The sequence below is a fragment of the Fodinibius salsisoli genome, assembly GCF_026229185.1.
Classification (GTDB): domain Bacteria; phylum Bacteroidota; class Rhodothermia; order Balneolales; family Balneolaceae; genus Fodinibius; species Fodinibius salsisoli.
Map to the genome: position 1 here is coordinate 1 of NZ_JAGGJA010000004.1, position 230,686 is coordinate 230,686.

Consider the following 230,686-nt stretch of genomic DNA (forward strand, 5'->3'; position numbering starts at 1 on the left):
ATTTTTTTCCGTTCCTCGAACTCTTCCCGTTCAATTTCTCCGCGGGCAAATCTTTTCTTTAATATTTCCATGGCATTCTCTTCCAGTTCTGTTTTGGGGCGATAGGGGATGACATTGAAAACAACCAGAAGGATAATACCAACCACAATAAGCCACCATATCCAATGCATGCCTATAAAGTGATGATCGTAAAACATAATACTGATGTTTTAATTAACGGTTGGTAAATACAGCTAGAACTGTATTTAAACTAATAGTAAGATAGGAACAGACGCCTTAAAACAAGCTTAAATTAGGAGAGGAGTTTTCTTAATCTTGAATCTGTGGGGCTGCCTGTTTATCAAGTAGTATCTTATTCAGATTGGAATGTGTAATTATCCCCTTAAGTTTGCCGTTTTCAATGACTGGATAAAGGGTTTGGTTTTCCAATCGAAGGACATCAATTACATCAGCCAATACTAAATTGGGTTCAAAGGTCTTAACATCTTCCTGAATTAGATCAATTATTGGTTGTTCTGATTTGCCTTCCTGAATTGCTAGGATAACTAATCTATAGGAGACGATTCCCACAAATTGATCTCCGTTTGTGACAACAAGTTCTGAGGATCGGTTTTCAAGCATCAGAGAAGCGGCCTGTGCTACTGTAGCACTCAGTGAAATACTTTGGAAATTACCGGTCATGACATCTTTTGCTGATATCAGTTTCATAGATTCTGCCATAGAAACTTGTCGCGATTCAGCACCGGCACCAAGAAATACAAATACCCCGATAAATAGTAGAAACGGATTGTAAAAAAGTCCAAACAGGATGAAGCCTATGGCCAGTAGTTGTCCTACGGAGGCAGCAACTTGGGTGGCTTTGGCCCGCTTCATCTTAAAGGCCAACAAGGCCCGAAGCATGCGGCCTCCATCCATTGGAAATGCTGGTATTAAGTTGAAAAGGACCAGAATGATGTTGATGGCCAGCAAATCAGACAGAAAATTGCTTCCCGTTACATGGTGGCTAATATCGAGCTGGCTCTGTCCGGTAACCAGTATCAACAAGAATAGTACACCGGCAATAGCCACATTTACTGCAGGACCCGCAGCCGCAACAACTAATTCTTGCTTGGGATCCTCAGGCATTCGCTCAAGTCTTGCTACTCCACCAATGGGTAATAAGTTGATATCCTGTGTATCGATACCATACCTGCGAGCTGCCAAGGCATGTCCAAATTCGTGTAGCGTCACACAAGCAAACAGCAAGGCCAGAAAGAACAGGCCCATTATAATTTCAAAAAGTCCGTGCCCCTGTTGCAGGTGCATCCAGGAGAGCCAAATAACCAACAGGACAAAGGTCCAATGGATAAAAACTTTAATGCCTGCTGGTTTACCGAGGTAGAGGGACCACTTCATGATGGTCTGCTTTCCTCTTGTGTATCCTGATCAATGCCAATATTATATATTGCCGCGATCAAGGCACCGACCAGCCAACCCAGAATAAAGGTTTGTATGAGGCCAAACAGTGCATCCAATGGTGGGACACTCATGCGAATTATGGGTTCTACATCCAGTCCATGTAATAGACTGTTAAAGAAGAAAATAGTCCCCTCTCTTCCCACCGTAACCATCAGGATAATACAGCCGATATATAGAACAGCGCCAGTAGTACCAACGGCCATTCCCAATTTTTTAATGCTTAGCGTTTTCATAGTGACCTCCGTATTTAATGTTGATGATCTTGATGTTTGGATCCTCTTCGGTGGTGCCCAATCATCAGGATGTGGCAGGCAAACATTGCTACGACAAATAGAAAGATGGTTATGTTACTGCTCAGCCCCAGCATTGGGGCGAAAAACAGAAGCAGAAGTGGAACACCACATCCAATAATCATCCAAAGGGTATGCTTGCTCATTTTTTGTGATATGGTTAGTTGTTGGCAAGTAAACTTTTGAGCTTGTTGAACTCTTCTTTTGATATCTCACCGGTTTGAAATCGTCTACGGTGAACTTCGACGGCTGCATTTCTGATTTCAAGCCGGTGCTTGCCACGTAAGGCCAGATACCAGATTAGAAGAAAAACCCCGGCTAATAAAATCCATAGTACCGGGGCCCAATGCGTATTTAGAGCGTTAAGCCAGTCCATGATTAGTTGTGATGTTGCCCGCGGCTGTTGCCTTTCATACCGTCTTTTTTGTTCATCATTCCTTGGCCATTCATCATGTTACCCTGCATCATCTGCATGCACATCATCTGCATTTTCATCATGGATGAGTCACCCATCATCTCCATCATTTTAGAGCGGTCCATTTCTCCATCCTGCATCATAGACTGCATCATGTTCATGTGTTTTTGCATGCGCTCCTTCATCTGAGGATTTTTCATCATTTTCTGCATATTGCCCATCATCATGGTACTGTCCATGTTCATCGAACCCATCATTTGCTGCATCATTTGTCGGCGCATCTGGGGATTCTGGGCCATATGTTCCATCATCATGGAACGCATGGTGGAGTCTTGCATCATCTCCATCATCTGCTGTCTTTTTTGTGTCATGTCTCCCTGCTTCTGCTGGGCCATACCCATGGTTGTAAAGAGTAGCATGAAGGATAGAATCATTGTTAAGCGTTTCATAGTAGTCACCTTTTATTTGGATTAAATTCCAGTTTAATTTCTTGTTATAGGTTGCTTATTACCTTTTCTAATCTCTTTCGGACCTCATCAGCAATAGGCTGAAGTCCATCGTTGGATACGGCCTGCATTGAGGCCACTGGGTTTACGGCCGAAACTTCTACCGTGCCATCTTCATTTTCCTCCACAATGACGTTACAGGGGAGCATTACGCCAATTTTGTCTTCCGCCTGCAGCGCCTTGTGAGCAAAGTTTGGATTACAGGCACCCAGGATTTTATACTTTTTAAAATCTACATCCAGCTTCTTTTTCAGGGTATCCTTGACGTCGATTTCCGTCAGCACTCCGAATCCCTCTTCTTTGAGTAGGTCGGTTACTTTTTCGATGGCCTGATTATAGGAGAGATCGACTTTTTGTGATGTGAAATATTCCATAGTGTTTTGGTTTTTAAGATTCAGTAGGTTTTGATGTTCTACTGTAACATACAACAACCTCCCTTAAAGCAACCTTAAAGTGTGTAAGAATTATTTAAGAATAGCTGCTCCCTCTTTACCGTCACGAATTCTTATTAACTTTTCAATAGGGCAAACAAAGGCTATTCCGTCTCCTTTATGACCTGTTTTCCCATACTTTTTAATAATGTCAATAACATTGTCTGAATCTTTTGATTCCACAGCAATCTCAATTTTTACTACATGTGTATGCATGGCAGGAAAATTCAGGGACCCATGCTGATGGTCAGGATCACTGTACCGACCGGTTCCTTCCCCTTCAAAAACGGTCATACAGCATGCGGAGTGCTGTGTAAACATCTTCAAGGAGCATGGGCCGTATATAAGCTTTGACAAGTTTCATGATAACCTCAGGTTTAGCGTTCTATTTTAAGGAATCGTGCATTAATAGCCACGATTACGGTACTAAGTGACATTAACACAGCGCCAAGGGCGGGGCTCAGAATAATACCATAAGTGTATAAAACCCCTGCAGCCAATGGTATCGCAAAGGCGTTGTATCCCGTAGCCCACCACAAGTTCTGAACCATTTTTTTGTAGGTCGCTTTTGCAAGCGCAATTAATGACGCTACATCCTTGGGATTACTTTGGGTAAGAATAATGTCACCTGTTTCTACAGCCACATCCGAACCGGCCCCGATAGCAATACCCACGTCTGCCTGCGCCAGGGCCGGGGCATCATTCACACCGTCACCGGTCATGGCCACTTTGAGTCCGCGCTGTTGCACTTCTTTTATTTTAGCCGCTTTTTCTTCGGGCAATACTTCGGCAAAGAAATCATCCAGCTCGAGCTCGTTGGCCACATAGGCGGCGGTTTGCCGGTTGTCGCCGGTGAGCATGATACACTGGATGCCCATGTCGTGGAGACTTTGAATAGCCTCGCGAGAATCTTCCCGGATACTGTCACCAAGGGCGATAGCTCCCTGAAGTTGATCGTCAATAATCACGAATACCACCGTTTTACCCTGTCCTGAAAGCTGCTCATACTGTTCTGTTGGATGGTCAATGTTATGTTCACGCAGGTAACCGGGGCTTACCACTTTGACCTGTTCGCCATCCACGCGACCTTCAATTCCTTTTCCTGTAATAGAGTTAAAGTCCTCTACTTTCATCAGTCCGTCCGTAGCTTTTACGATGCCCCGGGCAATAGGATGTTCGGAGTTTTGCTCCAGCGAGCCGGCAAGGCTCAACAGTTGTTCCTTATCGTCGAAGCCATTAAATGTAAGGACATCCGTCACGCCGAATTCACCATGGGTAAGTGTTCCTGTCTTATCAAATATGATGGCACCAAGGTTACGGGCCTCTTCAAAAGCGGTACGGTTGCGAATCAAGAATCCATTTTGGGCGGCCAGGCTGGTGGAAACGGCTACAACCAGTGGTACGGCCAGTCCCAGCGCATGCGGACAGGCAATAACCATTACGGTGACGGTTCGTTCCAGAGCGAACACAAAGCTTTGGGTTGTAAAGAAGGTCCACGCAAAAAAGGTGAGCGCACCGGCACCTAACGCAATGATTGTTAGCCAAAATGCTGCACGGTTAGCCAAGTCCTGTGTTCGAGATTTGCTTTCTTGTGCCTGCCGTACAAGGTCAATGACCTGGGAGAGAAAGGAGTCTTCCCCCGTCCGGTTAACTTCAATAGTAAGAGATCCTTCTCCATTAATAGATCCCCCGATTACTTCATCGTCTTTTTGTTTGGACACGGGCTTTGATTCTCCCGTCATCAGTGATTCGTTAACCGAACTTTTCCCCTCCAGGACAACACCATCTGCAGGAATCTTCTCACCAGGTTTTACCAGCACCTTAAATCCTTTCTGAAGCTCCTCAAGCGGGACATCTTTTGTTGATCCATCGTCTTGCACAACATGCGCTTCCGACGGCATGAGCTTAGCCAGCTCTTCCAACGCACGAGAGGCGCTCATCACCGACTTCATCTCGATATAGTGGCCGATCAGCATGATATCCACCAGGGTAGCGAGCTCCCAGAAGAAAACTTGTCCTTCTACCGCAAACACTACCAGGGTGCTATATACGTAGGCGGCCGTAATAGCAACACCAATAAGGGTCATCATTCCGGGCTGGCGTTTTTTCAGCTCATCATAGAGTCCCTTCAAAAATGGCCAGCCTCCATAAAAGAAGACGACACTGGAAAGTACGAATGAGATATAGGTATCACCGGTAAAGTGGAGCGCATCCCCTAACCCCAGCAGTTCCTGAATCATGTGAGATAGAATCAGGATAGGAATAGTTAGGGCAATGGATATCCAAAACCGCTTCAGGAAATCCTGGGCCATGTGGGCATGGTGCTCGGCATGCCCGCCGGAGTGGTTGTGTTCTTTGTGATGTTGATGCTCGTTTTGATGAGCGTGAGAGTGATCAGTGTGTTCCATAATACCATCCTTAAGCTATTTTTGTGTTAGCCAAAATGGACCGCAACTTTGGCTTTCAGGTATTATAGTAAGAAAAGGCTTAAATTAAGCTTAAAAACGCCTACTCTTGATATAATTTTTAAAGGGAAAGTTATATCTATGAAAGTACTTTCGATACCCAAGCACGACTTACACCAAATTTTCGAGCTATTTCATCTTGGTTTTTTACCTTACCAGAGTCTAATAACTCCTCATAGATTGAACGTTGCTCGGCTCGACTTTTCTGTTTCTTTTTCTTCTTTTTGGGTGATTTAGAGTTAACAAATTTTGTGTAAAATTTTTGGTTCGCATCATTAAAATTCGGGTATGAATTGAGCAATTTTTGGTAGTCAATTTTGTACTCATTTCCTTTTGGACCCTGTCTTAGGACTCTGATAGGCCATTGTAGGGGAAAGGCTTTCCGCATATACGTGGAGCTCTATTGAAGGCTGATTAGCAGAAGCCGGTCAGTCCTTTTTTATTTTGAAGGGAGTAATATGAAGCATTTTCTTTACATACTTCGATCAGAGGTTAAGGAGACATACTACATTGGTGTGTCGGATGATCCAGAACGCCGGCTGGCATACCATAATGGAGAAAGCAAAGGCTATACCCGGCAGATCTCTTTGGTGGGGATCCCTTTTTTATTCCCATCATATAAATAAGTCTTTCCCTCGCACAATTCACCGGGTATAAGGCTATCCCTGACTGTCTCCCTCAATTGTGGAGTTTATGTATGTTCAGTTTTCAAGTAATACTATCCAGGCAGTAGTTAATATTGTGTTAATTTTCCATCCAGATTTAACATAATATCAATTATCAATATCCGGGGCACTGGGTAGAGTTAAGATATACGTTAATAGCGTTTAAGCGGCGATTTTGCAATATTATTTTTGTCAATTCTGATTCTTCATCGTAAAATGATAGGGAAATAAAAAAGCCCCCGGTCATATCCGCTAAGATTTGGGCCGGAGGCTTCAATAACCCTAAATAAATAGGATTACACTATGCAAAGTAACAAAAAAATCGACTTACAGAAAGCACTGGATAATTTTATTAATGAACTCAAAAGGACTGGCAGAGGCTTATCCAGAGAAAGATTTTGACGGGTACTTGATTGAAGAGGTTGCACCAGTATTAACAGAGGATGATCAGATATTTTCTACATCTGTATTCAGTAAACTAAATTTAGCGGTTATGTTAAGTCGTTATGAACTCGAAAATAGAGGACGTTTTTTGGAGCGCGCAATGAGATTAATGAACGACAAGGCTATTTGTTAGCTGTTAGATCATCTTTATTCATGCGAGAAAGGGGTAACCGTAAGAGGATGGGTATTGATCCTAAAGGTGTAGAATATGCCTATAACAGCCTAAGTGCAGACAATAACCAATTACAAAAAATGCTTAATACATACCTGTGTGACCGTATTCAGTCATACAGGAACGAAATAAAAAACTAAGAGAAGCATCTTAACTCTCAAAGCCCCGGTCTATTATTTTTCACACTCTTTCACATCTTTTTGGGCTGATCTACAAAAGGTGGTAAAAGAAATTATCCCTCCTCGATGCCCTGGAAGCTTTGGAATGATTGAGTTCAAACAAAGTAGATTTGATGTTCTTGGATTTAAATATGCATAAATATAATTGAGATGAAAATTTTAAATGACGTATATCTAATCGTGGGTGAGGTCAATTGTAACCCGGAGTGCGTATGGAAAACTTGAGAAAGACACTGTTTTTTGTGCGAAGAACAAGTAGCTAAGGATTCTGATTTCAATCTGAAGGGGGGCGCTATTATGATATCATTGAACGAGAGGTCTATAAGACAAAAAGCCGGTAGAAATTAGTATGATAATACCTATCGGGTGAAATGATTGTGTAGATTCATATGTTATTAGGCTTGAATAATTCAAAGTTATTTAAGTAAGGATCTTATTTGCATAAGCCGAAAGGATATTGATGGTATGGAAAAGGTTCCCCGGCTTAAGCTAATCAACGGCCTCTCAGGGTTTAAAAGTGCAAACTTGGTAGGCACACGGAATGAGGGTGGGGTTGAGAACTTAGCGGTGTTTAGCTCAGTTATTCACTTAGGATCGACCCCGCCGCTTCTTGGCAGTATCTTACGACCTAATACTGTTCCCTGGCATACCTGGGATAATATTAAGTCATAAGGTTGGTACACGATAAATCATGTTAACGTCGATATATACGAGCGGAGCCATAACACTTCCGGAAAATATCGCGAAGACATATCCGAGTTTGGTGCATGTAATTTGACCCCTTGGTATTCGGAGCAATGCCGGGCACCGTATGTTGCCGAATCAAAAATAAAGATTGGTCTCAAACCTGTGGAACAGCATCTGATTGAAGCAAATAATACCATGTTGCTTGTAGGTTCAATTCAGGAGATAAGGCTTCGAGAGGAGTTACTGGGTACTGATGGATCGCTCGACATCGAAAAAGCGGGTACCGTAGCAATTAGTGCACTGGACGGATATCATAAAACCGAGGTTTTGGATAAGCTGGATTACGTTCGGGTAGACCCAAAAGATAGAAGAGCGGATCAATAGCTTTAGTTCTGTTCATACCCGATCCTTGGCCTCCTCCAATATCATCTCCATCCATGTTGTATGAAACCGAAATTATGTACTTATAATAACGAACTGAGACATCCATTTCCTGATCATCAAACGAGGCCCCAAATTCGGAGATAAGTCAAACTGTGGTATCTTGATTTTCCATCTTGAGGGATAAACCGATTGGCCGTTTGGGTGTTCTCAGGTACACAATATTTCGAATGTGTTACGTCGCTAACATCGGTTAATAGGACAGCTTTATTTTTCAGCCTGTTTTGAAATCGAGTAGTTCTGGTAACCCTTACGCTGCCCAGCCCAACTTTTCAGTTTCTTTTTGCCTTTTGAGTTAGCACTTTTCACTCTTAGTCTTTGGGTTGCATTATTTAAAAATAGGTGTCGCCCAAAACATGGTCGTCCTTATTTTTTCCACTAAGAGCGGGAAACTGATATTGAAATACAATGATTGGATTAGGAAGATCTGAAAATAAGCCCCCAGTCGCCGTCTTTCTTCCATGCTTTGCCTACATAGGTTCCAAATACAGTAATTTTTTCCCATTTTTCCGGGGTAATGGTGATAGGATCATAGGCCGGATTCTCTGGGTAAAGGATAATGCCATCCGATTTACGCTGAATGGTTTTGAGCGTGGTTTCTCCATGGTAATCAATGGCTCCAATCTCTCCATCCTGAGGGGGGCGTGGATCAATGATAATATACTCACCATCTCTTATATCCGCATCAATCATGCTCTCTCCATCGACGATAAGCGCAAAATAATGGTCAGACTTTGAAGGATGTATCTCTACCGGCAGGTGGCCGAGGTTCTCGCTGATAGCCTCATGCATGGCTCCGGCAGCTATACGGCCCTTCACAGGAATACCGGGGTAAAAGCCCTTAAGTTGTGAACGTTTGGTAGGATGCACATCATAATTTCCACGTCCCTGTTTAATCAGGTAGTTCTTGCGTTTCAGCGAGCTAAGATGTTGGTAGATGCTATTGGTAGAGCTGTAGTCAAACTTTTCCTGCATATCAGCATAGGAGGGAAATTGGTTATAGTCTTCCAGATAATTAAGGAGATATTCCCAAAGCTGTTGTTGTTTGTCAGTCAATGATTTCATAAGAGGCAATGATAACAAAAAACATGAAATAATACATGAAATGATGAAGAGCTGATTGTAGTCAAAATCATGTCTGATTGGGGAATAAAATTAGTAGCTCAAAGCGCGTTGTGTCTGGGGCTAAACCCAGAACTTTCCAAATAGAACTTCATTTAGATTAAGGGGGGCAACTATATACAGTCAATGAAATGATGATATATCAGGAGATGCAAACATCACTTATTAATTCGTTATTCCAGAAGTGTATTGTAGAAAAGTCTAAACCATTGGTGGAAATTGATGAAACGATCAAAACAGCCCATCCATAAGTATGGACGGGCTGACGGGCTTTAGCTTATATTGGAAGCGTTTAGTTTTGTTGGGTACTGATATCTGTAAGCCGATTTCTTAAACCGACTTTGCTCATAGATACACTCAATTCATAATCATCCAAAAACAATTGCCAGGTGCCTTCGCCATGTGTAGTAATAAAGCGTTGCCTTAACTCGCTGGATTCATCCAGCTCAGCAAGTCCTGTATCCAGGGAGCTGACAATGGCCACCTGACCCTGCCCGTGGAGTTGTCGCTGATATACATTATAGCGGCCATCAAACCCTTGTTCCGTGTTGGCTTCATACCAGTCATCAAGCATACGAGTAAACCGGGCCATTTCTCCCGATTTAATGTGATATACGGTTACAATAGACATTTCTGTTGGAGTATCAGATTCATTTTGAGCATACTTGTTCATATGCTTCCACCATTCCACGTCAATAGTCCCCACCAGTAATGGCTGCACATTATCCAGCCAATCTTTTCCATGAGCGTCGGTATATTCAACGTTTTCATGCTCTGTCCAGGTCATAGGCCCTTCTACTCCTTGATAAGTGCCACTGTAGGGGCCTGACTCCATATAAAAGGCATAAACCGGTGACTCTTGGTGGAATTTTTGGTTATGATCTTCCCAAGCCTGTTCAAACTCTTGTACTTTGTCATTTTCAGCTGTCAATCGGTATAAAACATAAATTTGGTTTTCATCGGATGTGTCCTGTGCTGTGACGCCCAATGCCCCAAAAATAAAAACCACTCCCACAAAGCTTATTATTCTTTTCACATCTAACCCCTATGATTATGTTATATTTAATATGATACGTTAGTTCTTCAAGGGGTTATTTGCAATTTTATCGGATAAATTTTGTATGAATAACAACATTATGGGTGTAAATACCCATGCTCATCTAAGTATAATCTCTTACTATTTTCCCTTACTCAGTCCAAAATAGTATCTAATGTTGGATGTTCAGCATAATAGTGCAGAACCAAACTAAGCCTGATAAAAAACAAGCCGCCCGGCTGATATACAATCCTGAATATCAGTTATGATTGCATATTTATTATGTCAAAAATAGATAACAGGGGACTTTTTGCTCAAGAGTGAGAGAGATAGGGCTCTTTGCTTATGTTTTTTGTTAATATTGCTGCCAATTTGATGATGAAATATACTGTATGCGCTTTTAATGAGGTCCTTAATTGAGAAGAATCAATAAATAATTAAAGCTTCCTTTTCGTGCTTGTTGAGCTGTTTAATTTCATATTCTCGCTGACAGGCTTTGGAACGATTAGGATGTTCTTCAACAAATACGACTTCTTTTGGCTCATGGGCTTGTAGGTACTTGGCCCCATTACCCCGCCTGTGTTGATGCCAACGCCGTATTACATTATTTGTACTACCCGTATAAAGACTGCCATTGGTGCAGCGTATCATGTATACAAACCAATTTCTCATAAAGCTATGTAATACGTTCCAAATTTTATTGAAGAACCCAAAGTAAGTCGAGTATAATCAGTTTTTATGAATAGTAACAGTTAAGGTAGTTACCGATCATGTTGGGGGGCTTCTAAAGCCATGCATACCGTATAAAATGGAATATTTTATCAGAAAGGTGATATAATAAATTTGGCTTAGAATCTATAACCTTAAGTTCAAATGTCCATTGATAGTTAGTAATTGGGTTCCATTTAGGAGTAAATTTTTATTGGAATTTTTTTCACAAAAAAGGTAATGTTCACTGACCTTGTAATATAGGTCATGGCTTAAAATAAACTCCCATCAAATATTGAACCTGTTTATAAAGGTTTTCTTCAATTTTCTGGGGATTGGGACTTCTTTTGGAAAGATAATCCGGATTCGTATACAAGAGCATTATACGCAGACTCTTATCCCGGGCAAATCTTCCAGTTTGTATGTGACTAAATTACCTGTGACTATAACGGAGGATTTATAGCACAAATATAAACTGCTCACTTTCTAAATCAGCTTTCTATGAGATTTTCATTATTGATATTTGTCTTTGCCTTGACTTGTACGGCTGCCAGTGCCCAGGAACATACTCAAATGGGGCGGAAGATGTTTGAAAAAGGAATGACCCATTTTTATAAACTGGAGTATGATCAAGCTCACAGCCAGTTTAAAAAAGCAGTTAATACGGGATATAAATATGCCTACTTTTTCCTGGGCTACCTGAATCAGGAGGGCTATGGTAATTTAGAACAGAACCATGACCTGGCCTATTCCTATTATAAGAAGGGCGTTTCTGCAGGGGATCCCAAGGCATATTATGGTCTTGGCCATATACATTTTAATACTAAGAGCGATGATATTGAATTTGATGTCAGTTTAGGCAAACGTTACTTGCGCCGTGCATGGGACCCAATGTACGGGGAGGCTTCTGCCGGCGAGCCTTTTTGGCAATATATAGTGGGTGGAATATACTGTCAGTATCAAACAGTAGGTAAACCTCATGTAAAAGGTGGATTATTAGAAGGAGGGGATTATTCTAAAAGAGATGATAAAGGGATGAAATGGTATCGAGAATCGGCTGAACAGGGATTTGCGACTGCCCAACATAGATTAGGATATGTTTATCAGATGGGACTTTGCGGACAAGATAAAAATGATGAGCAAGCTTTCTTCTGGTATCAAGAAGCTGCCGAACAAGGTGTGCTTAGGGCCCAATCTGAAGTGGCGAATAGCTACATTAATGGAAATGGAGTCGCCAGAGATTATTCTAAAGGCTTGATATTACTCCGGAAAGTTGCAAATCAAGGACATGCCGGGTCACAATATAAACTGGGTGTTTATTATGAACAGGGATCGGTAGGTTTGGATAAAGATTTGGTTAAAGCCAAGTACTGGTATAAAAAAGCAGCTAAGAATGGGAATTGGGTTGCAGAAAATAGGTTAGAAAGACTTGATAATCAGGGGAATTAACATCGGGTGTAAGTTTTCCTGAATAATGTACTGCTAACCAGCATTAATATAGTGCCTTTGGTAGAGTTAAAAGGAAATCTTGGTTTATCGCTTATAAAACAGTTCGCCCCATGCCATCCGTTTTTCTCCAACGCCTTCGTGCGTGGTCGGTCGAAGCCGTTGCAAATTGGTTTGCGCTCCCTCTTTCGCATATCCAAGGTAGCGCAAAAAGGCGTAGCTGATCATTCCGGTGCGGTGGATGCCCGCCGAGCAGTGCAGGTAGATTCTACCTTGGTTGTCCAAAATATTAATCATTTCGTCGAATAAGGAAGTAAATTCTGACATCCGGTCTTTTGATGGCGGTTCGGCCGAGCTCATGCCCAGCCAAAGCCATTCCAGTTCTTTCTTTAAGGCTTCTTTTTGAATGACTTTAGCTCCTTCACTTTCAGATAACAGAGTAAGAATATGAGTGCCGCCCTGGAGCCGGATATCCGAGATAAGCTTGCTGCCGGGTCGGTGACCAATGGCAAGATGTCCGCCGCTGATAGAAACCCAGTTGATGGGCTCAATATTATTAAGACGCTTTTGAAGTCCTTTCACCTTGCCAATCAACGGCCCCAGTGTACGGCCCGCCGATGGGTTACTTTTGAGTATTTCTTGAAGCCTGGATGTAAAGGTAGTGGCATTTTCCAGTGCCGCCTCTATTCCTTCTTTAAGAGGATCATCCAGCCAGTCTTTTATTTCTGCTTGTAACTCTTGAATGGTATTTCCCAACTTTTTTAAATGCTTTTTTGTGATTGGTCGCTTATTAAATGAGATGTGCCAGGTCAGAAAAGGTACTTCTGGGTTTACCCTCAAATGGGTTTTTCATATTCTCTGACATAACAGCAACATTAATAATAGTCTTTTTATACCACCAGCCACTGAATCGAAAAAGGGAAACGTGCCGTCCATTATACATCGCTTGTCCCCATTCGCCGGACGTAAGCGTTAGCACCTGTCGGGGATATTTGCTGCGTTTAGGCGCTCCTCCTTCCATGAAGTCATACTTATAGACAACCTTTGCTTTTTCATCTTCCCAGCGAACGTCGAGGCATCGGTATTTCTCCCTCTTACCCAATTTCAAAAGCCGTTGATTAACTTCTTGATCAGGCTCCGAAAACTGATTCTCTTCACAGTAAGTTACGGTGTGCTCGATCAGGCTGTTATCATATTTTGGTTCAGTTTTGTAAGGTAAAGCCAAGCGATCAGGAACCGCATTTCGAAGCGTAGCACCCGAAGCAGAGCGTGATTTTTTTGTCCAGCGGATAGTGATATATTGGATGATTAAAGTCAAAACAGCAACTAATATAGAATAATAGTTAGTCTTAAGCAGTAATAATAAAGATTAGAATAACACTTGCGGGCCTCATGCGAGTAGCATTCGTGCATCTTTTGGGCTTTTGCAAGGCCTGAAAAGGTTGTAAGATCGTCGATTTTCGTTGTACTTCCAAAGCAGAGATAAAGTTGGTATTTCCAACAATAAAATATCACCGTTGTTAGCACACTGAAAAAGCAAAGAGCCTATCTTATTTCCCGGGAATCCAGTTAGAGATAAAAAGTGGGTTTAATCGGTTTCGATATAATTAGATTGGAAGACACGATATTTAAATAGGGCTACGACGATACCACCGCCAATGCTATTGCCAATCAGTGCGATGGCAAGGAACCGAATGTAATCCAAAAAGGAGATGGAATCGGAAAATAATAGCGCACCAAAAACTTCTATATTACCGACAATGCTGTGGTGGAACCCTCCAAAGCCTATGATAGCAGTAATCATAAAAATCATGGCAAATCGAGTAATGGAATTAATGATAGAGTTTAAAAGCCAGGTTAAGAGTCCCATTAGCCATCCGGCTATAACGGCGCTTAAAAAGATCACCTCACTGTTATAGCTCAAAACGTGTTCTCCAATTTCGGCCATTGTCTGGTGGGTAAAGAGGTTGAGCTCGGGAGCTAAGTAGCTGATAAAGAAAACGAAAATTATACCACCGATTACATTGCCTATAATGACGTCGGTCCATACCCGAAGTAGTTGCCATGCGCTCCGTTGACCGTTTAAGACAGGTAATACCAAAATAGATGTTTGTTCGGTAAATAAGGCGGATTTCCCCACGATGACCATAATAAATCCTGCAGGGTATACAATGCTGAATAACTTATAGATAGCATTGTCGGGAATAGTGCCATGCAGGAAAAAATACAATGCACAGACCAGCAAGTAGCTGAAGCCTATCTCTAATCCAGCGACAATAGAGCTGAGAAATACCGTTTTATTCTGTAAGGAAAACATGGCTTCGCCTTCATGGATAACAGTGCTGAGGATGTCGCTATAACTTTTGGAAGTCTTGGCGTCTTTGGCCTTTTCCTGCAGTCGTTTCTGATGGGGAGCCTGGTTGTTTTTTTCGGTTTTCATATACTATTTATCTGAGTATTTCTGAGCTGGAAAACGTAATAGGGCTGTGATGTAGAACGAGTAGCCGAGAACTTACCAAGTCCAAAGGTGGCTTACAAGTGAAATAAAAACCGCATTTATTACTTGTCTAAGCATATGTTCCGTATTAAAACACCGGTGACAGGTATTCTGAAATCTGGTTATGAGCAGCAAATTGACCATTCAATGGATGGCAGGGCACTGCTGGTTTTCCAACTGAAAGGATCGCTATAGCAATACGTAGCGGTTATTCTAGGCTTGGTTGGATTATAATTCTCGGGCTTTAAGAATCAGCCTTTTTCAGGCACAGGAGAATGTTCATCAAAAAAAAACGGAATAACGTAGATTAATTTTCAGTTAGATAAACAAATAGTTGTTCACTTTGTCATATATGGTGAAATCAAAGAAATTGATAGCGGTTTAAAATATCCTAATTTGCATAAGAAACTATCTTCAATTAATATTTTAGCAATTATAATTGGATGGTAAACTTTCAGTCCAATTACTTGGTAACTGTAAAATAAATAAAGGGATAGGGTGATAGGGTATGAATCAATCATTAGTTAGAATTGGATTATTAATTACGACATGTTTTTTGATTTGGAGCTGTGATACCGCTATTGAAAGTACCAGTAGTGTGGATCAGAACGCAGCTATCCAATCAATGAATAATAAATCGCCTAATACCAATACTTTGGCTCTATGCCAGAATGCTGGAGATACAGGCATGACGGCTGTTTATGTAAATGAGTCAGTCAAGGGAAAGTCTATTGACTTTTCAAACCATAACTGTGATTTAGCCATTTATTTTGATGAGAACGCTCCAAAAAATGCAGTTGTACGTAATACCACGGTCATCCAGGAGACCGGGAATAGTGGTACCGGTATGGGACTGTGGAATGAAGGGGCAAAGGTAATGGTGAGCCGATCAACTTTTACCACCAATTTTGCAGGCCAATATGTTCCAATCCGGTTTGATGCAGGGGCAAGCGGAATGATTTCCAAAAATGAAATAAGCGGTACACATCGGACGGGTATTTTGCTGCGTGGAGCGGGTACCGACATTCAGGTGAAGGGGAACACTATCTCAGGCAGTGGCGCCAAAACCAGTGGCTGGGCTGAAAACGGCATACAGGTCGATCAGGGAGCAACCGCTGATATTACCGATAATGAAATTAACGGTCACTGGTGGGATGGAGAGTCTAATTGGGCTTCTACCGGACTCATTTTATGGGGATCAAATGCACAAGCCACCAATAATACATTTAACAATAACGAATTCGGTATCTATCTCTTCGGTGAGGGCAACAAGGTAACCGGCAACCAGACGACGTCCAATATCGAAAGCCAATCCTCCTTTAACTTTAAAGCTTATGGCGTACTTGTTGGAGGAACTGAAAACCACTTGGCTGGAAATAATTTAAGCAGCAAGGAAGGGACGGGAGCGGCAGGAATATACATATATCCGGGCACCTCATATAGCAAAGTGACAGGTAATCGCATAAAGGGATTTGCAGAACCAGTGAACGACAGTGGCAATGATTCTATGATTAGAGGTACGCCAGCTTCGGTGTCATCCAGCGACATTTAATTACCAAAATAAATCGCAGGTAGGGGGGGATTGCTTGGCGACTAATTAAAGAGCCCGCCCGGCTACCCTACCCAGTCTGAACAACTTCTGCATCTATCCGGAGGGAGAGGGGGCAGAAGTTATTTTTTCGCACGTAGCATCAACCATCTTAAGTTTGCTTAGACAAGCCACTGCCAATACCGGGCAAATCTGATCGTTCAAAATGGAGCGAGAACTGCGTGCCGTTACCTTGGGATACAAAGTGGGACTCTGCCTCCAGTTGGGTTGTAAGGGTCTTGATAAGTTGGAACCCGAGAGAGCCCTGTTCGATGAGATTCTCATAGTCATCAGGTAGCCCCATTCCGTTATCTTTGATAACAAGAGAAATAGTATCGTTCTTCTCTGACAGATTAACGCCGATTGTGCCATCCTCTTCACCATTAAAAGCATGTTTTAAAGCATTGGTGACGACCTCGTTTATAATGAGTGAACAGGGAATAGCTTGATTTACATTTATGGTAATGGGTTCAAGTTCAAAATTAAATTTAACCTGATCATCCACTTGGAATGTCGCAGATACATCAGAAATCAATTTTTGAATATTTTTATCCAGGCGGAGGTTCGAAAAGCTCTTGGAACTATAAAGCAGCTCGTGGATACCAGCCATCGTTTGGATGCGGGCTATGCTGTCAAAAAGTTTATCCTTGACTTCCTGCGCAACCTGTTCGTAGGCCTGTAGTTGCATCATCCCTGAAATGACGGCGAGGTTATTCTTTACTCGGTGATGTACTTCGGTCAGCAGTGTCTCTTTCTCCTGGAGTGATTCGCGAATTTTCTTTTCCTTCTCGTTCTTTTCTTGATAGGCCAAGAGATGGGCTATCTGGTCGGTAATAGCACCGGCAAACGCAATTTCATCACTTAACCATTTGTGACCTTGTCCTACGGTTTCGTGACAAACAATGACCTGGGTAGAACCATAACTATGTACGCTGGTATCCAATATCGCCTGAATATTATTGGGTTTTAGGTACGAGTCGATAAGCTCGGTATGGGCTTCATGATCGTAGGGGTTGGCGGAGGCAATAACGCGCTGATTGCGAATGTAATGGAAATATTTTGGATAGTCTTCTTGTGTAAGGCGTTGCCCCCTCATGGTATTTATTTTGCCGTCCTCATAAGAACATATGCAGCGAATAGTATCACCCTCGAGCAACCAAATATTAACTCGTTGTATCTTCAACGCCTGAGCAGATACTTTTAAGACTTCTGAAAGGGCATCCAAAATGTTCATCCCAAGCAGAGAACGATTGGTTGCCAGGGAGGATATTACTTGCTGAAACTTACGGCTGCGTTGCTCACGCTTTTTAAATGTTGAAATGTCCTGGATAGTACCAATCATACGAATAGCCTCACCATCGTTCTTTCGAATGATAAAAGTACGACTGAAAACATGTCTGTAGCTACCGTCAGCACATTGAAAACGATATTCAAACTGGATACGATTCTGCTTGGTCGAGAGTGCTTTATCAAGCCTGCTTTCCAACGTTGGCAGATCAGCCGGATGTACTTTATCAGCCCACCATTTATATTGGCTTCCAACCTGATCCGGTTTGTAGCCAAACATCCTGTACAGGTTTTCATTGTACGTTACCTCACCGGATGACCGATCCCATTCGAAAATAGTATCACTGGTTGCTTTGGTTATAATCTCATACTGTTTGAGGCTTTGCTGTAGTTTTTTTTCCGCTTTTTTCTCTTGAGAAATGTCTACCATCAGTCCATGAAGACGATGGGGTTGGCCATCCTTCATGATTACAGTTACATAATCACGAAGCCAAACGACTTCATCATCCGCCGTAATCATGCGATATTCAAAGGTATGGTCTTGGCCTTGGTCAGTGTGCCGTTTACAAAAAGAGATAGTCTTTTCACGATCATCCGGATGAATATGATCTTGCCAAAAGTTTGGTTCACTTAACCATTCTTCCGGAGTATAACCCAGTATATCTTTCGATTTTGGGCTTAGATATTGAAAGGTGAGTGATTGAGCATCGCATTCCCACACAATACCGTTCACTGACTGTATGAGGGTTTCATAACGGCTTCGGGATTCCGTGAGCTTTTCTCTCTGCTGTTTATATTCAGCATAATTTTTGAGTTCACGTAAAACAGCTGGACCTAAACGTCCTATATTTTTTTTGGTCGTAAAGTCAGAAGCCCCTTCCAGCATAGCATCCACTGCTTTGGCCTCGCCCATATATTTTGAAACAAATATAAAAGGGAGGTGGGGATGTTGTTGCCGGACCATTCTTAAAGCTTCCATGCCAGTGAGAGATGGTAACTGGTAGGCGCTTATAATAAGATCAGGAGGGTTGTTTTTTAGTTGGTCGATCAACTCTTCTTTGCTTTGAACAACCGTAAGCTCTTTGTTAACATCCAGCTTGTTCAGTTCAGACCGGATAAGCTCCAGCGTATTCTTTTCATGTTCAAGAAGTAGAATATAATAAGTCTGGGCCATCACAACCTCCGGTCTTTATCCAAAGAAGGTTAATCAAGAGATATTGATTTATTACTAATCTCCAACCCTTGAGTTCCATATTTAGCATGAGATCGGCAATTTATTGCCGCTAAAATTTGTCTGGGTAATTAGAGATAGATGTCAATCAACTCAACTTACCCCTTTATTTATCTGAATCATGGGTTTAGCAGTATGAAGGCATAATAACAACTACCATTTATCTATACACTAAAGTATATATTACATTTTTGGCGAACCTTTCCCAATTAACCTAATCTGTTTTTATTTAGCAATATTTTTTATCTGAATGGTGTCTTATTATGATATTATAATAAGGCTGGCGCTGGGTTTATAGTTTCATACCGCATCATACCGATGGGGCTTTAGAGCTTTTTAGCGACATCATTTATACAAGGCTGATAGCTACTTCTCAGCCGGCATTATTGGGAGAGAAGTAGCAGCTTAAATTTTAAAACTATTTAAATAACGCCGCTTTACTTTGACTATCAGCCAATTTTTACTGATTATCCAAGCTTAATGAATATTATTGGCTTCAATAAAATAAATTTAAATGTATATGCGTCGATTAGTTTCGGTCTTTTTGGTATTCTTCTTTCCTCTATTAATGAATTCGGCAATAGCCCAGACAACACACTCGGGCAATACCGAGAGTATGATGGGTTTTGCTCGGGCGGTTGAAGTTAACGATGGATTGGTATTCATCGGAGAGTCGGCCAATGCTCACCAACCTGGTATTGTTTACGTTTATCGACAGTCTGATGGCAATTGGTCACAACAGGTGCAACTTTCGGCTGTTGACGGCCAGGTGGGCGATAGCTTTGGGTCTGCATTAAGTGCCTCTGGTAATCGTCTGCTTGTTGGTGCTCCCGAGAAAAATAATGAGCGCGGTGGGGTATATCTTTTTGAACAGTCAGGCGACGGTTCCTGGACACAAACTATTGCAATGGCTTTATCCGATACCAGTAAGAGAGGAAGCTTCGGTTCAAGCGTCGTTCTTCATGAAAACCTTGCCTTTATTGGTGCGCCCAATGAGCAGGATGATGTGGGTGCTGTCTATGTTTATGAGCAAACCTCAGAAGGAGCATGGACTCAAAAAGCTCATATTGAAAATCCAGACACAACGGCTGGACTTAGCTTTGGTTCTGCGCTGGCTGTACATGACAATGGTTCTGATTTGGTGATCGGGGCTCCCGAAGAACAGGGCGGGGCCGTATATGTCTATCGAAACAATGATGGAACATGGACCAATGAAGCAACCCTTACAAGTGACCGGGTAGGGGAAGGAGCTAATTTTGGAGCCTCTATTGAATTAAGTGATAATCAGTTACTCATTGGCGCCCCGCGTAACCAAGGGGGATCAGGTATAGTGTTCGTGTATCAGCAGGATAGCGGAAAATGGACTCCAACCGGAAGCCTCGTAGCCTACGACGGAGCACCCCGATATGGGTTTGGGTCTTCTGTTGCGCTGGTGGAATCAACGGCATGGATTGGTGCCCCGGGTGCAGATAGCCGACAAGGAGCACTTTACCAGTTTGAACAGGATGAAAACGGCTCTTGGTCGAGCGTAACTAAAGTTAGTGGACCTGAACGCAAGCAGGGCGATCAATTTGCCAGTACGTTGGCTGTAAATGAAGAAGTGGCAGTTGCAGGACTGACCGGGGCTGATTTCGGCGCTGGTACGGCGGCTATCTTGGCAAGAGGGATGGACAAGCAGGAATGGACTGTACAGACTACCCTGCTGGGAGAGGGAAGTTCAGTCCTTGATCCAATTACCGGAGACATGGTAGAATGTGCGGATGGCAAGGCGTCAATCTTTGGATGTAATAATGTGGACTTGCTTTCATTTATGCCTATCGATGCTATTGGCGGCCCGCGTGGCGTACGCCTGAATGATATCTGGGGCTGGACGGATCCAGAAACGGGTAAAGAATATGCCTTGGTTGGTCGCATGGATGGAACTTCTTTTGTGGATGTCAGTAATCCTACCAACCCGGTTTATGTTGGTACACTTTCTTTGCCGGAAAGTGCACAGACCAGTATTTGGAGAGATATCAAGGTTTATAAAAACCATGCCTACGTGGTAGCTGATAATGCAGCAGAGCACGGGGTGCAAGTGGTTGACTTAACGAAGTTGCGTGAGTTTGATGGCGAGCCGCTCATCCTGGAAGAAGATGCTCATTACGATCAGGTCCATAGTGTCCATAATATTGTAATTAATACTGATACCGGCTTTGCATATGCCGTAGGTAGCAGCGGCGGTGGAAACACTTGTGGTGGTGGCCTGCACATGATTAACATTCAGGAACCCACCAATCCTACTTTTGCTGGATGCTTCGCAGATCCCTCGACAGGAAGAAGTGGAACCGGCTACAGCCACGATGCCCAATGTGTGACCTATCAGGGACCTGATGCCGATCATAAAGGCGATGAAATTTGTTTCGGAGCGAATGAGACCGCCATCAGCATTGCAAATGTTGCGGATAAAGAGAATCCACAGGCGCTTTCTACAATTTCTTATCCGGATTACGCCTATGTCCACCAAGGCTGGTTGACAAAAGATCATAAGTATTTTATTTCGAATGATGAGCTGGATGAGCTCACCGGGAATGTAGATAGAACACGATCATTGATTTGGGATGTAACCGACCTGGATAATCCCCAGTTTGTGAAGGAGTATTTGTTTGACAACAAATCATCCGACCACAACCTTTACATCAAAGGAGATACGATGTATCAATCGAATTACGTTAGTGGGCTGCAGGTACTGGATGTAAGCAATCCGGAAGAGCCTGAAAAAACCGGCTTTTTTGATACTGAGCCTTTTGGTGAAGATGTACCCGGATTTTCCGGAACGTGGAGTAACTACCCGTTCTTTGATAGCGACATTGTCATTATGACCAGTTCGCAAGAAGGACTCTTTGTATTGAAGAAGCAAGACTAAAAAGCTCTTACTCAAATCCCTGCTGATCTTCATCATTGAGAACGGCAGGGATTTCGTTTTTTTATAACTCTTCTTCATAAAAGAATTTGATGTTTATGAAAGATCTTATCCATACGACAATACGTTTTATATCCGCGATTGCTATACTCCTTTTGGTTGGTACTTCTACCGTACTGGGGCAAAAGCATCAGCGTATTTATGTATGCAACCAGGGAGAAGCAACGCTGAGTGTCATTGATACACAAGGCAATGAAATTCTCGATACGATTGACCTGCAGGAACTCGGCTTTTCTGCTAAAGCCAAACCGCATCATACGATAGCGGAACCCGACGGCTCTTACTGGTATGTGACGCTTATTGGAGCCAACCGGGTGTTAAAATTTAACCGGGATAATGAGCTTGTGGGGCAGACCGAGATGGAAGTCCCCGGATTGTTAACGCTGCATCCCACACGCGATCTATTGCTCGTTGGTCGCTCGATGAGTGCTGTCAATCCGCCGCAGAGTATCGGGATCATCAAACGGTCGGATATGACCCTGCAGCAAGAACTGCCAACCTTTTTCCCACGTCCACACGCCATTGCAAGCGGCCCCTCAGGGGATTGGTCTTTTATTGCCAGCCTTGCGCAGAATCAGATGCTCTCGGTTGATATGGAATCCTATGAAACAAATTTGACAAGATTTCTCGGTCAAACGCATGTTTTCGTTGATTTTGCCATTGCACCCGATGGGGAAACAATGGTGGTAACCACACAAGTGACGGGGAAGGCACTCGTGATGGATATCAGCAATCCGGCTTCGCCTACAGTAATCGATACTATTGATGTGAATGCTCAGCCCTGGCATCCGGTATTTTCTCCGGATGGGCAATATGTCTATTTCGGAAATAAAGAAGCCCATACCGTTACGGTACTGGATATGAAATCCCGAACGGTGGATGCGGTAATTGAAGGAGAGGGGCTGGCCCAACCTCACGGAAGTGCACTCTCAGCCGATGGAAAGTATCTCTACATTTCTAACAATAACCGAAAGGGTACCTATAAAGCGAGTGGTATGGCCAAAAATGGCGAGCCCCGGGGGACGGTTACGGTCATCAATACCCAGACGCGCGAAATTGAGAAGATTATCGAAGTAGGCAGCTATACTACCGGCATCGGTACACGCGCATGGTGAGTGCTGGATTTATAACAATGAACTTCTATTTCTGATAACATTACATCTGCAATCTTCAAACAATTTCTTTTAATGTTTCCTCGTCCATTTCTCCACCTGTTTTGTGCAGTTTTGTTGATTTCGGGCTGCAGTGGTACTCAAAATGTGCAGAAACAGGAACAAGCCCATGCTGAATCATTCGAACGCATTGTCCATCCGTTTGCTGTCTATGACAGCTCGGGCAAAGCCATAGCACAGCCCTTTTTAGGAGGATTTAATACGCCCCGACCGCAGTTTGTAGATATAGATGGAGATGAGAACCCGGATATGTTTGTCCAGGAAAACTCTGACCAGCTCATGTATTTTAAGAATAGTTCTTCGGGATCAGGGTCCTCATTGCAATGGCAGACCGATCGTTTTCAGGACCTCTCCATTGGCGAATGGTTTCGTTTTGCGGATATGGATCAGGATGGAGATATGGACCTGCTCGCCGAACAGCCCTATAGTCACATCCGCTACTATCGCAACGATGGCTCGAAAGAGAAACCAGATTTTACACTGGCAGCCGATACGCTCAAAGATACCGATGGTGAACCCATCTTCTCGGATCGGCAGAACATACCGAACGTTACAGATATTGACTGTGATGGCAAGCTTGACCTGTTTATCGGTCGTCTGGATGGCACCGTCACCCGATATGAATCAACGGGCAGAGACAACGAGGGTATCCCTCAATTCCAGCATGTCAGCAAGCGCTTTGAAGGGATTGAAATAGTTAAGCAGTTTGGCACCCTGCACGGAGCCAATACGCTTGCCTTCTATGATATCGACAATGATGGCGACCAGGATTTGTTTTGGGGCGATTTTTTTGAGCCGGGCCTGCTACTCATCGAAAATGAAGGGAGCTGCAGCAATCCTGAACTGCAGGGTGAGCCCAAGCCTTTTCCAAGTTCTAATCCGCTGCAATCAAGTGGCTACAACGCACCTGCTTTTACCGATTGGGGCAACGACGGGGATATCGATCTGCTGATCGGGGTACTGGGCGGGGCTTACAATGCCAGCAATACCATCGCAAAGAATTTGTATTTCTATGAGCAGGGTAGCCAGGGGAATTTCAACCTTAGAACCAAACAGTTTTTGAATACCATCGATATTGGTAATGAAAGTATCCCCGCTACCGGAGATCTGGATGGCGATGGCGATGCGGATCTGCTGCTGGCGAATAAGATTGATCCCGGTGCACAGAATACATCGATCGTTTATCGTTTTGAGAATCAAACTTCCGATGGTGAGACTCAGTTTCAACAAACCGAGACGTTGCAGGGACTGCCCAATACCTACCATTTAGCACCAGCTCTTGGTGATTTAAACGGCGATGGTTTCGATGATCTTTTGATGGGCAGCTGGAAAGGAGGGATTGCTTACTATCAAAATACCGGCAGTGGTTTTGAGGAAGTGGCCCAATCATTTGTGAAGCTGCAGCGAGTGAACAACAGCGTGCCGGCACTCGGTGATTTGGATGCTGACGGCGATCTGGATTTGTTGATTGGTGCTTCGGGTGGTGAAGTCCATTTTCTGAAAAATGAAGGCACTCCAGAGAGACCCGAATTTGTATTACAACCAGAAGCTTTGTCCAATGTAGAAGCAGAGCACCGTAGCGCCCCTACTTTACATGATATTGACGGCGATGGCGACCTGGATCTCTTTTTAGGTACTCAGGGACAGGGACTTATATTCTACCGAAATACGGGCACACCTGGCCGAGCGGTATTTAAGGCTGAGTCTCTGCCTATTGCAGTTAATGCACCTACTTTAGCTGCTCCTGAGTTTTCCGATCTGGATGGAGATGGTGTCATAGATTTATTGATGGGGGGGGACGGCGGTGGACTTCTGTACTTTAGTCGTTCGGACCATTAGCTCAACTTGTCACTATATATGCAATACTTTCTTAATGCCTTAGATCTGAACACATAAAGTTCAAATTTTTACATTTTATCAATTTACACTAAGCTGAACGAATACAATCGGTTATACCACGTACTGTTCATTGATTATCCCCATCTTTAATTAGCATAAACAGGCTCACTAACCACATAGCGAAATCAGTACGCATCTCATGGGCCATACTCCAAAAGCCATATCTGCTGAGATCACGCAACACAAAAGGACCAAAGGCGATAAGAGTTTTAGTGACCAGAGCAACGGTCATTATCATTAAGGTTGTCAGTGTTTCGGCTCGGGTTAAGAAGCTATCAAATTCTGAATAAGGATTTTCATATCCTTGAAACGACTAATACCACTGGAATCGGGAAACATAAATTTTTGGATACCTTCGAAGAGAAATATCAATCCAATCAACAGACAGATTAAGGTGATGAGTTTTGACCCTTCAGTTTGAATAAGCTTCTTAAACATCATCAAATATAATTAGTTGGAATGGGCACATATATAACAATATCTTATTGAAGTTAAATTGAGAAAAAATTAGGTCCCATGAATAAGAACGTTCTGATAATTGATGACGAAGAGCGATTTCGTGAGTTACTCGCCCGTGTGATTGGATTAGAAGGCTTTACCATTTTCCAGGCTAAAAATGCGCGGGAAGGATTTCAAATTATGGAGAGAGAAGGCATTAGTGTAGTCGTTACGGATGTAAAGTTACCGGGCATCAATGGCTTAGAGATACTCAGGAGAGTTAAAAAGGAATATCCACTGATTGAGGTAATTGTTATAACGGCCTTTGGCACTATCGAGGATGGAGTGAATGCGATGAAGCAAGGAGCATTTGACTATATCACCAAAGGAGATGAAGATGATCATATCCATGTAGTGGTAGAGCGAGCCGTTGAGAAAGCCCAGATGAAGTCCAAACTCCAACATTTGGAGCAACGGATGGAGAGTCAGTATAGTTTTGAAAATATCATAGGGGAATCTAAAGCTATTCAAGAAGCAAAGCAGATGGCTAATAAGGTCGCTTCCTCAGATATGAGTGTATTACTACAGGGAGAGACCGGTACAGGTAAAGAACTCTTTGCGCAGGCAATTCACCAGGCAAGCCCACGTAAGAATGGACCTTTTGTCGCATTGAATTGTAGTGCCTTTCCTAAAGATATGTTGCAATCTGAATTATTCGGCTTTAAAAAAGGGGCATTTACAGGGGCTGACCACTCAAAAAAGGGACTTATAGAAGAGGCAGATACCGGCAGCCTTTTCCTAGACGAGATTGGAGAAATGGATGTAGGGCTCCAGGCGAAACTGCTTCGGTTTTTGGAAAACAAAACTTTTACTAAGTTGGGAGATACCAAGCAGCAATCTGTTGACATTCGTGTTATTGCAGCTACCAATAAACGTTTAAGGGAAGAGGCTGAAGCCAAGGATTTCCGGGATGACCTGTACTATCGTCTTGCCGGTTTTACTATTGATATACCCCCGTTGAGGGATCGCACAGGAGATATCCCGTTACTGGCCCACTTTTTCTTGAAGCGCGTTAAAAATAAGGTTCGGGATATTGATGATGATGTACTCAGTCTCTTGGAGGATTACCCTTGGAGAGGAAATATCCGTGAGTTGAAAAATATTATTGAACGGGCAGCAATATTGGCAGAAGAAGACCATATTACAGCTGATCTATTGCCCCCAGAGTTGCGGCAGAATTCTCAAACAGCAATTGTTTCCCCCTCTAGCACCTTGGAAGAGGTTGAGAGGTCCCATATTAAACGCGTACTTGACGATGTGGATGGTAATAAAACAAAGGCTGCTGAGATCTTAGGAATTGGTACAAGCACTCTTTACCGTAAAATTGAGTCATACAACCTTTAGTTCCTCTTAAATTGGGAGACTTAGTTCCCAAAATGGGAGACTCTCTTCTGTCTATTTACGTATCCCTTTTCTTTTTGCCACCCTTTATTAGTTCTTAAGCCTGATTTACTCTTTATATTGACTATTGGTACCACCCTGGCATAGTATTTTCAATATGTAATCAGTAAAGACTTATACCATGAATATTAATATCAAATCAAAGCTCTCTATTGGGATTGGCCTGTTGGCAGGCTTCGTGGTTCTGCTTTGGATCAGTGGTTCCGTATTTATTAATACGCTTGCTGAAAATTCGGGGGCTATTATAGAGGATAATATCCGTTCGGTGTCGTATGCCCAGCAGATGGAGCAATCGCTCAATGATTTATATACAACCCATATGTCAGCTCTGAGCGGTAATAATGCTGTACTTGCTCTAAAGAAAGATTCCTACCAAAAGGCCGCTAGGCAGTTTGAGAGTATTTTGGCTAAGCAGGAGTCTAATATAACTGAAACAGGAGAACGAGCACTTACCAACCAACTGAAAGAAAATTATAGCAATCTGTGTGCCATCCTTGAGTCAGCCGTGCAATCTCCCTCCATATTACCGCAGATCGCATCCCAGCAATTAACCCCAGCTTATCACCTGGTACAACAAAACCTGAGTCAGCTTACAACCATGAATGTGGATGCGATACATCGCAAAAATAGTATTGCCCAGCAGACAGCCTCCAATGTAACTATCTACATGAGTGTCATTGGGGGGTTGTGCTCAATATTGGGGCTTTTAATGCTCATTCGGTTTCCAAGCTATATTGTAGATCCTATCCACGAGCTTATCAGGCGAATAAAGGAAATTGCCAATCGCAATTATGATCAGACATTAAATTTTCATACCGGAGATGAATATGAGGAGTTAGCTGAAGCTTTTAACCAGATGGCAGGAAAACTGCAGGAATATGAAAACAGTAGTCTCGACCGTATTATGAGCGAGAAAAAACGGGTTGAGGCTATTATTAATCACATGGGGGATGCGGTAATTGGATTAGATGCAGCGAAATATGTTCTGTTCGCGAATGATAAGGCCATTGAACTTATCGGCCAGGGAGAAGAAGAACTTGTTGGGCAATATGGACCTGATATTGCCTCTCACAATGAGCTGTTTCATAAAATTATTCAGACGCTTTCAGGAGAAGCTGAGGAAGATATTGGATACATAAAGATTACTGACAAAGATGAGCATTATTACTCGATCGAAGCAACATCAGTACATCATGACCGACACGAAGAGGCCTCTCAAACTAATCACCTTGGGAATATTATTACGCTGAAGAATGTAACCAAATTCCATGAACTAGATCAGGCCAAGACAAATTTTATTTCGGTCGTATCTCATGAGCTTAAGACGCCAATATCTTCTATCAATATGAGCCTTCGACTGCTGGGAGATACGCGAGTAGGAAAGCTAAATGAGGAACAGGAACAATTGGTGTCAAGCATCCAAAAGGATATTCGCCGGATGAAACAAACAACCGCTGATCTACTGGATTTGACCCAGATTGAATCGGGTAATGTTCAACTTAACACCCAGAAGGTTAATCCCAGCCATTTACTGGAATATGCCTATGAGACTATGATCATGCAGGCATCTCAAAGGGGGCTTGAGATAGATCTTCAACTGGATGAGAGTTTACCACAGGTACAGGCAGATACCCAGAAAACGGTTTGGGTGCTGGTTAACCTTATCTCTAATGCGATCCGATATACCGATTCTGGGGGACATATCACGCTTAAGGCTCAAAAAAATGGGGAAGACCATTTAGTCCAATTTGCTGTGAAGGATACCGGGGAAGGGATAGCACCTGACGAGCTGGATAAAATATTTGACAAATACTACCAAATAGACAGAAACCATAAAGATCGCAACGGGTCGGGGCTAGGACTCTCCATCGCAAAGGAATTTATTATCGCCCAGGGAGGCCGGATTTGGGTAGAAAGTAGTCCTGGATCGGGCAGTTGTTTTTATTTTACGTTACCCCAAATGAATAAAGATACATAATTATGGAATTTTTAGGCACACATCGCGGAGCCGCGCTTTACAAAGTTTTGGTAGATGATGAAAGTCTATATGGTAAGGTGATTGAAGAAAAGGTGAGGGCAGAAGCCATTCATCCTGGGCAAAAAAATTTAAAAGTGGATTTTGAAGCAGAAGGGATAAACCAAAAAGAGGCACTAAAAAACCTAATTAAAAAGATTGATAAATATCTGGATAAACATGGATTGGATGAGTTTGACTTCAGTCAACTTGATGAAAAATAACCTAATGTATTATCTATGATAACATCTATGAATAATGTTAAAAAAACTGAGCATCTTCTTGCTGAGAAAGCACAATCTATCCTTGAACATCAGCAAGAACTGCAGTCACTGCAATCACGAAAAGAGGAGCTACAGCAGAAAAAGCCTACAGCAGAGAAACAGCAACTTTCCTATGAAGAGTCCTTACAATTCGGAAAACAGGTAAAACAGTATGAAAAAAAACTTCAAAACATTGAAGTGGATATCCAAAAAATAACCCGAGAGCTTAGCGCTTTAAAAAAACAGGCTAAAAAACTACTCCCCGTATCCAATATAAATGTAAGAGTATCAACGGATGAGGTACATCAACATACCTACTGTATAAAACATGTGAATAGCGATTCTGCGTCCGAAGACTCTTTTGTGGTGGAGGAACTATCCTAAAGGCTTTTTTTCAGAATTAACATAGCACTCTACTATGAAACTCCCTTACCGTTGGAAACAGAAATGGCTGCAATTTTTACGCGAATGGAAAAAATTTAAGAGGGATGCTAACCTCAATCTTCGATACCTGCAGGATGATCTGTATGAAATAGATAAAGCTGCTTTTCCCTACTTTCGGGCATTTACGGTGGTCCTGAGTGTTTTGGTTATAGCAAGTATTCTTATACCAATCGGTTTTGAATTAACACCCGAGTTGATTCAATTGAACCGCCAAATTGAAAGTTGGATTCTGTTTGGCTTTGTTACAAACTTTCTTCTCCGGTTGGTCTTGACCAGCGACCAGGTAACCTACCTTAAAAAACGCTGGTTTGAAGGAGTAGTATCGGTGTTTTCGGTATTTCTACTCATTGATATTGGGATTTCTTCCATCGGTATTATTGATTTTCTTTTTGGGGATGAACCTAATCCGGAAGGTGTTTTCCTGCAGTTTTTAAAAGGATATCTGCTATTTATTGTGGTAATAAAATTTTTGCAGTATTTGCCCGAACTGTTGGATCGACAGAAGAATACGGCTCGTTTTTTAGTTTATAGTTTTTTGTCGCTTATTGCCGCTGGCACATTCCTTCTTATGCTCCCGGGTGCTACCCAGGATGGGGAAGGACTTTTATTTATTGATGCCCTTTTTACTTCGACAAGCGCGGTTTGTGTCACGGGACTTATTGTTGTTGATACGGCCACTCATTTTACGTTGTTTGGGGAGCTTGTAATTTTATCTCTCATCCAGCTGGGAGGAATCGGTATCGTCACCTTTGCTACTTTTTTGTTTCTCTTTATTAGCGGTGGCTTAGGCGTCGGGCAAATGAATACCCTCAAAGGGATGGTAGGGGAAAGTAATACGAGTCTGGTTACCTCAACTTTAAAACGGGTTGTAGGATTTACCTTTGTTGTTGAGTTGATAGGAGCCATAGGCTATTATCTAAGCTGGGAAGTCTCTTTTCCATCCTCTGGGCAACGAATATTATTTTCTATTTTTCATGCGATTTCTGCATTCTGTAATGCCGGGTTCTCGCTGTTTACCAATAGTCTTGCCGATGGGATGAATGCTACGAATATCGGGGTCAATATTACAACCGTGATCCTCATTGTGTTGGGAGGTCTGGGGTTTACAACCATCTGGGAACTGATTCGCACCCAAACAGATCGGGCTCGATGGCGCCGAAGGCTCTCCATTCATACACGGACGGTGCTGTTAACGACAGTAGTACTCATTACTGTGGGGACGGCACTTATTCTGATAATGGAATGGAATCAAACCTTGGGGGGCTACAGTTGGGGCAACAAGATGTTGGTGTCTTTGTTTCAAAGCATCACCACCCGAACAGCCGGATTTAACACAATTGATACCGGGAGTATAGGAATATCAGCCACCCTGGTCATGATCATTCTTATGTTTATCGGCGGCTCTCCGGCTTCCACGGCAGGTGGTATAAAAACGACAACTTTCGCGGTTCTCATGAGGTCGCTGGCAATGACCATTCGCGGATATGATAGAATGGAACTATTCAAGCGTACCGTACCCAACAGGGTCATTTTCCGGGCTATGACGGTGATTTTATTAGCTGCCTCTTGTATCAGCGTTAGTACAATTTTGCTATCCCTTGTGGAAGATCATGCATTCATGGATTTACTTTTTGAAGAGGTCTCTGCATTTGCCACTGTCGGTCTATCTCGGGGAATAACGGCTGAGCTTACTCCCTGGGGCAAACTCATTATTGTGATCTCCATGTTTTTGGGCCGCGTTGGTATTCTGACGTTTATGGTTGCTTTTGCTAATCGCCTTGATACACATGAATATAAATATCCAGAAGAAACAATTATGGTTTCCTAATTCAACAAAAATAGAATTTATCATGAAACGACGAAGAGAACTACATTTTGCAATTATCGGAATTGGTGCTTTTGGAAGCGCTTTAGCCAAAAAGCTTTCTGAGGAAGGGGCCTATGTGATTGCCATTGATAATAATATGGAGCATATAAATCAGGTCAAGGAATATGTTTCTGATGCCATCTGTTTTGATGCAACAGATCCCGAACTATTGGAAAATCACGGCATTACCAATGTTGATGTGGCCATTATTGCCATTGGTGAGTCTTTTGAACCGGTGGCTCTTATTGCCATGCACTTGCGCAATTCCGGAGTCAAAGAAATTTATGGCAGGGCCGGAAGCTATATACAGGAGCAAATTCTAAAACAAATTGGGATTACAGATGTCATTCATCCCGAGCGACAGGTGGCCGAACGCATGGGCGTTTCCCTGGTGCGACGAGGCATGTCTGATGTATTTGACTTGGGAGAGGGACTTGCCATGTTTGAGGTGGAGGCTCCGGATTCTATGGTCGGATATACCTTGGAAGAGCTCGAAATCAGGAAGAGGTATGAACTCAATTTAATTACAATCAAACGCCCAAACGAAACAGGTTCAGATATTCCGTCAGATAAAGAATATAAACCAATTGGGATTTTAACCGGAAAGACGGAAATTAAAAAGGGAGATCGCTTTATCTTGGTAGGAACAAAAGAAAATTGTGACAAACTGCTGGAAACAAATTAAATCATTAATCTAATTCTGCCTAAGTTTATTTGTTAATCCAAAAGGGTTACATAGGCCATTATGCATATTTTTTATAGAGAACAGATATACTGATAATCCTTTTAGTAAGTATTGTGACACGGACAATTTAACTTTCCGATAAAAATTGTCGCCTCCCACAATTTCAGTTATTTTATTGAGTTCTATATACTTCGTTTTGAGTTGTTAAAAATTTAATTGTATCGCTTTATGATTTGGCAGGATGCGCTCTATTTATGGTTTCTGTTAATTATCCCGTTACTTATTGGGGCCACTTATTGGTATAACAGAAATTTAGAGAAGAAAAGGGAAGCATACTTTGGAGAAGAGCTATTTCAAAAGCTGAGGAAAGGCTTTTGGTCACTCGGCAAGAGAATCAGAAACGTAAGCCTGTATATTGGCATTGCTTTGCTTATTGTTGCCGCAGCCGGACCCAAGATTGGCACAGAAGTCCGAGAGGTTAAGCGGCAGGGCGTCGATCTGTTGATAGCCCTTGATCTTTCGGCCAGCATGAATGCAGAGGATGTAAAACCCAGTCGCCTGGAAAAGGCCAAATATGAAATTAGCCGCCTTATCGATCAGCTGCAAGGGGATCGTATAGGGTTAATCGTTTTTACCGGTGAGGCCTACCTGCAATCGCCTATGACCCTGGACTACTCGGCGTTGCGATTGTTTTTGAATATTGCTGAGACCAGCCAGATGCCCAGTTCATCCACTGATTTCAGTGCTGCCATGGAAACAGCAGCCCAGTCCTTTGAATCAGGTGAAGACAGTGAAAATACTTCTAAAGCTGCAAAAGTGTTGATGATTATCTCTGATGGTGAAGATCATGGGGAAGGATATAGCGAGGCCTTGCAGAAACTGGAAGAGCAAAATGTCTCGGTTTACACTCTGGGAATGGGAACACAGTCGGGAACTACCATTCCTCTCTATGATGATTCCGGTTCCTTAATAGGATATAAAAGAGATGAGCAGGGCAAAGTCGTAAACACCCATCTACAAGCCGAAGCACTTCGATCTATTGCCAGTGATGGTGGCGGAGAATATTATGAGATCCGAAATGGAAGTTCCGATATTGATGCTTTTTTGGGGCGTTTGGATGAACTGCAGCAGGGAGAATTTGCCAGCCAGGAGTATGCTGATTTCAAAAATCAATTCCAGTGGCTGGCAGGTATCGGACTGGCTTTTGTGGTCGTTGGCATGGTCTTTCCTTTTTATCGGAGCCGAGAGTCATCCAGAGAATAGAAAGCCTCCACACAAAAACAATATAGTTCAACTATTTAATTTTTAGCTGATGATTAAACTTTTTGTTACCGATCTTGACGGTTGTATCTCTGTTCCTTTTCAAACGCCGGACTGGCAGTTACTTTCCGAAATTCGAAGACTGAATGAACAGCATGTGCATGACCGAGCCGTGCCACCTCTTACCATCTGCTCAGGCCGCCCGCAACCCTATGTAGAAGCGGTTGCTCAATGGCTGAACGTGCAGCATCCGGCCGGGTTTGAAAATGCCGGGATATACAATGTCCAACGAAATGAACTGGAATTGTTGCCGGCTTTTAATGAAGAAGCAGCCCAACAGGTCAAAGAGCTTAAGGAATGGTTGCAGCGAGAAATTGTGGACCGCCATTCGGGAATGATTGTCGAGTTTACCAAGAAAATGGATGCAGGCGTCATCCACAGTGATAAGGAAGCGATTGATGCGGCATTTCCTGTTATTGAAGAATATGTGGCTGAAAATTATTCGCTTTTTGAGGTTCATAAAACGGATGTGTCGGTAAATGTTATCCTGGCGAACAACAATAAGGGTAATGGTATACTAAAGCTTTGTGAACTGCTGGATATTGATCCGGAAGAGGTGGCTTATATTGGTGACAGTAGTGGAGATATTCCGGGCTTAAAGATTGTGGGACAACCTTATGCTCCGCTCAACGCTTCGGATGCGGTAAAAGCATGTGCAGAAGTGCTGGATGCCGAAGTTACGGAGGCAGTATTGATGGCTTATCGACGCATTATCCAAAGAAACAGGGAGCAATTGTCTAAGAAGATATCAAACCAGGCCAGCTGAAGGTTAACCTCCAAGAGGTCTTTGTAAAACCCACCACATCTCCGAAAGTGGTCGGAGCGGGCTTTGTCATTTCGTCCGCCAGCTGGGGGATCAGAATCTCATAGACCTTTGGCAGCTTTTCAAAGGAGATCCTGAATCCCGAATTCTCGGTAGATGATAAGCTTAGTTTTGCATAAGCCCTTCCAAATAGTTTGGTATCAGCCGGTATGTCTGGCTATCAATTTTTTACGGATTAACCGATCAAAAACAATATGCCTGCAGCAAGAAGTGTTCTGTAGAGCCGCCTGATAATTAGGGGCTGAGAGTTCCTCGGATGCCTAACTCGAGGCCGCGCAGTTCAGCGAGTCCACGCAGGCGGCCCAACCCCGAGTAGCCGGGATAAGATTCTCTGCTGAGATCATCCAGCAGCCGGTGACCGTGATCCGGGCGCATGGGTATAGCCAGATCTTCTCTGCCATTTGCTTGCCGGCGTTCCTGCTCTTCAATAAGCGCCCGCATAACATGGTACATACCGGCATCACCTTCAAGATGGCGAGCTTCCTGAAAGCTGCCGTCGTCATCGCGTTTTACACTACGAAGGTGGATAAAGTTGATGCGGTGCCCCAGTCGTTTGATCATACCAGCTAAGTCATTATCTGCTCGCCCACCATAGGAGCCGGTGCAGAAGGTCAATCCATTGTAGGGGGAGTCAACAGCCTGGAGTAATGAAGAGGCGTCTTCTTCTGTGCTCACAATGCGCGGAAGGCCAAATAGGGAGAAGGGAGGGTCATCCGGATGGATAGCCATGCGCACCTTATGCTCTTCGGCCACCGGTATAATTTCTTCAAGAAAATAATGAAGATGTGACCTCAGCTTCTGTTCATCAATATCCTGATAACTGTCGAGTTGTGCCTGGAACTTCTTGAGGGTCATCTTTTCATCGCCGGGTAATCCCAGCAGGATGGTATCTGTTAATTCTGCGATTTCATCCTCTGAAAGGGAATCAAAATAATCTTTAGCTCTGGATTGTTGGTCCGCTGAATAAAGATCCTCAGCTCCTTTGCGTTTTAGGATAAAGAGTTCAAATGCCGCAAAAGCCGTCATATCAAAACGGAGCGCGGTGCTGCCATCATCGAGCGGATGGTTCAGGTCAGTACGCGTCCAGTCAGTGAGGGGCATAAAGTTGTAGCAGACGGTGTGGATATCGCATTCCGCCAAGTTCCGAATAGACTGCTTATAATTTTCGATATACGTTTTATACTCTCCGGTCTGGCGTTTGATATCCTCATGTACGGGGATACTTTCTACCACTGACCATTGCAGTCCGGCCTCCTCAATCTGTTGCTTTCGCTCTTTAATATCTTTAACAGGCCAAACCTCACCATGAGGAATGTGGTGGAGTGCTGAAACAATACCTGTTGCCCCGGTCTGCTTGATATCAGAAAGGGGAATAGTGTCATAGGATCCAAACCAGCGCCATGTTTGCTCAAAGTGCATTGTCATATAATTTTATTGAAAATAAATAGGCACGCAGAAAATTACTCTGGTGCCTATCACTGGCAAATAATACAATTTTTAGCCATCAATTTCCTGAATTGTTGAAGCAACGCCATTTTCCAGGATACCAGACACATAATTCGCGGTCTTCGCTGTAAGGCCGGGTATATCATCCAGATTTTGATCCCAGAATGAAGTTGTACTCAGAATTTTTTGTACGGTTTCTTCTACGCTCTCTGCAGACCAGGCTTCTTTTATAGAAGCAATAATTGCTTCCGAATCGTTGAGTGGGATTGGCTCTCCGTTCCATTCACCTTTGTAGAAGCAGAGCAAGGCCGCCAGTGCAAAAGTAAGTCGGTGGGGGAGTTCTCCCTTTATCTCGTGGTATTTAAGCAATGAGGGAAGCACTCGAACCTTATATTTTGAAATCGAATTGAGCGCAATAGCACTCAGCTCATGCTTAATATATGGATTGTAAAATCGTTCGAGTATGTCATCCGCAAATTCCCGGAGCTCATCTTCTGGAAAATCGAGTGTGGGTATAATTTCCTGGTAGAGCTCTTCCTGAAGGAAAGGCCCCACAATCTCGTCATCCACTGCGTCTTTAACCGTGCGGTTACCGTGCAAATACCCTACGGGTACCATGCTGGTATGTAAGCCGTTAAGAATACGGACTTTACGCGTGCGATAGGGAGTGAGATCATCTACAAAGCGAACATTAAGTCCTGCTTCTCTGAATGGAAGTCGCTCTTCCAGACTATCCGGACCTTCAATAACCCAGAGATGAAAATATTCACCAGCTACAATCAGGTTATCATCAAACCCTATCTCTTCTTTAAGATCGTCTGCCCGTTCTTTGGGATATCCGGGTACGATACGGTCAACCAGCGTATTGCAGAAGGTACAGTGGGTATCAACCCAGTTGTAGAAGTCTTCCCCGGTAGACCATAGCTCAGCATATTGGAGTATAAATTCCTTAAGCTTGTCTCCATTGCGATCAATAAGCTCACAAGGTATGATGACGGGTGCAGTATCGGGATCGCCATCAAAATGGTTGAACCGATGATGGAGCAGGGCCGTCAGTTTCGCCGGGAAGCTGCTGGGAATTTCTTCGTAGGAGGTATCATTTTCATCAAAAGAGATACCTGCTTCAGTGGTATTGGATACAATAAATTCCAGATCCAGGTTCTCACCAAGGGCGAGATATTCCTCATAATTTTCATAAGGGTTAATTCCCCCTTTGACGGATGTGATCAACCGTTTTTCAGTATGAGGAGAACCGTCTTTCATGCCTTCAAGTAGCACATGGTAAAGCCCGTCCTGTTTTTCGAGCACATCTACCATACCGTGGGGTATGGGCTGGATGATATTAATATTACCTTCGAAAGAAGTTTTTTCATTAAGAATATCGATTTGCCAATCGACAAAGGCACGCAAGAAGTTGCCTTCTCCAAATTGTAAAACTTTATCAGAAGCAGGAGCTGCATTTACATCAGCCGTAGTTCTATTCAAGGGTTTAGGCATAGCAATCGTATTTATAAATTAGATAAAATCGTGTGTTTAAAAGCCAAAGAAGTTTGGCAGCCAAAGGCTAAGTTGTGGGAAAAAGGTAACCAGCAGCAGGGCCACAACCATAGCCAGAAACAGCGGCAACAATGGTTTGACCAGTTTAGCAATGGTCGTTTTAGCAACACTTGCGCCCACAAAGAGGACCGATCCCACTGGCGGAGTACATAGCCCGATACATAGATTAAGAATCATAATAATGCCAAAGTGGATGGGATCCATGCCCATCTCGGTGACGATAGGCAGGAATATAGGCGTGAAAATAAGCACCGCCGGGGTCATATCCATGAAGGTACCGACAAACAAAAGAATAAAATTAATCATCAATAAGATGATGATCGGATTGTCACTAAGTCCCAGCAGAGCGGCACTTACGGACTGTGGAATATTTTCGAACGACATCACCCAAGACATACCAATTGAGGTTCCGATCAGGAGGAGTACAACAGCAGTAGTCTTAACGGCATTTTCAAAAATTCCAGGCAGCTGCTTTGCAGATAACTCTTTATAATAAAAGCCGAGAATTAAGGTGTAGAGTACAGCAATAGCTGAGGCCTCGGTAGCGGTAAAAATTCCAATGACGATACCTCCAATCACAATAATCAATAAAAGTAAAGAGGGGATGGCATCGATAAAGCTGCGGGTTAACTCTTTAAAGGGCACTCGTTCACCCGTTGGATAGTTTTTCTTTTTGGCCCAAATTGCAGAGACGCCCATCAGGAGGAGTCCGGTAATAATACCCGGTATATAGCCCGCAAGGAACAGAGCAGCGATGGATACACCACCACTTGCCAGGGAATAGATAATGAGGATATTTGAAGGGGGGATAAGGAGTCCGGTTGTAGCTGAGGTGATATTAACGGCAGCCCCAAATTCTTTGGAGTAGCCCTCTTCTTCCATACGAGGGCCTAAAATACTTCCCACAGCCGTAGCCGCGGCCATAGCTGAGCCAGCTACTGCTCCAAACAACATGGCAGCCACAACATTTACATGAGCCAGTCCACCGGGCAGTGAGCCCATGAGATTTTTGGCGAATTTAATAAGCCTGGGTGCAATGCCGCCACTGTTCATTATCTGGCCTGCCAGAACAAAGAACGGAATGGCCAGCAGAGTAAAGCTGTCAAGGCTGGTACCAATTCGCTGTGCCATCGTTGTAAAAGCTGATAGCGACTCAATACTTAGCATCATCGTTACCAGGCTTGAAGCTCCAATACTCCAGGCAATGGGAACTCCGATCGCTAATAAACTCAGAAAACTAAATACCAACACTAAAACATCAAAGACTTCCATAATCCCTAAATCTAAATATTTTCTTTAACCGGTGACGTTGAATCAGAATCAACAGGCTGCTGTTGCAGCTGAATAAAGTCTAAAACTTTATAATAGCAGATGAGTAACCCACTGACAGGCAGGATGAGATAGACATAAGCCAGCGGAATTTGAAGGGCCGCAGAGGTTTGATTAAGAATATAACTGATATATACGAGCTGCCCTCCGCCAATAATAAGGGCCACAATCACAAAAAGAATGATAATCAGGTTAATACCGATCTGTAATTTGCGTTTGTTTTCTCCCTCTAACTTTCGAGGAAGCAAATCAATGGCGAGGTGCCCATTCTCCCCGGAGATGTAGGCAGCTCCCAGCATCCCAATCCAAATAAGTAAAAAACGGGCCAGCTCTTCGGTAAAGGTGCTTGCTTCTCCCATAACATAGCGGGTAAAAACCTGCCAGAGTACACACACCAGCATGATCCCCATCAACAATGACAGGAAGGATCCTACGAACTTATTGATGTTCTTTTTCATAACATTATACCTAATACCTATGGTTGAACTTGACGGATACGTTCAGCTAAATCGTATAATTCAGGATTACTTTCCTGTATCTGGTCATAAATCGGTTGCGTCATTTCCATGAAAGGCTCTTTGTCTGGTCGATTTATTTCTACTCCTGCTTCTTTTACAACTTCCAGTGCTTCTTTTTCAGCATCAGCCCACAATTCACGCTGATGGATCGCCGATTCATCGGCTGCCTCTTGCAGCCACTGTTGCTCTTGTTCGCTAAGCTTATCCCATGTCTTGGTTCCAATTAAAAGAATATCCGGAACGGCGGTATGCTCATTCAAACTGTAAAATTTACAAACTTCATAGTGCCGGGAGGTATGAAAAGAAGGGGGATTATTTTCAGCCCCATCCACAATGCCCTGTTGAAGTGCTGAGTAGAGCTCGCCCCAGGAAATTGGGGTAGGAGAGCCGCCTAAATTGTTTACCAGTGAAATAGCCATCGCACTTTCCTGAACCCGTACCTTAAGTCCCTGAAGGTCTTCAGGCGTTTCAATGGGTTTGGATTTTGTGTAAAAGCTTCGAAAACCAGCATCGTAATACGTTAACCCTCGTAACCAGAATTGTTCAGGCTCCTGGAGTAGATTTTTACCTATTTGGCTATCAAAGACTTCAAATTTATGTTGATCGTCTCGGAATAGGTAGGGAAGACTAAAGACCCTGATTTTGGGAGCGAAATTTTCTAATACAGCAGCTGATACTTTGGTGATATCCAAACTACCAATTTGGAGGAGCTCCAAGAGCTCTCTCTCTGAACCAAGTTGCTGGCTGGGATAGATTTTGATTTCAAGCTTTCCCTTTGATCGCTCTTTGACCTTTTCAGCCATAAATTCCATCGCCTTATGGACAGGATGCGTAATATCCAGTCCATGACCAAGGCGAAGAGTCTTGACATTGGTATCTTGTTCACAACTACCAATAAAAAGGATGAGAAAACTGAGGATTGCTATCGAGAAATATTTCCGAAAAGTCATCGTCAGTTATCCTCTTTTATTTCTTTAATAAGCTGGAGTGTATCCTGAACATGGTCTTGCAGTCCGTCGTAGTCGCGGTCTTTCAAGAACTGTTTGGTCACCAGCTTTGAGCCCATTCCCACGCAGGTAGCGCCGGCTTCGAACCAGCCTCGCAGGTTGTCCTCCTCAGCGGTTACTCCGCCGGTTGGCATAATGGATGTCCACGGGCACGGACCGGTAACGGCCTTCACAAAGCCGGGGCCCAGCTGGCTGCCGGGGAAAGCTTTGACAATTTCGGCCCCGAGCTCTTCTGCCCGGTTAATTTCGGTCAATGTCCCGCAACCGGCTGCCCACATCACCTTTCGGCGGTTGCAGGTCCGGGCTACATCTTCTTTTAGCATGGGAGTAACCACAAAGTTAGCTCCCAACTGCATGTACTGAGCGGCAGTGGCCCCATCAACCACGGATCCAACTCCCAGGATCATCTTCGGGAGTTCACGGGCGGCAAACTTGTTAAGCTCACCAAATACTTCGTGTGCAAAGTCGCCCCGGTTGGTAAACTCCAGCAACCGGGCTCCACCTTGATAACAGGCGGTTAGAACTTCTTTAGCAACTTCAACATCCTGATGGTAAAACAGCGGAACAAGGCCGGTTTCGGCCATAACACTGGCTACCTCTATACGTGAAAATCGTGCCATAATATTGCGTCAGTCTTTAGAAAATTACGGTTATCGAGAGACGCGTCCAGAGGCGTCGCCTTCCATGAGTTTTTCAACCTCAGCCACTGTCGACAGATTGGCATCTCCATAGATGGTATGTTTCAGACAGGAGGCAGCCACGGCAAATTCAAGCGCCTGTTGGTCACTCTCGTAGGTCATTAGTCCGTAGATGAGTCCGCCCATGAAGGAGTCTCCACCACCTACACGATCTACAATATGCGTAATTTGGTAGGTAGGCGCCTCTAAAAACTCGTCTCCATTGTAAAGAACGCCAGACCAGCTGTTATGTGAAGCACTTATGGATCCCCGGAGGGTTGTAATCACTTTTTGGGCACGCGGGAATCGCTCCATGAGGGCCTCGCAAGTAGCTCGATAGGCTTCCGCTTCCACTGAATCGCCTTGGGTGACGTCCACCGTATCGGGGTGTATTCCAAAATGTTTTTCAGCATCTTCCTCGTTACCCAGAATCACATCACACCCTTCCACAAGTTCGGGCATTACCTCGCCAGGTTCTTTGCCATAATTCCACAATTTGGCGCGGTAGTTTAGATCCGTAGAAACTGTTACCCCGAGCTCGTTCGCTGCTTGGATCGCTTCTAAACAGACATCGGCGGCTCCTTGAGAAAGCGCAGGAGTGATGCCGGTCCAGTGGAACCAACCCGCATCGTCAAAGACTTTCTCCCAGTCGATAGTGCCTTTCTCAATGGTAGAGATAGCAGAATGAGCCCGATCATATACAACTTTACTTCCGCGGCTGACGGCTCCGGTCTCCAGGAAATAAATGCCAAGTCGTTCACCGCCCCAGGCAATATTATCAGTACCAACGCCTCGCTTGCGCATTTCCATCATCGCGCAGTGGCCCAGGTCATTGTCGGGCAGGCGGGTTACAAAATCCACGGGAACGCCGTAGTTGGCCAATGATACAGCCACATTAGATTCTCCGCCCCCATAGATGACATCAAAAGAGCTGGCTTGTGAAAACCGCAGTTTGCCTGGTGGAGACAGCCGCAGCATAATTTCTCCAAACGTTATTGCTTTTTGCATGATAGTAAGTTGTTTTTGAATTGATTAGAAGTTGAAATATTCTTCTGCGTTGTTGTAGCAAATATCTGAGACAATTTTACCCAGCCATTCAATATCATTGGGCAATAGTCCTTTATCGACGTCTTCACCGATAAGATTACATAAGATACGGCGAAAGTAGTCATGGCGTGGGTAGGACAGGAAGCTACGCGAGTCCGTAAGCATTCCGACAAAGCAACTCAACAGCCCTAAGTTAGACAGCGCGTTAATCTGCTTTTCCATACCATCTTTTTGATCCAGGAACCACCAGGCTGACCCAAATTGCATTTTTCCTTTGGTTGACCCATCGTTGAAGTTGCCGATCATTGAGGCCATAACTTCATTGTCACTGGGATTCAAATTATAAAGGATGGTTTTAGCCAGCTGGTCGGTTGAATCAAGTTCATTTAAAAATTTTGCAAGCGTCTGGCTCTGAGAAAAGTCTCCAATCGAATCAAAGCCGGTGTCGGGACCCAATTGGCGCATCATACGATCATTGGTATTGCGTAAGGCACCAAGATGGTATTGCTGTACCCAGTTTCTGCTTTCATACATTTTACCGAGCTCGAGCATTATATAATAGGACAAGCTGTAAGCCTGGCTCTTACTGAGGTTATCACCGCCCCGAACCTGGTCAAAAGCATTACTCAATTCTTCTGTAGTAGCTTCAGCATAGTAAATTTTTTCAACGCCATGATCTGCCAGGCGGCACCCTTGGGTATGAAAATAGTCTATACGCGCTTCCAGTGCACTTAACAAGTCCTCAAGGTTGTTGATGGAAATATCGCTGACCTCTTCGAGCTTGTCCAAATAGGTATTATATCCCTGAACATCATCAAACGAATAGGCCTTATCGGGGCGAAAAGCAGGTATTACTTTGGTGCCGAAAGGATCTTCTTTTATTTTCTTATGATGCTCCAGAGAATCTACCGGATCATCCGTTGTACAAATTGTTTTGACATTATTTTTCTCTATCAGGCTTTGCGTGCTAAAAGAGGGTTTTTGCAGTAATGCGGTACATTCATCGTAAATTTGTTCACCGGTATCAGCATCCAGTAATTCATCCACATCAAAATAGCTCTGAAGCTCCATGTGGGTCCAGTGATAGAGCGGATTACGAACCGTATATGGGACCGTTTCTGCCCATTTCATGAATTTTTCTTTATCGGGAGCATCACCGGTAATGTATTTCTCGTCGATGCCGAGCGTGCGCATCGCTCTCCATTTATAATGGTCCCCATCCAACCAAATATTTGTGAGGTTATCAAAATTTTTATCAGTGGCAATTTCGTCAGGGGGAAGGTGGCAGTGATAATCGATAATTGGGCAAGATGCTGCGTATTCGTGATAAAGTTTTTCAGCAGCTTTCGATTCTAGTAAAAAGTTTTTGGATAAAAAGGAGCTCATATGAATTATTTTTGTATGTGCAATCGATTGCGCAATTAAGGGATTATAAATAATTAATTCAACCGGAAAATATTTTCTTTCACTATATAGTTCATATCCCTGCTTTATTCCTAAGGGCTGGAGATTATGTTTTTTTTATAGAGATTGCAAGATTATTACGGGGATTGCAAAAAGGAGGGAGAAAAAAGCCTGGAGGGATCGATAAACTTGTGACTTCCAAGCCTATTTAGGGCAGTTAAAGGACGACAGCTACTTTTTTTCCTTGAGGGATGATTTTCGAACAATAAGCTCAGGATTTAAAACCGTCTTGCTGGGGGCGTAATTATTTTTTTCGCCATCCATGTGATCCAGGAATTTCTGTGCAGATATCTGGCCCATCTTTTCGCCATGCTGGTCGATGGTCGTAAGAGCTGGTTCCACGAAGGAAGTAAATGATTCATTTAAAAAACCAACAATGCCAATATCTTCCGGTATGCGTATGCCATTGTTTTTAAGGACCTCCATGGCGCCTACCGCCCCATAATCACTTGCCGAAAAAATAGCATCAGGTAATTTATCCCATGAGAGTACTTCTTTACCCAGCTCTCTTCCGGCTTCTAACTTTAGATTGCTTTCTACAATTAAGCTTTCGTCAATAGGAATGTTATGTCTTTTTAGCGCTTCTTCATAGCCTCGGCGTCGCTCTTTATAAATGCTGATATGTTGTTGGCCAGAAAAATGCGCAATTCTTTTATAGCCTTGCTCTATTAGGTGTTCCGTAGCCTTATAGGCTCCGAGGTAATCATTGATGACCACAGAGCTGACTTTAAGCGACTCGAGCGTTTCATGGAGCCGGTCGAAAAGAATGAGAGGAACATTTTGGTTGACAATTTCTTCGTAATGACTGAATTCTGTTGTCTCTTTAGCATATGAAGCTAAAATGCCATCCACCTGAGATTCCAAGAGAGCTTTTATATTCGCTTTCTCTTTTTCCGGAGAGTCGTTAGACTGGCTGATGATAACGCGATATCCAGCTTGGTTTACAACCTCCTCCACACCACGAATAATTGAGGCAAAAAAGTTTCGGTCTGCCATCGGAATAATCACTCCAATAATATTACTCTTTCCTTTCCGGAGAGCTGCTGCAATATGGTTTGGTTGATAGTCGAGTTTGTCTGCTGTTTTTACAACAAGTTCTTTCGTTGCATCACTAATTCGGGGGTGATCTTTGAGTGCTCTTGATACTGTGGAAGCCGTAATATCAAGCTCTTCAGCAATATCATGGATGGTGGTTTTTTTATTTTTCATCGATTTATATAAGATCTAAAAATGCTATGGATTTTGGGTATCAGCAGAGTATTTGTTGAATATCAATGCTATCAACAGCTGTGCTAAAGAACTTGGACAAGTTAGGATATAAAGTATTCATTACTGGCAGTCAAGAAATTTAATAACGGCAAAACTATTGCAAATAACACTTTTTACAAAATAACCTGTCAGTTTCAACTGGTTTCGAAAGGTCAATACAATGTCTTTTCTATACGGCTTAAGCATTTGTTGTCAAGTTATGTAACGAATAATTAATGTAATCGATTGCACTCTGGCAAAATAGTTTCTGCTAATATCGTAGTAGAATAATGTCAAGTGTCGATACCGCATAAAAAGGTCTTTTAAGTTTGTCAAAGGTGATTATTGCGGTATTAGTCAACGTGATCAAACTATTAGTAATTAAAAATATTTTTATAGTTAACGCAAATAAATAAAAATATTTGCAATACTTAGGTCTATTCTTTTATTTGATGTGCAATCGATTGTTCAATTGCGTGTTTTCTTTTATTTATTTTCAAAGGGATTTAGACAAGATAATGAAATCGTCTGTTGACAAAGATCGTATAAAACGGGAAACCCGATGGGTTAAGGAGATACAAAAGGGCAAGCGGGATAGTTTTAAGGCGTTATATCAGTTTTACTATCCTCGCTTGAGTCAATTTGTATTTCGTTATGTAAAATCCAAAGCTATCGCTGAGGACCTGGTCCATAATGTTTTTCATAATATCTGGAAAAATAGAAATAACCTTAAAGCGAACGGTAAGCTAAGGGCCTATTTATATACGGCAGTTCGAAATCAGTCGTTCAAGTTTTTAAACCGGCGTAAAGGACAGTTGCAGACCACATTCGATGATTTGTCATTCCTTGAAAGCAGAGAAGCGAATCCAGAGGAGCAAATAAATGGGAAAGAGTTTGAAGAGGCTATTCAGTCTGCTATAAGGGAGTTGCCAAAACGCCGAAGAGCTGTTTTCCTAATGAGCAGAGAGGATGATTTGACGTATAGAGAAATTGCTGAGGTCTTAGAAATTTCTGTTAAAACGGTAGAAACACAAATGAGCCGGTCGTTAAAGCATCTCCGTCACCGACTTGCTCATTTTATCTCCTCAGAAAACGTTTCTACATAATGAAGACTTCCTAAAAAATATTGAAAGAGGGGGTACTTGTTTACCCATCTGGCTGAAAAATAAGCATTTGAACGGATAGGTATAGTAAAAAGTCTCTGATGCTGACAGTTAGCGTATTATGAGCCCATCGGTATAGTTCGATAGATCAAGAAAAGTTCGACCCTTCCATCATTTTTCAAAAAAAGTAAAAAAAACTTGTAGGGGTAGTTCTAGTTTTTTCGGTATAGAGAGTAGAGCACTTAAAGATCAACCGAAAAAACATCCAAATGAATTCCAAAGAAATCAACTGGAATAAACTTCTGCGGTACATACGCGGGGATAGTTCCCATGAGGAGCAAAAGGAAGTTGAGGAATGGGCTAGCTCCAGTTCAGAGAATAAGAATGTTATTTCTTTTTTGGAAGGAGTATGGCAAGCATCTGCTGAAGAGAAAGAGGATTGGGATGTAGATTCAGCCTGGCTGCGCTATGAATTTCGCTATGGAAAAGATTTTCAGGATCCTGCGGAGGAAGGTGAAACAGATAAAAGCCGTATACCTACATCCGGGTCTCCCCAAAAGGAAGTCAAGGTTGCTGAGGATAGAAAATCGGGTGTCCTTAGCTGGGCATTGGTAGCGGCGGCCGCAGCGTTAGTCTGTTTAATAGTGTTATACAGTTATCCGTCTCAGAAGGCGTCCGTTACTGAGGCTCCGCCTATGAAAGAGATTGTTGCTAAACATGGTCAGCGCATTCATTTTCGTCTCAGCGATGGCACGAAAGTTACTTTGAATGCCGGGAGCAAAATCATAGCACCTAAAGTTTTCTCAGATTCGGCACGTACCCTCCAACTCGAGGGACAAGCCTTTTTTGATGTGGCTACTGATTCAACGCGTCCTTTCCTGGTTAATACGGATCGGTCTTTAACGAAAGTTCTTGGAACACGATTCGATGTGAAAGCTTATCCAACAGATAGTAGAGTGGAAGTTACAGTAGCAGAAGGTAAAGTGGCGCTACAAGCTGTTCGGAGTATAAATGATGCTGGCAATGCCCAAGTGATTACACGCGGATATCAGGGGTATCTATCACCAGAAGGGAATGCTTCGGTAACAAAAGTAGGTGATATAAACAGTTATATAGGCTGGACCAAAGGGCAGTTGGTCTTTAATAATGATCCGTTTGCTCAGGTAAAAAGGGTGCTGGAGCGGTGGTATGATATTGAAATAAGTATTGCGTCTGAACCTGGGGATACACTTAGCAAGCAAAGGTTTACGGGTTCTTTTACCGATACTCAATCTATGGATGAGGTGCTCGAGGCCATTGCTCTTTCCTTAAATATCAAATTCAAAAAAATGTCGGATGGCTCGTATACCATCTACGAATAAGTTCAATCTAAACCAGAGAATAACTATGAATAAACAACTCACCAAATATCGAAAAACAGGCCCGCTTTTGCTGGCAGTGTTGTGGATACTGTTGTCTATGCAAGGAGTGTTGGCTCAGCAAAGTTCTCAAGCTAACAAAAACTTTGTTCCTCTTGAATGGTATGCAGCAAACGAGAATTCTGCATCGATGTACGAAAAAGTCATCAGTATTTCTTTGGAAGAAGTGCCGCTGGTTCAGGCTATAAATGAGTTGGCCAACCGGGTGGGGGTACGACTGTCATATAATCAACGAGAATTGCCCAATAAGAAAGTGACGTTGGTTGCAGATAACATTTCTGTGATTCGGGCTTTTGAGAAGATGTTTCAAGCCACAGGTTTGGATATTTTGGCTTCACCTTCCGGGCAAATTGTAATTAAGAAAAAAACGATCAAGACTAATATTGCAGAAGTCATTTCTGGTAAAGTTACAGATGCTGAGACGGGAGATTTGCTTCCCGGAGTCAACATCGCAATCAAGGGAACAAGCTCAGGTACTTCAACAGGTGGGAGTGGAACTTTTGAGTTGGAGGTTCCTTCTCTGCAAGAAACCTTGGTATTTTCGTTTATCGGATATAAGACGAAGGAGGTTGCATTACAGGGGCGTAGTGAACTGGATGTCCAGCTACAGCCGGAAGCTATTGCCGGAGAAGAAGTAGTGGTGGTTGATTATGGCTATGGAACCGTAAATCGGGCCGATTTAACGGGGTCGGTTGCGTCGGTTAGTGGTCAGGATTTGAAGGAGATCCCTGTGTCTAATGTTTCAGAGGCCATTAATGGTCGTCTGCCCGGCGTAAACGTCTTATCAACAGATGGTGCGCCCGGTGCTGAAAGTGTTATAACGATTCGGGGTGGTGGTTCTATAACGCAGGACAATTCTCCACTCTATGTGGTCGATGGTTTTATTGTTGGAAGCATCCGGGATATCCCGCCTTCTGATATTGTCAGTATTGATGTATTAAAGGATGCCGCAGCGACCGCTCTTTACGGTGCTCAGGCTTCAAACGGTGTTATTGTCATTAACACAAAAAAGCCACAGGAGGGTAAAATAAATGTATCCTACAATAATTATGTGCAATACAATAAGCTTCCCTCTGACAGGAAATATGATGTCTTATCTCCTTATGGGTATGTGATGGCCAATTATGAACAGGCTAAACTGAGGTCTGAGGCCGACTTAAGAAATTTTGAAAAGTATTACGGAAAATATGATGACCTGGAGTTATACAAAGCCAAGCCGGGTACCAATTGGCAGGAAGAGCTTTTCGGCGATCCTCAGCTATCTCAATATCACAATCTGAGCATCAATGGAGGCACAGAATACACAAAAATGGTTCTAAGCCTGTCTCATAATGATGAAGATGGCCTTTTAGTAGGATCCGGTTATCGGCGGTCAACAATCAATTTCAAACTAAACCAAAGGTTGGCCAACTCTCTGCAAATGGATGTATCAACCAGAATAACCAACACCCGGATTGATGGCTCTGGTACTTCGGGAAGTTCTCAAATTCGTATTAAGGATGCTATTACCCGGCGGCCGGTCAATGGTATCGCCGATGAACTGGATATCGATTTAACAAATGTAAATAACGATGATGAGTACCAATCATTTTTGTTAAACATGATTAATCCCCGGGACCTTGCAGAACAAGATTGGAGAAAAAGAACCGAAAACTCCTATGTATTTAATGCGGGGTTGACCTGGGATCCAATGGACAATATGATTGTTAAATCAACCTTCACCACCAAAAAATCTTTTGAAGAAAACCTGCGGTTTTATGGGCCGCTCACAGGAGAGTCCAGGCAGGAAGGGAATAGTTTGCCGTTGGGCACCAAAAATGAATCGCAAGGTCAATCCTACCGTTGGCTAAATACAATTAAATATGTGTTTAACAACTTTGATAAACACGACTTGGATATTTTAGTCGGTCAGGAGATATACTCTACCGGTGGGAAAGGTAATTACGTTCGGGTTGAAGACTTCAGGGAATCGATGCTTCCTGACGAATTATTTGCGAATATGGCTCTTGGAAACCTGGTAGATCAATCAACCTCACGGTCTACAAATCGAAACCGATTTTCCTTGTTCACAGGCAGTAATTATCAGTATGATGACAGGTACCTGTTGACGGCTACGCTAAGGGCTGATGCCTCCAGTAAATTTAAGGAATCAAACCGATTAGGATTTTTCCCCGCCGTAGCCTTGGGGTGGAAGTTATCTAACGAGTCGTTTTTGGAAGAGCTGGAGTTTCTTGATCGGTTGAAACTGAGGCTCAGCTATGGCATCACCGGCAATGATCGGATTTCTGCTACGGCCTCCCAGTTTTTGTTTTCGCCCAGTACATACAATGGCCCTGGAATGGGAACCAACGATTATAACGCTTACTACTCGCCTTCTGGGAACACGCTTTATAACCCCAACCTTATCTGGGAATCTACCATCCAGAAGAACATAGGTCTCGATTTTGGATTCTTGGATTCAAAGATAAACGGGAGCCTTGATCTGTATCATAACACAACTAAAGATCTGTTGCTGAAATCTGCTATATCCCCTGTATCAGGGTTTTCAACGCAGTGGAACAATATAGGAAGTACGGCAAACAAGGGAATAGAGCTGGGGCTGAATGCTTATATAATTAATAAGCAGAATTTTACTCTCAGGGGAAACTTTAACTTTGCCATCAATCGTCCGGAAATTGTTGAGCTGGATGGCACTGAAGAAAGATTCTACCAATCGAATTGGTCCAGCACCGACTTAAAGGATCGAAATGACTTTTACTTAAAGGTAGGACGGTCCATTGGATTAATGTACGGGTACGTAAATGAAGGAATGTATTCGGTCGATGATTTTGCAGGCTACAATGAATCCACCGGCGAATATATCTTGAAAGATGGGGTCCCTGATAATAGTCAAACACTGGGAGTAAATAGCTTGCGGCCCGGCTATATGAAACTGAAGGATTTAAATGGTGATGGGCAAATTAACAGCCAGGATAGAAAAGTAATCGGAAATGCCATCCCGGAAGCGCAGGGAGGTTTTGGATTTGATTTAAACTACAAAGGATTTGATGCCTCCGTATTCTTTAACTGGTCGTACGGAAATGATGTCTACAACACCGGGAAAATAGATTTCAATCAATTCTATCGTACAAGGTACGGCAATATGCTGAGTACCATGAGTTGGGATAATCGGTTCACTTATATCGATGTTGACGGTTCCTATACCGGGACGCCCGGGGAAGTGGTAACCGACCTCGACCAGTTGGCGGAAATGAATAAAGATAAAAAAATATGGAGCGGTAATAATTCTTTCGGCCAGGCAACTACCGTCTTTCATGATTGGGCAGTTGAAGATGGATCATTCATCAGGCTCAATAAATTGACGCTGGGTTATACCTTACCCACAAGCTGGACCTCTAAGGTAAGTCTTAGTAACTGCCGGGTGTATGTCACGGGCTATAATCTCGCCTTATGGACGAACTATTCTGGTTTCGATCCGGAAGTGAGTACCACCAGAAGTAGTACGTATACGGCCCTAACTCCCGGGGTAGATTATTCTTCTTACCCGCGTAGCCGATCTCTTACCGTCGGACTGAACGTCACTTTTTAATCTAACAACCAATGAATCTCATGAATGTAAAGATGAAACACTTTGTCTGGATTATAGCAATATTTTTGGTTGCCGGTTGCGATAGCTTTTTGCAACCCGAATCGCTCTCTACCTTTGACGACAATTATGTTTTCTCGAATGTAGAGGATGCAAGAAAAGCCGTGAACTCCATCTATGTTCAATTCAATCACGATGGATTTAGGTCAAGGCTGTCTAATAATATGACAGGGAACACGGATATTGAACACAACGGTGGATCCAGTGATGGCGCTCGATACCAGATATGGCGGCTGGATGCTCAACCTAATAATGGTGATCTGCGTTACGTATGGGAAATAGCCTACAAGGCTATTCGTGACGCCAATATTGCGATTGAGGGAATTTCACAGAGTGCAGCTCTTAACTCTTCCGATGAACTTGTGGCAAGAAAGATGAATCACCTGCTGGGCGAGGCCTATACATTACGCGCCTATTGGTACAGCATGCTTATCTATTATTTTGGCGATGTCCCTTTTATGACCGAAGCTCCTAAAGCAGGCGTTGACTTTAATCTGCCAAAAGAAGACAGGAACGTGATTCTTTCTTCAGTCATCGAAGACCTGATCAATATCGAAGAAGACATGATGTGGGCTGACCAGGTACAATCTGGTATTGAGCAAGTCAACAGAGAATATGCCATGGGAATGATAGCACGCCTTTCGTTACAGCGCGGCGGATGGTTCCTAACACCGGATATGACTATGGACCGAACGGACGATTACCTGGAGTATTATGAAATAGCCAATCAGTACACTAAAAAGCTTATCAGGTTAAAAGATCGTCCTTTGCCTCGGGATTATCGGCAGGTCTTTATGAACCAGAACAAGTTTATTTCTCCAGTAAACAGCGATATTCTTTTTGAGGTTCCCTTTCCTGTGGGCGAAGGCGATGTGGGATGGAATATCGGCATCCGTGTGGATAAGGGAAATCATCCCTATGGGTCGGGTGGTAACTACATGAACATCCCCCCAACCTATTACTATTCATTTGATGAACAAGATAAGCGGCGGGATGTAACCTGTTCGTGGTACTTCATCAACGAGGATTTTGAACAAGAACTGGTCAATGTAGGAGGCATTTCGCAAGGCAAGTGGAGTCGGCATTTTCTGGAAAATCCACCAGGTCCATCAACGGCTAAAGGAACGGGTATCAACTGGCCCATGATGAGATACTCTGATGTGCTTCTTATGCATGCTGAAGCCGAAAACGAGCTCAATGGTCCAACAGTAGATGCGCAAGAAGCACTAAAACGCGTTCGTCGGCGGGCATTTCCGGAAGAGGAATGGGCTTCGAAAGTGGACCAGTATGTTGGGGAAGTATCGGCAAGTAAGCAATCATTTTTCAATGCCATAGTCGATGAGCGAGCGTGGGAGTTTGGGGGAGAGATGACCCGAAAGTATGATCTGATACGGTGGAACCTCTATGATGAGAAGATAAATGAAACCGTTGAAGGCCTGAAAAAGATGGCTGATGATGCCTTCTATGGCACAGGGGATTTGCCTGACTATGTGTATGTAAAGCATGACGAAAATGGTGACTTGATGATTTACAACAGGGATGAAAAAGTCGTTTCTCCCCCCGATGATACCTGGGAAAGAGAGGGATGGCTCATTGGGTTAGTGGATGAAGATCAACCCAGTAACTATACCGAATGGATAACCCGGGACTGGGCAAACTATAATGAACCTGTACGGTATGTTTTCCCAATTCCAAGTTTAGCTATTGATAACAGCAAGGGAGTGCTGAAAAACGACGGCTACAATTTTTAAAGTAAAATATTAGTGATATGAAATTTAGAAGAGGAACAATAAACAGAGTCTTATTTGTACTGGTTACAGGCATAATGTTCTTTTACGCCTGTAAAAAGGATAATCCTGTATCACAAGAAACCCGGCTTTTTCGGCCCGTTTTAAATGAGCAATTATTTGCGGAAGACAACAGCATTATTGTGGATATGGGAGATATGAAGGATGCTGCTTCCTATACATTGGAAGTAAGCAGGGATACTTTCCAGACCATCGAGCTCGAATTAGATACGGATACCAATTATGTAGAAATTGACAGCCTCCTTTGGAATACTATTTATCAAGTACGGGCAACAGCCCATGCCGAAGATTCCGAATTTGATAGCAAGGTTTCGGATTTGGGAGCCGTACGAACCCAGCGGTTTCCATCTATCATGGAGCTCCCGGAAAGTTTTGACGTTACGGATGTCGCCGCTCGCATCAAATGGACAAGGGGAGGTGCATTGGTAACTGGAATCAAAGTATTTGCCGGGAATGATGAAAAATTAACCACACCTATAATAGAAGAAGAGGTTACACCTGAAGATCAAAATAAGGAGCAAAAAATAGTACATGGATTAGACCCTTCGACCTCGTATCAAATTGCGATATACAGCGATGGTGAACTCCGGGGATGGGCCGAATATAAAACCAAGGAGGCTTTGCCATTAGGAGATAACGTTGTAGATCTAAGAGGAATTGATGATCCGTCTATTTTGGCTGAAACCCTGCCGACTATTGCCAACAATAGTGTAGTGTTGCTCGAAAGTGGCAAAACGTATACCACGGGAGGATACAGTTTTGATAAATCGGTAACCATCAGAAGTGGCTATGGTTTTGAGCCGGGTGGGGCAATAATAGACTGTAGCTCAAATTTTAACATAAATGATGGTAGTGCTGTAGATTCTGTAGTCTTCAGAGACGTTACGTTAACGGGCAGTTTTGATTCAAACTATGTATTCAACATCAACAATAGCGGCTCCATAGGAGAGGTTAAATTTCAATCATCCAATATTCGTTCACTTCGGGGCATGCTCAGGATGAAAGGAGGGGCAGGTACAATCGATAAATATACTATTAGCAATAGTGTGGTGGATAGTATAAATGGCTATGCGTTGTTGACCGTAGATACGCCCGATTGGAGCGTTGGGGATATAACGATAGAAAATTCTACCATATCGAGAACGCAATATTTTCTGGTAAGTCGATCTAATACCAATTCTATTACCATCGAATCTTCTACGATCAACGAAGCTCCTGAAAAGGGACGGCAGATGTTTCGATGGAGAGGAGATGAAGGGAATAACAACGTACTCAACGGCGTCAAAATCCACAATACCATATGGGGACATGGGTGGAATATGGATGGAGAGGAGGATGTCAGTGTTAGCGGCGTTGACGGAATGGAGTCAACCAACTTCGATATCGTAAATACCTACACCACATCCCAATTCTCGTTCTCTGGAGATGAGATTCCCGGATTTCCCAATTTTGTCTATGGAGGGACCGGTCAGGACCTGTGGGTGTCTCCCTATATCGATGGAGATTTTAATATTAACGATTCTGGCTTTGCAGGTAAGAGCGATGCCGGTGATCCCCGATGGCGACTTGGATTATAAATACATGCAGCAGGTGTGGTTTTGACGGCCCGTCTGCTGCTATTTTTTATTTGCAATTCCAATAAAATTAGGGTCAGAGATATGAAAAAAATTAAGCCGTTTGTGTCACTATTTTGTGTAGCACTACTTTTTAGTGTGGTAAACTGTAGTGGTAACGTGGGGTCCGAGCCCGATCCCGAAGGAGAAGAACCCACCAAAGAGGAAGCGAAAGCCTTTCCCGGAGCCGAAGGATTCGGACAAGATGCCACAGGAGGGCGTGGTGGAAAGGTCCTATATGTAACTAATTTGAATGATTCAGGAGAAGGGAGCCTACGGGCGGCTATAGAAACATTTGGTCCACGGATTATACTTTTTAAAGTCTCAGGGACCATTGCGTTAGAATCTAATCTTGATATCGATATTGGAGATGTAACGATTGCCGGGCAAACAGCGCCGGGCGGAGGTATTACCCTGAAGAATTATTCGATGCGTATAAATGCAGATAACGTGATTCTACGTTTTCTGCGGTTCCGGATGGGGGATGAGGCCGGACATCAGGGCGATGCTCTGGAAGGACGTTTCCACAAAAATATCATCGTTGACCATTGTTCGATGAGCTGGGCTACGGATGAAACAGTCACCTTTTACGCTAATGAAAATACAACCGTGCAGTGGTCTATAATTGCAGAAAGTTTACGGAAGTCGGTCCACGAGAAGGGAGCCCATGGCTACGGCGGCATATGGGGAGGGAGAAATGCCTCCTTTCACCATAACCTTTTGGCGCACCATGACAGCCGAAATCCCCGATTGGGCGAAGAGGCCGGAAAGGCCTTTGCCTTAACCGATTTGGTTGACCTTCGCAATAACGTAATCTATAACTGGGATGGGAATAGTACCTATGGTGGTGAGGCCATGAATGTGAACATCGTAAACAGTTATTATAAACCAGGGCCCGCCACCACCAAAGAAGAACGGATCATTGCTATCGATAAAAATTTAGATGAAAGTACCGCTATCTATGACACCTGGGGTAAATTTCATATTAGTGGGAATTATATGGAAGGCAGTGAAAGAGCCACCGACGAGAACTGGACTTATGGAGTATATAATCAATTTCACTCAAAGTATGGAGACCTATCGGAGCAAGAAAAAGAAGCAATGAGAATGGCAGAGCCTCATCCAATTGATGGCAATGTAACAACCCATACGGCTCTTGAGGCCTATGATCGAGTGTTGGGTTTTTCCGGAGCTTCTTTAGTTCGGGATGCCGTGGATACACGCATCATAAGTGACATTCGTAACCGAACATACACTGCCGAAGGATCAAATGGTAGTACCAATGGAATCATCGATTCTCAGGCTGATGTAGGCGGATGGCCCGAGTTAGAAAGTGAAGATCCGTCCGTTGATACCGACCAGGATGGAATGTCCGATGAATGGGAAATTGATAATGGCTTGGATCCAGAAAAAGCCAATGCCAATGGGAGAGATCTGAGTACGGCCTATGATAATGTTGAGGTATATATTAATAGCCTGGTTACACCAATTGTAACAGAACAGAATCAGTAGAAGTAGATTATGCGAGGAATAAAATTTAGCAGCTTAGTCCTGCCGGTTATTGTCTTTATAGTTGGTACTGCCTGCTCAGGTAATGATATATCGTCCGATAAAGGGGAAGAGCCCCAGCCGATCGAGTTCAAGTATGTGGTGGATAAAAATGGGGATGGTGATTTTCAATCCGTACAGCAAGCAATTGATGCCGTTCCTTCCTATCTGGATGATCGGACATCTATTCTTATAAAAAAGGGGGTATATAAAGAATTGCTGACTATACCGGAAGAAAAAAAGAATATAACGCTGGTAGGAGAAAAGGCGGAGGAGATCATCCTAAAGTACGATAATGCAGCCGATAAAATTGATCCCGAGACAGGAGAGGAGTATGGCACCAGCGGATCAGCCAGTACCTTCATCCATGGCGATGGCTTTGTTGCTGTTAATATAACATTTGAGAATAGCGCGGGCACAGAATATGGCCCGGCATTGGCAATATATGTAGACAGCGATCAATCAATTTTCAAAAATTGTCGCTTCTTAGGTAGGCAGGATACATTTTATGGAGATCGCGTCCGGATCTTTGTACAAGATTCGTATATAGAAGGAACTGTTGATTTTATTTTTGGTCCGGCCACGGCGGTGTTTGAAAACTGTGAGATCCACTCCTATGGTGGAACTTCTATCACGGCTGCCTCAACAGAGTCTTATGTAGATTTTGGTTTTGTTTTCAGGAATTGCAGCATAACCTCAGAGCCTGGCGTGGAGACCGACCTTGGGCGTCCCTGGAGACCCTATGCCGCTGTTGCTTATCTGAACTCTGAACTTGGAGGTGGTATTAAACCGGAAGGATGGAATAACTGGGGCAACACCAGTAATGAAGCCACTGCTCGATATGTAGAATATAATAACTCGGGCCCCGGAGCTCAGATCCAAGAAAGGGTCGAATGGGTAAGTATATTATCTGCGAATGAAGCAGAAGAGTATGCAACTCCTAATGTTTTGAAAACCACTTATTCAAAAACCCAAGTCACGGATCACTGGGATCCCTATAAGCTGCTCGAAAAAATGAAAGAAATTGATTGGAGCGCTGGTGGTGGATAGCTGACTTTCAAATATCTTTAGGATATGGTTTTAATCCTTTCTTTTCATTCTGATAAAACCATGTATAGAAAAGAAAAATACTTTGTAAATAGATGTAATCGATTGCACATATAATGCGCGCATTTATTTTATGATAGGTTGTACGACTATGGTGGATAGCTGGACAAATACAAAAATGAACTGTCTCTCGGATAAATGCCCCATTTGGTATGTATAGATGTATTTTATCTGTTTATTAAAAGTCAATACGGAAATTAATTAGATCCTTTCAGGAATTTGTCCCATTCTTTTTCAAAATAGGTGGGAAATTATTTGCAATATATACGAGAAAATATTTACTTGATAAGTGCAATCGATTGCACATGTATTGATATATGTATGATTGACAGAACTTTTAATCTCAAAACTTTCAAAATTCAGGATTATGGTTGTAAGGAAAATAGCTACAATTGGATGTTTTTTGTTTGGTGTGTTGATGGTGGCAATGACGCCCCATCAAGTGTTGGGACAGACAGTAACCGGCGAGGTTATTGATGCTCAGTCTCAAGAAACATTGCCCGGAGTAAATATCATCGTTAAAGGAACGAGTATTGGTACTTCCAGTGATGCTGAAGGAGGGTTTTCGCTAAAGGTTCCTTCCTTATCCGATACCTTGGTTTTTACCTTTATCGGTTATCAGCGCCTGGAGGTGCCTTTACAAGGGCAGAGTTCTCTGGATGTGAGTTTAACGCCCGAAACTATTGCCGGTGATGAGGTGGTGGTCATTGGATATGGAGCCGTACAAAAAAGTGATTTGACGGGCTCTGTTTCTTCTATAAGTGCTGAAGAAGTCACCAAAGTTCCAACGACTAACGTTGCAGAAGCTTTGCAGGGTAAAGTAAGCGGAATGGATATTACCCGAGGTAGTGGTGAAGCAGGTTCAGGGGTCAATATCACCGTTCGGGGTAACCGTTCGTTAACGGCTTCGAATAGTCCGCTTGTGATTGTCGATGGTATACAATACGGCGGCGGTCTTGAAGATATAAATCCTGCGGATATCGAGTCTATAGAGGTGCTCAAAGATGCCTCTTCTACTGCTATCTATGGTTCCCGGGGAGCGAATGGCGTTATTTTGATTTCTACTAAGAAGGCCGAGGCGCAGGGAACACAGGTTTCCATTGAAAGCTATGCGGGTATTTCAAAGACGTTGGATTACCCGGACTTTAATACAGGTCCTGAGTATGTAACACAAAAGCGGGAAGCTAACAGGGTAAGCGGAGACTGGAGCGGCCCGGAAGACGATCCCAATATTTTTACATCCAGTGAGCTGGAAAATATTGAAAATAATGTGTGGACGAATTTTCGAGATCTGCTGTTTCAAACAGGTATACAGCAAAGCCATCAGATAAATGTTTCGAGAGGTACGGAAAACAATTCGATGTACTTGTCGGTCAACTATTTTGATGAAAAGGGGATCCTGGAGATGGATCAGCTGAAACGCTACACGGCTCGTCTTAATGTAGATCAACAGGTTGGCGAAGCTCTGACGGTCGGTATGAATTCGCAAATTACCTACTATGATCGTGACCGGCGCAGAGATCCTACAAACATTGCAAATAAAATAAATCCCCTTACCCGGGCATATGATGAAAATGGCGATTTGATTGTTCGCCCCCATAGTGGGAGAGATATTAGTCCGTTGGCCGATACGCAACCCAATGCTTACGAGAATAATACGCTGACGACTAAAATATTTCCGACACTGTATGCAGAGCTTGACTTTGCTGAAAATCTTTCGCTTCGGACCAATATTTCAGCTACGCTGTCTAATTCGCGGCAGGGCATTTATAGAGATTCCGAGACTATCGATCGTAATGGAACCGCTCCAGAAGCGGTATACAACAGCTCAAACAGTCGAAATATTACTTTTGAAAATATTTTGAGCTACGAAGGTGATTGGGATCAGCACTCTTTAGCATTGACAGGGGTGACAAGTTACCAGTTCAATAAGAATGATCTGGGTTCCGCTCTGGGACAAAATCAGCTGCTTGCATCACAACTGTACTATGGTCTCTTGAATGCGACCGAAGGTATTGCCGTTGAGAGTGGTTATGAAGAGAGTAGTCTTATGTCGTACGCTGGGCGTGCCAATTACAGCTTTAAAGACCGGTATTTACTTACGCTTACGGGCCGTTTTGATGGTTCCTCAAAGTTGAGTGAAGAAAATCGATGGGCTTTCTTCCCGTCTGCGGCAGCAGCCTGGCGGATCAGCGAAGAAGATTTTATAGGAGATGATTCGATAGTTAGCAATCTGAAACTGCGTGCCAGTTATGGAGTTTCTGGAAATGACGCCATTAGTCCCTATTCAACGCAGTCAGCTCTTCGGAGAATTCCCTTTTCGTACGGAGAAGATTCCGCCCCTGGCTTTACGTTTAGCCCCACATTAGGAAATCCGAATTTGGAGTGGGAGATATCCAAAACAGCTAACCTTGGATTGGATGTTGGACTCCTTAACGATCGGGTAACCGCAACAATCGATGTTTATGATACACGTACATCCAACTTGTTGCTTGACCGGTTCTTACCACTGAGTAGCGGCGTTTCTTCCGTAACACAAAATGTCGGGAAAACGAGAAACCGTGGTATTGAATTTGCTTTAGAGACAACCAATATCTTGAAAGATGATTTCAGCTGGACATCGAATCTCACTTTCTTCTCGAATAAAGAAGAAATTGTAGAGCTGGTCAGTGATGGCGATGATATTGGAAATGGCTGGTTTATAGGAGAACCCACTTCGGTATTCTATGATTACGAAAAAACCGGCATATGGCAGCAGGATGAAGCGGATGCAGCTGCATCCTTTGGACAGGAGCCCGGAGAAATTAAAGTGCGCGATCAGAATGGCGACGGCGAAATAACCGCCAGTGATGATCGGGTTATTCTGGGATCCCCGCGTCCAAAATGGAGCGGCGGAATCGAGAACTCCATCAACTATAAAGGGTTCGACTTAAGCGTTTATGTGTACGCTCGGATCGGACAGATGATGGATTACGAATATTATGACAATTATAAGCCCGGTGGAGTGGAGAACGGAGCCAATGTCGATTATTGGACGCCCGACAATCCTACAAATGCCTTTCCACGTCCCAATGCGGCCCTCTCGCAAGATAACTACCAGTACTACAGTACCCTTTCGTACGAGAGTGGATCTTTTGTGAAGATTCGAAATGCTACATTGGGGTATACCTTACCTCCATCGCTAATGGAAAGTATGCCAGTTAGAAATATCAGACTCTATGTAACTGGTAAAAACCTGTACACCTTTGCAAAAGTTGACAATTACGACCCGGAACGGGGCGGCGCGCTTAGCTTTCCGATGACGCGGTTATTCGTTACAGGTATAAACATAGATTTTTAATTACTAAACAGGATAAATTATGAGACGTTTATTGACAGTTTTCGTATTCTGTATCAGCAGCTTTTTGTTCGTTTCTTCGTGCGACCTTACGGAGTATAATCCCGGTGGAATTACCTCTGAAACGGTGTATACCACACCTGAAGGGTTTGAAAGCTTGGTGAATGCCGCCTATTCCTATTCCCGATGGTGGTACGGTAAGGAGGAAGGATGGGCCGCCGGTGAGATGGGGACCGACCTTTGGACCAGTGGAGCCGGGGATGAAAATCCCAATTTTACCCGCTATGAGAGCCTCCAGCCTAACGCTAATGTGGTTGGTGTTTTCTGGGAACAGTTTTATTCCGCTATCAACCTCTGCAATGCGGGCATTAACCGAATTGGAGAGTCCGGCATGTCGGAAGAACTCCAGACCACCCGTTTAGCTGAACTCCGATTTTTACGAGCCTTTTATTACTGGCATATCGTAGAGATGTGGGGAGGTGTTCACTTTACGACCGACGAAACAGAAGGAATACAAGTGAATGCAAATAAATCATCGGTCGAGACTTTCTACAACCAGATTTTTGAAGATCTCGACTTCGCAGTGAACAACTTACCGGTTACCACGTCTGATATTGGCCGTGTAACCAAGCCGGCAGCCGAAGCATTTCTGGCGCGCATGTACTTAACACGAGGCATGGATCAGGAAGCCTTTAATATGGCTGACAAAGTTATTAATGATTATAGCTTTGGTCTGGTCGAAAATTACGATGACCTGTGGGAGATGGATAATCTGCGAAACGAAGAAGTTATTTGGGTTGTAAACTATTCTGAAGATCTGGCACTTAACGATCAGGAAGATGATATTCTCTTTCCGGAAGGTCATGGCCGCGGTGGACACAACGGTCACCTGCACTTTTTTATGACCTACGATCAGGTAAGCGGAATGGACCGTGATATCGAAAATGGTCGTCCCTTTAACCGCTATATGCCAACGCAGTTTTTACTGGATTTATACCAGGATGACATCGACTCTCGCTACGATGGTTCCTTCAAGTCCGTATGGTATTCCAACGCGCCCTCCGAAGTTGAGGGAATGGCCGAGGGTGATACCGCTATTTATGCAACCAAGTACGAGGTATCTGAAGAGTTCCGTGAGGATGCGGTGTACACCATCTATGACCGATCGGATATCTACGAATCGGATGGATCCATTGTACAGCGAACGAAATATCCAAGCCTTGATAAATTCGCTGATCCAACCAGGCCATCAATCTCCGAGATGAGAAGCTCGCGCGATGCCTTTGTAATCCGATTGGCCGAAATGTACCTCATTGCTGCCGAAGCTCAGTTCAACAGGGGGAATAACACCGAGGCTGCCAATTACATTAATGTGATCCGAGAGCGGGCTGCCAAGCCGGGTAATGAAGCTGCGATGAGAGTTACCGCAGCCGATATTGATCTCGATTTTATACTGGATGAGCGTGCTCGTGAGCTTGCCGGTGAGCAGCTCCGTTGGTTCGATCTGAAGAGAACAGGTACCCTTTTGGAAAGAACAAGAGAATATAATCCCGAAGCAGGTGCTAATATTCAGGATCATCATGTTCTCCGACCTATTCCACAATCTCAGATAGATGCGGTTCAGAACAAAGATGAATTTACTCAAAACGCAGGCTATCAATAGTTTGTAGCAGACACAGAGGATATCATTTTAGGGCCTCTGTATTAAAAAACTAAAACAATGTCGTATCCCTAGGAGAAGGATCAGTAGCGCGATGTAAATCGTGTTGCTGGTCCTCTCTCATTAAATAAGAATATGTAATTATGGTTAGATTGTAATGAAAAGGAAGTATCAGTTTTTAGCCCAGGTAATAACCATTTTTCTTGTTGGAGCTTTGTTGCAAAACTGTGTCAACAAGAAAGAAGAGGACGCCCATGATCCGTGGAATCAGCTCGAAGAAATTAAGGCTCAAATTCAGCCGCCCACCTTTCCGGATCGCTCATTTAATATCACTGATTTTGGTGCAGAAGCTGGTGGAGAAATAAAAAATACCGATGCTTTTGCCCGGGCTATCCAAGAAGCCCACGATAGCGGTGGAGGGAAAGTGGTTGTTCCCAAAGGAACTTTTTTAACGGGTGCTATCCACCTGAAGAGCAATGTAAACCTCCATCTTGAAGAAGGCGCCACGATTCTTTTTAGCCGTGATCCTCAAGACTATCTGCCGGTGGTTTTTAGTCGTTGGGAGGGGATGGAACTGATGAACTATTCGCCCTTTATTTACGCTTACGATCAGGAGAATATCGCTGTCACCGGTAAAGGAACGCTGGATGGCAATGCCACTACGGAGTACTGGTGGCCGTGGAAAGGGAATAAAGAAGACGGCTGGGAAGAAGGGATGACCAATCAGGATGCAGATCGTGATTCTTTGCACCACCTGAATGCAGAAAAGGTACCTCCCAGAGAACGGGTGTTTGGAGAAGGGCACTACCTGCGACCGAATTTTGTGCAGTTTTATAAAAGCAAAAATATCCTGGTCTCGGATGTCAAACTTGTACGTTCGCCGATGTGGAATATTCACCCGGTACTAAGCGAAAATGTGACCATCAGGAATGTGCATATTGAAACGCTGGGCCCTAACAATGACGGAGTAAATCCGGAATCGTCCAAGAATGTATTAATAACCGACAGTTACTTCGATACGGGGGATGATTGCATTGCCATCAAATCCGGAAGGAATCAGGATGGCCGACGCATTGGCGTACCTTCGGAAAATATTATTATCGAAAATTCGGTGATGAAAGACGGCCACGGAGGTATCGTGATGGGCAGCGAAATTTCGGGAGGTGTACGTAATGTGTTTGCCCGAAACTTGCAGATGGACAGCCCAAATCTGGACCGGGTGTTACGCATTAAAACCAGTTCGAAGCGGGGTGGAACAACTGAGAATATCTACCTGAAAGACATCAAGGTGGGACAATATAAAGAAGCAGCCATCCGGGCCAATATGTTTTATGAGCCTCCTGGCGAATTTATGCCTACCATCCGAAACATTGTTGTTGAAAACCTACAAGTGGAAAACGGTGGTGAATATGGAGTTCTTATCGAGGCTTATGAAGAGTCACCGGTTGAAAATTTAAAAGTCATCAACAGTACCATTAAGGGCGTTGAGAAAACGTTGGAAGTTAACAACGCAAAGGGACTGGAATTCCGAAATGTGACGATCAACGACCAAAAGTTTGATAAAATATTTGGCAGTGAATCTTTTACTGAAAAGACCAATCAGGAAGAATAGTATTTGAAAAGATTGCGTTATGGTTTTTTTTAAAAAGGCGGCCTTTATAATCTTGTTTATGAGCCTGGCTGGCATGCAGTCAGGCTCTCAGATCACAGGCAAAGTGGTTTGTTTTGGGGATTCTATCACTAACGGTGCGGAAGTTAACGGTCAAAGTTGGATACAATATCTGTCGCAGAAACATCCTGACATTGATTTTGTAGAAGCCGGACAAAACGGTCGAAAGACAGCTGATAAACAGGATATCATACCGGTACTGCAGGCGCATTCCAATGCGGATCATTTCCTCATTTTTCTGGGCGTCAATGACTTGAAAGATGGAACACCACAGATGGTTGAACAATGTGTCAAAAACATGCGCTGGATGATCAGGAAGGTGCAAGAAGCTAATCCAACAACAAAGATAACTATTCTGGCTCCTTCTGATATTAATCTGGAGACCATGGCACCTGTTAACGTAAAAAAGAAATACAACGAAAATACAAAGCGCTCACTGGTCCAGCTTCGAGATCAATACCGAAAACTGGCGGACGATGAGTCTGTGCAGTTTTGGTCATTGTTGGATGCCGTTTCTCCACAGAATTATGTCGACGGTCTGCATCCGGATACAACCGGACAAAAGCAAATTGCCGAAGCTGTCTGGAAAGGGTTAACTCAACTATATCGCTAGCTATGAGATATTCGTATCTTTTATTCGTTGGATTTGTTTTGATCCTTACCGGCCGGTCGGTAGCACAGGATTCTTATGAGGTGCTAAAGTGGGACTCCCATCTTACTTGGCATAAGCATCTGATCCAGCAGATGCATGAGCAGTATCGGCAGCGCGATATAGATATGCAGCAGGCATTCACTTCAAAGGCTGCTGCTGAGAATTATCGGAATAAAATTCGTAAGAATTATGATTCGATTAAGGGGAACTTTCCCCAAAAATCGCCACTCAATGCAAAAGTGACGGGAACCATAAAGCATGAGGACTATCAGATTAAGAAAGTGTTGTATGAAAGCTTCCCAAACCATCATGTGACGGCTAATTTATATGTGCCTGAGGGACAAGGTCCATTTCCTGCTGCCTTACTTTTTTGTGGACATGAAAGCCAGGCTAAAGCGACGGCTTCGTATCAAAGGACAGCAATATTGCTGGCAAAGCATGGCTTTGTGGTGTTGGTGATCGATCCTATTTCGCAGGGCGAACGCTTCCAGCTAACGGATGCAGATGGTGAACCGGCTACCCGCGGTGGTACGACTGAGCATACGCTGCTGAATGCCGGTTCCAATTTAGTTGGGACAAATGTCGTCAATTATGAATACTGGGATAACAAACAGGGATTGGAATATTTGATGTCTCGTCCGGAGGTAGATACCGGCCGCATTGGGGTGCTGGGCAACTCTGGTGGCGGGACTATGACGACTTATTTTATGGCACTTAATGACACTCCTGAAGCAGCAGTTGTCTGCAGTTATGTAACTAAGCGGGAGCGGGCTATTGAAGTGCTGGGCCCGCAGGATGGGTGCCAGTGGATACCTTACGAAGGGCGCGAACATCTGGAAATTGCTGACTTTTTGCTGATGAATGCCCCGGTTCCTACGCTTACGCTGGCAGGGAAATACGACTTTGTGGACTACGTAGGCGTAGAACGAACGATGCGGGAGATGCAGAACTATTATGCAGCCTTAGAACATCCAGAAGAAACTAAGTTGTTTAGCTGGTCCGACGGACACGGTATCTCCAAGCCCAAGCGCGAGGCCGCAGTGGAGTGGTTTAAACGCTGGTTTTATGAGGATAGCAGTGCTGTGGAAGAGGGCAACTTAGCGGTCCATACCGAAGAGCAGTTACAGGTCACCGAAACGGGACAGGTTAACAGCCAGTTTGAGGATGAATATACCATCCAGCAGCGAAACATTAATTTAGCGAATCAGCTTAAATCCGAACGGCAGGCATTCCAGCAGAACCACAGCCGCAAAGGATTTTTGGAGAAAGTGACTTCGCTGATTGGCTTTAAAGAAAATCCCCATAACGTTACGGCAGAGTATGTCGACACGAGTCGTTGGAAAGACTACCATATGACCAAGAAGATTCTGCGTCGAAAGGGGGAAGTACCGATTCCGGTGATTATAATACAGCCTTCTGAGAACCGGCAAGCAGATACTTTACAGCTTAGGATATCAGAAGGTGGAAAGGCAAAGATCATTGAACAAAATGAAACAAAGATCAATAGCGTCTTGGCATCAGGGCAGTCCGTTATTTTAGCAGATTTACGAGGAACCGGAGAACTCGAAGATCCGGAAGAATTTAATGCCTCCAAGTACCATGACTCTCAATATCGGAATGACCAGGTTTCGCTGCACATCGGCGAGCCGGTGGTCGGTCAGCGCGTACAGGATATCGTCACAATCCTGGACTTTATTGAGGCTGAGCCATCGCTTTCACCAAAGTCTATTACGCTGCAAGCTCATGGATTTACGGCCTCCCCGGCCTTACATGCGGCTGTTCTTACTTCGCAGGTTGACCAGCTCATGTTGTCAGATACCATTCAGTCGTATAGGGAGATTTTAGAGCAACCCATTCGGCAGAACGGCTATGCCTACGTGGTGCCCAACGCCCTTAAATTTTATGATCTTCCTGACCTGGTGGATCTCATTAATCCAAAGAAGGTGGTGTATGAATAACTGGCCTATTGTTTAAGGAAATTTAATAGCCGAATAACTATTTAACCATCACCAATAAAACAGTTGCCATGAAAGCCAAACATAACAATTTAGTTCTGATCCTGCTGGTGGCATTGGTGATCGCCAGCTGCTCCGATCAGCCGGATGATAATACCAATTCCAATAAGTCAGCGGCCACTGAAAAGCCACGAGTGATTGTCACCACGGATGGGGAGGTTGATGATGAGTGTTCCATGGTGCGCTTCCTGCTTTATGCCAATGAATGGGACATCGAGGGGATTGTCTCCTCGAGTTCGCAGTACCACGCACACGGCCATAACTGGGCAGGCGACGACTGGGTGCAGCCTTATCTGGAGGCCTATGAAAAAGTTTATCCTAACTTGGTTAAGCATGACAGCGGGTATCCTACCCCGGAATATTTACAATCGGTAACAAAACTAGGTAATGTAGAATCTGAAGGAGAAATGGATGAGAATACACCAGGCTCCCAACTTATTGTTGAAACTCTGCTGGATGAATCCGACGATCGTCCCGTATGGCTGCAAGCCTGGGGAGGGCCCAACACGATTGCCAGGGCTCTGAAGACCATCGAGGAGGAGCACCCGGAAAGAATGAAGCAGGTGGCCAGCAAGATACGATTCTACTTTATCTGGGAGCAGGATTCAACCTACCAGTCGTATATCAAGCCGCACTGGGGGAAATATAACATCCCCACGATTATTTCTGATCAGTTCCTCGCCATGGCATACGATAATCAGAGGAGAGTGATACCCGAAGAAATGAAATATTACTATTCTGCGGAATGGATGAACCAGAATCTCCTGCAGGAGCACGGCCCCCTGCTCGACTTGTACAAAGCACATGATGATGGCCGGTTTCGATCTGAGGGCGACACGCCTGCGTTTCTGCACGTCATACCGACCGGCTTGCGCAGCGGGGAGTCGCCCGGATACGGTGGGTGGGGTGGCCGATATAAAAAGGTACACAGCAATACCTGGCTCGACCCGGTTCCTGAGCCTGGATATAAATATCCGGAGGGTAGATGGTACACAGAAACGGCATATGGGCGTGTGCGCCTGAGGAAAGATATTCCGAATGACGAGAAACTCATCGAGTATTTCAAACCCCAGTGGCGCTGGATTGATGCGATTCAGAATGATTTTGCCGCCCGGGCTGACTGGTCTGTAAAGTCGTATGAGGAAGCTAATCACCCGCCGGTGGTTGAGCTGGCCCATGCCCGAAATCTGACCGCCCGGCCCGGAGACACCGTGCAATTGAGCGTAAAGGGTTCCCACGACCCGGATGGAGATGAGCTAAACTACCGGTGGTGGCAGTACCAGGAAGCGGATTCGTATTCCGGGAGCATCGATATCCAGAAGGGAAACCAGCAGGAGGCCACACTTACAATTCCCGATGATGCAGATGCAGGGAAGACTATACATCTGATATGTGAGGTGACTGATGATGGAGTTCCACAACTAACCCGCTATCAGCGCGTAATTGTGAAAGTGACGCCAGAGTAAACGTAGATACCACAATTTGGGAACAATAATCCAGATATCATGAATTTAACTAAGAAAGGTACATTACCGAAGATTGTAATACTGTCGGTTTTTCTGTTTTGCCTGGTTGGTAATCTTCCTGCACAACAGCTGGCCTTCCCGGGTGCCGAAGGTTACGGCAAATATACCAAAGGAGGCCGTGGTGGAGCCGTTTACGAAGTAACGAACCTGAATGATACTGGTAAAGGTAGTTTGCGGGCAGCGGTTGAAGCATCAGAACCGAGAACAGTCGTGTTCCGGGTCTCGGGAACCATTGAGCTGGAATCGGACCTGAGCATCGAACATCCGTTCATTACCATTGCGGGGCAAACAGCTCCCGGAGATGGAATCACTATTAAAGATTATCCGTTGAATATTCACGCGGATGAGGTAATTATCCGGTACCTGCGAATTAGGCTTGGCGACGAATCGGGCGAAGAAGCGGATGCTATATCGGGTCGGTATCACAAGAATATTATCATTGATCATGTGTCGGCAAGCTGGGGCCGGGATGAAGTGCTGTCTTTCTATCACAACAGTTATGTCACGGTTCAATATTCTATCATTTCAGAGGCTATCGGCGATGGTGAGGGCCACAAATTCGGTGCTATTTGGGGAGACAACTACAGTACCTATCACCACAATCTGATAGCACATAATGAGAGTCGTAATCCACGATTCGCTTCAGGTTCTGGATACACTGATGTTAGAAATAACGTGATCTACAATTGGGGGTATAACAGCGTATATGGTGGAGAACAACAACAGCAGGGTAATGATGAATTTGATTTCACCACCGTTAATCTGGTAGCCAATTATTATAAGCCGGGTCCTGCAACACTACGTGGTGTTAGAAACCGCATTTTGGAGCCTTCTTCCAGAGGTTTGGATGATAAGGGGAGTTGGTATGTGGCAGATAATGTTATGGTTGGCGATCCGGCGGTTACAGCTGATAACTGGTTGGGAGTGGACGGTGAGGACTTTGTGCAGCTTAAGGAGCCATGGCCAGCTATGGCTATTGATCAGCAAACAGCCGAAGAAGCTTATCAGGCTGTTCTTGAGCATGCAGGCGCGACGTTGCCCAAACGTGACGCTGTAGACATGCGAATTATTGACGAAGTACGCAACGGATACGCTACATATGAAGGTGATGTATATGAACAGGAGCATTCTGTGATCGACTCATCTCAGAAAAGTGGTATTATTGATTCTCAGGAAGACGTCGGTGGCTGGCCGGAGTTAAAGAGTGCGGCTCCTCCAGCTGATACCGATCAGGACGGCATGCCGGATGAGTGGGAAAAGGAAAATGATCTTGAGCCCGATGATGCAAGTGACCGGAATAAAGTCGCAGACGATGGCTACACTATGTTGGAGAAATATCTGAATAGTCTTGTTGATTCTACGGACGGGCTAAAAGGGAGGAATTGAGATGAAATTAAAGACAGCTCTATTCACAAAATTTATATTACTTGCGGTATTCGTAGTATTTAGTGCGGCTGATCTATACTCACAACAGTCCGCTTTATCTGTTGCCAAAAGAGATGATGGATATTCTAAAAAAGAGCATCGGATGGCTGATCAAAAGATTAAAGCCTTTCCCGGTGCTGAGGGTTTTGGAGCATATGCCAAAGGAGGGCGTGGAGGAAAGGTTATCTACGTCACAAATTTGAATGATAATGGTCCGGGCAGTCTGCGGGCAGCCATAGAGCAAGAAGGTCCCCGAACAGTAGTGTTTGAAGTATCGGGAACGATTGTCCTTGAAGAGGATCTCACTATAGACCATCCATACATCACCATTGCAGGACAAACTGCACCGGGCGATGGTATTGCCGTTCGGGACGGCTCGCTCGAGATTGGTACCCATGATGTGGTGGTTCGTTACCTTCGAGTGAGACTGGGCGACCAGGGCGAGGGGGGCGATGCAATTTCCATCCAGCATGGGCACGATATTATCGTGGATCACTGCTCGGCCAGTTGGAGCACCGACGAAGTGCTTTCCGCTTCTACTGCTGAGCCTGACCTAACCAATGTAACTGTTCAATGGAGCTTTATAACTGAAGCTCTGAATCCTGAAAATCATGGCTTTGGCTCGCTTATCCGGGGAACCGGCGGAGCGAGGTACAGTTTTCATCACAATCTCTATGCCCATAACCGTGGACGTAATCCACGGCCCGGCAATTACAATCGTAACTCTCATGACGTAGACCCAGAGGGCTTACTGCTCGATTTCCGCAATAACGTGATCTATAATTGGGGTGGAGGGCACGCGGGATACAACGCAGATTCCAAAAGTATTACGAAACTGAACTATGTGGGCAATTTTTTGATTCCGGGGACCAATTCCGAGAACACCGGAATAGCCTACGATACAGGATCGCCATTTAATAAGGGTTATTTCTATGACAACTATTACGGCTTTGAAAAACCGGAGAGCCCCTGGGCGTTGGTAGCCTTTGATGAAGACTGGAGCCAACAACAGGTTGAAGCGTATAAACAAAGTCAGCCGTTCGCTACAGATCCTATAGAAACTTATGCTCCCAGAGAGGCATTTGAAAAGGTTTTGGTCCATGGAGGAGCGAGCCTGCCGAATCGTGATGCGGTGGATAAGCGCATAGTCAATGATATCAAGAATCGTAGGGGAGCAATCATCAACAGCCAAGACGAAGTGGGCGGGTGGCCGGAGTTAAAAAGCACTACCGCACCAACCGACACGGACCGCGATGGCATGCCGGACCAGTGGGAGAAGAATCATGATTTAGATCCTGCTAAAGATACCGATGCTGCCGCATATACTCTCTCGGAGCATTACACGAATATAGAAGTCTATCTTAATCATTTAGTTAATCCAGCAAAAAAATAATATAAACCAATGAATAACAGGATCACCAAATTTCATTACAGCCCGTGGCTTTCTAAGATGTTACCTTTAAGGCTTGGGGCCACACTAGTATTGCTTACGCTACTGATTAATCCAGTGTTTGTTCAGGCACAGGAATCCTCCGAGGATCGTTATGTATCTGACGTCTGGGTGGCCGATAACAGAGACGGCACCTATACCAATCCCATTCTTCATGCCGACTACTCCGACCCGGACGTGGTGCGTGTAGGTGATGACTACTACATGACGGCTTCCAGTTTTAATGCCGTTCCGGGACTGCCTATACTGCATTCCAAGGATTTGGTCAACTGGGAACTCATTAACCATGCACTGCCGCGTCTGTATCCCAAAGAGCATTTTAAAACGCCACGCCATGAGGAAGGCGTCTGGGCGCCCAGTTTCCGATACCATGATGGCGAATTTTATATCTACTGGGGTGATCCTGATTTTGGCATCTATATGGTAAAGGCTGATGATCCGGCCGGGGAGTGGTCAAAGCCAACGTTGGTTAAAAAGGGAAAAGGACTTATTGATTCTTCGCCGCTGTGGGATGATGACGGCAAGGCGTACCTGGTGCATGCTTTTGCTCGTAGCCGGGCCGGCATCAACAGCCTGTTGGTTGTGCAGGAGATGAAGCCCGATGGAACGGAGCTGATAGGCGAGCCGGTACTGGCCTTTGACGGACATGACGAACATCCAACGGTGGAAGGGCCTAAGTTTTATAAACGAGGAGACTATTACTACATCCTGGCGCCGGCCGGTGGCGTAGAATTTGGCTGGCAGCTGGCCATGCGCTCGAAGAATCCGATGGGACCTTATAAGGAAAAGATCGTCATGCACCAGGGCAATACCGATATCAACGGACCACACCAGGGCGGGATGGTGGAGACGCAAACCGGAGAGTCATGGTTTGTGCACTTCAGTGATCAAGGGGCTTACGGGCGAATCGTGCACCTGAATCCGGTCCACTGGGAAGATGGCTGGCCGATGATGGGCGAAGATACAAATGATGACGGGATCGGCGAGCCGGTCACCAGGCATGAGAAACCGGATGTGGGACAAGACTACCCCATCCAGACGCCGCCGGATTCAGATGAGTTTGACTCCAACTCGCTGGGTTTGCAATGGCAATGGCATGCTAATCCGGAAGTCTACTGGGGATTTCCACACGGCAATGAAAGCAAGCTGAGACTTTATACTTCCAAGTTGCCCGAAGACTTTACCAACTATTGGGACGTGCCGCATCTGTTGCTGCAGAAGTTCCCGGCACAGGCTTTTACGGCTACGACCAAGCTGAATTTTCAGCCTTCTGATGAAGAAGTGGGTGGAAAAACCGGACTGACCATCATGGGACGCGATTACTCCTACTTATCGGTGACCGACAAGGAAGATGGATTATACCTTGCTCAAACGGTGGCCCATGAGGCCGATAACGGCGGGGAGGAGCAAGAAGTAGCCGGAGAATATGTGGATACCAATCAGCTCTGGTTTCGCGTGCAGGTGAGCGGCGAGAAAGGGGACGTGCAGAGCCGTTTTAGCTATAGCACGGATGGAGAAACCTTTCAACCGTTTGGCGAGGCTTTTAAAGCACGTCCCGGCGGCTGGATCGGGGCCAAAGTAGGACTGTTTGCCTCGCGTCCGTACGAAAATTATGACTCCGGCTTCGTGGATTTCGACTGGTTCCGCATAACAGAAAATGATTAATCCTCAGGCATGCTGATACCCCAGAATATAGCCAGGCTTTTTTGCACTTTTATACTGTGCATGGTTGGTGTTATACCAACATTGGCACAGGATATCATCCCGCTATGGCCAGAGAATGCATTGCCCAATTCAAAAAAAATGGCTTTGGAAGACAGCGTGTACAATGACCGCATTTACGCCATCAAATATCCGCGGATGCATACTTTTGTGCCTGCCAAGGAGGAAAATACCGGAGCCGCGGTGGTTATATTTCCCGGCGGAGGCTACCATCATTTAACCTACGATCTGGGTGGGTTTCAATTGGCTAAGTGGTTTAATACCATTGGGGTATCTGCTTTTGTAGTGAACTACAGGCTACCCAATTCACGGGATCTCAAAAAACCACAGATAACACCTTTACAGGATGCCCAGCGGGCCATGCGTATTGTGCGGGCCCGGGCTGAGGAGTGGCAAATAGATCCGGAGAGGGTAGGCGTGCTGGGGACCTCCTCGGGAGGACACGTAGCCTCCACTATAGGCACCCATAAACAAGATGTTTCCTCCGTTGGTGACTCCCTGGATCATTATTCCTATCAGCCAAATTTTATGATCTTGATTTCACCGGTCATTACCCTTGGAGAACATACCCATGAAGGGAGTCGAGAAAATCTTTTGGGACCGAATCCTTCGGAAGAATTGGTCCGAGAGTATTCGAATGAGTTTCAAGTGACTAATCAAACTCCACCCGCTTTTCTGGTACATGCAGCCAATGACCAGGCTGTTCCGCCACAGAATAGTCTGCAGTTTTACCAGGCATTATTAGACCACGGAGTGAGCCGTTCCAGCATCCATATCTTCCCTCGGGGTGGCCATGAAATTGGATTGGTCGGGAATCCCGGATCCACGAAGCAGTGGACGGACTTGTGTAGAGCATGGCTTAAAGAGCTGGGGTTTATTCAAGCCGATTAACACCGAAATACGAAATATCAAATTGACTAAAGCAGTGAAATCTCGTTTTTCAATATTATTTCTCTTTTTATTCTTTACCACTGTGTTGGTAGATACTTTAACGAGCCAGCAGTTGGAAGAACAGGATTATTTTAAATCGGTTCCGGCATCTTTTTATGAGGATATCTCTTTTGATATGCCCAAAATTCAGGTGCCGCAATTCCCAGACTACTCAGTCAGTATTGAAGAGTTCGGGGCGGTACCGGATGGCAATACACTCAATACCGATGCCATCCGAAAAGCCATTGATCATGTGGCTGAGCAGGGAGGCGGACGTGTGGTCATCCCACGAGGAATATGGAAAACGGGTCCCATTATTTTAGAAAGCAACATCAATCTGCACGTTGAGAAAGGGGCGCTGGTACGATTTAGCGAAGATTTCGATCTGTATCCGCTGGTAGAGACGGTCTTCGAAGGGCTTGATACCTGGCGAGCCATGTCGCCCATTTATGGCAAGGGGCTCGAGAATGTAGCCATCACCGGGGAAGGTATTTTTGATGGCTCTGGAGATGCATGGCGGCCCGTCAGTCGGGATGAACTCACCGAAAAACAGTGGCAGCGCTGGGTGGACTCCGGCGGCGTACTCACCGAGGATGGGCGGACCTGGTACCCCACCGAAGAGTCGCTGCGAGGAGATCCCGGAAATTTCAACGTGCCCCAAGACCGGAAGACCAAGGCAGATTTTGAAGAAGTAAAGGATTTCCTTCGTCCGGTAATGGTGAGTATCCGGGAGAGCAAAAATGTGCTGCTCGACGGGCCAACCTTTCAGAATTCGCCGGCATGGAACCTAAATCCGTTGATGAGTGAGAATGTTATTCTACGGAATCTTACGGTGAGAAATCCATCGTATGCGTTAAATGGAGATGGACTTGATCTGTCATCCGTTAAGAATGCAGTGATTTATAATAACAGCTTTGAGGTGGGGGATGACGCGATATGCATTAAATCGGGAAAAAATGGAGACGGTCGTCGGCGCGGAAGGCCCACCGAGAATGTGATTATTCGGGAAAATACGGTGTACAAAGCCCACGGCGGATTTGTAGTCGGAAGCGAGATGTCGGGTGGCGTACGCAATATTGCGGTGTCGGATATGAACTTTATCGGTACGGATGTGGGCATTCGTTTTAAGAGTACGCGAGGCCGTGGAGGTGTGGTGGATAATATTGATATCCATAATATTTACATGCAGGATATTGTGACCGAGCCGATCCGGTTTAATTTATATTACGATGGCGAGGCGCCATCACCCAATCAAAAAGTTGAAGTGGTTGACAAAAAGAAGGCCAGTGAGCAGATTCCGGAAGTCAATAAGGAAACCCCGAGGTTTAGGAATGTCCGGATCAAGAATATCTATTCGTACGACTCTCAAACCGCCTTCTGGATACAGGGGCTTCCTGAAATGAACGTTCAAAATATAAGCATCGAAAATGTAGAGCTGACGGCACAGCGGGGCGGCATGATCATGGACACCGATCAGATTAGCATGAAGAATGTGAATATTCGCGTAAACGAAGGACATATCCTGTATTTAAATAACGCCCATAATTTGAATATGGAACAGACGCGATTAGGATTTGTTGCGCAAGGAGATGAAAATATTGGAGTTCGGGTCGAAGGTCCCTTTATTGAGTCAATTGATATATCGGGAGGTACCTTTGTAAATACTACCGAAAATATTAGTGTCGGGCCCAATGTTGATACATCGGAAGTTATCAAAAAGAATTAATGATGCGAGGAACTAAAAGAAAAACGAAGAGCTACATTCAAAGTTATGAGAAATAAATACAGTTACCTTTTAACTTTTATATTGCTGATTGGATTAACCAGTATAGCTGCGGTGCCTCCATCGGATACAGTCACTGTCTATCTCATTGGCGACTCCACCATGTCCGATAAAGCGGTGGAAGCCTATCCAGAGACGGGTTGGGGCATGCCTTTTCAATACTATTTTGATGATGAAATAGTCGTAGAAAATCATGCTCGGAATGGCCGTAGCACTCGTACGTTTCTGGAGGAAGGCCGCTGGAAACCTATTGTCAACCAGTTATCCAAAGGTGATTATGTTTTTATACAATTTGGCCATAATGATGAAGTGCTGAGTAAGGAACAGTCCACTACGCCGCAGCAGTTTCAGGCCAATCTTGCTCAATATGTAACTGAAACCAGAGGACGGGGCGCCCAACCGGTACTTTTAAGTCCCACGGCCCGTCGTCATTTTGATGAAAATGGAAAGCTTTTGGATACCCACCAACAATATTCAGATTTAGCAGAAGATGTCGCTGTAAAACTGGAAGTGCCATTTCTTGATATTGATAGCCAGAGCCAACAGTTACTACGCGAGTTAGGTCCAGACGATTCCAGATTTCTTTACAACCATCTGGAGCCGGGCGAAAACCCCCATTATCCCGATGGACGTGAAGATAATACCCATTTTAATGAATACGGCGCAAGAAAGATGGCGCAGTTGGTTCTACATGGCATCGAAGAGCTCGGGCTGGATCTGGCGGCTCATATTGACAATCAGTAGCACAGAAATTCCACGAGAATAACAACATCCAACATTAACTGACAAGCATATGTTTTCTTCAATTATAAACATCAGAAAAAGATATACACTGCTCTTTGCATTAATACTGACAATTGGTTTTGCCACCACAGGGTGGACGCAGGGGCAGCAGGTTCCGCAAGAGATTGCCCCCATCGATGCTCCTTTCGAGGTAGCCGATCTGCAGCGTCCTTCTATTCCGGATCAGACCTTTGATATCAGGGATTATGGCGCCCAGCAGATGAAAGGGGATGATTCTTTCAAGAATACGGCGGCCATCCATCGGGCCATCGAAGCTGCTCACCAGGCTGGTGGTGGACGTGTGCTCATTCCGGAAGGCGACTGGTTATCTGGTCCCATCCACCTGATGAGCAATATCAATCTGCATGTTGCTGAGGGAGCCACGGTTTATTTCAGTGAAGACAAAGAAGACTATCTGCCCGTGGTTCGTCAACGGTATGAAGGGGTAGAAGCCTACAATTATTCGCCCATGATTTATGCCTACAAGCTGAATAATGTTGCTGTGACCGGCAAAGGTACTTTTGACGGACAAGGCGACCACTGGTGGGAGTGGGCCGAGGGAAAGGATTTCGGAGACCGCACGGAAGTTACGAAAGTGCCTTTATCGCGACGTAACTATGGAAAAGGAGCCGGACTCGAAGGCATGCGTCCCCATTTTATGATCTTCTGGAAATCGGAAAATATTCTCATGGAAGGAATTACGCTTAAAGATTCTCCGATGTGGAACGTACACCTGTTATACAGCAATAAAGCCATCGTTCGGGATGTGACGGTCAACAGTCTGCGGGCACCCAACGGAGACGGCGTGGTACTCGACTCCGCAAGCGATGTATTGGTAGAATATAATCATTTCCAGACCGGGGATGATGCCGTGGTGTTGAAATCCGGTGTTAATGAAGAAGCCCTGAAAATTGATATTCCCACCCAGAATATCGTTGTACGGAATTTTGAAGCACGCAATGTACGCACCGGTAGTGGTGGTATTGTTTTTGGAAGTGAAACCTCTGGTGGCATCAAGAATGTGTATGTGCATGATGCCCATTTTGAGGGTACTGATCGGGGCATCCGCTTTAAGACCGAGCGGGGCCGTGGCAATGTGATCGAAAATATTTATGTGCGCGATATCACAATGAAAGACGTTGAGAGCCAGGCCATCAACTTTAACTCTTATTATTCAGGTCCCGGCATTACTGGTCCGGCTCCCGCTATTAGAAATATCGATATCCGCAATATCCAGATTGACGGCGTACCGGAGCCTATCGAGCTGGTAGGGCTACCCGAAAAATGGCTGGAAAATATTACGCTGGAGAATGTAAGTGTTGTAAATGCCGAAAAGGGTGCCCGTATCACCCGTGTTAAAAATCTGAAGCTCCATAATGTGAGTATCAGTTCCGGAGAGCGCGCTCTGGTGGTCGATGATGTGTATGAATTGAACCTCCAAAATGTGACGCTTAACGACAAGGCGGAAGGAACGCCTGTATTTGTGGAAGGAGAATATTCCGGTGCTGTTTCGCTTGGCAATATATCGGAAGAGCAAGTTGAGCTTGCCGATGAAACATCCGACAATGTGATTGTTGAATAAAAGAAATCTACGTACCCAGTTTATGAGACAGATAGATAGCGTAAAGGTAGTATTTCGATGGATGACGATTGTGCTTGTAATCGGCCTGCTGTACGGCATCGCTGTGGATAAGGCAACGGCACAGTACAAGATGGAAATGACCGTAGCGAAGGATGGAAGCGGGGATTACCGCTCCATCCAGGCCGCAGTTGATGCCTCCAAGTCGTTTCCCTATGAGCGTATAACTATCCATATCAAAAATGGGGTCTATCGAGAAAAAGTGAAGGTGCACGCCTGGAACCCCAAGTTAACATTTGTCGGAGAAAGTAAAGATAAAACGATTATCACTTACGATGATTACTTTGATAAAATAGATCGCGGTCGCAACAGTACGTTCTTCACTTATACCTTGCTTGTTCAGGGAAATGGTTTCCAGGCCAAAAATTTAACGGTACAGAATACAGCCGGTCCGGTAGGACAGGCTGTGGCTCTTCATGTGGAGGCTGATCGTGCTGTGTTTGAAAACTGTCGATTCTTGGGTAACCAGGATACGATCTACCTGGCGGGCGAAGGGTTCCGGCAGTATTTCAAGAATTCATATATCGAGGGGACCACAGACTTCATTTTTGGTCAGGCCACCGTGGTGTTTGAAAACAGCACCATCCACAGTACATCTAATTCGTATATAACGGCGGCCTCTACGCCCAAAAACCAGCCATTTGGTTTTGTGTTTATGGATTGTAAGTTAACGGCAGATTCTGATGTTTCAGAAGTGTACCTGGGTCGACCGTGGCGTAAATATGCTCAAACGGTGTTTATAAACTCTTGGCTGGGAAATCATATCATTCCAGCAGGATGGGACAACTGGGGTGATCCCAAGAATGAGCAAACCGTTTTGTATGCTGAATACGAAAACCAAGGTCCCGGGTACAAACCGGATCAACGTGTGGAATGGGCACAGCAGTTATCCAAAGAAGAAGCCCAAATATATAGCCTCGAAAACATATTTAGAGGCTGGAATCCTTTGTAAAAAATAAAATTAGCAGAGAGCTTTGTAAGTCAAGGCTTGTAAAGCTATCTATAAATAAAAAAGAAGATAATGCCTGTTTTAAAATTTGATGAGACGCCTGCAGAGCAGTTAAAAGAAGGTGTGGAACGAAAAATAATTCATACTGATGAATTGATGACGGTCCTGATCGATTTCACCAACGGACCATGGTCAGAGCCTGAGCCCCCGCATTCGCATCCTCATGAGCAAACCTGTTATGTGGCGGAAGGAAAAATCATTCTGTTTTGCGAAGGGGAAGAAGACCAACATCTTAAAGCCGGGGATATGTTTTATATTCCTTCCGGCAAAGAGCATACCATTCAACTATTGACCGAGAAGGTTCGACTGATCGATAGTTTTACTCCGCTGCGGGAGGATTTCCTAAACAGCTAACCGATTCTAAACTCAAAGTATAAGCTATGTCTGATATTCAGCGAAAAGCGTTTCTCAAAAAACTGTCGCTTCTTTTTGGAGGAGCAGGAATAAGCAGCTGGGCAGGGTGGAAAGATCTGCAGGCAGAGCCTACAGAAAAAGAAAACAGAGTAGCTCCAGAGACAGAAGTGACCTACCTTTGGGAGGATGGATCGGAAAACAACGGCAGTAATCCGGATTATCGCCCTAAAATTGAGGTTTATCAACCCAATTTGCGCTCCGATGATAATGAGCGTTTGCCAGCTGTCCTTATCTGCCCGGGAGGGGGTTATCATGTTCAGGCCCTGCATGAGGGTCGACCGTTTGCCCGCCTCTTAGCTATGCATGGAATCGTCAGCGCAGTTTTGACCTACCGGGTGCATCCGGATGGGTATCCGGGGCCCTATGCCGATGCTTGTCGGGCCATGCGTATTCTGCGCCGGGATGCGGACCAGTATCAAATTGATCCCGAACGAATAGGCATTATGGGGTTCAGTGCCGGTGGACATCTGGCTTCGACTGTAGCTACACAGCCCGACCTGTATGAAGAGCCCGAAGATGATTTAGTGGGCACCTACAGCGCAGAGGCACAGCGCGTTATTTTGGGCTATCCCGTCATATCGATGGGGAAATATACGCACGAGGGATCGTTGCACGCACTGCTTGGAGAAAATCCGGATCCGGAGATGCAAGAACAGCTTTCGAATCATAAGCAGGTAACAGAAGAGTCTCCACCGGCTTTCCTTTTCCATACGGCGGATGATTCTGGCGTGCCTGTTCAAAACAGTATGCTATATGCTCAGGCTTGTGTCGATCACGATGTGCCGGTCGACCTGCACGTCTTTTCAAATGGCCCGCACGGGGTAGGAATGGGGCTGGGCGATCCAAAGCTGGAGATATGGACTGATAATCTCATGGCTTGGCTCTCTGACTGGACCGTGTAAGAAACAGCTTTTATTGAAGGTGCAATATCCGGCACTTGCCATTCACATGATCCTATGATATTATAATGCCCGTAAATTCTAATGTTGCTTAATTGGTCAAAAGGGGACCGATAATCGGGGCTAATGGGCAAAAGAATCCAAAAGTTATCGGTAATGCTTTTTAGGGTTCTTTTGAAAACTCTTTTGAATATTCTATGGGATTAATAGGGATGATAACCTCCGGGCTGAAAAAAAGTTGGTATGTATTGGCAGGAATGGTACTCCTCTCAGGGATTACAGCTTGCCAGGAATCAGCATCTGAAAAAAAGGAAAATAAGTCCTCGCCGAATATCATTTTCATCCTCACCGATGATCTGGGCTATGGAGATTTGGGGATCACTTTTCAAAATAAGAGGAAAGAGCAGGGGCAACCTTTTCATCAAACGCCTAACCTGGATCAGCTTGCCAACGAGAGTATACTCTTAACCCGGCACTATGTTGGGGCACCGGTCTGCGCACCTTCACGTGCTTCTCTTTTACAGGGCGTACATCAGGGACATGCCAATGTGCGTAATAATCAGTTTGATAAGGCTTTATCGGATAATCATAATCTTGCCTCGGTGTTGAAGGCGGCAGGCTACCGGACGGGCATTGTAGGCAAATGGGGGCTGCAGGGACGGGCCGGCGATAGCCCCGAAAGCTGGGAAGCGTATCCCACCAAGCGGGGCTTCGATCACTTCTTTGGCTATGTTCGTCACGTCGATGGACATAATCACTATCCTGCACATAAAGCAGCTGATCGACCCGAGATGGAACTCTATTCGGGCAGTGAAGAGATATCTGAGCAGCTTCGTGGCGTTTATACTGCTGACCTTTTTACCGCGGCGTCCAAAAAATGGATTTCGGATAGTCAAGATCAGCAGCCGGATCAACCGTTTTTCTTGTACTTAGCATACGATACACCCCATGCCGGTTTGCAGGTAGCTCCTTCGCCGTATCCTGAGGGTGGCGGTCTGGAGGGTGGGGTCCAGTGGATTGGAGAAAAAGACCACTTTATTAATGCCGCTGACAGTACGATTGACGATTATATTCACCCGGATTACCGGGACCAAGACTGGCCGATGCCATATAAGCGTTTTGCCAGCATGGTTCGCCGTATTGATAATGGAGTGGCAGATATCCAGCAGCTGCTTAAAGATCTGGATATTGCTCAAAATACGCTGATTGTCTTTAGCTCGGACAACGGTCCGCATCGGGAATCTTATGGATACGGAAATTTCAACCCAACATTTTTTGATAGTTTTGGTCCGTTGGACGGCATAAAACGAGACACTTGGGAGGGTGGTTTACGCGTACCAACCATTGCTCACTGGCCTGGACATATTCCGGAGGGCAGAGTGGATAACACTCCCAGTGGTTTCCATGACTGGCTACCAACCTTTGCGGACTTGGCCGGGGTGCCTGCCCCGGCGCGAACCGATGGAGCCTCGTTAGTACCTTTGCTTACAGGAGAGAAAGAAGCTCATGATGGAGTAGTATATTCCGAATACCAGGTAGGAGGGCAAACTCCAAACTATGAGGAGTTTGATTCTTCTCATAGAGGGCAACGCCGTGGTCAGATGCAGGTTGTATATCTTGATGGGTATAAAGGCATTCGTCATAATATTCAGTCGGCAGAGGACGATTTTCGAATTTATGATACCATCGAAGATCCTGGAGAAGAGAACAACTTAGCTGGTAGCAGTCCAGAATTTGAAGACCTTCAACAGCGTATGAAAGCCAAAGTGCTTCGAATGCGAAGGCCGGACTCCACAGCTAAACGGCCGTACGATGATGTGGCCGTTCCCGCTGTAGATACACCAGAAAATATGGAGCCTGGTATTTCCTATGACCTTTATAATGTAGCTGCGCCGTGGACGCCCGATGTGACATCGATTAAACAAAAGCCTCTGCGATCAGGCACCAGTAAAACCTTTGATCTAAGCATCCGGAATCAGAATCATGATTTCATCATTGCCTTTGATGGGTTCATAAAAATACCCGAAACCGGATCATATTCGTTTAGCCTCTCAGCAGATCGCGGAGCCGTGATGCATATTCACCAGGCAACCCTCATTGATGCAGATAAAGGGTACGAGCCGGGAACCGAAATTTCTGGCACCATTCAGCTGGAAAAGGGCCACCATCCTGTAAAAATTACGTATGCGCACGGATCGCAGAGAGCCCCTGCTTTAAAATTATCGTGGCAGGGACCCGGCATAGAGAAAGAAGAAATTGGCGTGGAGTATTTATATCATAAAGAGTAATGCAATACTAAAAGACAATTATTAGCGGGTATTCTTGCTTGTTGATGATGACTTACAAAAGTATGTAGTCGATATGGGAATAAATCGAATAGGGATATTATTGCTGTTATTCTCGTATTTATTAGTGGCTTGCAGCAGTCCACCGACGGAAAAAGCAACCGATGTTTCGCAGCCCAACATTGTGTTGGTTTTGGCTGATGATTTGGGCTATTCGGATATTGGCGCCTATGGCTCGGAGATAAAAACGCCCCACTTGGATAAGCTGGCCCACAATGGTATTCGATTTACGCAAATGCATAATACCAGCAAATGTTTTCCTTCCAGGGCCACATTGCTTACCGGAATATATGCCCAGCAGAGCAATATGCACGACCGTCCTGAAACCTTTCATAACTCCGTAATGATTGGAGAAGTATTAAAAAGGGCGGGCTATCGAACCATGTTTGTGGGTAAGCATCATGGTACCGATAATCCGTATAACTGGGGATTCGACCATTATCGGGGCTTACGCGATGGGGCCGCCAATTACTTTAATCCGGGCTTGCAGCGCGAAGGCGAACCGATGCCGGCACAAAAACGTTATGGCGAGCGGGTGTTTGCTTTCGATGGTGATATTGAACAACCATTTACACCATCGGTCGACTACTATTCTACCGAAAGCTGGACGGACTGGTCATTGGATCTGCTGAATGAGTATAAAGATGAGGAAAAGCCTTTCCTGCTCTACTTGGCTTATCAGGCTCCACATGATCCCCTGCAGGCACCGGAAGAAGCGATAAATAAATATGAGGGCGTTTATGATAAAGGCTATGAAGCCATCGCGCAGGCGCGGTACAAGCGGCAGCAGGAATCAGGTCTATTAAATGATCGTTACCCAAGGTCTGAGCCCACCTACCTAAAGTGGAATACCCTGAGCGACTCGGCCCAAGCCGACCAAGTGCGCCGCATGCAGGTGTATGCCGCGATGATCGACCGAATGGACCAGAATATCGGGCGCCTCATAGATCAAATTCAGCAGATGGGTGAGTGGGAAAATACTCTGTTTCTGTTTGCCTCTGATAATGGAGCATCAGCAGAGGTGGTCAGCATCGGCGATGGTCCCATTGGATCCATGACCCGCTGGTCGTCGCTCAAAGAAGATTGGGCTAACGTAGCCAATACGCCCTTCCGATATTACAAAAATTACTCCTATGAGGGCGGTACGGCAACTCCTTTTATAGTCCACTGGCCAGCTGTAATCACCCAAAGCGGTTCTGTAAATCGTACACCTGCTCACTTTATTGATTTGATGCCCACGCTAATCGATATTACCGGGGAGAGCTATCCGGATGAGTATAAAGGAGAACAAGTACATCCGATGGAGGGAATCAGTTTATTACCCTTGTTCAAAGGGGAAGCTATTGAACGCGAAGATCCGCTGTTTTTTAACTGGAGTGATGGCAGTGCCATACGCACCGATAGGTGGAAGCTGGTTCGCGAGGGGGAGGAATGGCAATTATTTGATATGCAAACCGATCGTACAGAAACGAACAACATGGCTGATGAGGAGCCTGAGGTTGTTAGTGAGCTAAAAAATAAATGGCGGGAATGGGCAGACCAAGTAGGGATTGAATAGCAGCAAAATCATTCTTTGACTTCATTTGTCCAACGGTTAATCGGGTTGCCAGATTAAGCACTGAGAAAGGTAGTGGAGTCGAAATATTTTAAAAGTCTCTTGAAAGGAATAACAAGGGTTGCAATATTATTAAAAAGATAGCGAAAACATTATGAGTACCGTTTGGAGTAGTAAACTATGGATTGGGATTGTAATCGGGATGCTTCTATTAGGATGCAACCAGAGGCAGCCGAATTTTGAGAGACCGAATATTTTGTGGATCACTAGCGAAGATAACAGTCCATTTCTGGGCGCCTATGGCGATTCATTAGCGAATACCCCGAATTTAGATCGATTGGCCGAACGGGGCGTGGTCTATGAAAATGCGTTTGCCACTACTCCCGTCTGCGCTCCTTCACGGTTTACCCTTATTACCGGGCTGTATGCCAATGTGATGGGCACCGAAAATATGCGCAGCAGTTTTCCTACCCCGGATGAAATCCAATTTTTCCCGAAGTATCTGCAGGAAGCAGGCTATTATACCACCAATAACGTTAAGAAAGATTATAATACTGTTGATCAGCCGGAAACCTGGGACGAATCCAGCGACAGTGCCCATTATGAGAGTCGTGAAGAGGGGCAGCCGTTCTTTCATGTACGCAACTTCACGGTCACTCATGAAAGTCGACTGCATGATCCGGTAGATACGTTGATTCATGATCCCGATGAAATGAACATTCCACCTTATCATCCGGAAACGAGTGAGATTAAGACCGACTGGGCGCATTACTACGACCAGGTAACCAAGCTGGACACTAAGGTAGGGCAAGTACTGGAGGAACTGAAGGAATCCGGAGAAGCCGAAAATACGATCATCTTCTATTATAGTGATCATGGTGGAGTGCTCCCCAGATCAAAACGGTTTATGTTTGAGTCGGGGCTCCATGTGCCCCTCATCGTTTACTTCCCTCCGAAATATGAACATATGGCTCCAGATACCAACAGAACGGACCGGTTGGTTTCCTTTGTGGATTTCCCGGCTACGGTGCTCAGTCTGGCAGGTATTGAACCACCTGGATATATGCACGGGAAGCCGTTCTTGGGAGAATATGCCGAACGTCCCCGGGAGTACTTGCATGCCTACCGGGGACGAATGGATGAACGCATTGACCTGATCCGGGCTGTACGGGACAAAGAATATTTATATGTCCGGAACTTTATGCCGCACCGTATCTATGGTCAGCATTTGGCTTATTTGTGGCGAGCTCCTTCCATGCAAAGCTGGTATGAAGAATATGAGAATAATAATCTAAATGAGGTACAACAGCGTTTCTTTGAAGAAAAACCAGCCGAGGAGCTGTATAAGATTAGCTCTGATCCCCATAACATCAATAACTTGGCGGGTGATCCCCAATATCGGGGTGTCTTAAAAAGAATGCGGCAGGAGAATATCAGCTGGATGAAAAAAATGAATGATCTGGGGGTTATTCCTGAAGAGACGATTGACTCAATCCGTCAGGGTCGGTCGTTATATGATGCGGTTAGAACAAATGATGTGCCCATTGGTGAGATTGTCGATGTTGCTAATCAGGCGACCCGGGCCAACGCAATAGGTTTGGATAGCCTGTCTCAAAAACTAAACCATCCTGATGAGACTATTCGTTTTTGGTCAGCTACGGCTTTTTCTGTAGCAAATCCTGAGCCGAAACCCTATAGGGAAATACTGTTAAAGCATGCAGAAGATTCCTCTGTAACGGTTCGCATTGCTATTGCTGAAGCGCTGTATAACTATGGCGAAAAAAGGAAAGCACTAAGCATGCTCACAGAAGCATTAAATCATGAGCATACTTTTGTTAAGTTGAGAGCTTTAAATACCATTCAGGCCCTAAATACAGAAATATTGCCTAATTTCCTGATAGTGAAAATTAAGGAGTTGGAGCAAGCCCATGATGAACAATGGGGCACCGATTACTATATTCGAAGAGCTTCAAAAAGCATTTTGGGTGAAAATAAATAAGACGATAATTGAAATTTAAAATGATAAAGAGGGGGGGTATGCTATTTATAGATGAGGGAAAACAGAGAGCATATTACAGTAGGCTAGATTTCAAGCTGTGGGTAGGAATTATATTCTTGATGGTTGGACTTTCCGGCCGTCTGGCGGCAGCGGTAACCACAGAACCGGATCCGCCCAATATCGTAATTATATTTGCAGATGATTTAGGATATGGCGACTTGGGGGTGTACGGCCATCCGACAATACGCACCCCGTCACTTGATCGAATGGCTGCAAAGGGGATAAAGTTCACCCAGTTTTATTCGGGAGCTTCTGTTTGTACACCCAGCCGGGCGGCGTTGTTAACCGGACGTCTGCCGGTTCGCAGTGGCATGATGAGTGACAAATTCAGGGTTCTTTTTCCATTCTCTGAAAAAGGCCTTCCGGCTAAAGAGATAACCATTGCTGAAGCTCTAAAAGAAAAGGGATACGCCACTGCAGCAATAGGGAAGTGGCACCTTGGGCATGAACCCTCTTATCTGCCTACAAACCACGGTTTCGATACTTTCTATGGCATTCCCTACAGCAATGATATGAGCCTGAAGCGGCGAGGAGACCCCCCAGTGCCGTTAATGAGGGATAAGAGCATCATTGAGCAGCCGGCGAAACAGCAGACACTAACTCGTCGATATACTCGGGAATCTATTGCGTTTATTCAGGATCAGGGAAACCAGCCTTTTTTCTTATACCTGGCCCATACCTTCCCGCATGTGCCATTATATGCTTCCGAAGAATTTCGGGGCAAAAGTTCTCGCGGTTTGTATGGTGATGTGATTGAAGAAATTGACTGGAGCACCGGGAAGATCCTGAATGAGTTGAGGGAGTTGGGTATCGCTGATAACACCCTGGTATTTTTCACCAGCGATAATGGCCCTTGGATTGTCAAGAAACAGGAAGGAGGCTCGGCAGGACTCCTTAGAAATGGAAAAGGCACTACTTGGGAGGGCGGCATGCGAGAGCCGGCTATTGCATGGTGGCCGGGCACCATAGCCCCCGGGCAAGTCAGCCAGACGCTGGCTACTACCATGGATCTTTTTAGTACATCGCTGGCTTTAGCAGGGGCAGATCATCCGAAAGACCGTATTATTGATGGAATTAATCTGATGCCCGTACTTACCGGAAAACAAGAAGAGGTACGACAAGTAGTATACTATTACCGGGAGAAAAAATTGCATGCCGCACGCAAAGGTCCATGGAAGGCTCACTTTATTACCCAGTCGGCCTATGAGGGGGACAGGCGGGTACGACATAAGATCCCCCAATTATATAATTTGGAGAAGGATCCCGGCGAGCGATTTAATGTGGCTAAGAAACATCCACAAGTCATATCTGATATCAAAAAGATAGTCGAGGAACACAAGAAAAATTTAAATAGAGGTAAAGACCAGTTATCTGCTGTTAAATAATGAGCAGCAGTATTAGCAGGGATGAATAACATAGTTAGAAAGGTATTACGTATAACCTTTAGAAAATGATTTAGATAGTTATACTTAGCCTATAAATATTTTGAAATAATAATCTTATACCTATTTTAGGTGAAAGTTTTTTGCATTGTATTGAGAACTCTTCACAACGGTTTGCTCTCTGCTGCTTATAGATAGACATCATAGCCGTGGTTACGGTACAAAGAACAACGTTTGATAAAAGAAAACTGATAAATAGCCTTAAAAGAGATATAAGTCATAGATTATTATGGATAGAAGATCAGTATTAAAACAGCTTGCCCTTTTAGGAGGCGGTATTCTTTTAGCACCTTCCTGTAGTTTTGATTCAGAGCGGCTTTCGGTAGCATTAGACAATCTGGATATCACTCCCGATCAAGAACGCTCGTTGGCTGATGTTGTGGAAACAATGATTCCCGCGACCGATAGCCCGGGAGGCAAAGAGCTTAAGTTACATGAGTTTGTACTCATTATGGTGGATGACTGCCGGAGTGAAGAAGACCAGCAATTATTTGTAACGGGATTACAGGACCTTGACCCTTTCTTTAAAGAAGAGTTTGGAAGTAGTTTTTCGGAAAGTACCGCACTGCAGAAAGAAGATTTAATGGCCAAAGTGTTGGAAGAAAAGGAATCCCCGAATGCTGACTTCCCGGCTGTCGAGCCATTTTTATCCATGACCAAGCGATACTCGATACGGGGATTTTTAACCTCCCAGTATGTTATGACCGAGGAGTTACCGTATAAGTTAGTGCCGGGCTCTTTTGATGGCTGTGTCAAGCTTTCGTAGCCATCAAGCATTTCTAATAGCTGGCACCGGATCAGATATTTTTGAACAGGTTTTTGAATTCACAAACAAATAGTAGTATGGCAAATAGTAAGCAAGATCGTACGTATGATGCAATCGTGATTGGTTCTGGGATGAGTGGAGGTTGGGCCGCCAAAGACCTCACGGAAAAAGGACTGAAGACGCTGGTCTTGGAACGAGGGCAAAATGTCAAACATCCCGAAGATTATACCACCACGAATATGTATCCCTGGGAGTTTAAACACCGAGGCGAGATGCCGAAGAAAGTTACGGACGAAAATCCCATCGTCAGCCGCTGTTATGCTTTTAATGAAGACGCAGCCCACTTTTTTGTTAAGGACACCGAACATCCCTATGTGCAAAAAAAGCCGTTTGACTGGATTCGAGGCTACCAAGTGGGAGGGAAGTCGTTGCTTTGGGCCCGCCAAACACAGCGTTGGAGCAAATATGACTTTGAAGGTCCGGCGCGCGACGGTTTTGCTGTTGAATGGCCCATTGGATATGAGGATATAGCCCCGTGGTATAGCAAGGTAGAGAAATTTGTAGGCATCTCGGGCAACGAAGATGGCATCCCTCAGCTTCCTGATGGAGAGTTCTTACCGCCGATGGACCTCACCTGTGTCGAGAAATATTTTAAAGAGCAGATGGCCGAGCATTATCCAGATCGACCGATGATTATCGGTCGCTGCGCTCATTTGACGGAGCCACAACCCATTCATTTGGAGCAGGGGCGGGGCAAATGTCTGCATAGAAATCTTTGCCAGCGTGGCTGTCCCTTTGGAGCTTATTTTAGCAGCAACTCCTCCACACTGCCCTGGGCCGCTAAAACCGGAAATATGACGCTGCGACCAAACTCTGTGGTCCATTCCATTATTTATGATGAAGATGAAGGCAGAGCAACAGGGGTTCGGGTCATTGATGCAGAGACCAAAGAAAGTATTGAGTTTTACAGCCGCATCATTTTTGTTAACGCCAGTGCGTTAAACAGCACTATGATTTTGCTCAATTCTACCTCAAACCGGTTTCCAAATGGATTGGGTAACGATAATGGTTTGTTGGGCAAATATGTGGCTTTCCACAATTATCGGGCTACAATATCGGCCGAATATGAAGGCTATATGGACCGAACAACATCAGGCCGTCGACCAAACGGGGGCTACATTCCACGGTTCCGTAATGTATTTAGCCAGGAAACCGATTTTCTGAGAGGATATGCGGCAGGGTTCAGTGCCAGTCGCTCTTCACATCAAGATACAAATGGGGTAGGGAAATCACTGAAAGAGAATTTACTGAATCCGGAGCCGGGCCCCTGGCGTGTGGGTTCGCACATGATGGGTGAAACGATCCCCAAGGAAAGTAATTATGTAGAACTTAATCCGGATGAGCAGGACGAATGGGGTATGCCTCTGCTCAATGTTTCTGTGGATTACGATGAGAATGATGAGAAAATGATTGATGATTTTTTTGAACAGCTTACGGAAATGTATACTAAAGCTGGGTTTAATAATATTCGGACCAATGACTCTGAACAAGCACCCGGTCTTGATATCCACGAAATGGGAGGCGTTCGGATGGGCAAAGATCCCCAAACTTCGCTGTTGAACGAATGGAATCAACTGCATGAGTGTGAGAATGTTTTTGTGACTGATGGTGCTTGTATGACCTCTACCGGTACCCAAAACCCATCACTTACCTATATGGCGCTTACCGCGCGTGCTGCAGATTATGCCGTAAAGGAATTAAAAAAGCAGAATTTGTAATACCTCTGGTAGTCAATTCTATATGCCATGCTAAGAAATGTCTCTCTCCCTGGCAGAGGTTTCGAAATATTATGAAAATTAATTGAAGTCAATTTGCATGACCACCTTTAAAATGTTTATTTAGCTAATTGTAATCGATTGCGCATAAAAGGGGATCGCATCGATAGATCAACAATTAAAAGTAACTATAATTTTTTTTAACAAATGCAGCATCCGAATGCTGTACATAAAATACAAACTGTTAGACTATGAGACGTCTTAAACCACTCGTACTATTTCTTATTCTTTTTATACCCTTTCAGCTTCAGGCCCAGGATGGCTGGCAGCAACTATTTAACGGGGAAAGCTTAGATGGCTGGACCCAGCTCAATGGCGAAGCCAAGTATTACATCGAAGGAGACGCCATCGTCGGCGAAGCCGTCTCAGGGACCCCCAATTCGTTCCTGACGACCGATAAGGATTACGGCGATTTTATTTTGGAGTTCGAAGTGAAATTGGATCCGAGGATTAACAGCGGTGTCCAAATCCGAAGTAACAGTAACAAAGATTATATGGATGGCCGAGTACATGGCTACCAGGTGGAGTTGGACCCATCCGATCGGGCCTGGAGCGCCGGCATATATGATGAAGCACGCAGGGGCTGGCTCTATCCGCTGAGCGATAACAAGAAAGCAGGGGCCGCTTTCAACAATGGCAAGTGGAATACCATTCGAGTAGAAGCGGTGGGCTCCCAGATTTATACCTGGATCAACGGCGTACAGGCCAGCCGGCTTGTGGACGATATGACGGCCAGCGGATTTATTGGTCTGCAGGTACATTCTATTGGCGATCCCAGCCTGGAGGGAGCCAAAATTAAGTGGCGGGATATTAAAATCCGCACCGAAAACCTGGAAGAACACCGCCAGGCCCCCGATCCTCAGGTTAAAGAGATTAGCTATCTGAAGAATGAACTCACCGAGTGGGAGCAACGTCACGGTTGGCGACTGCTCTGGGATGGGAAGACCTCCGAAGGCTGGAGAGGAGCGAAGCTCGACCATTTCCCGGAAAAGGGCTGGGAAATTAATGAGGGTGTGCTAACGGTACAAGAAACCGATGGAGGCGAAGCTACCGGTCCCGGCGATATCGTGACTACGGATATTTACAGTGACTTTGAACTGGAACTTGAATTCAAGATTACCGAAGGGGCTAATAGTGGCATTAAATACTTTGTGGATCCGGAACTGAACAAAGGTCCGGGCTCTGCCATCGGCACCGAATTCCAAATTTTGGATGACCGGCGCCATCCGGATGCCAAGAGAGGAGTAGCCGGTAATCGTACGGTGGGTTCACTGTATGATCTGATATCTGCGAAAAACCTTTCCGTACCCGGCAGAGGAAAGCCCTTTAACGGCGTAGGTAACTGGAATAAGGCCCGTATTGTGTCCAAAGACGGGCATGTTGAACACTGGCTTAACAATCAGAAAGTGGTTGAATATGATCGTTTTTCCCAAATGTTTGCGTCGCTGGTGGCCTACAGCAAGTATCAAAAATGGGAAAGTTTCGGCCAGTGGCCCCAGGGACATATCCTGCTGCAGGATCACGGTAATGAAGTGAGCTTTCGAAGTATTAAAGTAAGAGAACTGTAACCGCATTTTTTAACTATTAGTCAACATAATTATGGAATCACGCAAAGAATTTCTCAAGAAAACAGCACTGGGTGCCGGGGGACTGGCATTAGGGCTGTCTGCTAAAAGCTATGGTAATATTATTGGAGCTAACGACCGCATCCGTGTTGCTTTTATGGGGTGTGGACGCCGTGTTCCGGCCTATTACGAGAGCTTGTCCGATCAGTTTAATACCGAACTGGCGTATATCTGTGACGTGAAAGCCAGCCAGCGGGAACGGGTGGCCGAGGGCTTAAAAGATAGAATTTCCTACACTCCTAAAATGACGGACGATATTCGGGAAGTACTTGATGATCCCGATGTGGATGCCATTTTCAATGCTACGCCCGATCACTGGCATGCTCCGGGATCACTGATGGCCATGCAGGCGGGAAAGCACGTTTATGTGGAGAAGCCATGCAGTCATAATCCTGCCGAGAGTGAAATGTTAATCAAGGCACAAAAGAAGTATGATAAAGTGGTGCAGATGGGGAATCAGCAGCGCTCAGCACCCCATACCATCGAAATTATCAATGAAATTCATGATGGGGTTATCGGTGATGCTTACAAGGCCGTTGCTTTTTATAGCAACAGCCGTGGACGTACGCCGAATCCGGTCCGCCAGGATGCACCCGATGATTTAAATTGGGAACTCTTTCAGGGACCGGCGCCCAGAGAAGACTATCGGCATGATACCTGGAATTACAACTGGCACTGGTACGGCTGGAAGTGGGGCACCGCCGAAACCGGCAACAATGCTACCCACGAGGTGGATGTAGCCCGCTGGGCCCTTCAGGTCGACTATCCGGACCAGGTACATGTTGATGCCGACAAGAAACACTTTGCCGATGACGGTTGGACCATGTACGACACGATGTATGCCACCTTTGAGTATCCCGGGGATAAAGTCATCAACTGGGATGGTAAAAGCCGCAATGGCTTTAACACCTATGGCTCAGGCCGTGGAACGATCATCTACGGAACCGAAGGTTCGGTATTTGTCAATCGTGGCGAGTACAAGCTCTACGACCGCAACGGTGACCTCGTCCGCGAGCAGTCATCCGGAGGGAACGAGCAAGGTACCGCGTTGGGTGGCGGCGGAAGTATGTCGACCCGCCACGTGCTCAATTTCCTGAACACCATCCGAGGCACAGAAACCGACCAGCATTCCCCCATTGATGAAGGAGCCAAAAGCGTGCACATGTGTCACTTGGCTAACATCGCCTACCGGGCAGGTAAAACATCGCTCGATACCGATGCTGAAACCGGATATATTTATGACGAGGAAGCTATGGAGTACTGGGGCCGGACCTATGAACCGGGCTGGGAGCCAACCGTTTAACCCCAAACATTTAATTAAGATGAAATCTCTTCAGTGGCTTTACACTGGAGAGATTTTTTATTTTCACCTTTCTTTTGCTGTATAAAGTTAACATACAACAGTAGATTTTACTTTGCAGCTACTCTATTTAGTATAAGTGAAAGTTAACAACATAATCCCATCCAACAATGCTTGGGAAATATTCTTTTGGTACCGGAGATCGTTTTGGGCAACAAGGCAAAGCGCAATTAAAGGCTATTAAAAAAGCAAAGAAGAACCATGATCTGGAAATTACTCCCGTTTGGAATAAATCGCATCGGGAACACGAAATTATTGGCACAAGTCCGATGGATGTCCGACAGGAGGCCGATGATGCGGTGGAAGCTTTGGATTGGAAATATCCCTATTGCGTAGATGCCGACCACATAACGAAAGATATTGTAGATGTCTACATATCTTGCTCCAACTTTTTTACTCTTGATATTGCCGACTATATCGGAAATACACCTTCTGCTGCCGAGAAGAAGGATTTCCTGGAAAGGAACAGGGAGCTGTTAGGTTCTGTTTCCATACCTGGGATCGAGGATGAATTTGATGTTACAGAGCAATATTTGTCCGACTGGGCCGACCAGTATTTGGCGGCGATTAACCAAGCGAACGAAATATTTGAACATATCCGAAGGCGCAAAGAAGGGCAGGCCGTCTTTGAGATGTCGATGGATGAAGTAGAGGACCCCCAGTCACCGCTGGAGCTCTTTTTTATTCTTAAAACAGCATCAGAGCAAGGATTGACAATTGATACAATAGCTCCAAAGTTTACCGGAGATTTTTACAAAGGCATCGATTATGTGGGGAATATCGATCAGTTTGTGAAAGAGTTTGAGCAGGATTTGAAGGTGATTGCGCATGCGGTGGATACTTTTGCTCTGCCTGCCAATCTAAAGCTGAGTGTCCATTCGGGCAGTGATAAGTTTTCGCTGTATCCTCAGATACGGCACTTACTCAAAAAGCATGATGCGGGCATCCATCTAAAAACATCGGGCACTACTTGGCTGGAAGAACTCATAGGATTGGCTGATGCAAGCAACGAAGGGTGGGCGATGGTTCAGAAAATATATCGAGATGCTTACGGAAGGTATGAAGAACTAACGCAGCCTTATGCGCCCGTCGTTGATGTGCAAGAAGAGCAGTTGCCTTTGCCCAAAGTTGTGGACAGCTGGTCGGCCAAGAAATTTGTGGGTAAGCTGGAGCACGATCAAAGTAATCCCGATTTTGATCCCCAGTTGCGCCAGTTCTTGCACTGCTCATACAAGATTGCTGCGGAGCAGGGAACGTCATTTATTGCGTTGCTAAAGCGCCATGAAAAAATAATAGGGGAGCGAGTGACCCACAACTTGTATGCCCGCCACATTGCTCCACTATTTTTGGTTTAAGAAGCCTAAACGCCACTGAAAGCATTGAAGCCACCATCCACGGGAATAACCGTTCCAGTCACGAATTTAGAGGCGTCACTGCAAAGCCAGAGCGTTGTTCCAATCAGTTCTTCAGCTTCTCCAAAGCGATCCATTGGGGTGTGATCGATAATCGTTTTGCCGCGCTTGGTTAATGAGCCGTCTTCATTGAGAAGCAGATCCTTATTTTGTTTGCCAATGAAAAAGCCCGGGGCAATAGCATTGACGCGGAGTCCTTCTCCATGTTTGTTAGCAAATTCAACGGCTAAAGATTTAGTGAAGTTATCAATGGCTGCCTTGGCTGCAGAATAGCCAATCACCCTGCTGATAATTTTTTGTGCAGCCATAGAGGAAATGTTAATGATAACCCCCTGCTCGCGTTCAATCATGGCTTTACTAAATACCTTAGTCGGACGATAGGTGCCATGGAAGTTAAGGTCCACCACTTTTTCAAAGGCCTCGTTATCCAGGTCTAAAAAAGACTGATCGGGGTTAACCACAGCACCCGGTATATTTCCTCCTGCTGCATTGATAAGGATATCAATTTGGCCCCATTCACTGAGTATCTGTTCGTAGGCTTGGTGTAAGTCTTCGACATCCAGGGCATCAGCTACTAAAGGGATAGCCTCGCCGCCTTGCTCTTTAATAGCATCAACCTGCTGGTTAACAGTTTCTTCGGTACGGCCCAGTATCGCAACTTTTGCCCCAGCCCCGGCCAGCCCTTCTGCCATAGCGCCTCCCAGGGCTCCGTTACCACCGGTTACAATTGCAGTCTGTCCCGACAAGTCAAATAATGAATCCATAAAGCGTTGTAATAAATTTTGAATTATAGAGAAACACCACGCTTCCAGGGAATAAAATCATTCTGGTTAAGTTGCATGGCTTTCGTTTTATATTTACCGCTCGCAAGATCAATAATATAATTCAAAATTTCTTCCCCCATTTCTTCAATTGTTTTTTCGCCCGAAATGACAGGACCGGTATCAATATCGATGATATCAGGCATCCGCTCAGCAAGCTGGGTGTTGGATGACACCTTGGCTACAGGGGTAACAGGGTTGCCTGTGGGCGTACCTAAACCAGTTGTGAAGAGAATAATATTTGCCCCGGATCCCGCCATGGCCGTAGTACTTTCTACATCATTACCGGGGGTGCAGAGCAGGTTTAAGCCCGGTTCGCGCACATATTCCGCATAGTCGAGCACGGCTTTTACAGGCGAGGTGCCTCCTTTTTTAGCTGCTCCTGCGGATTTCATGGCGTCGGTTATCAATCCGTCTTTAATATTGCCGGGAGAGGGGTTCATATCAAAGCCTGAGCCTGAGGCCTCTGCCGCATCCGAATAGCGGCTCATCAGGTCGATAAACCGATCAGCGATTTCATTACTTACCGAACGGTCAATCAGTTCTTGTTCTACGCCGCAGAGCTCCGGAAATTCGGATAGGATGACCGATCCACCGAGAGCTGTAATTAAGTCACCGGCATGCCCGACAGAAGGATTGGCTGAGATGCCTGAGAATCCGTCTGATCCGCCACATTCCATACCGACTGTTAGTTTGCTCAGTGGAGCCGGCTTACGTTCCATTTTGTTAGCCTCCACCATGCCCAAAAATGTTTTACGGATGGCTTCCGAAAGCATTTCATATTCCGTTCCGCTTTGCTGTTGTTCGAAAATATGCAACGGCTTTTGAAGATCAGAGGTCAGGTCCTGGATTTTTTCTTCAAGAATTTCCACCTGGGCATTCTGGCAGCCTAAGCTTAACACCGTAGCGCCGGCCACGTTTGGATGGTATATGTAACCAGCTAATAATCCGCAGAGTGCTTCTGAATCCTGCCTGATGCCGCCACATCCGCCTTCATGGGTTAAAAATTTAATGCCATCAATATTTTCAAACAACTGATCTTTCTTCGACAGTTCCGTTTTGGGCGGTGGGTTCGACTGCTCGCGGATGGCGTCAAGATCTCCCTGTTTATACTGCTCGGTCAAGTCGGATACATATTTCCGGTAAACATCCGGATTGGCATACCCCAATTCTTGCACAAAGGCATTCTTGATGACATTGACATTCCTATTTTCACAAAACACCAGTGGAATGACCAGCCAATAGTTAGCCGTTCCAACTTGTCCATCGGCACGATGGTATCCCAAAAATGATTTATCTTCCCATCGGTTAACATCCGGGGCGGTCCATCCGTCTTGCTGTTGCCTGGAGGAGTAGGCGGAGACGGAATGCTCAGTATTTTCAGTAGTCAGCAGGCCACCGGCCGGAATGTCTTCGTTCACCGTTCCTACAATGGAACCATACATATAAACCTGATCTCCCGCTTTAAGATCGGTAGCAGCCAGTTTGTGTTTGGCAGGTATTGCATTTCGGAGAACTAATGTATCACCATTATAACTGACTTCCTGGCCGGCTTCGAGTGATTTGAGGGCTACCAGGAGATTATCTGACGGATGTATTTTTAAGGTATTTCTTTGTCCCATAGGTGGCTTTTTTATTTATTGTGCAATCGATTGCACAATATACTAATTAATGATGAGTTCAGAAAACTGGATTGAGTATAAATCAACAGCATGAAGGGGGGCAAATATTTTTATCCCTAATAAAAAAGGGTTACTCCCTCAAGAGAGCAACCCTTCGTAATATTATAAAAAAGAAGAAGTTACACTTTTCCAGTGTTTTTCCACTCTTGAATTTCCATTCGGATCTCTTGTGCTTTTTTCTTCATAGCCTGAAGAGTTTTACGAGCACGGGTACCAGCAGCTTTGTTACCTTTTTCATAGAACTTAGTAATATCAGGTTCCAGCTCATCTAATAGTTCGTTCATTTCGTCGTATCGGCTCATTATATAGCTCCGTTTTAGTTTGTATTAATAGTTAATCAAAAATCGGTCAACAATGATCGTATTGTCATTATTGATAGGTCGAATCTATGTATATGGATTTGGCCTGTCAAGTTAAAATCGCCTTTTTGGGGCATTATATACTGTTTTTTACTTTTTTTGAGCAAAATCAGGGGAAAATGATAATTTATAGGGCCTTTCTCGGGGCATTATTTGATCAAAATACTGTTTTTGAGCTTGGGTATTTGATTAAAATCACGTGCCGTTGTTAATCGGAGGGGATAATTAAAGCCTGCAAGCTCGTCGGGGATTTGCTTTTTCCTGAAGCTTTTATCCATCGTTTTCCACTCAAGAGTGTCCGGATTTCCGGTATTGGTGAAGATTTCGGATTCTTCAGCTTTAGAGAAAATGAAAAGCTCTTCTGGGTTCAACTGTTCCCGCAGGAAGGCGAGCATCCGGGGCAGTTCGATAGCTACTTGTTGGTCATGCTCTACATCCTGTACCAGCGTTGAGAGTAAGAGAACCGGACGGTCGGGCAACTGTTCCAAAAAAGAGTGATCCAGCTGCAACTGTTCATCTTGCAGCCTAATGAAATTTCGTTTATACGGGTTAATACCAATAGCCGAGACTCCTTGGTCGGCCAGAAGGGCAACAAGCCGTTTATTCAGATCCTTGAGGCTTCTAATGGTAGCCTGGTCCCGCATTACTCCCGTCTGGATGATCCGTTCGGTATATTCACTGTCGGTGTGGACAATGATAGAGCGTATGTCTTGGTTTTGTTGTTGCTCAGCCAGGGATCGGGCCAGAGAAGTAAGAAATACGCCATTATCGAGATGATCATGGTCTAAGGCTGCAAGGTAGCGCATAAAGTAAGTTGAAACTTAATGTGAGTTTGAAAGTGAAGATGCCCGAAAACTGAAAGGCATAAGATCAGTATCAAAGTGTATTGACTGGGAGCCGTCAGCGTGGTGTAAATGGATTTTTTGCCCCTGGAGATGTTCAATAATTACTTGGCGGCAGGCTCCACATGGACTGCTAAACTCACCGCTGCGGGTGTGGATATGTAAGTCCAAAAGTGTTGAAGCCCGGTAGCTTAGTGCTTTAAAAATAGCCACGCGCTCGGCGCATAGCCCCAGGTTCCAAGCCGAACATTCAATATTAACACCGCTAAAGTAGCCGAGATTTGTTTTAACAAGGGCGGCAACTGGAAAGTTAGAATACCTGACCCGGGCTTGGGGAAGAAGTTGTGGCAAAATATCCACCGGATTTACTTTATTATCGATACTGATAGAGTTGCATCGATCAGCCGGGAGGTCATCGGGATCTAAAGAGTCGATGGATAGCCCGTATTCCTGCTTCCAAAATGGCAGAAGGGGATCGTTATTGTTGGTTATCCAAAGTTTTTGAGGGGTATCGCCTTCACTTAGACAGCAAAAAAGGGCATTCTGAGCGGCTGAAACGGATAATGGATATGAAATATTTTCAACACGTATACCGGGGAAAAAGCGCCCTTCGGCACTATGGACTAAGGCGCCTTCAGGCTGGGAAGAATAGGGCACATAACTGGATTTGAGAACTTCAGAAAGGTTAAGCATCAAATAATAATTGAAGAAATTATAGCATCAGCTACCGCAGCTCGGACTTTACTAATGTTTTTACCATAGGAACGGTAGGGATAGGTACGGTTTGTTAAAATTATTATAGCGATATTTCGTTCCGGATCCACCCAAAAACTGGTACCAGTAAAGCCGGTATGTCCAAATGATTGGTCACTGGTCATAGAACCGGCGGTACTAAATCGTTCACTTTTGCGATCAAAACCATAACCGCGGTTAATCAGATCTGTTTGTCGTTGGGTAAATTGTTCAATGATCTCCGGGGAAATATATTCTTTGCCGGCATACGACCCTTTGTTAATCAGCATCTGGGTATAGATGGCAAGGTCGGTACCACTGGAAAAAAGCCCGGCATGCCCGGCAACTCCATCCATATAGTAAGCTCTTTCGTCGTGGGCTTCGGCGCGTATGGTTTTATGTCGATAGATGGTATCTTTTTCGGTTGGTGGAATGCGGCTGGAAATCCATGTTCCAACTTCCTTGGGGTTAAAATAGGTATTGTTCATTCCCAGGGGCGCATAAAGCGTCTGTCGTACATAGTTATCCAGACGTTGGCCCGTTACTTTCTGAACAATTTCACCCATCAGGATAAATCCCAAATCGCTATATTCATAGGTTGTCCCGGGTTTATAGATCAGGGGTTCATTTTTAATGGCTTCAACCAGCTGCGATCTGGTTTTTAATTTGTCTATGTAGATACGAAAGGCTGGTAATCCTGAATTATGCAGGAGTAAGTTTTTGATGGCAACCTCACTCTTTTGCCCCTCTTTGAACTCTGGGAAATATTTGCTGACTTTATCATCCAGATGCACTTTGCCTTCGTCAATAAGTTTCATCATGGCCGGCGTGGTAGCTGTCACTTTAGTAAGAGAAGCCAGATCGTAAATGTCACTGATATGCACGGGTTCCTGCTTTTTATAGGTCTCGTACCCAAAGGCCTTTTGGTAAGATAGGACTCCATCTTTAAGTACAGTGACAACTCCCCCAGGGAAGGTGGAATCGAAGACGGCATTATTCATTATATCATCGACCTTTTGAAGAGAATCCGGTGCAAAACCTACTGCTTCAGGGTCGTCGTATCGGATGGTTGTTTGGGGCAGCGTGATTCCCTCATTCATGTCATATGCCCCGGGAATATTGATGGGAAGGCGACCGCTTATTTTGGAGGCTCCAAAAAGAGCCGGGGCCGTATTTTTAAGTTGATGGTCGGAATCATCCCAGGCAACCAGCTGTACATCGGCATCGGGAAACCCCTTGAGGGCATAGGGGTTTCCAAATGTTATAACGCCTTTGGGCGTGCCGGTTGGGAGATCGTCAAGTATCCGGCGCTGAGAAGTATTGAACTGATTCTGACCATTGGAGTTAATATACATGTGGGCACCAATAATAATCAGATCCGCCCACCGTGCATCTTGCAGGATTTCCTGGCGATCATCGGGCTCAATGTTTCGATAAAATACGTTGTGGCGGACCGATGGATGGTATTTGTTCATCTCTTCTACGAGAGCAGAACCTCGATTTTCATCTTCGGTATCAGTGATTGAGAGGACTAACACCCGGGGAAACCGGTGAGAACGAATAGGCAAGATATTAGTCTCATTCTTAAGCAGAACAAGTGATTTGCGGCTGATTTCATCCGCCATTTTTTGATTTTCGGGGCTGTTAATAATCTCACTAAGCCGTTCGATATCCACTTTACGATTGTTAAATAAACCGGCCTCTTTTTTCTTTTGTAGTATCTTACGAACCGACTGATTAATCCGTTCCTCGGTGATGGTTCCCCGCTGTACCGCCCGTTCAACCTGTTGAATAGCAGTTACCTCATCCAAACTTAACAGCATCAGGTCGGCGCCTGCTTTAAGGGCTAAAATAACGGCTTCCCCCGGTGAATAATGAGCGGAAATACCGCGCATCTCAAGTCCATCAGTAACTACCAAGCCATTAAAGTTCAGGGAATCCCGTAAGATTCGGTTTAGGATGTAGGGGTCCAGTGTACCGGGGCGGCGAGGCGTAGGGCTGATATTGGGAAAAGCAATATGGGCACTCATAATACTTTTGAGGCCATTGCTGACAGCAGATTTAAAAGGGAGAAGCTCAACGGATTTTAGCCGATCATAATTGTGGTTAATAACAGGAAGCGAAAGGTGGGAGTCCGTATCGGTATCGCCGTGGCCGGGAAAGTGCTTGGCCGTTGAAATAACGTTTTGGGAATGTACGCCATCAATAAAATGCTGACCATATTGAGAAACTGTATCCGGGTTGCTGGAAAAGGAGCGTACATTAATAACCGGATTGCTGGGGTTGTTATTAACATCAAGTACGGGGGCAAATATTTGATGAACCCCCAGTGCTTTCGCTTCCTGGGCAGTTATTTTCCCCGCCTGATAGGCGTAATCGGGATTCTGGGTGGCAGCAATCCCCATCGCAGGAGTAAGGCGTGTGGTTTCTTCAACACGCATGGCAGCACCAAACTCCATATCCTGGGTAATCCAAAGAGGAAGTTTACTGAGTTCTTGCAACCTATTGGTTAGTACAGCCTGCCCGTAAATACTTCCTTTAAAAAAGATGAGTCCACCGAGGTGGTGTTTTTGAATTTTTGAGGAAAGTTCCTGATATGACTCGTCGCCAATATTTTTAAAATAACCTTCGGCGCGAATAAAAAAGAGCTGTCCGATTTTTTCGCGCAGAGACATCGAGTTTAAAAGGGTATTTACGCTAATATCGGTTGGAGGCTTTGTGGCTGAGACCGAGTCTGCCTTTGGCTTATCATCAATATAAGGCAGATTGATTTCGGCATTTGCGACCTGCTGCGCATTCGCATCCATAGGACCTGAACCATCGATTGATGAACAGGACATCGAAAAAATGAATAGAACCAAAATAGTAGCCCCAAAGGCTATCATTTTTTGAACATAGTTTCCCGAAAGCTGCATATTTCTCAATTAATAATTATTTAGGGGTTACACCGTCTGTAATAGAAATAACATAGCTGAAAGCTATTGTCAAGTCAACGGTTATTATCAGATGGCCTGAAAAAGTTTACTGCTCTGGGATGAGTCGCATTGTTCTATATTGGCTTTCATCGAAAAGCGTGCTATCCTGATAGAAGAATTTGTATTGCCCATTGAGCCAGTTTTCTGTTTGGTCGCCGTAAAAATCAGAAAAAGGGTTTTCGGACTGCCCTGTGGGTAATACAGAAAGCATGTAATTGGTGTTTGAGAAGTCTATGATTCGCCGAATAGAGGCCCCCAGAATCATGTTATACGGCTCATTCCAGCTGTATTCGCCATTGTTAATACTCATCCCGTGTCCTTTAGCAGCAAAGGGACCTTTACTTAGCAAGTTATCGACAATTAATTTAAGGGATGTGGATGCCCCGAGGCTTTGGGCTGCTTCGCCAAACAGAGTCGGTTTAAGGGTCAGAGTATGGAGTCGTTCCCACCGCCACTCGAAGGGTTCCTGCCCATACTTCGCCTGAAGCTCGGCTATGGCTTCTTTCATGCTTTCTTTAATGAGTTGGACTCTCGTTTCTTGCTGGGCAGTATTCACATTATCGAAAAATGAGCTGCCATTTTTAAGGAACTTCATAATCGATCGTTCCGGGAGAGCCGAAAATTCAACAAATTTTTCGTATGTGGATGCACTCATTTCGTCCTTAAAGGTATTCGCTGAAAGTCGGAGTAAGAATTCATCCATAATAGAGGCTGCCGTCTCAGATGGATCGTAAGAGAAATCCCAGTTTTCGAAGTAGGAGATGACCGTTTCAAATTCTGAGGCATTCTGCTTGAGAACAGGAAGGATTTGTCGCGTTACATCCCGGGCAAAGAGAGAGTAGGAATCCTGTTGTATCTGTTGAAAAATTTCGGGAGATAGCTGTTCATACTTTCCCATATATTGCCGAATACGTTCATAACGGGCATTTGGCTCCCAATAGACGGAAAGATAGTAGGGGTAATCATTAGCTGCCGGTGGATTATTGGCGCTGGCCACCCAGCCGCGATTGGGGTTGATGGTTGACGGGAGATCTTCATAAGGCACATAGCCCTGCCAATCCTGATTAGGATCCCAACCATCGCGCAGACCAATGGGATTACCATTCCGGATAGGAATATTGGCCAGTGACAACTGTGCGATATTTCCTGCTTTATCAGCGTAGATAAAGTTTTGTCCCGGCACTTTAAACAGGCGCGCTCCCTGTTGGAACTCCTCCAGCGATTGAGCCCAGTTCATGGTAAAGAGAGCTTCTATCTCATTACTGACTTCATGGCCGGTCCATCGCATAGTAATAACGCGATCCTGGATAAACTCTTGGTCGGGATAAATATCCGAGACCACCGGTCCATGGTTGGTGAGCCGTCGGGTAAAAACGGTATCATCCATATTTTTGATGCTAATAACCTCTTGCTGGAGCGTAAAGTCTTCGTATAAAGGTTCGCCGGCGAGGGTATCCAATACAAATTGCTGGTTATTCTCAGGATGGATGGCCTCTTTAAAGAAATCCGTATCATCAAGCATAATGTTTGTTACAGACCAAGCCAAAGAATCATTTTGTCCCAGTACGAGGGCAGGAGCCCCTGCAATAGTTGCTCCTGACAGATTTTTACCATTTACATTTAAATGGGCTTCGTACCATTTGCCCGGCATACTTAAATCCAGATGAGGATCGCCGGCCAGCAATGGAGCACCGGTCGAAGATTTATCAGCACTTACCGCCCAGGCGTTGCTACCCACATGGCTGCCTTGGGATCCTGTGATGCTGCGAATTTTCTGGTCAACATCCAGCAACGGAAGCAATGCGGTGGTTAAGGAATCTGAGGATTGATTGTCAAAACTAGCTGACGGTAAAAAACGATTGTCGGGTCGAAGTTGACTAAACTTCTCTGGGGATAGGTGCTCTGATAAGTAGGCGTAAACCAATTCTGACTTCCAGGCCATATTCAGTTCCCAGGCCATCAGTCGGGTCAGGGCAATAGAATGGGTGGGCGTCCATCGGATGGGCTCCATATCGGCCAGCGAAAACTGCACCGGCAGGCTTTGGGGATGCTGCTGTACATAATTATTGACTCCTGCGGCATAGGCTTCCAGGTGGCTCATGGTGGAGTCGGCGACCGTCTGTTCAATCTTTTCAGCCATCCGCCAGAATCCAATTGTACGCTGCATAATATCCAGCGGGAGAAGATCTTTACCCAAAAATTCAGCAAACCGACCTTCGGCAGCCATCTGGCTCACGGTCATCTGCCAGAGTCGGTCCTGGGCGTGCACGTAGCCCAGACTGTAGTATAAATCGTGTTTATTTTCCGCATAAATATGGGGCACGCCATAGGTATCCCAATGGATGTTTACCTTTTGGCGGAGCTCAGCCTGTTCGAGTGTGGCATTATAGTCAGGGAGCGGTTGGTAGAACGTCCAGTAAATGCCGATACCGATAATGCCTGCAATAAGGATGAGCAGGCCGGCCAGGATTCCAGAAAGTCTTCTCATTAACGAGGATTTGTGGTTAAAAAGTCAGGCGTGAAAGTAGCAAAGATAGCGGTTAATCGATAGTTCAAACCTCAATCTTTACAACGGGAAGGCACCTCAATAAAACACGGTATATTGAAAATGCCCGATAATTTCGATACTCTCTTATCTGATCATTAAAAAAGTAATAATCAAACAGCAAATCTATGGATATTCAAAAAGTAGCAGTCATCGGCGGTGGAACAATGGGCAACGGCATCTGTCATGTTTTTGCCATGAATGGGATTGCGGTTCACTTAGTGGAAACCAAGCAGGAGCTGGCCGATAAAGCGCTATCTACGATTGAGAACAACCTCGGCCGGATGGTGGATAAAGAAAAAATTGATGTCGGTCAGAAGGAAGAGACTCTGTCAAATATCCAGCCGTTCTTGAATATTAGCAAAGCTGTTAAAGAGGTAGATCTGGTGGTGGAGGCGGTGCCCGAGAATTTTGAGCTCAAGAAGAAGGTCTTTGCTGAGGTAGATAAGGCTGCTCCCAAAAAGGCAATTCTGGCTTCAAATACATCCTCTATATCCATTACGAAGCTGGCTGCTACAACCTATCGACCGGAGCAGTTTATTGGCATGCACTTTTTCAACCCGGTGCCGGTGATGAAACTTGTAGAGGTCGTTAAAGGACTTGAAACCAGCGATGAGGCCATCCGGGTGATTACGGAGACCGCCGAGGCGCTGGGTAAAAATCCGGTTGAGGTCGCCGACTACCCGGGCTTTGTATCAAATCGTGTCTTGATGCCGATGATTAACGAGGCCATCTATTGCGTCTATGAAGGCGTGGCAGAGCCCGAGGATGTGGATTCTGTAATGAAGCTGGGCATGGCGCATCCCATGGGTCCGCTTCGGTTGGCAGATTTTATCGGCCTGGATGTTTGCCTGGATATCCTGAATGTATTGCATGATGGATTCAAGGATCCCAAATACCGGCCATGTCCACTGTTGGTCAAAATGGTGGATGCCGGTAAGCTGGGTGATAAATCGGGCGAAGGTTTTTATGAGTATGATTAATAGCTTTGACTTCCTTTTTCTACCCTCCAATATGAGGTGAATAATGCTTTAATCGTATATTAGCTCACAGTTTCGACCTCGATAGGGGTTTCTTTCTTGGACTCAATATGAACTGGATTGCGCAGCGTCCGCCCAAACCCTTCAAAAGAGATCGACATTATATCGTTGTGCCGTAATTGGATATTTTCACCGAAACTAAAGGCATCGGCACCAAAGAAGTGAATATGAATCGTTCCCGGGATGCGATGCTGATCATATTTGAAATGGTGGTGCTCCAGGTTTTGCAGAGAATGGGACATATTTTGTTCCCCGGACTTGATTGCTTTGCTCCATATCTCTTCCCCATCCCGTTTAATGGAAACCGTGCCAGCGATATCCTGGAAATCGGCATCCAGCACCAGTTCGGGTCCAATAGCGGGGCTTCGCAACTTGGAGGGCGCGAGGTAGAGATAGTTTTTCTTTTCCATCACATGATCAGAAAACTCATTGGCCATAGCAAAACCAATACGGTAGGGTTTCGCATCCTCCCCGATAAGATAAATGCCGGCTATTTCCGGCTCTTCACCGCCATCATTGGCATAGGATGGGACGGTCAATGGGTCGTTATAGCCTCGGAGAGCCGTACCGTTGCCTTTAAAAAACCATTCAGGTTGCACTCCAATCTGCCCGGAATTAGGTTTGCCACCTTCTTCTCCCCACAAATAGACCTCCATGCTATCGGTGAGATCGTTTTCTGTGGCCATTTTTTCGTGCATTTTTTGCCTGTTTTCAGCACTGGCTTTATGAGTGAGTCCGGTCCCTGAAAGCATGCAGGCAAGGGGATTGTCGGGGTGATCAAATGCCGGTAGAATCTCCCATTGACCAGTGGCCTCATGAATTCTATTGTAATCCAATTTCTGCCGGGTAGTATTCTCCCGGATATGCTCCTTCACTGAACGCTCGTTATTAATAGCGTCCTTGAACAGCGAATAGCAGCTGTTATACTTTTCACTAACCAAGTGTAGATCAGGTTCTTCTACAACGGCTATTCGTCTTCCTTTTTTAGGGTGATAAAGCTGAATGAGTCGCATTTTTTCTATATCCCTTCAATAATTTTATTTATATAATTTTCCGATATCCATGAATGAAAAGCTGGATTTCGTAATGTAACTGCAGGCCAAGGCTTCATAAATTCCGCCACGCTCATCAGGATAGGGAAATAAATGCTTTTTTTCAGATAGTTGCTCTAATCACCCGTCAGAAAGCTCCAGTTTTAGTATGTGCTTCGAAAGCATGAGCAGAGAGATGGCTTGAATTATCATGGAAGTAGCGTATCATTACTACTCTCTAACCCTGATAATTCAAAGTAGTGAGTACAAGCTTTTGATTGTAGAGATAGTCGTTATGAAAAAGATGTTGTGTCAGCTTCCTTTTCTGTCATTTTCTTTTTATTTCGAGGTACATATTGAATTAATTGTCACCTGAAATTCAGTCAATAAATAAGATTATATTATGGATCAACAGTCTATCCCCAGTCCCCGAGAGATAGAGCAAGCTCGTAGTAAGCTGGGAGATAAAGTTCGGAGAACCCCTGCCTGGGAATGGAAAAGTGATATTATAGAAAAGCTTCTTGGAGAACATAGCCGACTTAGCTTAAAGCTTGAGCTTTTCCAGTATGCCGGGAGCTTTAAGCCGCGCGGAGCCCTGATGAATATGTTGGATTTGAGTGAGGAAGCCCTGGCCCGCGGCGTTACGGCCGTCAGTGCCGGAAATCATGCGATTGCCGTTGCTTATGCGGCTGAATCTATGGGGACCACCGCTAAAGTGGTGATGCCCAAGACTGCCAATGACTTCCGGATCCAAAAGTGTAAATCCTATGGAGCCGCAGTAGAGCTGGTGGATGATGTTCATATCGCTTTTGAGCGAGTGAAAGAAATTGAGCAAGAGGAAAAACGCGCCTTTATCCATCCGTTTGAAGGGCCATTAACGGCGCTGGGTACTGCCACTGTAGGGCTTGAACTATTGCAGGATGCACCCGATCTGGACGCCGTGATTGTTCCAATCGGGGGCGGAGGGCTATGTGGAGGCATCGCTGCCGCTGTGAAACAGATAAATCCGGAATGTAAGGTGTATGGCGTAGAGCCTGCAGGCGCTGACAGCATGAGTAAAAGCCTGGCGGCCGGAGAACCCGTTGAAATCGAGAAGGTAGAAACCATTGCGGACAGTCTGGGTGCTCCGCACGCGGCTCCCTACAGTTTCGGGCTGTGTCAACGGTTTGTTGATGAGGTGGTTACTATTACCGACTTGCAGATGGCCCAGGGAATGAAGCTTATGTTTGAGGAAGTAAAGCTTGCGGTGGAGCCGGCCGGTGCTTCAGCTCTGGCGGCTGCGATCGGTCCCTTATCTGAGAAGGTAATAGGAAAGCATGCAGGCCTTATTGTCTGTGGCACGAACATTAATCCACAGAGTTTTAAAACAATTTTGGATAACAGAAAGTAGCATTTTAACGCATTTCAATGATGATAGACTTACGAAGTGATACTGTAACGAAGCCTACAGCCAAAATGATTAAGGCCATGGCCGAGGCCAGGGTGGGAGATGATGTTTTTGGAGAAGATCCCACCGTAAACAACCTGGAAGAGAAGGTCGCCGATTTATTTGGATTTGATGCCGGCCTTTTTGTACCCAGCGGTACAATGAGTAACCAGCTGAGCATCAATGTACTCACGGCTCCGGGAGATGAAGTGTTGATTGAAAAAACGGGGCATATTTTCAATTATGAATCTGCAGGTGCAGCGCACCTTTCATCGGTACAACTTCATCCAGTCCGCGGACATCAGGGAAAGCTTTTGCCCCATCTATTGGAGGATAAGGTGCGGGGTACGAACGATTGGGATCCGAATACGACAGTCATAGCTCTTGAAAATTCGACGAATAAAGGGGGAGGGTGCTGTTATTCCGAGGATGAGTTAAAAGCTATCAAATCCTTTGCTACAGAACATCAGCTGAAAGTTCATTTGGATGGCGCCCGCATATGGAATGCGATGACAGCAACGGACACAGAGGCAGCATTTTTTGGAAGTATTGCGGATACGATGTCTGTTTGTTTCAGTAAAGGGCTGGGAGCCCCTGTTGGATCCATGATGCTTTCTTCTGAAGCCAATATTAAGCAAGCCCGGAGAATGCGCAAGATGTGGGGTGGAGGGATGCGTCAGGTGGGCCTATTGGCTGCAGCTGCAGATTATGCCATTGAAGAGCATTGGCCCTTGATGAAGGAGGATCACCGAAGGGCCCGTGAGCTGGCTACGTTGATCCGGCAATGCCATGGATTGGAGATCGATTTGGAATCTGTGGAGACCAATATTTTAATTTTTGATGTACTGAATGAGTCGGCAGATTCCGCCATCAAACGGCTGCACCAGGAGGGGGTACAGCTCGTTCCTTTCGGCCCCAACACGTTGCGGGCTACCTTTCATTTTCAGGTTACGGATGAGGATTTGGAAAGGGTGGTGGAGGCCTTTAAAAAGTGTTTTGGATGAATGGGGTTTTATTTCTCCAGACTTTCGAAGTGCCGGGGAAGTGTAATGCTTATACTAACCCAGCCTATGGTTATCAGAGATCCTGATAAGTAAGCTAAAGGCTCCTCATAAAGCATTCAGGGGAGAAAGATTACCTAATGTAGAGAAATGCGTCAGTCCAGTTTCTCATTGTTTTGATACGACTTAAACAGCGGATTATCCCGATCGACAACCGGCTGATCGTAAATTTGATAGACCCCAAACTCAAATTGATTATTGATGTATGGACTAACTACATCCAGAAATTTCCAAAACCAGTTATTGCCCATCCGTTTTTCAAGCTCCTCACGGTACGCCTCTACGGCCATATCCAAATACTCCTGTCCCTTAAAGGGAGGTTGGTAATACTGGGTTTCTTCCGGAACCTGGTAGCTTCCCATCTCTGTCATTATTCCCCCTGATCCGGGTCGGTCAAACTCCGGTTGTTGCAGCGGACGTTCTTGCTCGGGCTCCAGGTTGAGCTCCTGCCTGGTAGTATCAGTCTCTTGAGCCGTAGCTAAAGCCGGGAGCAGAAAGAATAATCCAACGATAAGTAACGATGACATTATTCGATATGTGACGGCCTGTGACAATGACAAAGATTTAATTAGGTTTAGCTATCATAACTGTAAAAGAATCAATTTGTTGTCTTTGACGGGGCCGTTTTTTTGATGGATGAAACCAAGACCTCAGCTGCTTGCTCTAATTCTTTATGGCTGATAACAAGGGGAGGAACCAAGCGGATGACATTGCCACTTGTGCAATTAGACAGCACGCTTTGCTTCATCATTTCTTCGACGACAGGGCGGCCTTCAAAGCTTAACTCCACGCCAATCATCAACCCCTTGCCGCGGATGTCAGAAACACAGGAGAGATCTTCGGTTAGCTCCGTTAGCAACTCCACAAAGAAAGCACCTTTTTGGGCCGCGGCCTGTACTAATTTTTCATCTTTGATCACATTAATAGCGGTGTGAGATGTAGCGCAAGCCAGCGGATTTCCACCATAGGTGCTACCGTGAGCACCGAACTCCATAGCGTCCGCAACATGAGGCTGGCAGAGCATTCCGCCAATGGGAAATCCACCACCCATGGCCTTGGCAATAGCTATGATATCGGGCTCAATATCATAGTGCTCAAAGCTAAACATCTTACCGGTTCGGCCCATGCCGGTCTGTACTTCATCAACAATAAATAGCGCCTTATGCTTCTCGCAAAGCTGCTGAATTTCTTGCATATATTCTTCAGAAGCGACCTGAAGTCCGCCTGATCCTTGTACCGTTTCGAGTACAATACCAAGCGTTTGGTCGGTAAAAACCGATTTTAGAGCGTCAATATCGTTAAAAGGAACCTCAGAGAAGCCGTTTAAGAGCGGATCGTAGTTCTTGGCATACTTTGGCATGCCCATAGATATTGTAGCCATTGTACGGCCGTGAAATGCGTTACTGACCGTAATTAAGGGTCCATTTTTCTTATTTTGGACTCCAAATCTCCTTGCAGCCTTCAGGCAAGCCTCCATAGCTTCGGCACCACTGTTGCAAAGAAAGCCGTGGCTCATCCCGGAAATATCGGAGAGTAACTGCAGTAATTGGGCCTGCGGTTTACTGTAATAAAAGTTGGAAATATGCATCAATTCCCGGGACTGTTTTTGGATGGTTTCAACCACCTTTGGATGGCAATGTCCCAGGCTGTTTACCGCGATGCCTGCAAGCACATCCAGGTACTCATTTCCTGCTTCATCCCACACCTTTGACCCCCTACCTTTGACCAGGGTAATGGGGTAACGATTGTAGACTGGGAGATGATATTTTTCAGTGATCTGTTGGGCGTCCATGAGAGCAATCTTGGAGGTTTAAAATAAGTGGGTAGAAGACTCTGTAAAGTTAAAGAAAAAGCCATGCCGGGGTCCCCTAAAAACATCCCCAATCTAATGGGTTGTTGAGAGCCTTCAACTATTAAAATATGGCGCGGGTAATTTTACAAAGTACCTCTGGACCATTCTAATTCTATGCTGTCAATAGTAACAAAAAAAAGTAGCTATTATGCAATTCAAATTGTAGGAGGGGAGTCCTCATTGAGAAGGGAAAACATTGTGGCTAACATTATTGAGAGAAGGGAGAGAGAAAGAAGTGGGGCTTTCCTATGATCAAAAATTTATGAAAAGTGCAAAAATAAAGGAGGCTGACATTTTAGCATGCTAATCTATTCGAATTGAGAATAAAGTGTTTCGGTGATGAAGTAATTCATTGATAAGCAGGCAGTTATGTGGGTTAAATAAGAAGATAGAATTCAAAAGGCCTCTGAGGGCGAAAGAAGCCACTTTCGCTATTTGTCAATAGATAATTTAAAAGAATAAATAATCATGTAATAAACTGATATGCAGTAAGTTGCAGTCATTATATAATAATTAATTTAAGTATATGGATTTGTCCTGCATGTGCGGGGCCTAAATTATTTAGGTGAAAAATAAAAGGGAATTGGAAGTGGGGCGATAAGGAGGTTGTGTAATAATTGTAAGTATATGATTATAAATAAGTTACAAATAGATATGTTTTGGTATTTTAAGCAAAAAAAGAGTAGTAGAGATGACCTAAATTATTTAAGTTTTTGCCAGTTATCAGGATTTAAGACAATTGTTCATAACTTTTTTTAGTATACTAATACGCTGTGCCCCATATGTTTAAAGTTATTATATTAACTATTTTTTAAATAAGGAGAGCTATATGTAAGCCTATTGTCCGAAATTAGTGGACAAATTGTATAAAAAAAGCCGCTGACACATTTGCATCAGCGGCTCAAAAAAGCGAGGTGAGAAATCTAAATAAAGTAAATTATCGACAAGGTATTTCCTTACTTGATGGACAATCCGATGCGGCCACGTTCCAGATCCAGCGAGACAATTTCGACATTAATGATATCTCCAACGGCAACGATGTCGTGCGGATCTTCGACCTTGCGATTAGCCATATTTGAGATATGTAACAGTCCATCCTGCTTCACTCCGATGTCTACAAAAGCGCCGAAGTCAACGACATTTCGAACGGTGCCTTCGAGGGTCTGTCCGGTGCTCAAATCTTCCATCTTCATGACGTCTTCCCGGAGCACTGGTTTGGGTAAAGATTCCCGTGGATCACGTCCCGGTTTTTGAAGGTTTTCGATGATCAGTTCGAGGGTGGGAATGCCCACGCCGATCTGTTCGGAAATTTGTGTTTTGTCGATGTTATTTAGCTTCTTTGAAATCGCTTCATGCTGCTCTTTTAAATTTGAAATATCGATGCTAAACAGGTTGCATAATTTCTCTGCTGCCTCATAACTTTCTGGGTGAATGGCGGTATTGTCCAGAGGGTTTGAAGACTCCGGAATTCTCATAAATCCGGCGGCCTGCTGGAAGCGAAATTCTCCCACTCCGCTGATATCTTTTATCTGTTCGCGGGTGGAGAAGGTGCCTTCGGTTTCACGGCGTTTTACGATGTTCTTGGCCACCCGTCGACTGAGTCCGGAAATATGAGAAAGCAGCGGAGCACTGGCAGTGTTCAGATTAATGCCTACTTGGTTCACACAGCTTTCCACAACATCGTCCAGCGACTGTGCCAACTGGTTTTGATTTACGTCGTGTTGGTATAAGCCAACGCCGATAGATTTGGGATCAATCTTAACGAGTTCGGCCAGCGGATCGAGCACCCGGCGCGCAATGGAGATGTTACCACGCTGTGCGGCTTCCAGATCCGGAAATTCTTCAGCGGCCACTTTCGATGCAGAGTAAACCGAAGCCCCCGCTTCATTGACAATCATATAGTTGAGTTCTTCATCTGGATGCTTTTCTTTTCGCTTCTGGATAAAGTTGGCGACAATCTGTTCGGTCTCACGGCTGGCCGTACCATTTCCGATAGCAATAAGGTTGACGTTGTACTTGTCGATGTAGCCTGCAAAAACTTCTTCCGCTTCTGCTACTTTCTTTTGTGGAGGAGTGGGATAGGTCGTGGTTCCCTCCAGGTACTTTCCGGTCTCATCCACTACGGCTACTTTACAGCCGGATTTATAGGCTGGGTCAATGCCCATCACTACTTTGTGATCCAGCGGCGGCTGCATGAGCAAATTGGCAAGGTTAGTGGCAAAGGTCTCAATGGCATGCGCGTCGGCCCGCTCGGTGAGGTTGTTACGCAGCTCGCGCTCCAGTGAGGGGAAGAGCAGTCGTTTGTAGGCATCTTCAACGGCGTCCTGCAGGTGAGGAGTAAAGATGCTCATATCGTTGGTGATGACAATATTATCAATATTTTCCAGCGTCACTTCCTCCCACAGCTCAACGTTCACAAAAAGAACGTTCTCGCGCTCGCCCCGGTTAATGGCCAGGATTTGATAGGGTTTCAGAAATTTGGCTTTGGACGAGAACTCATAATAGTCTTCAAAATTCGTGCGTTCTTCTACAGCCGGATTTTTTTCTGTCTTTACAACCGCATGCTCTTGGAAGATATCGCGGAGCTTTTCCCTTACGTCAACGGATTCATTAATCCACTCGGCGACAATATCGAGGGCGCCGTCCATGGCTTCCTCGGCGGAGGCCACCTCCTGTTCTTCATCCACAAATTTGGCGGCATGCTCCGTGGGATCGCCTTGCTCAATTTCTTGCTCCCAAATAAGCTCCGCTAAAGGTTCAAGCCCTTTCTCCTTGGCCATATCGCCTTTGGTGCGGCGTTTGGGCTTGTAGGGAAGGTATAAGTCTTCGAGGGTATTCAGGTCGCTGCAAGCGGTAATTTGTTCTTTAAGCTCATCGGTAAGCTTGTCCTGTTCATCAATTGTTTTAAGGATCGTCTTTTTACGGTCCTCGAGCGTGCGATGGAATTCCAGTTTATCTCGCACACTCCGGATTTGTTCTTCATCAAGTCCACCGGTAGCCTCCTGACGATAGCGGGCCAGGAAAGGGACGGTAGCCCCGTCATCCAGGAAGTTAGCGACGGAGCTAACCTGCTTGGGCTTGAGGTTAAGTTCATTGGCAATGCTGCTAAAAATCTGTGAATCGGTCATCTTAGAGGTTAGAAGTTGGAGATTAGAAGTTCAAAGTTAAAGGCTTTTTATAGAATCCATTTCACCCTTTCCGATGGAGCTGGATCAGGAACTAATGGAACATAAAATTAAGAAGGTATCTAATGTATTAGCACAAAAGATACTGAAACAAGTTCAGTATGACAGGGTGGGATTGACAGATATTCTTGGAAATTATAAGTAGATTCTGAATTCTTAATTCTGAGTTCTATATTTCGGTAGCTGAAAATAATCACCCTAAGACAATATGTACACATGGAATTTGATTTGGATGCAATTCATACGTCAGCCATCGAAATTGCGAAGAAGGGAGGGCAGCATACGCTCAATTATTTTAACCAGTCGGTGGATGTTGAACGCAAGTCGGATGACTCGCCGGTAACTATTGCCGACCGGGAAGCAGAAACGATCATGCGGGAAGCTATTTCTGAGCAGTTTCCGGACCACGGCATTATTGGAGAAGAGCACGGTCGGAGCAATGAGTCCAGTGATATTCAATGGATTTTAGATCCTATTGATGGTACAAAATCTTTTATCCATGGGGTGCCGCTTTATACGACGCTCATTGGCGTTGTTGTGAATGGTAAGCCCGTTTGTGGCGTCATTTATGCGCCCGCCTTGGAGGAACTTTGTGAGGCTGCTGAAGGAAAAGGAGCCCGCCTTAATGGAACCGCCTGTTCTGTAAGATCATGTGATAGCCTTTCTGAAGCTACATTTTTGAGCACCGATGCCTACACCGCGGTTGAATATAATTACGGAGAGGCATTCGACTCTTTGATCGATAAAACCCGTCTGCACCGTACATGGGGCGATGCTTATGGACACATGATGGTGGCTACAGGTCGTGCCGATATCATGTTTGATCCGATTTTAAGTATCTGGGATGCCGCCCCAATGCAAACAATCATGAGCGAGGCCGGCGGCTTATTTTGCGATACGACTGGAAAAGAAACCATAGAGTCGGGCAATGGGATATCCTGTAGCCACGAGCTTATACCGGAAGTGTTGGAAATATTTGAGAGCTGATTAATTATTTGCATAAGTGATATGCTCCAGATTATTCCGAACTAACTATTTTGGCCAGGTTTATGAGGTGTAGTGTTCATTTTGGCTTGACCCAAAACGAACAAAAAAGTCAAGGCGGTGAATTCCTTGACGGCGCTCAATCGTAGCTAAGCTGCACAATTTCAATGGTCCATCTCGATGAGAGACTTTAGGCACCAAATTGAGCCGGTGTGAAATTGTGCGGCCTCATAGCTACTACTCGCTTTTTCCGTCAATGAATTCGAGGCCAAACGGGTTTCAATTTTATGGTTAATCTATCCTATCCTGCTTCCCCTCCAAAGAAAGGGGAATAGATAAGTATATAAGTATAAAGGTCAAACGTAAGGATCTAAATGTGCTTCATCTGTTTGATTACATCTCAAGGACAACGCGGAAGCGGGCCTCATTGTTGATCATGTGGGCATAGGCTTCATTTGCTTCTTCCAACGGATAGGTCTCAATTTCCGGGGTGACGTCGGTAAGTGCGCTGAAGTTGAGCGTGTCTTCCGAATCTTTGGCGTCGCCACTGGGCCAGCCAGCAATAGACTTGCGTCCCATGATAAGCTGGAAGGGAGTCACTTCTATAGGATCATTGGTGGCTGCAACGACGATCAGTTCTCCATTGCGCCCTAATCCATTAACGACGGAAGAAATAGCCTCACTATTCGGAGCTGTTGCTAAGATTACTTTAGCACCGCCCATTTTTTGGAGTTCTTCAGCGGCATCGTTGGCGTTGGTATCGATGTACTCGTGAGCGCCCAATTTTTGAGCAAGTGCCTTTTTATCCGTTCCCCTGGAAAGAGCTACGACCTCGCATCCAAACTTGTTGGCATACTGTACGCCAAGATGACCTAAACCGCCGATGCCCTGCACGGCTACGATATCACCCGGCTCAAGATTGCTGTTTCGCAGGGCATTGAAAGTGGTGATGCCAGCACACAGCAAAGGCGCTGCTTCTGCGGAGTCGAGCGAATCGGGAATAGCGGCAAGGGCGCTTTCGGGAGCCGCCAGGTATTCTGCATAGCCGCCGTCAAAATGGAGACCGGTTATTTTGCCGTTTTCACAATTGATGAAATCTCCCTTGCGACAGGCTTCACATTTGTAACAATGTCCACCATGCCAGCCAACGCCCACGCGCTGACCTTTTTCCCAATGGTCCACCGATGTACCCAGCTTCTTGATGGTGCCAATAACTTCATGTCCGGGCGTACGCGGATATTCAATGCCGGGCATCAATCCATCTTTTACAATGGCATCACTATGGCAGATACCACAAGCCTGTACTTTAATTAGAACCTCATTATCTGCGGGGGAGGGTATCTCTGTTTCAGTAAGTGTAAAGTCGCTACCTGCTTCAGGTACTTGCATTGCTTTCATTGTACTCATATCTCTCAAAATTTTTTAAATTTACATTCTGTTTCTCTTAACACTAATCAGGTGCTAATCATTTGGGAGAAAAGGAACAAATTGGGGGATGATTTGTAAAAATTAATGCGATATTATACGACGTGCTATAATCCTACGTTTAGAGTACAAGAAGTCATTTTCGTAATGAAAACATTACCAAGCCCAATGGTTCAATCAGTACAGCGAAGTATTTTGTTTTTCCTTTTCCTGGGAGCCTTTATTTTTCAATTCGATTTTCTTCACGCACAATCATTCGATCATACTCCACATCCCAGGCTCGATTTTGATTTTACCGAGCTAAATCTGCAGTTGGGTTTACAGCCCCAAAATCTACAAATCGACGGAGCTGCTACCTATCAAATAAAAGCAAATATTGACGAAGCGGATACCGTTATTTTGCAGGCCGCCCGGCTGGATATCAGTTCGGCATCCATCGATGGAAATGAAGCAGATTTTTCGCTGCAAAACGATTCTCTTTTCATTCCACTGAGTGAGCCGGCAAAAGAAGGAGAAACGTTTGAACTACGTATCCGGTATAGTGCTGCGCCCAAGTTTGGGTTGTTAAAAAATAAAAATAATATGGTATGGAGTTCTCAGCTTCCACGGTCGCAGCGCCATTGGGTTCCCATTGTAGATAATCCCCATGTTACCTTTCAAACAGAGCTCAATATCTCTGTCCCCTCTGAATACAATGTTATAGCTACCGGAAGCAAGGTAGGAGAAGAGCCGGTCAATGAAAGCGTCATAACTTATCGGTTTTCATCCACAAAAGAGATCCCTGCTTCAACTTTGGCCTTGGCGGTTGGACAATTCACTAATGAAACGACCACCTATGGAATTAAAAAGATTAATGTGGCCGTTGAACAAGGGCTGTCTGATTCTGTTGACAGCCAGCAATTATTGAGAAATGCCTATGATTGGCTGGAAACAGTAGAGCGTAATATGCAGTCGGAATTTCCTTATGAATGGCTAAATATTATTGTTACAGCAGATCATAACTGGGAGACAAAGTCATGGGGGGCTTCTACGGTATTTTTATACCAGAATAGGGGTGACTTACAGCATCAGTTGTTACGGGGAATTATTGCCCAGTGGATTGGTACAAAGCAGCGGGCTGGCCAGTGGAAAGAGGGCGCTGGAATTACGCTATACCAGACCTTGGTTCAACAGAGTATAAACGATTCAATTCCTTATCTAAAGGTGGAAGATCAGCCTGCATTAGTCGAGGATGGTTTGTATGCACAGTATGGTCCTAAAAATTGGAATGGCTGGCAGGATCGGTGGGTAAAATGGAAAGGGCAATCGTGGGGAGGTGTTATTTCTCAGTCGCATCCGGCATTACTTCAACAACTGTTACCGGTTGTCAGCTGGAATGACTATGCCAATTACTGGTATCAAAAGAGCGGTCAACCTATGTTTGAAGCTCCCGGAATGAAACCTCGAAATGTTTCTGATACTTCTGCAACAGCTCCGGAAGCAGCTGCAGACTCTGTAGTCTATCGTGTAATCTACCAGCCCAATCAGACGGGAGATGCTGTGGTGCTCAACTTTGAAGCTGTTGAAGGTGGATACGATGAGCTCGTGACGCTTTCTGCTACAGAAGTGTACGACGGGGGACAAACGGAGTCGGATGAGGCTACCTTCACCGGCATCAATGATAGTATAACACTGGCCGTATCCCCAGGGTTGCGGACTCTTCAATTGCAAGTGCCGGATGATCTGAATTTGAAGCTTTTAGAACAAAAGCCGGTCTCTTTCTTGCTTTATGAGCTGCGTAATGCACAAACAGTGGAACAAAGAGCACAAGCAGCACATGGACTTGGTAGCCACGCTGATAATCCAGATTTACAGTTAGCTGTAATGGATGCCTTGGACAGTGATATTGAGCCACGGGTGCGAGCCGGATTGCTGTCATCATTGGCTGATATCACCGCAGGTGCCGCAGGTACAGAGCAGGTTTTCATGGATGCCCTGCAGAGTAATCATCCAGTGGTGCAAAAAGCCGGCTTAAAGGCCTTACAGCGTTATCCAGAGAACCAGGAAAGTCTGGATAGGATAAAACAGATTACTATGAATACGGACCAAACTTCTATTTTTAAGGAGGGATTAACCAGCTTGTCAGAGTTAATATCTACCGAAGAACTAAATACTTTTATTGGAGCCATTACCCAGCAGGATTCCGTCGGCGAACGTTCATTATTAGCCATTCAGCATGTGGCTAAGCGAGGTCAAACCGAGAATATCGTTGACCAAGTAGCACCTTTTTTGGATAGTGAATATCCTTATTCTATTCGTAAGATAGCTTTGAACATTCTTATTGATTATGATACGTCAGCTGAAAGCTGGTTAATACGTGGACAGGAATCATTGACGAATGCAGCCGATCCTCGTATTCGTTACTGGGTGGTTCAGGGACTTCTGAAAAATAAAAATGCAAGTATACACTCCTTTCTGGAGGAATACGCTGCGGACGAGTATGATGAACGAGTATATCGCGCTATAACAGAGGGCCTGTAGTGATTTGTCACATGCCACTATTTAATTAAAATCGGGAAAATCCATGTCTTTTAAAGGGAAAACGATTGTTATAACAGGCGGAGCTAAAGGGATTGGGGCCGGTTGTGCGGAGGTATTTCACCGTCAAAAAGGGAATGTTGTAATTATTGATATTGATGAGACGGCCGGGCAGCAATTTTGTAACCAACTGGGCGATCGGGCGTTATTTATTCACTGCAATATTTCCAGCGAAAAAGAGGTTCAAAAAGCAATGGAACTAGCTGTTGAGGAGTTTGGCCGCCTGGATGTCTTGGTCAATAATGCGGGAATTATACGGTATTCAAAAGTGACTGAAACCTCTGTAGAGGAGTGGGATAACGTCCTGAATGTTAACCTGAAAGGAGCTTTTCTGTGTGCCAAGCATGCGATTCCATCCATGTTGAAAAATGGCGGGGGCGTGGTCATCAATATGTCCAGCGTACAGGCCTTTGTCACCCAGGAAAAAGTTGCACCCTATGTCACTTCTAAATCGGCCTTAATTGGTTTGACGCGAAGTATCGCCGTTGATTATGCTCCACAAGTTCGCAGCGTTGCAATCTGTCCGGGTGGGGTAGACACGCCCATGAATGAAGAGGCTTTTCAACAGTCGCCCGATCCGGATGAAGTTCGTCAGGAAACCATCAACCTTCATTTGGTAGATCGTATGGCCCGGCCTCAGGAAATTGGCGAGTTTGTAGCTTTTGTTGCCAGTGAAAAAGGATCATTCATCAATGGGCAGCCCCTGCGTATAGATGGTGGTTTGGGTATCAAAATTGGGGGGAGTAAAAAAGAGTAAGGTTGAAAGCTCTATTTGTTTTTGGGATTCAAAATATGAGTGCCAAAGAGAGGCTGATTTACGATTTCTTTATAGTTAGTTAATACAGGACCACATCTATTTCTTTATTTTACCTCCTAGTAATTAACTCCTAGTAATTAAACTGTGTGTTTAATTACTAGGAGGTTTTGCAAAGCCTCCTTACTACTAATAACTATGAAGTTGTTATGCCCTTATTCGAAATAAATCGAAAAGTATTTATCACATGAGTAAAGGTTTAAAAATAAATTTGATTTATTAGTAATAAAAACAAACATTAGAAATTGTAAAAAGAAAGGTTGGTGTTCAGTCCTATAGAGTTAGGGTCTTATGTTATTTGCCCAATTTAAAACAGCTACTAATACAAAGAAGGATGACCAAGAACTATGGTCAGCTTTAAGGAAGGGAAATCGTAAAGCACTATCGAAACTCTTCCAGCTTCATCATAAGCACCTGTATAACTACGGGCTTAAAATTGTTTCGAGCGAGCAAGTTGTTAATGGGGTCATCCAGGAGTTGTTTCTGAATTTATGGGATAAACACCAGCATTTGTCAACTGCTTATTCAGTTAAGGCCTATCTTTTATCCTCATTTCGAAGATTGATTTTCAAGCAAATTCAAAAAGAAAAGAATAGGGCAAAACGTAACAGAAAGTATATAGAAAGGGAAGAAGAGCTCACATTCTCAGTAGAAAATACGTTAATTCGAGAAGAAGTTGCCCAGGAAAAGAGAAGGCAACTACATGAAGCATTTCAGACGCTTACGGCGCGTCAGAAGGAAGCTATTTTTCTGAAGTTCTATCATGGACTAACAAATAGAGAGCTGGTCGAAGTGATGGATATAAATTATCAATGCGTACGAAACCTTCTTTATAAAGCACTTGAGCGGCTTCGTAGCCACATTGAGACCATTTCTTATCAGGATTAAGAAATATTTTAATTCGTTGCATTCGCTGTATACCTCCCCTCCTCAATTTTTTTCAAAAAAACTTCATTACAGACTTGTTATGGCTCTCTCTTAACAAGTGAATACCCCATTTGGTATTTCTTTGAGACAGTAACTTGGTCTCAAATATCCATTTTATTTTTACTAAAAAGATTCGAGGAATCGTGTCAAAGCACAACGATCAAATTGCAGAATTACTCACTGACGATTCATTTGTACGGTGGATCAATGGTGATGCTAACACCTTGGAACAGCGAAAATGGAATCGCTGGCTGGAAGAAGATCCCGCAAATATTGCTGTTGTAAGACAAGCCAAGAAACTTAATGAGTTGTTATGGTTTGAAGAAGAACAGCCCAATACCCAAAAAGAGTTAAAGAGGTTAGAGTCTGCTCTGATTGAGGAACGAACTCTACCATCTGAGGGAATCAATCGGGGAGGTATGGGAATGGCCCTTTGGACAAAGGTTGCGGCAGCTATTGTCCTACTGATAACAGTAGTTGGGGTGATCCGGTATGCTCATTGGGGCCCCAAGGAACCAGAAGCAACAGAACAACCGATAATGGCAACTACCCAGACGGGGTATGGAGAAGTAAAGAGAGTGACATTTTTTGACGGATCAAAGATAATACTCAATGCTAATTCAAAGCTGACGTATCCGAAGACTCACCAGGGGGGGGATATGCAGGTAGAACTTCAAGGTGAGGCTTACTTTAATATTGCTCACAAGAGCGGACAAGAGCAACGTTTATTTTCAGTTCTTACTGCTGAAGGAAAAGTGGCAGTTTTGGGGACAAAATTTAATGTAAATACCCATTCAGAGGGCACAGAGGTAGTTCTGGAAGAAGGTAAAGTGAAAGTACAGAAAACCAATCCTAAAGACAGGGCAAATAAACCATACATAATGAGTCCTGGAGAGCTCGCTATGTTGTTCTCCAATAAAAGCAATATCAAAATTCAGAATGTAGATAGTGAACTCTACACCTCTTGGAAAAACTTTGAACTTAAATTTAAGAATACGCCGTTGCACCGTATTGCAGATCGAATAGAGGAGATATATGGCGTTGAAGTAGAGTTTAGCAATAAATCATTAAGAGAAATAGAATTTTCGGGTTCAGCTCCAAACAAAAACTTTGAGGTACTACTTGAAGGGCTCCGCACATTGCTAAAGATCCCAGTCACTTATGAGGGGAATACGATAATATTTGGAAGTTGAACTATGAGGATAATCAGATTTAATATCTACCAACTTAATTAAAACCAACGATAACTTTAACAGGAGTAATAATATGATGAAACAAAAATGGCTACTGTTTATGCTGCTGGTAATTGGTATCCCCTTGCTGGCAAATGCCCAGGGTTCAGATTCCCAAACAGCATTACTTATCCACAAAGAGGAATCGAAAACAGGACAACTTACATCACTTGGCAATGAACTTCGGCGGCTGGAAACGTCCTACGAAGTAAATATATTTTATAAGAGTAAGGAGGTTCAAGGCAAGCAAGTAATGGCGTCCGCAGGTAGTCAAGAGGGACTGGAGGCAAGTCTTTCTCTCTTGCTTGAACCGCTGAATATGCAATACAGGAAGTTAACACCTAAAAGCTATGTGGTTTTTGAAAAAGAGAAAGAGATTATAAAGCAGGAAACGGTCGAAGGAACGGTGACCGACCAGACGGGAGAAACGCTGCCCGGGGTGAATGTGCTTGTCAAGGGAACAACAAGCGGGACTTCTACCGATGTACGGGGGACTTTCGAATTGAGTGTGCCTTCCCTGCAGGATACCCTGGTGTTTTCTTTTATTGGGTATCAGACGCAAGAGGTACCTATTGCCGGGCGAACGACTATTGATGTGGCATTGCAGCCACAGGCCATTACCGGTGAAGAGGTTGTGGTAGTAGGTTATGGCCGACAAGAAAAAGTTAGTGTTACCAATGCAGTTTCCTCTGTTTCTTCTGAAGATGTCAGTCGCCGACCAGTAGCAGATGCTCAGCAATCGTTACAGGGACTCTCCTCGGGAGTGACAGTACGCGATCAAGGTGGAAGCCCCGGAGACAAAAATATAAGTATCCGAATACGAGGGGTTACAACTTTAAGTAATAATGATCCGCTGGTCATTGTCGATGGCATCGAGCAAAGGTTCAGTGACGTCAACCCGGATGATATCGAAAGCATTAGTGTGCTTAAGGATGCATCCTCAACGGCCATATACGGTTCCCGTGCAGCCAACGGAGTTGTGTTGATTACTACTAAAAGAGCTTCAAGCTCTGAAGTGAATGTTGACTACAAAGGATATTATGCTATCCAGGATGCCATTAACAGACCTGAACATATCGGGTTGGAAGAGTATTTCCGGTTAGAAAATGTGGCCTATCAGAATGCCGGCCGCGAGGTTCCGTATTCCGAAGCGTATATCCAGGAATATGTACAGAATGCTCCCAGCCCGGAGTATCCCCTTCCTTTCCCATGGTTCCGCAGAGACGACCTGGGGATATTGGAGCTTGCTCCTCAACAAAACCATACCTTAGCAGTAAGCGGCGGCGGAGAAGATATTAAAGCGCGCATGAGCGTCAGGTATCAGGATGTTGGCGGGATTGTTCCAAACTTCAGTGATGAAACAAAAGAATTCAGGTTAAATACTGATTATACTCCGTCAGAACAGTTAAAGGTTAGTGCAGATCTCAACTATAGAAGTGGTGAGACTCATGAACCCGGCGATGGAGAATTTAAAGTATTTAACTATATGCTCCATGCGACCAAGTTCTCATGGCCCAAGTATGAAAGCGGTGAATATGGATTGGGTCCGCAAGTTAATAATCCGCTGCTTTTCGCTGAACAAACGGGAGATTTTCGCTATCAGAATGATTATCTCATAGGAAACATCAAAGGTGAGTACGAATTTTTACCTAACCTGACTTTTTCAACAAGATATGCCTTGCGTTATTCAAGCACGCAGCAAAAGCGGTACTGGGCTCGTTACTCCAATCGTGATCCACTTACAGATCGTTTTACGCAGCGTCAAACTAATTATCTGCAAGAGTATCGATCATACTTAAGAGAATATACCTTGAACAGCCTGTTAGAATATACTAACGACTTCGGTAAACATGGAGTCACAGCCCTGGCAGGATATTCTACCGTTGATAACAGACGAAATAGACTGACTGCTTCTCGTCAGGATTTTTACAACAACCAAGTACGATCATTAAACCAGGGGTCGGAAGAAAATAAAGGAGCAACGGGAAGAGATTTCGATTACGGTCTCCGCTCATTTTTTAGCCGGTTTAACTATAATTATGCCGGTAAATACTTGGTAGAACTTAATGCCCGGTATGATGGCTCCTCGCGGTTTAGCAAGGATAACCGGTATAGTTTCTTTCCCTCATTCTCATTAGGATGGAGGCTCTCGCAAGAATCTTTCTGGGATCAGCTGAAACCGTATGTCAATGAATTCAAATTAAGAGGCTCGTACGGGGCAACAGGAAACCAGGCAGTAGATCTTTATACCTATTATCAGACACTTGCGGCGGTAAATTATACGTTTGATGGAGAACCCGTTGCCGGTTACGCCCAAAGTCGATTGGCCAACCAAAACTTGACGTGGGAAACCACAACCCAAACAAATATTGGGTTTGATATGGAAATGATGGACAGCAGGTTAGGTCTTTCCGTGGATTATTATAAAAAGGTAACGGATGATATTTTGTTAGGATTGCCTATCCCAAGATTGATTGGTCTGTCGGCTCCGCCACAAAATGCCGGAACGGTTGAAAATGAAGGGTATGAGATTACCATTGATTATAAGGGAGGCAATGAATTTACCTATGATATCGGCTTAAACTTTAGTGATAACAAAAATGAGGTTATCGACTTGGCCGGTACCGGTCCTTATATCAGTGGAAGTTCACCCAACCCCACATTTATCACTAAGGAAGGCATGCCAATAAGCTCCCATTGGGGATATCTGGCTGATGGACTGTTTCAGAGCCAGGAAGAAGCAGACAGCTGGCCTGATATGGCGATGAATTCAAATCCCAAACCCGGAGATGTCAAGTATAGAGACCTAAATAATGATGGGGTGGTTAATACAGAGGATAGAACGGATTTGGGACGAAGTTTCCCCCGTTTCAACTATGGATTAAACATGGGTTTCAACTATAAAAACTTTGAGTTGTTTACCCAATGGCAGGGAGCAGCCGGTCATGAGATTATGATCAGCGGTGGCTTAAACCACCAGGCTACCTATGAGGCGTTTACACATGCTATCTATGCTGACTACTGGACTCCGGAAAATACCGATGCCCGTTTCCCTCGTCCCATTAAAGGTGATACGAAAAACAGGCAGGTTTCAAACCGTACGGTGTACAGTGCCGATTATCTGAAGCTAAAGAATGTGACTCTGACATATAACATTCCTACTCGTTTTACGGAGAAGGTTTCGCTGGATCGGGCTTCAATCTATATCGGTGCCACGGACGTACTCACATTTTCTGAGCTGACTGAATGGGATCTGGATCCCGAAATTCCATCGGGCAGGGCTAACTTTTATCCTCAGGTCCGTACCTACACTGTTGGAGTAAATTTACGTTTCTAAATTTAAAATGAGAGTTATTATGTCGACGTTAAAAACTATTATTGTTTTAATATTTGCCTCTTTTGTAGTAATAGGATGTCAGCCCGATCTGCTGGAAACGATCCCTAATGACAGGATATCCGCAGATATTTTCTGGCAAACGGAAGCTGATGCTGAATTAGCAGCCAATGCATTATATCCGACACTGGATGGGTTGCGAACAGTAACCTATGACGGAATCACCGATATTCTGCATACCAACCGTGCATTTATGGGAAATTATACCATAGAACGGGGACGGGCCACTGCAGACCATGGACGTTTTTTAGGTGAATGGGATGATGCCTATGAAGCCATACGGCGCGCCAACGATTTTATGGATAATATTGATCGCGTGGAAAGTGATAATGCTGATGTGATTAATAGGCTGAAGGGAGAAGTCATGACTATAAGAGCCTATCATTATATCAAGTTGGCTATGCTATATGGGGATGTCCCCCTTATTACCAAAGGTATAGACATAGAGGAAGGCCGAAATGTCACCCGAACGCCTGTTGATGAAGTCTGGAACTTTATTGCTTCAGAATTAGATAAAGCGGCCTCCTTGCTTCCTGTTGATAATGGAAGCCGAATTAGTCAGGGAGTTGCCAATGGGCTTAAAGCCCGGGCCATGTTGTTTGCCGGTCGTTATGCCGAGGCTGCCGTTGCTGCAAAGGATGTTATGGATAGCGGGCAATATGACCTCCATTCTTCATACTTTGAACTATTCCAATATGAAGGAGAAGGCAATAATGAAGTGATATTACAAAGGGAATATGCCAAAGGAACAGATAATCATAATCCATACACAGTATTGGCTCCCTGGAGTCAAATAGGGGGAAGTAACGGAAGTCAATATGTGCCGACGGCTAAGCTGGTGGATCTTTATAAAATGAAAAACGGCATGGCTATTAATGAAGAAGGGAGTGGCTATGATACATCGAATCCATATGAGAATAGAGATCCGCGGTTAAAGTATTCTATTTTTGTTGATGGGGTGCCACTGCCCGGTGGCGGAGTCTATAATTCCACACCCGGCGGAGATGGCTCCGACCCCGTGGGAGAAACCATTTATGCGACCACTACTGGGTTCAACGTAAGAAAGTATGTGGATGAAGAAGATTACACTGATCCAGGTAATTCCGGACTGAACATCAACTTATTGCGCTACGCCGAGGTCTTGCTTACCTATGCGGAGGCCAAAATAGAGCTCAACGAGATCGATCAATCGGTCTATGATGCTATTAATGCCGTAAGACAGCGAGATGATGTATCTATGCCTCCCATCACTTCTGCAGATGCTTCATCCCAGACCGAGATGAGAGCCGTTGTTCGGAAAGAACGAACCATAGAACTTGCTTTCGAGGGACTGCGACTGTTTGATATCCGTCGCTGGAAAATTGCAGAAGACGTCATGCAAGGAGATCCTCGTGGGACATACTATGTTGAAAATGACGAGGTAAAACAGGTAGAAGTAGCTGGTATTGACCGGCTTTTTGATCCGGCAAAAGATTATTTATGGCCCATACCTGAGCGGGAAAGGGAGCTCACCAGCCTTTCCCAAAATCCGGGGTGGTAGTTGACGTAAATAATGAAATAATAACTAATATGTCCGCTATTTCCCTGCCCGGCACACTGTTACTGCTATTCTTGGCGGTTTCGTGTGCCGGGCATTTTAAAAGTGATACCCAAGAAAAGCAGACAAGCAGCCCGAATATTATCTATGTGTTAGCTGATGATTTGGGCTATGGTGAGCTCGGTGCGTACGGGCAGCAAAAAATTGAAACACCTAATATTGATAAACTGGCTCGAAATGGGATGCTTTTCACCCAGCATTATGCCGGGTCTCCTGTCTGTGCACCCTCTCGCTATATGCTGATGACCGGCAAGCATCCGGGCCACGCCTACATTCGAAGCAACAGGCCCAGGCATACCCCCCGACGAACCTGGGATTTTCAAGCAATTCGTGCAAATCCCGAGCTCGAAGGGCAGATAGCTATTCCTGACTCCACCATCACGGTGGGAGAAAAGCTCCAGGATGCCGGCTATCACACAGCCATAATAGGGAAATGGGGGCTGGGCGGTCCCCGTAGCTCGGGGCACCCGAATGATCAGGGGTTCGACTTTTTTTATGGGTACCTGGGGCAGGCCATGGCGCATACCTATTTTCCCATCTATCTTTGGAAAAACAAGGAACGCATGTTCCTGGATAACGAGCCGGTAAATCCCCACACGCAGCTCCCGGACAGCCTGGATCCTGATGATCCGACAAATTATGAGCGCTTCCAGGAGCAGCCTGATTATGCTCCTACCCTGATGCTGGAGGAAGCTCTTGGATTCATCGAACAAAACCAGAAGAATCCTTTTTTCCTGTACTATGCCTCGCCGCTGCCGCATGTATCTTTACAAGCTCCGAGGCAGTGGGTTGATCATTACCAGAATAAGTTCGGGGAGGAAGACCCTTATACCGGCGATGAAGGCTATACGCCCAACCGCTATCCCCGGGCTACCTATGCGGCGATGATTTCCTATCTGGATGAACAAGTGGGAGCTTTGGTCAAAAAGCTGAAAGAGACCGGGCAATATGAACAGACTCTCATTGTCTTTACCAGTGATAATGGTCCGACATATAACGGGGGGACTGATGCCGGTTTCTTTAACAGTGCCGGCAAGTTTAAGGAGAGCTATGGATGGGGAAAAGGCTTTTTGCACGAAGGGGGAATACGGGTACCGATGATCGCCAGCTGGCCAGGGGTCATTCTGCCGGGCAGTAAAACTGATCATCTCTCGGCATTTTGGGATGTGTTCCCCAACATTAACGGATGTTGCCGGTACGGAAGCCCCCAAGGGGATAGATGGAATAAGTTTTGCCCCCACCTTAAGAAATCAACCATCGCAACAGCAGACCCATGACTACCTCTACTGGGAATTTCCTGCCTACGGGGGACAGCAAGCAGTTCGAATGGGCAAGTGGAAAGGCATTCGTAAGAATATCCAAAAAGAAAAGAACCTGGATATCGCGCTCTATAATTTGGAAGTAGACAAGGGGGAGACCCATGATGTAGCCGGGGAATATCCGGATGTGGCCGATAAAATTCGAAATATTATGCAAAGCGCCCGCACTGAGTCGACCCATGATGCTTTCAAGATGGAGATCTTGAACAATTGACGACTGATTAAGCGTGTGTAAGATTATGACTACCTATTTTTTAAATCTAATGAATAGACGAAGACAAATTCAATGAATTCGTACAAAAATAAGTCCTGCAAGCACTTTTTAATGTTATCCTTCATGATGCTGTGTTGTTCACTGTTGACATCGGCACAGGAGTTGGAAAAACCCAATGTGTTGTTCATCATTTCGGACGATTTAACCGCTACGGCGGTTTCAGCATATGGCAATAAGCTGGACACCACGCCCAATATTGACCGCCTGGCTTCGGAAGGGGTGCGCTTTAGCCGGGCTTATTCTCAATATCCCGTATGTGGCCCCTCCAGGGCTTCTTTGATGTTTGGTTATTATCCCAATGCAACCACAACCTATGGCTATGTGAGCGGTCGGGAGAATGTGGGCGATCAGCGCCAGTCTTGGTCACAGTTGTTTAAAAATAATGGATATTACACGGCCCGGGTCAGCAAAATTTATCATATGGGTGTGCCCATTGATATTGAGACAGGTTCAAATGGAACGGACGATGCCGCTTCCTGGGTCGAGCGCTTCAATAGTCCGGGTCCGGAGTGGAAGGCAGAAGGGGAGGCCGAATTGGTACAGAATAATCCTTATGGAAACAAATCCCGCCAGGGTGGGAATGTGATGACGATTGTTGAAGCCGAAGGAGGCGAACAGGTTCATTCCGATGGGAAGACGGCCGAGAAAGCTTCGGAGCTAATTCGAAAACACAAGGATGAGCCGTTCTTTTTAGCCGTCGGCCTGGTTCGCCCCCATGTGCCTTTTGTAGCTCCTAAAGAATATTTTAAACCCTACCCGTACGAGCAGGTTGTACTGCCTCCCAACGTACAGAATGACTGGAATGACATTCCGCCCCGGGGTATCAATTATGTGACCAGCGTGAATGCCCGGATGTCGAAGGAACAGGAGAAGAAGGCAGTAGCCGGCTACTATGCTTCGGTTTCGTATATGGATGCACAGGTAGGCAAAGTCTTGCAGACGCTCAAAGAGGAGGGGCTGGAAGATAATACGATTGTCGTTTTTACCTCTGACCACGGCTTCCACCTGGGCGAACACCGTTTTTGGATGAAAGTTAGCCTGCATGAGGAATCCGTGAAGGTCCCCATGATTATCAAGGTACCGGGCAAGGAACCGGCTGTCAGCAACTCGCTGGTAGAGCTTTTGGATCTGTATCCAACGGTAGCAGAATTGGCAGGGCTGGAATATTCCGAGCATCTTCAAGGAAAAAGTTTAATTCCTATATTGGATGATCCGGATAATGACGTGCGCGAGGCGGCATTTTCCATGCATCGATGGAGAGGAAAATTCTCTTATATGCTTCGTTCCGATAAATGGGCTTATATCCAGTATGATGAGAATGCCAGTGCCGGGATGGAGCTGTTCGACATGGAGAACGATGCCAAACAATTCAACAACCTGGCTGATAATCCCCAGTATCAGGATGTGGTGGCCGATTTTCAAAACCGTCTGCAGAAGAAACTGAAGGAGGTAAGGGATAACGATTTGGGGATTCGCTACAAATAGGAATAAATTAGATGTCACCACCCGACTCGTGCTAAAATATGTTCTGTTTTTAAGATAGAGATACTTCGGTCGGGTAAAGAATTATGAGCAGGCTGACTGTCAAACAGCGAAACAAACAATGAATACTTTAATCTAACAATGTGTTTGTTATGAGAAAAGAGAGTGCAAGGGTTTTCCCCTCGTTAATGGTATTAACATTGATTTTTCAGATTTCCTGTGGCCCTTCTGCCCAAAAAGAACAGGCATCCCGGGGGCAACCCAATATTGTGTTCATCATGACCGACGACCACTCCTATCAGACCCTCAGTGCCTATGATGACCGGTTCATCAAGACCCCGAATATCGATCGTATTGCCGAGGATGGGATCAAGTTTGCCAACAGCTTTGTGGGCAATTCTATCTGTGCGCCCAGCCGGGCAACCTTGCTGACCGGCAAGCATTCCCACAAAAACGGACAAAAGGAAATATGGGGGGGGGGACCAACATATGAGTATTCATGGAGAGGTGACCACCTGTATACATGGCCTATTCCCCGGACTGAGATTGAAAGAAACACCAATCTTGAACAAAATCCGGGATGGCAATAAATATGATCCCATATATTGTAGACTGTTCCAAGGGAGAAATTTCTTCCTTGGGATAGTTTTTTAATAAATATTATGAAAATATCTTTTTATCTATTATTTCTTGGGATCTTCTTATCACTTCTGCCGGGATGTAAAGAAAATGCCCAGGTTACTTCGAGTGATAAAGAAAACAAGAAAGACATTGTTAGAGGATCCCAACCATCATATCCTAATCTTTATATCGATTCGTTGACGGTGGCCAGCATCCAGAAGGAAATTAAAGAATCTGGTAAAGCTGCAACAGCATTTAATAATTTTGTTACTGCAAAGGCGAATGCAGGTTTAAACAAAGAGCCTATAGCAATACCCCATATTACAGGAGACAATGAGACTACGGTAAAAGATTACTGTAAAACAACTTTGTTATTATCAATTCAGTGGGTTTTTGAAGAAGACAGTACTCAAAAAAGGAAATACCTGCAAAAGACAGTAGATTTTTTATTACAGTTCAGCAAAAATTATTCTCTTTCTGATCATACACCCCGTGAGACGGCATTACTGCCCATGTTTGAGGCCTATTCCATTGTGCGGGATGCATTAACTAATAATGAAAGAAAGAGCATTGACAAGTGGCTTCTCGATCAGGCACAATACTACAAAAACGGATTAAAGCTGTCGGGAAAACTGGCTATCAATAATTGGAATACAATCCGTTTAAATATACTTACTTATATTTCATTGATTACGGAAAATGAAATATTATATGAGCATGCTATAAGTGAACTGAAATCGTTCATCCCCAAAAATATTTATGCTGATGGGACTAGTCACGACTTTGAAGACCGCGATGCTTTCGCTTACCACGCCTATAATCTGCTTTTTTATGCAAAAATTTTCAAATCAATAAAACTATCCGGTAATATAAGCCTATATGATGAGCCTGATTTTTCTCGGGTTAAAAAAGCAGTAGATTTCTGGGAGCCCTACCTTCTCGAACCAAACAAGAACCAACATATCGAGTTTTTGGATACCAAATACCCTCCCGATAAGGAAAGATCGGACTATAACGAGTTCTACAATCCGGCCACTTCGATCTATGTTTTAGAAGAACTGATGGCTAGCGAACCTCGCTGTATAAATTACATCACTTCGATCGATCCATCGATTACAAAGTATAATCTATCTTTTGATTATTGGGTCAACCGAAAAATGAGTAAATAAGCTCTTGCTTAAAAGAACAACCAGCGGGATACTTTTAAGGTTGAACTTTGTACTGGATCAGATCTGTGCCATAGACAATTCTAAGGAGATAGTATTTTATAGCACACCCATTCCTTTATCATAAGAAAGAAAATGAAAATATAATTTTGATATTTTGTTTCTTTTTTAAAGATTATATGCTGATTGTATAAGTTTTCAAAAGATGGGATAATTTGTGAAGGGCTTAGACATTTAGTTAAATCATGGTGAGGGCATAATTCTGTATGGGTGTAGTGGAAGAAGCTTTTCTGGTAAAGAAACTGAAAAAGAGTAATAAAAAAGCTTTTGATAGTTTATTCAGAAAATATGAGAATAAACTATATGCCTTTTGCTATAAATTGACTCAATCGCATAAAGAAGCTGAAGAAGTAGTACAAGAGACTTTTCTGAAAATATGGGAGAAGCGGAGGACCATAGATGAAAATAAAAATTTTGAGTCCTTTCTTTTTACCATTGCCCGGCATAATATTTACAATAGGGCCCGGGATAAAACGTATGCGTATGCCTATGAAAATTACTTGAAGAATCAGCTGGATAGAAAACAAAAGCAGAATAATGAAACTGCCGAATCTCTTCAATACCAAGAAACATGGGGGTGCGTAAAGGAAGCTATTGAACGATTGCCTGCCCGTAGAAAAGAGGTTTTTACGTTAAGTAGACTCAACGGATTGTCTAATAAAGAAATCGCCGACTTGACGGGAACGTCGGTCAGTAATATCGAAAACCATATCAATAAAGCATTAAAATTGCTAAGGTCTTACTTATCAAGTCATGGAATAATGAATGTTTTTCTTGTTGTTATGTGGTTTGTTTAATAAATAAGATTTAAAGCTTATCTCTGTAGGTACAATGCAGCTTTACATCAATGGCGCAAATTTTCTATTCTTCAGAGATGGTGATAAAGACTCTTCATGTGTATTAAAGAAAAAGATCAGTTTGAACGGTCTAAAATTATAGTTGATGAACAAGAGAATTCTCGAAAAATTTTTCAATAACAAGGCTTCGGAAGCCGAAGTGCAAAAGGTATTGGAGTGGTTTGATACCCAGAAATTGAATCCTCAAAAAATACAGTCCCTGGAAGAATTATGGGATCAGATCGATGAGTCAGATTTTGTGTCGCATAATCCAGAGCAAATATTGCGGAATATTCATCAAGAAATAGATACATCGGATGCCAAACAGAACGTTGCTGAAAAAAAACCTGTCAAAACCTTACACCAGCAGGGCCAGAGCTTATTAATATGGGGCAGCGTCGCCGCAATTTTAATTGTGGTAGGAATCTTTTCGTTTAGAGGAGCCGGTGATTGGCAGCCCGGAAAGGAAAAAGAACAGATCACTAAAATAGCTGAAATGGGCCAAAAGAAAATGTTGACCCTGGCAGATGGAACGGAAATACATCTTAACGCAGGAAGCAGTATCACCTTTCCGGAGCAATTTTCGGTCAAAAAGCGTGAAGTCGTTTTGTCGGGCGAAGCCTTTTTTAAAGTCAAAGAGGATTCCGCGCGTCCTTTTATTGTACAGACAAAAAACCTTTCTACTACCGTCTTGGGAACTTCTTTTAACGTGAGAAGCTATGATAACGATCAACAGTCGGATGTTTCGCTGGTCACCGGCAAACTTAAGGTTCAACCCAGCGACACTACTCGTGAGGCGACATCGTACGTCCTGGCTCCTGGAGAGGCTGTAGTGCTTGACAAAAGAAATAATACCCTTGAGCAAACACGGTTTGATACCGGGATACGGCTGGGATGGACAGAGGGAGTCCTGGTCTTTGAAAATGCCGGTAAAGATGAAATAATTACCCGTATTGAACGCTGGTACGGTGTTACTATTAAGGTTGAAAATCGTGAGAAATCGGTTGACCAGCAGTGGAAATATCGTGGTATTTTTAAAGATGAGTCTCTTGAAGATGTCCTCAAAGGTATCAGTTATGTGAAAAATTTCACCTATCAAATTGAGAATCAGACAGTTACAATTACTTTTTAAATTTTCTCCCTTCTTCTATTCATCAATGAAAAAAATCTGTTTCTGATTTCTATATAGGGGTCATAAATCTATAGGCTGAGCTGTTACTTCCTTTCCAATAGGCCAACGATAAAAAGTTCAAAAAAAGAGATGGTGCTACCCGGTTGCTGTGTGTACTTATACCTGGAACGCCCGTAAAGGGATTCCAAAGAATAGGAATCGAATGGTTCAAGAGCGTATTAAATTGGGTAATGCTGATGAGCCATTCAGAACTTAAAACTGGTTGGACATGAATAAAAAATTACTGAAGAAGTGGTTTTCAATAAGTAAAAGAACGGTGCAAAGAGTTGTCGTCTTGCTCGTGTTGGCTATCGGTCTTGTTTCAGTTGCAAAAGCTCAGCAAGAAGTTGCAGCTATTCAAAATGCATCCTTGGTTTATTTGGATAAAGAGAAGATTTCTATCCATCAAATGGTAGAAATAGTTGAAAGGCAGACAGATTATCGCTTTTCTTTTGATTGGAACCAGATAGAAACAGAATCGACTTTTAGAGTCAGTGCGGGTGAACAGAAGATTAAAGATCTCTTATCTATAATGAGGGTCCAGACTGGTCTGAATTATCAGATTTTAAATCATAGTATTCACCTCAGAGAGGGGCGAGAGGGGGAAGTGAAAGATCGGCAAACGATACAGCAGGAAACTGTTGAGGGAATGGTGACCGATCAGGGCGGAGAGGCGCTGCCCGGGGTGAATATCCTGTTAAAGGGAACGACCCGTGGAACCTCAACCAATGCTGACGGCCGATACAGCTTAACGGTCCCCAGCTTGTCAGATACACTCATATTTTCGTTTATCGGTTTTCAAACCCAGCAAGTTCCTATCACTGGACGAAGCGAAATAAACGTTAGCATGCAACTGAAAGCTATAAGTGGATCGGAGGTAGTGGTGACTGCCTTGGGAGTAGAAAAAGATAAAAAACAACTGGGTTATTCAGTACAGAAAATCGGTGGCAATGAAGTTCAGGAAGTTAAAGGTGTAGATCTTGGAACCTCTCTTACCGGTAAGGTAGCGGGTTTAAAAGTAGAAAACAGCACCGAATTTTTTGACGAACCATCGATAACATTGCGGGGAGAATCACCCTTGTTGGTCATAGACGGCGTTCCTTATGGGAATATGAGTCTGCGTGATGTCAGTTCGGATGATATAGAAAGCATAGATGTACTTAAAGGAGCTACCGCTTCCGCGCTTTACGGTGCTCGGGGAGGTAGCGGGGCTATTATTATTACGACCAAAAAGGGGAGTGGCCAAGAGGGACTTTCCGTATCCGTGAATAGTAATAATATGGTTTTTTCAGGTTATCTGGCTAAGCCTGAAGTCCAAAACTCCTACAGCTCAGGGTATAATGGCAACTATAATACCAATGATTATGTATGGGGAGCAAAACTGGATGTTGGGACTACAGCTGAACAATGGGATCCTGTTGCCCAGGAATACCGCGAAATGGAGCTAACATCCCGGGGCAAGAATAACTTTAGCAACTTCTTACAGCCCAGTATTATTACTAATAATAACATCAACGTGTCGCGAAGCTGGGAGAATGGAAGTATCCGAACATCTTTTACACACGTTAATAATAAAGGCCAATACCCGAATAGCAAGTTGAACATGTTTACCTATTCGCTGGGTGGCAAAATGCAGTTGGGCGAGAAGTTTAGTTTTGATGGCAGTTTTAGTTATAACAAGCGTACCTCGCCCCAGATTGCCGGTCATGGATATGGATCGCAGGGCTACATCTACAATATTCTGGTCTGGACTGGTCCGGAGTACAACCTCAGTAACTATAAAAATTACTGGATTGAAGAAGATGTTCAGCAGAATTGGCATTATAGCGGATGGTATGACAATCCTTATATGATGGCGAATGAAAAGCTGCACAGCGTAGACGAAAATACCTTTAATGGCTACCTGACGGCTAAGTATGAACTGTTTGACGGAGCTGAATTGCAACTGCGAAGCGGACTGGATTATTATGTTAATGAGAATATGAGGCGAAATCCGCCCAACATTAACTCTACCCGCGGTTGGGGACCTAATGGCATGTATCAAACGGATCGCGATAACGGATATAGCCTTAATAATGATTTGATGCTGAATTTAGATAAGCAGTTCGGAGATATCAGTGTAGATGGGCTACTTGGTGGATCAATCTACTATTATCAGGATGAAAATCTGGGTGCCAGCACTAAGAACGGCCTTTCCATACCCGGCTTTTATTCATTGGGCAGCTCGGTTGAAAGTCCTGATGTTTGGAGCTCAGATCATCGTAAACAAGTTAACAGCTTGTATGGTAAGGCGTCGGTTGGTTATCAGGATAAAGTATTTCTGGATATCACGGGCCGTAACGACTGGAGCTCTACTTTGCCGAAGTCAACGCGGTCTTACTTCTATCCTTCTACAGGATTAAGTGTAGTTCTGTCCGAAATAGCAGAATTACCCAGCTGGCTTAACTACTGGAAACTGCGGGGTTCCTGGACCATCTCAAAAGACGATTTGGGCGTTTATGCGACGAACCGCGTGTTTTCTACTACTACGGGCGTATGGAATGATTTAAACTCCGCTGACTATCCGAATAACATTCGCGGGGCAGATGTTGAGCCCGAGACCGATCGCACCTATGAGATCGGTACGGATATCGACCTGCTGGCAAACCGGTTGCGACTGAATGTTACGTATTACAACAAGTACACCTATAATGTACAAGCTAATGCTGGTCTTTCAACGGCCTCTGGCTTCTCCAGCCGGTTAATAAATATTGATGAGGAATATGTGCGTCGGGGCTGGGAGGTTACGCTGGGCACTACGCCGGTAAGAACGGAAGACTTCAATTGGGATCTGACCGCCAACTGGTCTACAACCAAGCAGTACTACGAAAAGTTAGATCCGGAGTATTCTCCCGATCGATACTGGGTCAAAGTCGGCGAACGTACCGATGCCTACACCACCTACGACTGGCAAAGGGATCCCAATGGGAATATCATTCACCAGAACGGATTTCCGGTAGAAAGCGATTATCTGAGCCGCATCGGATACTTGAATCCCGATTGGATCTGGGGATTGAGTAATACGTTCAACTACAAAAATTTCGCTTTGAGTGTGAGCCTTGACGGGCGTGTTGGCGCGTTAATCAGGAATCGTACGGAAGGCGACTTGTGGCATACCGGCGCCCATCCCGATACCGATAACCAGTATCGCTACGAGGAAGTGGTCAATGACAACCTAACCTTCAGTGGCGACGGCGTAGTGGTCGTGTCTGGTGATGTAGAGCGCGACCAATATGGGCGTATTATTGAGGATAACCGGCAATTTGAAACTAATGGTCGGGTGGTATCCTACGAATCATATATTCGTGACTGGGCCCGGGGGCGCCAGGATATCAAAGAAGAAACGTTCTTTAAGCTTAGAGAACTTTCATTAAAGTATAATGTACCTAAAGATTTTGTGGGCAAACTTGGGGCCAAAAGTGCGTTTGTAGCCGTGACGGGACAGAATCTATTTCTCTGGACCAAGGAGTTCCGCTTTGCCGATCCTGATCGGGATAACGATGATCTTAACTCTCCATCCATTCGTTATTTCGGCTTCAATATTGGATTAACTTTTTAATTATTTAAATCTCTTACACCATGAAGAAACAAATCTATTGTACATTTGTTGGTCTGCTCGTCACCGTGTTGTTGGTATCGGCTTGCTCAGACTTTAATTCTATCAATACGAACCCCAATGCACCAACCGAGGTTACTTCTGGTATGCTGGCTACCAACCTGATCCTGGATATTTCCGAGCAATCGGGAACCAAAGGTTTTTTGCGGGATGATATGTTGGCTAAGTATATAGCCTGGAACGAAAAGCTGGAGGGGTATCAGTACAACGAGTTTGGCCGCGATAGCTTTGGCGGACTGTTGATACTGAATAATGTGGATCAGATGGTGAGCTTTGCTCCCAACGGGGAGGTCAAAAAGTCATACCAGGCACTCGGTCATTTTGTGAGAGCCTTTAAATTCTTTCGGATGAGCATGTATATGGGTGATATCCCCTATAGCGAAGCCATCCAGGGAGAAAATGAGGAGCCTATTTATAGGCCTTCTTATGATACCCAAAAAGAGGTAATTCTTGGTGTATTAAATGAGCTGGATCAAGCGGAACAACTGTTTGCAGAAGGAACAAACTTCGAGGGCGATCCTATTTACGGTGGCGACGTAGCCCAATGGAGAAAATTGGCAAATTCCTTTCAGCTGCATGTGTTAATCAACCTCCACAAGAAGACTGGTGATGCCGACTTAAATGTGGCCGCACGCTTCCAGGACATTGTTAATAATCGCCCTATTTTCGAGAGTAATGCGGATAACTTTCAGCTAACTTACTCCGATCAGGATGGTCAGAAGTATCCCTGGTACAAAGAAGGAAACAATTTTCTTATTTACCCTATGGTAAGTAATCTGCTGATCGAAAACCTGAAGCAACTGGGCGATCGTCGCCTGTTCTACTACACGGCCCCTTCGCCGGTACAGATCGATCAGGGCCGGGCGGTGAGCGACTGGGATGCCTATAAAGGCGTTGACGTGGCTTCAGAGTTTGCTAACATAACAGCCGTGGCATCTTCTAATGATTACTCCAATATTAACCTGCGATATTCGGAACGCCCGGAAGGGGAGCCTACCTTCTTACTGAGCTATGGCCAACTGAATTTTATCATGGCCGAGGCTGCTGCCCGTGGATGGATTACCGGAACCGGCGAAAATTACTACAACGAAGGTATTCGTGCCTCTATGGAATTTGTGGCCGATCATACCCCGGATGATTCCCGTTTTCATCATAACATGCCAATTACGGACAGCTATATTAGCAGCTATATTCAGTCATCGGAGGTGGCTTTTGCGACAACACTTGAAAGTCAGGTTAAGCAGATTGTAATCCAAAAGTATATTCTCTTTTATATGCAGTCGCCCTGGAACCCATACTTCGAGTATCGAAGAACAGGTTATCCAGCGTTTCCCATTAACACGAATTCCAACTTAAATACCCCAACCGACCAGATCCCCAATCGCTGGATGTATCCCAGTGATGAGTTCGACCAGAATCGTGAAAATGTGCAGGCAGCCCTGGATCGGCAGTTTGGCGGAGAGGATGACGTGAATGGTAAAATGTGGATCTTGAAAGATTAAACGAATAAGGCATCTATATATAGCCGGAATGTTCTGTCGCTGGGCCTTCCGGCTATTTTTATGGTGTGATGCCGGCGGTATATTCAAGTATTTAAATACGTAATTATTTTGAATTTAGTATTCTCATGAAAAAGCTTTTTGTATCAATATTTGTATTGTTATTTGTCAGCCAGGCATATGGACAAACCGATCTGAAAACGGAAAATGTATTCCTGATTACCCTGGATGGGACCCGATGGCAGGAGGTGTTTACAGGGGCCGATGGATCACTTATCGGTGATGAGGAGTATGTGGACCATCCCAAAGAATTAAAGAAGGCGTTTTGGGCAGATAGACCCGAAGAGCGCCGTGAGAAGTTAATGCCTTTCTTCTGGAACACACTTGCCAAAGAAGGGCAACTGTATGGTAACCGCAGGTTAGGAAGCAAAATAAATGTGAGGAATCCCTATTGGTTTTCCTATCCCGGTTACAGCGAAATTTTAGTGGGCTATGTGGATAAAGGCGTGGACAGTAACGCCAAGCGCTGGAATCCAAACACAACGGTGCTTGAGTTTATTGAGAATCAGCCCGGCTTTGAAGAAAAAGTAGCCGCCTTCGGATCGTGGGATGTTTTTCCTTATATCATCAATGAAAAACGAAGTGATGTGCCGGTTAATGCGGGATTTGAAAAGGCGAAGGGGTCTGATTTGACAGAAAAGCAACAGATCTTAAACGAATTGTTACCCAAAATTCCCAGTCCGTGGGACTATCTGCGTCTGGATGCCTTTACCCATTATTATGCTTTGGAGCATATCAAGAAGAATAAACCCCGGCTGGCGTACATCGCCTATGGGGAAACGGATGATTTTGCTCATGGCGGAGATTTTGAATCGTATCTGGAGTCGGCCCACAAAACGGATGGCTTCATTAGAGAACTTTGGGATTATGTACAGTCAGATCCTCAGTATCAAAACAAGACGACTTTTATTATTGCCACTGACCATGGGCGGGGCACAGAGCCTAAAGAAAACTGGCGGCACCACGGCTCAGATGTGGAAGGCGCAGATGAAGTCTGGTTGGCAGTTATTGGTCCGGATTCGCCTGCGCTGGGAGAGGTGGAAAAAGGCCAACTGTACCAAACCCAAGTGGCCCAAACAGTGGCTTATCTGTTGGGCTTAGAATATGAAAATAAAAAACCGGTCGGACAGGTTATTGATACGATTTTTGATGAAGGAGTAAATTAATTATGATTCCTTCATTGCTGTAAGTGCTATTACGTCATCCGTGGTGTCGGCATGACCGGTAATTTTATCTTCTTTACGCTCCAGTTGTATCGAAACGTATTCGGTTTCTACGTAGAGGCCAAATTTTAACTGCTGATTTTCAATTCTCACGTTTTCTCCCTCAACTTCTTGTCCATTGGAAAAGAGGACGTCAACCGAAGGGGCTCCATCTTCTTGGGTAATTACAAACTGACCTTCTTGATAAGCATATGGAGCCTCTTGACTGGTATAGTTCCAGGTTCCAATAAAGTCACTAACATTCGTTTTTTGAGATTGAGCTTGGACCTGAGAAGAGGCAAAGATAAATCCCAATGCTATGGTAAATATAAGGTAAGCTGATGTTTTCATAATTATGTTATCCCTTAACATTTTGATTAGTGTTATTTTTGTTGACTATCCCTCACGAATCCATTTCCAAAGTTCCTTGAAGCTGGCGCTGCTACCATAGCTGAGGATCCCTACGCTATAAATTTTGGCGCTCAGCCACATGGTGCCGGCAAACGTTCCGATCATAAGCAGGATGGAGAGTCCGATTTCCCAGAGGGGCACATCGGTAATAGCAATACGAGTAATCATCACAATAGGCGTGCAAAAGGGTACCAGGGATCCTACAACGGCGAGGGTGCTGTCGGGGTTTTCCATGGCCCTGAACATGATGAAGTAGCCAATCATAATGGGAATCATGATCGGAAACATAAATTGCTGGGTATCGGTTTCTGAATCAACGGCGGCCCCGACGGCGGCGAACAGGGAGCTATAGATTAAATATCCCAACACAAAGAAAACAAGAAAAAAGATGATGAGAGAGAGCTCAATTTCAGGCAGGGTAAAGGTTGAAGGGTCAAAGCCCTGCGCTCCGTCTGATGGATTAGCAGCACCCATATCGGGCGTCAAAAACATGCCGGCAATAGGTCCCGCAGCTGAGGTAAGCGCAAAAAAGGTGACCAGCCAGAAAACCATCTGAGAAATGGCAAGAGCCCCAACGCCCCCCATCTTACCCAACAGTAGCTCAATGGGTTTGACCGAAGAAGTAATCACCTCAATAATGCGATTGGTTTTTTCTTCGATGATACTGCGCGTCAACATACCGCCATATCCCAATACAGCACCAAAAATGATCACGCCCATCACAAGACCTACAATGGTTAAAAAGCCGGTATTGTCGTCAGTTTCTTCGCCTTCGGCCGTTAGTTTACGAGTGTTTAAGCTCACACTGCTTTCATAAATTTTCTGGACGTCAGTAGAAATGTTGGCACGGCTGATTCGCTCACTTCGAATAGCCGACCGGAGGTCAGCTTGAACACTTGATTGCAGGCTTAAGCCCCCGGCGCCACTGGATACAAATTCAGGCTCGGCCTGCTGGTTGATGTGGTCTTCGGATAAGAGGATATATCCATCAATTTGTTCGCTCATCACAAGGGACTTCAGGGAATCTTCCGAGGCATCCAAATAATCCGCATACTTATCTGCGGCTAATTTTTCTAACCGGGGATAGATAGTTTCCGTCTGATCGACGATGGCAATAGTATGTCCGGAATCCGTATCCCAGACGGCAATACCCACCATGACCCCAACAAAACCGATCATGCCGAGCGGAATTAATATAGTCGCAATAATAAATCCCTTCGATCGCAGTCGGGTCATATATTCCCGCTTGAGTACCAACAAAATTTGACGAAAACTCATAGTTTAGACGAGTTCGTTTGGATTAATATTATCTTCACCAACGGTAGAGATAAAGATTTCAGTGAGCGAGGGTTCTACGCGCTCAAATTTATAAATTTCAGCATGATCCATCGCTGTCTTGAGAATCTCTTGGGTATCTTGTCCGTCAAGCACACGAATTTCAGCAAAATTGGTGGAACGGTTGTTAATACGCACATTTTCCAGCTGATCCAGAAAGCCGTGGTCACCCTCAAATTCTATATTGATGGTATTCTTGCCATAAGAATGCTTGATCTGGCGTAAATTACCCTTGAGGACTGCTTTGCCATGGTTGAAAAGACAGATATCGTCGCACATCTGTTCCACTTGCTCCATGCGGTGGGTAGAAAAGAGCACTGTTTTTCCTTGCTCACGCAGCTCGATGACAATTTCTTTGAGCATCTCGCTGTTGATGGGATCGAGCCCACTAAACGGCTCATCAAAAATATAGATATCCGGATCGTGGGCAATCGTGGCAATAAACTGTATTTTTTGGGACATGCCCTTGGAAAGTTCGCCTACCTTCTTATGGAACCAGTCCGCGGCATTGAAACGCTCGAGCCAGTGCCGGGTAGCACGGCGGGCCTCCTGGAAGGAAAGCCCTTTTAGGCGAGCCAGGTAAATAAGCTGCTCCCCAACGGCCATTTTTTTATAGAGCCCCCGTTCTTCGGGCATATAGCCGATCATCTTTTGGGTCTCCGGACTTACGTGGGTGCCGTTGATTGTAATGTCGCCTCCATCAGCAATAATGATGTGGTTAATCATTCGAATGGTGGTCGTCTTCCCGGCCCCATTGGGTCCCAGGAGTCCAAAAATGCGCCCCTTTTGTACTTCAAAACTTACGTTTTGAACAGCTTTGGTTTGTCCAAACGATTTACTAATGTCGTTAACTGATATGACCGCCATACGTAATTATTTGAATTTTACAATATCGTAATATCAATTTCTTGGGCAATTTAGCTGAATTGCTTTTCTTTTCTTTTCATTTCGGCCCTAAGTTAAAATTTTAAAGCTCAAATCCATGTTGAAAGTACGATTAACTACCCCTTGAGGTTACAAGGAATTATTTAATTAAAAAAGATTTTGACTGAAGTTTAAAGTTTTGATTATTTGGTCTTAACCCAAGAGTTAATAATCAAAGCTGGTTTTTGGCTTTATAGCCAGCTATCAAGGTGTAAAAGAGTATTTAATTATGAAAATAGTACATCTAAGTGCTGAATGTTATCCCGTAGCAAAGGTAGGCGGTCTTGCTGATGTAGTAGGAGCTTTGCCCAAATATCAGATTGACGAAGGAGTATCAGCTTCGGTCATCATGCCTAAATACGCCAACGACTGGATTGAGGATCATCAGTTTAAAACAATTTATGAAGATCACGCTCCGCTCGGCGATTGGCAGTACAACTACAGTATTCAACGGGAAGAGGATGACACCCTCGGGTTCCCTCTGTATATGGTGGATATTCCCACCCGGTTTAACAGGCCCGGTATTTATGCCGAGCCACAGAGCGGAACGCCCTACCAAGACGAAATTGAACGGTTTACGGCCTTTCAGGTTGCGGCCCTTGACTGGTTAAGTAGTTTTTCGGATTCCAAAAAGCCGGATGTCATCCACTGCCACGATCATCATGTGGGACTGATTCCCTTCATGCTTACCAAGTGCGATCGCTACCGGGGGATGCGGGACATTCCCACCGTACTGACGGTCCATAATGGGGAATACCATGGGGTGCATCCTCATGAGAAAAAATACCTGTTGCCACGTTACGATCACAAAGATATCGGCCTGCTTGATTGGGACGGTAAACTCAATTGCCTGGCAGCCGGACTTAAGACCTGTTGGGAGATTACAACGGTTTCTCCTTCATATATGGATGAGTTGAGCCGTGAAAGCCATGGATTGGAATCCTTATTTAAGGCCGAACAGGAAAAGTCGCGAGGTATTATTAACGGCATCGATACGGATGTGTGGGATCCTAAGACAGATCCGATGATTGACTATCCATATACACGAACCAAAATGGCCGAGGGGAAGCGAAAAAATAAGAAAAAGCTTTGTGATCGGTTTGGGTTGGATCCACAATATCCCACCATTTCGTATATCGGTCGATTGGCCTATGAAAAGGGAGCAGATCTGTTGCCTGACCTCTTCAGAAGATTCCTGGAATCAACACAGAGTGTAAACTTTATTGTATTGGGAACGGGCGATCGAAATCTGCACCACCAGTTCGAAGCAATGAGCAGCCGGTTTGTCGGATATTTTGATGCTGCCCTGGATTATAATGAACCATTGGCTCATAAGATTTATGCCGGCAGTGACTTTATGATGATGCCCTCGCGGGTAGAGCCCTGTGGATTAAATCAGATGTATTCCATGCGATACGGAACCGTTCCCATTGTCCGAACCGTGGGCGGCCTTCGCGATACGGTGGTCGACTTGGGAGCGGAAGATGGCTATGGTATTACCTTCTTTGATTTTTCATTGCAAGCGGCGGCCGATGCTATTCAAAGAGCCATTGACTTGTACGAGGACGGGAAAGAGATGACGAAAATCCGGAAAAAAGTAATGAATCTGGATTTTTCTTGGAATGCTTCGGCCAAAGAGTATATTAAGCTATATACAGAACTAACTGCTAAAAAATAATCTACTTATATGTCTATGCGTCAATCAACTATTGCTGTTATTCTGGGAGGCGGTCAAGGAACACGCCTTTTTCCACTTACAAAAATGAGATCTAAGCCGGCGGTACCTATTGCGGGTAAATATCGCTTGGTGGATATTCCTATTTCGAACTGTCTAAATTCAGGGATTCGCCGTATTTATGTGTTGACCCAGTTTAACTCGGCATCACTAAATCGGCATATTAAGAATACCTACAACTTCGATGTCTTTAGCAGTGGTTTTGTGGATATATTAGCTGCTGAGCAGACTCCTAAAAGCAAAAACTGGTACCAGGGGACGGCCGATGCGGTTCGGCAGTCGATCCATCATATGGCCAATAAAGATCACAAGCATATCGCTATCTTATCGGGCGATCAGCTGTACCAGATGGATTACCGGAAAATGGTGGCCAAGCATGAAGAGAATGATGCTGACCTTACTATCGCAACCATCCCGGTTGTTGCCGAAGACGCCACGGGCTTTGGCATTATGAAGACCAGCGACGGTGGAGAAATTGAAAGTTTTGTAGAAAAACCCGATAAAGAAGAACTGGAGAAGTGGCAGTCAGAAATGCCGGATAAATTTCAGGAGCAGGGGCGCCACTACCTGGCATCCATGGGGATCTATATCTTCAAGAAGGGGATACTGTCCGAATTGCTGGATAAGTATGAAGACTCAACCGACTTTGGAAAAGAGATTATCCCCAAAGCTATTGAGACGGATTATAAAGTGCAGAGTTATGAATATGATGGCTACTGGACCGATATTGGGACGGTTAAATCATTTTTCAAGGCCAATATTGCACTGACCGACGACCTGCCTAAATTTAATCTTTACGACAATGAAGATTTCATTTACACCCGGGCCCGGTTACTGCCCGCCTCCAAGCTGTCGGGAACGACCTTTGACCACTCCCTGTTAGCTGAAGGCTGCCTGATTGAGGCCAGTCGCATTGAGCGATCAGTTATAGGTATTCGATCACGTATCGGAAAGGGCACAACCATTGAGCATTCCATCATCATGGGGAACGATTACTTCCGGTCGCGGGAGCAGCTGGAACGCTCAGAGGATGATAAGGAACCGCCCATGGCTATTGGCGAGCGCTGCTTTATTAGTAATGCCATCATCGATAAGAACTGTAAGATTGGTAACGATGTGCGCATTGCCGGCGGTGATCATCTTGAAGATGGAGACTACGGCCAATACCACGTAGTGGATGGCATTGTGATTGTGCCTAAACGATCAGTCATACCGGACGGCACCAAAATTTAATTTCATGGAGAGTTGAGTAGTGAGTTGTGAGCTTTAGTATTTCGATGAATACAAGTCGTTGAAACGACCTCATGGTTCACTACTTAATCTCCCATATTTCATTTTAGTGCCCTCCCTGTACTTTTTTTAGCTTACCCATTGTTGATTACTGAAAAGAAGAGAATGTCAGTAGCATCAGTAACTTTATCAGTTCCTGTCTGAAAGAGGACGGCCAACTGACCTGATGGACAGCTAATCCAACCCCGATCACTGAAACCGGTTGCTATTAACAGGTTCGAAATGAGGATGTATTTAAATAATAAAATGCAGATGTAGGTGAGGAGAGCTTGCCCCGTCCATCGAGATTGATTGATATTTTCCTCTTTGAAGGGGTTAGCTGGCTGACCTTTAGAAGTTTATATTAGAATCGTCAATATAGCGGTTGATTAACCAATTATCTTCATCGTCTTGGTTCCAGAGTACAGTGAAAGTCCCCGAATGAGCCATTGGGTCACCACCGCTATTCGGAGTCATTTTTGAAGTAAATTTTGCTCTTTCAAAAGCCCAATTACCAGATACTAAAAATCGTTCGTCTGAGATCGAGAAATCATAGGAAAATTTACCGAAAAAAGGTTTAAGCCATTGCCTAAACGCTTTTCGACCGATGATGGGTTGTTGACCAGGAGGAATCCAAACAGCATCCTCGGCAAGAATATTGGCATATTCATCAATATTCTCGTTATTGACGGCATTAATCCAGTTCTGATGTTGTTTTATAAGTGAATCTGGTATATCCATGACCAAAGTGTTTAACAAGTATCAAGCCACCTTTATAATCTTATTCATACGAATAATAAATCATTACAAACGATACACATAATATCCAAAGAAGGAGCTATATTATGTGTAGGTTGTAAAATAGTATATATGCATATAAGAATAAGGATTGTTTATACACATAGGGTCGCTGCATAGCAGATGTTATGTGAAGTCCATACTGCTCGCCAAGAACACAGATGCATCATTTTAGTTCTGTAATATAGAACGTACCAGAGCTGGGAATTTTTTGTAAAAGCTCCAGTTCCAGCACAGGGAACCGAAACCGACACGATCAGCGCAAGGGACTTCAGGGAGCACTTTCCTGAATTTCTTCCAGTTTACCCATAGCTCGTTCGTTGAGGTTGTCGAATAATTCTTTATTGATATCTCCCACCGTATATTTCAGATGCAGCCAGACCACGTAGGTCGCCATCACATCTTCGTAGCAATAGTGCTCTATTTCGGGTAGCTCATCGCGACGAAACATAGCCAGTACTTCATTGCCTTCACCGGTCTGTTTAAAAGGAATATCAATAAGGTAGCCGAGGTGCTTGAGCTTTGGCCACGAACTGGCCCCGTAATTGCTAAATTCATCCAGCAGGTCAACATTGTCGTTGCTATAACGATATCTGATGTCGTAGTGGTTAAGCCGATGGGGCATCTGCAGGCCGTGCTTCATAGCCCGATAGGTTAGCAATGGCAGGTCAAAACCTCGTCCATTGTGGTGGATGAGTCCAAAATCCTTATAAGTGCCCAGCGCATTAAAGATCTTTTCCAGCCCTTCTTTTTCATCGGTTCCATGCCAGGAGACTTTTTGCTTGGGAGAGCCGGTATTTTCAATCCAGAGGCCTACCCAGGAGACCATCCGATGGTACATGGGCGGCAGAAATCCGGATGAGTTTCGTGCCAGCTCTTCACTAGCCTGGATCAGAAGGTCATCGTCGTCTTCTTCCGGATTTTCAATTACATTACGCACAAATTCAAAATCGGGGACGGTTTCAACATCAAAAATAAAATACATAAATAACTATTCGGTCAGTTCGCCGGCTATATTTTGGATAAACTTTTTGCTTACTACACTATTGTCAGCATGATTGCCTAAAAGATACATTAATTTTGTGAGCGTTGCTTCGGTGGTCATATCACCGGCACTCAGCGCCCCGAGCTGCAGGGCCTGGCGCCCACTCTCATAGTTGGAAAGGTCCACCGCATCATAGGCCGCCTGGGAGGTGAACACGAGCAGGATATCATTCTCCAGGCACTGCTTAAAAAATGGAATTAAGCTGTAGTCGCCGCTGAGCGGAAAGTTACCGCTGCCAAAGGCTTCAATGACCAGTGCGCGCACGCCCTGCAGTGGTATCTCCTGCAAAAAAGCCGGATTCAGGTTGGGATAAATTTTGAGCAAAAAGAGTTGGTCCGAAAAGTCCGTTGAAAGTCTGAGCTCTCCGGATGGTTCCTGAAGATGATTTTGCAGCTCGATGTGCAGGCCGATTTCAGCCAGAGGAGGATAGTTCGGGGATCCGAAAGCATCAAAGTCGCCAATACTAATTTTGGAGGAACGGTTGCCCCGAAAAACATGGTCGTTAAAACAGATAGCGATTTCCGGAAGATCCATGGTGGCAATTTCAATGGCATTAACGAGATTGCGGCGGGCATCACTGCGGATGCTGCTCATGGGTACTTGACTGCCGGTCAGGATAATTGGCTTGTGCGTATTCTGTAGCGCAAATGACAGGGCCGAGGCGGTATAGGCCATGGTGTCGGTGCCGTGCAGAACCACAAAGCCGTCATAATTCTGGTACTGCTTGTGGATAAAGGAAGCCAACGCCACCCAGTGTTTGCGATTGATGTCGGAGCTGTCTTCCATAAAGAGTTTATGGGTATCAACTTTGGCTATCTCCGCAAGTTCGGGGAGCGCTCCGTCAATTAAGTCGGCCCACTTTGAGGCATTGAGCGTCGGCTTTTGGTCGTCTCCGGAATCCATGGCAATGGTGCCTCCGGTCTGGATTAGCAAAATATTTTTCATACGGAATAGTATTGGGTAAAGAATGCAAGCTAATGGTACTAAATTTAGAACAAAGTATTGAGTTCAACTCTTTTTTTGTATTACTTACCTACTGTAAGGAATTTTGCAAAACTATAACATATCTTGTCATTCTGAACTTGTTTCAGAATCTCAATAACTTTTTGCAGCCTTTCAAAGGAGATCCTGAAATAAGTTCAGCAAATGATTCAGGATGACAAGTCCGGTTTTGCAAAAGTCGTCTATCGATATAACCAAATGGGGAGAGTGATGGTGCAATACCATTTTCAAATATCTGATCTGCCACGGCCATTTATTAATGACAGCCTACCCCCGGTACATCTTATATCTAAAAGAGGAGGTAATTTATGAAAGTCTATCCAACATCAAATATCCGAAATGTGGTTCTTTTAGGGCATGCGGGAACAGGAAAAACAACACTGGCTGAAACGATGCTTTTTGAGTCGGGCTCGAAGAAACGCCGGGGTTCTGTAGTAAAGCGATCAACCTCCTCCGACTATCATGAAATTGAGCATGAAAAAGGCAAATCCGTATTCAGTACCATGTTGAACTTGGATTGGCGGGGCAATAAAATTAACCTGATCGATACGCCCGGTACCGCTGATTATGTGGGGGAGGTGGTAGGAGCACTGCGCGTAGCAGATACCGCCATTGTAACACTGAATGCAGAATATGGCATTGAAGTAGGCACGGAACGATACTGGCAGTATACCCAAAAATATAATATTCCATCGTTGTTGATTGTAAATAAGCCGGACAGCAGCCAGGCAAAGTTTCAGCAGTCCGTGGATATGGCCAAAGAGCGGTTTGGGCGGGGAGTGGTGGTCGTCCAGTATCCTTACAGCGAGGGGGAGGATTTCCATGCTATCATTGATGTTCTGAAGATGACGATGTATGAGTTTCCTAAGGATGGAGGCAAACCCGACAAGCTGCCCATCCCGGATTCTCATAAAGCACAGGCTGAGCTGTTGCACAATGAATTGGTGGAGTCGGTGGCAGAAAATGATGAAGTGTTGCTGGATGTGTATTTTGAGCAGGGCATGTTAACGGAAAGTCAAATGCGAGAAGGATTACAACAGGGACTGCTCAACCGGGATATTTTTCCCCTGTTTTGTTGTTGTGCGGAGCGGAATATGGGCACGGGGCGGGTCATGGGATTTATTGGTAATGTGACCCCGAATCCACTGGAAGCAAATCCGCCACGCACCACGGAAGGTAAGGAAGTCAAGCTCAAGACCGAAGGAGATCCACTCATGTTTGTCTTTAAAGACAGCTCGGAATCGCATGTTGGTGATCTGCTTTATTTTAAGGTATATGGCGGAACGCCTTCACCAGGCATGGATTTGCTTAATCACTCTACCGGCAATACGGTCCGACTCTCAAGCTTGTACCTGGTGAATGGTCCCAAACGGAATGAAATTGCCAAGGTTAATACGGGCGATATCGGGGCCGCTGTGAAGCTGAAAGACACCAATGTTAATGATATTTTGCATATCAAGGGGGAAGATATTGATATAGAGCCCATCCATTTTCCTGAACCGATCATAAGGACGGCCATTAAATTGAGAAGAGAGGGGGAGGAGGATAAACTGGGGACGGCATTGCATCAGCTGCAGCGCGAGGATCCTTCTCTGCAAGTAGAGCACAGCCAGGAACTGAAACAGGTAATTATCCATGGGCAGGGTGAAGAGCACCTGGCGGTCATCGAGTATGCGCTTCGAAATCGCTATAACCTTGAGTTTGATTTTGTTCAGCCGCGCATTCCCTATCGAGAGACGATCACCAAAGCTGTCCGGGCTCACTACAAGCATAAAAAGCAGTCGGGCGGCGCAGGACAATTTGCCCAAGTATCACTGCTGATTGAACCCCTGCGCGAGCATATGCCGGAACACAGTGACCTCAAAGTCCGGGATACACAGGAGATAGATCTGGATTGGGGAGGGAAGCTTATTTTCAGGAATTGCATCGTCGGTGGGGTTATTGACAATCGTTTTATGCCGGCCATTTTAAAGGGCATCATGGAGAAAATGGAAAATGGTCCGCTGAGTGAATGCCGCGTCCGGGATGTGAGGGTTTCAGTTTATGACGGATCCATGCATTCAGTGGATTCCAATGATGCGGCCTTTCGTACAGCTGGCCTGATGGCGTTCAAACAGGGTTTTATGGAGGCCGCCCCCAAACTGATGGAGCCCATTTATACGATAGAGGTAACCGTCCCTGCCGACTATATGGGCGATGTGATGAGCGACATCAGTACCCGTCGGGGACAAATTTTGGGCATGGATTCCGAGGGATCAATCCAAAAGATCAAGGCCCAGGTTCCGCTTGAAGAGCTGGACCACTACGCAACACGCCTTAAGTCCATAACACAGGGGAGTGCAGGGTATATGCGTACGTTCTCGCATTATGGAGAAGTGCCCCGAGATATTCAGCAAGGGGTTATACAACAGACAGAGGCGCAACAGTTATTGTAGTCTAACGTAAGTTCGATTTTTTTTTAATTTGTTAAAAATATAACGCTAAACACATTACTGAAACGCAATATTAACAATTTAGAATACTTTAATTGTGCTTTGTCTGTTACCCATTTTAACCATGTGTATAGAATCCTTGAGTACTACCACACTCAGATAATCAGGCACTTACTGGATATGTTTGAAATTTCAGCTCTAGCGCAATAGTTGTTCAAGTCCCGCATAAAGATTTAATTCCAGAACAACCGTTTTAGTAGGATACAGTTTTGTTTGCTCTTTCCTATATTCTATCTAACTTAAGTTCATATAGGTAATGTACTGGCAGGCAGTTATATACCCTGCTATCGGAAATAGGGAGTATACTATGAAAAAATTAAAGTTGGCGATTTTTTTGGTTCTGAGTCTGGTCTTGGTATTGCTTGTAGTACAAAATACAGCATCTGTTCAGGCACATTTTCTTGGTTTTACCACAGAAATGTCACTGGTCGTGTTGCTTTTTTTGACCGGAGCATTAGGCTTTATTTCAGGGCTGGTTCTATGTTTTATATTGAAAAGCAGTAGGGCACAATCTATCGAAAAGCAACGAAAGAATTAAGGCGATTTGTATTAGATAAGCACCGGTCATAATATCGCAAAGTTTAGAACTATGGAAAACAAGAAATGCTCTGTTATCACGGGAACCGGATCCTACATCCCCAGCCGCCGGGTTTCCAACACTGATTTTTTGGAGAATACTTTTTTGAATAACGATGGTACACCCTTAGACAAGGATAATGAGGAGACCATTCAAAAATTTGCAGAAATCACCGGTATAGAGGAGCGGCGGTATGCCGATGATAATGTGCTGGCCTCGGATATGGGAGCAGAAGCCGGTGAGCAAGCTCTTGCGTCGGCGGACCTGGATCCTGAGAAACTGGATTACATTATTGTGGCACATAACTTTGGTGATGTCCGGGCCGATAATCCACGGGTAGATATGGTGCCGAGTCTGGCGTCCAGGGTCAAACACAAACTGGGAATAAAAAATCCATATTGCGTAGCCTACGATCTGCCTTTTGGTTGCCCGGGCTGGGTTCAGGGACTCATCCAATGCAACTACTATCTTCGCAGCGGGGATGTATCGGCCGGCCTTGTTATTGGAACAGAAACGCTTTCACGAGTTTGCGATCCGCATGACCGGGACAGCATGATTTACTCCGATGGGGCAGGGGCCGCAGTTCTAGAGGGAAGGGAAAGTAATACTCCGGTTGGGATACTCAGTCATTCCGCACGTACAGATACCGAAGAACAGGCCTATTATTTGAAGATGGATTCTTCATATAATCCTGACAACAACGATTCACTTTATATGAAGATGAATGGACGTAAACTTTACCAGTATGCACTTACTCACGTCCCCAACTTGGTAAAAACAAGTCTTGAAAAGGCGAACATCAGTTTTGATGAGGTCGCAAAGGTCCTTATTCACCAGGCCAACGCCAAAATGGATGCTGCTATTTTACAGCGCCTGGCAAAGTTGTACAATTGCGACGGAATTTCAGAAGATATTATGCCTATGACGATATCACAGCTAGGGAATAGTTCCGTTGCGACCGTACCTACACTCTTGGATCTGGTTCTGCGTGGCAAGGTGGAGGATCATCACATAGATAAAGGAGACATCATTGTTCTGGCTTCTGTTGGGGCGGGAATGAATATCAATGCTATAGTTTATCAGATGGATTGATTTTCTGGTTTTCATTTGTTCAAACGTTAGTCGTTCTTAAGAACAAAGGCCTGCATTGCTTTTATAAGTCCTATTTCGGTAAATCTGGAAATCATAATCTTATCTGCTTTACATGGGATTCGAACAACTGTTGATATTTGGTGTATTATTATGTGCGTTTATCGGATTAGCGATTGATCTGTGGAGCCCGGATGGTATCTTGTTGACGGCCCTGGCAATTCTCACAGTCAGCGGAGTTCTCAGCCTTGAGCAGGCTTTTCAGGGGTTTGCAAATACTACTCTGATAGCGTTGGGTAGCCTGTACGTGGTGGCGGCGGCGATGCGGGAAAGCGGTGCGTTGGACCGTGCCAGCTCCTTTATCCTGGGACAGGGGACCCGGAGTATCCAACGAATCTTGCTGCGTTTGTGCCCCAGTGTATCTCTGTATTCTGCATTTCTAAATAATACGCCGGTTGTTGCTATGGGGATTCCCGCTATCCGACAATGGGCACTGAAAAAGAATATTGTCGTCTCAAAACTACTTATGCCTCTTTCTTTTGCCGCTATTTTGGGAGGACTCTGCACCTTAATCGGTACCAGTACCAATCTGATTACTCACGGGCTGTTGCAAAGCCACGGATTTGAGGGACTTTCCTTTTTTGAGCTGGCTTGGGTCGGTGTTCCCTGTGCCATTGTAGGATTGTTGTACCTCGTATTTATCTCTCCCATGCTGACCCCAGCCCGTCGGGATATCCGGTATGAAGAGGAGCGCAGACGGAATCTGCTGGTAGAGGTTGAGATAACAGAAAGCGCAGATGTAATCGGAAAGACTATAAAGGAAACAAATTTAGATGAAATCCAGGGGTTTTACCTCTCCCGAATTAATCGCGGGGATCGTGAAATAGCTCCTGTCTCAAAAGATGAGAAACTCCGCCGGAGCGACCATCTTTTGTATGCTGCCAAGGGCGGTATTGCGGCCAAACTGCCCGACCTGGGCGATTATTCCGGGTTGCGGATTATTCATTATCCCCCTAGAGATATTGAACAGGAAGAAAAACCAGAACGAGAGCTTCACCAAGTGGTGGTAAAAGAAGGTTCGCCGCTGGTGGGGGGCACTGTAGAGGGGGCCAGGCTCCTCGAACGGTTCGGAGCCGCAGTAACCGGCGTGCGAAGAAGAGGAAAACGTGTCGACCAACCTCTTGGACCGTTTGTGCTGCATCCCGGAGATGTGTTACTGCTCGATACAAGGCGTGGATTCCGCGAGGCCTATGAGGACACCAAGGATTTTTTCCTGACCAGTGCAGCCGGGGGTGAAGCAACCGGGGCAGAAACAAGCATTGAAGAGCGCCGACCCGAGGGAAAAGACTTGTATATTTCGGTTGCCGTGTTAGTGGGCATTGTATCACTGGTCGCCTCTGGAATCGTTCATATCGCATTGGCCGGCATTTTAGGGGTCGCGGTATTGTTAAGTTTTAATGTTATTAAAGCCGGGGAGGCTCGAAAATCAGTTGACTGGACCGTCTTGATTGTGATTGGTGCGGCTATTGGCTTGGGCAAAGCTATGGAGGTAAGTGGAACGGCTGAACTTATAGGACAGTGGATGGTGGATCTTACCAGCGCGTATGGTCACCGGATGGTGTTGGCCGGGGTGGTTATTGTCACTGGTCTGCTTACTGAAATTATCACCAATAACGGCGCGGTAGCACTGATGTTCCCGATTGCCTTATCCGTTGCCCAAACCCAGGGGATAGAAGCCCGTGGTCTGTTCATTGCTATTACCCTGGTGGCATCCATGTCCTTGATCACCCCCATCGGTTACCAGACGAACCTCATGGTCTATGGACCGGGTAATTATAAATTTACCGATTTCTTTAAAGTAGGTTTTCTTCTTGAATTAACGTTGTGGGTTCTGGTCATCATCCTTGTTCCTCTCTTTTGGCCGATGTAGCATGATTTATTTTTAAGGTCTCATTTTATTGTTAAGCCTAAAGAAAAAAAAGACAGGTACTGGTTAGGTAATTCGTGAAACGAATATAGTTACAGGTTGGATCTGAAAATGTACTTTCCAGTCCTTTCATCCAACTAATCTCAGAAGTTTGCGATGACAGGATCGCCATAGTACCTGCTATAATGAACCAGGTGGAGCTCGATGAACAGATCGATTAACGGCCACTTGGTTAGAACTCCCAAGTAAGTAACGCGGGAGCCTGTGTTGTTATCGGTTAATTCTTATTGATTAGCACAGATTTACACTCTCTTGTATTTCCTACCTTTGACGATATGAAAGGAAGACAGTTTTATATCCTGCCTTCCTTTTTTATATATGAACAGTGAAAAGCCTTTAATAAGTAACTATTCCAAATATGACGCAGAAAAAGCTAAGAAACCCACATGCCTGACTCGCAATAAAGGTATAGAATATTTGGTTAGCTTAGTTTAAGCAAGTTGTTACATAATATTTTTGGAGGGCCTAAAATGAAGAACTTAATTTTTTTCCGAATCGGTCGAGGTAGTATCTTCGCTGATAGAATTAAGTTCTTCATTTTTTTCAGTCCCGATATTGTCTGGGAGCCTTTGATTATCCGGATTTGTTCTTTTCAAGTGGATGAGATATCGCGGGGGTAGTTCAAAAAATAGTTTCTTCGGAATAGGAGGCAGGCGACGCTTCATGGGCTGGGCCGGTTCTTGAGGTCGCAAATCCGGGTTCCAGCTAAACCCTTCCAGCTTGCGTTCAGCTGTTGTCTCATTTTCAGGCAGAAAGGAGCCGCTATTGGAGCCTTTAGCCAACATTTTAACCAGCTCGCCACCCTCAAAATATATTCTGATTGACGGTGCTGACAGGTCAATGGCTCCATCCGAACTATCTTGTTTGTTTTTGGTAAATCTGAGGAGCTGTGCATTTTCAAAAACATATATTTGACTGAGATTACCTTCGTTAAAATCGGCATAGAGCGTATCGCCGGTAATCTGGTTCAGCCGATCAATAACGGTGTCTTGCTGTACGGAAAATGGTTGGGGATATGATTTAAGGCTGTCAATATCGCCGTCTTCAAGTATTGCTCTAATATAGGGACCTGTTAACTGTACCTGTTTATGCCACGCTTTAGCATTGGACCAAAGTTCAAAGGTTTCCGTGCTGTCGGTGTATTGGGCCGTATCGGAGATGGCGGAAAAGTCGGGCGACCAGACCCGTACATCTTCATAAGCATGGATGATGGCCGTCGTGTCGGTAGAAGTACGAAATTCCTGAGACAAGATACGCCGAGCCTGAATGTGCGTGGTATCGGGCTCGGCACTGGTACTGTCGGCTTGTGTGCTGTCGGAGAGAGTATTAACGGTGGCACTGGTATCCGCTTCATAATTTTTAAGCCAGGCATTTCCTGTGACTAATCGGCGTCCGGTGGAGTCAGCTTCGAGATAATCGCCTTTAAGCATAGACCTGTTTTCTTGGTCATCGCCAAAGACTTGGCTATGCAATTCGTAATATTTTTTACGGCGATTGCTAAATAGCGAGTCGCCTTCTAAATATTGTAAAGAATCAGAAAGCTGCACGTTGCCGTGAAAGCGAACGCTGTCGACTGCGCGATAGTAATAGCCGGAATCTGCTCTAAGGGTGCCCCGCCTGTCTTCGAGGCGAATCTTATCGATAAAGTGGGCTACCTTGGTTGAAAATCGATAGTCCACGCTATTGCCATAGAGGGTAGTGCTGTCGGCTTCCATGACCACACGTCCCCGGAGTTCGCTAAAGTCAACATCGGTGTAATAGGTGAGGGCGTCCGTCCATATTTTTTCTTCACCCGTATCGATTTCTATATTTCCAAAAGCCCGCACCTCATTTTGGTTGACAAACTGGTAGGCACTATCACAATACATCTCAAAATCTTTATGCTTGAGGTGCACGTTGCCAAGAATACGTCGCACTTGTTCGCCCTCATAGGTGCCGCCCACAATACGTGATGCATCTAAAATGTCTACCTGTTTTCCCTGGGCAAAACCATTTGAAATAGATATCCCTAATATGAAGAGTACTGATAGTACGGAAGATTGCAGCATTACTCTATAAGCACCGTTATGCGTCAGTGGCGATTGCATTTGGTAAGGCATGTTAGTCTACTGTAAACTGTCCCGTGGGTTCATGGATAGTGTAGTCGTTAAGGTCGGTAGTTCCTTCAAAACCGGTACCTGCTATACTGTCCGAAGGCGTTCTGATAATGACAAACTTCGGAGTGGTAATATTGTTGTTGCTTTGCATCCACTTTAAATACTCTGATTCTAAATGGCGATCGGTTACCGTACGCACTTTTACATCGCCATAAAGTTCAAAAATAGCTTCATCGGCATTATAGACGGCGCGGTTAGAACTGGCCCAAGTGGTGATTTGACCGGTCGTATCATACAGCTGGATGTTTACCGGTCCCTTAATGCGGGTTGCGTTACTGTCTTTGGTGGTGTAGGTAGCTGCATAGGAGCCGGTGAGATGCATTTTAGTAAATTTTTCTTCAATAATATCCATCTCTACGTCCCAGCTTTCTGTCGTGGACGTAAGGGAATCGCTGAGGGCTTCATCAACCTGAACGGCCTGCTCCTGAGAGAGCTCTCCACAGGATGACAGCCCCGCCAGAAGCAGCAAGCTAAGAAAGAATGAAAAGAGGGTTTTATGTGGTTCCAAAATATCGATCACCTGCATCTCCTAATCCGGGGACGATAAAAGCATCGTCGTTTAATTTTTCGTCAACAGCAGCCGTAATGGTATGAACATCCGGATGTTTTTGACGAAGTTTTTCTAATCCTTCCGGTGCACTAATTAACGAAATAAATCGCAGATGTTGTGCGCCCTGTTTTTTTAAAAAAGAAAGGGCATCATCGGCGCTGCCACCGGTAGCTAACATGGGATCGACGACGAGAACCATCGCCTCTTCGACTCCTTCGGGAATATTAGAATAATAATCTACCGGCTGATGGGTACGCTCATCACGTTCCATGCCTACATGCCCCACTTTGGCATCCGGAATAAACTGGAGCAGGGCATCGGAGAGTCCCAATCCGGCTCGCAGAATGGGAACGACGATAACTTCCTGATCAATGTCGTAACCGGTGGTCTCTTCAATCGGGGTCTGTACTCGAAAGGATTTAAGGGGCAGCTCTTTGAGCGCGTGATACGCTAAAATGACGGCTATGCGCTTCAGTGCCATACGAAAGTCGGCTGTGGAAGTATTGACATCCCGCAGTATCGTTAGATCTCGATGGATAACGGGATGTTCAATTAAGGTAACATGATCGTAATCTTCAGAAGCCATGGACTAAGTGAGCGATTAAGATTCAGGGGTCTCGTGCTCTTTATTAAAGTAGCTTTTTGTAATTTGATAGACTTTACCGGAAAGGGCAAATAAAGCAACGATATTAAAGAATGCCATCAGGCCAAGCATGACGTCTCCAAAAGCCCAAATGGTGGTAAGAGTCGCTACAGCCCCAAAAAAGTGCATAGCTACAAAGGCCAAGCGATACCAGAAAATAGATTCAAAACCGAATAAGTATTGTGCGGCCCGATCTCCATAATAGCTCCAGCTGATGGAGGTTGAGATGGCAAACAGAAGTACGGCAAAAGTCACCAGGAATCCACCACCGGCGAAGAGCGGACTAAGCCCGATTTCAAAAGCACGTACGGTAAGCGGCGCACCGCTTTCAACTACACCACCATACAGGGTCGATAATTCGGTACCGTCTTTGGTATAGACATCACCAACTACATAGTCGTCTGAATTTTTGGATTCGGTCAGCTCAATACGTCCGGTGAAAGGGGAGGAGTAGTTTGCATCGGTAAACATGGTATCCACGGGAGCGTTGTAGTGCTCCATAGTTCCATTTTCTGGAATACCATTGCTGAAGTAAAGACTTTGAACCTCGCTTTTGTTGGCTGTGCCCTCTGTAAGGGTATAAGAGAAGGAATCTGTAGCAGGGTTCACAGCGGCTTTGTGTTGCATATCCCAGGCGCCGGTAGAAACAATAACTAAACCGGTCATAGTACAGATGATAAGCGTATCAATGAGTGGTTCCAGCAGCGCAACCACACCTTCGCGGACGGGTTCATCCGTTTTTGCAGCTGAGTGAGCAATAGGGGCCGATCCCTGACCGGCTTCGTTGGAGAAAATTCCCCGCTGAACCCCGAAGCTTAGCGTCAACATCAAGGTGCCCGATCCTACCCCCAGGGCACCTGCCATTGGGTTAAAAGCATAACTTATAATGGTACCAAATGCCGGTAGTACCTGGTCATAATTCAACAGTAAAATTACCACGGCACCTGCTACGTAAAGCACGCCCATGAAGGGAACGAGTTTCGACGTTACTTTACCAATTCGTTTAATTCCACCTAAAATAACAGCGGCAACAAGACTTGCGGTAACGAGTCCGGTAACCCAGGTGCTAATTTGAAAGTCGCTTTGCATCACATCAGCGACGGTGTTGGCCTGCACGGCATTACCCGTCAGGAACGCACAAATAGCAGCAGAAATGGAAAAGGCCACGGCCAGCCACTTCCAGTTTGACCCCAACCCTCGTTCAATGTAATACATCGGCCCACCGGAAACTGTACCATCAGGATTTGTTTCGCGATATTCCTGGGCAAGGGTGACCTCCGTATATTTGATCGCCATCCCAAAAATAGCGGTTATCCACATCCAAAAAAGAGCTCCGGGGCCACCAATATGAATGGCCAGGGCCACCCCGGCAATGTTTCCAATCCCTACCGTTGCAGAAAGGGCGGTGGTAAGCGCCTGGAAGTGATTGATATCGCCTTCATCATCCGGATCATCATAAAAACCTGTGACAACCTTTAAACCATGTGTGAATTTTCTTATCTGGATAAAGCCAAGCCGTACCGTGATATACAGTCCAAAAGCCAATAAGATGACGACCATAGCCGGCATTGCTTCCGGCCAACCCCAAATAATGTCTACGAGCGATTCTATAATGTGATCAAATGTCTGCATGCGTGATCTTCTTAAGTTAGTTTAAAAGCAATCAGGAAGAAGGTATAAAAAGATTTTCGAATTATTCAGATAAAATATATGATGTTACCGGAGAGTATCTTTTAAAAAACGTTAAAATATCAGTAATTAAAAATCTGCGCTTATTTTATTTATAGGAAACATTCATTATTATAAATATCTTGAATGAGTGAAACTCTACTAACCTTATGAAAGGAGGGATCTTATGACAAAAGCAGATATCGTTGATGTGATTGCTTCGTCCACCGGATTGACAAAAGTGGAGACGGAAGCGGTAGTGAATGGTTTTATGGAAACTGTGATCGATGCGATGAAGCGAGGTGAACACATCGAACTACGTGGATTTGGAAGCTTTAAAGTGGTGAAGAGAGCTCAGCGGGTAGCCCGTAACCCAAAAACGAATGAGGAAGTAATTGTACCTGAACAATACGTGCCGGTGCTTAAAATGTCTAAAGGATTCAAAGAGGAAGTGAATGAATCAATGATGGAGGATGAAGAGTAAAGAAATGCTATATAAGCTTTCTTAGAAGCTGTTCATCATATAAGGAGAGCTGGAGAATTATTGCTCTCTTTTCCTTGCCTGTTTGCTATAGAAAAAGCTATGGATAGGTATTTGTGTAATCCATAATTGTAAGCACTCTCAAGCTTGGCAGCTTAAGGTAAAAGAAGCCTGTTAGGCAGCAGCCTGGCTTTGCAAGGTCTGTTCAGCCAATTTGATTACTCGATTTGATTTAACAAGTAACTCCTGCATAATTTTCAATACAAATTGATGAACTTCGTTTAAACTATTGAGATCAATCAGCGTGTATTGAAAATATGAGATGAGATTAACAGCCGTCAAATAACGTTCGTTCTGCGTGCCCTCAACTTCGACATGCCAACGTGTGATGATATCATCGTCAGCCAGTAATTCGTTAATTTTGTTGTTAATCTCTTCCATCCATAAACTGGCAACCTCTACTTTATGGTGGCCATTTTGGGTGGCAAGTTCAGGATGAGAAGCTTTTTCATCGAACAACCAAGTGATTTCTATATCAATATCGGGCGAAATAGAAGTGCTGACCATATTTTGTTCTTGCAGGAACGGATGTTCTTCCATACCATCGAGCTGTTTGGCCAATACGGTTTCTCTAAAACGATCCCAATCCAGATTAATGGAAAGAGCTTTGATAAAATCGGAGGATTGACTTAAGTCAATTTCAATTTCCAGTCCCGTTGCATTTATCCTATCTTCATTCCACGTGCGGAAAGCGCTAATCGAAACATCTCTGTTGTTAAGGTCACTTTCTATCCGGTTGATAACAGAGTTAAATATCGGATATGTCATGTTTTCTGAACCCTTAAAATTAGTTATTAAACGTCTCCATTGAACAAACCATCATGAATAACTATTACACCCTAATATATCTAAACCGCGAGATAAAAGAAAAAATTGGAGGATGTTTTTTTCGGTTTGCTATAAGTCCTCACAAGGATGTATTACATATTTATGTTGGTGCACAAGATTCAACGTTAAGACTCATATTTAGTACAAACTCCCGGGAAACGGCTTTGTTCCTGGATGGGTATCGTCCCCCCAAAAAACGAAATGTGATTGACTTTTTCCCCTTTCTTGAGGGGCAAAAAATTACTGATACGGAATTGGCGAATAACGATCGGCTCCTTTCCATCCATTTTGAAAGTGGAAAAAAGCTACTTTTTAAGTTGTTCAGCGGCCGCCCGAATGTTTTTGTTGTGGAAAATAACACCATTGTTGATGCCTTTAAAAATCCGGAGAAGCATAAAGGTACGACGCCACCACAGCCAATGGCTCCCGATTTTCAGGATGAGGTTAGTCCCCGCCGTTCGCCCAAAAACCAGATGACGGAGGTCAATCCACTACTGCCCCGGAATTTATTGCCGTCTCTCATAGAGCAGCATGGGGTAGGCGAAATGTCGCCGAAAAAAGTAAAGGCTTTTACACTTGAAGCAAGCCGGGCGTTGGAGCAGGATCCCCACCCGAGGGTCCTTAAAACCGGGGACTTTTGCTTGTGGTCCAGGGAGTGGCTTGATATCCCAAGTGAAAAAGAATGTACGGAGGTTAATGACTGCGTATCTTTTGCCTATAAAAATGCTGTTCACCTGCGACGGTTGCATAATAAAAAAGAGGATGTCGCTGAGTTTTTAGCACGCAATAAAAAACAGAAGAAGAGCATGGTTGGGCAGCTCAAACAGGCTGACAAAAGCCTTGGTCGGGCCGATGAATATGAGAAGTATGGACACCTGTTGATGGCCCATGCTCATGAAAGTATTTCTCCCGCGGAGGATACGATTTCTGTGGAAGATTTTTATGAAGATAATGAAGAGATCGAGATTCCACTTAACGACCGTGGAACTATTGCAGAGGAAGCCGAATATTATTACGAAAAAGCGAAAGACGCCCGAACGGCTTATGAAAAGGCAAAGGAGCGGTTACCGAAGGAGAAAAAGAAATTAAAGAATATCGAAGGGCTACAGTCTCAGTTGGCTAGTATCGACCGGTTACCGGACCTTAATTCCTGGCTCAAAGAGCATAAATCTTCGCTCAGAGAACTGGGTTACGGCAGCAGCGAAGATAAACAGGTTTCTTCTCCATACCGGAAATTCAAAGTAGGCAAATACGAGGTGTGGATAGGAAAAAATGCCAAAAGTAACGATAAGCTAACAAGCCTTGCTCACAAGGAAGACATCTGGCTGCATGCCCGTGGAGTAGGCGGCTCGCATGTCGTCATTCGGATGGGTAACTATAAGGATTACCCTCCCAAGAACGTTATTTTACAAGCCGCCGGATATGCGGCCTTTTATTCTAAGGCAAAAGGAATGAAATCGGCCCCTGTTATGTACACCAAACGAAAATATGTGCGGAAACCCAAAGGCGCCGCCCCGGGGGCGGTGGTCGTAGAGCGCGAGGAAGTTGAAATGGTTCCGCCTATTAATCCTAAAGAATATTAAGATTTACCGTCATGAATGTACCTGAAATTATTTTTCTTTGCGGTTTTATGGGAACAGGCAAGACAACCATCGGCCGGAAATTAGCTCAAAAGTTGGATTATCCATTTTTGGATTTGGATGATCGTATCGTAGAACGAGCCGGCCAATCTATCCCCGATATTTTTGAAGCCGGCGGAGAAGGACGGTTTCGCACCGTGGAGCGGAAGGCTCTCATGGAGGTTTGCCGTTCGTTTAAGGGAGTGGTAGCCCTCGGGGGAGGCAGCTTGCAAAACCAGCACCTGCTCGATCACCTAAAACTAAATGGGTTGCTTATATTTATTGAAACGCCTTTCTCTGTCCTTATCGATCGCATCTATCAGGATAAAAACCGGCCTCTGCTACTGGATGAAAGCGGAAATGTCAAAGAGCGGAAAACACTGGAAGAAGAACTGCGCTTTTTGTATGATGATCGGCTTCCGTTATATCGGCAGGCCTCGATTAGCATTCAGATGAGCAGAGGTGAATCCCCGGAGGAACAAGTAGAAACACTCTTTAAGAAAATTCGCAATCATGTCGCATAATATTCAAGTTGATATTTCATATGAACAAGACTATCAGATTCGTGTAGGCCAGGGACTTCAAAAAGAGTTTTTGTCTTTTTGTGCCGATCGCTATACTCCGGATAAAATTGTGGTTGTCATTGATGAGAAAGTCCAGCGGTTGCACGAGAGAAAGGTGCAGGTATTATGCGAAGAATACTTTCAGGATGTTTTAACACTGACCGTCCCTGAGGGGGAAGCCTCCAAGTCGATGGAACAGTGGAAGCGGCTGGTTGACCAAATTCTGGAATATGGTGTTGAGCGTAACACGCCCTTGTTGGCGGTTGGGGGCGGTGTGACGGGAGATTTAGCCGGATATGTGGCTTCTTCGGTACTTCGGGGCATCCCTTTGCTCCATATGCCCACCACGCTTTTGGCTATGGTAGATAGCTCTATCGGCGGAAAAACGGGCGTCAATCATTCGACGGGCAAAAACCTGGTGGGTGCTTTTAACCAGCCGGAAGCTGTTTTTATGGATCTGGACTTTTTACAGACGCTCGAGCAAACAGAATGGATTACCGGGATGGCGGAAATCCTAAAGTATGGGGCCATTCGGGATCCTGATATTTTTGGGAAGCTCGCAGAGCTGGTTAAGCAGCCTTTGGAACCCAGCGAAGAGTGGCAACAGGTTATAAGCCAGAGCGCTCAGATTAAGACGGATATCGTGCAGGAAGATACCCTGGAGGCGGGGAAGAGAGCCTATCTTAATTTCGGGCACACCTTTGGGCACGCCCTGGAGAAAGTAGCCGGCTACGGAAGTCTTGCCCACGGAGAAGCCGTCTTTGCCGGAATGATTGCGGCCACCTACTATTCGAAACAATTGGGTGCACCAGTTGATGATATACAATTTGAGGCTTTTCTACCGTTATACAAACGTCAAATTCAGGCGTTACCCACCAATATACAAGCTTTGAATACAGCTATGAGAACGGACAAAAAAGTAAAGAATAACACGGTGCAATTAGTGTTATTGAAAGAGTGGGCTTCGCCTTATATTCAACCTTGCAACGATCTTTCAAAGTTAGAGAAGGTATGGCAATATACCTTGTCTCAATTTACCTAAATCTGTCTAAGTGGTTCTTCGCTGGTTACATAAAAGCTGGAAATATTTGTGGGGCACGGTCTTAATAATCCTGCTGGTCGTTCTGATAGGTATTGGCGGAGCCGTCGGCTTATTGCAGTTGGATGCAGTCCAGGACTATCTGATCGATCGGGTTGAGAGCCGGGTAGCACAAAATTATAAGGCCAACCTCTCGGTTGGGGCGGTGGATGGATTTGTTCCCTTCAACATTCAGCTGCAGGATGTGGTAGTTACCCGGGGAGACTCCGCCAAAGCAGATACCGTTGCCACGATAGCAGAGGTCGAAAATCAAATCGATATCTGGAGCCTTCTGCAAAATAAAGTGAGTGTTTCCGGGCTTGTCATCAGGGAAGCTGAAGTGTGGATGCAAAAAAATGAAGCAGGGCAGCTTACCTTACTGGAGCGGATTCCGCAACCGGCAGATACATCTAACACGGTAGAAGAGCCTTGGCTGAGTAATGTTGAAATTTTGGCGCCAAGGGTCGAAGTTGTTGAAGGGGTCTTACATCTCGAATCTCCAGGCAGTGGTTTCAAGGCGCTAGACCTGCCAAACCCCGTCACGATATCGAGCATCAATGCCAATTTCTTTCTGGAATGGACGGAGCAGCAGCGGTATCTCGATATTGAAGGGCTATCGGCCGAAAGTACAGGTTTGGATATCAGTCCCTTTTCAATGACCGGTCAGGTGTACAGCGATCAGCGGTATTTGGAGTTTAACTCATTCTATGTTCATTTTGGGAGTTCAGAAATAATCCTGAATGGCGAAATAGACGGCATTGATATTGGGACCCCGGGTTTTATCGATCAGTTTTTAGCGGCCAGGTACGATCTGGATGTTGAGGCTACCGCATTATATCCTCAAGAGTTCAAAGACATTCTGCCAGCTACACCCGATGTTGAAGGCCCCTTTACAGTACAGCTGCGCACCGAAGGATCTACCGATTCGCTCTGGGTGGATGAAGTTTCTCTGGGCAAAGGGGAGAGCCTGTTTCGATTGAACGGACTTTTCCAGAATCTGCAACAGCAGGATGCTTTTGCTTACCGGGTCAGCATCGACAGTGTAAACCTGAGGAAAGAAGATGTGCGTCCGCTGGTGGATACATTAAAAGCGCCCCGCTACCGGGCTCTGGAAGATCTGACGATGAAGGGGACCGCCAATGGTAGCCTGGATTCCATTTATGTTGACCTTGCTCTGCATTCTCCGCTGGGTTCTCTGGACCTGCAGGGGGGCAGTCAGTTAAAAGCTCCCCACCAGTATACGGGCAACATGATGGCAGACAGTCTTGATGTAAGTTGGCTAAATCCTACGGTATTAGATACAACGTCCCTCAATTTTGATGCTCAGATCACCGGCTCCGGCTTTAACCTCGAGCAGGCCGGCTCGGATTTGAATGTTACTTTCTCAGAAAGCTTGGTCGACCGGCAGACATTCGATCAGTTACAGTTGAACTCTTCACTGAATAATAAAGTCTGGACGCAGCAATATAGTTATCGAAGTGGCGAACAGAGTATCAATGGTAGTGGCAGAGTAGATTTTAACCGGGAACATCCACCGGTGACTCTGCAGGGGCAAGCTGAAAATATTAACCTGACAGAGATTATCGGTGATACCTCCGTCGCAGAAACAAAACTTAATTTTGAATATAATGTAGAAACCCAAGGGATAACGGCGAATGAAATAGAGGGGCGGGCCAACCTCGATGTTGCCCCCTCCGTAATAGCCGGTGACACGGTAGAAGCCCACCAGTTTTATGCGGATATTATCACCCTTGAAGGGCAACAGCGTTCTTTTCGATTGACCAGCTCGCTCTTTGATATGGAGGTGCAAGGACAGGTATATCCCAATGATATTGCAACCCAATATCGATATTGGGCTGGTTATATAACCCAACGATATCAGAATGAAATCAGGGTTGATAGCACGGCACGAGCCTTTACCGCCCTCCCGTCCTTGTCAAAAAACATTGTATTGGATGGAAATATTCAGGCCAAGGATATTAATCTCGTTAAAAAATATCTTCCTGGTTTTCCTTCTGTTAATACCGACTCGCGTGCCACCTTTAACGTAAACTCCAACGGCAACAGGCTGCTGCTATCGGCAAATGTACAGGCCGATTCTCTGCAATACGACCAGTGGGATGTCAAAAATGGCAATGCTCAGTTGACGGCCAGCTTTCGCAGTGATCAGCTGCTGAAAAAGTCCGCTTCGGTGGACATACGAGCAAATATCGGACAGCTACAATCCAGCAGTGTTAATATGGATTCCGTGGGTATCAACCTTGCCCTCGAACAGGATTCGATCCGCTACAGCCAATATGTGGGCAACATCGGAGAAAATGCCCACTTTAATCTGGACCTTAACGGCAGCTTGACAGACAGCTCAGTTGTAGCATCCATACAGGATTTCTATCTCGGCAATGATTCCTATGCCTGGCGTAATCAGGATACACCTGCCTTACATTTCAAAGAGGAAAAACAAATTGCTTTCGAGAACTTTAGGTTTGCCAATGAGGATGAGTATTTCCAGATGCAAGGCACCCTGAGCAGCAGTCGCGAAGATTCGCTCACCTATATGCTTAAGAATATTAACCTCGCTCGTATTTCGGAGCTGGTGGAAGGGCGAATCGATTTTGAGGGGATCCTCAATGGCAACCTAATGACTCGGTCGCTTACCCAACAGCCTACGGTTCAGGGACAACTTGACGTGAGCAGGCTTGCATTGGATGACCGGATGGTGGGTGATGTCTCCTTCGACAGCCAGTATAATCCCTCGGAAGACCGGTTCGATACCAAGATTGAAGTATTGACAGATTCTGCTAAGTATAAAGAATACCTTGAAAGAAATGATCAGGTTCAGCAGCATTTTGTGCTCGATGGCTATTTCGTAACGCCTAAGCCGAATGTAGCACAGGATAGCTTGTTCCATTTTGATGCCGACTTTAAACAGATCGATATGTGGGTTATACCGCTTATCGTAGATGATATTTTTCAACAGATGGAGGGGCAGGCCGTCGGGAACGGCTACATTAGCGGTAATTTTGAGGATATCGATTTTCACGCCGATTTTGACGCCCAAAGTGTATTTATCAAACCCCGATTCCTAAACACTAACTTTTTCGTGAATGGACCGGTGTCGGTGGATCGGGATGAGGGAGTCACATTTGACTCACTCTCCGTCATGGATACCAAAGGAGGCACGGGTACTTTCTGGGGCAATGTGGATTTTAACGATTTCAAACCCATTAAAGAGATTGACCTGAGCCTTGCAATGAATAACTTGCAGTTTATGAATAGTACAATGGACCCGGATGTACCTTTCTTCGGGAATATCTCGGGCACCGGATCGATCAGGATGAGCGGCACGAACCGGGACCTTTACATGCGGACGGAGCAACCGGTCGAGGTATCCAACAATTCAAGAGTCTCCATTCCATTGCTGGATGAAACCGAGCTCAACGAAACGGGCCAGTTTATCCAGTTTGTTGATTCTTTTGATGAGCGCAAGAAAACAACGACCCAATCGCCCGAAAATATAGGCGGCAATGCAGGGGAGGAGGAACTTCAGGACCAGATTCAGGATATGACATTCAGCGAGCGCTTCGACCTGGACCTGCGTTTTACTACTGATGATAACATCGCTGTTAACCTTATTTTTGATCCCGTTACGGGCGAAGTGTTAAATGCACGAGGGGCTGGCCAGATGCGCATCACAATGCAGAACCAAGAGGTGCAGATGTTTGGTCAGTATCGTATCAATAGCGGGACCTACCAATTTGTGACCGGAGAAATTATTAGCCGTCGGCTGGAACTTCAGCCCGGTGGAACCATCGTCTGGGAAGGGCCGGCCGATAATGCCCGCCTCGATATTAGTGCCATTTACCACGCACGTCCCAATATTGCTACACTGACTGCAGAGGGCGCCATCGAATCTCAGGATCGACAAAGCAGTCAACAAGTACCGGTAGATTTAATTGTGGATATTACCGGAACCCTGAATAGTGTTGGAAACAGTTATTATTTCCAGTTGCCCAGCTCGCTGGATCTTTCTTCAAGCTCAACCCTGTCATATACGATCAACCAAATTAATCGTGATGAACAGCAAAAGTTGTTGCAGGCAACCAGTATCTTATTCACCGGGCAATTCATCCCTACACAGGGAGCGGGCAGTGGCACAGCCTCGCTTAGCCAGAATTTGACGAGAGGTTCAACGGTTCTCAACCCTCTACTCTCAAATCAGGTGATTAGCCCACTACTTTCCAGTCAGATCAATGCATTGCTGAACAGTGATGTAAGCCGCCTGGACATTGATTTTAACCTAAATGCTTATAATGAAGTTGATTTAGGAATTGCATTGCGTTTGTACAACGACCGCCTCATCTTAAGACGTGAGGGACAAATTACCGGAGGAAGCTCTCAAGCCACTCTGGGCGATAGAATTGGAGATCTGAATGCCACCTATCGTATCAGCCGGAGACTTTCGCTAACGGCTTTCCACCGACAGAACCAGGTTTTGAGTAATTTTGGAGCACAACAGGCCGGTGATGTTACACCCAGGGTTGATGGGGTAGGCCTCGAGGCACAGCTTCAGTTTAATACCTGGCAGGAATTATGGAATAAAATTATGGGCACTTCGCCTGCAGCCGCTGCTCGGAAAGAAGAGGAAGAAAACAACGAAGAAAACTTGGCCGAAGAGCCCGAAAAGAAGTAAATAATTGAAATTTTTTAGTAACTATATTTAATGAGTAAAAGTAAAAAAGAAATATTTGAAGAGATTATTCTGGATATTTTACGGAGTAATCCCAAGGTACAAATACCATACAACGCATTACAAAACATATTGCAAGTAAATGGAAAAAAAGATAATGATCGGCTCAAGGGAGCTATCAACAGTTTGTTCGATCGTAACCTGATTGTTAAACGCAAAGGAGGAGCCATTCAGTTAGCCGCCGACAAGAGCGGAGATAGCGGCAGCAAGAACGTTGTAACGGGCAAAATGGATATTAGTCGCCGGGGCACCGGTTATCTTATTACCGACGCCTTTGATGAGGATGTTCGCATCTCATCTAAAAACCTGGGCGTGGCCCTGCAGGATGACATTGTCAAAGTAGAACTTTTAAAACGAGGCCGCGATAAGCGGCGCGAAGGTAAAACGCTTGAAATTATTGAGCGTGGCCGAAGTATGTATGTGGGCGCGCTCAAGAAGCAGGGCAAAGATAATTATATTATTGAATCGGACCAGAAGTCGGCTCATATCGACTTTTTTGTATTGCCGGATAATATCGAAGAAGCAACGCCCGGAGACAAAGTAGCCTTTGAGCTGGTAGATTGGGTTCATCCCAAGTCACTGCCAGAAGCCCGCATCATTGAAGTGCTGGGTAAAGAGGGCAGTAACGAGGCCAACTTACTTTCTATACTGGCCGAAAACCAGATAAAAGTTGGTTTTCCGGAAGAGGTAGAAGCATACGCCGAGAATATTTCAGAAGAGGTACCGGAAGAAGAAATTATGCGCCGTCACGACATCCGGGACAAAACGGTGTTTACGATTGATCCTGAAGATGCCAAAGATTTTGATGACGCCATCAGCATTGAAATGCTGGATAACGGCCATTATTACCTGGGCGTGCACATTGCGGATGTGACGCATTACATGCCACGGGAGACGACGCTGGATGAAGAGGCCTATAAACGAGGGACCAGCGTATATTTGGTAGATCGTGTTATTCCTATGCTTCCGGAAAAGCTTAGTAACGGCGTATGTAGCCTGCGCCCCCATGAAGATAAATTGGCATACAGCTGCTTTATGGAAATAGCTCCCAATGGCACTTTGATAGATCATACGATAGAAGAGACCGTCATTCATTCGGACCATCGCTTTACCTACGAACAGGCCCAGGAGGTGATCGACGGGGGGCAAAACGAATATAGCATGGAAGTAAATATGGCTGCCAAACTGGCTCATGTGCTACTCGACAAGCGATTTCGGGAGGGGAGCATCAATTTTGATACGCCCGAACCTATCTTTGTGCTCGATGATAATGGCAAACCTATTGATGTGAAACTGAAAGAACGACTATTTGCTCATCGCTTGGTTGAAGAATGTATGCTGATGGCCAATCGCACAGTAGCAAAGCACGTAAAAATGATGAGGCGCCGATCCAGTAAAAAAACTACAAAAGATCTGTTTCCCTTCTTTTATCGTATACATGATCAACCGGACCTTGAAAAGCTCAAGAATATTGAGGAAAACGTGCAACCATTTGGTATTAACTTCCATATCGACAGTCCAACCGTAAGCTCCAAAGCAATTAACATGCTGCTGGAAGAGATTGAGGACACATCGCTGGAGCTTACCGTGAACGATCTTATGCTGCGGGCTATGGCGAAAGCTGAATATAGTCCCAATAACATTGGTCACTTCGGTTTAGGATTTGAAAATTATGCACACTTTACCAGCCCAATTCGACGTTATCCTGATGTAGTGGTGCACCGACTGCTTAAGAGTTATGCCGCAGGAAAGCCCGGCTACAGCTACGAAGAGCTCAAAAAAATAGGCTCCCATTGTAGCGAACAGGAACGAGCTGCCATTGATGCTGAACGAGATTCGGTGAAGCTGAAACAGGTAGAATATTTAAGCCAACATCTGGGAGAAGAATTCCCCGGTGTCATCAGTGGAATCATGAGTAGCGGCATTTTTGTGGATTTGAAAGACATCCACTGCGAAGGTATGATTCGTGTTAGCGATTTAGACGATGACTACTATGAATATGATGAGAAACGACATTGCCTGATTGGAAGAAATCATGGAAAAAAATACCAGTTAGGGAAAGAAATGCGTGTGAAAGTTGTTAGGACTGATGTAAAGGCCCGACAAATTGACCTTGAACTTGTAGATGACGGGGAATAATTTAATTTTTTGGTAAAAAGAGGACATTCATTATGGATAAATCACAATCTGTACGCAGGTTATTCGCAGGGCTCTTTTTGATAGCACTTATTGCGGGTTTGGCTGGAGAGGTCAACGCCCAATATTTTTCGTTCGGCAAAAACAGAGTCCAGTATGATAACTTTGACTGGAGATATATACAGTCAGAGCATTTTGATGTGTACTATTACACCTCTCAAAACTATGACCTGGCCAATTTTACGGCTACCTCTTTAGAGGCTGCACTTCAGCAGCTTCATGAAGATTTTGATCATCAGATTGCCGATCGTATCCAGGTGATCATCTACGATTCCCATAATGATTTCTCCCAAACCAACGTGGTGCCTCTGCCTGTTGATGCTGAAGGAATTGGTGGAGTTACGGATGCCTATAAAAATCGTATCACCATGCCGTTTAATGGTAACTTTACAGAATTCCGGAGCACACTTCACCACGAGCTGGAACATGCCGTAATCAACGATATGTTTTACGGAGGGACGGTCCAGTCGCGCCTTAGTGGGAACGCGCTGCAAATCCCCCTCTGGTTTAACGAGGGAATGGCTGAATTTACCTCCATCGGATGGGATACCAACACGGATATGTGGATTCGGGACGCCATAATTAATGACTATTTACCGCCGATTCCACGATTGGGAGGTTATTTCGCTTATCGCGGAGGACAGTCGGTCTGGAACTTCATTGCTGAAGAATACGGACGCCAGAAAATTACCGAGATTATCCAGACGATGAAAAATCAGCGGAGTGTGGAACGCGCTTTTACCCGTACCACGGGCTACACGGTTGAAGAGTTATCCGAACAGTGGCGCGACTTTTATCGCAAACGATATCTGCCGGAAGTCGCAAATAGGGAAAATATTGACGACTTTGGTGAATTAATAACCGAGCGAGGCAAATTCGGTACCTACAATACCAGCCCGGCCGTATCTCCACAAGGAGATAAAATTGCGATGATCACCAACGAGCGTGGCTATTTTGATGTAGTGGTTATCAGCGCGCTGACGGGTGAAAAGTTAAAAACTGTTATTAAGGGAGAAGATGACCTTAATTTTGAGGAACTGAATATTTTAAACCCGAATTTAACCTGGTCGCCGGACGGTCAGAAAATTGCTCTTTCGGCAAAATCAAAAGGGGACGATAATCTGGCCATTGTCGATTATAATACCGGTAAAGTACAGATGATAAAGTTTCCCAAGCTGGATGCCATCGGCTCTGTTTCATGGTCGCCGGACGGCGATAAAATTGCCTTTGATGGAAATATCGGGCCGTTTCAGGATATTTATGTTTACAACTTGCAAACACAGGATTTCAACAATGTGACAAACGATGTAATCTCTGATTATCAGCCAGCCTGGGGCAGTGATTCAGAAACGCTCTATTTTGTATCGAGCAGGGGAGATGAAGTAAGCTTGAACAACGTCAAAAATACGGCTCGTCTTTTAATAGATGATGACCTGTATAGCACCGATATTTATGCCGTTACTATTGGTTCTTCTCGGGCGCAGCGGCTAACGAAGACTCCCAAGTGGAATGAAAAGCAGCCGGTAACAACCCAGGATGGAAAACTCTTTTTTATTTCCGATGAAAACGGTATTCCAAATGTATATCAGATGAATTTAAGTGATCGGACTACAGCCGCATTGACGGATCTGCAGACCGGTATTCAGCAAATGTCCGTTAGCGCTGATGGCAGCCGTCTGGCGGTAAATACCGTTAATGAGGGGGCGTTGGATATCTACATGGTTCGCTCACCGCTGTCTCGAAAAAAAGATCAGCCTCTTGAACCCAACCAGTGGGCTCAACGCCGTGCCCAGGAAACGGAAGCCGAACGTGTGCCGGCCACCATGTATGTGCGTCAGATGCTTACCACTTCAGCCCTTGATTCAACCAGTCTTTCAGAAGCTGTTGCCGACCAAGTAGTCCAGCGAGAGCCCAAAGAAGCTATTGTCGATACGGTAAGTGCTACAGAATCCAATACTTCAATGGATGATCAAATAGCTGATGCACAGGCAGATACTTCAGATGAAGAGGGCACCAATTCTGATAATATCGATTTCCGTAACTATGTATTCGACTCTTCCGTCGAAGATGACTCTGTTTTTGCAGCCAAATACCTCGATAAGTCAAAGTTTGATCTGGAAGGCAACCGCACGAACGATGGCCGCTATGTTCCCAAGGATTACCGGCTCAAATTTACCACCGACCTAGTGTATGCCGGCGGTAGCTTTTCAACTTATTATGGCACCTATGGGTTGACTCAAATCGTATTCAGTGACTTGTTGGGGAATCACCAGATCTCCTTTGGAAGTAACCTGAACTTTGACCTGCGTAACAGCAGCTACTTCTTACAGTATGCCTACCTGGAGAACCGAACCAACTGGCTGTTTAATTTTTTCCATAACTCCAGCAGCTACCAGGATTTCTCTGGGCAACTCTATCGCTTCCGTTCGTACGGTGGCGCTATTAACCTGCAGTATCCTATCGACAAGTTTCGGCGTGTGGATGTAGGACTTTCAGCTATTGGATTAGCGCAGGATTACTCTGTAGCATTTTCTGATCGGACTGAAAATGAGACCTCCAGCTTTTTGTATCCGCAGATAACCTATACCAGTGACCGAACGTTACAGGGATATATAACTCCAGTTTCCGGCTCTCGGTATTCGATAAGCCTCACAGCCAGTCCGCCTATAACATCAGCGACACCGCAATTCGCATCGGTGCTGGCTGATTATCGCAAATACTTTAATTTAGGTGCAAACGGTCGCTACTCAGTTGCTCTGCGTGGATCGGGGGCGGCGTCTTATGGGCGAGATTCACAAACCTACTTTATGGGGGGCATGCTGGGCTGGATTAACCAGAAATGGGCGGGTAATTCTCTTCCATTGGATCGGTTAGGTGATACTTTCTTTACTACACCAGCCATCCCGCTACGGGGACATCCGTACAATACCATGTATGGAGATAAATTTAGCTTGGTGAATGCCGAATTTCGATTCCCGCTTTTTGCAGCAATCTTACCCGGGCCTATCCCTATTTTGCCGCTATATAATTTAACCGGGGTCGCATTCTTTGACGCCGGTATGGCGTGGGGACAAGATGTGTTGTTTCAAGGAAGTCAAAGCAATCAGTCCATCGTATTAAATGACAGTGAGCTTGATTTCAGAGTGAGTCAACCTGTAGAACGGACTTTCCAGACCGACGGAGGAACAGCTTCTATTGAAGTTAAAGATGGAGATATCCTGATGGGGGCCGGTTTTGGCCTGCGTACTATCCTGTTTGGATTTCCACTGCGATATGATGTAGGTTGGCCTTACTATCGTGATGGCTTCGAAGGAGATCCAATTCACTATATTTCTATCGGAATTGATTTCTAAAACAAAATTTAGCTTAGTATAGAATTTATTATTTCCCCGGTACTTTTAAAGTGCCGGGGATTTTGTTTGCTATATATAGCAATTCCATTTGTAATCGTCCCGGCTATGGTTTCAAAGCGCGATGAACTTTGAGCAATCTGTCAAAGTTTTGGTCTGGATCTTTAAAATAGACGAACGTTAAGTATTCCTGCTGTCTGGTGAAAAAGTTTGGATCAAGGTTGAGGATTTTGATCGAACTTTCCTGCTCCAAAACATATATATAGCCATATTTCCCCTGTTTAATAAGGGCTTTGCCTTCCCAAAGTCTATTATCAGGGTTAAACTGCATTTTGTTGAAATCAGAGAGCATCCAGTTGTTAAAATCGCCTATGATATAGATATCATCTGTGGGTGCGATCTCCCGACTCGTTTCCAGAGAAAAATGCACCATTGCATATCGGCTGCTTCTATTATGTAATGCAAAGCCAATGTCTTCGCCAGGTAATAATGGAGGCTTAGTGCTTAGACCTTGAACATCTCTGCGCAGGGTAACGGTTGGAGGTATCGTCTCGGGTTGAAACTCCAATACCTGGCGGCCATCCAGAGTAAAACTTTCTAGGTTAAGGAGCTGAAAGGGATAATCTGATACAAAGGTATTATCACGGTTGAGTTCTGCGGTTAACTGTCCCGGAGTTGAGGTATTTAAGAAGTCGGCAGCTCTCATGCGCCCCCAAAATTGATTTTGTACATAAGAGACAGACAAATCGAACTGTGGAAATTCTACCATTGAAGGGTAGCGGTAGGTGCTGAAGAGCTGGTTAATTGAGCGACCATCGCTGCGTTGAGCAAAAAGAGTCTCTGCTCTTGTTTGGAGCGCCCCCTTATTTTCACTTATAAAAAAAGGCATTGAAAATAGAAGCTGATCGTCCCGGTAACTATAAACTTCAATTAGGTAGTTACCACTTACTATGGGGCGTAAATTATCGTTGGGAAAGTGGTATTCTACATGCTGGTACGTGGGGTCATTGGCCGTACTTTGTTGTGATTTTTGGATGTAGGTCTGGAAAAAGCTGTCCATGTAGGTGGAGATAGGGATACTGCTTTCTTTCCAGTCACGGCTCCGATGGGAGATTTCAATGCGGAATTGTCGACTTTGTTGGCTTAAATAATCAAAGGAGAGGGTGAGCTGGTTATTGCTGCCAAGGGTAATGATTGGGGGCTTTCCTGGTTGTTCTTTGGGATAAAGTTGGATGGCCTGAATCTCTCTGGGAGGCGATTTCTGTTCAGCTAATGCAAATGGCAGCTGACTATAGAGACTACTTTGCCCCTGGGGAGATCCGGAGGTAGATTCGAGAGAGGAACAGCTGGCTAAACAGACCAGTAACATAGATAGCCAAAAGATATTATCCAGGATACGAACCTTTAAAGACAAAATGAGCAGGTCCCTCGAGTTTGAGGTTAGAATATGTCTTTGTCTGCGGATCAAAAGAAAAGTCGACCTGGAGTTTGCCTCCTTTCGTCAAAACATCAAAAGAATAGTCGGTGTCCATTTCGTTTTGCCAGTAATGCCAGGCCAGGGCAGAAGCAATGGCCCCGGTTCCACAGGCAAGGGTTAAATCCTCAACGCCCCGTTCGTACGTCTGGAGCTGAACGGTCGTTTCATCTTTACCATTGATAAAATTCACGTTAGTCCCCTTGGGCTCAAAATGGGAGTGATAGCGGAGCTCAGATCCTTGCTCACATAGCCGATCTTCCTTCTCCAGATGTTCGGCATCACTCTGGAGAACAATATGCTCGGTACCCGTGTGGAGAACCAAAATCTGTTGCCCTTCGATGGTTACTTCCTCAATTGAGGTTTTGACGGGAAATGAGATTTGGACACTGTTTTTATCCTGGATGCTGGCTTCATACAATACATCATGAACATTGAAGATATGTTCTCGGGGAAAGCCAGCTTCATGCGCAAAGAGTGATAAACAGCGTGCCCCGTTGCCGCACATGCCGGCATCGCTGCCGTCGGCATTACGATAAAACATGGTGTAATCGGCCTGATTATGCTCGGCAGGCAATAGAACCAGAAGTCCATCGGCACCGATACCAAATCGGCGATCACAAAGGTTGGGGGTTTTAGCAATCAACTCTTGCTTGCTAAAGTGTCCTTTACGGTTATCAATGACCACAAAGTCGTTGCCGGCTCCCTGCATTTTAGTAAATGGGATGTTGGTCTTGTTATCCATAATCATTCAGAGAAAGCGGGTAAATGTTTAAAGGGCTCGTTATCAGCTATTTCAGGGTCAAGGTCGCGCATTAAGTTAGAGAAACGCAGGGCCAGCGCTGTAAAAACGAGTTTGCCCTGTACATTTTGATACAACATGGGTTTACATTTATTAATTTCTTCTATCATCGCTTCCAGGCGGGCCCCTTCTAACGTCTTACAGAATTTTTGAATTACATCCAGCTGGTCAGCATTGGTCACCAGGGTAGCATTTTCTGTGGAGCGATAGACCAGAAGATCTCTGAGAAAAACTTCCAGCACATTCAGGATGGCAATCTGGCCTTCAATGTTTTGATTTTTCTGCCAATTCTGCGCGTTTTCCGTGATTTGTACAGCATCCTGTACGTAGGAGGCCCGGAGGTAATCGATCACTTCCTGACGCAAACTTTTGAGTTGCTTGGCATCAAAAAAGCGGGTCATCGTATAATTTCCCCCAGATACCCGGGCAAGATAGCTGGCATCGTCTTTGGCAAGCTCGTCATGCTCTATCAAGGCCTGCTCAATTTCTTGTGTTTTAAGAGTCGACAACTGGATGTGCTGGCAACGCGAAATGATAGTGGGCAATAAGGCCTCAGAGTGGCTGGTCGTAAGCAAAAAGATTAAGTCTTCAGAAGGTTCCTCCAGCAGTTTCAAGAAAGAGTTAGCGGCCTCTTTGCGCATGTGCTCTATACCTGTAAGTACAATAATATTTTTGCGGCCTTCATTCGGTTTGTAGCGAGCAGCCTTCCGAATATATTCCCGAAAATACTTAATCGGATAAAAGGCCTGCAGGTTTTTGGAACTATCATCGTCCGTAAGTGAGGGACGCTGACTAAAGTCTACCACTTCATAAGGATCATCACGAAGCATCTCGAGCCTGGGCCGTAGTTCTTTTTCGACATTTTTGTTGCGTATGGCACTTGTGGGAACGGGCAAAAAAAGGTGGATATCCGGATGTGAAAACCAAGACGACTTTTTAGAAAACGCCTGTGCCCCCAACTGGGTCAGGTTATCGACCCCATTGATTAGTTCAGCAAAAGCCAGGGCAAACGCTTTTTTCCCGATACCCGGAGGTCCGGAAAAAAGATAGGCGTGACTAATACGGCCCGATTGTATAATGCGTTCAATCTGCTCGCGGGCAAATTGTTGACCGACCAGTCGTTGATCTCCGAAATTAAATGAGAGGTTGTTAAATGCTGTCATAATTATTCTTCCCAAATATAGTCAAAAAGTAAAATGCCTGCTGTTATAGTTGTCCCTACGTAGCCCACTAAAGCCCAACAGTCGTTGAGATAATTTTCGGAAAAGTCATTAAGAAGGGCTGCTTTGGTTAACTGCACCAAGATCAGAATAAGAGGAAACAGCAACGGAATGCTCAGCACCGAAAAGATGGCTCCTTTGCGATCGGCTTGAGAGACGATGGCGCCGAGCATGGTAGCCACGCTTGAAAGCCCTGCTGTGCCCAGCAGTAAAATTATTAAAAAGGCACCTGCATCGGCAATAGAAATTCCCAACAGAAAAATATATCCTATAAACGTGGCAAGATTAACTGTTAACGTAAAAAGATAATTGAAGCACAGCTTTCCCAGAAAAACATGAGCCGCACGGCTGTGTAAACGCAACAGATTATAGGTTCGTTTATCAGTTTCCATCACAAATGAGCGCGAGAGGCTGGATAAGGCGGCAAAGAGTATCACAATCCAGACTAACCCACTTTGGGGAGCGGGCGGCAGTTCTTTGGCCCTGAGAGCAAAAAGTATGAGCAGCAGAGCGGCTCCTACAAAGGCCAGAACCGTATTAAAGGCATACCGAGAGCGCAGCTCCGTTTGTATATCTTTCGTAAGTATCGCGATAATTCCATTGAATAAATGCATCAAGGGAGTTTACAAAATTTGTGGAGAAGTATTAAGGGCATTGCCATTTTAAGAAAGATAAAAAAATGTAGATTAGCGGGGTAATGGAGTTGTATCAGAAGCTAAACGATGAGTATATTTGAACAGCATATGAAATAGATAAACCATTAGTCATTTTTCCGTATGAATATCTTCAGCTTGTTGGAATCTCAAACTGTTTTGCCTAACCTGGATGTAAAAGACAAGACTGAAATATTACACCGATTGGTTGCGGCATTGGAGGGTAAAGTATCAGAAGAAGCATCTGAGAAGATTTTAAAGGCGGTCATTGAGCGAGAAGAAATTATGTCTACAGGTGTTGGAAAAGGGCTGGCTATACCGCATGGTAAAACTGCAGCAGTGGAGCAGACCTATGCTGCATTTGCGGTCTTAAAGGAACCGGTCGATTATGAGGCTATTGATCATAAGCCGGTTAATATGGTTTTCCTGTTGGTAGGCCCACAGTCGAGTAACAGTTTGCATATCAAGATGTTAAGTCGTATTTCAAGGTTAATGAATAACAGTGACTTCCGGAAACGATTGCGGGAGTGTACTACATCAGAAGAGATTATAGAGCAGTTCAAAAATGAAGAGCAAGTATCATTGAGCAGGTGACTAAACCTTAACAAATCATCTTATAAATGTTTGCCAGAAAGTCTATTTGTATAGCTTGGGCTACGTGTGTGTTATGGTCGGCAGGGGGCGTCGACGTAAAGGGACAGAACATTATTTTTTCTCCGGAAATTGTTCAAACCATCGAGAACAGCAAGGCCCATGATGCGTTTTGGTCGGTAATAGTGCGAGATTCAACCGGAAATATTTTAGACGGATATAATTTTGATAAAAATGTTCGGCCGGCCTCTAATCTTAAGCTATTAACTTCAGCCATGATTCTTAATGAGCTGGAACCGAATTTTACATATCACACCAAGCTTTATGGGGTGGGAATACAGGCTGGCAATGTTTGGAAAGGCGATATTATTATTCGCGGCAGTGGAGATCCATCGATTAGTGGAACATTTTACCATAAAGACCGTTTCCATGTCTTTGAAAAGTTCTACCAGGCCTTAGATTCATTGGGAATCAAACAGATTGACGGCTCACTTATTGGCAATGATTCTTATTTCGACCAACAGGTGTATCCCAAAGGGTGGAGCTGGGATGATCTCTCATTCTATTATGGAGTAGAGGTTAACGCTCTTTCATTTAATGAAAATGCAGTTGATCTTCGGGTCTATGCGAAGAATCGCATTGGCGAAAAACCCGATATAGAATGGTTCCCCTTTGATACCGATTATGTAGATTTTGTAAATGAGCAGATTATAACGCCTTCCAATTCTGAATATGATGAATCATATCGACGGATAATGGGCACTAATACCATCTTGTTACGTAGCAGTCTTCCACAAAATTATGTGGAAAAAGAATCGTTGTCTATTCTGGATGCTCCCCGCTTTTTTGTAGATACCTTTAAAAAGTATCTGGAACAAGGTGGAATTAAGTTAACGGAACCGATCGTGGTTGAAAGTAATTCCCGAAACTGGAAGGAAAGCCGATATAAAGTGTTGAAGGAGCATCAATCGGTCTCCCTTCATAAGTTGTTGGAACCGATGAATAAGGAGAGTAATAACTTTTACGCTGAAATGTTATTGAAAACAGCCGCTGCTGAGCATTATGATACGCCCGGAAGCACCGAACTGGGAGTTAGTTTGATCGAGAGCTTTGCGGAAAGTATGGATATGAACGAAGATGATTTAGTACTTAGTGATGGTTCGGGCTTGGCTTCCTCAACATTACTGAAGATCGAAGGATTAAGTAAAATGATGGTGAAAATGCGTTCTAACCCCTATTTTAAGGCATATAAAAACAGTCTTGCGATAGCCGGCAAAGATGGTACCTTAGAGCACCGTTTCAACAATACGCCGGTTGAGGGTCGACTTTACGGAAAATCCGGTTATATCTCAGGTGTTCGGGCTTTAAGCGGATATTTGGAGGCCGCATCCGGTCAACCTCTTGTAGTTAGCGTTATAACCAATAATTATACTGAATCCACTTCCTATATTGATAGCATTCAGGAAGAAATAGTTCAGAAAATTTATCATAAGTATTAGCAACTGATGAGTAAACAGAAGCCGAAAATATTGGTAACGGATGATGAGAAAAGCATCCGCAATACTCTTCGCGAGATTCTCGAATTTGAAGATTATGAGGTGCGCGAGGCTGAAAATGGCAAGCAGGTTTTTGACTTATTAACTGAGCAGTCCTTTGATCTGATGCTTCTTGATATCAAGATGAAGGGCATGGACGGGATGGAAATTCTAACCAAGCTGAAGGACAAGGGCTACCATTTTCCGGTTATCATGATCTCGGGACATGGAAATATTGAGGTTGCGGTCGAAGCAACCAAAAAAGGAGCCTTCGACTTTATTCAAAAACCGCCAGACCTCAACAGGTTGCTGGTGAGCGTCCGGAATGCGTTGGACCAACGGTGGTTATCGGAAGAAAACAGGACCATACGATCACGCCTGCCCAAGGTACCGGAGATTATCGGTGAGAGCAGTTCTATTCAAAAAATAAAGAATACCATTGACAAAGTTGCTCGCACAAACTCAAGAGTGATGGTGACGGGCGAAAATGGTACGGGAAAAGAATTGGTTGCCCGGTGGATCCATGAGAAAAGTCAACGAAGTGAGAATACATTTGTAGAAGTTAACTGTGCCGCCATACCGAAAGATTTGCTTGAAAGTGAACTTTTTGGCCATGAAAAAGGGGCTTTTACGGGTGCAAGTAGCCAACGTATTGGTAAGTTTGAACAGGCTGACGGCGGGACCCTTTTTCTCGACGAGATTGGAGATATGAGTGCCGAGGCGCAGGCCAAAGTGTTGAGAGCGCTGCAGGAAAATGCGATAGTCCGCGTAGGCGGCACAGAAAAGATATCGGTTGATGTCCGCGTCATTGCAGCAACGAATAAAGATTTATTGGATGGGATCGAAACCGGTGAATTTCGGGAAGACCTATACCACCGGCTCAATGTGATCCCTATCCATGTGCCCCCGTTGCGCGAACGCCGTGAAGATATACCGGCTTTGGCGCAAAATTCACTCAGACAGTTAGCAGAAAACGATATCATGTTTTCAGGCATTAATTTTACGGATGAAGCTTTGAAGGCACTTCAGGAGAAGCAATGGTCCGGTAATGTACGAGAGCTTCAAAATGCCGTAGAAAGGCTGGGGTTATTGGCCGAAGATTCCACCATTAACCAAGACGATGTCTCGGGTTTGACACTCACTGGAAGCAGAAAGTCTGGCGGTGTTGATAGCTTACTCGATACAAACGATACATTTCAAGGTTTTAAAGAATCTGCAGAACGATTATTTTTGCTCCGCAAGCTCGAAGAAAACGACTGGAATATTTCACAGACAGCCGAAGCAATCGATATTCAGCGAAGCCATATGTATAATAAGATGAAAAAATACGATATCGAACGATAAATATTCGATTCCCGATTTCGGCAGGCTAATCAGAACTTCTTATAACTCACCACTCAAGAATCACTACAAATACGATGTCCGCAAAAATTATTGACGGTAGAAAAGTAGCAGCAATAACCAGAGATGAAGTTCGCCAGGATGTCGAAGATTGGGTCGCTGGTGGCCATGCACCACCCTTTCTTCAGGTTATATTGGTCGGTAATGATCCCGCTTCCAATGTTTATGTAGGGGCCAAAACCCGGGCCTGCAAAGAAGTGGGTATTGAAACCGATACCCACCGGTTGCCGGATACTATTTCGGCCAAAGAGCTTAAAAAAACAATTTATAAGTATAATCAGGATGATTCGGTAGATGGGTTATTGGTTCAGTTGCCGTTGCCGTCTCATCTTTCTTCCAAGGATGTTATCGAAGCCATTGATCACCGCAAAGATATTGATGGATTCCATCCGATGAATGTAGGCCGGCTTACTGTTGGCCAACCCAGTTTTCGTTCCTGTACCCCTGCAGGTATTTTTGAGCTTTTCAAGTATTACAGTATTCCAACCAAAGGGAAGCATGCGGTTGTCGTCGGGGCGAGTGATATTGTGGGTCGGCCCATGTCCGTGATGCTTTCCAAAGAAGATTCCGAAGGAAAAGCGACCACTACGATTTGCCATAAATATACCAAGGATCTCACAGCACATACTATTGCTGCTGACATTTTAGTTGTGGGAGCAGGCCAGCCCAACCTCATTAAAGGAGAGATGGTTAAAGAAGGAGTGGTTGTAATAGACGTGGGTATAAATCGTGTAGCGGATGAAACCAAGGAAAAGGGATACAGTCTGGTAGGCGACTGCCACTATGAAAGTGTTAAGGAAAAGGCCAGCTGGATTACTCCGGTTCCTGGTGGAGTAGGTCCTATGACAGTTGCTATGTTGATGAAAAACACGCTCTTAGCCGCCAAAAAATCGATCTATCCCGACAATGGATAATTGAGGCGTCGGCTCATTTTATAAACACTGATCAGGGTTATCAGGATCTATAACACAACTGTCAGACTGCATCCGGTAGCTGAGGAGGAGATCTTGGTGCAGGGTTTCTAAGAAGTCATCAATCTCACCTTCCGATTTCCATACTTCATGTCCATCCGTTAGGATAGGAAGGCTATATGTTCTGAGTTTTTGTGGAAGGGAGGTAGCGTTATCAACCGTTATTAATTTATGAGCGACAACCATCTCTTCCAGTTTACGTTCCACACGCTTGGTAAAGATGTCAGAGGTATCTTTATAAAACTTTAGCATGTCGATGCTTCAATAAGGGGTTGGGTTTTATAGCAGTTCCTGCCTACTATCTGACAATATACATTCTTCGATACAATACTGCCAAAAAATGGGCCGCCTTACCCATCTTTATGGAGGCTTATTTATACGATAGATATTTATTTTAATAAAGGGGTGACATATAGGTGTCACTCAGGCTGATTACCTTAAAATTGAAGATTAATTAAACAAAGGAAATCAGTCATGAATACAGCAGTCAATATTGCCGATACACAATCAGTAAAAAGTATGGAACCTGTGCTTCGCAGAGTGTTGCAGGATGCGGAGCAAGAGCATAAAGAATTGCAGCAGATCTTTACCCTGATGGGATGGGGTGGGCTGCCGGATGCACTAAAAATGGAAATCAAGGATGATGTAACTGCAATGGTCAGAGAACTCAAAGGTCATTATTCCAGCTGTGACCCTCATGTCGCTCGCCGCCGAGAGCGTGTCGTCTATTGGGTTGAATGTTTCAAAGATGATGTATGCAGCCTCGAAACGGCTATTGAAGCCTTAAAAGTCCGCAGTCTGTGAATAAAAGGATTTAGAGAGGAGGCGCAGCTTGGGCGACAGGCGCAAATGTGAGTGATTTGGACTGGCAGTAAATTTTTTAGAAATTCTGTTAAGCAGGTCGCTCACATTTTTTTTATCTTTGCCCAAACCTGAATCCCAATGATTGCAGACCCAGAAATCATGCATAATTCCTCTCCCTTCGATAAAGTTACACGCCAAGGACTAACCTATGATGATGTACTGTTGGTGCCGGCCTATTCGCAAACTCTGCCACGCGACGCAGATACCAGTGTTGACCTGACGCCTAACCTGACGCTCAACGTGCCCGTTATCAGTGCGGCTATGGATACCGTTTCCGAGTTCAGATTAGCAATTGCGCTGGCCCGGGAAGGTGGCATTGCTATGCTTCATAAAAATATGTCGATACAGGATCAGGCAGACCAGGTGCGTATGGTCAAGAGGAGTGAGAGTGGTATGATCGTGGATCCGGTTACCCTGGGCAAGGATTCTACGGTTCGAGAGGCGCGTTCGCTGATGAAGAAGCATAAAATTGGGGGCATTCCCATCATTAAGGATGACCAGACGCTTATCGGTATCGTAACGAATCGAGATTTACGGTTTGAGCATTATGTGGATAAAAAGCTGAGTACCATCATGACTACCGAAAATCTGGTAACAGCGCGGGAAGGGACGACACTGGAAGAGGCTGAAAAGCTGCTGCAGGAGCATAAAGTGGAAAAATTACCTATCGTAGATGATGATCATAAGCTGGTGGGGCTCATCACATTCAAGGATATTGAGAAGAAAATGAATTACCCCAATGCCTGTAAAGACGAGATGGGCCGTCTGCGCGTTGGGGCAGCTGTGGGGGTCACCGCCGATACCATGGAACGAGTAGAAGCCCTTGTTGATTCCGGGGTAGATATTGTTACAGTTGATACGGCTCACGGCCATTCGTCCGGGGTATTGGATATGGTCAAAAAAATTAAATCAACCTTTCCGGACCTGGATCTTATTGCTGGCAATATCGCCACCCGCGATGCTGCCGAAGCATTAGTAGAAGCCGGGGCAGATGTTATCAAAGTAGGGGTTGGGCCCGGGTCCATTTGTACTACCCGTGTAGTGACGGGCGTTGGCGTTCCACAGCTTAGCGCAGTGATGGAGGTAGCAGAATACGCAAATAAAGCAGGCGTTGGGCTCATTGCCGATGGAGGAATTAAGCAAACTGGTGATATCCCCAAAGCTATTGCAGGCGGGGGACATGCTGTTATGATGGGATCGATGTTTGCCGGAGTGGATGAAAGTCCGGGTGAGACAATCATATACGAATCACGAAAGTATAAGTCTTACCGTGGAATGGGCAGTATCGGAGCCATGGAGAAAGGGTCTAAGGATCGCTATTTCCAGGATGTAGAAGATAACATTAATAAATTGGTGCCCGAAGGTATTGAAGGGCGCGTACCTTATAAAGGATACCTGAGTGAAATCGTACACCAGATGGTCGGTGGACTGCGGGCAGCTATGGGATATGTAGGAGCTGCCAATATAGCTGATCTTCAACAGGCAGAATTTGTACAGATTTCTTCTGCGGCCTACAAAGAAAGTCATCCGCATTCGGTACAAATTACAAAAGAAGCCCCCAACTATTCTGTAAGCTAATAGGGAAAAAAGCTTACCACGTTAAATTTTATTTAGATGCTAATATTGGGTTTTATGCCCGATCTTCAGTGGGATGTCTGCTCTTTTACTCCGGAAGTAAAGGACGACCGGGGCTTACGCTTCTCAGCCGATAAGATAGCCCAACCACTCACCGATTATAATCTGGTGGTCGGTCCCAAGAATTATTTTCGGGCATTAAAGAGTGCTCCGATGCCTACAAGCAGGAAAAAGAGGTGAGGCAGGATTGCCGCCAGCAGCGGAGGAATTTCTCCTGTTCCGCCAAATGGTTCAATTACTTTCATCATGACCAGGTAAATGAAGCTTACTGCAAATCCGGCTGCAATATAAAATCCTTTGCCCCCTGCCCGGCGCACCGATGCAAGGGCGAAGCCAACAATTAGGACCACAATCATCGAAAAGGGATAGGCGTACCGGCCATAAAGCTTTACTTTGGGTGATTCCACATTGCCGGCCCCACTGCGTTCAATAGATTGGATGTAGTTGCGTGCCTCGGGATACGTTAACTGGTAAATATCGGAAGTAGTCCGGGCAAGGTCGCGAGGGTAGATATTAAGTGTGGTATCCATCGAATCGACATGGACATGTTTATACCCCAACGGTGTTAAAATACGTTTGTCAATTCCTTTGAGTTTCCATTGTTTTTCTTCTTCTACCCAGGTCATCCGCTGAATATACATGGTTTCGGAGACGCTGTCACCGGCAAAAGTAGTGGCATCTACGCGATATCCCGTTTTCTCATCGGGATTAAAATAACCAATCTTAAAGATGGTATCGTCCGATTCTTGTCTGAATAGTTGGTTTCGGTCCATTTTTTCCGACTTTCCATCCAGGTATTTTGCTTCAAAAGCAATCCGCTTTTCATTCGCATCTGGTATCAGAAAGCCATCGACATAACTCATAATTCCTGTAACCATAAAACCAACTATCAAGTAAGGAACAAGCAACCGATAAAGACTAATACCTGCTGCTTTAAGAGCTATTATTTCGAGACGTTCCGCCATCTGTCCGGTAAGAAAAAGGCACGCGATAAAAACAGCCACAGGTACGATAAGCCGGATGATTTCCGGTATATAATTTAAATAATAGACCCCAAAAATTTGGGTAAAAGTGGCACCGCGATCGGTAAACTCCTCGCTATGCTCTGAAAAGTCTATGACGACAAAGATAAATATCAGCACCATGAGCACAAAAATTGTGATGGCAAGCAAACGGGTGATGATATATCGGTCAAACTTTTTAATCACGGTTTTTCCAGAGGTTTGAAATTTTTAATGAGGTAGATACCCTTATGATCAGGTAAATACCGATGATTCCAAGCACAATATTTGAAAACCACATACCGGTTGCAGGAGCGATAAAAAGCCGATCAGCAAGTTTCTCGCCCTGAATAATAGAAATCCAGTAGATGGTAAGAAATACAGCACCGATGAGTGCAGCGTAGCCAATGTTTCCTTTTCGGGTGAACATGCCAATAGGAGCTCCTAACAACACGAAGATAATGCAGGCAAAAGGAATAGAGAATTTCTTGTGAATCTCTACAAGGTATCGCGCAATTTTACTTATCCGCCATTCTGTGTCAACGGCCAAGTCTTCAAACAGAGAACGATAGCTCCTCAGTTTGGAGAGGGTAAGGTCATGCAGTGAAAGCTGTTGAGATCTGGAATCAAAAAGTGCATTAAGAGCCAGGTATTGGCTTTCATAAGGTGGGCTTTTTAACGAATCCGGCTTTGATTGGAAACGGCGCGTATAGCGCTCGCGTTCAACATCTTCTCTGGGTGGGGGAGTAATGTAGCTATTGATTCCTAAAATACGGTTTTTCTGATCCTCAATTTCCATATTAAGAGAATCGACCACTGCCTGCATTGCCTGTACATTCATCGTACGATCGTTGCGGGAGCGGTCTTGTGGATTAGATCTGGAAAAGGCCATTTCTGAAAGATCAAAACTAATGCGGTAGCGATTGAAGGCCGTTTTTTCGAGAACGGTGATTTTTCTGCCATCCTTACGGCGATCAAGGTATCGTAGAATCGAACCATCTTGCAAAAAGAGCGTCATGGTTTGGCCAGTGCTGTCACTTTCCAGCTGTCCCTCTTGGGCCTTAATAATAGCTTCCTTACGGTTATTATCCGGTTGTTGGTAGATGGTGACATTGCGGAGCGAATCTGATTCATCGGTCATATCCTGTACAAGAAACGTATAGCCGTCAATGCCTTTGTAGAATTCTCCAGGCTTTAAATCAAATCCCGGTTTTTTAAGTCGAATATCTAAAAAAAGCGATCGTGCTTTCTGATTGGCATCGGGCAACACATCGTTCGAGAACCAAACCAGAAATACGGAAAGAAGAATGCCTGTGATAAGCACCGGTCGGACAATATGTATGGGATTAATTCCGGCCGCTTTGAGGGCTGTCAGCTCATTGAGTTCTGTTATCTTGCCGAAGGCCATAAGGCAGGCTACTAATACGGCCATAGGCATGGCCAGTACCACCATAGAGGCAAGATTGGTGATGATAAGCTCTACAATGACTCCAAACGGCAGTCCCTTGCCAACCAGCAGATCAATATATAAGATAAGGAACTGCATAAGAAGCAAGAACATCAGGGAGATAAAACATAATACAAAAGGTCCCAGATGACGCTTCAGTACATCAAGTTGTAACTTATTAGGTAAAAAATGCATAGGTATTATTCGTTGAGCAAGCTTTAAATTACATCTCTGTGCGATTTTTACAAAACGCTTTCTGCATCAAAACCAGCTTCTTTACGATTAGGATTTTTAGAACTGCATCTGCATGGGTTGGCATGAACGACTTCAATTGTAGAGTTATCAGAAGACTGTTATTATTATCTGTTAATATTTTAAACTCACAGAGATCAAGATATATTACCTTGGCCAAGGGCATGAATCGTTATTATTAACGGGTTCATCAGGATGTGTTATTTTGGGCCAGCAAAAAAGCTATGCTAAATGTAGTGGGCCAGGTGTTTTTACTTTTCCCAAAAAAGATTAATCTTATAAAAAGTTTATTACCTTTTATTATCGAGGTAAGTGCCTGCTATTCAGTTCTATAGCATAGCATTATGTATGATTGATTTTGGCAGCGCACTGAAATCTTGAGCGAATGGCCGGGGAGTGAACATAATGTTAGACCTAATCACAACAGATAAGGAGCAGCGTATAGAAAAAAGGTACCATTATTTGTCCGATCAGATCAACAAAAATATGTAATAGCTATACGTGCAATTCAAAGCGAAAATATTTTGGGTTCCATTTTTATTTTTATGGTTGATCGGGGTATCGGCTGTTCATGGACAGGCCCAGGAATCCTCAGATTCAGTCATGGTGCCGGTTTTGTTACCGACCGCTAATGATACGCTACCACGGTTGGCCTTACCCTCCATAATTTCCTTTCCCTTTAGCAACCAGCAGCCCAATCTCTTTTATATCCACCTGCCGGAAGAAGAAGTAACCATTCAGCGCGACTCGCTGGGACAATATCGGAGCCAGCGGTGGTTATATGGAGAGCCTATCGCGCTTCCCTATGTCATGGATTTTGAAGAATATGCCCGCCAGTATCGCCAGCAGTCTATGCGAGAGAACTGGAACCAATTGCTGCGGGAAGGGGCAAGCCGTGAGGATGAAGGCGCAGGTTTGGGCCTTAAAGTAGGTTTGCCTGGAGGAGATGAGTCCACCTTTACAAGTATATTTGGCAAGCCCGAGGTTAACTTGAGTATTAATGGTACGGCCAATTTGAATGTGGGAGCTTCTATCCAAAAGACGGAAAACCCAAGCATTCCGCCAGACCAACAGACGCAGATAGATCCCACCTTTGAACAAAACCTGCAGCTTAATATCCAGGGAACTATTGGTGATAAACTGTCCATACAGACCGACTGGGATACCGAACGGGCATTCGATTTTATGAACCGGGTAAGCGTAGTGTATGAGGGCTATGAGGATGAAATTTTGCAACGGCTGGAGATGGGGAACGTCTCCATGCAGACCGGAAATTCCCTTATTCGCGGAGGGAACGCCCTTTTTGGTATAAAGTCGATTGTACAGCTGGGGTCCTTGCGATTAACCTCTGTCCTTTCTCAGCAGGAGGGAGAGGGGCGGACTGAAACCATCACAGGGGGTGCCCAGGAAAAGGAGCTTTCTATACGTCCGGTCGATTATGAGGATGACCGTCACTTTTTTATGGATTTCTTTACGCGGCAGGAGTTCGAGAATAATGTCTCCAATCCTCAGCAACTGGGGCAGGCGCTGCAGCTCACGGAAGTGAACGTGTGGGTATTGCGTGAGACCTCACAGCCCGTAGAAGGAGAACGCCAGGCGATAGCACTTGCGGACCTGGGGGTGGTTCAGAACCCGGATGGAAGCTATGAACTGCCCGATGAAGATCAGGATGCTTTTCCGGAATCCACGCTCAATCAGTTTCGGGATCCCGCCCAGGGCGTCTCTGCCGGTGATTTTGCCGTTGACCCTTCTACTTTTGTCGAAGGATATTTTATTCCACTGCAGGAAGGCGTGGATTACGAATTAAACCGCTACCTGGGATATATTTCGCTCAAGAGGAACCTGGGCTCCCGACAAGCACTGGCTATTTCCTTCAAATATGCTGATCCCCAAACCGGTCAGACCATAAATATTGGAGATGTGAGCCCCGGCGGAGGTAACCGCATTTACCTGAAGCTTATTCGTCCCCAAACAGTGACCACCAGCAACCCGCTCTGGGACCTGATGATGAAAAATGTGTATTCCCTGGGAGCTACTAATCTCACTGCCGATGGGTTGGAGCTCGATGTGAAATATACCGAGCAGAATGTGCCGAGCAGCTCATTACCGGGTCGCAGCAGTATCCTTATGCAGGACTTGGGACTTGATCGTGTAGACCAGCAGGGAGCCCTCAATCCGGACAATAAAGTTGACTTCAGCACCAGCGTACTTAATCCGACTACCGGTAAAATCGTTTTTCCCTACTTACAGCCTTTCGGAGATCGTATTGAAGAGCTGTTGACCCAGTCAGGGCTCCCCCAACCCGAGATTGAGGCTATAACCTTTAATGAACTCTATACCGAGCGGAAGGTAAATGCCAGTCAAAATTCGAAAAATAATTTTTATTTACTTGACGGGCTGGCCAAAGGAGCTGTTTCTGCCAGTTATAGCCTGGGATATTCGCTGGTAGATGGTTCGGTAAAAGTATTTGCCAACGGGCAGGAATTACAAGAGGGTACAGACTATGCCGTTGATTATTCAATCGGAAGTATCACTATTTTGAATAATCGATATCTCCAAAAGGGACAGCAGATAAAAATTGAGTATGAGAATAATCAGCTGGCTCAAATTGGACAGAAAAATTTTACCGGGATGCGGGCAGAATACAATATTGCAGATAACATTAACATTGGGAGCACGTATTTTAAGCTAAAGGAGAAACCACTGCAGGATAAAATTCGCATTGGTGACGAGCCGGTCAATAACTCAGTCATTGGCTTAGATGCCAATGCCTATTTCGATGCCCCATGGCTCACCCGTCTTATTGATGGTATCCCCCTCTTGCAAACCAAAGAGCCTTCGGCCATAACCCTGAGCGGAGAGTTTGCTCAACTGCGGCCCGATGTGTCCCAGACAGCAGCAGTCAATGATGCGATTGATCAGGAGCGCCTCTTCGCAGATGAGGAGCGTGGGCTATCCTTTATTGATGATTTTGAAGGTTCAGACATTGGGCTCAGTTTTATGAATCCATCCCGCTGGAGTCTTGCTGCAGCACCGGCCGCTATTCCCGGCTATCAGCCAGATGAACTTTTCTTTGATGAAAACCCACCGACGGATCCATCCAACACCATCCCGGATAAGATCGCCCGTTCAGATTTGCGCAGCGCCTTTGCGTGGTACACCGTACCCCAAAATATTGAGAATATTCTGCAGGGTGTTCAACGAACGCCTGAGACCCAGCGTGTAGAGGTAACAGATGTATTCCCCAACCGAGATGTATTAACCGAAGAGAATTTCATACGAACCCTGGATGTGCATTATGATCCCACAGAACGTGGACCTTACAATTATAATGATGACCTTCGTAACCTCTTACAGAACGAAACAGAACGTACCTGGGGCGGAATGACGACAACATTACCCGCGGGGCAAGAAGATCTGACACAAAATAACATTGAGTTCCTGGAGTTTTGGGTACAGCCTGTCTTACCGGGAGGCAGAGCTCCTACCATCGAAGATTTACAGGATTATGAGGGCCAAATATATATCGATGTTGGAGTGGTCTCCGAAGATGTTGTACCCAATTTTAAAACCAATACCGAGGATGGGCTGGTTCGTCGGCCTAATGATTTGCAACAGGATAATGTGAGCAATGAACCGCGTTCGTATTTGCCCATTCCACCGCCTGCACCCGAGGGGCAGTTCTCCAACGAAACCCGGGATCAGGAAGATGTGGGACTGGATGGAGCACCTAATACCGAAGGGGTTGGTAACAGGAATGAACAGGTCCTCTTTTCCGACTTTATCGATGCCATGCGTGCTTCTTATGGAAGTGGTAGCTCCGAGTTTCAGGATATACAGGCTGACCCTTCGAACGACGACTATGTCTATTATGGTCAGGATGAAGTAGGCAATCGGTCGCTTAACGAACGTTTCCACCGCATGTTTGGATATCATGATGGGAACTCGCCCACAAATGATGGGGATAAACGAGCAGTCACTAACCAGCCAGACACAGAAGGGCTCATTACCCCCTCGATTGTTGAACAAAACAACGCCTATTTTCAATATGAAATTGACTGGAATCCTGCGACTATTAATGATACTGAAGTTGGAACTCAGGAAAGCTACATCGTAGATAAAGTGGATGGGCCTAACCAGTCAGATCGTTGGTACCAGTTGCGCATTCCGCTCGAAGATTGGATTCGGAAGGTAGGAGGCATTGAAAACTTCCAGAACGTATCGTACATCAGGCTGTGGCTTTCGGGCTATGAACAACCTTTCACCATGCGTTTTGCCACCTTTGAGCTGGTTGGTAGCCAATGGCGCAACGCTGACAATGTTGATCAAGAGCAGGGGCCCCTGCAGGGCGAGCTTGATATTGCTTCGGTCAATATTGAAGAAAACAGTCAGCGTCGACCGATTCCTTACCGTCAACCAGAGGGCGCCATTCGGTCGGTTAACCGAAGTCGCCAGCGCCAGACGATTGCCAATGAACAATCTATTTCCATGAACATACAGAATTTGGGTCCCGGCGAGCTGAAGATGATGAAACGGGTTTATCCCGGTGGACTGAATATGATTCACTATTCGAATGTACGCATGTATGTGCATGGGGAAGGATATGATAATCGGGGAGATGCTGAGCTGGTGGTTCGCTTCGGTACGGATCTTACCAACAACTATTATGAGTATCGGCAACCCATTTCACCCTCAGACCCAGACTATCCCTATAGCCAGGAACCTTCCAGTGAAATTGGGAATGGGGTTTTGATGCAGGAAGCTGAAGAAGTATGGCTTTATAATGAAAATAGTATGAATATTTTGTTGCGGGCTTTCAATCAGCTTAAACAGCTTCGAAATCAACAGAGCAGTGATGTAACGCAATTGTATGAACGAAGCGACATCCTGGATCAGGCCCCACCGGGAGCAGCAATTGGCATCAAGGGTAACCCTTCGCTCGATCGTGTAGGTGAGATAGGCATGGGCATCCGCAATCCATTTGATCCGCAGGATCCTTCGGGCGGGGGTATTTCTTCGCTGGATGGAGAATTTTGGCTAAACGAACTTCGTGTATCTGGTTTTGATAACCGATCGGGGTGGGCGGCGAATGCAAAGGCAGAAGTACAACTGGCCGATTTCGCTTCTATCAATGCCAACCTGAACCGAGAGACCGACGGATTTGGGGCATTAGATTCGAGGCTCGGCCAACGAAGGATATCCGATATATTTGCCTTCGATGTCAACTCTACGGTAAATATGGATAAATTTTTACCGAATAGATTTGGTTGGTCTATCCCTGTTACGCTGTCAACACGTCAATCCAACTCGACACCACGATATCTGCCGAACCAGGGCGATGTCCGTCTGGAGGATTTTAAGAATGCCGTCAATGCTCGCAATGACATCAGTGACCAGCAGAAAGAGCAGCTTATTGATCGACAGGTACGACAGAGTCAGACAGCCGTTGAAAGCTATTCGCTCAATATTTCAAATGCCACAAAATCCCGATCACGGTCGCCGGTTGCAAAATATACGCTCGATAAAACAACACTGAATTATGTGTATAATACCACCGAGCGCCGGAATCCTGAATATTCGCTACAGGATGACTGGAATTACAGTGGCTCCCTGCAATATAGTCTCAACTTTCGGAGTACGCCGCTATTCCGGCCATTTGGTTTCCTGGGAGAAGTCCCGCTTTTACATCCATTGGCTGGCATTAAGATGGGATATACCCCAGCCTCCATTAATGCTTCGGTAGGCATTGATCGTGATTACGATGAGCAACGTCGGCGTTTTACAGAGGGACAGCTTCAGAATCCGTTGCAGCAATCCCACAGCTTTACCTACGACACTCAATTTGGCATTGGATACAATTTAACTCCTTCAATTCGAACCAGCTTTCAGTCTCGGTCTGTCTTTGATCTTTCCAGAGCGGGCATCAACAGAGGAGGCTTGGCCGATTCATCCCAGTTTTCAGTTCGTTCCAGTATAGATGTATTGCAAGATCTGGCCTTCGATACGCTGTCAGCTCGCCGAAGTAACTACCAGGAAGAATATACCGCAGGATGGCAGCCTAACCTAAATGCTATTGAGGCTATCGACTGGGCCAATTATTCGGCCAATTACGGCGGCGGATACCAATGGAGAAACAGTCCCTTGGGCTCTGGGTTGGGCGCCAGTTTGACCAATAACCTAACGCTTAGCCAGTCCCTGGATTTAGATTTCCAGGAGTTATTAGAGCGAATGCCATGGTACCAAAACTTGTCAGAATCGAGGCAGAATTATCGAGGTAACCAAGAAAGTGCAGCTGACACAACCGCCGGAGGCAGAGGGTTGGCCAACCTTGCGCAGCAAAGCCTTCATACGCTGCTTAGTATTGAATCCCTCGATGTGTCGTTTAATATTTCGAAAAGTTCTATGCAGAGTGGTTATGCCGGTGGCCCCCAATTCTTCGACATGTTTAACCAAGGGGGCGGGGTCTTTTCACCAGCTTTTGGATACCGAACAGGGTTAGCTGACCATATCGACCGTGACCAGCTTATCCGAAACCCGGGTAATAACAGTGTACAGTTGCCTTCTAATCGTAATCTGTCGGATGATTTATCCGTCGGGGCAGAATTTCGTCCATTTGAAAACCTTACTATAGATTTTAACTGGAATACCCAGTGGAATAAAACCAATACGGAATCCATGACGCTTAGTCCCGGAGAACAGATAAATACCGTTCGCACTCAGAGTGGACAAATCAGCTCCAGCGTCTGGGCTTTTGGAGGAGGATACGATGCCTTCTTCCGCCGTCAGTTGAAAACGGCTTTGGGGGATATTAACGATCAGAGTAACGTGATCTCTGACTCGACGGGAAATCAGGATGGACGGTCTGTCTTGGGCAAAAACACCCTCCAGCGGGATTTTCGAAAGGCTTATTTGGGTATTGGAACCGGGGCCATTGGAGAACGGAACTTTACCCCCTTTCCACTGCCGGGCTGGCGTATTACCTGGTCGGGGTTGGAGTCCTTCATTCCTTTTGTGGGAGGTGTAATAGCTCGTGCATCATTAACACACAATTACAGTGGACTTTATCGGCTGGGGTGGGTGTTTAATGCTGATCAAGATCAGTTGCCCGAGGTTTCTCTGGCTGATTTTTCAGTACAAAATCGACGGCCAGAGTACGAGGCCAATACGATTAATATTGAAAAGCGATTTAGTCCTTTATTAGGCCTCAACATTACGTGGGATTCCGATCTTCGATCCAATGTAGAGTACGAGTATAGCAAAGTTACCAGCCTGGCACTGTCTAACTCTACCATTATCGAGCGGCTCTCGCGGGGACTTCGACTCACCTTTGCATATACGGTCCGAGGGTTCAAGCTACCGCTGTTTCCTCGTATTGATAATGCGGTAGATTTTACCATCAATGGAAGCTATATCGAAGATGAAGAGAAGAAATATGTTCTCGATTCGGATTTGGGTAATGCCCTTGAGCAGGGGGTACCCTTGAATCCGGATCAGTATGATTTGACCAGCAGTTTTACTGGAGGACAATCTCGAATTAATGGCTCGGCTATAATTGGTTATCAATTTTCCCAAACCATCCAGGCTAATCTTGAATATACCTACAACCGGTTGCTCCCAAAATCATCGAATATTTATGCCCGTACGGACCACGATATCCGTTTTAATATTGTGGTTTCTATTCGCTCGGATTAAGCAAAAGTTGGCCTTCATTCAATAATTGATTTGCTTCAACCCTGAAAGGGTTTGAAACCCTTTCAGGGTTTATTAGAACGCCAACCCCAGCAATTTAACGTACTTTACACTCGCCGCACATCAAATACAGATGCACGACGAAGAGTATATAATCTTCGTCCGGCTTCTGGGCTTGAAGTCGGGCGAATGGGAGAGGCTACTAATCTTTTATGTCTCTACTGGCGCGAGCGTCTCGCTCGTGACTGTATTGTTCTATTATGCACTCACCGGACATCGACACCAAGCGCCCGATGAGGGCATATTAGCACGGGTATTATTTCCTCGCCAGAGATGGGGTTATATGATCAACGTGCCGGGCACTTCGGAAGTGCCCGGCACGTGTTAAGATTTAAAGCTCCCTCACAGCTAATACGTTTGTCAGGCGTGTTTTTAAAGGCAGGTACGGCTATTTTACCTTAAACCCTTTCAGGGTTAACCCCCCATAAACACTACTTTTTCGAACGGAGCAACATAAATCCAAACCCTCCGAAAGCCAACAGTAGCAGAAACTGAGGCAACCAATCTCCAAAGCGGGCATAAAACGTCTGGGATTCTAAGATGGGTACGTCATAGCGAAAAGCTGTGGACGTCCAGTAGTCCGTTTTTACTTCTATTGATCCGTTGGGGGCAATAATACCTGAAATGCCGTTGTTAGCGCTACGTACAATCCACCGGCCAAATTCTATGGCCCGAAGCCGGGCATAGGCAAAGTGTTGATGGTGACCGCTCGTGTTGCCCCACCAGCCGTCATTAGTGATGATGGTCAGGTAACCCGCGTCGTTTTGTACGTAGCTTCGTATCCAGCTGGGGTAAACGGAATCATAGCAGATGAGCGCCGGTGTTTTGGTGATGCCAACCGTAAATTGATTGGCTTTTTTGCCTTTACCATATCTTTGAATTTGGTTCCAATTGATCCATCCAAAGACATCTATAGCATTGAGGAAATGCACAAAGGGCACGCGTTCTACAATAGGAACCAGGTTGTGCTTGCGATAAACATCCATGGGTTCACGGGCGGAAAATTTAAGGGCAGCATTAAAAGGTAAATAGGCACGATCCTTTGAATCATAATAGGGCAGCCGCGGAGCATTTTCTTCCTTATAAAACTGTAGGTAGGTTGACCCGCCTAAGATAGTCGTCCCCCAGTCCAGCAGTTTTTGCTTAATGACAATTTTATCGCGATTAGGCGCAAGCCCAAACTCATCCAGGTTGGTAATGCGCGACTGTATGGCATTTTCCGGCCAGACAATCAGCTCGGTATAAGATGTTCGGAGGGAATCACTGAGCTGCAACAGATGATCCAGCGCCTGTGCAGAGTTGGGGTATCCGCCATTGGGGTAGTAGGAATCAAAATTTGGTTGTACCACGACGATTTCTTGCTCAGGTGCATCCGCATTACGGCTGTCGGTCCAGAAGAGTCCCACGGAAACAAGCGGAAAAATCAGGAAAACAGAGCCAAAGGCAATGATTGTACGGCGCCTGGAATGTTTGATAACTTGGTAGCCTAAGCTGGCTGTGAGCAGCACCCAAAACGAGATGCCCCAGTAACCGGTGATTGAAATATACTGGATGAGGGCCGGAACGTTAGACCACGCATTGCCGATTGTCAGCCAGGGCCAGGCCAGATCCCAGTGGTGGTGCAGATATTCAAAGCTAAGCCAGCTGGCTGCTTGGAATAGGGCAATGAGGCCGGCTGAAAAGCTGGAGCGCTGGAACTTATATTGCAGCATTACGGGGATGGTCATGACGGCAGAATTCGCAATAATAGCTGCAATACCCCCGGCCATGGTTGCCATCATCAGCCAATAAGTGGCAATGAGGTTCCAGATTATAAATCCCGGATATACCCAGAAAGCGGCCTCACGATACGAAGAGGAGAGATCGACGATTCGGAAAATGCATATAAAAGCAGGAAACGTCAGAAAGGGTAAAGGCAGGGGCGGAAAGCTGATGCCCAGCAGTACTCCGGCTATAATGGTGAGCGCTCCCTTGGAGTGCCAGATATTATTCAGATGTTTATTCATTCGGAATAGCTTTTGGGGGCAATGATGACAACAATTTCTCCTTTAACTTCCTCTCTCAGCTCAAAGCGATCAAAGACGGATTTTAACGGACCTCGTACCACTTCTTCAAACTTTTTGGTCAGCTCGCGGCATACAGCTACCATGCGCTGGTCGCCCATATATTTTCGAAGTTCTTTCAACAGTTTTTGCAGTCGATATGGACTTTCATAAAGTACGACAGAGCGTTCCTCATCAACCAATTGCTTAAGTTGTTTCTGGCGTCCCTTTTTTTGTGGAAGGAATCCTTCAAACACATATTTATCACAGGGTAAACCACTGGCCACAAGTGCGGTGGTGGCAGCATCAGGGCCTGGAATGACGGAAACCGTATGGCCCGCCTGATGAGCAGCACGAACGGCCAAAAAGCCAGGGTCTGAAATGCCCGGCATGCCGGCATCCGAAATGACGGCCACATCCTGATGTGCATCAAGAATGTTAATCAGATGTTCTACTTTTTGATGTTCATTATGCTGGTGGAAAGCAAAGGTCGAAGCGTTAATTCCCAAGTGGTTTAACAGAACGCCCGAAGTGCGTGTATCTTCACAAGCAATATAATGGACGGAAGCCAATACCTCTTCAGCACGTTTAGAGATATCACCTAAATTACCAATGGGGGTTGCAACAATATATAGGGTACTCAATGCAGAAAAATTATAAATGAATTTTCCTTGAAAATAAGAGCTATATCGGATAATGCCACATCCAATTTATTTAGTACCACCACAGGCAGTCTCTTCATTGAAATTGGATGAACTTTGCATCGAAAAAGGCTATACTAAGTTGCAATTGGATTGATGATTGCTGGTAGCATATTTATCAGTTTGTGACAAATTATTTTAACTCAATATTATTATGGCAGATTTTAATCCTTCAGGTATTAATCATATAACCATTCGAGTGAATGATATTGAACGGGCAGAAGAATTTTATGGCGAAATACTAGGTTTTGAACTGGTCCGTAAAATGGGGAAAAGTATGGCGGTATATCGGATAGGCTCCGAAGATACCATCGTGTTAGTGGAAGCAGAAACAAGCTATGATACTTCTTCACGGGACTATCGGGTCGACCATTTCGGTTTTTACCTCGAATCGGAGGAGAAAGTGGATGAGATGGCAGAATATTTCCGGGAAAAGGAAGTTACCGTATTAAGTGGTCCTGCGAATCGCAAGCGAGGCCGTTTTATCTTTATTTCAGATCCCGATGGGAATATGATTGAATTTTTCTATGAGGAAGATGATGAATAATTTCCAATCCTATACAACTGACAGCTTTGAGGGATAAATCTGCTGGAGATCGAAACCTGTGCAACTTTGTCAGCAGTTTGGTTGGTGTATCTTAATGGCATGTTATTTGCATAATTCCCATCACAACACATAAACAGTATTTAATATAGAATTTTTAGTACATGAGCGAATCTAAAGAGCAGGTTTCAGAACAGGAAACGACCGACGAGCAAGAACAATCTTCAGTTGATGAAAACAAGGATACATTGTATGCTGATCTGGATGTCGAAGAGCTCCGCGAACTACTGATTGCCCGTGAACAAAAGGTTGAAGAGCTGGAGGATGAACTGTCCAAGGCGAAAGATACGCACCTTCGGAAGGCAGCGGAATTACAGAACTATCGAAAGCGGGTACAGCGGGAACGTTCACAAATTTACGAAACTGCTAAAGCCAATGCCTTAGAAGAGTTTCTGGATATTAATGACGACCTGCGTCGTTCGCTTAAAGCTGCCGAAGATCTTGAGGTTGATGATACCTTTATGGATGGTGTAATGCTTGTGGCCAATAAATTTGATGAAGTGTTGAAAAAATATGGTGTTGAACGAATTGATGAATCAGGAGTTCCATTTGATGTCGATTTGCATGATGCCATGATGCGACAAAAGCCTCAGGATGATGATATTGGCAGCGATGTTGTTCTGGATGTTATTGAAAATGGTTATCGGATGGGAGATCGTACTATCCGTCATGCAAAAGTAATTGTAAGCGAGTAAGTTTAAGGTTTAAGTAAGTTTTACATGTCTAAACGAGACTACTACGAAATTTTAGGTGTCAACAAAGACGCATCGGATTCTGAAATTAAGAAGGCCTATCGAAAGCGGGCCATGAAATTTCATCCCGACCGTAATACAGATGATCCCGAAGCTGAACGAAAATTTAAAGAAGCCTCAGAAGCCTATGAAGTGCTGAGCGACGATCAAAAGCGCCAGCGGTACGACCAGTTCGGCCATCAGGGCGTGAATGGTGGCTTTAGGGGGCGTGGAGGAGCTGGCTTTGAAGATATCGGCTTTGAAGATATCTTTAGCCGCTTCAGCGATATTTTTGGAGGTGGTGATCCCTTCGGAGGCGGAGGACAGTCACGCGGGCGACGATCGCCAGGGCAACCCGGATCAGATATGAAGCTTCGCATTGAGTTGAATCTCGAAGAGATCGCCTTTGGCACTGAAAAGAAGCTGAAGGTTAAGAAACAGATTAAGTGTGAGGAGTGTAACGGTATTGGTGCTGCTACAGAGGAAGATTTCGAGACATGCAGCACCTGTAACGGTATGGGCCAAGTTCGTCAGGTTCGTAAGACCATGCTGGGGCAAATGGTGAATGTACAACCATGCCCTGACTGTCAGGGCGAAGGCCGTATTATCAAGAAAAAGTGTTCTAAATGCCACGGGGAAGGACGGTATAGAGGCGAAGAGATGGTTCAGGTTCGCATTCCTTCCGGTGTTTCTGAAGGAAATTATATTACCTTGCGTGATCAGGGAAATGCCGGAAAACGAGGAGGTAATCCCGGTGACTTAGTCGTTCTTATTGAGGAGAAAGAGCACGAACATTTTGAGCGTGATGGCAATGACATCTATTATGATCTTGTCTTAAGCGTACCGGATGCAATCCTTGGAACAGAAGTAAAAGTACCTACCCTTAAAGGGAAAGCTAAGATAAAGATTGAACCGGGTGTTCAGCCGGGTAAGCTGCTTCGAATGAAGGAGAAAGGCATTCACGGGTTAAAACGATCGGGCATTGGTGATCAGTACGTGCGGATTAATGTCTATATCCCTAAAAACCTGTCTGGCGAAGAACGTGAACATATCGAAGCCCTGAAAGGCAATGATCACTTCGAAGCTTCCAATAAAGAAGATGATGGCAAAGGATTCTTTTCTAAAATTAAGGATGTGTTTGCCTAAAGGCCAGATTGAGTATAGTATCACATAAGATATACTAAATGGTAAGCAACAAGCGTAAAGGTCATCCAGAGCTAATCCGATTATTGGGTGTGGCTCTGGGTGATAGGGCTATTTCGTACCAATTAGCTTATTCCTTTTAATTTGATCCTTGAACCCAGTTATGGAAGACTTCGGCAAACCGTTGAGGTGATTCCGGATCCATATTGAAGTAGAGTGAGGGCTCAATAAGTTCCAGCTCCATAAGGGCAAAACTGTCTTGCTCCGTACGAACAAAGTCAACACGAGTGTAGAGCGGGGCTGGATTGAGTTGCTCAAGGATCTCTTGGCCCAGGCTCCTTAGTTCTTTTTCGGGCTCTACTTTCTTAAGACGTCCCCCGTGTTCTTCCTGAACCCGAAAGTCGTTCTGTTCCGGAGTCTTCAGTATTGTATGGCTGTAGGTATCACCAAAATAAAAAAGAGAAAACTCTCCTTCTTCAACAATGTGAGGCATAAACGGCTGCACGATAAACGGGCGTTGCTCAAAAAGTTTGGCTAACTGATCGGTATACTGCTTGTGGTCTTTTCGTTTTATACGGAAGGTATCATCGGCCCCGGCACTGATAGTTGGCTTTATAATAATTTCGCTGCTCGAAAGTTCTTCAAAAAATCGCGGATACTGTTCTATTGAGAAGGTGTCTTCCCAAATGCTGGGTACAATCTCTATACCTCTGCTTTCGAGATCGCGCAGGTAGGTCTTATCAATATTCCATTTGATGAGATCCAGTTTATTCTCGAGGCGTGCCGTGGAGCGATCAATTTCCTGAAGCACCTTAAAAAAAGCTTCCGGATCTTTCTGATAATCCCACGGACTTCGTACGACGACGACTTCAAACTGATTCCAGTCCACCTGCTTATCCCTCCATGAAACTTCCTCGACTGCCCATCCTTTATCGGCCAGTGGATTGAACAACAAGTGGTCGTAGCAATCAAAATTTTCAAGGCTGTCCATTGACAGGAAGGCACACTTTCTCATGGAAAAATATTTTAAATTGGTTAGGCGATAGAAATTTTCAAGAAGAAAATAGGATATCTGACTCTATAAATAAATGCTTATTTGGCATGGAGGGAATCATCCAGATCGGCTTGCTCAAGTTGCAGTGTGCTATGCTCAATACCAAATTCTTCGTGCAGAGCATGCTTTAACTTTTTTAGCAACTCATCGGATGCAGCATCCGTAACCAGATGCACAGACAGCGCATTTTCGGTCGTACTCATGGCCCAGATATGCAAATCATGCACTGCCTTAACGCCTTCATGGTCTTTTAAAAACTCCCTTACTTTCTGATAGTCGATGTTCTCTGGTACTGCATCCAGTGCCAGGTTAATAGAATCTATAAAGAGCTGCCAGGTGCTGTAGACGATAATGATCAGGATAAGGAAGCTGGTTACCGGATCGATCCAGTTATAGCCCGTGATGTTAATAAGCAGCCCTGAAATAACCACACCCACCGATACTCCCGCATCGGCTGCCATATGCAGGAAAGCCCCTTTAATATTGAGATCACTTTTCTGTCCTTTAATAAATAACAGGGCCGTGATGGTATTTATCACAATGCCAATTCCTGCCACAATCATAACTTTGGTGCCGGCAATCTCAGCAGGTTCAAAGAACTTTTGCCAGGCTTCCCAGCCGATGATGCCCGCCGCTCCAAATAACAAGAGGGCATTAAGGATGGAAACCAGGATTGTACTTCTCCTTAATCCATACGTATACTTTAGCGAGGGTCGTTTTTGGGCTACCGCCATTGCAAACCAGGCAAAGACAAGACTTAGCACATCACTGGCGTTATGGCCGGCATCCGCCAGCAGGGCCGAGGAATCAATGAGCAATCCATATACGATTTCAACTGCGACATAAACGATATTTAAACCAATGCCGATAGCAAAGGCTTGGCCATAGGTTTGAGCGTGAGGGGAATGATCATGCGTCATAAAGAGAATGAATTCGTTAGCGATAATTACATGCTACTGATTACTAATAGGTTTATCATCCCGGGCACTTGCCAAGTGGGGAACGGTGACCTTAAACGTTCAATAGTAAGTATAGAGGCTTTGTTTTACCAAAGCTTGCATCATATTGTGTTTTCCGTGCAGAATTTTGTGGATAACTGAAACTGGCAACAAAAACCAAGGTCTACAAAGTCCTTAATATTTTCTATTTTTGTGCGCCATGAAGAAGACAATTTCTGATATCTCACTGTTACTGCGTAAGACGCTTCATACCTTTGGAGAAGATGATCCTATTATTTTGGCGGGTGCGCTGGCTTTTTTTACGGTCTTTGCCATTCCGCCTATCTTAATCATGGTCATTTTTAGCATTGGATTATTTACGGGACAGCAGGTAGCCTCCACAGAAGTATTTAACCAGATTCAGCAGCTTATTGGGCCGGCGAGCGCTGATGTATTGCAAAATATTGTGTCGCATTATTTTGTAGAGGATCAGAATATCCTGCAGCGCTTAATTGCCATCGGGATCTTCCTATTTGCTTCGAGTTCGTTTTTCCTCATTATTCAGCATGCCTTGAATCGTATCTGGAGCGTCAAACCCCGATCCAAAAAGAAGGTGATTAAAACATTAGAAAACCGAGCGCTTTCGTTTGGGATTATTATGTTTATGGGATTCATCCTGGTTCTTTCGTTGGGAACCCATTCAATACTATTATTGGTCCGCGAAGAGCTTAATCAACTTTCACCATTACTGACGCCATTTGTGTTAACTACAATTGGTGTTGCTATTTCATTTATGCTGGGCATGCTTAGTTTTGGGGTTATTTTTAAGTTTTTGCCGGATGTCATTATCGAGTGGAAGGTCGTCTGGGTGGGGGCCGCTATCACCTCATGTCTGTTTTTACTGGGTAAATACATCATCGGCTTTGCTTTAACCAGCAGTAATATTCAGGCCATGTACGGCACGGCCGGTTCCATGGCTATCTATTTGCTTTGGGTGTTCTATTCATCATTGATTCTCTTTTTTGGAGCCAAGATGACCCAGCAATACGCCTATCTCTTTGCGGAAACTATCCAACCCAAAGAGCATGCAGTGAAAATAAAGAAGATGGAAGTAAAGTAGCCTTTGAGCTCAGCTTATTTATCGGATAACTTCTTGATCCGTCTCACCGGTTCGTATTCGGACAGCTTGCTCCACATCTGAGACAAAGATTTTGCCATCCCCATAACTTCCTGTTTTTCCTTTTCAATGATGAGACCCAAAATATCATCCAGTTGTTGTAGGGGGACGACGGTTTCAAGTTTTACACCTTCGACCAGCTTGGGTGGTTCTTCTTTGGAATGTCCCCAGTAGGGTTATGTCCGGTGGGTTATCAAGGTTTTTTAAGGTGTCAATGACATAATCGATCATATTGATTCTGATAAAAGCTTTTATTTCTTTCATGGTAAAACTTTTTAAACCCGTCAGACCGTTTGGAACGGTCCGACTGGTATATTTAAAAATTAAAGTCCAACGTGTTCGACGGGTTCAGCAAACCAGCGGTAGATCGTGGGCAGTACCACCAGCGTGAGCAGGGTGGAGGTAAACAATCCCCCGACGACAACAGCTGCCAGTGGACGCTGAACGTTGGAGCCAATATCATTGGCCAACAGCAGGGGCAGAAGCCCCAGACCGGTAGTCAGGGCGGTCATCAAAACGGGCCGCAGGCGTAGCAGCGAAGCTTGAACCACCGACTTGTCCATGGGCATGCCTTCTTCCCGAAGCTGGTTAATATAGCTCACCAGTACCAGCCCGTTGAGAACAGCGATACCAAAGATGGCAATGAAGCCAACGGCTGCGGGGACGGAGAGGTACAGCCCGGAAATCCAGAGTGCAAAGATACCGCCGATCGTGGCAAAGGGAATGTTCAGGAAAATGAGCACGGCATAGCGCCAGCTCCCAAAAGTGGAAAACAGCATAAAGAAGATAAGTGCCAGCGTAATGGGCACCACTACATAGAGCCGGTTCATGGCCCGGCGCTGGTTTTCAAACTGACCGCCGTATTCCATGAAGTAGCCGGCCGGCAAGTCAACCTGCTGCTCGACTTTTTGTTGTATCTCATTGACCACACTGCCCATATCGCGGCCGCGCACATTCAGCTGCACGTAGGTCCGCCGACTGGCTTTATTCCTTGATATCTGCTTGGGACCGGTAAACACTTCAACATCCGCAATTTGGGAAAGTGGCACGAGAGCGCCTTTGGCCGTACGAATGGGCAGGTCGCGGAGCTGGTTTATCTGGCTTCGCTGCTGCTTTTGCAGGCGAACAAAAATATCAAAGCGCCGGATACCTTCGAACACCTTGCCGGCTTTGGCCCCGCCGATTCCGGTTTCGACTGTATTCAGGAATTCATCGATGTTGATGCCCAGGCGTGCCAGCTGCCGCCTGTCCGGCCGAACCAAAATTTGAGGCTTGCCGCCCTGCTGTTGGGCACGTACATCAACAGCCCCTTCAACATCCTGGATCACATTTTTAATCTCCTGCGCTTTCCCCGCCAGTGTATCAAGGTCATCTCCGTAGAGGCTGGCCACAACCTGGGCGCGGACACCGCTGAGCAGTTCATCCGTTCGAAGCTGTATGGGTTGCGAGAAGTTGGAGGCCACACCCGGTAAATCTTCCTGAAGCCGGGCTGCCATCGCAGACTGCAACTCTTCATAGGTTCGCCCTTGGTCCCACTGGTCCAGCGGTTTTAGGTTTACCACATTAAAGATAACATTGACTGGTTCAGGATCGCCGCCTACTTCCGCACGACCCACTCTGGAATAGACGCCCTCCACTTCGGGAAATGTTTTCATTGATTTCTGGATGCGCTTGGTATAGTCAGTGGTCGTCGGTAGATTTGCCCCGGGTGGTAAGACCGATCGAACGGCAAAGGTCCCTTCACGCAACGTCGGCTGAAACTCGGTTCCCAGGAAAGGGAATACAATCATGCTGGCAGCAAAGAGGGCCAGGGCAATGCCAAAGACGGCCTTGGGGTAGTTGGTACTTTTCTCAATAACCGGGCGGCAAGAGGACTTCACCTTGCGCACCAGCCAGGGTTCCTGGTCCATGCCTTCATCCGGTAAGATATAGCTGGAAATAACGGGAATATAAGTCAGGGCTAAAAAGATGGCACCCGCCAGCGCAAAGGTGATGGTAAAGGCCAGGGGCTTGAACATTTTGCCTTCGACCCCTTCCAGCGAAAAGAGCGGAAGGAAAACGATGATAATGATACTGGTGGCAAAGACGACCGGTCGAATCACCTCACGGGCAGCCTCGCCGACCGTCCTCAGTAAGGACACGTTTTTCCCTTTTTGCTCCTCCAGCAACCGGTAGGTGTTCTCGACAATTACTGTGGCACTGTCACCGATCATCCCGATGCTGATAGCCAGTCCACCCAGGCTCATCAGGTTGGCCGAAAGTCCGGCAATCTTCATCCCGATGAAAGCGATCAGGAAGGCCAGGGGCACGGTAGAAATGATGATCAGGGTGGATCGCAAGTCGCCCATGAAGAAGAACAGGACCACCAGCACCAAAATAGCACCTATATACAGCGCATTGGTGACGGTACCTACGGCTTTGCTGACAAGCTCGCCCTGCGAATAAAACGCTTCCATGACCATGCCTTCGGGCAGGGCGCTGTTGATAGCCTCCACCTTTTGATCAATGCTGGTCAGCAGATCCTGGGTATTGGTGCCGATTAGCTTAAGCACAAAGCCGCCTACCGATTCCTTACCGTTGGCAACGAGCGTACCCCGCTTGATCTCTGAACCGAACTCAACCTTTGCGATGTCTTCCACGTACACCGGGGTGCCGTCTTTGTTCGCCACGATAATATTTCGGATATCTTCCAGCCCCTTTTGGTCGGCTGAAATCCATCCATAGCCGCGAACCAGGTATTCTTCACCGCCGCGTTCGATGAAAGAAGCGCCGACATTTCGGTTGTTTTTGTTCAGGGCCTGCTCAAGGTCGTTGAGTGTGAGTCCGCGGGAGACCAGGGCATTCATATCCACATTCACCTGGAACTGCCGCACATTGCCGCCCAGCGACAACACGCCGGTGACCCCGGGCACGGTTCGAAGCTGCGGCTTGACAATCCAATCCTGGGCCGTACGGATATCCATCAGAGAGTTCTGTGCTCCTTCTTTATTCTTGACCTCGTACATCATCACGGTTCCGAGACCGGTGGTAATGGGTCCCAGCTGCGGATTTCCCAGTCCCTTGGGGATCTGCTGCTTGGCTTTGCTGAGCCGTTCGTTGACCAGCCGGCGGGCAAAATAGATATCGGTGGCTTCCTCGAAATAGATGTTTACACGCGAGAGCCCGAAAATGGAGGTACTCTGCACGCGGTCCAGCTTGGGAAGTCCGTACATGGATATTTCTATGGGATAGCTGATCTGCGTTTCCACATCCACCGGGGAGAGCCCGGGGCTGGAGGTAAATACCTGGACCATCGTGGGAGATACATCCGGGAAGGAATCTATGGGCACATCCCGAAAAGAGAAGTATCCATAGCCGGCTACGGCCGCTACCACCAGCAGGACGGTCAGCCGGTTTTTTAAAACTCGATCTATAATTTGTTGAAGCATGATAAAAAAGATTATTTAACGAATATCTTTATTGATACATCATTTATGATTACCCACCCCTCAATCCCCTCCCGAGGAGGGGAGAAAAGTCTTCCTGCGAAGGGGAGGATAGCTTATAGCGTGAGCGCCTGTTCTACAAAGTTTTAGATCCGCTCGTGCTTTTTTACGAGCTAGAGGCTTGTGATAGTACGCTAATGACTGTGCGAGGCACTACGGGACTGAGCCGTCAGGGCTGATTTCAGGTCAAAGGCCCCGGCAATAACTGCCCGGTCGCCCGGTTGCAAGCCGGAGGCGATCTCGACCATGCCCTCATTTTCGGTACTCAGCATCACCTTTGTTGCCCGGAAGCTGCCGGGCTCTTGGCCGGGTACAAAGACCATAGATTCACCTTCAATGGTCTGCACGGCATCCACCGGAATCATCGCGATCTTTCGTTCGGTATCAGTCTGGATACGGACCGTGCCAAACATCCCGGAGCGTAGCTGGCCGCCGGTGTTTTCGAGATGTGCCCGTACCGGCATTGTGCGGCTGTCTTTTTGCAGGGCATATGAAATCCAGTCGATGGTGCCTTTGAAGGTGGCACTGGGCAAACTACGCACCGAAAGGCTTATCGATTGCCCCTGCTCGAGGTACCGGATATCCTGTTCGTAGGCATCAATCATCACCCACATTTTTGAAAGATTGGCAATATGGATGGGCGTCTCGCTGGAGGATACCGTCTGCCCCGGGGAAAGATTGCGTTCCTGGACCACACCGTTAATAGGGCTGGTGATGTAGAAATGCGAGAGGGGAGCCTCCGTGCCGGCTTCAATGCTTTGGATAGCCTCGTTCGACAACCCATACAGGCGGAGGGCTTCGGCTGCGGCATCACGTTCAGCCCTGGTCTGCTCATACTCAGCCTCCGCTTTAAGCAACTCCGCCTGGCTGGAAATATCCTGCTCAAAGAGGGACTTCTCCCGCTTATAATGAGCCTGTTCTCTCTTCAGAGCCGCCCGCAGTCGAATGTAATCGGCTTTAACCTTGCCCAGCTCCACGCTGCTCATCAGTACGAGTCGCTCTCCTTGCTGAACATTATCCCCCAGATCTTTCAGAACACGAATCACCTTGGCTTCAATGCGGGGACCCACTTTGGCAATCTCATCCAGGTCGTAGGTGATACTGGCCGGGCGCGCAATGGTGGAGGATGCGCTGCCGGAGTTCAAGGTATCAACTTTAATGCCCAGGTTGTTCCGCTGCTGCTTGCTCAGGTGTACTTCCCGGGCCTGGTGTTCGCTTTCCCCGGAGTGGCCTTCGGTCTCGCTACTTTTGGCATGCTGTTCCTCATCTTCAGCATGTTCCCCCCGGTGCTGGGAGGGTTTCTTCGTATGGTTTTCATTGTTGTTATTGGAACTAGAATTCGAACTGCAACGGGTTAAAAGCGGCCCTGTTGCAATCAATGTTATAAAATTTAAAAGTATGATTAATTTCTTCATGGTTTTCGTTCTTTAGGATTCAAGAGTCCTTTGAAATACTGACATCATATTTCTACTTCGTCGTGCTGCGCTCAATATGACGTCAGTCTGAGCGCAATGAGTCCCGATTTCTCGGGACGAATGAAGTCGAAGAGTCTTAAATGTATTTTTGTAAAGGCATTTATAAATGAGATTTCTTGTTTTGCTTGTCGTCGCAGGATGTGTGGACATCCCCCGTCCCCGATACTCGGGGCACCCCCTTCGAAGGGGATTTCTTTTAGTCAGAAGGATTTTTTATGCTGTGATAAGCGTCCACGCTTATCTGCAATTTCTTCAAGCGTGGACGCTTGAAGAAGCCAGTAAAGAGGTTTGCACTATTCTTCTATTCTAACCTCAGAAAGTGGGGTGCCGATTAGTCGCTCGACGTCAGCGACACTTCGGTGATACTCGGCCAGCGCCTGGATATGACGGGTACGGCTTGCAAAAAGCGTGCGCTGGGCATCCAGCACTTCCAGGTAATCAAACTTGCCTTGCCGGTAGCCGATTTGGGCGGCCTTGAATGCCTCTTGGGCTCCGGGCAGTACCTCTTCTTCGAGTTGCTGAACCTCATGCTGTGCGCTTTGAAGTCGGTTATAGGCCTGTTGCAGGTCCCGGCTGGTTTCGGTCTCGACGGCCCGGCGTTGTGCATCTGCCTGGTTCAACCGGTATTTGGCTGCTTTGATATCTCCCTGGTTGCGATCAAAGAAAGGCAAGGGTATGGAGACGCCAACCAGCGCCGCTTCAGCCCCTGCATCTTCAAACCGTTTATAACCACCCGTAATGTTGATGTCGGGAACACCTTCAGCGCGCTGCAAATCAAGGTCGGCCTCGCGCTGCTGTATTTCGGCCGACCACCGCGCCACATTGGGATTGCGTTCGATGAAGCCGGTGAGTGATGAGTAGTCCGGCAAGGGCGTTGGGGGAGCCAGCTGTCCCGAAAGTTGTTGGAACCGGGGATTGCGGCTGCCCCAATAGGAGGCGAGGTTACTTCGGGTGGTGGCAAAGGAACTGCGAGCGTTGTCCAGGTCGATGCGGGCACGGGCGAGTTCTACGTTGGCTTTGGTCTGTACGAGTTTGGAGACCTTGCCGGCCTCGACCTGCGCGGCAATGGACTTGTACAACTTATTGGCGACCTTCACCAGCTCTTTCTGCTGCTGCCACTGTTTTTGGGCCTCCAGGGCGGATATGTATGACTTGGTGACGCCTGTCAATACTTCCAGCCTCTGGGTTTCATAGTCCCAGCCGGCCAGTTGTTTATTCGCATCGGCCAGCCGCTTTTGCTTTAGTTTGTCGGCACCCAGCAGGATCTTTTGGCTGAGGCGGATCGTGATTTCACGGTTGTCCAGTCCTTCAAACTGTTTCGTGCCGCCAAAGTTTTCCATCTCGGCTTGCAGTCGTGGATTGGGAAGCAGCGAGGCCTGGATGCGTTCGGCTTCTCTGACCCGCATCTGCCATCCGTAGCTTTGCAGCCCGGGATTCTCAAGCAGGGCTTTAGAGAGGGCATCCTCAAAAGATAATGTGTCGGATACGGTAATGGACGCCGAAGTACCCGGCTTGTTCTGGTTTTGATTCAAGTTCAGGGCGGGAGACTGTTCATAGGTTCGTTCTCCCAGGGTGCTTTTTGACGGTGGTTCAATAATAGATTCTTCGGTGGCACACCCGGCAGCAAGCACAAGCAAACCGAAGGCTATAACGAGTTTTAGGTTATTCATATAGGTAATCCAGCCAATTCTATAGTTTAAAGAGAGGCAAGAGCTGTTTGTTAGTATATTCGTTATTGGTTGAACAGAGAATAGGTTGAGCATATCTGTACCAAATAACAGATAACCATTAACTAATAACGGTTAGATCAGTCTTGCTTTAAAAGAATGAATTGTGGGTAGGCTGGACGACCTAGTTCAGCAGTACGACGGTCTGCAGGTTGGTGATAAGCAGATCTTCGATAAGAGGAGGGATAAAAGAGGCCAGCTGAAAAACCCGCGAGCGGGGCAGTATCTCGATACTGGTTGTAGCAATGTCTTCCAGGAAGGCGAATATTTTGCTTTGATCAAAGCGGGTGACCTGCTGTTCTTTAGAACAGATAACGGATAGCGCCACATCACTGTGATGGTCCCCAGAGGCATCAAAGGTGGGATTCTTATGCTGATGTGCTTCGGCGTGAACCACTTCTTCGGAAGGAATGGAAAAGAGACTTCCGGCTTCGGATTCGATGTTCACTTCTCCGTTGTCTTCGAAGCACAACACCAGTGCGTCGGCAAAGCCGTGGATACTTAAAACATGCAGACCGAACAGCAATAGCAACAGAACGGTGATTTGTTCGGTGCATTTTTTATGAGTTGTCCGAAATGCCTGCATTAGCTTTGGTAGATTCAAGAATTAAATCCAAATATAGGCAATTTGAGGAATATAGAAAATGAGGATTATTACTCGTTACTTTTGAAAGTGCAATAACAATTACCTTTTTACAATCCCATTTTTTTGTACCACCCCTACTCTACAAAGACTAGGAAAGTTGGAATCCCTAAAAGCCACGAGCTGAGTAAATTATCACTGCACTTACTTATGCTAAGCTTGGTCCGCCATGAGGTTCCTCAAACAGGCAACGATGTTGAAACTTCGGCTGATTAGTGGAGGCTACGTCATTGAATAATGTTTAGGTTTAACTGTGAAGCAGGAATATTATTTGTTAAAACAGAAGAATAGCGAGATTTATGTATCCAACCGTTTATAAAAATACAGATGATCCCGGAACTCATCCTGGTGATGATACGCATCCGGGATACGTCCGCCTTCTTCAAACCCAAAATGTTCCAGCAGCCTGATGCTGGGCGCATTTTTGGTTAGCAAAATAGCGACTAAAATTCGGTAGTTTTGATTAGTGCTAAAAGCGACGGCTTGCTTCATCAGTTGGGTGGCAATGCCACGGTTCTGGTGATTATAATCCACATAATAGCTGACTTCCACGACTTCATTGAGAGCCTGTCGTCCGGGACGATAAGCCGATACTGAAAGCCAGCCTGCCACTTCATCCTCTTCCAGGTAAACAAATACCGGGTAGCACTCTTCGGGATGTCGGGAAAACCATTCGTGCCGATAATTTATATCTACCGGCTGGCTGTGAGCCGTTCGAAATCCGTCACGTACCGCCTGATTATAAATACGGTTGATTGACTCCAATTGAGAAGGCTGCGCAAGCGAAATCATGCTCTTATCTTATCCCGGGGAAAATCTTAGGCAGCTTATTGATTTACCTTGGAGTGCTTCTTGCCGGTGTTGCTTTCCAGTCGTTTTTCGCAGGCTTCTACATCTTGGCAGGTACCAAAAAAGTGTAAGGAATGGCCTGTAATATTGAAGTCATGCATTTTGCCCATCATCGTTTTGATCTCCTGGATGCGAGGGTCACAGAATTCCAATACGGTGCCGCATTTTTTGCAAATGATGTGGTCGTGCTGCTGGTAGGCATAAGCACGTTCATAATAATACTGATTCTTACCGAATTGCTGGCGCTGCACAAGTCCACATTCAACCAGCAGGTCGAGTGTATTATAAACCGTTGCGCGCGAAACACGGGTACCGCCGTCTTTCATGTTAAAGAAGATGTCATCAGCGTCGAAATGACCATCAGCACTGTAAATTTCTTCCAGCACCATAAACCGTTCCGGCGTTTGGCGTTGATTGTGTTCTTTCAGGTAGGAGCTGAAAATCTCCTTAACCAAATCAATTGTTTCTTCCGTTGCTGGATGTGCCATACATAAATTTTTCTTTTAATATAAGGAATTGCAACAGCTAAAAAAACTAACTCTGCAAGTTGATTACAACCGAAAAAAGGCTGAAGTGCTGAATTTTCCATTCATAATGTTATATTCGGGTTTAGGGTTCCTTTTTTGAGATTATTTAGGGACGATATCAAGAATATTAACCAATGTATCCATATGCCTACAGTTGTAGCTTTTGAAACACTTACGGATTTATTTCTAAACCTATCTAAGAAATACGCCAACACAGATAAGGTTGCCTTTGCCCGTAAGCCTTCGAATGGGAAACCGTATGAAGAAATTCGCTGGGATGAGGTTTATGATGACGTCCAAACAATGGCTGCTTATTTGATTAAGCATGGCGTAGAAGCCGGGGATCGGGTGGCCTTGCTGAGCGAAAACCGCTATGAATGGTCTATCGTTGATTTGGCCTTACAGCTTATTGGCGGGGTGAATGTCTCTCTTTACACTTCGTTGCCTGCTAAGCAATGTGAATACATCCTACAGAATTCCGGGGCTAAGCTTTTCTTTGTATCAACCGGCATACAGCTTAAGAAGGCCCAGAAAGTGTTTGATAACTGTGAGGAACTCAAGCAGGTTATCGCCTTCGACGAACCCAATGTAGAACGCTATCTGGATGATCCGTACGTCACTCTTTTTGAAAAAGTGATGGCAGAAGGGCTGAAACTGGTTCCGGAATTAGAAGAAGAAATTCAGCGACGAAGTCAGGTCGTGGCGCCTGAAGATCTGGCTACGCTTGTTTATACATCGGGCACAACGGGTAAGCCGAAAGGAGCCATGCTGACTCACCGTAATATTGTGAGTAATGTTAAGGCCGCCCATCAGATGATAGATATTTATGATGAAGATCGGTGCCTTTCCTTTTTGCCTCTGTGCCACTCATTTGAACGGACGGCCGGATACTATGCAATGATGGCCGGTGGAGCGGAGATTTATTATGCGGAAAGTGTAGATACGGTGGCCAAGAATATGACCGAAGCACGACCAACCATCCTGATTAGTGTTCCCCGACTATTTGAAAAGATTTATAACTTGGTGACCAAAAGTATTGATGAGGGAACCGCGATTAAACAGAAAATTTTTGAATGGGCACAGTCAGTAGGACAAAAATACGCCGCCGGACAACGTGGGTTAGTCTCTTTGCAAAAAAAGCTGGCTGATAAACTGGTCTTTGATAAACTGAAAGAGCGAACCGGCGGACGTATTCGATTTTTTGTATCGGGTGGGGCCGCTTTGCCTCCCAAAATTGGTGAGTTTTTTATGGGCGCAGGGCTCAACATCCTGGAAGGGTATGGATTGACGGAAACCTCACCCGTAATGTGCTGTAACACGCTGGGTGATGAACGCATGGGGACCGTTGGTAAGGTGCTGCCCGGGGTAACGGTTGCCATCCAGCGGCTGGAAGACAGCCAGGTGATTGGGGAGTTGAGTGGCGAAGATTATCCCTCGGATTTTAACTCCGAGCAGGGAGAGATTCTCTGTAAAGGTCCCAATGTGATGAAGGGATACTGGAAAAATGATGAGGCCACGGCCGAAATGATTGATTCAGAGGGATACCTGCATACCGGGGATGTGGGCCGGTTTAACAGGGGAAATTTGCAGATTACGGATCGCATCAAGCATATGATCGTCAATGCCGGCGGAAAGAATATTTACCCGGGCCCGATAGAAGATCTGTTTAAGACCAGCAAATGGATCGATCAGCTGGTGGTCGTGGGTGAGCGACAGGCTTATATGGCAGCGCTGGTGGTACCAGATTTTGAAGTTCTTGAAGCGCATGCCGAGGTCAAAGACATTGAATATTTGTCGATGGAGGAACTGATTGGGAAAGAAGAAATCCAAAATATCTACCGGCGCGAAATAAGAAGCTATGCCCATGAGCTGGCCTCCCACGAGAAGATTCGCGATTTCCGTCTGGTACCTAATGAGTTTACGGTGGAGACGGGTGAACTGACCCCCACGCTGAAGGTCAAACGGCGCATCATTGAGGAAAAGTATGGCTATTTAATTGATGATATCTTTGAAACTGACTAATCCGGAAATACATAGATTACGATAATTCCGTCACCGTATGTCATATCAGGTTTTCTACTGGATTCACATCATTTCTTATATTTCTTGGCTGCTTGCCTTTGCTCTAAGCATTGCGCTGGCTGCTAAAGTAAGAGGATCCAGAATGTTTGCAGAACAAAAAAGGTATATGCACTTAGAAAGATTAACCACCAATGTTGGAGCTCATCTGGGAGCCCTCGGTATTTTAATAAGCGGCAGCGCCATGGCCTCAATTTCCAGCGGACCGCAATGGGGCTGGCTGCCTTTTCAGCTCTATCCGTGGTTGGCTCTCAAGCAGATTATATTTGCTGCCATTTTAGTATTAGTTTTCTTTTCAATCCGGAGAAGCCGAATAGTAAAGCGGTTGCTAAAGCAAGAAGAAGTGGAAAAGGAATCGACGATGAACCAATGGTCTGCTGCCTACCGTATATCACTGTTGGTATATCTTTTTGTTCTTATCAACACCTTTCTGGGATTAGTAAAGCCCTATCTTTTAGGTTGATAATTGAAAAAGATAGAATGTGCTAATTTATGTAGCCAATACTCGTTCCAACTTTTCCATAAACGTAGATACACGACGCCGATTAACCCCAAGATCGCTGTATCCTTCACGACTGGCACTCTTTATGTGGAGCAGCGTTTGATGGTTATCAGCAGCAGGAGTGAGTTGGATAGTATAGTCATCCCGAAACAAAAATACTTTAAAGGTGGCTTCAATCCGATAATGGTCCCGATCAATAGAGATTGTTTCAGGTTTCATTTGTTCTACCACAGAAAGGCAGCTCTCAAAGGTATAATCTATAGAAGCCGGTGTAGACCGGCTGTAGCGGATACAGTTGGGCGAGTCGGGGCAGGGCGGCAACGGGTTATTCGATAGATCGAGGCTCTCTAAATCGGATGACTCCGATCCAAAGCGTGACAAGAGTGACCGGAAAGAAAAGTTTTTCAATGATTAGGGATTTGAGGGTAAAAAGTTAAAGCAATCTTCTATACAATCAGCGATGCGTAAGGATTGCTCATGGTTAGCGTTGATAAAACCCTCATTCATAGCTTGTTCAATAAATTCGATAAGTTGATTGTAATAGCCATCTATGTTAAAGAGGATAACGGGTTTGTCATGCAAGCCGTGCTGGGCCCAGGTAATAATTTCCATGAGTTCTTCCAGGGTTCCATATCCACCGGGAAGGGTAATAAAGGCGTCTGCGAGTTCAGCCATAAGGGCTTTACGCTCATGGAGGGTACTGGTGATGTGTCGCTTGGTCAATAGAGGATGCGCATGATCTTTATCATCAAGAAGAGTGGGAATGACGCCCTGAACTTCTCCACCGCGAGAAAGAGCCCCATCGGCTATTTCATTCATGAGTCCAACCGACCCACCACCATAGACTACACCAAAGTTATGGGAGGCCAGCTCTTGACCCAACATTTTGGCTTGCTTGGCGTAAGCAGGGTTGTCTCCTTTACTGGATCCACAGTAAACGCAGACGCGCTTGGATGGTCCCATCGTTATACCTTGGCGGTGCCTGCCATACGGTTCACAACAAGCTCTAACTTTTCAATCAGGTAGTCGATATCTGCGGGCGTATTATCTTTACCCATGCTGATGCGAATGCTGGAATTGGCCACTTCAGTATCGAGGCCGATATTATTTAGTACATGTGATGGCTCAACGGTTCCTGAGGTACATGCTGAACCGTTGGACACACAGATACCTTCCACATCGAGGTTGAGGAGTAGCATCTCGCCATCAAGTCCGCCTTCAGTGCCGGTAAAGGCAAGGTTCAGGATATGGGGCACGCCTTGCTCAGGGTCGCCATTGATGCAATAGTTATCTCCAAAAGTCTCATCCAGGCCACGGATCAGCTGCTTACGTAGTTTCTTAAAATGTCGGGTATGTTCTTCCATATCAGTCAGAGAAAGTTCAAGTGCTTTGGCGAGTCCAATAATACCCGGCACGTTCAGTGTCCCGCCCCGGCGACGTCGTTCCTGGGAACCGCCATGCATCCACGGCAGCCAAGGCGTACCGTGACGCATATAGAGCACACCAATGCCTTTGGGGCCGTAAATCTTGTGACCACTCATGCTTAGAAAGTCCAGGCCGAGGGTATCCACATCCACCGGAATTTTGCCAATACTTTGTACGGTATCGGAATGGAAGGGGATACCATGCTCTTTGCAAACTTCCGCAATTTCACTGAGCGGATTAATCGTGCCAATCTCATTATTCACGTGCATGAGCGAAACCATGGCTGTATTCTCGGTGATAGCATCGGCAACGTTCTCCGCGCGGATAATACCCTTGGCATCAGGCTCTGCATACACTGGTTTGATTCCCTTTCTTTTGAGTGCCTCTGCCGAGTGAAGTACCGCATGATGCTCCAATGGCGAAGTGATGACTTCCGTTTTGCCCGTTGCATTAACCACGCCCTTGATAGCCGTATTGTCACTCTCGGTGCCCCCGCTGGTAAAAATAATTTCGGCGGGCTCGGCGCCAATAGCCTCTGCAATGGTCTCTCGTGCTTCTTCTACCGCTACTTTGGCATTATTACCAATCTGATGGGCTGAATTGGGATTGCCAAAATGTTCGGTCAGGTAAGGGGTCATCGCTTCCAATACGCGCTGGTCTACCGGCGTAGTGGCAGCGTGGTCGAAATAAACGGTTTTCATCTTCGAGTTTTAATTATTAGAAATTACCCCAGTAAGATATCGAAATTTGGATAGAAAAACAGGTAGGTACTTCCTGTAAAATGAAGACTCATAAGAATGTGAAAGACAGAAAAGTTATGGCTCAACTTTTTTAGGCTACTTGCTTCAGTAAAGATAATTATGCATGTTAGCATCGGCTTTAAGAATCTATAGCCCTCTCTTTACGGTCGATAGATTCGTTCTTTTTAACAACTTCAAGTTTCTGATAGCATGTCGCTCGAGTCGGATATTCTTAATTCTGGTTACAAAACAATGGCTGTTTCGTGCATCATTGAATACAAAAATAAGATATTGCTTTTGCGGAGGAATAAAGAGCCACATGATAAATTATACTGCCCTGTAGGTGGAAAGGTAGAAGCTTTTGAAAGTCCCAAAGAGGCTGTAATGAGAGAAGTAGAAGAAGAGACCGGACTGAAAGTTAAAGATCCAAACCTTGCAGGGATTATGGTGGAGACTTCACCTACAAAATTTAACTGGATCAGCTTTATCTATTATCATAAGCTACCGCAGAAGGTTACACTCCAACGGATGGATACAGTAGAAGGGCATCTGGAATGGGTGCCTTGGGCGGGTATCGCTGATCTTCCTGTGCCGGAAACCGATCCTCCCATTTATAAAAAAGTGCGAGAACAGAAACCGTTTGTATACAATGTAGAGTATGATATGTCTGGCTCTCTTACTTCAATGTCTAATGAGATTAACGATACCTGATGGTTTTTTAAAGCCTTCTATTACTCAGAGCTCCAGGAAGACCGTTCCCTGTGAAAATGTTCTGGCCGTTCCTCCAATATAAACGCGATCTTCCCGATATTCACAAAACAGGATGCCGTGTCGCTCGGAAAGTTGATATGCGTTTAGGCTCTTCTTATCCAACTTGTTGGCCCAATAGGGAATTAGCGAACAGTGGGCGGAACCGGTCACCGGGTCTTCAAAAATAGGAGACTGGGGCGTGAAGTATCGGGATACGAAATCAGCTTTCTGTCCTGGAGCGGTTACTGCAATTCCACCGGGATCCAGATTGATGGCTTCTAAGGCGCGCTTATCCGGAGATAACTTCCTGATCTGTTCCTCATCTTCATAAATCAACACATAATCTCTGCTTTTAAACACGTCTACCGGCGGTATATTGAGACTTTGACTGATAATATCTGGCAAAGACGACGTGCTTGGCATCCGTGAGGGGAAATCAAGATAGTATCGTCCGTCCCCATGCAATACCTGTAACGGTCCGCTATTGGATTGTAACCGAATGGTGCTCCTATTGTAATCCAGATGATGCCACAACACATGCGCTGAGGCCAGCGTCGCATGTCCACACAGATCCATTTCTATGCGGGGCGTAAACCACTTGATGGCTTGGGGTTCAGCCCCATCAAACAGAACAAAGGCGGTCTCGGGCAGAGCATTTTCGGATGCGATCTGTTGCATCGATCCGCTTGGAATATTTTCTTGCAGCAGACAAACCGCAGCCGGATTGCCACCAAATTGTTGGTCGGTGAATGCATCAACGACAAATTGTTGAATCTCCATGATACTATTTTTTCGAATTTGAATTAAATTTGGATGGTTTTATTCTTCTTCAGATAAAAATGCTTCGCCCAGCACGTCTTCGCCTATAGCCACTGAGGTTTCAATCAGCTTGATCAGATCTTTCTGTTTGGTACGATGGTTGGTTATGCTGACCCTAATAACATATTGCCCCTCCAGAAAAGTATAGGTTGGAGCAGCCACGCCGGACTCATGGAGGCGCATCAACAGCTCTTTGTTGAGCCGGTTGAGGTTAAAGCCATCCAGCTGCCCCGGATTAAACCGGTAGCAAACAATATTCATCGGGATGCCGGCCATGAGCTCCAGGTTCGGATTTTCTTTGACCAGTGATCCCAAGTATGACGCCTGGGTTATATTTTGGGTGATGAGTTTGCGATACTTTTCAATTCCATGTTCTTTCAGCGACATCCAGACCTTCAGTGCTTTAAAGCCCCGGGACAACTCCATCCCGAAGTGTGAAAAGGTTTCGGGACCCGCTGCAAGTCCCCGGTCATGAGCTGTCAGATAATCAGCCTCCGTTGTAAAGGCTGCCCGGTGTATTTCAGCATTGCGGACCAACACACAGCCCACTTCATACGGCATGTACATCCACTTGTGCAGATCAAAGGCGATGCTGTCGGCCTGTTCCAAGGACCGCAGTTTGTCTTCGTAAGCCGGAACCATTTTAGCCAGGGCACCGAAGGCACCATCCACATGGAACCAGAGGTCAAACTCCCGAGCGATGGTAAGAAGCTCATCCATCGGATCGATGGCGCCAGTGTTCACCGTCCCCGCATTGCCAATAATGCAAAAGGGCGTATAGCCCTCCTGTTGATCCCGGATAATCTGCTCTTTCAGGGCATCCGTTTTCATTTGATACCGCTCGTCAACCGGAATTTCCCGCAGTTGGTTATGTCCAAGACCGATAACTTCCATTGCTTTGACAATACAGTTGTGGGTCTCGCTACTGCAGTAAGCCGTAAGTTTGCCATCCGTTGCATCCACTCCACCAGCTTTGATGGCATCTGAAGCGGTATTGCGTGCCACAAGCAGTGCCGTAATATTGGCCATACTCGCGCCACTGAGCAGTATACCACTGGAATCGGAAGGATAACCCAGCAGCTGTTTGCACCAGTCCAGCACCTGCCTTTCAACATACATGGCGCTGTGTTCGCCAATTCCCACATTGGGATTCATAACGCTGGCCAGCAGTTCTGACAGGGCTCCCAGAGCCGTACCGTTCCCTTCTACCCATCCGAAAAAACGGGGATGAATATTTCCTTTGGGATAGGGAAAAATATTCTTTTTGAATTCTTGGTAGACCGCATTGGGATCGCTTGGCCCTTGAGGCATAGCCTGCTTTAAATTTTCTTTTACGTCGGCTGGCACTCCCTTCCAAACCGGCTGGTCATCGAGATCTTTAAGATAATCAACCATATCTTCGATGATTTGATGTCCCAGCTCCCGGATGGTATTCCAGTCCTGGGGATCTAGGTCTATCTCTTGTTCTGTAGTCGTTTTAGTTTTTTCCATTGTAAAACTGGTTGTTTTAATCACAAATTAGCTTTCGCTTGTTTCTTGACTGAATATGACGGATCTTCTGAAAAGAAAACAGATTCAGATTTTAGAAATATGACCATATCAGATAGCAATGGCAGACTCTCTGAAAAATACCAGTGACGATCTTTTTCTGTACGAACATATTGCCCGAACCATCGAAAAAAGCATCCAAAAAGGGGCTTTACAAGTAGGCGATAAACTGGATTCGGTACGAATGTTGAGCCAGAAAATGGATGTCAGTATGAGCACAGTCTACAATGCCTACTACGAGCTGGAGGCCAAGGGACTTATTGAGTCCAGGCCGCGCTCCGGATATTACGTAAAATTTATTCCGAATCATGAGCTCCGGGCTCCGGACTTCCGGAACCATACGGTGGATGTGCAGGAAATCACCAACCGTGAAATCATAGATGAAGTGATTCAGCAATCCATTACGGACGATTATCTCGAACTGTCAACAGCCGTTCCGGCACCAGAGTTGCTCCCTCTGAAAAAGATTAAACGAAGCATACAGGCGGCCTATAGGAATGATCCGGAGAACGGCATCCGCTACGAACATCACCGCGGAAATCCCGGGCTGCGAAGGCTGATCAGTAAACAGGCCATCAGCTGGAATCGTACCTTTCACGAAGATGATATAATCGTCACGGCTGGATGTATGGAAGCGTTGTCAGTGAGCCTCCGGGCGGTTACCAGTCCGGGTGATACGGTTGTCATTGAGAGTCCCACATATTACGGCCTGTTCCAGCTTCTGGACAGCATGAATCTAAATGTGATTGAAATTCCTGGCCGCCCTGACGAAGGTATCAATCCGGACAGGCTGGCAGAGGTACTCAAAGAAAACGAGGTACAGGCTGTGGTGTTAATTCCCAATTTCAATAATCCACTGGGCAGCTGCATACCCGACGAAGCCAAGCAGCAAATTGTGGACTTGGTGGCTCAGCATGAAATTCCTCTCATCGAAGATGATATTTATGGCGAGCTGTTTTATGGGGACCATCGCCCGAAGACCTGCAAGACGTACGACGAGGAAGGCTGGGTTATTTACTGCTCCTCCTTTTCTAAAACCCTGGCACCGGGCTATCGCATCGGATGGTGTATCCCCGGCAGGTTTAATAAGGATGTGTACTATCAAAAGTATATTAACAGCGTATCAGGCCCTACGATTACGCAAAAAACCATTGCTCATTTTCTGGAAAACGGTCGCTACGACCTGCACCTAAAACGACTCCGCAAAGCCTTGCATATTCAATGCCTCAAATATTCTAAAGCAATAACTGATTCCTTTCCGGACAGTACGCGCATCACCCAGCCCAAAGGTGGCTTTGTACTTTGGATAGAACTGGATGAACATATCAACGCAGTTGAGCTTTACAGGAAGGCGATGAAGCAGCATATCAGCATATCACCGGGACACATTTTCTCCACCGGGGATCGATATCAGCATTTTATCCGGATTAGTTTTGGGAAACCCTATAGTGAAAATGTAGATCAAGGGTTGAAAGAATTGGGAAATTTAATCAAAACTCTTTAGTTCTAAGGTGTACATAGCTCAGAATGAAGAAGGAAGGGGATAAAAATATCAGGAAGATTTTAAGTGTAATCCCATGAAGACTTTTATACATACGCCGGCAAATAACCTGAAAGATAGCTTATACTTTTATAGGAAACTGAATTTTACGGTTCTTTCGGAAGAAAGTCCCACTATCGTTTCTGATGGAACTCTCTGTATAGAAATTAGTACTGATCATTTTGCCCGGAGGGGTATCAAATTGGTTAGCCAAAGCTGGGAGCAAACTATCAACAAGCTAAAGGAAGTAACGACCATCAAAAAAACTGATAGTGGTTACCTGCTTTCTGATGTCAGTGGCACGTGGATATATTTGGTAGAGGAGGCCAACGAACTGAATGTTGAGCTGCCAAACTCAAAGTCAGCCCTGGGAAATAATATGGGAATCAGCATAGAGACGATAGACATTAAAAAATCTACAGAAATTTGGATGACCTTGGGCTTTAGTCGTAGTTCAGAAGAGTGGCCCTCATTTACCAATGAAGATGGAGTGACCGTTACATTTTATGAGCCAAACAGCTGCCCGCACTTATTTTTCAATCCTTCGCTTACCTATTTTAATGGGGATGAAAACCTGCAGATAATCGAATATATCAGGAGTCAGCAAATTCCTATTACCGAAGAGATCACCTACTTCAATGAACAGGGAATTGTCGATAATATCGTGCTCCGCGATCCCGGTGGGTTGGGATTCTTTCTTTTCAATGATTAGTCCCCCGCTAATGAGCCCAAAAATTTCTTTCTTCGAGGGTAAGAGTTGGTTTAAATTGGCAGAATAAAGGCAACAAAATTTTAATTTTGATTATCCATTGATCAATGTACATTGCAACCGTATTTTGAGGCAAATTTTAATGAAATTAGTGTAGAATCATGGATAAGATGACGCTCAAAGATGTAGAAGTAGAAGGCAAAAAAGTATTGATGCGGGTGGACTTCAATGTGCCGATTGAAGATGGCAAAATTGGAGATGATAACCGTATTGTGCAGGCCTTGCCATCCATCAAAAATGTAATAGAACGCGGAGGCAAATTGATTTTGATGAGCCACCTCGGGCGTCCCGGTGGATCAGTGGATGAATCTCTGAGCTTGCGTCCGGTAGCAGAGCATCTGCAAACACTGGTTGATACGAATGTACATTTTGCTGCTGATTGTATTGGCGAGGAGGCCACATCGATTATTGAGCAAGCTGAAGAAGGAGAAATTGTACTGCTGGAAAATGTGCGGTTCCATGAAGGCGAAAAAGCCAATGATGCAGAATTTTGTAAGCAGTTAGCGGCACATGGGGATCTTTTCTGTAACGATGCGTTCGGAAGCAGTCACCGTGCCCATTCATCCGTAGCTGGCGTTACACGCTTTCTTCAACCGGCGGTTTCTGGCTTCCTGCTCGAAAAGGAGATTAAGTACTTAAATAATTCTGTAAATAATCCCAAGCGCCCGTTTGTAGCTATATTGGGAGGAGCCAAAGTATCCGATAAAATTGGCGTTATCGAAAATCTGTTGAGTAAAGTTGATACTATTATCGTTGGCGGTGGAATGACCTACACCTTCTATAAAGCAAAAGGATTACCCATCGGTGATTCGCTGGTAGAAGAAGAAAAAGTGGATCTGGCCTCCGAACTTCTTGAGAAGGCTGACGAGCAAGGCATTAAATTTATGCTTCCGGTTGACTCGGTGGTAGCCAAAGAATTTAAGAATGATGCCGAGCAGAAAGTAGTGGATGAAGACGGCATCGAAGATGGCTGGCTGGCCCTGGATATTGGTCCACAGTCGGCTATTGCGTTTGGCAATATTATCAAGAATGCGAAAACAGTGGTCTGGAATGGACCGATGGGCGTTTTTGAGATGGAAAACTTTGCCCACGGCACCAACGCTGTGGCCGAATCGCTGGCTGAAGCAACGGAACTGGGGGCTACGACTATCATTGGTGGAGGAGACTCGGCCGCAGCCATCAAGCAGGCAGGACTTGAAAGCGAGGTTTCCCACGTTTCCACGGGAGGCGGAGCCAGCCTGATGTTCCTGGAAGGTAAAGATCTGCCCGGCGTTGTAGCCCTGTCGGATAAATAATAGCTTGGTAAATGTCGTTAAGCATTATTACTCCCCTGGACATGAAAGTGTGCAGGGGAGTTTTTAATTTTGTCACTGTTACCTTTAAAGTAGACTTATAAGATATTGATGTTCGTTTTGGCTTGATCCAAAACGAACCAAAAGAGTCAAGACTAAAAATTCCTTGGCGACCACTCACAGTAGCTGTGTTGCACAATTTTGATGGTCCATTTTCATTATATAGATGTGATTGAAGATTTATACGGGTAACAAAATTGTGCGTTCACACATCTATCAGCTCGTTTTTCTCTCCAAGGAATTTAAGGTCAAGGCTTGAACAGGCACTGTCATTACCCCGCACCGCCGGCCGCGCCTCCGCCAGCTACCCCGGCCGAAGCTCCAGTGGCACCCACAGCTCCGCTCGATACAGAACCAGGAAAAGAGGTCGCCCCGGAAGCCGTTAAACTGCTGAAAGCCCGGGCAAAATTTGAGCTTGAATGAATGCTATTTGGATATATTACAAACCAAATAAAAGCAGAAGAGGGATCCTCATTCCGGGAGATCATCGTTTTGATTTCTTTTTCCGAGAGTCCAAAAGCAACAGAATAAATGGCATGTTTGTCCAGTAAATCACTGCCTATAGAGTACCTTTCAGCATTTTTGAGTCCTGCTTTATATGCTTTCCAGCGTTTATACGTAGCTTCGCCTTCAGGAGTACGCCGGATGATTCCTGCAGATCCCGCCATGAGGCCGAGGGTTATAAGGATGGGAACCACTCCAATGGCCCCGGCCCAAATAGTGGCAATGACACTGCCTATCAGCAGAAGCACTTGAACGGCGATATTGGCATAGACGCCTTTGTAACTTTGGGCGTCATACCATTCTTGTGCTTCGCAGTAGTCATTGAGCTGGGTCTTCCAGTCGGAGAACCACTTGGATGCCTGGTATGAACTTCTGGAAAACAGTTGGTCAATTTGTTGATTGCCTTTCGCTATTTGTTCTTTAACAAAATTCTTTAGGTTGGCCTCCCATTCGGTTAGTTCATCTGAAGGTGTAGCATCAGTTTCCTTGACTTCAAACTGCTGTTCTTCACTGCCAAACCAACCCTTTTCTGGTTCTTTTTCTTCGATAACGAAATACTTTCGCCTGGCCAAATCAAGCAGGGTAGCCATCAGGTGGAGGCTGGAAATGGTTTTGCCCTGTAAAAGCCAGCCTGCCACTGCCGGTTCCAAGCGACCGGGAACCATAATAGTTTCCGTTGCTGATATGTGATTTGCAGAGTGTCGCTTGCCAAATTTTCGGTAGAAAAACAGGAAAAAACCGATGCTAAGCAGGGAAGTAATGATCATCAGCTGCCTGCCATAATGGGCAAAACGTGCATCCTTTCTTTGCTGCTCTGCCAATGCCTGTTGATGCTCTTTTTCATCCTCCCGGGCAGAAACAAGCGTATAATCTGGGTCGGTCACGGAGACCAGCTGTTGATCAAAAACACTTCGGGGAAAAATAGCACGAATTTTTACCGACTCCTCTTCATCCAGGTTGGCTGCGGTTAGCTGATATCCTTCTGTACTGTTAATGAGCGATATTTTCGATTGTGGACCACGAGTCCAGCTGAAGATCGAGTCCGTACCAACGGACTGGGGAAGTTGAAGTTGGATGTCCAGCGAATCCGTATCCTTCTCCCGATTGGAACTGATGTAATTCCAGAAAAATTCCGACCACTCGGGACCTATGACAATGGCTCCTTCCAGCGTGTAGGAAATGGAAAACGTTCGTTGCTCATCATCGGCATTATAAAACCACTGTACCCGTATTTCTTCATCGCTACGTTGAACCCGGAATGTCCCCGGCTTTTCGCTGTTGCTATTAGTATAAGGTTGATGTTCTTCAGCTACCCGGATATTGCCAATGGAAGAATAACCCTCTAATGGCAAACGATAGTCTGCCCAGGAGAACGAATCCTCAAATTCATATGTACGGTATTCCGTTATTTGGATAGAGCCATCCGACTGGATGGAAACTTCTACCCGGATGCTGGGAATTTCGTACGATTTTGCCAGTCCGCCCTGGGGTAGTGAAAAAGTGATTGCCAATACGAGGATTAATAAGCCTTTCAAATGATGTTTCATGAACGTTCTATATTGATTCTTGATCATGAGTGATGTTACTTAATAGTAGCATGTTTGAATAAAACAAAAAATAGATACTTATGACTGAGGTAACCAACCAGGTTCTCACCGACGATGCCCGTCAGAGTCAGAATTTTTTTACGAGTGATCAAATTCTCCGTCATTATGTAAACAAACATCTTGATCCTGCTGCCGTGGATTATATGGAACCTCATTTGGACCAGCTGGGTCACGAGGCCGCAAACCGGATGAACGATCTTTCTCAGGCAGCTGACCAATATACCCCAACGCTCAACAAACGAACGAAATTGGGTAAAACAGTGAACCGGGTAGATTTTCATCCCGCCTATGAGCAGCTGGTGGATATCGCCGCTCAATCAGAAATGTTTTACGTAAAATATCATCCCCGGTTACGAAAACAGTTTATGGGCCATCGACATACGCTAGGTTTTGCCGCTGGTCAGCTTTACGCCATGAGTGAACTGGGTGTTTACTGTCCGCTGTGCATGACGGATGGAGCAGCTCATTTGGTTGATAGGTATGCGCCTGAATCGATCAGGGAAAGACTGTTGCCCAAACTATCGGCTAATGAGGGAGCACATCTTGCGACCGGAGCGATGTTTTTGACAGAGAAATCCGGAGGATCAGATGTAGGTCGTAATCTTGTGACTGCTGAACAGGTAGAAGGAAACCAATATCAACTGAATGGCGAAAAGTGGTTCTGCAGCAATGTTAATGCGGAGGTTATTATGGCGTTGGCCCGGACCGGGAAGCAGGAAGAAGGTACCCGGGGACTCTCTCTGTTTTTAGTGGAAAAGGATCTGCCGGATGGGACTGCTAACCAAATGAATATCATACGGTTAAAGGAGAAGTTAGGGGTGCGGTCAATGGCGACTGGTGAAGTAGAATTTAACGATACGATAGGTATCCGGTTGGGAGCAGAAGGCAAGGGCTTCAAGCTCATGGCAGAGATGATCAACATTTCCCGAACCTATAATGCTATTGCAGCCATTGGGGGCACCCGGCGCGCTATTGTTGAAGCCTATCAGTATTTAAATCACCGGCTAACATTTGGCAAACGAGCCATTGAACATGCATTAATTCGTCAGAAATTTCAGGAACTGGGGGCTCTTTATGTGGGAGACTTTCTACTGGCTTGGCGCGCTATACGAGCGATGGATGCAGCCGAGGAAGGAGCTCAAGATGAGCAACAGTTAATGCGGTTGCTGGTGCCCATGGCCAAGTGGCGGACGGCTGAGCAATCAGTGTATATCGTAAGAGAGTGCATGGAACTGATGGGCGGCAATGGGTATATCGAGGATTTCGTGATGCCGAAGCTTTTGCGCGATGTGAATGTTCTGCCAATTTGGGAGGGATCAGGAAATATCATTGTGCTGGATATTCTACGGGCTTCCCAGAAGTCAGAAGGCCTTCAATTGGTGATTGAGCAAATAAGGGAGGTCAGTGATGAATCGGAAGAATATGGTGAGATTATTAAAAGAGAGCTGACGCATTTATTGAGAATCTGGAAGAAGCTAAGAGAAACGGAAGATCGGGATGTCGTTGAAGCTACCGTTAAGCCTTTATTTAAGCAACTTATCCTTCTGTATGAGATGGCACTGATGATTGAAGAGCGAGATAAGACCAGCAAGGCATGGATAGATCCAGCCCTGAACTACCTGGCATCGACGCTTGAAACGGATATTAGGATTCAACATCCTGCTAATAGACAAGAAGTTGCTGATCTAATAGCGTGGGATTATTAATTTGATCCTATGAATCTGCAGCTTTGTCCCCAGGCTGGTATAACGATACGGCATTCCGGTAGAAGATTTTTTCGATAGTCTCCGGGGCATCTGCTGCTTGTTTTATCAGCTCAATATCCTGCTTACGAAATGGACGTGGAGCGCGTGTGGAGGGTAGGTCGGTACCAAAGAGAATAGCATCCGGATTGGTATGGATGAGATCTCGCAGGGCAGAGGAGATATCAAAATTGACTCTACCGAATCCTGTGGCTTTAACGAAGGTGCCTTGGTCTACCAGTTTGAGCAGGGTAGGGAATCCTTTCTTAGATAATCCAAGATGGTCGATAACAGCGATCGGGAGTTCTGTGATAAGCGTGTAAAGGTCCGCCAGCTCACTCGAATCGACATACAGTTCGGTATGCCAGCCGACCAGGTCGTAGATCCGATGGGCAAATGAAGACATGCCATCAATACCGGCGGAACCACCGCGTCTTAGGTTAAACCGTACAGCACGGACCCCTGCCTGGTGAAGTCGCAATATCTGCTCATCTATGGTGGAAGAGGGAATTTGAGTAACTCCCACAAATGAAGGACCGAGTTCTTTCAAAGCAGCTTTGAGATAGCTTTGGTCAAACTCATGAAACGAACCGGATACGATAGCTCCACCAACAATGTCGAATTCTTTGGTCTCTCGCCGATAATCATCACAAGTAAATTCATCAGGCAGAAAACCATGGTTGGGTGTTAGGGGAAATTCATGGTCAATGATATGAAAGTGGGCATCAAAGAGTTTCATAAATAGCTTTTAGACAACACCAGTACTTGCTTGCAAAGCTTTACCTGAGGATACAAGAATAATCCGCGAATAACAGGTGGATTAGGCCATTTAGCTTATAATTATTTTTTGCCTGACCATCACAACAGTTTTTTGACAGAACCAAATGTCAGCGAATGCTCTTCGGTACCCCTGGTGCCAAGCAGGAATCCAATCGGTTTGAGACTGTCAATATTCTCGCAGACAATCTTGAGCATGGCCAGGTAAGGGATCACCATAAACATACCGGGCAGCCCCCAGATCATTCCACCTGCCACCAGCGAAAGTATGGTAACCAATGGATTAATCTGTACATACGAGCCCGTGATGTTCGGGGTAAGAATATTATTTTCAATAAACTGGATAACAAAAAATTGGCCAATGACGCCGAGCGCTAGACCGGGTGATTGAGTAGCCAGCACAAATATCAGGGCGATGCCATAGCCGATAACGGTCCCCAAGTAAGGAATGAGGTTGAAGATAGCGGCAATAATGCCCAACAGAAGTGCATATTCGATTCCAATCAGGTAGAATCCCAGGCTGTTTAAACCAATTAGAATAAAGCAGACAATGAAAAGTCCTTTCAGATATTTTGGAACCACTTCTGCAGCTTGGTCAATAATATCCTGCGTTACTTTGTGCTGGTTTGATGGTACAAGTTTAGAAATAAATGTGCGGAATTTATTCCGGTAAAAAAGGAGTAAAAAAGTATAGACAGGGAGCAGACCAACAGTCAGTATGGTATTAGCTGTGCCCGTAAAGAAACCGGCAACATACTGTCCCGAACCTCTGATACTTTCAACAATTGAATCCAGTTGCTCAGCAGTAACTCCAAATGTACGTCCCAGGGCCCACCGAAAGCGAGTGATATTGGTATCAATTTGTTCTTGCAGGTTGGGCAGATCGCTTGCAAACATCGTAACGAGCAGAACGATTCCATAGACGGCTCCAATAACCAGAGAAAACGATCCGATGATTAGAATCAGGTTGGTTGCAATGCGGGGTAACTTCCAATTTTCCATACGCTCTGCTGCGGGATAGAGCAGGTAAGCAAAGAGGATGGAAAGAAAAAGCGGAACCAAAAGCTGTTTGGTGATGATCAAAGCTGCGATAATAGCAAAAGAAAGAAGCAATCGAATTAAGTATCG

Annotated in this window: 172 protein-coding genes and 1 pseudogene (1 of these 173 cut by a window edge); 100 read left to right on the forward strand and 73 right to left on the reverse strand. The window is 45.1% G+C overall.

Annotated elements, in window-relative coordinates; all coding sequences use genetic code 11:
• The 9 genes from J6I44_RS06670 to J6I44_RS06710 all read right to left on the reverse strand — a co-directional run.
• Nucleotides 1–197, reverse strand: a 197-nt coding sequence (locus J6I44_RS06670; RefSeq protein ID WP_265765251.1) for an SHOCT domain-containing protein, incomplete at its 3' end; no start/stop codon positions are given.
• Nucleotides 198–309: 112 nt separating this feature from the next.
• The gene (locus J6I44_RS06675; protein ID WP_265765252.1) at nucleotides 310–1,395 is read right to left on the reverse strand and encodes a site-2 protease family protein; all 1,086 of its coding nucleotides are present in this window, start codon (nucleotides 1,393–1,395) and stop codon (nucleotides 310–312) included.
• The gene (locus J6I44_RS06680) at nucleotides 1,392–1,691 is read right to left on the reverse strand and encodes a DUF5676 family membrane protein (protein WP_265765254.1); all 300 of its coding nucleotides are present in this window, start codon (nucleotides 1,689–1,691) and stop codon (nucleotides 1,392–1,394) included. Before J6I44_RS06680 ends, J6I44_RS06675 begins: the two co-directional genes overlap by 4 nt.
• Nucleotides 1,692–1,705: 14 nt before the next feature.
• On the reverse strand, nucleotides 1,706–1,894 hold the full coding sequence (locus tag J6I44_RS06685) for a hypothetical protein (protein WP_265765256.1): 189 nt from the start codon (nucleotides 1,892–1,894) through the stop codon (nucleotides 1,706–1,708).
• A 14-nt stretch (nucleotides 1,895–1,908) separates the two neighbouring features.
• The gene (locus tag J6I44_RS06690) at nucleotides 1,909–2,124 is read right to left on the reverse strand and encodes an SHOCT domain-containing protein (protein ID WP_265765257.1); all 216 of its coding nucleotides are present in this window, start codon (nucleotides 2,122–2,124) and stop codon (nucleotides 1,909–1,911) included.
• 2 nt (nucleotides 2,125–2,126) lie between these two features.
• Nucleotides 2,127–2,612: a hypothetical protein gene (locus J6I44_RS06695; RefSeq protein ID WP_265765259.1), complete on the reverse strand. Its 486-nt coding sequence runs from the start codon at nucleotides 2,610–2,612 to the stop codon at nucleotides 2,127–2,129.
• A gap of 44 nt (nucleotides 2,613–2,656) precedes the next feature.
• A complete protein-coding gene (locus J6I44_RS06700) occupies nucleotides 2,657–3,043 on the reverse strand; it encodes a DUF302 domain-containing protein (protein ID WP_265765260.1) in 387 nt (128 codons plus the stop codon).
• 90 nt (nucleotides 3,044–3,133) lie between these two features.
• Nucleotides 3,134–3,421 (reverse strand): P-II family nitrogen regulator, encoded by a 288-nt coding sequence (locus tag J6I44_RS06705; RefSeq protein ID WP_434084227.1) that lies wholly within the window; start codon nucleotides 3,419–3,421, stop codon nucleotides 3,134–3,136.
• Nucleotides 3,422–3,477: 56 nt separating this feature from the next.
• On the reverse strand, nucleotides 3,478–5,508 hold the full coding sequence (locus tag J6I44_RS06710; protein ID WP_265765262.1) for a heavy metal translocating P-type ATPase: 2,031 nt from the start codon (nucleotides 5,506–5,508) through the stop codon (nucleotides 3,478–3,480).
• Between the two features lie 515 nt (nucleotides 5,509–6,023).
• On the opposite strand from J6I44_RS06710, the gene J6I44_RS06715 reads away from it, so the two are divergent.
• From J6I44_RS06715 to J6I44_RS06725, 3 genes are all read left to right on the forward strand, one after another.
• Nucleotides 6,024–6,191, forward strand: a complete 168-nt coding sequence (locus J6I44_RS06715) for a GIY-YIG nuclease family protein (RefSeq protein WP_265765263.1) — start codon at nucleotides 6,024–6,026, stop codon at nucleotides 6,189–6,191.
• A 394-nt stretch (nucleotides 6,192–6,585) separates the two neighbouring features.
• The gene (locus tag J6I44_RS06720) at nucleotides 6,586–6,807 is read left to right on the forward strand and encodes a hypothetical protein (protein WP_265765264.1); all 222 of its coding nucleotides are present in this window, start codon (nucleotides 6,586–6,588) and stop codon (nucleotides 6,805–6,807) included.
• Between the two features lie 1,067 nt (nucleotides 6,808–7,874).
• The gene (locus J6I44_RS06725; RefSeq protein ID WP_265765265.1) at nucleotides 7,875–8,096 is read left to right on the forward strand and encodes a hypothetical protein; all 222 of its coding nucleotides are present in this window, start codon (nucleotides 7,875–7,877) and stop codon (nucleotides 8,094–8,096) included.
• 474 nt (nucleotides 8,097–8,570) lie between these two features.
• On the opposite strand, the gene J6I44_RS06730 is transcribed toward J6I44_RS06725, so the two are convergent.
• The 3 genes from J6I44_RS06730 to J6I44_RS06740 all read right to left on the reverse strand — a co-directional run bounded on the left by J6I44_RS06730 (nucleotide 8,571) and on the right by J6I44_RS06740 (nucleotide 10,983).
• Entirely contained in the window at nucleotides 8,571–9,218 is a 648-nt protein-coding gene (locus tag J6I44_RS06730; protein ID WP_265765266.1) for a LexA family protein, read from the reverse strand.
• A 349-nt stretch (nucleotides 9,219–9,567) separates the two neighbouring features.
• Complete coding sequence (locus tag J6I44_RS06735) at nucleotides 9,568–10,311, reverse strand: hypothetical protein (protein WP_265765267.1); 744 nt, start codon at nucleotides 10,309–10,311, stop codon at nucleotides 9,568–9,570.
• 426 nt (nucleotides 10,312–10,737) lie between these two features.
• Nucleotides 10,738–10,983: a GIY-YIG nuclease family protein gene (locus J6I44_RS06740; RefSeq protein WP_265765268.1), complete on the reverse strand. Its 246-nt coding sequence runs from the start codon at nucleotides 10,981–10,983 to the stop codon at nucleotides 10,738–10,740.
• 621 nt (nucleotides 10,984–11,604) lie between these two features.
• On the opposite strand from J6I44_RS06740, the gene J6I44_RS06745 reads away from it, so the two are divergent.
• Nucleotides 11,605–12,468 (forward strand): tetratricopeptide repeat protein, encoded by an 864-nt coding sequence (locus J6I44_RS06745; RefSeq protein WP_265765269.1) that lies wholly within the window; start codon nucleotides 11,605–11,607, stop codon nucleotides 12,466–12,468.
• Between the two features lie 84 nt (nucleotides 12,469–12,552).
• Here J6I44_RS06745 and J6I44_RS06750 read toward each other — a convergent pair whose 3' ends face one another.
• The 3 genes from J6I44_RS06750 to J6I44_RS06760 all read right to left on the reverse strand — a co-directional run bounded on the left by J6I44_RS06750 (nucleotide 12,553) and on the right by J6I44_RS06760 (nucleotide 14,905).
• The gene (locus J6I44_RS06750; RefSeq protein ID WP_265765270.1) at nucleotides 12,553–13,221 is read right to left on the reverse strand and encodes a protein-tyrosine phosphatase family protein; all 669 of its coding nucleotides are present in this window, start codon (nucleotides 13,219–13,221) and stop codon (nucleotides 12,553–12,555) included.
• Between the two features lie 34 nt (nucleotides 13,222–13,255).
• Nucleotides 13,256–13,783 carry a hypothetical protein gene (locus J6I44_RS06755; protein WP_265765271.1) on the reverse strand — a complete coding sequence of 176 codons (528 nt, stop codon included), beginning with the start codon at nucleotides 13,781–13,783 and terminating at the stop codon, nucleotides 13,256–13,258.
• Nucleotides 13,784–14,053: 270 nt separating this feature from the next.
• On the reverse strand, nucleotides 14,054–14,905 hold the full coding sequence (locus J6I44_RS06760) for a formate/nitrite transporter family protein (protein ID WP_265765273.1): 852 nt from the start codon (nucleotides 14,903–14,905) through the stop codon (nucleotides 14,054–14,056).
• 565 nt (nucleotides 14,906–15,470) lie between these two features.
• Between J6I44_RS06760 and J6I44_RS06765 the strand changes: the two genes are divergently transcribed.
• Nucleotides 15,471–16,514, forward strand: a complete 1,044-nt coding sequence (locus J6I44_RS06765) for a right-handed parallel beta-helix repeat-containing protein (protein WP_265765274.1) — start codon at nucleotides 15,471–15,473, stop codon at nucleotides 16,512–16,514.
• A gap of 148 nt (nucleotides 16,515–16,662) precedes the next feature.
• Here J6I44_RS06765 and J6I44_RS06770 read toward each other — a convergent pair whose 3' ends face one another.
• A complete protein-coding gene (locus J6I44_RS06770) occupies nucleotides 16,663–19,011 on the reverse strand; it encodes a PAS domain-containing protein (RefSeq protein ID WP_265765275.1) in 2,349 nt (782 codons plus the stop codon).
• Between the two features lie 577 nt (nucleotides 19,012–19,588).
• Between J6I44_RS06770 and J6I44_RS06775 the strand changes: the two genes are divergently transcribed.
• The 11 genes from J6I44_RS06775 to J6I44_RS06825 all read left to right on the forward strand — a co-directional run bounded on the left by J6I44_RS06775 (nucleotide 19,589) and on the right by J6I44_RS06825 (nucleotide 34,359).
• Nucleotides 19,589–21,973 (forward strand): choice-of-anchor B family protein, encoded by a 2,385-nt coding sequence (locus tag J6I44_RS06775; protein ID WP_265765276.1) that lies wholly within the window; start codon nucleotides 19,589–19,591, stop codon nucleotides 21,971–21,973.
• A gap of 95 nt (nucleotides 21,974–22,068) precedes the next feature.
• Entirely contained in the window at nucleotides 22,069–23,145 is a 1,077-nt protein-coding gene (locus J6I44_RS06780) for a YncE family protein (RefSeq protein ID WP_265765277.1), read from the forward strand.
• 72 nt (nucleotides 23,146–23,217) lie between these two features.
• Nucleotides 23,218–25,041, forward strand: coding sequence for an FG-GAP and VCBS repeat-containing protein (locus J6I44_RS06785; protein WP_265765278.1), 1,824 nt, complete (start codon nucleotides 23,218–23,220; stop codon nucleotides 25,039–25,041).
• 576 nt (nucleotides 25,042–25,617) lie between these two features.
• Nucleotides 25,618–26,943, forward strand: a complete 1,326-nt coding sequence (locus J6I44_RS06790) for a sigma-54-dependent transcriptional regulator (protein ID WP_265765279.1) — start codon at nucleotides 25,618–25,620, stop codon at nucleotides 26,941–26,943.
• A gap of 178 nt (nucleotides 26,944–27,121) precedes the next feature.
• Nucleotides 27,122–28,978, forward strand: a complete 1,857-nt coding sequence (locus tag J6I44_RS06795; protein WP_265765280.1) for an ATP-binding protein — start codon at nucleotides 27,122–27,124, stop codon at nucleotides 28,976–28,978.
• 2 nt (nucleotides 28,979–28,980) lie between these two features.
• Nucleotides 28,981–29,238: a hypothetical protein gene (locus tag J6I44_RS06800; protein WP_265765281.1), complete on the forward strand. Its 258-nt coding sequence runs from the start codon at nucleotides 28,981–28,983 to the stop codon at nucleotides 29,236–29,238.
• A gap of 27 nt (nucleotides 29,239–29,265) precedes the next feature.
• Nucleotides 29,266–29,661 carry a hypothetical protein gene (locus tag J6I44_RS06805; RefSeq protein WP_265765282.1) on the forward strand — a complete coding sequence of 132 codons (396 nt, stop codon included), beginning with the start codon at nucleotides 29,266–29,268 and terminating at the stop codon, nucleotides 29,659–29,661.
• A gap of 34 nt (nucleotides 29,662–29,695) precedes the next feature.
• Nucleotides 29,696–31,549 carry a TrkH family potassium uptake protein gene (locus J6I44_RS06810; RefSeq protein WP_265765283.1) on the forward strand — a complete coding sequence of 618 codons (1,854 nt, stop codon included), beginning with the start codon at nucleotides 29,696–29,698 and terminating at the stop codon, nucleotides 31,547–31,549.
• 22 nt (nucleotides 31,550–31,571) lie between these two features.
• On the forward strand, nucleotides 31,572–32,273 hold the full coding sequence (locus tag J6I44_RS06815) for a potassium channel family protein (RefSeq protein ID WP_265765284.1): 702 nt from the start codon (nucleotides 31,572–31,574) through the stop codon (nucleotides 32,271–32,273).
• Nucleotides 32,274–32,501: 228 nt separating this feature from the next.
• Entirely contained in the window at nucleotides 32,502–33,536 is a 1,035-nt protein-coding gene (locus tag J6I44_RS06820; RefSeq protein ID WP_265765285.1) for a vWA domain-containing protein, read from the forward strand.
• 49 nt (nucleotides 33,537–33,585) lie between these two features.
• Nucleotides 33,586–34,359 carry an HAD-IIB family hydrolase gene (locus J6I44_RS06825; RefSeq protein WP_265765286.1) on the forward strand — a complete coding sequence of 258 codons (774 nt, stop codon included), beginning with the start codon at nucleotides 33,586–33,588 and terminating at the stop codon, nucleotides 34,357–34,359.
• Nucleotides 34,360–34,650: 291 nt separating this feature from the next.
• Here J6I44_RS06825 and uxuA read toward each other — a convergent pair whose 3' ends face one another.
• The 9 genes from uxuA to J6I44_RS06870 form a co-directional block, all read right to left on the reverse strand.
• A complete protein-coding gene (gene uxuA, locus J6I44_RS06830) occupies nucleotides 34,651–35,835 on the reverse strand; it encodes a mannonate dehydratase (RefSeq protein ID WP_350356681.1) in 1,185 nt (394 codons plus the stop codon).
• A gap of 78 nt (nucleotides 35,836–35,913) precedes the next feature.
• The gene (locus J6I44_RS06835; RefSeq protein ID WP_265765288.1) at nucleotides 35,914–37,359 is read right to left on the reverse strand and encodes a tagaturonate reductase; all 1,446 of its coding nucleotides are present in this window, start codon (nucleotides 37,357–37,359) and stop codon (nucleotides 35,914–35,916) included.
• A 36-nt stretch (nucleotides 37,360–37,395) separates the two neighbouring features.
• Nucleotides 37,396–38,691 (reverse strand): TRAP transporter large permease, encoded by a 1,296-nt coding sequence (locus tag J6I44_RS06840; RefSeq protein ID WP_265765289.1) that lies wholly within the window; start codon nucleotides 38,689–38,691, stop codon nucleotides 37,396–37,398.
• A gap of 11 nt (nucleotides 38,692–38,702) precedes the next feature.
• Nucleotides 38,703–39,206 carry a TRAP transporter small permease gene (locus J6I44_RS06845; RefSeq protein WP_265765290.1) on the reverse strand — a complete coding sequence of 168 codons (504 nt, stop codon included), beginning with the start codon at nucleotides 39,204–39,206 and terminating at the stop codon, nucleotides 38,703–38,705.
• 17 nt (nucleotides 39,207–39,223) lie between these two features.
• The gene (locus J6I44_RS06850; protein ID WP_265765291.1) at nucleotides 39,224–40,216 is read right to left on the reverse strand and encodes a TRAP transporter substrate-binding protein; all 993 of its coding nucleotides are present in this window, start codon (nucleotides 40,214–40,216) and stop codon (nucleotides 39,224–39,226) included.
• 2 nt (nucleotides 40,217–40,218) lie between these two features.
• Nucleotides 40,219–40,893 carry a bifunctional 4-hydroxy-2-oxoglutarate aldolase/2-dehydro-3-deoxy-phosphogluconate aldolase gene (locus tag J6I44_RS06855; RefSeq protein ID WP_265765292.1) on the reverse strand — a complete coding sequence of 225 codons (675 nt, stop codon included), beginning with the start codon at nucleotides 40,891–40,893 and terminating at the stop codon, nucleotides 40,219–40,221.
• Nucleotides 40,894–40,923: 30 nt separating this feature from the next.
• Nucleotides 40,924–41,958, reverse strand: a complete 1,035-nt coding sequence (locus J6I44_RS06860) for a sugar kinase (protein WP_265765293.1) — start codon at nucleotides 41,956–41,958, stop codon at nucleotides 40,924–40,926.
• Between the two features lie 24 nt (nucleotides 41,959–41,982).
• Nucleotides 41,983–43,383, reverse strand: a complete 1,401-nt coding sequence (gene uxaC / locus J6I44_RS06865) for a glucuronate isomerase (RefSeq protein ID WP_265765294.1) — start codon at nucleotides 43,381–43,383, stop codon at nucleotides 41,983–41,985.
• A 249-nt stretch (nucleotides 43,384–43,632) separates the two neighbouring features.
• Complete coding sequence (locus J6I44_RS06870; RefSeq protein ID WP_265765295.1) at nucleotides 43,633–44,670, reverse strand: LacI family DNA-binding transcriptional regulator; 1,038 nt, start codon at nucleotides 44,668–44,670, stop codon at nucleotides 43,633–43,635.
• A 557-nt stretch (nucleotides 44,671–45,227) separates the two neighbouring features.
• On the opposite strand from J6I44_RS06870, the gene J6I44_RS06875 reads away from it, so the two are divergent.
• From J6I44_RS06875 to J6I44_RS07030, 32 genes are all read left to right on the forward strand, one after another.
• Nucleotides 45,228–45,815: an RNA polymerase sigma-70 factor gene (locus J6I44_RS06875; protein WP_265765296.1), complete on the forward strand. Its 588-nt coding sequence runs from the start codon at nucleotides 45,228–45,230 to the stop codon at nucleotides 45,813–45,815.
• A gap of 266 nt (nucleotides 45,816–46,081) precedes the next feature.
• Nucleotides 46,082–47,173 carry a FecR family protein gene (locus J6I44_RS06880; protein WP_265765297.1) on the forward strand — a complete coding sequence of 364 codons (1,092 nt, stop codon included), beginning with the start codon at nucleotides 46,082–46,084 and terminating at the stop codon, nucleotides 47,171–47,173.
• Nucleotides 47,174–47,198: 25 nt separating this feature from the next.
• Entirely contained in the window at nucleotides 47,199–50,819 is a 3,621-nt protein-coding gene (locus J6I44_RS06885; protein WP_265765298.1) for a SusC/RagA family TonB-linked outer membrane protein, read from the forward strand.
• A gap of 20 nt (nucleotides 50,820–50,839) precedes the next feature.
• Entirely contained in the window at nucleotides 50,840–52,627 is a 1,788-nt protein-coding gene (locus J6I44_RS06890) for a RagB/SusD family nutrient uptake outer membrane protein (RefSeq protein ID WP_265765299.1), read from the forward strand.
• Nucleotides 52,628–52,644: 17 nt separating this feature from the next.
• Nucleotides 52,645–54,261 carry a DUF4957 domain-containing protein gene (locus J6I44_RS06895; protein ID WP_265765300.1) on the forward strand — a complete coding sequence of 539 codons (1,617 nt, stop codon included), beginning with the start codon at nucleotides 52,645–52,647 and terminating at the stop codon, nucleotides 54,259–54,261.
• A gap of 81 nt (nucleotides 54,262–54,342) precedes the next feature.
• Nucleotides 54,343–55,809, forward strand: coding sequence for a pectate lyase family protein (locus J6I44_RS06900; protein WP_265765301.1), 1,467 nt, complete (start codon nucleotides 54,343–54,345; stop codon nucleotides 55,807–55,809).
• A gap of 9 nt (nucleotides 55,810–55,818) precedes the next feature.
• Nucleotides 55,819–56,895, forward strand: coding sequence for a pectinesterase family protein (locus J6I44_RS06905; protein ID WP_265765302.1), 1,077 nt, complete (start codon nucleotides 55,819–55,821; stop codon nucleotides 56,893–56,895).
• Nucleotides 56,896–57,319: 424 nt separating this feature from the next.
• On the forward strand, nucleotides 57,320–60,292 hold the full coding sequence (locus J6I44_RS06910) for a SusC/RagA family TonB-linked outer membrane protein (protein ID WP_265765303.1): 2,973 nt from the start codon (nucleotides 57,320–57,322) through the stop codon (nucleotides 60,290–60,292).
• A gap of 19 nt (nucleotides 60,293–60,311) precedes the next feature.
• Nucleotides 60,312–61,952 (forward strand): RagB/SusD family nutrient uptake outer membrane protein, encoded by a 1,641-nt coding sequence (locus tag J6I44_RS06915; RefSeq protein ID WP_265765304.1) that lies wholly within the window; start codon nucleotides 60,312–60,314, stop codon nucleotides 61,950–61,952.
• A gap of 154 nt (nucleotides 61,953–62,106) precedes the next feature.
• A complete protein-coding gene (locus J6I44_RS06920; protein ID WP_265765305.1) occupies nucleotides 62,107–63,561 on the forward strand; it encodes a glycoside hydrolase family 28 protein in 1,455 nt (484 codons plus the stop codon).
• 19 nt (nucleotides 63,562–63,580) lie between these two features.
• Nucleotides 63,581–64,231, forward strand: coding sequence for an SGNH/GDSL hydrolase family protein (locus J6I44_RS06925; protein WP_265765306.1), 651 nt, complete (start codon nucleotides 63,581–63,583; stop codon nucleotides 64,229–64,231).
• Between the two features lie 2 nt (nucleotides 64,232–64,233).
• Nucleotides 64,234–66,228 carry an alpha/beta hydrolase family protein gene (locus J6I44_RS06930; protein WP_265765307.1) on the forward strand — a complete coding sequence of 665 codons (1,995 nt, stop codon included), beginning with the start codon at nucleotides 64,234–64,236 and terminating at the stop codon, nucleotides 66,226–66,228.
• A 68-nt stretch (nucleotides 66,229–66,296) separates the two neighbouring features.
• Nucleotides 66,297–67,751 carry a nucleoside hydrolase-like domain-containing protein gene (locus tag J6I44_RS06935; protein ID WP_265765308.1) on the forward strand — a complete coding sequence of 485 codons (1,455 nt, stop codon included), beginning with the start codon at nucleotides 66,297–66,299 and terminating at the stop codon, nucleotides 67,749–67,751.
• Nucleotides 67,752–67,790: 39 nt separating this feature from the next.
• Nucleotides 67,791–69,197, forward strand: a complete 1,407-nt coding sequence (locus tag J6I44_RS06940; RefSeq protein WP_265765309.1) for a pectate lyase family protein — start codon at nucleotides 67,791–67,793, stop codon at nucleotides 69,195–69,197.
• Nucleotide 69,198: 1 nt separating this feature from the next.
• On the forward strand, nucleotides 69,199–70,629 hold the full coding sequence (locus J6I44_RS06945; protein WP_265765310.1) for a pectate lyase family protein: 1,431 nt from the start codon (nucleotides 69,199–69,201) through the stop codon (nucleotides 70,627–70,629).
• A gap of 57 nt (nucleotides 70,630–70,686) precedes the next feature.
• Entirely contained in the window at nucleotides 70,687–72,351 is a 1,665-nt protein-coding gene (locus J6I44_RS06950) for a glycoside hydrolase family 43 protein (protein ID WP_434084230.1), read from the forward strand.
• Between the two features lie 138 nt (nucleotides 72,352–72,489).
• Nucleotides 72,490–73,299, forward strand: coding sequence for an alpha/beta hydrolase (locus J6I44_RS06955; RefSeq protein WP_265765312.1), 810 nt, complete (start codon nucleotides 72,490–72,492; stop codon nucleotides 73,297–73,299).
• 34 nt (nucleotides 73,300–73,333) lie between these two features.
• Nucleotides 73,334–75,064, forward strand: a complete 1,731-nt coding sequence (locus J6I44_RS06960) for a glycoside hydrolase family 28 protein (protein ID WP_265765313.1) — start codon at nucleotides 73,334–73,336, stop codon at nucleotides 75,062–75,064.
• Between the two features lie 45 nt (nucleotides 75,065–75,109).
• Nucleotides 75,110–75,865: a rhamnogalacturonan acetylesterase gene (locus J6I44_RS06965; RefSeq protein WP_265765314.1), complete on the forward strand. Its 756-nt coding sequence runs from the start codon at nucleotides 75,110–75,112 to the stop codon at nucleotides 75,863–75,865.
• A gap of 49 nt (nucleotides 75,866–75,914) precedes the next feature.
• On the forward strand, nucleotides 75,915–77,486 hold the full coding sequence (locus J6I44_RS06970) for a glycosyl hydrolase family 28 protein (protein ID WP_265765315.1): 1,572 nt from the start codon (nucleotides 75,915–75,917) through the stop codon (nucleotides 77,484–77,486).
• A 130-nt stretch (nucleotides 77,487–77,616) separates the two neighbouring features.
• The gene (locus tag J6I44_RS06975) at nucleotides 77,617–78,495 is read left to right on the forward strand and encodes a pectinesterase family protein (protein ID WP_350356682.1); all 879 of its coding nucleotides are present in this window, start codon (nucleotides 77,617–77,619) and stop codon (nucleotides 78,493–78,495) included.
• Between the two features lie 69 nt (nucleotides 78,496–78,564).
• Nucleotides 78,565–78,906 (forward strand): cupin domain-containing protein, encoded by a 342-nt coding sequence (locus J6I44_RS06980; RefSeq protein WP_265765317.1) that lies wholly within the window; start codon nucleotides 78,565–78,567, stop codon nucleotides 78,904–78,906.
• A 26-nt stretch (nucleotides 78,907–78,932) separates the two neighbouring features.
• Entirely contained in the window at nucleotides 78,933–79,868 is a 936-nt protein-coding gene (locus J6I44_RS06985) for an alpha/beta hydrolase (RefSeq protein WP_265765318.1), read from the forward strand.
• A gap of 194 nt (nucleotides 79,869–80,062) precedes the next feature.
• Complete coding sequence (locus J6I44_RS06990; protein WP_265765320.1) at nucleotides 80,063–82,153, forward strand: sulfatase-like hydrolase/transferase; 2,091 nt, start codon at nucleotides 80,063–80,065, stop codon at nucleotides 82,151–82,153.
• 73 nt (nucleotides 82,154–82,226) lie between these two features.
• The gene (locus tag J6I44_RS06995; RefSeq protein ID WP_265765321.1) at nucleotides 82,227–83,768 is read left to right on the forward strand and encodes an arylsulfatase; all 1,542 of its coding nucleotides are present in this window, start codon (nucleotides 82,227–82,229) and stop codon (nucleotides 83,766–83,768) included.
• A gap of 253 nt (nucleotides 83,769–84,021) precedes the next feature.
• Complete coding sequence (locus J6I44_RS07000; protein ID WP_265765322.1) at nucleotides 84,022–85,764, forward strand: sulfatase-like hydrolase/transferase; 1,743 nt, start codon at nucleotides 84,022–84,024, stop codon at nucleotides 85,762–85,764.
• 38 nt (nucleotides 85,765–85,802) lie between these two features.
• Nucleotides 85,803–87,209, forward strand: a complete 1,407-nt coding sequence (locus J6I44_RS07005; protein ID WP_265765323.1) for a sulfatase family protein — start codon at nucleotides 85,803–85,805, stop codon at nucleotides 87,207–87,209.
• A gap of 286 nt (nucleotides 87,210–87,495) precedes the next feature.
• Nucleotides 87,496–88,032, forward strand: coding sequence for a gluconate 2-dehydrogenase subunit 3 family protein (locus tag J6I44_RS07010; protein ID WP_265765324.1), 537 nt, complete (start codon nucleotides 87,496–87,498; stop codon nucleotides 88,030–88,032).
• 77 nt (nucleotides 88,033–88,109) lie between these two features.
• Nucleotides 88,110–89,810 carry a GMC oxidoreductase gene (locus tag J6I44_RS07015; RefSeq protein WP_265765325.1) on the forward strand — a complete coding sequence of 567 codons (1,701 nt, stop codon included), beginning with the start codon at nucleotides 88,110–88,112 and terminating at the stop codon, nucleotides 89,808–89,810.
• 248 nt (nucleotides 89,811–90,058) lie between these two features.
• Nucleotides 90,059–91,435 (forward strand): 3-keto-disaccharide hydrolase, encoded by a 1,377-nt coding sequence (locus J6I44_RS07020; protein WP_265765326.1) that lies wholly within the window; start codon nucleotides 90,059–90,061, stop codon nucleotides 91,433–91,435.
• Nucleotides 91,436–91,466: 31 nt separating this feature from the next.
• Nucleotides 91,467–92,795 carry a Gfo/Idh/MocA family protein gene (locus J6I44_RS07025; protein WP_265765327.1) on the forward strand — a complete coding sequence of 443 codons (1,329 nt, stop codon included), beginning with the start codon at nucleotides 91,467–91,469 and terminating at the stop codon, nucleotides 92,793–92,795.
• 167 nt (nucleotides 92,796–92,962) lie between these two features.
• Nucleotides 92,963–94,207 carry a tagaturonate epimerase family protein gene (locus J6I44_RS07030; RefSeq protein ID WP_265765328.1) on the forward strand — a complete coding sequence of 415 codons (1,245 nt, stop codon included), beginning with the start codon at nucleotides 92,963–92,965 and terminating at the stop codon, nucleotides 94,205–94,207.
• A gap of 5 nt (nucleotides 94,208–94,212) precedes the next feature.
• On the opposite strand, the gene J6I44_RS07035 is transcribed toward J6I44_RS07030, so the two are convergent.
• The 7 genes from J6I44_RS07035 to J6I44_RS07065 form a co-directional block, all read right to left on the reverse strand.
• Nucleotides 94,213–95,028, reverse strand: coding sequence for an SDR family oxidoreductase (locus J6I44_RS07035; RefSeq protein WP_265765329.1), 816 nt, complete (start codon nucleotides 95,026–95,028; stop codon nucleotides 94,213–94,215).
• Between the two features lie 23 nt (nucleotides 95,029–95,051).
• Complete coding sequence (locus J6I44_RS07040) at nucleotides 95,052–96,707, reverse strand: UxaA family hydrolase (RefSeq protein ID WP_265765330.1); 1,656 nt, start codon at nucleotides 96,705–96,707, stop codon at nucleotides 95,052–95,054.
• Between the two features lie 179 nt (nucleotides 96,708–96,886).
• On the reverse strand, nucleotides 96,887–97,069 hold the full coding sequence (locus J6I44_RS07045; RefSeq protein ID WP_265765331.1) for a histone H1: 183 nt from the start codon (nucleotides 97,067–97,069) through the stop codon (nucleotides 96,887–96,889).
• A 206-nt stretch (nucleotides 97,070–97,275) separates the two neighbouring features.
• Nucleotides 97,276–97,932: a hypothetical protein gene (locus J6I44_RS07050; protein ID WP_265765332.1), complete on the reverse strand. Its 657-nt coding sequence runs from the start codon at nucleotides 97,930–97,932 to the stop codon at nucleotides 97,276–97,278.
• A 15-nt stretch (nucleotides 97,933–97,947) separates the two neighbouring features.
• Nucleotides 97,948–98,661 (reverse strand): cytidine deaminase, encoded by a 714-nt coding sequence (locus tag J6I44_RS07055; protein ID WP_265765333.1) that lies wholly within the window; start codon nucleotides 98,659–98,661, stop codon nucleotides 97,948–97,950.
• On the reverse strand, nucleotides 98,661–101,540 hold the full coding sequence (locus J6I44_RS07060; RefSeq protein WP_265765334.1) for a serine hydrolase domain-containing protein: 2,880 nt from the start codon (nucleotides 101,538–101,540) through the stop codon (nucleotides 98,661–98,663). Before J6I44_RS07060 ends, J6I44_RS07055 begins: the two co-directional genes overlap by 1 nt.
• Before the next feature lie 181 nt (nucleotides 101,541–101,721).
• Nucleotides 101,722–104,163, reverse strand: coding sequence for a penicillin acylase family protein (locus tag J6I44_RS07065; RefSeq protein ID WP_265765336.1), 2,442 nt, complete (start codon nucleotides 104,161–104,163; stop codon nucleotides 101,722–101,724).
• Between the two features lie 185 nt (nucleotides 104,164–104,348).
• Here J6I44_RS07065 and J6I44_RS07070 point away from each other — a divergent pair, with 185 nt between their 5' ends.
• Nucleotides 104,349–105,203 carry a 3-hydroxyacyl-CoA dehydrogenase family protein gene (locus J6I44_RS07070; RefSeq protein WP_265765338.1) on the forward strand — a complete coding sequence of 285 codons (855 nt, stop codon included), beginning with the start codon at nucleotides 104,349–104,351 and terminating at the stop codon, nucleotides 105,201–105,203.
• Nucleotides 105,204–105,262: 59 nt separating this feature from the next.
• On the opposite strand, the gene araD1 is transcribed toward J6I44_RS07070, so the two are convergent.
• Nucleotides 105,263–106,273, reverse strand: a complete 1,011-nt coding sequence (gene araD1 / locus J6I44_RS07075) for an AraD1 family protein (RefSeq protein ID WP_265765339.1) — start codon at nucleotides 106,271–106,273, stop codon at nucleotides 105,263–105,265.
• A 421-nt stretch (nucleotides 106,274–106,694) separates the two neighbouring features.
• Between araD1 and J6I44_RS07080 the strand changes: the two genes are divergently transcribed.
• Together J6I44_RS07080 and J6I44_RS07085 are read left to right on the forward strand one after the other, a co-directional pair.
• Nucleotides 106,695–107,681, forward strand: a complete 987-nt coding sequence (locus J6I44_RS07080) for a threonine ammonia-lyase (protein WP_265765340.1) — start codon at nucleotides 106,695–106,697, stop codon at nucleotides 107,679–107,681.
• Between the two features lie 17 nt (nucleotides 107,682–107,698).
• Nucleotides 107,699–108,721 carry a threonine aldolase family protein gene (locus J6I44_RS07085; protein ID WP_265765341.1) on the forward strand — a complete coding sequence of 341 codons (1,023 nt, stop codon included), beginning with the start codon at nucleotides 107,699–107,701 and terminating at the stop codon, nucleotides 108,719–108,721.
• A 152-nt stretch (nucleotides 108,722–108,873) separates the two neighbouring features.
• Here the strand turns inward: J6I44_RS07085 and J6I44_RS07090 are convergent, their stop codons facing one another.
• The 3 genes from J6I44_RS07090 to J6I44_RS07100 all read right to left on the reverse strand — a co-directional run bounded on the left by J6I44_RS07090 (nucleotide 108,874) and on the right by J6I44_RS07100 (nucleotide 113,758).
• On the reverse strand, nucleotides 108,874–109,305 hold the full coding sequence (locus J6I44_RS07090; RefSeq protein WP_265765342.1) for a hypothetical protein: 432 nt from the start codon (nucleotides 109,303–109,305) through the stop codon (nucleotides 108,874–108,876).
• A 71-nt stretch (nucleotides 109,306–109,376) separates the two neighbouring features.
• The gene (locus tag J6I44_RS07095; protein ID WP_265765343.1) at nucleotides 109,377–110,570 is read right to left on the reverse strand and encodes an aspartate aminotransferase family protein; all 1,194 of its coding nucleotides are present in this window, start codon (nucleotides 110,568–110,570) and stop codon (nucleotides 109,377–109,379) included.
• A gap of 1,016 nt (nucleotides 110,571–111,586) precedes the next feature.
• On the reverse strand, nucleotides 111,587–113,758 hold the full coding sequence (locus J6I44_RS07100) for a Tex family protein (RefSeq protein WP_265765344.1): 2,172 nt from the start codon (nucleotides 113,756–113,758) through the stop codon (nucleotides 111,587–111,589).
• A 273-nt stretch (nucleotides 113,759–114,031) separates the two neighbouring features.
• Between J6I44_RS07100 and hisN the strand changes: the two genes are divergently transcribed.
• Nucleotides 114,032–114,802, forward strand: a complete 771-nt coding sequence (hisN, locus tag J6I44_RS07105) for a histidinol-phosphatase (protein ID WP_265765345.1) — start codon at nucleotides 114,032–114,034, stop codon at nucleotides 114,800–114,802.
• Nucleotides 114,803–115,192: 390 nt separating this feature from the next.
• On the opposite strand, the gene J6I44_RS07110 is transcribed toward hisN, so the two are convergent.
• Complete coding sequence (locus tag J6I44_RS07110; protein ID WP_265765346.1) at nucleotides 115,193–116,206, reverse strand: alcohol dehydrogenase; 1,014 nt, start codon at nucleotides 116,204–116,206, stop codon at nucleotides 115,193–115,195.
• A gap of 165 nt (nucleotides 116,207–116,371) precedes the next feature.
• Here J6I44_RS07110 and J6I44_RS07115 point away from each other — a divergent pair, with 165 nt between their 5' ends.
• The 17 genes and pseudogenes from J6I44_RS07115 (at nucleotide 116,372) to J6I44_RS07190 (ending at nucleotide 140,074) form a co-directional block, all read left to right on the forward strand.
• Nucleotides 116,372–118,744, forward strand: coding sequence for a hypothetical protein (locus J6I44_RS07115; RefSeq protein ID WP_265765347.1), 2,373 nt, complete (start codon nucleotides 116,372–116,374; stop codon nucleotides 118,742–118,744).
• Nucleotides 118,745–118,787: 43 nt separating this feature from the next.
• Entirely contained in the window at nucleotides 118,788–119,558 is a 771-nt protein-coding gene (locus J6I44_RS07120) for an SDR family NAD(P)-dependent oxidoreductase (protein WP_265765348.1), read from the forward strand.
• 348 nt (nucleotides 119,559–119,906) lie between these two features.
• The gene (locus tag J6I44_RS07125; protein ID WP_265765349.1) at nucleotides 119,907–120,503 is read left to right on the forward strand and encodes an RNA polymerase sigma factor; all 597 of its coding nucleotides are present in this window, start codon (nucleotides 119,907–119,909) and stop codon (nucleotides 120,501–120,503) included.
• Nucleotides 120,504–120,685: 182 nt separating this feature from the next.
• The gene (locus J6I44_RS20810; RefSeq protein ID WP_265765350.1) at nucleotides 120,686–121,735 is read left to right on the forward strand and encodes a FecR family protein; all 1,050 of its coding nucleotides are present in this window, start codon (nucleotides 120,686–120,688) and stop codon (nucleotides 121,733–121,735) included.
• A 73-nt stretch (nucleotides 121,736–121,808) separates the two neighbouring features.
• On the forward strand, nucleotides 121,809–125,111 hold the full coding sequence (locus J6I44_RS07135) for a SusC/RagA family TonB-linked outer membrane protein (RefSeq protein ID WP_265765351.1): 3,303 nt from the start codon (nucleotides 121,809–121,811) through the stop codon (nucleotides 125,109–125,111).
• Nucleotides 125,112–125,130: 19 nt separating this feature from the next.
• Complete coding sequence (locus J6I44_RS07140; RefSeq protein ID WP_265765352.1) at nucleotides 125,131–126,708, forward strand: RagB/SusD family nutrient uptake outer membrane protein; 1,578 nt, start codon at nucleotides 125,131–125,133, stop codon at nucleotides 126,706–126,708.
• A 29-nt stretch (nucleotides 126,709–126,737) separates the two neighbouring features.
• Nucleotides 126,738–128,042: a sulfatase-like hydrolase/transferase gene (locus J6I44_RS07145; protein ID WP_265765353.1), complete on the forward strand. Its 1,305-nt coding sequence runs from the start codon at nucleotides 126,738–126,740 to the stop codon at nucleotides 128,040–128,042.
• Nucleotides 127,930–128,298 (forward strand): sulfatase/phosphatase domain-containing protein, encoded by a 369-nt coding sequence (locus J6I44_RS20815; protein WP_350356679.1) that lies wholly within the window; start codon nucleotides 127,930–127,932, stop codon nucleotides 128,296–128,298. Before J6I44_RS07145 ends, J6I44_RS20815 begins: the two co-directional genes overlap by 113 nt.
• A 123-nt stretch (nucleotides 128,299–128,421) precedes the next feature.
• Nucleotides 128,422–129,843 (forward strand): sulfatase, encoded by a 1,422-nt coding sequence (locus tag J6I44_RS07155; protein WP_265765356.1) that lies wholly within the window; start codon nucleotides 128,422–128,424, stop codon nucleotides 129,841–129,843.
• A gap of 149 nt (nucleotides 129,844–129,992) precedes the next feature.
• A pseudogene (locus J6I44_RS20820) lies at nucleotides 129,993–130,298 on the forward strand (sulfatase-like hydrolase/transferase); the annotation flags it as partial.
• A 9-nt stretch (nucleotides 130,299–130,307) separates the two neighbouring features.
• Nucleotides 130,308–130,430, forward strand: a complete 123-nt coding sequence (locus J6I44_RS20825; protein ID WP_350356683.1) for a RagB/SusD family nutrient uptake outer membrane protein — start codon at nucleotides 130,308–130,310, stop codon at nucleotides 130,428–130,430.
• Between the two features lie 72 nt (nucleotides 130,431–130,502).
• A complete protein-coding gene (locus J6I44_RS07165; RefSeq protein WP_265765358.1) occupies nucleotides 130,503–131,630 on the forward strand; it encodes an alginate lyase family protein in 1,128 nt (375 codons plus the stop codon).
• A 263-nt stretch (nucleotides 131,631–131,893) separates the two neighbouring features.
• Nucleotides 131,894–132,484 (forward strand): RNA polymerase sigma factor, encoded by a 591-nt coding sequence (locus J6I44_RS07170; RefSeq protein ID WP_265765359.1) that lies wholly within the window; start codon nucleotides 131,894–131,896, stop codon nucleotides 132,482–132,484.
• Between the two features lie 145 nt (nucleotides 132,485–132,629).
• Nucleotides 132,630–133,655, forward strand: coding sequence for a FecR family protein (locus tag J6I44_RS07175; RefSeq protein WP_265765360.1), 1,026 nt, complete (start codon nucleotides 132,630–132,632; stop codon nucleotides 133,653–133,655).
• 268 nt (nucleotides 133,656–133,923) lie between these two features.
• Nucleotides 133,924–137,292, forward strand: coding sequence for a SusC/RagA family TonB-linked outer membrane protein (locus tag J6I44_RS07180; protein WP_265765361.1), 3,369 nt, complete (start codon nucleotides 133,924–133,926; stop codon nucleotides 137,290–137,292).
• A gap of 20 nt (nucleotides 137,293–137,312) precedes the next feature.
• On the forward strand, nucleotides 137,313–138,851 hold the full coding sequence (locus J6I44_RS07185) for a SusD/RagB family nutrient-binding outer membrane lipoprotein (protein ID WP_265765362.1): 1,539 nt from the start codon (nucleotides 137,313–137,315) through the stop codon (nucleotides 138,849–138,851).
• Nucleotides 138,852–138,976: 125 nt separating this feature from the next.
• On the forward strand, nucleotides 138,977–140,074 hold the full coding sequence (locus J6I44_RS07190) for an alkaline phosphatase family protein (protein WP_265765363.1): 1,098 nt from the start codon (nucleotides 138,977–138,979) through the stop codon (nucleotides 140,072–140,074).
• Here J6I44_RS07190 and J6I44_RS07195 read toward each other — a convergent pair whose 3' ends face one another.
• The 3 genes from J6I44_RS07195 to J6I44_RS07205 are packed head-to-tail and all read right to left on the reverse strand — an operon-like array spanning nucleotide 140,075 to nucleotide 142,723.
• The gene (locus J6I44_RS07195) at nucleotides 140,075–140,461 is read right to left on the reverse strand and encodes a hypothetical protein (RefSeq protein WP_265765364.1); all 387 of its coding nucleotides are present in this window, start codon (nucleotides 140,459–140,461) and stop codon (nucleotides 140,075–140,077) included.
• A gap of 45 nt (nucleotides 140,462–140,506) precedes the next feature.
• Complete coding sequence (locus tag J6I44_RS07200; RefSeq protein WP_265765365.1) at nucleotides 140,507–141,799, reverse strand: ABC transporter permease; 1,293 nt, start codon at nucleotides 141,797–141,799, stop codon at nucleotides 140,507–140,509.
• 3 nt (nucleotides 141,800–141,802) lie between these two features.
• Nucleotides 141,803–142,723 (reverse strand): ABC transporter ATP-binding protein, encoded by a 921-nt coding sequence (locus J6I44_RS07205; RefSeq protein ID WP_265765366.1) that lies wholly within the window; start codon nucleotides 142,721–142,723, stop codon nucleotides 141,803–141,805.
• Between the two features lie 286 nt (nucleotides 142,724–143,009).
• On the opposite strand from J6I44_RS07205, the gene J6I44_RS07210 reads away from it, so the two are divergent.
• Both J6I44_RS07210 and J6I44_RS07215 read left to right on the forward strand, forming a co-directional pair.
• Complete coding sequence (locus J6I44_RS07210; RefSeq protein WP_265765367.1) at nucleotides 143,010–144,458, forward strand: glycogen synthase; 1,449 nt, start codon at nucleotides 143,010–143,012, stop codon at nucleotides 144,456–144,458.
• A 15-nt stretch (nucleotides 144,459–144,473) separates the two neighbouring features.
• Complete coding sequence (locus J6I44_RS07215; protein WP_265765368.1) at nucleotides 144,474–145,748, forward strand: glucose-1-phosphate adenylyltransferase; 1,275 nt, start codon at nucleotides 144,474–144,476, stop codon at nucleotides 145,746–145,748.
• A 387-nt stretch (nucleotides 145,749–146,135) separates the two neighbouring features.
• Here the strand turns inward: J6I44_RS07215 and J6I44_RS07220 are convergent, their stop codons facing one another.
• The 3 genes from J6I44_RS07220 to J6I44_RS07230 all read right to left on the reverse strand — a co-directional run bounded on the left by J6I44_RS07220 (nucleotide 146,136) and on the right by J6I44_RS07230 (nucleotide 148,572).
• Nucleotides 146,136–146,525 (reverse strand): YybH family protein, encoded by a 390-nt coding sequence (locus J6I44_RS07220; protein WP_265765369.1) that lies wholly within the window; start codon nucleotides 146,523–146,525, stop codon nucleotides 146,136–146,138.
• 328 nt (nucleotides 146,526–146,853) lie between these two features.
• Entirely contained in the window at nucleotides 146,854–147,567 is a 714-nt protein-coding gene (locus J6I44_RS07225; protein WP_265765370.1) for a 3'-5' exonuclease family protein, read from the reverse strand.
• Nucleotides 147,568–147,573: 6 nt separating this feature from the next.
• Entirely contained in the window at nucleotides 147,574–148,572 is a 999-nt protein-coding gene (locus J6I44_RS07230) for an asparaginase (protein ID WP_265765371.1), read from the reverse strand.
• A gap of 365 nt (nucleotides 148,573–148,937) precedes the next feature.
• Between J6I44_RS07230 and J6I44_RS07235 the strand changes: the two genes are divergently transcribed.
• The 4 genes from J6I44_RS07235 (at nucleotide 148,938) to J6I44_RS07250 (ending at nucleotide 154,717) form a co-directional block, all read left to right on the forward strand.
• On the forward strand, nucleotides 148,938–151,064 hold the full coding sequence (locus J6I44_RS07235; protein ID WP_265765372.1) for an elongation factor G: 2,127 nt from the start codon (nucleotides 148,938–148,940) through the stop codon (nucleotides 151,062–151,064).
• Between the two features lie 364 nt (nucleotides 151,065–151,428).
• Nucleotides 151,429–151,659: a LapA family protein gene (locus J6I44_RS07240; protein ID WP_265765373.1), complete on the forward strand. Its 231-nt coding sequence runs from the start codon at nucleotides 151,429–151,431 to the stop codon at nucleotides 151,657–151,659.
• Nucleotides 151,660–151,710: 51 nt separating this feature from the next.
• Nucleotides 151,711–152,790 (forward strand): 3-oxoacyl-ACP synthase III family protein, encoded by a 1,080-nt coding sequence (locus J6I44_RS07245; protein ID WP_265765374.1) that lies wholly within the window; start codon nucleotides 151,711–151,713, stop codon nucleotides 152,788–152,790.
• Nucleotides 152,791–152,902: 112 nt separating this feature from the next.
• A complete protein-coding gene (locus J6I44_RS07250) occupies nucleotides 152,903–154,717 on the forward strand; it encodes an SLC13 family permease (RefSeq protein ID WP_265765375.1) in 1,815 nt (604 codons plus the stop codon).
• 536 nt (nucleotides 154,718–155,253) lie between these two features.
• Here J6I44_RS07250 and J6I44_RS07255 read toward each other — a convergent pair.
• From J6I44_RS07255 to J6I44_RS07270, 4 genes are read right to left on the reverse strand one after another with little or no spacing between them, the layout of a single operon-like run.
• Nucleotides 155,254–156,873 (reverse strand): OstA-like protein, encoded by a 1,620-nt coding sequence (locus J6I44_RS07255; protein ID WP_265765376.1) that lies wholly within the window; start codon nucleotides 156,871–156,873, stop codon nucleotides 155,254–155,256.
• A 1-nt stretch (nucleotide 156,874) separates the two neighbouring features.
• A complete protein-coding gene (gene lptC, locus J6I44_RS07260; protein ID WP_265765377.1) occupies nucleotides 156,875–157,438 on the reverse strand; it encodes an LPS export ABC transporter periplasmic protein LptC in 564 nt (187 codons plus the stop codon).
• The gene (gene upp, locus J6I44_RS07265; protein ID WP_265765378.1) at nucleotides 157,425–158,066 is read right to left on the reverse strand and encodes a uracil phosphoribosyltransferase; all 642 of its coding nucleotides are present in this window, start codon (nucleotides 158,064–158,066) and stop codon (nucleotides 157,425–157,427) included. The genes lptC and upp overlap by 14 nt, the downstream gene beginning before the upstream one ends.
• A 15-nt stretch (nucleotides 158,067–158,081) precedes the next feature.
• A complete protein-coding gene (locus tag J6I44_RS07270; RefSeq protein ID WP_265765379.1) occupies nucleotides 158,082–159,755 on the reverse strand; it encodes an alanine/glycine:cation symporter family protein in 1,674 nt (557 codons plus the stop codon).
• A 223-nt stretch (nucleotides 159,756–159,978) separates the two neighbouring features.
• On the opposite strand from J6I44_RS07270, the gene J6I44_RS07275 reads away from it, so the two are divergent.
• Nucleotides 159,979–160,275, forward strand: a complete 297-nt coding sequence (locus tag J6I44_RS07275) for an HU family DNA-binding protein (RefSeq protein WP_265765380.1) — start codon at nucleotides 159,979–159,981, stop codon at nucleotides 160,273–160,275.
• A 171-nt stretch (nucleotides 160,276–160,446) separates the two neighbouring features.
• Here J6I44_RS07275 and J6I44_RS07280 read toward each other — a convergent pair whose 3' ends face one another.
• Entirely contained in the window at nucleotides 160,447–161,100 is a 654-nt protein-coding gene (locus J6I44_RS07280) for a hypothetical protein (protein ID WP_265765382.1), read from the reverse strand.
• Between the two features lie 53 nt (nucleotides 161,101–161,153).
• Between J6I44_RS07280 and J6I44_RS07285 the strand changes: the two genes are divergently transcribed.
• Genes J6I44_RS07285 through J6I44_RS07310 form a run of 6 tightly spaced genes read left to right on the forward strand, consistent with a single transcriptional unit; the run spans nucleotide 161,154 to nucleotide 174,716 of the window.
• Nucleotides 161,154–162,743 carry an NFACT RNA binding domain-containing protein gene (locus tag J6I44_RS07285; protein ID WP_265765384.1) on the forward strand — a complete coding sequence of 530 codons (1,590 nt, stop codon included), beginning with the start codon at nucleotides 161,154–161,156 and terminating at the stop codon, nucleotides 162,741–162,743.
• Between the two features lie 11 nt (nucleotides 162,744–162,754).
• Entirely contained in the window at nucleotides 162,755–163,303 is a 549-nt protein-coding gene (locus tag J6I44_RS07290) for a shikimate kinase (RefSeq protein ID WP_265765385.1), read from the forward strand.
• Nucleotides 163,293–164,384, forward strand: coding sequence for a 3-dehydroquinate synthase (aroB, locus tag J6I44_RS07295; RefSeq protein ID WP_265765386.1), 1,092 nt, complete (start codon nucleotides 163,293–163,295; stop codon nucleotides 164,382–164,384). Before J6I44_RS07290 ends, aroB begins: the two co-directional genes overlap by 11 nt.
• Nucleotides 164,385–164,430: 46 nt before the next feature.
• Nucleotides 164,431–169,110: a translocation/assembly module TamB domain-containing protein gene (locus J6I44_RS07300; RefSeq protein WP_265765387.1), complete on the forward strand. Its 4,680-nt coding sequence runs from the start codon at nucleotides 164,431–164,433 to the stop codon at nucleotides 169,108–169,110.
• Between the two features lie 30 nt (nucleotides 169,111–169,140).
• Nucleotides 169,141–171,306 (forward strand): ribonuclease R, encoded by a 2,166-nt coding sequence (rnr, locus tag J6I44_RS07305; protein ID WP_265765388.1) that lies wholly within the window; start codon nucleotides 169,141–169,143, stop codon nucleotides 171,304–171,306.
• A gap of 32 nt (nucleotides 171,307–171,338) precedes the next feature.
• A complete protein-coding gene (locus tag J6I44_RS07310; protein WP_265765389.1) occupies nucleotides 171,339–174,716 on the forward strand; it encodes a peptidase MA family metallohydrolase in 3,378 nt (1,125 codons plus the stop codon).
• Nucleotides 174,717–174,819: 103 nt separating this feature from the next.
• On the opposite strand, the gene J6I44_RS07315 is transcribed toward J6I44_RS07310, so the two are convergent.
• From J6I44_RS07315 to J6I44_RS07330, 4 genes are read right to left on the reverse strand one after another with little or no spacing between them, the layout of a single operon-like run.
• Nucleotides 174,820–176,127, reverse strand: a complete 1,308-nt coding sequence (locus J6I44_RS07315) for a type IX secretion system plug protein (protein WP_265765390.1) — start codon at nucleotides 176,125–176,127, stop codon at nucleotides 174,820–174,822.
• Entirely contained in the window at nucleotides 176,099–176,932 is an 834-nt protein-coding gene (gene dapF / locus J6I44_RS07320) for a diaminopimelate epimerase (protein WP_265765391.1), read from the reverse strand. The genes J6I44_RS07315 and dapF overlap by 29 nt, the downstream gene beginning before the upstream one ends.
• Nucleotides 176,933–176,934: 2 nt before the next feature.
• On the reverse strand, nucleotides 176,935–178,152 hold the full coding sequence (locus J6I44_RS07325) for a DNA polymerase III subunit (protein ID WP_265765392.1): 1,218 nt from the start codon (nucleotides 178,150–178,152) through the stop codon (nucleotides 176,935–176,937).
• 2 nt (nucleotides 178,153–178,154) lie between these two features.
• Nucleotides 178,155–178,823 (reverse strand): heme exporter protein CcmB, encoded by a 669-nt coding sequence (locus J6I44_RS07330; RefSeq protein ID WP_265765393.1) that lies wholly within the window; start codon nucleotides 178,821–178,823, stop codon nucleotides 178,155–178,157.
• A gap of 162 nt (nucleotides 178,824–178,985) precedes the next feature.
• On the opposite strand from J6I44_RS07330, the gene J6I44_RS07335 reads away from it, so the two are divergent.
• From J6I44_RS07335 to folD, 4 genes are all read left to right on the forward strand, one after another.
• Nucleotides 178,986–179,456 carry a PTS sugar transporter subunit IIA gene (locus J6I44_RS07335; protein ID WP_265765394.1) on the forward strand — a complete coding sequence of 157 codons (471 nt, stop codon included), beginning with the start codon at nucleotides 178,986–178,988 and terminating at the stop codon, nucleotides 179,454–179,456.
• Between the two features lie 26 nt (nucleotides 179,457–179,482).
• Nucleotides 179,483–180,952, forward strand: coding sequence for a D-alanyl-D-alanine carboxypeptidase/D-alanyl-D-alanine endopeptidase (dacB, locus tag J6I44_RS07340; RefSeq protein WP_265765395.1), 1,470 nt, complete (start codon nucleotides 179,483–179,485; stop codon nucleotides 180,950–180,952).
• A 6-nt stretch (nucleotides 180,953–180,958) separates the two neighbouring features.
• Nucleotides 180,959–182,332, forward strand: coding sequence for a sigma-54-dependent transcriptional regulator (locus tag J6I44_RS07345; RefSeq protein WP_265765396.1), 1,374 nt, complete (start codon nucleotides 180,959–180,961; stop codon nucleotides 182,330–182,332).
• 74 nt (nucleotides 182,333–182,406) lie between these two features.
• On the forward strand, nucleotides 182,407–183,303 hold the full coding sequence (gene folD / locus J6I44_RS07350) for a bifunctional methylenetetrahydrofolate dehydrogenase/methenyltetrahydrofolate cyclohydrolase FolD (RefSeq protein WP_265765397.1): 897 nt from the start codon (nucleotides 182,407–182,409) through the stop codon (nucleotides 183,301–183,303).
• Between the two features lie 18 nt (nucleotides 183,304–183,321).
• Here the strand turns inward: folD and J6I44_RS07355 are convergent, their stop codons facing one another.
• A complete protein-coding gene (locus J6I44_RS07355) occupies nucleotides 183,322–183,612 on the reverse strand; it encodes a hypothetical protein (protein WP_265765398.1) in 291 nt (96 codons plus the stop codon).
• 222 nt (nucleotides 183,613–183,834) lie between these two features.
• Here J6I44_RS07355 and J6I44_RS07360 point away from each other — a divergent pair, with 222 nt between their 5' ends.
• Both J6I44_RS07360 and guaB read left to right on the forward strand, forming a co-directional pair.
• The gene (locus J6I44_RS07360) at nucleotides 183,835–184,164 is read left to right on the forward strand and encodes a hypothetical protein (protein ID WP_265765399.1); all 330 of its coding nucleotides are present in this window, start codon (nucleotides 183,835–183,837) and stop codon (nucleotides 184,162–184,164) included.
• Between the two features lie 138 nt (nucleotides 184,165–184,302).
• The gene (guaB, locus tag J6I44_RS07365) at nucleotides 184,303–185,802 is read left to right on the forward strand and encodes an IMP dehydrogenase (RefSeq protein ID WP_286670490.1); all 1,500 of its coding nucleotides are present in this window, start codon (nucleotides 184,303–184,305) and stop codon (nucleotides 185,800–185,802) included.
• Between the two features lie 182 nt (nucleotides 185,803–185,984).
• Here the strand turns inward: guaB and J6I44_RS07370 are convergent, their stop codons facing one another.
• Nucleotides 185,985–187,067, reverse strand: a complete 1,083-nt coding sequence (locus J6I44_RS07370) for an LptF/LptG family permease (RefSeq protein WP_265765400.1) — start codon at nucleotides 187,065–187,067, stop codon at nucleotides 185,985–185,987.
• The gene (locus J6I44_RS07375) at nucleotides 187,060–188,502 is read right to left on the reverse strand and encodes an LptF/LptG family permease (RefSeq protein WP_265765401.1); all 1,443 of its coding nucleotides are present in this window, start codon (nucleotides 188,500–188,502) and stop codon (nucleotides 187,060–187,062) included. Before J6I44_RS07375 ends, J6I44_RS07370 begins: the two co-directional genes overlap by 8 nt.
• 558 nt (nucleotides 188,503–189,060) lie before the next feature.
• Here J6I44_RS07375 and sov point away from each other — a divergent pair.
• Nucleotides 189,061–196,251, forward strand: a complete 7,191-nt coding sequence (gene sov, locus J6I44_RS07380) for a T9SS outer membrane translocon Sov/SprA (RefSeq protein ID WP_265765402.1) — start codon at nucleotides 189,061–189,063, stop codon at nucleotides 196,249–196,251.
• A gap of 488 nt (nucleotides 196,252–196,739) precedes the next feature.
• On the opposite strand, the gene lnt is transcribed toward sov, so the two are convergent.
• Both lnt and rsmI read right to left on the reverse strand, forming a co-directional pair.
• Nucleotides 196,740–198,314, reverse strand: a complete 1,575-nt coding sequence (gene lnt / locus J6I44_RS07385; RefSeq protein WP_265765403.1) for an apolipoprotein N-acyltransferase — start codon at nucleotides 198,312–198,314, stop codon at nucleotides 196,740–196,742.
• Nucleotides 198,311–198,994, reverse strand: coding sequence for a 16S rRNA (cytidine(1402)-2'-O)-methyltransferase (rsmI, locus tag J6I44_RS07390; RefSeq protein ID WP_265765404.1), 684 nt, complete (start codon nucleotides 198,992–198,994; stop codon nucleotides 198,311–198,313). The genes lnt and rsmI overlap by 4 nt, the downstream gene beginning before the upstream one ends.
• 211 nt (nucleotides 198,995–199,205) lie before the next feature.
• Here rsmI and J6I44_RS07395 point away from each other — a divergent pair, with 211 nt between their 5' ends.
• The 3 genes from J6I44_RS07395 (at nucleotide 199,206) to dnaJ (ending at nucleotide 201,532) form a co-directional block, all read left to right on the forward strand.
• On the forward strand, nucleotides 199,206–199,598 hold the full coding sequence (locus J6I44_RS07395) for a VOC family protein (protein ID WP_265765405.1): 393 nt from the start codon (nucleotides 199,206–199,208) through the stop codon (nucleotides 199,596–199,598).
• A 161-nt stretch (nucleotides 199,599–199,759) separates the two neighbouring features.
• A complete protein-coding gene (locus J6I44_RS07400; protein ID WP_265765406.1) occupies nucleotides 199,760–200,350 on the forward strand; it encodes a nucleotide exchange factor GrpE in 591 nt (196 codons plus the stop codon).
• Nucleotides 200,351–200,374: 24 nt separating this feature from the next.
• Nucleotides 200,375–201,532: a molecular chaperone DnaJ gene (gene dnaJ / locus J6I44_RS07405; protein ID WP_265765407.1), complete on the forward strand. Its 1,158-nt coding sequence runs from the start codon at nucleotides 200,375–200,377 to the stop codon at nucleotides 201,530–201,532.
• Between the two features lie 136 nt (nucleotides 201,533–201,668).
• Here dnaJ and J6I44_RS07410 read toward each other — a convergent pair whose 3' ends face one another.
• Both J6I44_RS07410 and J6I44_RS07415 read right to left on the reverse strand, forming a co-directional pair.
• Entirely contained in the window at nucleotides 201,669–202,544 is an 876-nt protein-coding gene (locus J6I44_RS07410) for an ATP-grasp domain-containing protein (RefSeq protein ID WP_265765408.1), read from the reverse strand.
• A 77-nt stretch (nucleotides 202,545–202,621) separates the two neighbouring features.
• Entirely contained in the window at nucleotides 202,622–203,503 is an 882-nt protein-coding gene (locus J6I44_RS07415; RefSeq protein ID WP_265765409.1) for a cation diffusion facilitator family transporter, read from the reverse strand.
• A 238-nt stretch (nucleotides 203,504–203,741) separates the two neighbouring features.
• Between J6I44_RS07415 and J6I44_RS07420 the strand changes: the two genes are divergently transcribed.
• Nucleotides 203,742–204,641, forward strand: coding sequence for a YihY/virulence factor BrkB family protein (locus tag J6I44_RS07420; protein ID WP_265765410.1), 900 nt, complete (start codon nucleotides 203,742–203,744; stop codon nucleotides 204,639–204,641).
• Nucleotides 204,642–205,021: 380 nt separating this feature from the next.
• On the opposite strand, the gene J6I44_RS07425 is transcribed toward J6I44_RS07420, so the two are convergent.
• From J6I44_RS07425 to J6I44_RS07450, 6 genes are all read right to left on the reverse strand, one after another.
• Nucleotides 205,022–208,126: an efflux RND transporter permease subunit gene (locus J6I44_RS07425; protein WP_265765412.1), complete on the reverse strand. Its 3,105-nt coding sequence runs from the start codon at nucleotides 208,124–208,126 to the stop codon at nucleotides 205,022–205,024.
• A 191-nt stretch (nucleotides 208,127–208,317) separates the two neighbouring features.
• Entirely contained in the window at nucleotides 208,318–209,598 is a 1,281-nt protein-coding gene (locus J6I44_RS07430; protein ID WP_265765413.1) for an efflux RND transporter periplasmic adaptor subunit, read from the reverse strand.
• A 353-nt stretch (nucleotides 209,599–209,951) separates the two neighbouring features.
• A complete protein-coding gene (locus tag J6I44_RS07435) occupies nucleotides 209,952–211,328 on the reverse strand; it encodes a TolC family protein (protein ID WP_265765414.1) in 1,377 nt (458 codons plus the stop codon).
• Between the two features lie 181 nt (nucleotides 211,329–211,509).
• Nucleotides 211,510–211,971: a hypothetical protein gene (locus tag J6I44_RS07440; RefSeq protein ID WP_265765415.1), complete on the reverse strand. Its 462-nt coding sequence runs from the start codon at nucleotides 211,969–211,971 to the stop codon at nucleotides 211,510–211,512.
• A gap of 354 nt (nucleotides 211,972–212,325) precedes the next feature.
• Entirely contained in the window at nucleotides 212,326–212,820 is a 495-nt protein-coding gene (locus tag J6I44_RS07445; protein ID WP_265765416.1) for a GNAT family N-acetyltransferase, read from the reverse strand.
• Between the two features lie 35 nt (nucleotides 212,821–212,855).
• The gene (locus J6I44_RS07450) at nucleotides 212,856–213,365 is read right to left on the reverse strand and encodes a Fur family transcriptional regulator (RefSeq protein WP_265765417.1); all 510 of its coding nucleotides are present in this window, start codon (nucleotides 213,363–213,365) and stop codon (nucleotides 212,856–212,858) included.
• A 183-nt stretch (nucleotides 213,366–213,548) separates the two neighbouring features.
• Here J6I44_RS07450 and J6I44_RS07455 point away from each other — a divergent pair, with 183 nt between their 5' ends.
• Nucleotides 213,549–215,426 (forward strand): AMP-dependent synthetase/ligase, encoded by a 1,878-nt coding sequence (locus tag J6I44_RS07455; RefSeq protein WP_265765418.1) that lies wholly within the window; start codon nucleotides 213,549–213,551, stop codon nucleotides 215,424–215,426.
• 166 nt (nucleotides 215,427–215,592) lie between these two features.
• Nucleotides 215,593–215,946, forward strand: coding sequence for a hypothetical protein (locus tag J6I44_RS07460; RefSeq protein WP_265765419.1), 354 nt, complete (start codon nucleotides 215,593–215,595; stop codon nucleotides 215,944–215,946).
• Between the two features lie 27 nt (nucleotides 215,947–215,973).
• On the opposite strand, the gene J6I44_RS07465 is transcribed toward J6I44_RS07460, so the two are convergent.
• Genes J6I44_RS07465 through J6I44_RS07475 form a run of 3 tightly spaced genes read right to left on the reverse strand, consistent with a single transcriptional unit; the run spans nucleotide 215,974 to nucleotide 218,111 of the window.
• Entirely contained in the window at nucleotides 215,974–216,393 is a 420-nt protein-coding gene (locus J6I44_RS07465) for a DUF1499 domain-containing protein (RefSeq protein WP_265765420.1), read from the reverse strand.
• Between the two features lie 3 nt (nucleotides 216,394–216,396).
• Nucleotides 216,397–216,948, reverse strand: coding sequence for an LOG family protein (locus J6I44_RS07470; RefSeq protein WP_265765421.1), 552 nt, complete (start codon nucleotides 216,946–216,948; stop codon nucleotides 216,397–216,399).
• Nucleotides 216,949–216,950: 2 nt separating this feature from the next.
• Complete coding sequence (locus tag J6I44_RS07475; protein ID WP_265765422.1) at nucleotides 216,951–218,111, reverse strand: cysteine desulfurase family protein; 1,161 nt, start codon at nucleotides 218,109–218,111, stop codon at nucleotides 216,951–216,953.
• Between the two features lie 249 nt (nucleotides 218,112–218,360).
• Between J6I44_RS07475 and J6I44_RS07480 the strand changes: the two genes are divergently transcribed.
• Nucleotides 218,361–218,861, forward strand: coding sequence for an NUDIX hydrolase (locus J6I44_RS07480; RefSeq protein WP_265765423.1), 501 nt, complete (start codon nucleotides 218,361–218,363; stop codon nucleotides 218,859–218,861).
• 24 nt (nucleotides 218,862–218,885) lie between these two features.
• On the opposite strand, the gene J6I44_RS07485 is transcribed toward J6I44_RS07480, so the two are convergent.
• Nucleotides 218,886–219,680, reverse strand: coding sequence for a PhzF family phenazine biosynthesis protein (locus tag J6I44_RS07485; RefSeq protein ID WP_265765424.1), 795 nt, complete (start codon nucleotides 219,678–219,680; stop codon nucleotides 218,886–218,888).
• A gap of 39 nt (nucleotides 219,681–219,719) precedes the next feature.
• A complete protein-coding gene (locus J6I44_RS07490; protein WP_265765425.1) occupies nucleotides 219,720–221,210 on the reverse strand; it encodes a pyridoxal phosphate-dependent decarboxylase family protein in 1,491 nt (496 codons plus the stop codon).
• Nucleotides 221,211–221,328: 118 nt separating this feature from the next.
• Between J6I44_RS07490 and J6I44_RS07495 the strand changes: the two genes are divergently transcribed.
• The 3 genes from J6I44_RS07495 to J6I44_RS07505 all read left to right on the forward strand — a co-directional run bounded on the left by J6I44_RS07495 (nucleotide 221,329) and on the right by J6I44_RS07505 (nucleotide 224,871).
• The gene (locus J6I44_RS07495) at nucleotides 221,329–222,771 is read left to right on the forward strand and encodes an aminotransferase-like domain-containing protein (RefSeq protein ID WP_265765426.1); all 1,443 of its coding nucleotides are present in this window, start codon (nucleotides 221,329–221,331) and stop codon (nucleotides 222,769–222,771) included.
• A gap of 73 nt (nucleotides 222,772–222,844) precedes the next feature.
• Entirely contained in the window at nucleotides 222,845–223,519 is a 675-nt protein-coding gene (locus J6I44_RS07500) for a hypothetical protein (protein ID WP_265765427.1), read from the forward strand.
• Nucleotides 223,520–223,677: 158 nt separating this feature from the next.
• Nucleotides 223,678–224,871, forward strand: coding sequence for a phosphoglycerate kinase (locus J6I44_RS07505; protein ID WP_265765428.1), 1,194 nt, complete (start codon nucleotides 223,678–223,680; stop codon nucleotides 224,869–224,871).
• A 329-nt stretch (nucleotides 224,872–225,200) separates the two neighbouring features.
• Here J6I44_RS07505 and J6I44_RS07510 read toward each other — a convergent pair whose 3' ends face one another.
• Complete coding sequence (locus J6I44_RS07510; RefSeq protein WP_265765429.1) at nucleotides 225,201–226,979, reverse strand: DUF2207 domain-containing protein; 1,779 nt, start codon at nucleotides 226,977–226,979, stop codon at nucleotides 225,201–225,203.
• Between the two features lie 80 nt (nucleotides 226,980–227,059).
• On the opposite strand from J6I44_RS07510, the gene J6I44_RS07515 reads away from it, so the two are divergent.
• Nucleotides 227,060–228,745, forward strand: coding sequence for an acyl-CoA dehydrogenase family protein (locus J6I44_RS07515; protein WP_265765430.1), 1,686 nt, complete (start codon nucleotides 227,060–227,062; stop codon nucleotides 228,743–228,745).
• Between the two features lie 7 nt (nucleotides 228,746–228,752).
• On the opposite strand, the gene J6I44_RS07520 is transcribed toward J6I44_RS07515, so the two are convergent.
• Complete coding sequence (locus J6I44_RS07520; protein WP_265765431.1) at nucleotides 228,753–229,520, reverse strand: amidohydrolase family protein; 768 nt, start codon at nucleotides 229,518–229,520, stop codon at nucleotides 228,753–228,755.
• 119 nt (nucleotides 229,521–229,639) lie between these two features.
• Nucleotides 229,640–230,686: the 3' portion of an AI-2E family transporter gene (locus tag J6I44_RS07525; RefSeq protein WP_265765432.1), read on the reverse strand. 24 nt of this gene lie beyond the right edge of the window; only the last 1,047 of its 1,071 coding nucleotides appear in the window; the start codon falls outside the window, past its right edge; its stop codon occupies nucleotides 229,640–229,642.

Coding starts and splice junctions, on each gene's coding strand:
- J6I44_RS07505 (WP_265765428.1), top strand. CDS start 223,678: ATGGATAAGATGACGCTCAAAGATGTAGAAGTAGAAGGCAAAAAAGTA.
- J6I44_RS07375 (WP_265765401.1), bottom strand. CDS start 188,502: ATGCATTTTTTACCTAATAAGTTACAACTTGATGTACTGAAGCGTCAT.
- J6I44_RS07025 (WP_265765327.1), top strand. CDS start 91,467: ATGGAATCACGCAAAGAATTTCTCAAGAAAACAGCACTGGGTGCCGGG.
- J6I44_RS06970 (WP_265765315.1), top strand. CDS start 75,915: ATGTTTTCTTCAATTATAAACATCAGAAAAAGATATACACTGCTCTTT.
- J6I44_RS06910 (WP_265765303.1), top strand. CDS start 57,320: ATGGTTGTAAGGAAAATAGCTACAATTGGATGTTTTTTGTTTGGTGTG.
- J6I44_RS07015 (WP_265765325.1), top strand. CDS start 88,110: ATGGCAAATAGTAAGCAAGATCGTACGTATGATGCAATCGTGATTGGT.
- J6I44_RS07215 (WP_265765368.1), top strand. CDS start 144,474: ATGCGTCAATCAACTATTGCTGTTATTCTGGGAGGCGGTCAAGGAACA.
- J6I44_RS06860 (WP_265765293.1), bottom strand. CDS start 41,958: ATGCAAAAAGCAATAACGTTTGGAGAAATTATGCTGCGGCTGTCTCCA.
- J6I44_RS07445 (WP_265765416.1), bottom strand. CDS start 212,820: ATGATTTCGCTTGCGCAGCCTTCTCAATTGGAGTCAATCAACCGTATT.
- J6I44_RS06870 (WP_265765295.1), bottom strand. CDS start 44,670: ATGAAAAATAAAAAAACCACCATCCATGATATTGCTGAAGAGCTTGAT.
- J6I44_RS07275 (WP_265765380.1), top strand. CDS start 159,979: ATGACAAAAGCAGATATCGTTGATGTGATTGCTTCGTCCACCGGATTG.
- J6I44_RS06895 (WP_265765300.1), top strand. CDS start 52,645: ATGAAATTTAGAAGAGGAACAATAAACAGAGTCTTATTTGTACTGGTT.
- J6I44_RS06885 (WP_265765298.1), top strand. CDS start 47,199: ATGAATAAACAACTCACCAAATATCGAAAAACAGGCCCGCTTTTGCTG.
- uxaC (WP_265765294.1), bottom strand. CDS start 43,383: ATGAGCTCCTTTTTATCCAAAAACTTTTTACTAGAATCGAAAGCTGCT.
- J6I44_RS06965 (WP_265765314.1), top strand. CDS start 75,110: ATGAGAAATAAATACAGTTACCTTTTAACTTTTATATTGCTGATTGGA.
- J6I44_RS07255 (WP_265765376.1), bottom strand. CDS start 156,873: ATGCCTTACCAAATGCAATCGCCACTGACGCATAACGGTGCTTATAGA.
- J6I44_RS07410 (WP_265765408.1), bottom strand. CDS start 202,544: ATGAGAAAGTGTGCCTTCCTGTCAATGGACAGCCTTGAAAATTTTGAT.
- J6I44_RS07170 (WP_265765359.1), top strand. CDS start 131,894: ATGGGTGTAGTGGAAGAAGCTTTTCTGGTAAAGAAACTGAAAAAGAGT.
- J6I44_RS07435 (WP_265765414.1), bottom strand. CDS start 211,328: ATGAATAACCTAAAACTCGTTATAGCCTTCGGTTTGCTTGTGCTTGCT.
- J6I44_RS06985 (WP_265765318.1), top strand. CDS start 78,933: ATGTCTGATATTCAGCGAAAAGCGTTTCTCAAAAAACTGTCGCTTCTT.
- J6I44_RS07195 (WP_265765364.1), bottom strand. CDS start 140,461: ATGAAAACATCAGCTTACCTTATATTTACCATAGCATTGGGATTTATC.
- J6I44_RS07425 (WP_265765412.1), bottom strand. CDS start 208,126: ATGCTTCAACAAATTATAGATCGAGTTTTAAAAAACCGGCTGACCGTC.
- J6I44_RS07245 (WP_265765374.1), top strand. CDS start 151,711: ATGGAAAACAAGAAATGCTCTGTTATCACGGGAACCGGATCCTACATC.
- guaB (WP_286670490.1), top strand. CDS start 184,303: ATGATTGCAGACCCAGAAATCATGCATAATTCCTCTCCCTTCGATAAA.
- J6I44_RS07165 (WP_265765358.1), top strand. CDS start 130,503: ATGAAAATATCTTTTTATCTATTATTTCTTGGGATCTTCTTATCACTT.
- J6I44_RS06950 (WP_434084230.1), top strand. CDS start 70,687: ATGTTACCTTTAAGGCTTGGGGCCACACTAGTATTGCTTACGCTACTG.
- J6I44_RS06705 (WP_434084227.1), bottom strand. CDS start 3,421: ATGTTTACACAGCACTCCGCATGCTGTATGACCGTTTTTGAAGGGGAA.
- J6I44_RS07455 (WP_265765418.1), top strand. CDS start 213,549: ATGCCTACAGTTGTAGCTTTTGAAACACTTACGGATTTATTTCTAAAC.
- J6I44_RS07240 (WP_265765373.1), top strand. CDS start 151,429: ATGAAAAAATTAAAGTTGGCGATTTTTTTGGTTCTGAGTCTGGTCTTG.
- J6I44_RS07515 (WP_265765430.1), top strand. CDS start 227,060: ATGACTGAGGTAACCAACCAGGTTCTCACCGACGATGCCCGTCAGAGT.
- dnaJ (WP_265765407.1), top strand. CDS start 200,375: ATGTCTAAACGAGACTACTACGAAATTTTAGGTGTCAACAAAGACGCA.
- J6I44_RS06925 (WP_265765306.1), top strand. CDS start 63,581: ATGGTTTTTTTTAAAAAGGCGGCCTTTATAATCTTGTTTATGAGCCTG.
- J6I44_RS06690 (WP_265765257.1), bottom strand. CDS start 2,124: ATGGACTGGCTTAACGCTCTAAATACGCATTGGGCCCCGGTACTATGG.
- uxuA (WP_350356681.1), bottom strand. CDS start 35,835: ATGCACTTTGAGCAAACATGGCGCTGGTTTGGATCCTATGACACTATT.
- J6I44_RS07395 (WP_265765405.1), top strand. CDS start 199,206: ATGGCAGATTTTAATCCTTCAGGTATTAATCATATAACCATTCGAGTG.
- J6I44_RS06720 (WP_265765264.1), top strand. CDS start 6,586: ATGAACTCAAAAGGACTGGCAGAGGCTTATCCAGAGAAAGATTTTGAC.
- J6I44_RS07310 (WP_265765389.1), top strand. CDS start 171,339: ATGGATAAATCACAATCTGTACGCAGGTTATTCGCAGGGCTCTTTTTG.
- J6I44_RS07335 (WP_265765394.1), top strand. CDS start 178,986: ATGAATATCTTCAGCTTGTTGGAATCTCAAACTGTTTTGCCTAACCTG.
- J6I44_RS06855 (WP_265765292.1), bottom strand. CDS start 40,893: ATGGCACGATTTTCACGTATAGAGGTAGCCAGTGTTATGGCCGAAACC.
- J6I44_RS07045 (WP_265765331.1), bottom strand. CDS start 97,069: ATGAGCCGATACGACGAAATGAACGAACTATTAGATGAGCTGGAACCT.
- J6I44_RS07250 (WP_265765375.1), top strand. CDS start 152,903: ATGGGATTCGAACAACTGTTGATATTTGGTGTATTATTATGTGCGTTT.
- J6I44_RS07185 (WP_265765362.1), top strand. CDS start 137,313: ATGAAGAAACAAATCTATTGTACATTTGTTGGTCTGCTCGTCACCGTG.
- rnr (WP_265765388.1), top strand. CDS start 169,141: ATGAGTAAAAGTAAAAAAGAAATATTTGAAGAGATTATTCTGGATATT.
- J6I44_RS07355 (WP_265765398.1), bottom strand. CDS start 183,612: ATGCTAAAGTTTTATAAAGATACCTCTGACATCTTTACCAAGCGTGTG.
- J6I44_RS07280 (WP_265765382.1), bottom strand. CDS start 161,100: ATGACATATCCGATATTTAACTCTGTTATCAACCGGATAGAAAGTGAC.
- J6I44_RS06880 (WP_265765297.1), top strand. CDS start 46,082: ATGAATTCCAAAGAAATCAACTGGAATAAACTTCTGCGGTACATACGC.
- J6I44_RS06740 (WP_265765268.1), bottom strand. CDS start 10,983: ATGAGAAATTGGTTTGTATACATGATACGCTGCACCAATGGCAGTCTT.
- J6I44_RS07020 (WP_265765326.1), top strand. CDS start 90,059: ATGAGACGTCTTAAACCACTCGTACTATTTCTTATTCTTTTTATACCC.
- J6I44_RS07325 (WP_265765392.1), bottom strand. CDS start 178,152: ATGACAGCATTTAACAACCTCTCATTTAATTTCGGAGATCAACGACTG.
- folD (WP_265765397.1), top strand. CDS start 182,407: ATGTCCGCAAAAATTATTGACGGTAGAAAAGTAGCAGCAATAACCAGA.
- J6I44_RS06765 (WP_265765274.1), top strand. CDS start 15,471: ATGAATCAATCATTAGTTAGAATTGGATTATTAATTACGACATGTTTT.
- J6I44_RS06875 (WP_265765296.1), top strand. CDS start 45,228: ATGAAATCGTCTGTTGACAAAGATCGTATAAAACGGGAAACCCGATGG.
- J6I44_RS07100 (WP_265765344.1), bottom strand. CDS start 113,758: ATGACCGATTCACAGATTTTTAGCAGCATTGCCAATGAACTTAACCTC.
- J6I44_RS07450 (WP_265765417.1), bottom strand. CDS start 213,365: ATGGCACATCCAGCAACGGAAGAAACAATTGATTTGGTTAAGGAGATT.
- J6I44_RS07205 (WP_265765366.1), bottom strand. CDS start 142,723: ATGGCGGTCATATCAGTTAACGACATTAGTAAATCGTTTGGACAAACC.
- J6I44_RS07070 (WP_265765338.1), top strand. CDS start 104,349: ATGGATATTCAAAAAGTAGCAGTCATCGGCGGTGGAACAATGGGCAAC.
- J6I44_RS07480 (WP_265765423.1), top strand. CDS start 218,361: ATGTCGCTCGAGTCGGATATTCTTAATTCTGGTTACAAAACAATGGCT.
- dacB (WP_265765395.1), top strand. CDS start 179,483: ATGTTTGCCAGAAAGTCTATTTGTATAGCTTGGGCTACGTGTGTGTTA.
- J6I44_RS06800 (WP_265765281.1), top strand. CDS start 28,981: ATGGAATTTTTAGGCACACATCGCGGAGCCGCGCTTTACAAAGTTTTG.
- J6I44_RS07440 (WP_265765415.1), bottom strand. CDS start 211,971: ATGCAGGCATTTCGGACAACTCATAAAAAATGCACCGAACAAATCACC.
- J6I44_RS07225 (WP_265765370.1), bottom strand. CDS start 147,567: ATGTATTTTATTTTTGATGTTGAAACCGTCCCCGATTTTGAATTTGTG.
- J6I44_RS06695 (WP_265765259.1), bottom strand. CDS start 2,612: ATGAAACGCTTAACAATGATTCTATCCTTCATGCTACTCTTTACAACC.
- J6I44_RS07005 (WP_265765323.1), top strand. CDS start 85,803: ATGCTATTTATAGATGAGGGAAAACAGAGAGCATATTACAGTAGGCTA.
- J6I44_RS07330 (WP_265765393.1), bottom strand. CDS start 178,823: ATGCATTTATTCAATGGAATTATCGCGATACTTACGAAAGATATACAA.
- J6I44_RS06920 (WP_265765305.1), top strand. CDS start 62,107: ATGAAAAGGAAGTATCAGTTTTTAGCCCAGGTAATAACCATTTTTCTT.
- J6I44_RS07180 (WP_265765361.1), top strand. CDS start 133,924: ATGAATAAAAAATTACTGAAGAAGTGGTTTTCAATAAGTAAAAGAACG.
- J6I44_RS06745 (WP_265765269.1), top strand. CDS start 11,605: ATGTTTGAAAAAGGAATGACCCATTTTTATAAACTGGAGTATGATCAA.
- J6I44_RS07055 (WP_265765333.1), bottom strand. CDS start 98,661: ATGCTTAACCTTTCTGAAGTTCTCAAATCCAGTTATGTGCCCTATTCT.
- hisN (WP_265765345.1), top strand. CDS start 114,032: ATGGAATTTGATTTGGATGCAATTCATACGTCAGCCATCGAAATTGCG.
- J6I44_RS07095 (WP_265765343.1), bottom strand. CDS start 110,570: ATGGACGCCCAACAGATCACTGAAAAATATCATCTCCCAGTCTACAAT.
- J6I44_RS06845 (WP_265765290.1), bottom strand. CDS start 39,206: ATGAAAAAGAACATCAATAAGTTCGTAGGATCCTTCCTGTCATTGTTG.
- J6I44_RS06930 (WP_265765307.1), top strand. CDS start 64,234: ATGAGATATTCGTATCTTTTATTCGTTGGATTTGTTTTGATCCTTACC.
- J6I44_RS07510 (WP_265765429.1), bottom strand. CDS start 226,979: ATGAAACATCATTTGAAAGGCTTATTAATCCTCGTATTGGCAATCACT.
- J6I44_RS07470 (WP_265765421.1), bottom strand. CDS start 216,948: ATGGGACCATCCAAGCGCGTCTGCGTTTACTGTGGATCCAGTAAAGGA.
- J6I44_RS06975 (WP_350356682.1), top strand. CDS start 77,617: ATGGAAATGACCGTAGCGAAGGATGGAAGCGGGGATTACCGCTCCATC.
- J6I44_RS07035 (WP_265765329.1), bottom strand. CDS start 95,028: ATGGATTCATTATTTGACTTGTCGGGACAGACTGCAATTGTAACCGGT.
- J6I44_RS07115 (WP_265765347.1), top strand. CDS start 116,372: ATGAAAACATTACCAAGCCCAATGGTTCAATCAGTACAGCGAAGTATT.
- J6I44_RS07290 (WP_265765385.1), top strand. CDS start 162,755: ATGAATGTACCTGAAATTATTTTTCTTTGCGGTTTTATGGGAACAGGC.
- J6I44_RS07415 (WP_265765409.1), bottom strand. CDS start 203,503: ATGACGCATGATCATTCCCCTCACGCTCAAACCTATGGCCAAGCCTTT.
- J6I44_RS06825 (WP_265765286.1), top strand. CDS start 33,586: ATGATTAAACTTTTTGTTACCGATCTTGACGGTTGTATCTCTGTTCCT.
- J6I44_RS07110 (WP_265765346.1), bottom strand. CDS start 116,206: ATGAGTACAATGAAAGCAATGCAAGTACCTGAAGCAGGTAGCGACTTT.
- J6I44_RS06685 (WP_265765256.1), bottom strand. CDS start 1,894: ATGAGCAAGCATACCCTTTGGATGATTATTGGATGTGGTGTTCCACTT.
- J6I44_RS07345 (WP_265765396.1), top strand. CDS start 180,959: ATGAGTAAACAGAAGCCGAAAATATTGGTAACGGATGATGAGAAAAGC.
- J6I44_RS07270 (WP_265765379.1), bottom strand. CDS start 159,755: ATGCAGACATTTGATCACATTATAGAATCGCTCGTAGACATTATTTGG.
- J6I44_RS06850 (WP_265765291.1), bottom strand. CDS start 40,216: ATGACTTTTCGGAAATATTTCTCGATAGCAATCCTCAGTTTTCTCATC.
- J6I44_RS06675 (WP_265765252.1), bottom strand. CDS start 1,395: ATGAAGTGGTCCCTCTACCTCGGTAAACCAGCAGGCATTAAAGTTTTT.
- J6I44_RS07360 (WP_265765399.1), top strand. CDS start 183,835: ATGAATACAGCAGTCAATATTGCCGATACACAATCAGTAAAAAGTATG.
- J6I44_RS06840 (WP_265765289.1), bottom strand. CDS start 38,691: ATGGAAGTCTTTGATGTTTTAGTGTTGGTATTTAGTTTTCTGAGTTTA.
- J6I44_RS06915 (WP_265765304.1), top strand. CDS start 60,312: ATGAGACGTTTATTGACAGTTTTCGTATTCTGTATCAGCAGCTTTTTG.
- J6I44_RS07085 (WP_265765341.1), top strand. CDS start 107,699: ATGATGATAGACTTACGAAGTGATACTGTAACGAAGCCTACAGCCAAA.
- J6I44_RS06680 (WP_265765254.1), bottom strand. CDS start 1,691: ATGAAAACGCTAAGCATTAAAAAATTGGGAATGGCCGTTGGTACTACT.
- J6I44_RS06810 (WP_265765283.1), top strand. CDS start 29,696: ATGAAACTCCCTTACCGTTGGAAACAGAAATGGCTGCAATTTTTACGC.
- J6I44_RS07050 (WP_265765332.1), bottom strand. CDS start 97,932: ATGCGCTACCTTGCAGCCTTAGACCATGATCATCTCGATAATGGCGTA.
- J6I44_RS07040 (WP_265765330.1), bottom strand. CDS start 96,707: ATGGGACAAAGAAATACCTTAAAAATACATCCGTCAGATAATCTCCTG.
- J6I44_RS07500 (WP_265765427.1), top strand. CDS start 222,845: ATGAAGACTTTTATACATACGCCGGCAAATAACCTGAAAGATAGCTTA.
- J6I44_RS07230 (WP_265765371.1), bottom strand. CDS start 148,572: ATGAAAAATATTTTGCTAATCCAGACCGGAGGCACCATTGCCATGGAT.
- J6I44_RS06890 (WP_265765299.1), top strand. CDS start 50,840: ATGAATGTAAAGATGAAACACTTTGTCTGGATTATAGCAATATTTTTG.
- J6I44_RS07485 (WP_265765424.1), bottom strand. CDS start 219,680: ATGGAGATTCAACAATTTGTCGTTGATGCATTCACCGACCAACAATTT.
- J6I44_RS07420 (WP_265765410.1), top strand. CDS start 203,742: ATGAAGAAGACAATTTCTGATATCTCACTGTTACTGCGTAAGACGCTT.
- J6I44_RS06795 (WP_265765280.1), top strand. CDS start 27,122: ATGAATATTAATATCAAATCAAAGCTCTCTATTGGGATTGGCCTGTTG.
- J6I44_RS06945 (WP_265765310.1), top strand. CDS start 69,199: ATGAAATTAAAGACAGCTCTATTCACAAAATTTATATTACTTGCGGTA.
- J6I44_RS06900 (WP_265765301.1), top strand. CDS start 54,343: ATGAAAAAAATTAAGCCGTTTGTGTCACTATTTTGTGTAGCACTACTT.
- J6I44_RS07125 (WP_265765349.1), top strand. CDS start 119,907: ATGTTATTTGCCCAATTTAAAACAGCTACTAATACAAAGAAGGATGAC.
- J6I44_RS06770 (WP_265765275.1), bottom strand. CDS start 19,011: ATGGCCCAGACTTATTATATTCTACTTCTTGAACATGAAAAGAATACG.
- J6I44_RS07065 (WP_265765336.1), bottom strand. CDS start 104,163: ATGAGAAGACTTTCTGGAATCCTGGCCGGCCTGCTCATCCTTATTGCA.
- J6I44_RS07140 (WP_265765352.1), top strand. CDS start 125,131: ATGTCGACGTTAAAAACTATTATTGTTTTAATATTTGCCTCTTTTGTA.
- lnt (WP_265765403.1), bottom strand. CDS start 198,314: ATGAATAAACATCTGAATAATATCTGGCACTCCAAGGGAGCGCTCACC.
- J6I44_RS07285 (WP_265765384.1), top strand. CDS start 161,154: ATGAATAACTATTACACCCTAATATATCTAAACCGCGAGATAAAAGAA.
- J6I44_RS07120 (WP_265765348.1), top strand. CDS start 118,788: ATGTCTTTTAAAGGGAAAACGATTGTTATAACAGGCGGAGCTAAAGGG.
- J6I44_RS07010 (WP_265765324.1), top strand. CDS start 87,496: ATGGATAGAAGATCAGTATTAAAACAGCTTGCCCTTTTAGGAGGCGGT.
- J6I44_RS07090 (WP_265765342.1), bottom strand. CDS start 109,305: ATGTCATCGTTACTTATCGTTGGATTATTCTTTCTGCTCCCGGCTTTA.
- aroB (WP_265765386.1), top strand. CDS start 163,293: ATGTCGCATAATATTCAAGTTGATATTTCATATGAACAAGACTATCAG.
- J6I44_RS07495 (WP_265765426.1), top strand. CDS start 221,329: ATGGCAGACTCTCTGAAAAATACCAGTGACGATCTTTTTCTGTACGAA.
- J6I44_RS07490 (WP_265765425.1), bottom strand. CDS start 221,210: ATGGAAAAAACTAAAACGACTACAGAACAAGAGATAGACCTAGATCCC.
- J6I44_RS07190 (WP_265765363.1), top strand. CDS start 138,977: ATGAAAAAGCTTTTTGTATCAATATTTGTATTGTTATTTGTCAGCCAG.
- dapF (WP_265765391.1), bottom strand. CDS start 176,932: ATGGATAACAAGACCAACATCCCATTTACTAAAATGCAGGGAGCCGGC.
- J6I44_RS07030 (WP_265765328.1), top strand. CDS start 92,963: ATGCTTGGGAAATATTCTTTTGGTACCGGAGATCGTTTTGGGCAACAA.
- J6I44_RS06805 (WP_265765282.1), top strand. CDS start 29,266: ATGAATAATGTTAAAAAAACTGAGCATCTTCTTGCTGAGAAAGCACAA.
- J6I44_RS06955 (WP_265765312.1), top strand. CDS start 72,490: ATGGCTTTGGAAGACAGCGTGTACAATGACCGCATTTACGCCATCAAA.
- J6I44_RS06785 (WP_265765278.1), top strand. CDS start 23,218: ATGTTTCCTCGTCCATTTCTCCACCTGTTTTGTGCAGTTTTGTTGATT.
- J6I44_RS06815 (WP_265765284.1), top strand. CDS start 31,572: ATGAAACGACGAAGAGAACTACATTTTGCAATTATCGGAATTGGTGCT.
- J6I44_RS07460 (WP_265765419.1), top strand. CDS start 215,593: ATGCACTTAGAAAGATTAACCACCAATGTTGGAGCTCATCTGGGAGCC.
- J6I44_RS06710 (WP_265765262.1), bottom strand. CDS start 5,508: ATGGAACACACTGATCACTCTCACGCTCATCAAAACGAGCATCAACAT.
- J6I44_RS06775 (WP_265765276.1), top strand. CDS start 19,589: ATGCGTCGATTAGTTTCGGTCTTTTTGGTATTCTTCTTTCCTCTATTA.
- J6I44_RS07145 (WP_265765353.1), top strand. CDS start 126,738: ATGTCCGCTATTTCCCTGCCCGGCACACTGTTACTGCTATTCTTGGCG.
- J6I44_RS07155 (WP_265765356.1), top strand. CDS start 128,422: ATGATGCTGTGTTGTTCACTGTTGACATCGGCACAGGAGTTGGAAAAA.
- J6I44_RS06905 (WP_265765302.1), top strand. CDS start 55,819: ATGCGAGGAATAAAATTTAGCAGCTTAGTCCTGCCGGTTATTGTCTTT.
- J6I44_RS06715 (WP_265765263.1), top strand. CDS start 6,024: ATGAAGCATTTTCTTTACATACTTCGATCAGAGGTTAAGGAGACATAC.
- upp (WP_265765378.1), bottom strand. CDS start 158,066: ATGGCTTCTGAAGATTACGATCATGTTACCTTAATTGAACATCCCGTT.
- J6I44_RS07220 (WP_265765369.1), bottom strand. CDS start 146,525: ATGGATATACCAGATTCACTTATAAAACAACATCAGAACTGGATTAAT.
- J6I44_RS07400 (WP_265765406.1), top strand. CDS start 199,760: ATGAGCGAATCTAAAGAGCAGGTTTCAGAACAGGAAACGACCGACGAG.
- J6I44_RS07200 (WP_265765365.1), bottom strand. CDS start 141,799: ATGAGTTTTCGTCAAATTTTGTTGGTACTCAAGCGGGAATATATGACC.
- J6I44_RS07520 (WP_265765431.1), bottom strand. CDS start 229,520: ATGAAACTCTTTGATGCCCACTTTCATATCATTGACCATGAATTTCCC.
- J6I44_RS07080 (WP_265765340.1), top strand. CDS start 106,695: ATGGATCAACAGTCTATCCCCAGTCCCCGAGAGATAGAGCAAGCTCGT.
- J6I44_RS07175 (WP_265765360.1), top strand. CDS start 132,630: ATGAACAAGAGAATTCTCGAAAAATTTTTCAATAACAAGGCTTCGGAA.
- J6I44_RS07235 (WP_265765372.1), top strand. CDS start 148,938: ATGAAAGTCTATCCAACATCAAATATCCGAAATGTGGTTCTTTTAGGG.
- J6I44_RS06730 (WP_265765266.1), bottom strand. CDS start 9,218: ATGAAATCATTGACTGACAAACAACAACAGCTTTGGGAATATCTCCTT.
- J6I44_RS07060 (WP_265765334.1), bottom strand. CDS start 101,540: ATGTCCTGTTCATCAATCGATGGTTCAGGTCCTATGGATGCGAATGCG.
- J6I44_RS07475 (WP_265765422.1), bottom strand. CDS start 218,111: ATGAAAACCGTTTATTTCGACCACGCTGCCACTACGCCGGTAGACCAG.
- J6I44_RS07430 (WP_265765413.1), bottom strand. CDS start 209,598: ATGAAGAAATTAATCATACTTTTAAATTTTATAACATTGATTGCAACA.
- J6I44_RS20815 (WP_350356679.1), top strand. CDS start 127,930: ATGTGTTCCCCAACATTAACGGATGTTGCCGGTACGGAAGCCCCCAAG.
- J6I44_RS06780 (WP_265765277.1), top strand. CDS start 22,069: ATGAAAGATCTTATCCATACGACAATACGTTTTATATCCGCGATTGCT.
- J6I44_RS06935 (WP_265765308.1), top strand. CDS start 66,297: ATGAAAGCCAAACATAACAATTTAGTTCTGATCCTGCTGGTGGCATTG.
- J6I44_RS06820 (WP_265765285.1), top strand. CDS start 32,502: ATGATTTGGCAGGATGCGCTCTATTTATGGTTTCTGTTAATTATCCCG.
- J6I44_RS06940 (WP_265765309.1), top strand. CDS start 67,791: ATGAATTTAACTAAGAAAGGTACATTACCGAAGATTGTAATACTGTCG.
- J6I44_RS06790 (WP_265765279.1), top strand. CDS start 25,618: ATGAATAAGAACGTTCTGATAATTGATGACGAAGAGCGATTTCGTGAG.
- J6I44_RS06990 (WP_265765320.1), top strand. CDS start 80,063: ATGGGATTAATAGGGATGATAACCTCCGGGCTGAAAAAAAGTTGGTAT.
- J6I44_RS06995 (WP_265765321.1), top strand. CDS start 82,227: ATGGGAATAAATCGAATAGGGATATTATTGCTGTTATTCTCGTATTTA.
- J6I44_RS06700 (WP_265765260.1), bottom strand. CDS start 3,043: ATGGAATATTTCACATCACAAAAAGTCGATCTCTCCTATAATCAGGCC.
- J6I44_RS07135 (WP_265765351.1), top strand. CDS start 121,809: ATGATGAAACAAAAATGGCTACTGTTTATGCTGCTGGTAATTGGTATC.
- J6I44_RS06760 (WP_265765273.1), bottom strand. CDS start 14,905: ATGAAAACCGAAAAAAACAACCAGGCTCCCCATCAGAAACGACTGCAG.
- J6I44_RS07210 (WP_265765367.1), top strand. CDS start 143,010: ATGAAAATAGTACATCTAAGTGCTGAATGTTATCCCGTAGCAAAGGTA.
- araD1 (WP_265765339.1), bottom strand. CDS start 106,273: ATGCGACTCATTCAGCTTTATCACCCTAAAAAAGGAAGACGAATAGCC.
- J6I44_RS06835 (WP_265765288.1), bottom strand. CDS start 37,359: ATGCCTAAACCCTTGAATAGAACTACGGCTGATGTAAATGCAGCTCCT.
- J6I44_RS06980 (WP_265765317.1), top strand. CDS start 78,565: ATGCCTGTTTTAAAATTTGATGAGACGCCTGCAGAGCAGTTAAAAGAA.